We start from the raw sequence: 224666 nt of genomic DNA, 5'->3' as shown, positions 1-224666 counted from the left end.
TTGCCGGCGTCGCCCACCTGATCGCCGCGGAACAGCCCCATGCGGTAGGTGAACGGCGGATCGTCCGGCGAAAAGTTCTGGCTGTCCGGCAGGTGCAGCAGGCTATTGAGGAACGGCAGCAGCGAGAACATGTCGCCGTTACCCAACTGCGTCAGGTTTTGCCCCTGGCGCTCGACGCCGGGCACCTTGGCGGCCACTTCCGCCAGATAGGCCTTGTTGTTGCCGTAGCTGGTGAACCAGAGCATCGCCAGCACTGCCAGGATCACCGCCAGCGCGATGTAACCCGCCCAGTGCAGGGCGCGATTGCGGTATTCCCACCAGCGGTTGCTGCCCGCCAGCCCGGACTCCTGGAAGACCACCGATTCCAGCGTCTCTTTCAGGAAGAAGCTTTGGCCTTTGGCCGCCGGGATCGGCGCTTCCTGGCCCACGCTGTCCCAGGCCGCGTTGGCCTGCGCCCCTGAGTTTGCCGTTGGCAGCTGCAGGTAGCGGTTCAGCTCGCCCATCACCCGGTCGAACGGCAGACCTTCCTGCGTGCCGCTGGTGAAATAGATACCGCGCGGGGTAAAGCGGGTTTCAAAACTGGAGGTGGCGAACACCTGTTCCAGGTATTGGCCCAGCAGCGGGCGCAGCGCGGCGAACTCCTGCGGGAACAGGTAACTTTCGGCGCGCTGGCGCGCGTCGTGTTCCATCAGCAGCGTATCCGGCAGCGCCGCGTCCAGGCGCTGTTGCAGCAGGGCGTATTGTTGTTCGAAAGCGGCGTTCAGATTGAAGTCCGGCTGCCGCGAGCGTTCGTAAGGGAAGGTGAATCCCCAGATCTGGTCGCGCTGCGCTTTGTCGAAGCTGCCGAAATAGGCCATAAAGCCGTTGAGCAGGTCGGTTTTGGTCACCAGCACATAGACCGGGAAGTGAATGCCCAGCTGTTCGTGCAGTTCGATCAGGCGTTTGCGCAGCGCGCTGGCCTGGGCGGCGCGCGCTTCGGCGCTGTCGCTCAACAGATCGGCGACGCTGATGGTGACCATCACGCCGTTGATCGGCTGGCGGGTGCGGTATTTTTTCAGCAGCGCGACGAAGCTTTGCCATTCGCCGGCATCTTCTTCGCGCTGGCTTTCCTGGGTGGTATAGCGGCCGGCGGTGTCGAGCAGCACGGCGTCGTTGGTAAACCACCAGTCGCAGTTGCGGGTGCCGCCCACGCCGCGCAGCGCGGTTTTGCCGAAGCGATCCGCCAGCGGGAAGTGCAGGCCGGAATTGACCAGCGCGGTGGTCTTGCCGGCGCCGGGCGCGCCGATGATCACATACCACGGCAGCTGGTACAGGTATTGGCGGCTAAAGCGGGTCATCCAGCGGTGCTTGCCGCCCTCCTGGCCCGGTGCGAAGCGCGCCTTCTTCAGCAGCTGCGTCGCTTCGTCGAAGCGCTGCGCCAGCTGTTCGTCTTGTTTAATCTCGGGCTTGCCGTCTTCCGCCGGTACTGCTTCGGCGGCGCGCAGGTTGCTTAGCAAACGGCTGTTGAACCAGGCGCTGTAAAGGCGCGGGATCAGGCGGCACAGGAACCAGATCAGGTAGATAACGCCGATGGCGATCTGGCGGTTGAGTTCCGGCTCCAGCGGGCGATAGTCGCCGATGGCCACCAGCGGGCCGATCATCCAGATGATGAACGCCAGCGCGGTGATGCCGACAAAGCCCCACAGCAGGCGGCTGGTGATGATGGAGAATAACGTACTGAGCATTACTTTCCGGTTCCTTGCGGCAAGCCGTTGATTTCCGCCTGGGTATTTTCCGGGGCGACCAACAGCGTAATTTCTACCCGGCGGTTCAACGCGCGGTTCACTTTGTTATCGTTCGGCGCGACGGGGTTGCTTTCGCCGCGGCCCTCGGCCTTGACCCGCTGCGGGTTGGCGAGGTGCTTTTGCAAGCGGGCGCTGACCGCTTCGGCGCGCGCCAGCGACAGCTCCCAGTTGGAGGCAAAACGGGCGCTGCGGATCGGCACGTTGTCGCTGTAGCCGGTGACCAGGATCTTGCCGCTGACGCCGTTCATGGCGGCGGCGATGCGGTCGATGACCGGAATATAGTTGGCGCGCACCGTGGTGGCGGCGGAGTCGAACAGCCCGTCGCCTTTGAGGATCACCACGCTTTGCTGCGCTTCGTCGCGCACCACCACCAGCCCTTCGGCGATCTCTTTGCGCAGGAAGCCTTTCAGGCTCAGCGTCGGCGGCGCGGCCGGCGCCGGGTTACCGATCGCCACCTGCGGCAGATTGGTTTGGTAAATTGCCGCCAGCACCGGGCTGGTGTTGTCGCCCAGCCGCCAGTTGAGGGCGATGAACAGCAGCGAAGCCAGGAAGCCGGTCAACGCCACGCAGGCCCACAGCGGCACCAGCGGGCGCCACAGCTTCTGCTGCACCGGCAGATCCAGCGCATGAGGCGACAGCGGCGGGGCATAGCCGCCGCGCACCGACCGGATCAGCTGCAGCAGGCGCTGCTTCATGGTTTCCAGCTGCGATCGGCCGTTTTCCATCACTCGGTAGCGGCCTTCAAAGCCCAGCAACAGGCAATAATTGATCAGCTCCAGCAGGTTGATGTGCTCGCGCGGGCTTTGCGACAGCTTGGCCAGCAGCTGGAAAAACTTCTCGCCGCCCCAGGTTTCGTTATGGAAAGTCACCAGCAGCCCGCTGCCGGACCACACGCTGTTGCTGCCCCACGGGGTTAGCGCCGCCGCTTCATCCAGCGCGGTGCACAGGCAATAACGCGCGCCGATGATCACTTCGTACGGCAGGTTGGCGCGTTGGCCGCGGATCTCGAAGCGGCGCATTTCGTCGATCAGCTGTTGGCGCAGCTGCGCCGGGTTGGCGTGCGTGGCCGACTGGCGGATCTGCGAAATGGCGTTCAGCAGCGGGTTGGCGGCGTCCACCAGCGGATTGGCCGCCGGCGCCATGCTATTTTCCTGAGTCATAGGTTACCGGTCCGTATGGCTGCGAATCGCCCAAAATTCCATGTCCAGCCCCGGGAATTCGCCGGCCAGGTGCAGGGCGAAGGCGCTGGATTTTTCCATCTGTTTCCACAGGTCGCCGCCTTTTTCCAGCTCGAAGTAGGTGTAGCCGGCGTGATAGGGGATCTGGCGCGGCGCGGCGGGCATGGTGCGCAAACCGATGCCCGGCAGCTGCAGCTGCACCAAATCGCGGATGCGCGTGACCGGTGCGATCTTCATCTGCGCCGGGAAATGGGTCAGCAACACCTCGGCGGCCACGTCGGCGCGCACCGCCAGCACGAAGCCGAAATCGCGCATCATTTTGGCGTCCTGCACGGTGGCGACGTTCAGCCCGTGGGAGCGTTCGACCAGCGTCAGCTGAATGGCGTTGTCTTCCAGCACCACCGACAGCCCCTGACGCAGCAACAGCATCAGCTTGCCGAAGCACAGCGCCAGGTTGTCGTGGTCATACACCGGCAGGCGGCCTTCCGGGGTGCGCTGCGCCGAGAAGCTGGCGAGCTCGGTGGCGAACTGCAGCCAATCGGCGAACAGGCGCTCCGGGTGCAGATGGTCGAGGTGGTAGGCGTGGCTCACCTGGCCAAGATGGCGGTTGATCAGCTGCAGCAGCATGAAATCGACCATTTCGGAACTGCCGCCGCGGCCCGGCTGCAGCAGGCGCTGGCTCATCTGCTGGCTGCGCTGTTGCAGCAGGCCCTGCAGATCGTTGATGAAGGTTTTCAGTACCGGGTTGCCCTGGCAGTTCAGCATCGGCGGGATCTGTGCGGTATCGAGGCGCAGGCTGTTGTCGCCGCGTTTTTCCAGCACGCGGGTCACGCCGAGCGCGGTCCATTCGGCGTTGAGTTCGCTCTCCAGCATCAGCCGTAGGCGCAGGCGGCCGAACTGCAGCGCCGCGCTGCCCACCGAGACGGCGTTGAGATCGTCGACTTCGTTCTCGTAAGCCAGATAGCGCGCCAGCGCCTCCGGACTTTCCTGAAAGATCACGTCTTCACGCCCCGCACGATAGGTCGGCAGGGCCAGCACCACGTTTTCACCGGTCTTGTTTTCGGCGATGGTCAGCGGTGCGGGTGCCTGCCGGGCGCCGGCGAAGCGAAACGGCGTGCCGTCCGGCATGATGCCGCTGGCGGCGTTGAGCGCAATCTTGCCCTGGCGCAGCAGCGTTTGGTCCAGATCCAGGGTGAGGAACCCCCAGAAACAGCCGCTGTGGGCCTGGCCCCAGTTGCGTATATAGCCTTCGAGATAGTTTTCCGCCTGCTGGAAATGGTGAGGGCGCAAAAACATTCCCTCAGTCCAGACAACCTTATGAGCATCTTTCATCATCACACCTATAGTTACTTCGCTTCAGCGCAGCGGTAGGTCAGTCGACCTTTTTTACGGGGCGCAGGCCATTCACGCCCGCGACGATATGCGCTTCCAGCTCATCCGGCGAGAATTGCCATACCTTGTAGAAATTGGTTTCGGTGGGTTCCGGCAGCGGCAGTGAAATGCGCCAGGTCTTGCCGTCCAGATTTTGATACTCGGCGATCACGCCGATGTAGCGCGCATCCAACGCGCTTTGCCCGCCGAGCTTTTTGCCGGTCTGGCCCGGCGTCAGGAAGAACTGATCGCTGTCCAGCAGGCTGTTGCCGAGCACGCTTTTGGCGTCGTTTTGCAGACTGAAGAAGTCGGCATCCATAAATTCCGCATCCGAACGCAGCAGCAGCACGCGGATTTTGATCGGCGCCGGTTGCGCGCCGGCGGCGTTGACCTGGCGATCGGCATCGAACACCAGGCTGTAACGCGACGGCACGTTTTTGGCGGAAGACATGCAGCCGCCGAGCGCCAACGCGCCCAGCAGCAGAAACAGCATCCCGCACCAGCGGGAAGTGATAGGGGTCGTCATCATGGGAATCTCGTCGCCCGCAGGCGTGCTGACTACTGGAGGATCCAGGTAGCTGAACCGGCGTTTTTACACGCCTTGCTGTCGCCGCCGACTTTGACGCAGTCCTGTTTGGCGGCGCGTGCGCGGCGCGGCAGATCTTTGCGCAGCGTCGATTTGTAGCGCGTTTCCGGTACGCCGGCGTTGGCCTGGATATACCCCACCAGATCGCCGCCGCGGATAGCGGAGATCGCCAGCCAGCTGTTTTCCACTTCGCCCAGCGCGTAGAACGCGGCGGCGTTGTCCAGGCTGCCGACGGCGGTGCCGGTATAATTCGGGCTGCTCATGATGCTGGCGGCGTACAGGCTGCGGTACTCCTCACCGATCGGCTTGAACTGCTTCGGCGCGCTCACCGCGGCGCGGTGCTGCAGCGTGACGCCGTTGACTTCACTGCTGACGATAGCGTCGTTATTGAGCGCCGGCGGCGGTGGTGGCGGGGTGGAACAACCGGCAAGCGTCAGGGCGGTCAACAGCGTCAGGGTAATCCGTGTTTTCACAATGTCCTCTTTTCTTGATTGAATGGCTGTGTAATAAGGCGCCGTCATCAGGGCGCAAGCAGCAACACTTTTAATTGGCTCGGCACAATGCGCATGCCGAGCGCGTTGGTGGAATTCTGCAGGCTGAGGCTGGTCAGCCGGGTGGCCGGGGTGCCTTTGAGCAATACGGTAAAGGCGCCGGTCAGGTGGCGGGACGGCCCCATCACCGTCCCGGAGGCGACGCCGGTGGCCACGCCGGGGTTGTCGCCGTTGGTCAGCGGCGTCACCGTTGCCATGTTGTGCGCCGGGGTGCCGACGAACAGAATGTTGAACGCGTTCGGGATGGCGGTCGGCGCCAGGGCGATATCCGGGTAGGGCACGGGCACCGGCGCCGGGCTTGGCGTCAGACAGACGTCGGGAAACGCCAGGTCCACGCCGATCATTTGGCTGTTGGCAAACATAAAAGGCCTCCGCAGGTTATCCGACGTGGATTTGTTCCGAATCCAGCTTGGTGATGTCTTTTGAGGTAATGAGCGTGTTACGGGCATGAATGCGGGCGTAATCTTCCGCCTGATAATCCAGCTGCCCGGCGCGCACGTGCTCGGTTTGGCGCACTTTGCGGAACAGCGAATGGCTGATCTGGCTGACCGAATGCCACAGCGACTCGCAGCGCTTGCCGACCAGGCGACTGATGCTGACGAAGGCCGACAGCTCCTCGCCGCTGTATTTCATCTTGTCGACGTGGCAGTCGCCGCTGTTGGCCTGCAGCGTCATGGCGTCGCCGCTCAGCTTTAGCGCCTGCGCGCTGTGCAGCGACAGCGAACCGCTCGGCGTTTCAATTTGCAGATCGCCTGTGACGCAGAGCCGCGCCGCGCTTTGCGGTTCCGCACGTTCGAGAACGGCGATCGCCCACAGCTGGTGGCCGCAGCCGGCGACCAGCACGTTATCGCCGAGGGCCGGCGTCAGCAGGCAGCTCGCCGCCCGGCGGCAGTGCCAGCCGCGGCCTTCGCACTCCACCACCAGGCTGCCGTCCGGCAACAGGTTGACGACTTGGCCGGCGGCCTGCTGGGGCGGTGTGATGTTGACGGCGCGAGTTGTGTTGGCAACGCTCATGGTGATCCCCTCGTGAAGTGGTCAATGCATTCAGATTCGGCTCTGGCGCTGTGCGCTCCAGGTTTCGGCGGCGTACAGCTCTTCGTCGCGCTCGAGAATCCCGCTGCGATCGCCCCAGCGCGTTTGCTGCTGGTGGGCACGATGCATGCGGGTGCGCATAAAGCGCGCGCGCCGGAAATCGGCGGTGCTGAGATCGGCATAACAGAAATCGGCGTAGGTCAGGTCGCTGTCGCTGAAATCACAGCGTGCCGCGCGGCTGCGTTGGAACACGCATTGATACAGGCGCGCCTGGCTGAAGTTGGCGGCATCCAGCGTCGCTTCGCTGAAGATCGCCTGATCGAACTGCCCGCTGCGGCACTGCGCGTGGGTCAGATTGGCCTCCAGCCACAGCGACTGCTGCGCTTGCACGCCCGTCAGGTTGGCGCGCCGCAGCGAAGCGCCCTTGAAGTTGCTTTGACGCAGCGTCGCCTGGCTGAAATCGACGTCGTTCAGTTGGTTATCGGTAAACTGGCAGGCGACGAGGCGCTGCCCGGCGTAACTTTTGCCGCGATGGTCACATTCGAAAAACGTGACGCGGTCGAAATCTACCCCTTCAAACCCTGTTTCACAGAGGTTTAATCGAAAGAACGTGACAAGGGATAGCCGCGCATGATTCAACGCGGCGCCGTCGAGCGGGCTTTCGTAAAAGGTGGTGCGATCGTGCTGAGTGGCGGAAAAGTTCGCGCCGGCCAATTGGCATGACATCCAGTGGCTTTGATTGAGCGACAGCCGGCTGAAGTCGCTCTGTTCAAGCCGGCAGTTGTTGAACATCGTCAGTTCGATATGGCTCTCGCAGAAGCGGCCGCCCGACATGGCGCACTGATTGAAGGCCGTTTGCTTCAGGTTCGCTCGTGCAAATTGCGCGTGGTCGAGCCGGCAATCGCTGAAGACGCTGTCGCGCAGATCGCAATCGGAGAAGTTCACGCCGCTCAGGTTCAACTCGTTGAACATGCCGCCGGCCAAATCCATACCGGCGAATGACAGGCCGTGCAAATCCTCACCGGCAATCAGCTCGCCGCGTTTCACGCGCTGGCGTATCTGCTCAGGTTTTGAGGTCATACTTCCTTCCCGTTATGGCGAGGCAATGTTTTCACCCTGGCGGTATAGGCACCGTCGAGCCGGGTCGCCCGATCCACCTGCGACTGCGACAAATCGGCTCGGAACAGATTGGTGCCCTGCAGGTCGGCGCCTGACAGCACGCATTTTTGCAGGATCGCCGCGATGAAATTGGCGTCGCGCAGGTTGGCCTGGGACAAATCGCTGCGAATGAACAGGCTGCCGCTGCCGTTGGCCTGACGGAAATCGGCCTCGTTCAGCTGGGTTTCCGACAGGTCACAGTTATCGAGGCGCGCACGGCTGAAATTAGCCCGCTGCAACGGCATTTGGCGCAAATTGCACTGGTTCAGCGTCGCGTCGCTGAAATCCGCCTGCGGCAACAGCGTCTTCGCTGCGAAGGCGCAGGCGGTGAGGCGTGCGGCGCGGAAGCTGAGGCTTTGCGTCTCGGTATCAACCCAGGCGCAGCTCTCCAGCCGCGCCCGATCGAAGTTCACCGCCAGCAGCCGGCATTTGATGAAGCTGACTTTGTCGAGCCGGGCGTGGCTGAATATCAGCTGCTCCAGCTGCAGTTCCATCAACGTAATGTTGGCCAGCGTGGCGCGGTTGAAGTCACACTGCCCGAGCAAGGTTTCGTATCCCAGCAAATCGCGTAATGACGCCATCGTGAAATCGCAGCGTTGAAACAAGGTTTGTTGAATGTTGGTTTCGTGCAGCTGCGCGCCGCCGAAATCCGTCGCTTCGCATTTCGCCAGGGCCAAAGAGGCGTGGCTCAGATCCGCCTGCTGCAAGACGGCGCCGCTGAGATCGGCGCGCGCCAACATCGCCTCGCGAAGGTCACAGCCCACCAACCGGGTTTGGCGCAGATTGGCGTTTTCCAGCAACGTGCCGCGCAAGGTGGCATGGCTGAGGTCCATGCCGGACAGATCGGCGCCGGTGAGGTCCAGGCCGCTGAGATCTTTATCGCGCTGCATCGCAGCGGTGACGCGTTGGCGAATGATGTGCGCCAGATCGCCGCTTAAACGCAACGCCGGGTTTTGCGCCTGTGCCGACATTAAATACATCTGGTGCAGCGCGCGCTCGCTTTCCCCCAGCTGCTTGTCGCTAAACGCATCGGGGCGTTGACGCGCCTGTTGAAACAGCTGGTCGCGCTGCTGTTGGTAGCTTTCCGCGCCGGAAAGGTCGGCGGGGCCTGGGCCATCAATATCAATACCGTTTGCCTGCGCGCCATCAAGGATTTCACGGTAATGCGCTTCAGCGCGCTGTTCCATGCCGTCGACAAACTCGGCCAACTTCTCCAAAGAGGGCATCGGTTCCGCTGGCGGTGCGGGAAACATGTCGTCGATGTCTCGGCCTTCGCGCTGCAAACGTTGGCGGTGTTGTTCGCGTTGCTGATGTTCGTAGGCGGCGATGTTTTCCACCATCGGGCTTTGCAGCGTCGGCGTTTCCGTATCCAGCCAGGGGCCGATACAGCACTCCGGCAGCAAATCTTTTTCACGAAAAGCGTGCAGAGCGCCATGCTCTTTATCAAGCCGCTGATCGAGCACCTGCCGATAATGAGCGACGCTGCGGCTTTTACCCTCAATTTCCAGCGCCGGCATGAGCTGCATGACGTCTGCGGCATCGTCTTCATTGATGGGAAGGCTGCCCTGGTAGATCAACAGCATTTGTTCGCGATGGGGAAAGAACCACACGGTGGTGTGGCGCATCGTGATTTCCCCGAAATGCGCTTCGCCGCCGCGCAGCCGGTTGATGAAGCAGCGTGCGCGCCACGGCGGTAAATGCCCTTGCTGCATCGGCTCCGACGGATGCATGTTCCATATCCGGTAGGCGGCCTGGGGCGGCAGAGTGTCGCGCTGGGGAAACTGCTGATCGCTGTCTGCCATGTTGAACAGGCGCCAGTCGATGTCGTTGGCGAAGCCGGGAAAGTCGTTTTTCAACCAGTCGGCGTCGTAGTTTTTACCGATGCGGGAGAAGCGACGCGGCCAGGTGATATCCAACGCGTCAAAACTTGCCGGTTGCGCGCTATGCCGAGGCGACGTAAGGCGCTCCTGCAGCGGTTCGATATTGGGTAGGCGATGGATACGGCCTTGCGGAAATGTTTCCGGAGTGGCGCCGATGCCGTGTGGATTATCGGCGAACTGGGTGCCGCCGTAAGCCCGGCGCCAGTCCAGACGCATTTCTGCAAAAGGAAGGGGAGTGGAAGGACGAGCGTTGATCCAATGGCGATCGCCGAAAACCACCAGCGTTTTCTCCAGCGAATCCAGCTGGATCTTCACGGCGCAGGCGGTTTTGTCTTGCTGATGGTGGGTGTAGGCGTTGCCGGTGGCGAGAAACTCCGCACAGGCTTTCGGGATAGCCAGGTCGAGCACGCCGCCGCTCAACGTGAGCTCTTCGGCAGCCAGCTGCCACAGCTCCGGTTCGGGGCGCAGGCGCGGGGAAGCCCCCATATCGGCCAAGGCCAAAACGGAAACGCCCAGATGATTTTGCCCTTGCCAAGAGAAGGGGCGATGAAGCGCGCTGAGGCGCAGAGGTTTTACGACTTTCATTGTGTGTGTGTAAAGCTTCCTGTGGATATCAGCCGGCAGCCAGGCTGCTTGCTCAAAAACAATCCGTTTTTCGGTTTAATAGATATCAGGCTATGTCACAACAGATGAAGAAAACGATGCGGCGTTCAGCGCCGAACGTTAATGTGGGGAGCGAGCCCCGCTTCGAAATGGATGATCAAGAGGACAGCGCGCTGTCTTTCCCGTTTATTCCGCGAACCAGCAGCACGGTGGCCACGGACAACGCCGCGGCGATCGTCTTGGCGATAAATTGGCCGGCGCTTTCCAGGTGATAGGGCGCAAAAAAGCCGATGTCGGCGGTGCCCAGAATCAACAGCGCGGCTAGCGCTGCAAAACAGCCCAGCTCTATCGCCAGTGCCAGTCTGCCGGGGGCCGCCGCACCCAGGTAACTCATCAAAAAACCGGGCAAGACCAGGAACCCGATCAGTTCTGCGGGCGCATTCACCGCAGACATCACTTGTTGGTTGTATTTCAGGAGCGCCAGCATCAGCGCGACAAAGATCAGCAGCCGCACAGGTAACGCCTCTGCCCGGCTTGCCGACAAAAAGATTTTGCCGATCGCGGCGAGCAAGACGCAGCCAACCAGGATGCCAAAGAAGGTAAACAGGATTTGTCCCCAAAGGCTGTCCTGCGTCGAAAAGGCAATAAACGCACCCATCGTGACACTTCCTTATGCAAGGTGATTTAGCGAACTGATGGACGATAAGTCGCTTTCAGCACGTAGAAACCGGAACGCGTCGATTGAAAGGTATATTTTCGCTCAAAGCCGGGAAAGCTCTTCGATCACCGCTTTCTTGGGGTTCTTCGGGTCGTACTTTATCGCGGTGAAATGACCCGGCTGATATCGCGGCAGATCCACGACGCTGATCGGGCCTTTCGCCACCGCCGTATGGTTCTTTCCGTCTTGGGCGATGTACTTGATCTCGACTTCACAGACCGGTCGGTTGCCGTCCCAGAGATTGGTCTGGCGAATGCTGACGATTTGCCCGGAGGCGGAAACGCCGTTTTCCATCACGCTGAGAGAAGAACCGATATGTTTGAAATAGCCCCAGATATCGACCGTGATGAATTTGAAAAAACCCACCAGGCTGAGGATAGGGGCCAATAAAATCAAACCGATGACGGTGAAGATATTTTTGGCTTTTGACATGGGCATCCCTACTTATAAAAAGATCGCCAGCGCCTTGCTGCTCAATCGCAAAGAACCGTTGGTTATTAAGGCCCCAAGCTGCGTGAACGTCATGGGATCGTTGCTTAGCTTGAAATTGGTTTTGCTGATCGAAAGCGGGTTATGGGAAACATCGAACATCGTATGCTTGACGCTCAGCCCCGTTAAGGCAAGGTTGGCGCCTATCGCGGTCCACTTATAGCCATGGCAGTTGTCTTTCCAGGTGGGCGCCGAAATAGACACGCCGTCCTCGCTGGTAATGTTGATGGTTTTTGCCGTGATGGTGAGCGAACCGCTAATCGTCGTTTGCTGATCGTTTTTGTAGGTTTCTTTGACATTCCCCGTGATGTCGGTGGTCTGGCCGCCAGCCTCCACCGTCAGCGTTTGGCCGCCTGCGGTGACCGTAGTGGTTTGCCCGCCGGCGGTGATGGTGGTGTGCTGGCCGCCGGCGGTGATGTTGACCGTCTGCCCCTTGTTGATGGTGCTGGTCTGTTGCCCCTCGGTAATGTCGAGGGTCTGATTGCCTTTCACCGTCACATGTTGCGTCTGCGTGATGTCTTGCGTCTGCGCGCCGTCAAGCTTGAAGGACTGATTGCCGGTGATGTCGATCTTATCACCGCCGTCGATAATCGTCAGGTCGCGGCCGCCTTTGATGTTCACCGTCTGGTGAGCGTTCAGGTTGGCGGTTTCGAGCCCATTGACGGTGGTGGTGCGTTTTGCTTTGTACAGGAATGTGGCATCGCCGGTGACGGTGTCGTCCTGCAGGCGGCCGATGGTGGTGGTGCGACTGCCGTCAATATTGACGTTCTTGTCGTTTTCCACCGTCATGTTCATGTTGCGTTCGGCGTGCATGTCGAAAGATTCGTTGCCGGGCGCGTCTTCCAGGAACAGGAAGCTGGCGTTGTCGGTGCCGCCGCCTTTGCTGCGGCTCATAAAGCCCATTTTGGTGGCGTCGCCGGGCAGATCCCACGGTGGCATGCTGTCTTCGTTGTAAACGCGGCCGGTGATGATCGGGCGATCCGGATCGCCGTTGATAAAGTCGACCACCACTTCCTCACCCACGCGCGGGATCTGGATCCCGCCGTATTTCCAGCCGGCCCAGGCGCTGGAGACGCGCACCCAGCACGAGCTGGTTTCATTGCCGTTGCCGTGGCGATCCCAACGGAACTTGAGTTTCACCCGGCCATATTTATCGGTCCAGATGCTTTCGCCTTCCGGGCCAACCACTTCGGCGGTTTGCGGGCCATGGGTTTTCGGCCAGGGCGTGGTGCGCGCGGGGCGCCAGTTGATGCCCGCCGGGACGACCTGAAATTCGGTACGTTGCTCGCCGGCGTCGTTATCATTGCTGGCGTAGCTGTTTTCCTGCATGAAGTAATGCGCGCTGACGACCAGGTAGGCCTGGTTGTCTTCCGTGCGCGGCGCCTGAGTCAGTTGGAAACGGTAGCCGGGGGCAATGCCCTGCGAACTGCCTTCGCCGCTCATCTGTTCATGCTGCGCTTCGAACTCCTGCTGGCGAACCTTGACGTAAAACTGGCCGTGGGCGTGATCGGTATAACGCCCGGGCCAGTCGAACACCTCGGCTTTGTCCTGCGCGAACGAGGCGGGATTCTGCCGGGCCTCCAGCAACCGCGCGCGCGGTTTGCGAAAATCGTAGTCGTCCAGACTATACAGGCTGGGCGTAATGGCGTCCGAGACGCTCCAGCTGTTGATGCTGTCTTTATTTTCCACCAGGCCGCCTTCTGCGAGCTGATAGGGAATGCTGGCGTAGCCGGCGAGTTCCTGATGTGCCGACGGCGCGTCAGCCAGCACCAACGTATGGCCGTCTTGCTGGTGCGTGAAATAGTAATAGATGCCTTCGTGTTCCATCAGGCGGCTGATGAAGTCGAAATCGCTCTCCTGGTACTGCACGCAGTATCCCCAGATGCGGTAGTCGTAGCTCAGGCGATTATCGATTTTCACCTGATACTGCCCCAGCACCTGAGTCAGGATGTCGGGAACGGTCTTTTCCTGGTAGATGCGAAAGTCGCGGTTTTGCGTCAGATACCACAGCGTGGGGCGCAGCACGGCGCGGTAGATATAGTAACGGTTGCCGCCGGCTTCTCGTCCGGAGAGCGTCATGCGCGTGATATTGCCGTTGAGATAACGCGGCGCCAACGGATTGCCCCGCAGCTCCAGCGTGATTTTTTGTCCCAGCAGTGCTTTCAGATCGAGCCGATTGTCGGGGCTGAGCAGCTCGACGTCGAATTCGAACAGCCCGGCCAGTTTTTCCTCACCGGAAAGGCTTCGGAACAACAGCTGATGGGAGGGCAAAGGCGTGTGCGCAATGATAAGGCGATCCATACTATTCCCCGGTTTAGGCATAGCTACCGCACGAGAATTGGCGCGCGATCCCGATGGCGTATCTGTCACGAATTGAGACAGGAACTGACGAAATATTTAACAAAGTTTACACAAAGGCACGATTTGTGCAGTCTACAATAGAGCTCTGCATTTGCAAAATAGCCTTTTGGATCAATGCTCAATTCGTTAACTTGCTCACGATCTTGTTTTTTATTATCTAAAACATATAGATGCTGGCAGATCGTTTTTTATATCAAATTATTGGGAAATTGGTAATACCAAAAAGTAAATGTGTAACACTTAAACCAACGTGTTTATAAAACAACTCTTTTTTTTCGTAAAAAAAGTCACTGACTGTTTTTTATCCTTACCATTTGCCAGTTAAAGATGATCAAATATATAAATTTGTTGAATGTGAATTCGGATGATTCCTATTTGGTGGGCGAAAAAAGGCCCAGCGACGGGGCCTGAGGTGCGGGTTTGAACGGTTGAAAATGCAGCGAGTGCCGGCGTTAAGCCGGGCAGAAATCGAGGGGAATTTGGCCGATCAGTTCGCAGAGCCAGATTAAGGCCGGGTCGCGTTGCGCCTGCCGGCCGGCGATCAGTTCAATGGGAAAAGGGGCGATGGCCAACTCGTCGGGCAGCGGGAGAAAACGTACGCGTTGCGGATCGGAAAAGCGCCGAGCCACGCTGGCGGCCAGGGTGGCGATCAGATCGCTGTCGGCGACCACGGCCGGCAGAGCGACAATATGCGAAAAGGTTACGGCGACGCGCCGCCGGCCGCCGATTTCCGCCAGGCGACGGTCGACCAATCCTCTGGCAGAGCCGTCGTCGGCCGGTGCGTACAGCCCATGCGGCAGGCTGAGATAGCGCGCCAGATCCCAGCGGCCATCCGCCAGCTGTGGGTGCGAACGGCTGGCGATGCACACCAGGTGCTCTTCAAACAACGTGCGCACATAGTGGCTTTCCGTACCTGAAAGATGCCCTCCCAGCGCGATGTCCACCTCGCCACGATCCAGCTGCCGGTAAATATTGTGACGGTCCAGACGCGAAACGCGAATATCGATGCCGGGCGCTGTCTGACGCAACCGACTGATGATGGCGGGCAGCAGCAAGATATCGGCATAGTCGCCGGCCGCCAGCGTAAAGCGCCGTTGCCCGGCGGTGGCCGGATCGAAACGGGCAGGGGGTGCCAACGCCAGGTGGATCTGTTCAAGTACCTGCCGTATCTGCGGCATAAGCTGATGGGCACGCGGCGTGGGCGCCATGCCGCCGCCGCTGCGAACAAACAGCGGATCGTTCAGCAGCGTGCGCAGCCGCGCCAAGGCATTGCTGACGGAGGGCTGGGCGCGGTTGAGACGCCGGCCTGCGGCGGTCACGTTGCGCGTCTGATACAACGCCTCGAACACCACCAGCAGGTTGAGATCGACGTTGGCTAAATTCATTTTATGAATACTCTATATACAGATAATCCATTTCCAGAATCATACTGCGTTCTCTAGGCTGGTAGCACACGAATTTGGCCTTCAGTCAGGAGAAATGATGAACAAAGTCTTGGTTACCGGCATTGAGCCGTTCGATGGTGACGCGGTGAACCCTTCCTGGCAGGTTGCGCAGGCATTGGCCGGTGAGCAGATCGCCGGCGCGGAGATCGCGGTGCTCGAGCTGCCCTGCGTATTGGGCCAGGCCAACCTGCAGTTGATCGCTGCGATCGAGGCATTGCAGCCGCTGGCGGTGATTTGTCTGGGGCTGGCCGGGGGCCGCGCCGAGATATCGCTGGAACGGGTGGCCATCAATCTGATCGATGCCCGCATTCCCGACAATGCCGGTAAGCAGCCGATCGACGTACCGGTAGTCGCCGGTGGGCCGGCGGGCTATTTCAGTACGCTGCCCGTCAAGGCCGCGGTGCAGCAGCTGCGCCGGCAGGGGATCCCGGCGGGGGTGTCCTATACGGCAGGCACTTATAACTGCAACCATATCTTTTACGGTCTGCGGCACTATCTGGAGACGCAGCACGCGAGGGTCAGGGGGGGATTCGTGCATATTCCGTACAGCCACACGCTGGCGGCGGCGCATCCGGGTAAGCCGAGTATGGCGCTGGCGACGATGGTGGAAGCGGTACGCACTATCGTGCAGGTGACGCTGACGGTAGAGGAGGATGCGCGATTCGGCGACGGTGCCGTGCATTAAAAGCAGGGCGTGGTGTACCACGCCCTGTTACCGGTTACTCGTCGGCGACGCGGATCACCAGCTTGCCGAAGTTCTTGCCCTGCAGCAGACCGATAAACGCCTGCGGCGCCTGTTCCAGCCCGTCGACGATGTCCTCGCGGAACTTGATTTTCCCCTGCTCGACCCAACTGCTCATCTGTTGCAGGAACTCATCAAAGCGAGAGCCGTAGTCGTCGAAGATGATAAAGCCTTGCATACGAATGCGTTTACGCAGGATCAGCCCCTCCAGCAGCGGCAAACGGTCCGGCCCGGCGGGTAATCCGGTGGCATTGTAATGGGCGATGATGCCGCAGACCGGAATGCGGGCTTTGGCGTTCAACAGCGGCAACACGGCGTCGAACACCGCTCCGCCGACGTTTTCATAATAGATGTCGATGCCCTGCGGGCAGGCAGCGGCCAATTGCTCGGCAAAGTCGGGCGCGCGGTGATCGATGCAGGCGTCGAAACCCAATTCTTCCACCACATAGCGGCACTTTTCCGCTCCGCCGGCAACGCCGACAACGCGGCAGCCTTTCAGCTTCCCGATTTGGCCGACCACCGAACCGACTGCCCCGCTGGCGGCGGCCACCACCAGCGTTTCACCCGCCTGCGGTTGGCCGATATCGAGCAATCCCATGTAAGCGGTAAACCCCGGCATGCCCAGCACGCCCAGCAGGCGGGAAGGGCGCGGCAGGTGTGGGCCGAGGTTGCGCAGGCCGCTGCCGTCGGACAGGGCATAATCCTGCCAGCCGTCATAGCCCAGCACCCAATCGCCGACGTTGAAGTCGGGATGCTGTGAGACCGCCACGCGCGAGACCGTGCCGCCCACCATCACCTGACCGATCTCAACCGGCGGTGCATAAGAAGGGGCATCGCTCATGCGCCCGCGCATATAAGGATCCAGCGACAGATAGACGGTACGCAACAACAGCTGTCCCGCGCCGGGCTGCGGCACGGGGACAGTGTCGAGACGGAAGTTCGCCGCCGTCGGTTCGCCGTGGGGGCGCGAGGCCAGCAGGAAGCGGCGGTTCTGTTGAGAAGGGGACATAGAAAGCTCCTTTGCATTGCGACAAACAAGGTTCGTTAAGCCTAGTTCAGGGGCGGCAAGGCAACGTTACCGAATGTGCTTAGCCTTAGAGCGGGACGATCAGTACGTCAATATGGCTGATATTGATGAAGCGGGCGGCGGAACAGGAGACTTTGTTCATCATACCGTCGCGATGATTGCCGCACAGCAGCAGGTCGAACGGCCTGCTGCGGCTGGCGTATTCCAGGCTGTCACCCAGTTCGCCGTGCACGATCAGCATATCGGCAATTGGGTAACCGGCGCGTTGACGCAGCTCTTCCATAAACAGCCGGGTTTCCTCCTCCATCAGCGTGCGTAAATCGCCCAGCATCGGCCCTGCGAAATTGTTGTACATTTCCGGGTTGGCGAGGGTGCTTAACAGGGTGATGTTGCCGGCGTGGGGGCGGACGATAGAGACGGCCTTTTCCACCAGGCGGTGGCTGTCAGGCGCGACGGCGACGGTGACCAGAACGTTTTGATACCCCATATCCCACTCCTTGTTGTCTACGCCGTGTTTCAGGCTGCCGCGTCGGTGGCCTTAGAGAACATGCTGCGCTCGGATAAAGGGTAGAACCTGATGGGCGTAATAAATGTGTTTCGCATCACGCGCGGCAATAAAAGCTGTGTTTGCCCGGTTATATAGCAATAAAAGATAAAACCGTTGCCGCACGTAATTTCGCTGAATTAAAGCACCTGCGCCCACAGCGTTTTCGGCACTTTGCCCAGATCGAACAATTTACCGGCAACCAGCTCGGCGCGACGGTGGTCGGCGGCGCGATACATGTTGCTAATTTCTGTATCATTTTCAATGGAGTAGTTCAGTTTGTCGTACACCTTTTCCAGGCTGTCCAAAGAGGAGCATTTACGGAATGTCAGCAAATATTCGAGCGTATCGGTCATGATTAAAATATAGCCTGTTAATAGTTAAAGCCGGGTGAATAACACATCAGCGGCTCACGACGCCGCCGCCGAGGCAGTGATGTACGACCTGACAAAAATCATTTCAAGTAGATAAATTGCACTGGGTAATAATGAGGCGTCGCCTGCGGCGGCGCTTCGATAAATCATAATATGCAAGTGCGCCATCAGCAATCTCATCCTGCTGATAAATGAAGAAATAGGGAAAGTCTCAGGGCGAGGCTGCGCGGATGACGGCAGAAGCGCCGCTGTTCCTGCTGCGCGCCAGTTCGCGCTGTCGCTTTCGCGGCGTTTTTTTCACCCGCCCTAAGAGGTGCAACGGCATTACGCGGTGTTTGTCATTGCCGCCTGCGTTGAGGCTTTGCCTCTCTGACGCTGAAGATTGGGGAGAGTAAAACAAAACTGCGTTTTATTTTATCGCAATGAAAGGATGGAAACGGGGGCGGGTTAATAATCTATTCACCTGCGGAATAATTATAACGGTGACAGAAAAGAAATAAAAAAGCATTAAAGTTTTAGGGTGTGCTGCCGATATGCCGTTTTAGGGGTGATTTAACGTAAAAAGACCATTCTTTCGCCGTGCTGATACGGAAACATATCGTTACGTCTGTTTGCTTGTTCACTACGCCAGCGAATCATTGATAAGGCTTAATCACCTGATGTTGAAAATTAGAACAGCCTCAAGCAGGGGGCTTAAGTCAAATCTGATAGCTAATAACCTTATAGTTTACAGAGGTTATTTTTCGGCTTGGATATTTTTTAGCGGTTTAACTGGTTATTTATGCTGAGTTTGTCGGCTACATGCAGATTTTTGTTCTGTTATTTTGGTTTGGTGATGCTTTTGTTCGAATTGATCTAAAAAAGATAATTTTTTGGCTGATAAACATTGTTTTTAAGACGTTTTTTTACCTGTGTCTGTTTTGTGAGCAAAATAGTGGTCAATAAATGGGCGTATTTGAGGGTATTTGGCTTAAATATTTTTTATTTTTGTGATCTATGTCACATTGTATTTAAAATTGCCTCTCACTTACATTGTGTGTGCTAATGGTTCGGGGGTAGAGTTGCGCTGCTTTAGGAATAATCTTATTAAATTTGTAAAAATAGTTTCATGGTGACTAAACACTATCGAAGCAGAATGCTGTACATCCATACACGTTGGTTTACGCTCGTAGCAAATACTGAACAGTGGTCGAATTTAGCGATTGGCGAAAATTATAGCAGTCGTTTTTGAGAGATTAATTTGCCAACTTTGGGAAACAACCCAGGTCACGGGCGATAAAATTTATCACCCAGCGTATGTTTTTAAACATAGTCTGTCGGGATGGGGAATATGGGTACGTCTGAATTACTTAAGCATATTTATGACATCAATTTGTCATATTTACTTTTAGCACAGCGTTTGATCAACGATGAAAAAGCGTCCGCGATGTTCCGCCTTGGTATCGATGAAACCATGGCCGACGCGTTGGCGCAGCTGACTTTACCGCAAATGGTCAAACTGGCCGAGACCAACCAGCTGGTTTGCCACTTCCGCTTTAACGATCACCAGACCATCGAACGCCTGACCAAAGAGTCGCGCGTCGACGATCTGCAACAAATCCATACCGGCATTTTGCTATCAAGCCATTTACTGCAAGAGCTATCGAGTAAAGACGCTAGCCCGACGAAGAAAAGAGCCTGATGATGGTTGAGAAAAGTATTGTTCAAGAAGCCAAGGACATTCAGCTCGCCATGGAGCTGATTTCACTGGGAGCCCGTTTGCAGATGCTGGAGAGCGAAACCCAGCTCAGCCGCGGGCGCTTGATTAAACTTTATAAGGAGTTGCGCGGTAGCCCGCCGCCAAAAGGGATGTTGCCGTTCTCAACCGACTGGTTTATGACCTGGGAACAGAATATTCACTCGTCGATGTTTTACAACGCCTACCTGTTTCTGATGAAAAGCGGGCAGTGCAGCGGGGTGGAAGCGGTGATTAAAGCCTATCGCCTCTATCTGGAGCAGTGCCCCCAGCAGGCCGGCGATGCGCCGCTGCTGGCGCTGACCCGTGCCTGGACGCTGGTGCGTTTCGTCGATAGCGGCATGCTGCAGCTTTCCGCCTGCAGCTGCTGTGGCGGCGCATTTATCACCCACGCGCACCAGCCGCTGAACGGTTTCATCTGCAGTTTATGCCAACCCCCATCCCGCGCCGTAAAAAGACGTAAACTTTCGCCGCAACTGGCCGATATTATTCCTCAACTGCTGGACGAGCAGGTCAAACGCGCCATTTGAGCCGCCACATTGCCGGCTCTCGGCAATGAATACCGACGTGTGATACGCAGGGGCGGCATGCCGCCCCCAGACACGCAGCCTGGTCTGTCGCGCCAGGGCGCGTTTGCCCCACCTTCCATCCACATTGTTAATTTAAGGAATGCGTGTGCTAGTTATTTTGGGTTATCTCGTGGTATTGGGTGCGGTGTTTGGCGGCTACCTGATCGTGGGCGGTCATCTCGGTGCGTTATATCAACCTGCGGAGTTTCTGATTATCGGCGGGGCGGGGGTCGGCGCTTTCATCGTCGGCAACAACGGCAAGGCGATCAAGGCTACGCTGCGCGCGCTGCCGCGGCTGATGCGTCGTTCCAAATACAACAAAGATCTGTACATGGATCTGATGGCGCTGTTGTTCCGCCTGCTGGCCAAATCGCGTCAGCAAGGCATGCTGTCGCTCGAGTTCGACATCGATAATCCGCAAGAAAGTGAAATTTTCTCTAATTATCCGCGCATCCTTGCCGATAACACCCTGGTGGAGTTCATTACCGACTATTTACGGCTGATGGTGAGCGGCAATATGAATGCGTTCGAGATCGAAGCGCTGATGGACGAAGAGATCGAAACCTACGAGCAGGAAAGTGAAGTGCCCGCCGGCAGCCTGGCGATGGTGGGCGACTCCTTGCCGGCGTTCGGTATCGTCGCGGCGGTGATGGGGGTGGTGCACGCCCTGGCTTCGGCCGATCGGCCGGCTGCGGAACTGGGCGCGCTGATCGCTAACGCCATGGTCGGTACTTTCCTCGGCATTTTGCTGGCCTACGGCTTTATCTCGCCGCTGGCCACGTTGCTGCGCCAGAAGAGCGCCGAAAACGTCAAGATGATGCAGTGCATCAAGGTCACGCTGCTGTCGAGCCTGAACGGTTACGCGCCGCAGATCGCCGTCGAGTTTGGCCGCAAAACGCTGTATACCACCGAACGTCCTTCTTTCGTTGAGCTGGAAGAACACGTGCGCCGCGTGAAAGCGCCGGTGCAGCAGGTGACGGAAGAAGAAGAAGCATGAAACAGAATCATCCGGTCGTTCTGGTCAGAAAGCGCAAGTCGCATCATGCCGCCCATCATGGCGGCTCCTGGAAGATCGCTTATGCCGACTTTATGACGGCGATGATGGCGTTCTTCCTGGTGATGTGGCTGCTGGCGATCGCCAGCCCGCAGGAGCTGACGCAAATCGCCGAATATTTCCGCACGCCGCTCAAGGTCGCCCTGACCAGCGGCGACAAGAGCAGTTCCGAAAGCAGCCCGATCCCGGGCGGCGGCGACGATCCTACCCAGCAGCACGGCCTGGTGAGAAAGCAGGTCGACTCGCCGGACTCGCGCGCCGAAGAGCTGCGCCTGAACAAGCTGCGCGAAAAGCTGGACGAATTGATTGAGTCCGACCCGCGCCTGAAGGCGCTGCGTCCGCATCTGTTGATCAACATGATGGACGAAGGGCTGCGCATCCAGATTATCGATAGTCAGAACCGGCCGATGTTCAAAACCGGCAGCGCGCAGGTCGAGAGCTACATGCGCGATATTCTGCGGGCGATAGCGCCGATCCTTAACGACCTGCCGAACAAGATCAGCCTGTCCGGCCACACCGATGATATCCCTTACGCCACCGGCGAGCGCGGCTACAGCAACTGGGAACTGTCGGCCGATCGCGCCAACGCCTCCCGGCGCGAGCTGATCGCCGGCGGCCTGGCGGAAGGCAAGGTGCTGCGGGTGGTAGGCATGGCGGCCACCATGAGCCTGAAACAGCACGGTGCCGATGACGCGATTAACCGTCGCATCACCGTGCTGGTGCTGAATAAGCAAACGCAAGAAGGCATCGAACACGAAAATGCCGAAAGCAACGCGATGGATATCGCCCAGCCGGATAGCCTGAAGCAGCTGGCGCCGTCGGCGACTGCGCCGGCCAGCCAAACGCCGGAACCCCAGGCGGTAACGCCGATCGATCAAGCGACGCCGCCGGCGGCGGCGGACCCTGTTGCTCAATCGCAGGCATCCCCGGCGATAGCCCCGGCCGGCCAAGCGCCGGAACAACCGGCGGCCGCACCCGCACCGACTAACCGCGACTCACAGCCAGAGGTGACCCCGTGAGCATGGACATTAGCGATTTTTATCAGACCTTCTTTGATGAAGCGGACGAGTTGCTGGCCGACATGGAGCAACACCTGCTGGAGCTGGATCCGCTGGCCCCCGATATCGAGCCGTTAAACGCCATCTTCCGCGCGGCGCACTCGATCAAGGGTGGTGCGGCGACCTTTGGCTTTTCGGTGCTGCAGGAAACGACCCACCTGCTGGAGAACCTGCTGGACGGTGCAAGACGCCAGGAAATGAGCCTGAGCACCGAGATTATCAACCTGTTTCTGGAAACCAAAGACATTATGCAGGAGCAACTGGACGCCTATAAAACCTCGCAACAGCCTGATGCCGAAAGCTTTGAATACATTTGCCAGGCGCTGCGCCAGCTGGCGTTGGAGGCGCAACAGCAGCAGGCGGCGCCTGCGGCTCAACCGGCCGTTCAGCAGCCTGTCGTGAAGCCGGCGGCTGCGCCGGCGGCGATCGAAGGCGGCATGCGCATCAGCCTGAACGGGCTGAAAGCCAGTGAAATCCCCTTGATGTTGGAAGAGCTGGGCAACCTCGGCGAGGTTAAAGACCCTCATCAGACGGAACACAGTCTGGACGTGACGTTGCTCACCTCCGCCAGCGAAGACGACATCAGCGCCGTGCTGTGCTTCGTGCTGGAGCCGGAACAAATCAGCTTCTCGACGCCGACGCAGAGCGAACCGGCCGTTGCAGAAGCGAGCTTACCGGCAGCGGTCGCCGCGCCGGAACCTGCGCCTGCGCCGGTCGCGAACGCCGCGCCGCCTGCCGCCAAACCGGCCGCCGCTCCGGCGGAAGCGCCGAAAGCGCGCGCCAAGGCGAGCGAGTCCACCAGCATTCGCGTGGCGGTGGAAAAGGTGGATCAGCTGATCAACCTGGTGGGCGAGCTGGTGATCACCCAGTCGATGCTGGCGCAGCGCTCCGGCACGCTCGATCCGGTGAACCACGGCGACCTGCTGAACAGCATGAGTCAGCTGGAGCGTAACGCGCGCGATCTGCAGGAGTCGGTGATGTCGATCCGCATGATGCCGATGGAATATGTCTTCAGCCGCTATCCGCGCCTGGTGCGCGATCTGGCCGGCAAGCTGAACAAGCAGGTGGAGCTGACGCTGCAGGGCAGTTCCACCGAACTGGACAAGAGCCTGATCGAACGCATTATCGATCCGTTGACGCACCTGGTGCGCAACAGCCTCGATCACGGTATCGAAGAGCCGGCCACCCGCATCGCCGCCGGCAAGTCGGCGGTCGGCAATCTGGTGCTGTCGGCCGAACACCAGGGCGGCAACATCTGTATTGAGGTTATCGACGACGGCGCGGGCCTGAACCGCGAAAAAATTCTCGCCAAGGCCGCGTCGCAAGGGCTGGCGGTGAGCGACAGCATGAGCGATGAAGAGGTCGGCATGCTGATCTTTGCACCGGGCTTCTCCACCGCCGAGCAGGTGACCGACGTTTCCGGCCGCGGCGTCGGCATGGACGTGGTGAAACGGAATATTCAGGAAATGGGCGGCCACGTTGAGATCCGTTCGCAGGCCGGTAAAGGCACCACCATCCGCATCCTGCTGCCGCTGACGCTGGCGATCCTCGACGGCATGTCGGTTAAGGTGAACGACGAAGTCTTTATCCTGCCGCTGAACGCGGTGATGGAATCGCTGCAGCCGCAGGCGGAAGATCTGCATCCGCTGGCCGGGGGCGAACGCGTGCTGCAGGTGCGCGGCGAATATCTGCCGCTGGTGGAGCTGTATCGGGTATTTGAAGTGGAAGGCGCCAAAACCGATGCCACGCAGGGCATCGTCGTTATCCTGCAAAGCGCCGGTCGCCGCTATGCGTTGCTGGTGGATCAACTGATTGGCCAACATCAGGTGGTGGTGAAGAATCTGGAAAGCAACTACCGCAAAGTGCCGGGCATCTCCGCCGCGACCATTTTGGGCGACGGCAGCGTAGCATTGATCGTCGATGTCTCGGCGTTGCAAACCTTGAACCGTGAAAAGCGTCTGACGGACGCCGCCGCATAATAATGAGTTTATTGATTTAAAAGGTGAATGATATGGCAGGATTGGCAGCCGTCAGCAAATTGGCTGGCGAAACGGTAGGGCAAGAGTTTCTGATTTTTACCCTGGGCAACGAGGAGTACGGCATCGATATCCTCAAGGTGCAGGAAATTCGCGGCTACGATCAGGTGACCCGTATCGCCAACACGCCGGCGTTCATCAAGGGCGTCACTAACCTGCGCGGCGTGATCGTCCCGATCATCGATCTGCGGGTGAAATTCTCGCAGCAAAGCGTGTCTTACGATGAAAACACCGTGGTGATCGTGCTGAACTTTGGCCAGCGCGTGGTGGGCATCGTGGTCGACGGCGTTTCCGACGTGCTGTCGCTGACCGCCGAGCAGATCCGCCCGGCGCCGGAGTTCGCGGTAACGCTGGCGACCGAATATCTCACCGGTCTCGGTTCGCTGGGCGAGCGCATGCTGATCCTGGTGGATATCGAAAAGCTGCTGAGCAGCGAAGAGATGTCGCTGGTCGACAGCGTGGCAAAAAGCGTCTGATTCATGACCCCAGGGGGCAGGGCGCTGCCCCCTTCATCCATCACTCTTCCTGACCTGTCGCGACGCCGCCGACCGAGCCCGGAACCCCCACTAAAAATAGTTACTTTCCCGCATAAAGTTTTGCCGCACGGCGCCGATAACTCTCACATTCAACGTCATCAGAGCCTGTCTGCGCGGGCTTCAACAAGGGAAATCATGTTAAATCGTATGAAGGTGGTCACCAGCCTGTTGCTGGTGTTGGTGCTGTTTGGCGCCTTGCAGTTGATTTCGGGCGGACTCTTTTTCTCCTCGCTGAAAAGCGATAAGGAAAACTTTACCGTCCTGCAAACTATCCGCCAGCAGCAGCTGCAGCTGAGTGAAAGCCGCGTTGACCTGCTGCAGGCGCGCAACTCCCTAAACCGTGCCGGTATTCGCTACATGATGGATACCAATAAGATCGGCAGCGGCGCCACCATTGATGAACTGCTGGGCAAAGCGAAAGAAGAGCTGGCCGAGGCGGAAAGACACTATGCCGCTTACGAAAAAATCCCTCAGGATCCGCGTCAGGATCCCCAGTCGGCAGAGCGCGTTAAGCAACAGTACGACATTCTGTACGGCGCGCTCTCCGAACTGATCCAACTGCTGGGCGAAGGCAAGATTAACGCCTTCTTCGATCAGCCTACGCAGAGCTACCAGGACAACTTTGAGCAGAGCTACAACGTTTATCTGGAGCAAAACGGCAAGCTGTATCAAATCGCGGTCGACGGCAGCAACAGCTCCTACAACTCGGCCATTTGGACGCTGATCGTGGTTCTGGTGGTGGTGCTGGCGGTGATCGTACTGGCCTGGACCGGCATCCATCATATCCTGGTGCGCCCGCTGAACCGCATGATTGACCACATCAAACAGATCGCCGCCGGCGACCTGACTCAGCAGATCGTCGTGACCAGCCGCAACGAAATGGGCGTGCTGGCGGCCAGCCTGAAACACATGCAAAGCGAGCTGATCGAAACCGTCAGCGGCGTGCGTCAGGGCGCGGACGCCATCTACAGCGGCGCGTCGGAAATTGCCGCGGGCAACAACGATCTCTCCTCCCGCACCGAGCAGCAGGCCGCTTCGCTGGAAGAGACCGCCGCCAGCATGGAACAGCTGACCGCGACGGTGAAACAGAACGCCGAAAACGCCCGTCAGGCTTCACAGCTGGCGTTGAGCGCTTCCGAAACCGCGCAGAAAGGCGGCAAGGTCGTGGCCAACGTGGTGCAGACCATGCACGACATCGCCGGCAGCTCGCAGAAAATCGCCGATATCACCGGCGTGATCGACGGCATCGCCTTCCAGACCAACATCCTGGCGCTGAACGCCGCAGTGGAAGCGGCACGCGCCGGCGAGCAGGGCCGCGGCTTCGCGGTGGTGGCCGGTGAAGTGCGCAACCTGGCGCAGCGCAGCGCGCAGGCGGCGAAAGAGATCAAAGGCCTGATCGAAGACTCGGTCAGCCGCGTCGATATGGGTTCCGTGCTGGTGGAAAGCGCCGGTGAAACCATGGGCGACATCGTCAACGCCGTCACCCGCGTGACCGACATCATGGGCGAAATCGCGTCTGCTTCTGACGAACAGAGCCGCGGTATCGATCAGGTTGGCCAGGCGGTAGCGGAAATGGACCGCGTGACCCAGCAGAACGCCTCGTTGGTGGAAGAATCCGCCTCGGCGGCGGCGGCGCTGGAAGAACAGGCCAGCATGCTGACCCAGTCGGTGGCGGTATTCCGGCTGAGGTCGGAAGGCCAGGAAGAGTTTAAAGCGCCTGTCACCAGCAAGGCGACGGTAACACCGGTAATCAATCATAAGAAAATGAACGCCAGCGATCTGCAGGATAACTGGGAAACGTTCTGACCGGTATCGGGCCTCTCTCGCAGAGGCCCTTTTCCCTACGTAGGCCGGTCGCCGGCCGGCTGCAAGGAGGTTCACAGTGTTTAACCGAATCCGTATCTCTACCAGCTTGTTCCTGTTGTTGATGACCTTCTGCGTTCTGCAGTTGGTCAGCAGCGGCCTGTCGTATTCCGCGTTTCGCTCCGATAACCACAACCTCGACATCATCACTCTCGGCAGCCAGCAGCGCGATTCGCTCAGCCTGAGCTGGGTGTCGCTGTTGCAGGCGCGCAATACGCTGAACCGCGCCGGCACCCGCGCGGCGCTGAAGCTGCCGCAGGAGCAGGTAAATGAATTGATGAGCAGCGCCCGCAGCTCGCTGCAGAAGGCCGATCTCTATTTCAATCAGTTCATGGCGGTTGAACGCAGCAGTGAGCAGCAGAGCCAGCAGACGGCAACCACCAAGGCCAGCTACGAGCGGCTGCGCGGCGCGTTGCGCGAACTGATCGGCTTCCTCGAGAAAGGGGATCTGCAGGCGTTTATGGACCAGCCAACGCAGAAAACCCAGGACCTGTTCGAGGCCGATTTCGTGCAGTACCTGCAGTTGGTCAACGGCGACATCAACGAGGCCAGAGACGGCAACCAGTTCTCCTTCACGCTGGCGGGCCTGATGTTGGCGGGGGCGGTCTTGATGCTGATCGTGGTGACCGGCAGCGCCATGTGGTGGCTGCGCACCATGTTGGTGCAGCCGCTGAACCAAATCCGCAGCCACTTTGAACGCATCGCCGCCGGCGATTTGGCGACGCCGATTCAGGTGTATGGCCGCAATGAAATCAGCATGCTGTTCGCCAGCCTGCAACGCACGCAGCAGTCGCTGATCGGTACCGTCGGCGCCGTGCGCGACGGGGCGGAGTCGATTCTGATCGGCCTGCAGGAGATCGCCGAAGGCAATAACGATCTCTCTTCCCGCACCGAGCAGCAGGCCGCTTCGCTGGAAGAGACCGCCGCCAGCATGGAACAGCTGACCGCCACGGTGAAACAGAATGCCGACAATGCGCGGCAGGCCTCCCAACTGGCGCGTGACGCCTCGGCCACTGCGGCCAAAGGCGGCGAACTGGCCGGCGACGTGGTGAACACCATGCACGATATCGCCAACAGTTCGCAGAAAATCGGCGCCATCACCAGCGTGATTGACGGCATCGCTTTCCAGACCAACATTCTGGCACTCAATGCGGCAGTGGAAGCGGCGCGCGCCGGTGAACAGGGGCGCGGTTTCGCCGTGGTCGCCGGCGAAGTGCGCAACCTGGCGAGCCGCAGCGCGCAGGCGGCGAAAGAGATCAAGGTGCTGATCGACGAATCGGTCAGCCGCGTCAAGCACGGCTCGGTGCTGGTGGAAAACTCCGGCGCCACTATGCAGGACATCGTGCGTTCGGTGACCCGCGTGACCGACATCATGGGCGAGATAGCGTCGGCTTCGGATGAACAGAGCCGCGGTATCGAGCAGGTGACGCAGGCGGTGACCCAGATGGACCAGGTCACCCAGCAGAACGCCGCGCTGGTGGAAGAGTCCGCTTCTGCCGCCACCGCGCTAGAAGAGCAGGCCATTACCCTGGCCGACGCGGTCGCGGTATTCCGTCTGGCGGACGATAACTTCGTCGCGCCAGGTAACAGCAACAACGCAGTTTCCCCCGTGGTAAAGGAAGCCCAAGATTGTTAAACCGCATAAGCAGCACGTGTTTCCCCGGTGAGGTGGCATGAAACAGGCGCCGTCAACTTCTAACCGGGATACTGCGTCGATGTTGACGCAAATGGTGCAGCGCCTGCCGCTGTCGGACGTGCATTTTCGCCGCATCAGCCAGTTGATTTATCAACGCGCCGGCATTGTGCTGGCGGAGCATAAGCGCGAGATGGTTTACAACCGCCTGGTGCGCCGTTTGCGGCTATTGGGATTGCACGATTTCGGCGATTACCTGGCGCTGCTGGAAAGCGATCCGAACAGCGCGGAATGGCAGGCGTTTATCAACGCGCTGACCACCAACCTGACGGCATTCTTCCGTGAGGCGCATCACTTCCCGATCCTGGCGGAGCATGCGCGCTCGCGGCCGAACGGCTACAGCGTCTGGAGCACCGCGGCCTCGACCGGCGAAGAGCCGTATTCGATCGCCATCACGCTGAGCGATGCCCTGGGGCAACGTGCCGGCAGCTGCCAGGTTTGGGCCAGCGACATCGATACGCAGGTGCTGGAAAAAGCGGAAACGGGTGTTTACCGCCAGGAGGATCTGCGCACTCTGACGCCGACCCAAATGCAGCGCTATTTTCTGCGTGGCACCGGGCCGCATCAGGGGCTGGTGCGCGTGCGGCCGGAGCTGGCGGCGCGGGTGAACTTTCAGCCGCTGAACCTGCTGGCGCCGGAGTGGGCGCTGCCGGGGCAATTCGACGCCATTTTTTGCCGCAACGTCATGATCTATTTCGATAAGGCGACGCAGGAGCGCATCCTGCGCCGCTTCGTTCCCTTGCTTAAGCCGGGGGGGCTGATGTTTGCCGGCCACTCCGAGAATTTCAGCCAGATCAGCCGGGATTTCTACTTGCGTGGGCAGACCGTGTATGGGCTGACCAAGGAGAGGTAATGAGTAAAATCAGAGTGTTATGCGTAGACGATTCGGCATTGATGCGTCAGCTGATGACGGAAATCGTGAACGGCCATGCCGATATGGAGATGGTGGCGACCGCGCCGGATCCGCTGGTGGCGCGCGATCTGATCAAAAAATTTAACCCTCAGGTGCTGACGCTGGACGTCGAGATGCCGCGCATGGACGGGCTGGATTTCCTCGAGAAGCTGATGCGCCTGCGGCCGATGCCGGTGGTGATGGTCTCTTCGCTGACCGGCAAAGGCTCGGAGATCACGCTGCGCGCGCTGGAGCTGGGCGCGGTGGACTTCGTGACCAAACCGCAGCTCGGCATTCGCGAGGGCATGTTGGCCTACAGCGAGCTGATTGCCGAGAAGATCCGCACCGCCGCCAGAGCGCGCCTGCCGCAGCGTTCCAGCAGCCCGGCGCCGGCGATCCTAAGCCATGCGCCGCTGCTGAGCAGTGAAAAACTGATCGCCATCGGCGCTTCCACCGGCGGCACCGAAGCGATCCGCCAGGTGCTGCAGCCGCTGCCGGCGACCAGCCCGGCGCTGCTGATCACCCAGCATATGCCACCGGGTTTCACCCGTTCGTTCGCCGAGCGGCTGAACAAGCTGTGCCAGATCACGGTGAAAGAAGCGGAGGACGGCGAGCGCGTACTGCCGGGCCACGCCTACATCGCTCCGGGGGATCGCCACCTGGAATTGACGCGCAGCGGCGCCAACTATCAGGTGAAGCTGCATGACGGCCCGGCGGTCAACCGCCATCGTCCGTCGGTCGACGTGCTGTTCCGCTCGGTGGCGCAATACGCCGGCCGCAATGCGGTGGGGGTGATCCTCATCGGCATGGGCAACGACGGGGCGGCGGGGATGCTGGAGATGCACCGCGCCGGGGCCTATACCCTGGCGCAGAACGAGGCGAGCTGTGTGGTGTTCGGCATGCCGCGCGAGGCGATCGCCAGCGGCGGCGTCAGCGAAGTGGTCGAGCTGGACAGGATGAGCCAGCGCATGCTGGCGCAGATCGCCGGCGGCCAGGCATTGCGCATTTGATTTTAGTCCGCAGGGGCCACCCGGCGGCGATATGACCCAGGTTCGCCGCGCGGCGGCCTGCGGTTTTGCATCATTAAACGGTTAACTATTTCAGGAGTAACAATGGCAGATAAGAACCTCAGATTTCTGGTTGTGGACGATTTCTCCACCATGCGCCGCATCGTCAGAAATTTGCTTAAAGAGCTGGGCTTCAACAACGTTGAAGAAGCTGAAGACGGCGCGGATGCGCTGAACAAGCTGCGCGCCGGCGGTTTCGACTTCGTGGTGTCCGACTGGAACATGCCGAACATGGACGGGCTGGAGCTGTTGCAAACCATCCGCGCCGATAGCGCGCTGGCCGCGATGCCGGTACTGATGGTGACGGCGGAAGCCAAGAAAGAAAATATCATCGCGGCGGCGCAGGCCGGTGCCAGCGGTTATGTAGTGAAACCATTTACGGCGGCGACGCTGGAAGAAAAGCTCAACAAGATTTTTGAAAAATTGGGCATGTAAGGAGAGGGCGATGAGAGACATTCCAATGCCTGCCAGCGATGCAGCGACCGCGGGAGAGATCATCTCCCGCATCGGCCAACTGACCCGAATGCTGCGCGACAGCATGCGCGAACTGGGGCTCGATCAGGCGATCGCCCAGGCGGCAGAGGCGATCCCGGATGCGCGCGACCGTCTTGACTATGTCGTAACCATGACGGCGCAGGCGGCGGAACGGGCGTTGAACTGCGTGGAGGCGGCGCAACCGCGCCAGGCGGAGCTGGAATCCGGCGCGAATGCGTTGAAAGGGCGCTGGGACGAGTGGTTCGCCAACCCCATCGAACTGGACGACGCGCGTTCTCTGGTTAACGACACGCGCCAGTACCTGGATCAGGTGCCGGGCCATACGGCCTTTACCAATGCCCAGCTGCTGGAAATCATGATGGCACAGGATTTCCAGGATCTGACCGGCCAGGTGATCAAGCGCATGATGGACGTGGTGCAGGAGATCGAAAAGCAGCTGCTGATGGTGTTGATGGAAAACATGCCGGAGCAGCCGGTGAAGGAAAAGCGGCCGAACGACAGCCTGCTGAACGGTCCGCAGCTCGACCAGAACGGCGTCGGCGTGATCGCCAACCAGGCCCAGGTCGACGATCTGCTCGACAGCCTCGGTTTCTGAGGCTTTTCGGGGCGCGCGACGGCGCGCCCCGAAAGTTGCGCGGTGTCCCGCAAAGATTAATGTATATAGCATTGCTATATACATTGCGGAGGCTATAATTTGTACTCCATTTAAGGAGGTCGCCATGACGTTGGGTTCTGTCTTTACCAATAATCGGACACAGGCCGTGCGCTTGCCTGCAGAGGTGCGTTTTCCTGATACCGTTTCTAAAGTGACCGTCCGCGTAGTGGGCAAAGAGCGCATTCTTGCCCCCCTGGAGAATACCTGGGACAGTTTCTTCTGTGCGGAAAATAAGGTGAGCGATGATTTCCTCAATGAACGTGCCGAACAGCACCAGCGCGAGCGGGAAGATTTTTGATGTTCAGTCATATGCTGGACACCAACATTGTTATCTATGTCATTAAGCGCCGGCCGCTGGAAGTACTGGAGGCGTTCAATCGCTATGCAGGTAAAATGGTCATTTCGTCGATCACCTATGGCGAATTGGTTCACGGGGTGGAGAAAAGCTCACGCCCGGTAGTGAACGCCAGGGTGGTTGAGGATTTTGTCTCCCGATTGGACATTCTCGATTACGGCGCTAAAGCGGCATCGCACTACGGCAACATCCGGGCTGCACTGGAACGCCAGGGAACGCCTATTGACGTAAACGATCTACATATCGCCGGGCATGCGCGCAGCGAAGGATTGATTCTGGTGACCAATAATCGACGCGAATTTGAGCGCGTTGAGGGTTTGCGGCTGGAAAATTGGTTGTAACGTCTCCCTGATGGTCTCATCCCCTAAATAACCCGCCTTTTCCCCCGTTGTTCCGTCAATGACATCGCCAATTTTTTGGCATGCTGACCGCCATTCTTTACCCTCTCGACACAGGAACGGCGTTTCGTGGCTGAAGACAGCGATCTGGAAAAAAGCGAGGCCCCCACGCCCCACAGGCTGGAGAAGGCGCGTGAAGACGGCCAGATCCCGCGTTCCCGCGAACTGACCTCGGTACTGATGCTGCTCTCCGGCCTCGCGATCATCCTGATGTCCGGCAGCAATATGGCGCAACAGCTGGCGGCGATGCTCACGCAGGGTTTGAACTTCGACCATGGCATGGTCAGCAACGATAAACAGATGCTGCGCCAGCTGGGCATGTTGCTGCGCCAGGCCGTGCTGGCACTGTTGCCGATCATGGCGGGGCTGGTGCTGGTGGCGCTCGCCGCGCCGATGTTGCTGGGGGGCATTTTGTTCAGCGGCAAGTCGATCAAGTTCGATTTGAAGCGGCTGAACCCGCTATCCGGGTTGAAGCGCATCTTTTCTACCCAGGTGCTGGCCGAGCTGCTGAAAGGGATCCTGAAAGCGACGCTGGTCGGTTGGGTGACCGGCCTCTATCTGTGGCACAACTGGGCGGCGATGCTGCATCTGATGACCCAGCAACCGCTCGATGCGCTGGGCAACGCGCTGCAGATGATTCTGTTCTGCGGTTTTCTGGTGGTGCTGGGATTGACGCCGATGGTGGCGTTCGACGTGTTTTATCAGCTGTGGAGTCACTTCAAGAAGCTGAAGATGACCAAGCAGGATATTCGCGACGAATTCAAAGACCAGGAAGGGGACCCGCACGTCAAGGGACGCATTCGTCAGCAGCAGCGGGCGATCGCCCGGCGCCGCATGATGGCCGATGTGCCCAAGGCGGACGTGATTGTTACCAACCCGACGCACTACGCCGTCGCGTTGCAGTACAACGACAAAAAAATGAGTGCGCCGAAAGTGCTGGCCAAGGGGGCCGGCGAAATCGCCTTGCGCATTCGCGAGCTCGGTGCGGAGCACCGCATCCCGATGCTGGAAGCGCCGCCGCTGGCGCGTGCGCTGTATCGACACAGCGAGATTGGACAACATATTCCGGCCACCCTGTATGCCGCGGTCGCCGAAGTGCTGGCCTGGGTGTACCAACTGCGCCGCTGGCGGCGCGAGGGCGGCCTGATCCCGAAAAAACCTGAACGTTTACCGGTGCCGGAAGCACTGGATTTTGCAAGAGAGAGTGACTCTGATGGCTAATTTGGCCTCCCTGCTTCGTTTGCCGGGCAATTTTAAAGATACGCAGTGGCAGGTGTTGGCCGGCCCGGTGTTGATCCTGCTGATCCTGTCGATGATGGTGCTGCCGTTGCCGGCGTTTATCCTCGACCTGCTGTTTACCTTCAACATCGCGCTGTCGATCATGGTGCTGCTGGTGGCGATGTTCACCCAGCGCACGCTCGAATTCGCCGCCTTCCCGACCATTCTGCTGTTCTCCACGCTGCTGCGTTTGTCGCTCAACGTCGCGTCCACGCGCATCATCCTGCTGGAAGGGCACACCGGTTCCGCCGCCGCCGGCCGCGTGGTGGAGGCCTTCGGGCACTTCCTGGTGGGGGGCAACTTCGCCATCGGTATCGTGGTGTTCATCATCCTTGTATTGATCAACTTCATGGTCATCACCAAGGGGGCCGGGCGTATCGCCGAAGTGGGCGCGCGTTTCGTCCTGGACGGCATGCCGGGTAAACAGATGGCGATCGACGCCGATCTGAACGCCGGGTTGATCGGCGAGGACGAAGCGAAGAAACGCCGCGCCGAAGTTACCCAGGAGGCCGATTTCTACGGCTCAATGGACGGTGCCAGTAAATTCGTGCGCGGCGACGCCATCGCCGGCCTGATGATCATGGTGCTGAACGTGGTCGGCGGCCTGTTGGTCGGCGTGGTGCAACACGGCATGGAGCTGGGGGCGGCAGCGGAAAGCTATACGCTGCTGACCATCGGCGACGGCCTGGTGGCGCAGATCCCGGCGTTGGTGATCTCTACCGCCGCCGGCGTTATCGTCACTCGCGTCGCGACCGATCAGGACGTCGGCGAGCAGATGGTGGGCCAGCTGTTCAACAATCCTCGCGTGATGCTGCTGAGCGCCGGGGTACTGGGGCTGTTGGGCCTGGTGCCGGGCATGCCGAACCTGGTGTTCCTGCTGTTTACCGCCGCTTTGCTGGGCCTGGCCTGGTGGCTGCGCGGCCGTGAACAACAGGCACCGAAAGCGGTGGAGGCGCCGGTGATGCCGGACAACCCGCAGGCCGCCGAAGCCAGCTGGGCCGACGTGCAGTTGGAGGATCCGCTGGGGATGGAGGTGGGTTACCGGCTGATTCCGATGGTCGATTTTCAACAAAACGGTGAGCTGCTGGGGCGTATCCGCGGTATTCGCAAGAAATTCGCGCAGGACATGGGGTATTTGCCGCCGGTGGTACACATTCGCGACAACCTGGAACTGCCGCCTGCCAGCTACCGCATCCTGATGAAAGGCGTCGAGATCGGCAGCGGTGAAGCGCAGCCGGGCCGCTGGCTGGCGATCAACCCCGGCAATGCCGTGGGCGAGCTGGCGGGAGACAAAACCGTCGATCCGGCCTTTGGGCTCGAGGCGGTGTGGATCGACAGCGCATTGCGCGAGCAGGCGCAGATCCAGGGCTTTACCGTGGTGGAAGCCAGCACCGTAGTGGCGACACACCTCAATCACCTGATCGGCCAGTTCGCCAGCGAGCTGTTTGGCCGCCAGGAAACCCAACAGTTGCTGGATCGCGTGTCGCAGGAGATGCCGAAGCTGACCGAAGACTTCGTGCCGGGCGTGGTATCACTGACCACGCTGCACAAGGTGCTGCAAAACCTGCTGGCCGAGCGTGTTTCTATCCGCGATATGCGCACCATCGTCGAAACGCTGGCGGAGCATGCTCCGGCGCAAAGCGATCCTTATGAGCTGACCACCGTGGTGCGGGTAGCGCTGGGCAGGGCGATCACGCAGCAGTGGTTCCCGGGCAACGGCGAGATTCAGGTCATCGGTTTGGATACCCAACTGGAGCGCCTGTTGTTGCAGGCGTTGCAGGGCGGTGGCGGTCTGGAGCCGGGGCTGGCCGATCGCCTGCTGGATCAGGCGCGCCAGGCGCTGCAGCGGCAAGAGATGCTCAGCGCGCCGCCGGTGCTGCTGGTCAACCATGCGCTGCGGGCCTTGCTGGCGCGCTTCCTGCGCCGCAGTCTGCCGCAGATCGTGGTGTTGTCCAACCTCGAAATCAACGACGATCGCCAGATTCGCATGACGTCGACCATTGGAGCCGCCTGATGAAACGTTGTCTGTTCGTGTTGTGTTTGCTGGCGCCGTTAACCGCCGGCGCGGTGTCCGGTTCCTGGGTGGCCGAAGGGGCGGGCGTGACGTTGGAACAGGGCGGCATGCGCGATGAGTCCGCCGGTTTGCGGCCGCCGAACGCGTTGCCGGATGCCAATGCGCGCATCACCCGCGTCAGCTGGCGCTACCGTTTGCTGGGGCCGGAGCCGTTGGGGCTGCAGGCCCAGCTGTGTACGGTGAACCGCTGCATTCCGCTCGGCGGCGGCAGCGGCAGCAGCAACGGTCTGCAGGGCGAACCGGCCAATGCGGAATTGCGCTTTGTCTATTACGTGCAGTCACAAGGCGGGCTGAACCCGCCGCTGCGCGTGATTGGCAATCAGGTCATCGTCAATTATCAGTAGGCTCAGGCCAGAATTTGCAGGCCGTTGCGTTCCACCAGTGACAGCAGTTTCATTGCGGCGGAGTTCGGTTGCGCTTCGCCGCGCTCCCATTTCTGCACCGCCTTTTTACTGACGTTGAGATACAGCGCAAACACCGGCTGACTGACGTTTTCCCGTTCGCGCAGCGCGCGGATCTCGGCCGGCCCGAACTGTTTCACCGGCCGCAGACACAGCATGTCGAAGGTACGCATGGTCACGTCGTCGACGAAACCAGCGCGGTGCAGGCCCTGAACTTCCTGGTGGATCGATTTCAGCATCTTGCTCATAGTTGTAACCTTATTAATTCCCCGCAGTTGACCAGCTGATACAGTCTGAATGGTGAATAATCCAGATACAGCGCCGCCAAATGCCGCCAGGAAATTAACTCATCCTGATTGATGTTGTCTCTTTCGTTTTTGGCAAAGCCATACATGAAAAAGATCCTGCCTTCATCTGCCGTTGCGATTAATACCCGATACCCGCGCCGTTTTCCACTCCCCATCCGGGCGATGCGTTTTTTGTAAACGCAACCACCGAGATTGGCGTCGTACAACTGATTTTGCATCTCTCGCGCCGCTTTCACTATCGTGGCGTCACTGATGCGTTCGTCGCCGGCAAATGTCTGGAAGGCTTTTGTGAGATAAATGTCGGTCATTCACTCTCCGTGTGAAAATATACCCTTAGTGGGTATATATCAAGATGTTTAACGACCGAGCTAAGATGACGAAATAGGGAGTGATGGGGAACAGGCAAATATCCGTTCTGCGCGGCCTGGCGCATAGCGTTAAGGGAATTCAGAAAGCGGTAAGAAGAAAATGCGAGAGGTTGCGCATAACCGGGGAAACCCGCGCCCGGCGGTGCGTTCACCGGGCGAAATGAGTCAGGTCAGACGCCGATTTTTCTGCCGAGCAGGCTGCCGGCGTGCGACTGGCCGTCCGGGCCATACAGCGATTTGTTGTTCTTACTGAGGATCGCCAGCGCCTGAGCGTTATGGTCGATCTGCTGATTGAGCAGCAGGCCATTGTGCTGATTCTTTTCGCGTAGCGTTTGGCTCAGCAGTTGAACGCGCTGCCAGCGATCGGCCAAGGGCGCATGGTTGGCGTAGGGGGCGCGTTGCCCGCAGGCTTTTTCCTCCCCCAGGCGTTGTTGCTCGAGGTAGGCGACCGTCGCCAGCAGTTGGCTTTTGGCATCGGTTACACGCTGCAACGCCACGCCGGGCAACTGGCCGGAACACAGCAAGTCGTGCTCTTCCTCCAGCACGCCATTGAGCGCCTGCAGCGTTTCCAACAGTTTATCCAGCAGTTGTGCCAGGTTTTCCATAGTGATGACTTATCCTTTACCGCTACTCGCCGCCGCGCCGTCAGTCGCGCCCGGCGTTCCATTGAATGTCGCTCTGCGCGTCTTGCAGCAGCGCGTCGGCGATTTTGCCGGCGTCCATCTTCAGTTCGCCGTTGCGGATCGCCTGCTTGATGGCCTCGACCCGGCCCATATCGATATCCTGGGTGCCCGGCTGCATCAGGCGCGCCTGCGCCTCGCTCAGTTTGACCTGCGTGCCGCTGACGGCCGTTTCGGCCACGGCGGCCTTACGCGGTTGGAGCGGGTTGTCGGCCGGGGTTTCACGCGGTTGCACAGTGGAAACCGGCTGTAACCGCTGGGTGCGATCGATACTCATGGTCCATCTCCGTTTACGCCGTGACCGCTCGGGGGCGACGACGCTGCAATGAAAGTTTTGCGGCCCTGGTGGCCAATAAAATGCTGCTTGATTTGTCTTATCGGCAAGGTTTGCGGAACCTTTACTTTTTTATAACGTAATGCGAATCGCGCCGTCGTCTCCGACTACGCCGCTGACGATCTGCCCGGACGCCATGCGCACGCGCACGCTGTCTTCGGCGGCGGCGTTGTTCATCGCCTTGCCCGCACCGCTGATGTTGAACCCTTCGCCCTGCGCGGTGACCTGTACCGGTTGCCCGGCTTTGATAATCCAGGCGCGGCGCAGCATGGCGAGGGTCAGCGGTTGGCCGGGGCTGATGTTGCGCAGGCTGACGGCGCCTAACGCTTTGCTCGCCTCGGTCAGCGCGCGCGGCGGCAGGGTATCGAGCCGGCCTTCCTTCAGCGTCAGATCCGCTGCGGTCAATCGGCTGCCCGCGCTGATGCCGCGCGCCGAAACCAGATAGCGGCCGAACACCTGCACCTGCGTCTGGATAAAACGCCGCTCCTGGCCACAGCGCGCCGAAATGCTGACGTTGCCGCCGATCCGCGCGTTGGGCGGCAGCGACAGCTGGGGCAGTTCGCAGGCGGGCCATTGGGCCGGCGGCGTGCGCACCCGCACTTTCACCTGTACCGGCTCGCCGGTGAACTTGCCTTTGATGAAGCTATCGATTTGCGTCGCCAGATCGTCGGCGCGCGCGTTCAGACTGCACAGCAGGCCGATAAGCAGCATTTTACCTTTCATCGTCATCTTCTCAAGCTTCATCGGGATACGCGTAAGTGTACCCGCAGCGCGCGCAGGCTAAGCAGATAAATAGCGCCCCATTTTGCGTCTATTCCCGCGATAGGGTGGTGCTGGGGGCGTTTATCCTGTCGACTCCAAATTCTAACCTCGCGGAGGGAGCATGCTCGACAAACTGGACGCGGCTCTGCGCTTTGGCCAAGAGGCGCTGAACTTGCGCGCCCAGCGGCAGGAAATTCTGGCCGCCAACATCGCCAACGCAGACACACCGGGTTATCAGGCGCGGGATATCGATTTCGCCAGCCAATTGAACAAAGTGCTGGAACAAGGGCGCGTCAACGGCAACGGCATGTCGCTGAACCTGACGGCGGCGCGCCACATCCCGGCGCAAACCCTGCAGCCGCCGCAGCTCGATCTGTTGTACCGGGTACCGGACCAGCCGTCGATGGACGGCAACACGGTGGACATGGATCGCGAACGCACCAACTTTGCCGATAACAGCCTGAAATATCAGACCGACCTGACGCTGCTCAACGGGCAGATCAAAGGGATGATGTCCGTGCTGCAACAAGGATAAGGCGCATGTCTTTACTGAATATTTTTGATATCTCCGGCTCGGCGTTATCGGCGCAATCCCAGCGCATGAACGTCAGTGCCAGCAACATGGCCAACGCCGACAGCGTGACCGGCCCGGACGGCGAGCCTTACCGCGCCAAGCAGGTGGTGTTCCAGGTCGCGGCGGCGCCCGGGCAGCCGACCGGCGGCGTGCGCGTTGCCCAGGTGGTGGACGATCCGGCGCCCGAGCGTCTGGTGTACCAGCCGGGCAACCCGCTGGCGGACGCCAAGGGCTACGTGCGCATGCCGAACGTCGACGTAGTGGGGGAAATGGTCAATACCATCTCCGCTTCCCGCAGCTACCAGGCCAACGTCGAGGTGCTCAACACCACCAAGTCGATGATGATGAAAACCCTGACGCTGGGTCAGTAACCGGAGGTTCCCATGGCTATTGCCGCAACCACTAACGAGTCGTTGGACAACACCGTCATCGGTAACAACAGCAAAAATACCAACAGCCAGGATCTGCACAACAGCTTCCTGACGCTGCTGGTGGCGCAGTTGAAAAACCAGGATCCGACCAATCCGATGCAGAACAACGAGCTGACCTCGCAGCTGGCGCAGATCAACACCGTTCAGGGCATCGAAAAACTCAACACCACGCTGGGCTCGATCTCCGGCCAGATCAACAGCAACCAGTCGCTGCAGGCGACGGCGCTGATCGGTCACGGCGTGATGGTGCCGGGCAACAACATTCTGGTCGGCAGCAAGGATGGCAAGGTCAGCACCACGCCGTTTGGCGTGGAACTGGAGCGCGCCGCCGATCAGGTGACCGCCACCATCACCAACGCCAGCGGGCAGGTGGTGCGCACCATCGAAATCGGCGGCCTGACCGCCGGCGTACACGCCTTCACCTGGGACGGTTCGCTGGATGACGGCTCCACCGCGCCAGACGGCGCCTACAAAGTGGCGATTAATGCCAAAGGCAACGGTGAACAGTTGGTGGCGCGTAGCCTGCACTTCGGGCTGGTGAACGGCGTGATCCGCGACGGCAACGGCGCCAAGCTGGATCTCGGCCTGGCGGGCAACGCCACCCTGGAAGACGTGCGACAGATCTTATAACCCTAAGCATCAGGCTCAATCGGACGATAGCCTGACCACTATTCGGAGAATAACATGGCCTTTTCTCAGGCAGTCAGCGGCTTGAACGCGGCAGCAACCAACCTGGACGTGATCGGTAACAACATCGCCAACTCCGCGACCGCGGGCTTCAAATCCGGCAGCGTGTCCTTCGCCGACATGTTCGCCGGTTCGCAGGTTGGGCTGGGCGTTAAAGTGTCCGGCATCACCCAGAACTTTAAGGGCGGCACCACCACCGGCACCAGCCGTGCGCTGGATGTGGCCATCAACGGCAACGGCTTCTTCCGCATGCAGGATAAAGACGGCGGCATCTTCTATACCCGTAACGGCCAGTTCAAGCTGGACGAGAACCGCAACCTGACCAACATGCAGGGCCTGCAGCTGACCGGTTATCCGGCGGCCGGTTCCCCGCCGACCATCCAGCAGGGTGCCAACCCGGTGCCGCTGAGCATTCCTGAAGGCATGATGAACGCCAAGGCGTCTACCTCCGGTGAGATGGTCGCCAACCTAAAGTCCACCCATAAAGTGCCGGAGAACAAGACGTTCGATCCGACCAAACAGGACAGCTACAACTACGTCAACACCATCACCGCCTACGACTCGCTGGGTAATGCGCACAACATCAACGCCTACTTCGTGAAGACGGAAGACAACAAGTGGCAGGTCTATACCCAGGACGGCAGCGCAGCGCCAGTGAACGCCGGCACCATGGAGTTCAGCACCAGCGGCAACCTGGTGAAAACCACCAGCACCAACGGCGCGCCGGGCGAGTTCAGCATGGTGATCCCGATGACCGCCAAAGACGGTGCACCGGCGCAAAACTTCACCCTGAGCTTCGCCGGCAGCATGCAGCAGAACGTGGGCAGCGACTCGGTGAGCAAAGTGGCGCAGGACGGCTATGCCGCCGGTGAATACACCAACTTCCAAATCAACAACGACGGTACCGTCGTGGGCATCTACTCCAACCAGCAGACCCAGGTGCTGGGCCAGATCGTCATGGCCAACTTCTCCAACCCGGAAGGGCTGGCGTCGCAGGGCGATAACGTGTGGCAGGAAACCGGTGCGTCCGGCCAGCCGCGCGTTGGTCTGTCGGGCGGCGGCGGCTTCGGTAAGCTGACCAGCGGCGCGCTGGAGTCTTCCAACGTCGATCTGAGCCAGGAGCTGGTGAACATGATCGTCGCACAACGTAACTACCAGTCCAACGCTCAGACCATCAAGACGCAGGACTCCATCTTGCAGACGCTGGTTAGCCTGCGCTAATAGGGCCGAGTCATGGATCACGCGATTTATACCGCGATGGGCGCGGCGCGCCAAACGCTGGAACAGCAGTCCATCACCGCCAACAACCTGGCCAATGCGTCGACGCCGGGCTTTCGCGCCCAGCTCGCCGCGTTGCGCGCGGTACCGGTCGACGGGCCGAGTATGGCGACGCGCACCTTGGTGACCGCGTCGACGCCGGGCGCCGACATGAGCCAGGGGGCGCTGAACTACACGTCGCGTCCGCTGGACGTGGCGCTGCAGCAGGACGGTTTTCTGGCGGTGAGTGTTATGAAGGAAATCATTTGATATTACCGGGAAGAAAAGGGATTTGGCGGAAATTCGCGGATTTACTGGCTTCGCCTAGCTTAGGCATTTGATACCAGTCAGGGAGAAATTGAGCCGATCGGCAAAACTTTTGATACTATTGGTTGCTTACGTTTAAAAACTAAAGTACTGCGTTCAAAAACAATTCTAACACACTTCTAAAGTCAAAGGCCGGTAAAGCAAATTGGCGCTGATTATTACAGCCACTCAGATACTAACCAGCCTTCTTGCCGGTGCTTGAAAGGTCTGGAGCCTCTACATCTTGACCAGCGTTAAGTGTCTCTTTTTTGATACTGCTTTCCAAGCCGACCAGGAATTTTTCCTTCTCTGAATCATTGCACTGAAGAAGCTTGATATTTTTTTCATCAAGTAAATACAGGACTGTTTCAACCCCCTTCCTTGCTAGTGTCATCGTTAGTTGCTCTCGTTCATCCTGGGTCAGAAACGATAACATTCGTGATAGTTCATCCTGCGTGTCCCCTCCCTTTATCATGACTGGTGATTTTGGTGATAAATTGGTGTTTCCGGTCTTCAACCATTCAAGGCTGACACCTTCGTGTGCAGCAATGTTAGCTAAGAGGTTTTCTCTCGGCATTGGTGGTTCGACGCTAGTTTTGTAGTAGCTGTTAAGAGTGTTAACACTAATTCCCCAGGCTCTAGCAGCCGCACTTCGTGAGGCGTACCGTCTTACCAATTGTGTGAGTCTATCAATTACAGGTTCTTTTCCTTCCGGCTGAAAAGCACCTTGTGGTTCTTTTATCATATAACGTTCCTTGCAATCTATCCTGTTGATAAATAACACCAAAAGCAAACAACCACCAAAATCACCAAAAATACCTTGTTATCGTGTTTTTGGTGATCTAATCTTTATCCATACGGATACCCGCGCAGTTATCCGCGCGGATAACTTTTTAGGATAGAGGAAACATGAGCCGAAATGAAGATCTGAATGCCGACTGGCATCCTGAGACCATCAAAGCTGAGATCCACAAGCGTGGATTGTCCTTCCGGGCGCTCTCCCTACAGGCTGGCTACAGTAAGGATTCGCTGAAGAGCGTGCTGCGCACTCCCTGCAAGCCCTACCAACAGATCGTTGCTGACGCTCTCGGTGTATCTCCGGAAGCTATTTGGCCGAGCCGTTACACAACAACCAGTTACATCAATAAGGCGGTCTGATCATGTTCTTTGTTGCTAAGGAGTTGGTCGGTATTCCAGGCCTGCCTAAAACGGCGAAAGGCATCAGAGAAGCGCTGTGCCGATTCTCTGCCGGTTCAGAGTCACTTGTCCGCAAGCGTACCGGCAGCAAGGCTTTCGAATATCACATCGATTGCCTGCCGGATGTTGCGCAGCAATCGCTGCGGGCACGCCAGATTAAAGAACTGATGAACGATTCCGCAAAAGAACTTCCAGCGGCGAAACCTCAGTCTCCGGCTGCACCCCGTGCCAAAAGCGCTGACGAAAGTAAAATCGCGGTCTATCGTAAGTGTCCGGCGTTGCTGGAGCAGAAACTGAACACTCTGACGGCAGCCCAACGCCAAACCGCTGATGCCCGTATGGCCCTGGTTGTTGAGGTGATGCGTCTCGGGGATTTGCCGGGATTCAGCCGTGCCAAAGCTATCCGGGAGATCGTGCGTCAAGCTCAGGCAAGCGAGTTGCCTGAACGCCTGGCTAATGCGGCGGCCGCCGCAAATGCCAAGAAAGGAACATCACGCTCCCTGAGCGAAATCTCCCTCAAACGCTGGGTGGCAGACTTCAATAAAACGAGTTCAGCCGCTGAGCGCCTGCTGTTGCTTGCTCCCGGTAAGCGTCAAGTCGTTAAACCGGAGGAAATCAAGTGGTTGCCCGAATTCCTTAGCTTCTATCGCCGACCGGATGGGCGCGGCATTCAAGAAGCCTATGATGATTTCGCAAAGGAGTGGGTCGAGCGATATCAGGATGATCTCCTGATGCGCGCTGCCATCCCCTCTTATGATCAGGTGTGCTATGCCATGAATAAGTTACCTGTTGTCGTCAAACAAAAAGGTCGCATCACCGGCAGTGAATTCCGTCAGTATGAGGGGTTTATTCGCCGTGACTGGGAGTCGCTGCCGGTGAATTACGTCTGGATTGGTGACGGTCACGGCATGAAAATGAAGGTTGCCCACCCTGACCACGGCAACCCGTTCTCTCCAGAGGTGACGTTCATTTTGGATGGTAGCTGTCGCTTTATTGTCGGGTGGAGTCTGGCACTGTCGGAAAGTGTCATTGCCGTTGCTGATGCGCTGCGCCACGGCATCAAAAATCACGGGAAGCCTTTCCTGTACTACTCCGATAACGGGGGCGGTGAAACCAACAACACCTTCGATGCTGAGCTGACCGGTATTTTACCCCGCCTGGGAATCGATCACCGCCTGGGTATCCCCGAGAATCCGCAGGGTCGCGGCATCATTGAGCGACTCAACCGCTCATTGGCTATGCGCATCTCCCGCCAGTTTGCCACCTATTACGGCACCGGCGCAGACCGTAGCACCGTTCGCCGCATGACAAAGGCCCTGCAATCGGCAACGAATGCCGCCAATAAGGGTAAAGAACTGAGCGCAAAACAAGAGAAAACCCTGCGTGATTTGCCGTCATGGGAGGCGCTGATTGATGCCATTGAGGCTGGCGTGGAGTGGTACAACAACCGCCCCCACGACTCTTTGCCCCTGCGTGGTGATGGCGAACACTTCACTCCGGCACAGTTCCGTCGCTACAAATTGGAAAAAGAAGCCACGGCGATCGAGTGGCTGTCTGACCTGGAGCTGCGTGAGATGTTTATGCCACAGATTGAGCGACATGTAAGCCGCTGCGAAGTTCGGTTATTTAATAACTTCTATTACTCACCCGAGTTGAACAATGAACACGGTAATCAGGTGCTGGTGAATTATGACCTGCATGATGCCTCTAAGGTTATCGTCCGTCGCCTGGATGGTTCGTTTATTTGCGAAGCCATTTGGGATGGCAACAAACAGCAGGCATTCCCGGTTACTGCCGAATATCACCAACGTCAACAACGTATTAAAGGGATGCGGCAGCGTGGAGAAGAGAAGGTCCGCCTGGCTGAAGCTGAAAACGTGCATACGCTGGCAGCACCGGCAGAACAGGACTGGCTTCCAGGCAATGTCTATAAACCGGTGCGACGAACAACACCTGTGATGCTGGCAGACGTGGAGGATGCTGAGTACAGCGAAGATGAATATCTCAATAACTCGCTAGATATTCTTGAATCAAATAAGCGCAAGAACGCGATTTAACAGCAATTAAATACAGTTCAAATAATGGAGTTAATTATGTCTGAAGTGAATATTACTGATATTCGCGAGGCTGTCCGCAACCTGGTGGATGGTGAGCGCGTAACTTTCGCCCGTATGGCACGTGAAATCGGCCTGTCTACCAGTGTGGTCAGTGGCTTTATGAATAACAAATACGCCGGGGATAATGACCGTGTGGAAAAGGCTATTCAGCGCTGGGTCGAGAAGCAACACACTGTAGCCGAATTGCCGGAGCCTCCGCGCTTTATTGAGACGCCGACCGTCAAGCAGATATGGACAGCCTTCCGCTATGCACACCTGACGGAATGCATCGGCGTGGTCTGCGGTAACCCTGGCGTCGGTAAGTCTGAGTCTGCGCGGGAATACCGCCGCAGCAACGACAACGTTTGGATGATTACCATCACGCCAGCCTGTGCCAGCGTGCTTGAGTGCCTGACCGAGTTAGCCTATGAACTGGGCATGAACGATGCCCCGCGCCGTAAGGGGCCGCTGGCGCGTGCGCTGCGTCGTCGCCTGGAGGGTACACAGGGCCTCATCATCATTGATGAGGCCGACCACCTAGGTGCTGAAACCCTCGAAGAACTGCGACTGATGCAGGAAGCCACACGTGTCGGACTGGTGCTGATGGGAAACCATCGTGTCTATTCCAACATGACCGGCGGCAACCGCACCGTGGAGTTCGCCCGTCTGTTCTCCCGTATCGCCAAACGTGTCGCCATCAACAAAACCAAAAAGGCGGATGTGGCTGCTATTGCTGATGCCTGGCACATCCATGGTGAGAAAGAGCGGGAGTTGCTGCAACAAATTGCTCAGAAGCCGGGAGCACTGCGCATCCTCAGTCATTCCCTGCGCCTTGCTGCTATGACCGCCCACGGGGCCGGTGAGTCCGTGAACGAAAGCTACATCCTGAAAGCCTTCCGCGATCTGGATTTGGATGTTGATGTTTCTACCCTGTTGAGAGGCTAACACCATGATTAACCCGACCAAGTTGGTAAACGCGCTGGGCTGGCTGCAACGCCGCAACGTCGAAATCAAGCATGTGAATATTAGCCGTGCTCAACCTATCGTTGAAGTCGCCGCGCCAGACGCTGACCTGAAGCGCAAAGCGCATAACTACCATGCTGTATCCGCCGCCACTATTCAGGGCTGCATTATTTACTGGAGATAATTATGGAAAAAGTGAAATTTCTGGAGATGAAGATCCGCTTCTATGTGACAAAGGACGGAGCCATCAAACAAGATATTGATTCGAAGTTTATGAAAACTGAAATGGCTAAGGAATTTAGCGAAAAATATATTAAAGCGTTTGTGGAGTTACAAGGTGGCTTGGTTGCGGATGTTTCCAAAGCTGTAATTGGCAATGATATTAAGAGTTTTCACTGAGGTGTTTATGAATAAAGAGATTGAACAAACCGGCTACCGCAAAAACGCCCAGGGTTATCTCGTTCCGGAAGACTTGATTCGCCCGGTCGATAAGTTGCGTGATGATGTCGTACTGGATATTGTCGAAGCCGCCAAGGTATTACGCCAGGCGATGGTAGATTTCAAGACCGCTTCCATGCAAAAAATCGGTGATTTTACCGACCTATCATCGAAGGAGTACGGCGTGGAGTATGGTGGTACCAAGGGCAACGTCACCTTGCCGAGCTTTGACGGGCAGTTCAAAATCCTGCGCGCCGTTGGTGACCACCGCGTTTTCGATGAGCGCATTCAGGCGGCAAAAAAAACTGATTGATGACTGTGTCATCGCGTGGTCAGACGGTGCGAACGACAACCTGAAAGCGCTGGTTGACCATGCTTTCCGCGTCAACAAGCAAGGCCGCATTGATGTGAACGAGGTGTTGGGTCTGCGACAGGTTGAAATCGATGACGCACGCTGGCAGGAGGCGATGGACGCCATCGCCGATTCTATCCGGGTGACCGGCACCAGCCAATATCTGCGGATTTACGAGCGGCAGCCAAATGGCAAGTACGAGCAAGTTAGCCTGGATATTGCCGGAGTCTGAGATGAAAGCAATCAACGCCAGTGAATTTAATGAAAAGTACAAAGTCGGCAGCATGTTTATTTACCAGTCCTGCCCGATTTTACGCGGTGGTCCGATTGTAAAAACGGTAGGGCCAGCCAGGGATTTCAAAGTTTCAGGCACGGTGGTTGAGATAAATCAGGAACCTTATTTCGTTAAAGTCACCGCGCTGACCGCAGCTTAATTTATTCAATTGTGTTTTTGTCGGGCGTAGGTGCGCCGGGGTGCGCTTACGCCTAAATCAAGGGGGATGGGAATGAAACGGACAGCCTGGATTTGTACTTTCGCCGCTTCATTATGCTTTTGGGCCTTGGGCTTAATCTTTATTTTATGGGGTCGGAGTTAATATGAATAAACCGCAATTAATCCGATTGATTCATGTAGCCAAGGGAAAGCTGAGTATCCCTGACGATGCCTATCGTGCGTTGCTGGCGAACACCGCTAACGGGAAAACCAGTTGCAGCCAGATGTCGGTTATGGAGCTGCATGACGTCTATGCCGAGCTGCAAGGTAAAGGGTTCAAACGTAGCTTCAAGAAAACCACAAAGCGTGTGCGTGAGAACGCCAAGGGCGCACCGCGTGTGGAGGAGATCAGCAAGCTTCGAGCCATCTGGGCCACCATGCACCGTCACGGCTTTGTCGAAAGCGGTGAAGAGACCGCATTGAACAACTACGTCAAGCGCATGAGTCGCCAGCTCAATGGCGGTGCCGGTGTAGATGAGGTGGGCTGGCTCGACGGCTATCTGGCGTTTCGTGTGCTGGAATGCCTGAAGCAATGGCATATCCGCATGATGCTGGCAACGCTGGACGCCCGCAAGAAGCCCCGCCCGCAACACCCGCTGACCGGTGAAGAGGCACGGAGCTATGACATTATCTTTGATGCTTACGAGGACTCACTATGAAGCTAGGCCGCTGTCCTGTCTGTCATTCTGATTTGCATCTCGACGCCATCCTGGAAGACGACGCTGGGCGTGAGTTGCTGACGTTGTTAACCAAACTGCCGGGGGGAGCAGCCAAAGCGATGGTGGCGTATATCGGGTTGTTCCGCCCGGAGAAGTCGAACCTGTCCCATTCTCGGGCTGTGAAACTCATCAACGAAGTGCTTGCACAGCATCAGCCGGGTCGAGTGCTGACCCATGCCCTGAGCGAAACCGTTGAGCGTATACGGGCAAAGCGCGTCAAGGGTGACAAAAAGCCGCTGAGTGGCCACAGCTATTTGCGGGAGGTTTACCGCACTTCTGAACAAATGTTCGCGCAGACCAGCAATATCGCTGCACGTGAACGCGACGAAAGCAAGCGTGAGACTGACCAAGATAAGAGCCGCGACGATTATCTGGCCCATATGCACCGTCTGGGTCAAGACGTGTCAAAATTGCCTGGCGGTACAGAGTGGCTAGAACGTAATGGAGGTGGAAACCATGGCTGATAACCTTGAGCTTTTCGACGACGACCAGGATGATAGTCTGCTGAGCCATCTTGACGACGCCGATGAAGGCAGTCGTTTTCCTGCACTATTGGCTGAGCTTAACGCGCTGCTCCGTACTGAATTGGTCCGGTTAGGCTATGACCCACGCCATTCGCTTGAGCTGGTTGTCGCCATCAGTAAACAGATTGGCGGTATGCAGGTGTATTTTCCACGAGGCCAGGCGTTAGAATACCTTGTTCGTGATATGCGAATCTGGCGTGATTTCACTGGAGACAATGTTCATGAGCTTGTAGAAAAATACCATGTAACATACAAAACGGTGTATAAAGCCATCAAGCGGATGCGTAAGCTTGAAGTCGGGAAAAGGCAACTATCTCTGGATATGGAGTAAGAAATGGCAGGTGTTATTTTTGTCAATTTGGTGATAATCGTTTGTGCATTTTGGGTATTTAACGATGCAGCGAATCATAAAGTTGGTGTTTATAAAATTAAAGAAGGACACAGCAAAGGCTACAGTACGGGGTTGTCCCCTATAGTTTGGGGGGTTGGTTCTCTATTCATTTTCATGTTCTTTATTTATCTGGTGCGCCGAAAAGCGTTAATCACATCAGCAATAGATAACCCTGTTGATACTGACAAGAGTACAGGTTTTATTATTCTTTTCCTGATAACCTCGGCTCTGCTGATGTTCTCATTTAGAGACATCTTGTTCATCTAATCTCTGTTGATTTAATGGAAGCCGGTAAATCCGGCTTTTTTTACGCCTGTCGCACTATGGAAGCCTCAGCTTATTTCTTACAGCGAGCTTTCCAGAGGTGCAAATGTGAGTCAGTTCAATCCTACCCCAGCGTTTACCCACGCCGTTGCTTTTGTCCTGGGCAAAGAAGGCGGTTACGTCAATGACCCTGCCGACAAGGGCGGTGATACCAAGTACGGCATTTCCGACAAGCGCGATGGCATCGCCGACGGCATGACCGACGTTGACGGTGACGGCAAGCCCGACACCCGCATCAAAAACTTGACCCTCGAACAGGCCAGCCAGATTTACTTCCGTGATTACTGGTATCCGGCTTACTGCCCTGATTGGCCGGACGGTATCTCGCTGTTGGTCTTTGATGCCGCCGTTCAGCATGGTGTTAAAAAATCCATTTTTCTGTTGCAGGAAGCTGTTGGATTCAGCGGCAAAGCTGTAGATGGGATTATTGGTAAAAACACCCGTTCGGCTGTTCTGACTGCTGATCCCGAATGGCTCATCACCCATTACCTGATGCGCCGCGCCCGCTATTACGCCGACATCATCAAGTCCAATCCGTCACAGGGTAAATACCTCAATGGGTGGTTCAACCGCCTAGACGATGTGGCGAACGCGGCCTGGGAAGTGGTCGGCGGTTCGGCATCGGTTGCCCGGAGCTAACCATGGGTAAAGGCTGGGATGAGTCATTTCGCCAGGGCAAGCGGGACCGCCTCAAAAAAGAGGTGATCCACCGCATGGTCGGTGGCCCCAAACCGGAGCCGGTGAGCTATCGGGGCTGTGACGGGACCCATGCCAGCTTTTACATGAAGGGCTGGGAGTCCGTCGGCCCACGCGATATTGCCTGGCAATGCCAGCGCTACAAGGAACAACACCGTGATAACCATGAACACCGTGAACAACATCGTTAACTCTGCCTGGTTGGTCGGCATCTTGCTGTTGATCTCCCTGATTCTGGCCACCGGATTACCGCAGGCCTCATTGTGGTATTGGCTGCTGGCGCTGCTCGGCGGTGGCTTGGCTTACCTGGGGATTTGGCTCGAGGACAAAAGCAATGCATTTTCCCACCGGGAGATGCTTTCCGTATTACTCAGCACCCTCGGCAACTTCCTGGGGATGGTGGCTTTCTTCATCGCGCCATTCGGCGGTATCCAGTTACTGGCCTTTGCCACCGGCCTGCTGGCTGTACGTCTGGTTTGCTATAAGGGGCTGCTGCCGTGGATCCAATAACCGTGTCAACAGTTGCCGGGGTGCTGATGAAAGCCGGTCCATCCGTGCTGCGTGCCGTTGGCGGTTTGTTCGGCAGTGCCTCAGCCAAGACAGCGGACACCGTCGCCGGGATGGTGGAAGCCGTCAACAGTGCGGTCAACCCGCAGGACCGCCAGCGCGTCCTGGAACAGAAGCTGGCGTCACTCCCGCCGGAGCAGTTCGTGCAGATTGAGAAACTCAAGACTGAGCTGGAGAAGATCCAGGCCGAACGTGAACGTAACCGGTTTGCCGATCAGCAGGCTGCCCACCACGAACAGCAGGAGACCATTCGCAACGGTGACAACGCCGTTGATGATTATGTGCGCCGCACCCGCCCGTTGATGGCGCGTCTGTCACTCTACAGCTCCATCGCCTATGTGCTGTTGCTGGCCATCGGACAGCAGGCGGCGGCGATTGCTACCGCTGCCGGTCATGCGCTGACGATGCCCGCGCCGGATTGGGATATCGCCCTGATGTTGGCGACCCCGGCACTGGGGTATCTCGGTTTCCGCACGCTGGATGGGTTCGCCCGCTTCAGCAAGTCCAGCAAGCACAAACTGCCGGTGGTGAAGTAATGGGTGATGCGTTCGACCGCGCCAGCGAACTGGAAATGGAAGACCGTAAACGAGCGTTAAATACCCATTTAAACCGGGTTAAAGAGGCGCCTGTCGAGTATGGCTATTGCAATGACTGCGGGGACGACATTCCCGCGCGGCGGCTGGCGTCGCTACCTGATGCAGTCTGCTGCGTGACCTGCCAACAAATCAGAGAAGAACGGGAGGCCCAGCGTGGATTGGGAAGTCGTTAAGGGCAACTGGGCCATCATTTGGGCGTTGTTCATGTCTGCCGTCAACGTGATCCAGTTACTGCTCGCAAAAACCTATGTGAAGCGTGAGGAGCTGGAGTTGTTCCGCACACGTCTGCAATCCATGGAGAACACCATCGCCGGGCTACCGAGTCAAAAAGACTTGCACCAGTTGCAGCTTGAAATGAGCAATTTACGGGGGGATCTACGGGAACTCGGCCCGGCGATTCGCCAGGTCAAGCATGTCAGCGATCTGTTGTTGGAAAACGAACTGAAGGATAAATGAGGCCCATGGCTATGCGTGAAATTCTTGATAGCGATCAGCGACTGGTCATCTTGCGTTCCTTGCTGGAGTGCGGTGACAGCGCGAACGAATCCGTGCTGCAAACCTGCCTTGAGGCGTATGGGCACAGTACATCCCGTGATGTGGTACGCACGCATCTGGCCTGGCTGGCGGAGCAGCGACTTGTCAGCCTGCGCGATGTGGCCGGATGTTATGTCGCAACGATCACCGGTCGCGGTGACGATGTAGCCAACGGCCGGGCTGTCGTGCCTGGTGTCAAAAAGCCACGGGCGCGGGGGTAACGATGGCGAAACCAAAAGCATTGCCCGCTGCGGGGCGTAAGGTTATTAGACAGCTTGCTGCCGCGTTAGTTTGTGCCGAGGTTGAGGCAAAGGTGATTGCGCCCTTGTTCGAGGAGAAAACCGGCAAGCCCTATAAGTACGACGCTCCCAACAGTTACCTCAATGTTTTCCTGGATTCCGATCCGGAAATTCGTCGCGCCTGGAAACTGATGCAGAAAGATATTGTGTCAACCCGCCAAGGTTTCGCCGACAGGGTAAGGAGAGAACGTGACAACTGAACAACGTCCGACCCGTGGCCGTCCATCAAAAGTTGACCTGCTGCCGGAGGCCATCCGGGACGCACTGCACCAGATGCTGCGCGACAAACGCCACACTCAGGAAGAAATCCGCGAGGCTATCAACTCGCTGATTGACCAGCATGAGTTGCCGGACGATATGCAGCTCAGTCGCACCGGCCTGAACCGCTACGCCAGCCGCATGGAGGCCGTTGGCTCCAAAATCCGGGCGTCAAGGGAAATGGCGGAGATCTGGGCCGCCAAACTGGGTTCCGCGCCGACGTCTGACGTCGGCAAATTGTTGATGGAGTTTGTGAAAACCCTAGCGTTTGAAACGTCAATGGCATTGGCCGAGACCGAGAAAACCGTTGAACCTAAGGCGCTAGGCCAATTGGCATTGGTCGCGCAGCGTATCGAGGCCGCGCAGATGGTCAGCCACAAGCGTGAAAAAGAGATCCGCCAGGCGTTCGCGGAGGAAGCGGCGGCCACAGCGGAGAAAATCGTGTCTCAGGCGGGGTTGTCTGCGGATAAGGCAGCAGATATCAAACGCCAGATATTGGGGATTGCGTGATGCTAACAGCCAGCTTAAACGCCATTGCGACCGGCATTAACGGCGGGGAGGACTTCGATGAAAACGAAGTCCTCCTTGGTTATCAGCGCCGCTGGATCGCCGACGACTCACCGCTGAAGATTGCGGAGAAATCCCGCCGAACCGGTATCACCTGGGCAGAGGCGGCAGATGCCGCTTTAACGGCGTCGAAAGCCAAAGCCGCCGGTGGCACCAATCACTTTTACGTCGGCTCCAACAAGGAGATGGCCCGCGAGTTTATCGATGCGGCGGCGATGTGGGCCAAAGCCTACGACCTGGCCGCGGCTGACGTTTGCGAAGAAGTCCTGGCCGATGACGATAAGGACATTCTGACGTTTGTCATCTACTTTGCCAGCGGGTTCAAAGTGCAAGCGCTGTCTAGTAACCCCAGCAACCTGCGCGGTATGCAAGGCAACGTGACTATCGACGAAGCGGCGTTCCATGAACGCCTGGCGGAGGTGCTGAAGGCGGCGCTGGCGCTCACCATGTGGGGCGCAAAAGTCCGCCTTATCAGTACCCATAACGGCACGGACAATCTGTTCAACGAGTTGATCCAGGACAGTCGCGCCGGGAAGAAACGCTATTCCGTTCACACCATCACCCTGGATGATGCGTGCCGCGATGGCTTGTACAAGCGCATCTGCCAGGTGAAAAAGCGCGAATGGAGCCAGCCCGCAGAAGACCAATGGAAAGCCGATCTGTTGCGCGATACTGCCACACAGGATGATGCTCTGGAGGAATACTATTGCGTGCCGAAGAACGGCAGCGGCACCTACCTGGCCCGCTCAATCCGAGAGCGTGCCGCTCGCGGTGACGGCCCTGTTCTGCGCTTTACCGGCTCGGCGGAGTTCAACGCCCTGCCGGAAGGGATGCGGGCGCTGGATATGCGGGAATGGCTGGAGAACACCGTGCTGCCGGTACTTAACCAGCTCCCCGAAAAACGTCACGCGCTGGGCGAAGACTTTGCGCGCTCCGGTCACCTGACGGTCTTTGCGCCGATCACTATCAACGATGACACCACGCGAACGGTGCCGTTCTTGGTCGAGCTGGCGAACGTCCCCTACAAGCAGCAGGAGCAGGCGCTGTTCTTCATCTGCGACCGTCTGCCGCATCGTGACGGCATCAAACTTGATGGGCGCGGCAACGGCAACTACCTAGCCGAGCAGGCCGCCGAACGCTACGGTGCCGAAGTGGAAGTCGTGATGCCGTCTGTCGCCCACTACCGCGAGAACATGCCGCGCTTCAAGGCAGCGTTTGAAGACGATGAACTGATCCTGCCGAAGCATGAGGATGTTGTTAACGACCTGGGGCAGATTGTCGTCTTGCGCGGCGTGCCGGGTATCGATGACCGGGAGAATACCGGCAGCGATGGCCACAAGCGGCACGGTGACAGCGCCTATGCGATTTTCCTGGCCTATCTGGCCAGTAAAGAGGATTGCCGCCGTTATGAGCTGCACCGACTCCATCAACCCGAACGGCCGGAGGAGCGCGACGAGCGCCGCCAAATGCGCATCACGCGCGGGCTGAAAAATCAACGAGGGCTGTTGTAATGTTAAACAAGCTGACCGGAGTCATCCGTAACCTGTTTCACCCTGCCACCGGTGACAAGGTAGAGGTAAGTCAAGACCTGCTGAAGGAAGAACAAACCCGCGCCCGCGCCACCGGCACCCGCCGCGCCAATGCCGGTATCAGCGTCGCCAGCACCATCACGCCGCAACGCCTGGCGGGGGTGCTGCGCAACGCGGCCGACGGCAATGCCCTGGACTATTTCATCCTGGCCGAAGAAATGGAGGAGCGAGACCTTCACTACTCCAGCGTGCTGCGTACCCGTAAGCTCACCGTCGCCGGAATTATCCCGACGGTCGAGGCCGCCAGCGATGATGCGCGCGACGTCGAGCTGGCCGATGCTGTCCGCGTAATGATTGAGCGCCCGCAGCTCCCTGAGCTGCTGTTTGACCTGCTTGACGGGTTGGGTAAAGGCATTGCCGTGGCGGAGATCCTTTGGGACACCTCGACCGTGCCATGGATGCCGCGTGATTATTCCTGGGTTGATCCACGTTTCCTCAAGATGGACGCGGATACGCTGCGCCAGGTACATGTGTTGACCGAAGCGGAGCCGTTCAACGGCGAGCCGTTGGCCGCGTACAAATACATCATCCATCAGCCCCGCCTTAAATCCGGCTTGCCGCTGCGTAACGGCCTGGCGCGTCTGGTGGCGGTCATGTATATGCTGAAGTCATTCACGGTGCGCGACTGGTGGGCGTTCGGTGAGAAGTTCGGTTTGCCGATCACCATCGGCAAATATGGTAATAACGCCAGCGCAGAAGATATTCAGACCCTGATTGACGCCATCGCGTCTCTGGCCTCCGATGCCGGGTGCGCTATCCCGTCCACCATGCAGGTGGACATGGTCGAGACCGCCAGCCGCCAGGGCGGCGGCGACTTGTTCAAGGGCATGGCGGAATGGTGTGACGCGCAAACCAGTAAGGCGGTGCTGGGGCAGACGATGACCACCGACAACGGCAGCAGTCAGAGCCAGGCCAACGTCCATGACCGGGTGCGCATGGATATCGCCAGGTGGGATGCTCGCCAACTGGAGAACACCCTCAATGAGTTCCTGGTGCGACCATTCATCATGCTCAACTATGGCCCGCAGGCCAATTACCCGAAAGTCTGCCTGCGTATCAATGAGCCGGAAGACCTTAAGGCCATGGTGGAAGCGCTGGTTCCGCTGATTGACCGGGGGATGAAGATCCAGTCGTCGGCGCTGCGTGACAAGTTTGGCCTGGACGAGCCGGAAGATGGTTCCGATATCCTGCAACCTGCCGGGAGCCAGAGTGGCTATGCCATGTTGCCCGCCCTTAACCGCGAACAGTTAGCGTTGAATCGCGAGTCTACACCGGATGATATTGACCTGTTGGCCAACGAGGGGATCAACGACTGGCAGCGCGTTGGCACGGCGTTCACCAATCCGGTATTAGCGCTGGTCAATGAGGTTGGCAGCTATGAAGAGTTCCTGGCGCGATTGCCGGAGCTGCAAGCCAGCCTGGATGCCAGCGAGTTTATCGAAGGGTTGACGCAACTGTGCTTCAAGGCGCGCGGCCTGGGAGATATGAACGATGGCTGATAACGACATTGTCCCCAAAGAGGCCTTGGCCTGGTTCAAGGCCAAGAAGCTCAAACCCGGCTTTGATTACCGTGATGTGTGGCTTGAGGAGCACAGCGCCGCATTTACCGTGGCGAAGATGACGCAGCTCGATTTGCTCAGCGATGTGAAAGCCCTGGTCACCCAGGCGCTGGCCGAGGGCCAGACCTTCCGCGACTTTCAGAAAGTATTGGAGCCGCTGTTGGTCAAACGCGGATGGTGGGGAGTGCGGGAGATGGACGACCCGTTGACCGGCGAAACCCGCGTCGTGCAGCTCGGCAGCGATAGCCGCCTGCGCACTATCTACAACACCAACATGCGCACCGCCCGCAGTGCCGGGCAGTGGCAGCGCATTGAGCGAACCAAGCGCGCGATGCCGTACCTGATTTATACCCTGGGGCCGTCCAGGGAGCACCGCGTGGATCATCTCCAATGGGCCAACACGTGCCTGCCTGTCGATCACCCGTTCTGGTTGACTCACATCGGCCCGAACGGCTGGGGCTGCAAATGCGGGGTGCGCCAGGTCAGTAAATATGAGTACGACCAGATGGTGCAAAATGGCGTGGTGGAGACTGCGCCGGTATTTGACGGTAACGGCCAACCCACCGGCCAGATTAGTCGCTCCAGGGTGCCATTGAAAACGCAGGCTCCGCCAGTCAAGAACGTCAAATGGTTGAACAAGCGCACCGGCGAGGAGGAGCTGGTGCCGGAGGGTATTGACCCTGGGTGGAACTACAATCCCGGCATTAGTCGCCAGGCCGCACTGGAGCGCCAGCTCCAGACCAAACAGCAGGCTTTTGATGCTGGCCGCTGACTTCGGCGGATAACCTCACTGTAACGCGCGTAGTGACGCTAACGCGCTCTGTGGTACGATGGCGCATAGAAAATTTGTTAAACGCTCCTGTGAGCTTTTAAACGTGTTTTAAACACGGTTCTCTACCGCATTTGGAGGGAAAGCGGTTAATCCACCTTTCCCTCCGTTCCCCCGCACACTGTCCACACGATTTCTTTGTGTGGATGACCCCCATGTCCGTTGAATTGCTGGCGCTTTGTTTCGAGCTGCCGGACACCATTGACAACAAGCTGCCTGAATGGCTGCCGATGCTGCCTGTCGGTTCGTTCACCGGACGCGATGGCCGTTCGTGGATCACCAACGAACCGGAAGCCGTGATTGCCGCGTCGCTGCAATACAACAAGCTGCCGTTCGATATGGAGCACGCCACCGAGCTGAAAGGCCCGCAAGGCGACCCCGCGCCCGCCTACGGCTGGATCACCGACCTGAAAATCGACGGTGATCAGATTTGGGCACGCGTTGAGTGGACCCCTGAGGGGGCAGCACTCATCCAGGGGAAAAAGTACCTCTACTACAGCCCTGCATTCCATTTCACCGCCAGCGGCCTGGTCACGAAATTGTCCAGCGTCGGCCTGACCAACAAACCCAATTTATTTGTACCTGCCCTTAACTCGGAGAACACCATGAAACTGCCTGAACAGATTGCGGCAGCCTTGGGCCTGGGCGCAGATGCCACCGTTGAATCCGGTGTCACTGCTATCCAGGGCCTGAAGCACGCCGAACAGGTCGCATTGAACCGTGCGCAAAATCCCGATCTGACGTCCTGGGTGCCGAAAGAGACCCATCAGTTGGCGCTCAATCGTGCGGAAACGGCGGAGACCGCGTTGAAAGAACGCGCAGAGAAAGACGCGGAAGGCCTGGTGGATGCGGCGATTGCCGCAGGCAAAATCGCACCGGCTAACCGTGATATGTACCTGGCAACCTGCCGCACCGAGGAAGGTCGAACACAGTTCGGCGCGTTCACTGAAGCTGCACCGGTGATTGTGAACACCGAATCGGCGAAAAAGCCAGGCCAGAAGGACAAGCAGGCGCTGACCGAAACCGAGGTGGCCATGTGCCGTTCCATGGGTATCACCGAGGTGGAGTTCCTGGCCGCCAAACCTAACGCCACTGAGGAATAACCGTAATGCCAACACCTAATGCAGAGATTTTGCACGCACTGACAACCTCCCTGAGCGCCGCGTTTACCGCCGGGCTGTCAGGCGTAGAGCCGCAATACCTGCGTATCGCTACAGAAGTGCCGAGCGGGTCCGCTTCAAACACCTACGGCTGGTTGTCAGATTTACCGGGCATCAAGGAATGGATTAGCGACCGCCAGCTCGCCGTGCTGAGCCAGCAGGGTTACACCATCAGCAACAAGACCTGGGAAAGCTCCATCCGTGTGAAGCGCGAAAACATCGAAGATGACCAGATTGGCCAATACAGCGTGATTGCCAAGGCGTTCGGTCGCCAGGTGAGCGAGTTCCCGGACACACTGAGCTTCCCGCTGTTGGTCGCAGGCTTCAACACGCTGTGCTTCGACGGCCAGAACTTCTTCGACACTGACCACCCGATGGCCGGTGGCACCTACAGCAACATCGTGGGTGACGGTACCGAGACGGGTGAGCCGTGGTTCCTGATTGATGAGTCTCAGGTGCTGAAGCCCATCCTGTACCAAAACCGTCGTCCCTTTAAGTTCATCTCCCTGGATGACCTCAACAGCGAGCACACCTTCCTGAAGAATGAGTTTCTTTATGGGGTGGATGGTCGTTGCAACGTTGGTTTCGGTTTCTGGCAAACCGCTGTGGGGTCGCGCGCGCCGCTGAACGTGGCGAATTATGAGAAAGCCGTCGAAGTCCTTCAGGGGATGCAACGTGCCGATGGTTCCCCATTGGGCATCCGGCCGACCACGCTGGTCGTCGGACGCAAAAACCGCGCAGCGGCAAAACGGGTTATCGACGCCATGCTGATCAATGGCGGTGACTCCAACATCTACTACAAGGATGTGGATATCCTCAACAGCCCGTTCATCGTGACGCCTGCTGCGCCACCGTCCGGCGGCTAAGCCGGGTTAACCAGCGTTTACACCCTCTTTATCGGGTGTGCAAGCACCCGATAAAGCCACCAGAAAGAGGATGGAAAAGTGAGTGGGAAGCCAAACAAGAAACAGCAGGAGCAAGCCGGTCAGGCAGCTCCAGCAGAAGTTAAAGCGCCTGAAGCGCCGGTTATTACTCCGACTGTTGCAGGACACTATCAGGCCGTTACCCAGCCCGGTGCGCCATCGCAACCGGATACGCCAGCACCTGAGCTGACCGGCGATGCTAATCCGGCGGACGTTGAGGTGTTGCTGGTAAAAGCCGTGTCAGGAAACGGCTTCTGGCGCGCCGGGCGGTTCTGGCCACATGAAGGTGTCCATGCTTTCGTCAGTGATGATCCGGACGGCGATAATGCTGCCAGTCTGGCGGAAGACGGCGCAACGCCGTTCATTAGCGTTGCGAATGCCGAACGGCTGAAAGCAGAGCCAAACCTCCATGTCACCGTCGTCGAAACGGTCAGCACCGACGACAAGGGGGAATAATGAGATACGTCACCCGTGAAGACCTGCTGACGGCTGACGGCTCTTTTGTCTGGAACGTCGCCATGAACCCGGAGACGGAGCAGCTTGACGAAGCCGCTATCAGCCAGGCGTTGGACGACACCGACGAGGAGATCAACTCCTGGTTGTCACGTCGCTTCAAGTTACCGCTGGAAACAACGGTGCCGCGTCTGCTGCAACGGGTCGCGGTGTCCATCGCCTTTTACTGGCTGGCCGATCGAGATAACCAGGTTACCGAGCTGGTGCAAAAGCGCTATGACGAGGCGGTCAAGACGCTGAAGGATATCGCCAACGGCCAGCGCGACCTGGGCCTGCCGACAACGGATCAACCCACGGAAGGTACCGGCGGTAAGGTCATCATGGTCGGCGAGAACACACGTCTGTTCACCCGTAACACCCTGAAAGGCGTGCTCTGATGGGTATTCAGGTTGAAGTCCAGGGTACGGCGAAGCTTGCCGATATCAAGATGGCCATGGAGCGTCTCGCCGACAGCGGCTTGCGTGCGGAGCTACTCGACAGCATCGGTGCGGTGGCGGAGTCCCAAACCCGCCGCCGCATCACCGATGAGAAAGCCTCCCCCGGTGGCGAGCCGTGGCAGGACTGGAGCGCCCGTTACGCCAAAACCCGCCACGGGAATCAAAGCTTGCTCCAGGGCAATGGCGATCTGCTCGACAGCGTCACTTTTGTCGTCGAACGCAACCGGGTACACGTCGGGACGCCGCTACGCTATGCGGGCGTTCACCAAGAGGGATTCAGCGGTAGCGTATCTGTCGGCGCGCATCAACGTCTTATCCGCCAGGCGTTTGGCCGTGCGCTGAAACACCCAGTGTGGCAAAGCGTTGGCGCACATAGCCGCATGATGAACATTCCCCAGCGTGAATGGCTGGGCCTGTCGAACGCTAACAGCAATGAGCTGTTGCACGTGATTGGCGATTTCTGGAAGGAGGTATTGCCATGAGTACCGAACGCCCGAGCCTGGTGACCCTCGGCAGCACCGTGAGTGCCGCCGAGCGGATTGTTGCCTGGCTGAAGCCAGAGCTGCTGGGTGAAGCCCCTGACCAAGTGAAGATGGTCGAGCGTCATATCGGCCAGTTCAGCAGCCCGGAGGATGTGAAGCGTTATCTGTCGGGTCGTGATGGCTGTATCCGCTTGGCAGCGTTGCGGGTGCGGGACATCCATCATCAATCGGGCGGCATAGTCGGCCTGGTGACCTGGGCGGCGTATGTGATGACCACCGATGCCTGGGCCTATGGCCGTGACCTACGGGCGGAGGTCATGGTGAGCAAAGTGGCACGCCGGTTAACGCATCCCGGTGCGGCCAAAAACCTGGGGGCGGAGAGCAAGGCGACGGACATGACCGCCGACAACATCTACAGCGGCAGTCTCGACAGTCTGGGGGTGACCATCTGGACGGTGACCTGGAACCAGGCATTCAGGCTGGATGAAGAAGTGGATATCACCACACTGCCGGACTTCCTACGCCTGGGCATGACGGTCTCCGCCCATGGCGGCGAAGAAATCAACGGCGTGATCAACGTGCGAGAGCAAAACGACGATGAAAAAGAAACTGATTAAGCCCAGTGCCGAGGCGCTGCAAGTACGTAAACCGGACGGCACCCAACTGTCGCCGGATGGCGAGGAGCTGATGTTAACCGCATTCTGGCGGCGACGTTATGCCGAAGGCGATGTGACGGTTGAGGACATCCCTGTACCAAAAACCGATGCGGCCGAGGTTAATGCCCCGGCCACCAAACCCACCAAAGCGGAGAAGTAACCGATGTCATTAGGCTCTATTCCCAATGATCTGCGCGTGCCGCTGGTTGCGATTGAGATCGACAACTCGCAGGCGCTGGACGGCGCTCCGGCACAACAACATAAAATCCTGGTGATCGGCTACCAGGGTCAAGGCGCGACCGTTCCAGCGCTGACGCAAAACCGCATTACCAGCGACAGCGCCCCCGAGGTGTTGTATGGCCGGGGCTCGATGCTGGCGGAGATGCTTAAGGCTCTGCGCAAGGGCAACACCTACACCGAGACCTGGGCCATGGGCATTGCCGAGCCGGGTGACCAGACCGGCGCGGCGGCGACGTCTGCGCTGACGGTCACCGGCAAGGCGAGCGCAGCCGGGACACTGGCGCTGCTGGTCTGCGGCAAATCTCTCCAGGTCGGCATCAAGGTGGACGACAGCGCCGCCACCGTTGCAGCTGCTGTGTTGGCGGCCGTGAATGCGGATACCACCTTGCCGATCACCGCAGCCGCTAAGGCCGATGCACCGGAGACACTCACCCTGACGGCCAATTGGCGCGGGCAGACCGGAAACGACCTCGACGTGCGCGTCAATTACTACCCGGGCGAGCAGACACCGGCGGGTCTCGTCGTCACCGCTGCGCCATTCACCGGCGGCACCGGCACCCCGGACCTGACGGCGGTGGTCGCCGCCCTGGGCGATGAGTGGTTCAACCATATCGTCTGTCCGTTCAACGACGTGGCGAGCCTCAACACGCTGCGTGACGAACTGCTGGAACGTTGGGGGGCGCTCAAGATGATTGAGGCTGTCGCCTACACCGCCGTGCGCGGTACCCATGCACAAACCGGCACCTGGGGCAGCACGCGCAATGACTTCCTCATCACAGCGATGGGTACCAATATCGCGCCGCAACCGTCGTATCTGTGGGCAGCCGCCTATGCGGGGATTGCTGCGTACCACTTGGCGATTGACCCGGCGCGTCCGCTCCAGACGCTGGCCTTGCCGGGTATTTTGCCGCCGGACAAGTCCGTGCGCTGGGACATGCCGGAGCGCAACCTGCATCTGTTTGATGGCGTGGCGACACACTACGTGGATGCCGGCGGCAACGTCTGCATCGAGCGGGAAATTACCACCTATCGCGTCAACCGCTTCGGCGATGCGGATGTGTCGTACCTGGATATCACGTCACCGGCGACGCTGGGTCATATCCGGTACGTCATCAAGAACCGGTTCACCACGCGCTACCCGCGCCACAAGTTGGCGGACGATGATGTCCTGGCAACGCTGGAGCCAGGGCAGCCGGTGATGACCCCAAAACTCTGCACCCAGGAGTTGCTGGATATCTTCATCACCGAGCTGGAGCCTGCCGGGCTGGTCGAGGACTTCGACGACTACAAAGCCACCTTGCAGGTCACGCGGGATACCGCTGACAAGAACCGGCTGAATTTCATCATCCACCCGAACCTGGTGAACCAACTGCGTGTGTTGGCAGGCCTCATCCAGTTCAAGCTCTAAGGGGGCAACATGATTTTAGGTGAAGCATCGATTCGCGTGAACGGACGCGAACTGCCGACCAAAGGGACGTCCACGCTGAACCCTGGCGGCTATAACCGCACGATGCACAGCGGCGGCGGCAAGAACTGGGGCTACTCCCGCAAGACCACCCACCCGACAGTCCAGGTCACACTGGCGGCCCGGGATGACGTGGACGTGATTGAGATTGGCCAGTGGGAGCAAGTTACCGTCATGTTCGAGGGCGACAACGGCCAGAGCTACATGGTGACGGGGGCCGCGGCGGAGAACCCGGCATCGCTGTCGGAAGATAACGGGCAGATTGAGGTGACGTTCATCGGCACCAAGTGCGTGAAGGTGTAAGCATGGCGCAGATGACAGAGACATTGATCCACGGCCTGGTAACCGGCAAAGGCACCACGGATGAAACCACCCACAAGGAGGTGACGCTGCGTGAACTGGGGTCGAAAGACATCGTTGATGCGCAGCTCGCAGCTGAGCGCGTAGTGATTGGGGAGAACGGCAAGGCGGTAGCCTATTGCTCTGAGGTCTTGATGGGTCTAGAGCTGCTCCGCCGTCAGATTGCCTCCATCGGCAGCATCCCGGGGCCGCTGAGCCTGAAACAGCTTTACCATCTTCACCCCGAAGACCTGAAACTGCTGACGGCAAAGGCTGATGCCCTGGACGACTTGCTGACGGAGGTCGCCGACCGGGGGCGACCTGATGCCGATGGCGACGGCGCTCAGTAACCTTCTCGTCAACCTCTCCGCACGGTTCAGCGTGTCTTACCTGGAACAGTTGCCCTTGCGGCAGCTGTTCCGCATTACAGCTCAGTTGAGGAAGCAGCATGGCAAAGCGCCTTGATACTGAAATCATCATCAATCTGGCGGGCAACTTGACCGCCAAGGCACGCCAATACGGGGCCAACATGTCCGAGTTCGCCCGCCGTAACGAGCGGGCCATGTCCGTGGTGAAGGCCACCAGTGCAGCAGCGGGTCGTGGGCTGGATGCGCTGGGTAACCGCTACACGGGGATAATCGCGGGATTTGCGGGTAGCGCCATGCTGAGAGACTTCGCCACCACCGACCGCCGCATTACTCGCATGGGGCTGGCAGCGGAAAAGACACGCAAAGAAATGGCCGATATGTACAGCGGTATGCAAGATTCGGCGATCACGTTTCGGGTCGATGATTCTGAGGTGGTGAGCGCTATCGAGAAGGTCGGCACTGTTACCGGCGACATTGATTTCGGTTTCAAAAACCGCAACATCATCGCCCCTTCGATTGCTGCATCCGGCGCTGATGGGGAAAGCATCGGCGCTCTGTTTTCACAGTTCACCAAATTTAATCTGGGCAGCGAAAAAGAAACCTTACAGGCAATGGATACGCTTAATCAGCTCGGTAAGGAAGGCGCGTTTGAGCTGAAAGATATTGCCGAACGCGGTGTTAAAGCGTTCTCTATGTATGCCGCCGCAGGCGCAACCGGGGTTCAAGGTATCAAGGGCGTTGGTGTGGCGTTGGAGAGTGCTGTTGATGCCACGGGCGACACAACAACAGCGTCCACAGCGGTTGAAAACCTCATTCGTGACTTACAGATTCCGAAGGTCGTTAAAAAGTTACGAGATAATGGCATCAATGTATACGACAAAGAAGGGAAGATGCGTCACTTACCCACGCTGATGGGGGAAATAGCCCAAAAGTCAGGTAGTAAAGGTGCAGAGAAACAGAATGCTCGATTGCTTGGCGCGGGTTTTAATCAGGACAGTATCCTGCTGTTAAGTAGCGTGACGTCAGGCAAGGGAGCGGAGAATCTCAAGCGCTACAACGGCGTTGTGGCCGATGGGCAAGGGATTATGAAAGATGCCGAGTATGCGTCTAAGGACTTCACTTCCGCGATGTCGGCACTCAATACAACCTGGAAAAAATTTGCCAATAGTAATCTTGCCCACCCCGTTCAGGAACTAGCTGATGCGTTGAACTCTCTTGACCAGGAAACGGTTCAGAACTGGCTGGAGATAGGAAAGAACGTCGCTATCGCTGGTGCAGGCCTGGTCGCCACCCGTAAAGCTTTCCAGATTGGTAAAGGTGCCTATGACTTTCTACGCCCCGGCAAAAAAGGTATCCCAACCGGTATCGCCGACGTGTTTGGTTCAGGCGTGATGCCAGTGTACGTCACCAATATGCAGGGCGGCATGGGGAGTGGTGATAGCGGTTTAGGGCTTCCTGAGTCACCAGGTAAAAATAGGCATGATAAAGGAGGCCTCTTTGGGGTGGCGATCAACACCGCCACTGAAATTGCCTCCCTCATTGACTTTCCGGATACCGATGAAAAGCGTGCCGCCATTCTCAAACGTGCCAAAGAGAACGCCGAACGTTCGACCATGTGGGATGACGTCAAAAACTGGTTTACGTCGGCGCCAGAATTTCATGACCCATCCCCCTGGGCCTCCCTCCAGCCGCAAAATCAGAATCCGGCATATCCGATGGTACCCCAGCAGCTTCAGGGCAGCATTGAGGTGACGGTGAAGGATGACCGGGTACAGGTCACCAAGGTCAATGTGAATGCGCCCGGCGTCACCCTGAGTGCCGCCAGCGGCGTGCGTAATGTGGAGCAAGACTGATGAACGCAAAATGGGAAGACTTGCATGATGCCGCGTTCCGGGGCGTGGCGTTCTACGTCAAGGACATCGAGGGTAACGGTGGCCGTCGCGCCATTCCCCGGGCATACCCGCGCAAGGAAGTCGGCTGGACGGAAGACAACGGCGCGGAACTGACCCAGCAGCAGGTCACCGGCATTCTCCTGGGCAACGACTACCTGACGCAGCTCAAGCAGTTGCTGGCCGCTCTCAATACCCCCGGGCCGGGCGAGCTGGTGCATCCCTGGTATGGCGTGCAACTGGTGCAGGTCGGCAAGGTCACCCACCGTCTGAGCACTGAGGAAGGCGGCATCGCCTATATCAGCTTTGAGGTCTTCGAAGCCGGTCAGCAGTTGTTCCCTTCTGCCCAGGAAGACACCACGGCCACCACGCTCAGCGCCGCCGATCAGGCCAAGGCCGCCCTAGCGAACGGTGACTACTTCGAGGCGCTCGACGGCCTGGGCAGCATGGTCGATACGCTGCTGGATGATATGCAGGGTCTGGTGGCGAATTTACCCACGTTGCCGGATGCGCTCAACGACTGGATGGACCGCCTCAACCGCTTCAAGGACATGGCCGGTATCATCGTTGCGACCCCCGGTGAGTTGATCCGCGATGTCACGAACCTCGTTAGCGACATCAAAGACCTGGTCACCGAAGCCCCTTGGGCGCTGCGCGTCTATGACCAACTCCGCGACAAGTGGGTCGGAGACCGGGCCGCGCGGGCCGCGACCAAGTCCCTGTCGGACAACGTGGCCGTCAATCGGGAAACCGGTTTTGCCAGCAGCGTGACGCCCACCGCCCTGGTCGATATTTCTGCGCCGATGGCCGCCAACATCGACGACTTTACCCTGATGGTGGTCACCGCTGCGTTGATTGCCAAGGCAGAGACCATCGCCACCGCTACCTTTGAGACCAGCCAGGAAGCCCGCCGTGCCGGTGACGACCTGGCGGCACTGCTGGGCACACAGGCCACGGTGGCGGTGGAATCCGGGCAACGTGATCTGTGGCGTGCGCTGCGTGAATTGCGCTTTGCCGTGGTCAACGACGTCCGCCTGCGCAGCGTTCAGTTGCCGGAGCTGCGTCGCGTATCTCCGGTACGCACCACGCCGGTGATGTTGCTGGCCTGGCGAGAACGGGGCGATGCCGAGCAGCGGGATAGCCTGGTGCAGCGTAACCGGCTGCGCCATCCCTCCTTCATTCAACCTGGGCAAATCATCGAGGTGATCGACAATGTCTGATGAGTTAACCCTCAACGTGGACAATAAAATCTGGGGCGGCTGGACGGAGATGAGCATCAACCGCAGCCTGGACAGCATTGCCGGAGAGTTCGACCTGGAGGTGACGGCGCAGTGGTCGCAGGCGGCACCTCGCTCCATCAAGCCGGGGATGGCGTGCAGCGTCAATATCGGCCAGGAGCGCGTGCTGACCGGCTACATCGACGACTTTATCCCGAGTTACGACGACAGGAACGTTTCCCTGCGGGTCATGGGGCGCGACAAGACCGGTGACCTGGTGGACAGTTCCGTGGTGGATAAGTCCGGCCAGTGGAGCGGCCAGAAACTGGAGCAAATCGCCACCGCCATCTGCAAGCCCTACGGTATCCAGGTCATCACTGAGACGGATACCGGCGACGCCTTTGGAGGAGTCACCCTGGAACAGGGCGAAACGGCTTTCGAGCTGCTCGATCGCCTGGCGAAACAGCGCGGGGTGTTGATGACCTCCGACGCCCAGGGACGACTGGTCATTACCCGCGCCTCCACCCGCCGCGCCACGGTCTCGCTGGTGCTCGGGCGAAATATCCTGGCCGCGCGGGGCCGCTTCAGTTGGCGAGAACGAGCGAGTCAGTACATCGTCAAAGGCTCGGTGGCCGCCGGTGGCGCCACCTGGGATGACCAGCCGGTGAAGGTCGTCGGCGGACGGCAAACGGTGGTCATCGACCCGGAGATCAACCGCTATCGCCCGAAAATCCTGGTCAATGAAGATAACCTGACGGTGGGCGGCGCGAGCGCACGTGGGGAGTGGTACAAGGCCAGCGCATTGGGCGAGGCCAACACCACCGAGATTACGGTGACCGGGTGGCGGGAAAACGGCGACACAGGCCCGCTATGGCAAACCAACATTCTGGTGTCAGTCGATGACCCCATTCAGCAGTTGAAGGCGGATTGGTTGGTCAAGACCGTGTCGTTCTCTCACGGCAGCAATGGCCGTATCACCGTGCTCAGCCTGGTGCCGCCGGAGTCGATGGACTTGCCCGCCGAGAAGGCCAAAGGCAAGAAAGGCAAGAAGAAAACCGCCAAGACGGAGGCAACATGGGACTGAACCCGGCAAACGTTGCCCGCTCTATCACCGCCATGGGTCGCCGCGTGCGCCTGATGGTGGACCGCGCCGTGGTGCGTATCGTTACCGACAGCCTGGGGCGGCAAAACCTCCAGGTGCAAACCCTGGCGAACGAGACCAACGACAGCGTCGAACGCTTCCAGAACTACGGTATGTCATCGGTGCCGCTCTCAGGCTCGGAAGCGATTGTGGTGGCCGTAGGGGGGCGACGCTCGGGCATGGTCGCCATCGCCGTCGAGGACAAAACGACCCGGCCGAAAGGGCTGGACCCCGGCGACGTTTGCGTGTATCACCTTGATGGCCACACCATCACCCTGAAGAAAGACGGTATCATCGAAATTAGGGGGAAAGCGGTTAATCTGGTTGCTGAAGAATCCTGTGACATTGTGAGTAAACTCATTAATTTCACCGGACCCGCCAACTTCAGTGAAGATATTCAGGTTCAAGGAAAAAGCTTCCTTGGCCATATCCACAAGGATGGCGACGGTGCTGATACAACGAAACCGTTATGACCATCAGAATAAATTGGCACCTCCCCGCAGGCGGTGACATCGAAGTAACCCACAATGGCCTTTCGTCTGACGAAGGCCTTGTTACTTTAGTGCTGATTTGTCTCTTCACCGACGCCCTGGCCGCAGACAGCGACATCATCCCCGACGGTACCAATGACCGTCGAGGCTGGCCGGGCGATTCTTTCAGTGATTTCTCATGGGGTTCAAAACTGTGGCTGCTCGACCGCGAGAAGCTCACAGAGAGCGTGCGCCTGCGCGTGGAGAACTACGCCAGCCTGGCGATGCAGCCCCTGCTGCAAACCGGCTATGCCCGGACCGCCCAGGTCACCGCCGCCATCGTATCTTCCGAACGTATCGACTTCACTGTCGTCCTGACCCGCCCAGGTAAATCAACACTGACCGTTGACATTAAAAAACGCTGGGAGGCGTTAGAGCATGCCGTTTAATGTACCGACTACGAGACAAATTATTCGCTCTGGCCTTCAAGACTTAGAGATTGAATTAGATCAACAAGTGCCGATTGTTGGTGTGGAACGGGCATTAAATATTGCCTTTAGCGGCGCACTGCGTGATTTATACGATTATCAAACCTGGATTGTGAATCAAATTATCCCGTCTGATAAATCAGATGACGAAACCATAATTGATACTGCTCGTAATGAAGGAATTATTCGTAAACCGGCTCAATTCGCGGTTGGTCCAGTGATATTCACCGGCAATAATCCGTTGCCGCTGGACACCGAAATGCAGACGCAAGACGGTGTCCGTTATCACGTCATTGCGACCGAATCACCTGTTGCCGGAAAGGTGCGGGTGACCATCCAGGCAGATGATGTAGGAACGAGCGGAAATCTCAAGAGCGGCGACGTGGTCACGCTGATTTCCCCTGTTCCTGGCATCAACAGCGACGGAGTGGTTGCTGACGAGGGCGTGTCCGGCGGTGCCGATATCGAGACCATCAGCGAGTTGTTGGTACGCCTGCTGTATCGCAAACGCAACCCACCTGTCGGTGGTGCCTTGCATGATTTTGTTATCTGGGCCACTGAGACGGCGGGTGTGAGTCGCGCCTGGGCATTCGATAGTTGGCACGGCATCGGCACCGTTGGCCTGGCATGGGTATATGACCAGCGAGACGACATTACCCCAACCGAGACAGACAGAGTAGTCATGCAAGCCTATCTGTTTCGCCATCAAGACCCTGCCACCGGCACGTATGTCGGCAAACCCGGCGGCGTCGAAGTGTGGCCCATCCCGCTCACGATCAAGCCGTTAGACATGACAGTCCGTGTTGTTCCCGACACGGCGGCGACACGTCGTGCGGTGATGGCCAGCCTCGAAGCGTTATTCCGCTCGCAATCGCCGGGTGAAACGATGCTGTTGTCGTCAATTCGCACAGCCATTGGCTCAGCCACCGGCGTGTCAGACTATGAGCTGGATCTCACGACCAGCCAACCCAGCGAGAACTACGAGCTGATCACCCTGGGGATTGTTAAATGGCGCATAGCCTAGACGAATGGCACGACGTGCTTCAGCAGCTGATGCCACGTGGTAAGGCCTGGCCTCGCGACCAGACGGCCGCGTTAACCTCCCTTCTAAGAGGGTTCAGTGGGCGTTTAAACGCAGTGGAAAGCCATGCCGACCTGCTGGTTAAAGAGATGCGTCCAGAGACCACGGAACTGTTGCTGGAGGAATGGGAAGACTATCTGGGGTTACCAGACTGTAACGCTATTCCCGATGGGTTTGAGCGCCGCCGCAATGCCGTGGTAGAGAAATATCACCGCAAGGGCGGGTTAGCCCCCTGGCAAATAGAACAAGCCGTTAAAGATGCATTGGGCTTCACCATCGAGGTGACCGAGATATTACCGCACCATGTTATGCGAAATATCATGCACCCGATTTATTCCCATAAATACCGTTTCATTATGCAAGTGACGGTCACCGATATGCCGATGATCCGGTTTAAAAGTGTCAGCAATGTCTTGACGCCATTAATCAGCTACCAGGCGCAAATCCTGGAGTGCTTTCTGCGTCGATATCGCCTGGCCGGTCACGATTATGATTTTTTATACGAGGTGTAATTATGTACCACTTGGATAATGCCTCCAGTGTTCCAGATATGCCGCCGGTTAAGCCCGTGCTTTTTACTGACCGCCGTTTTTTTACTGAAGGTGGTGATGGTATTGCACCGAGTTATCCCGGCGCTGATTGGTTCAATATTATTCAGATGGAAATGCTGAATGTTTTGGCACTGGCCAATATTACCCCGGACAAATCACAGTTCGACCAGTTCGCCAGGGCGATCCGTATCTTTTCATCGGATTACATGCTGCCACCTGGTATTGCGTTTGCCTGGCCAGGTGCCAATGCCCCCAAGGGTTTCGCGTTGATGCTGGGTCAGCGTTTTGACCCTGTGGCCTATCCGCGCCTGGGCCAAGCATACCCGAACAGCATCATCCCCGACATGCGCGGCCAGACTATCAAATTTTTGCCTGCTACAGGCGGGCGGATGCTGTTGTCTTATGAAGCGGACGGCATTAAGTCACATGGTCACGGTATTACTATCAACAGCACCGATCTGGGTACCAAACAGACCAGCGACGACAATGAACACTATCATCAGGGGGGGGTTGCAGCGCCAGGTGCAGTCTGGAGCGACTTTTATACGGGTACGGATAACACCGGCAACTATACAAAAAATAACACCAGTACCACTCCAGCCCACCATCATACCGTCTACATCGGTCCGCATGCGCATACCGCGTCTATTACGGCTACTGGAAATGCAGAAAGTACCGTCAAAAACATCGCATTTAACGCCATTGTGAGGTTAGCATAATGTCATTTTCATTCTCACCATCGCCGCAGGCACTGTGGCTTTATCAATATGATGACGATGGTATCTTTATTGGCTCCGTATTCATGATAATTCCGGCCAATATGGGCTTACCGGCCAATACCACGCACATTCCCTGCGAACCAAGCCTGGGTGAAACCGGCATATTTGCTGGTGAGTCCTGGAGATATATTGAAGATAATCGTGGCACGCAGTATTGGAACGATCGGGGGCAGGGATTTGTTATTTCCAGCCCTCGCGAATCATTGCCTGAATGGGCTATTACTACGGAGCCTCCCGCAATAGAATCCGGTTATGTTCTGTTGCATTCTAAAGGCCGGTGGCAGCTGATAGAAGACAATTCTGGCCGAGCATTTTTTGAAAGCAATGGTACGAAGCATGTTGTACCCGATGCCTATTTTACATTGCCAGAAAACTGCACGTTTGTTGAACCACCAGAAGATAAACCAACGTTCGTAACCCATTGGAATGGCAGTGAATGGTCTTATTTAAAAGACCTGCGAGGACAGCTTGCGTACAACACCTCAACCAAGGAGCCTTTGTCAATTACGGATGTTGGTCCCCTACCAGCAGGTTACACGTTAAATGCACCGGGGCCATTCGAAGTATGGGATGGTAAAGGTTGGGTTAAAGATGAGGTTGCCGAGCAACTTTACGCATCAGATTTAGCAATCCGCAAAAAAAGCAAGCTATTTACTGAGGCAACTGAACAAATAGCAGTGCTTACATTTGCCGTGAGTCAAGGAACTGCCACTGAAGATGAGTTGACAAAGTTAACTCAGTGGGAAGCCTATCGCCTAGAACTAAACCGCATCGAGCCATCCACCGGTAATATTAACTGGCCGGATAAGCCGTAAGGAGGCGTCATGTTTCATTTAGATAATACAAGTGGCGTACCTGACATGCCTGAGCCAAAAGAACCTATGAGTAATACTCCTCGTTGGTTCGGTGAAGGAGTTCAACAAGGTGGGATCAGTTGGCCTGGTGCGGATTGGTTTAATATTGTTCAAGCGGAATTGCTGAATTTGCTGAAAGCGGCCGATATTAAGCCGGATAAATCCTCGTTTGACCAACTAAGCAGAGCTATCCCTGTTTTGGGTGACGCGGGGCTAAGAGCGAATTTACAAGATGCTGAAGGCGCATATATTTCAGGCTACAATGGTTCAACTGTTGGCGGGGAGCTGGATTCATTACAGTTTTCTAAGAATGTCCCAGGCATTTACTACGGAGCATTTTTTGAGAATGGTACCAATGCACTAAACCTAGTCATGTCTCACGACGGTTTGACGTTTGGCGACCCAGTCAGATTAACCACGACTTCAGGCCAATTGTTACGCGCACGTGACCCATCTTTGGTGTTTTACAAAGGTAAATGGTTGATGGCAACCACCTCAAATACCGTTGATACCGTTGACCTGACGATTTATACCAGCTCCGATCTGATAAACTGGACGGCAAATGATATAAAGCTGAATGGAAGCTTTGCAATTTGTAGCAATACTGTTGCATGGGATTCGGGAACTGTCCCCGCCAGTCTCTTATGGGCTGGTGAACTGTTTATTGACCCGCCGTCTGGGGCTTTGAAGTTAACTATCAGTATTCTGTTAGGCGTTGATGACACCACAGGTGGCCGTTACTTTGGTACATACATTTCCGAACTGGCCGATCTCGATACGCTGTCATTTACCGTACCCAAACGGCTACATGTCATTGAGCATGACGGTTCTACAGATAAATTCAGCAGAATTGATGCTGTAGTCGAGTATGATGCCTCCCACGCACGATACATTCAGGTTGCTAAGCGAGAGAATTACGGGATACTTGATGTATTCAGCGCACCATCAATCGATGGTCAATATACGTATCTCAGTTCGATAACTTCGCTTCAGTCGACAGGGGCGGCCAGCGGATACCTGCTCAAATCATCAATAGAGGCACCATCAATTTACCAACTCAAGAATGGCTCCACGTGGGTTATTTCTTTTGATCCGAATGATACATTTGATGGGATAAAATATGTTACGACAACAGATTTCATATCATTCTCAGTACCTCAGCGATTGAGGATGCCTAACTTTCGCCACGGTTCAGTCAAGCGTGGACATGGTCATTTATCCCCCGGCGCATTGAAAGCGCTGACAGATGCAAAAAATGGGATTAGCGGGTACTCCCCGATTAAAGAGCGCCCCGTCAATTTCATCAGGATTACGGCTGACTGTAGCATCATTCCGCAGTCTGACACTGTGTATTGGGCTGATGCATCGTACTCAGTTTCATTGGTCACGCCGTCAGTTGTAGGAAGCCTTGATTACCCTAGGAATTTTTATTTCTGTGTTCGTAGTAACTCTCGATTAGTTCGCTTGCGGGTGACGGGGGCGGTTTCTGGCGGTAACTGGGACATCGGCTGGGGGGTAAGCAATAACCGCATTATCGAGTTCTTTTACGAATCATTGAATAATGTGTACCGGAGTGAAGCTATTGGCAACCCTTCCTACACATCAACCAGACTTAAGGTGGATGCCGGTTCAACCAATATCAACCCATCAAGTATTGTTTGGGCACCGCAACATGGTAGGACATATACGATAGTTGACAGCGATGGAACGATAACAATCAATGCGTTGCCTAACATGCCAGTAGGCACATTTTTCAATGTGGTGATTCAGTCAGGCATGGGGACATTTGCAGGCCTGATTCTTAAGGCTGCGAATGATGTTAACCATATGGGGATGCCTAGTGACTGGATTTACTATGGTGGCGCATCTGGGTTTGATGGTGTTCTAATTAGGATTGAAAAGGGATCCGACCTTTGGTTCGCCTCGACAAGACCCAAGTGAGAGTCGTTTAAACATCAAGTATCGCCGTGTGATTCAGGACGTACTGTTTCACGCGGTGTTTCATACTCACCATTTTCCCCATCCAAACACGATATTTTAGTATCAAATGAATTTATCGTTCCCGCGATGCATAGTTTCAAATGATTTTCGAAATGGTATCAAATGATTTCGCGCGCAATATGAGCCTGCCGGGTGGGGGGGAAGCCTATACCCGCAACGGCAACATTCAGATCTCCTCCACCGGGCAGTTGACGGTGCAGGGGCTGCCGGTGATGGGCGACGGCGGCCCGATCGAGGTGCCGCCGTCGGCGGAGATCACCATCGCGGCCGACGGCACCATTTCGGCGCTGAACGCCGGCGATCCGCCGAACACCATCGCGCAGATCGGCCGCCTGAAGCTGGTGAAAGCCGATGCGCGCGAAGTGATGCGCGGTGACGACGGGCTGTTCCGCCTGACGCCGGAAACCCAACAGCAGCGCGGCAATCAGTTGCAAAACGATCCGCAGGTGCGGGTGATGCCGGGCGTGCTGGAAGGCAGCAACGTCAAGCCGGTGGAAACCATGGTCGACATGATCGCCAACGCCCGCCGCTTTGAAATGCAAATGAAGGTCATCCACAGCGTGGATGAAAACGAACAGCGTGCCAACTCACTGCTCTCAATGAGTTAAGCAGCAAGGAAATAACCGATGATTCCATCCTTATGGATTGCCAAAACCGGTCTGGACGCGCAGCAGACCAACATGGACGTGATCGCCAACAACCTGGCGAACGTCAGCACCAACGGCTTCAAACGCCAGCGGGCGGTATTTGAAGACCTGCTGTATCAGACCATGCGTCAGCCGGGGGCGCAGTCCTCCGAGCAGACCACGCTGCCCTCCGGCCTGCAGATCGGGACCGGCGTGCGTCCGGTGGCGACCGAGCGTCTGCATAGCCAGGGCAACCTGTCGCAGACCAACAACAGTAAAGACGTCGCCATCAAGGGGCAGGGTTTCTTCCAGGTGATGCTGCCGGACGGCACTCAGGCCTATACCCGCGACGGGTCGTTCCAGATCGATCAGAACGGCCAGCTGGTGACTTCCAGCGGTTTCCAGGTGCAGCCGGCGATCACCATTCCGGCTAACGCGCTGTCCATCACCGTCGGCCGCGACGGCATCGTCAGCGTCACCCAGCAGGGCCAAACCGCCGCCCAGCAGGTAGGCCAACTGACGCTGACCACGTTCGTCAACGACAGCGGTCTGGAGAGCGTGGGCGAGAACCTGTATCAGGAAACCGAAAGCTCGGGCGCGCCGAACGAGAGCACCCCGGGGCTGAACGGTGCCGGTTTGCTGTATCAGGGTTACGTGGAAACCTCCAACGTCAACGTGGCGGAAGAGCTGGTCAACATGATTCAGACTCAGCGCGCTTACGAGATCAACAGCAAAGCGGTCTCGACTTCCGATCAGATGCTGCAAAAGCTGACGCAACTGTAATCTGTCATTGACGGGCCGGCTTGCCGCGCCCGTCATTCTCTTTCGTGAAACAAAGGCGATACCCGTGGTAACCACATATTCGATGGCAATCCTGCCGCGGCAGGGACAACGCTGGCTGGCGGGAATGGTGATGCTGACGCTGAGCGGCTGCGCCTACATCCCGCACAAACCGCTGGTGGACGGCGCGACCACGGCGCAGCCCGCGCCGGCCAGCGCGCCGATGCCGAACGGCTCGATCTTCCAGACGGTGCAGCCGATGAACTACGGCTACCAGCCGTTGTTCGAGGACCGCCGTCCGCGCAACGTCGGCGACACCCTGACCATCGTGCTGCAGGAAAACGTCAGCGCCAGCAAAAGCTCCTCCGCCAACGCCAGCCGCAAAGGCGCCAGCAAGTTCGGCGTCGCCACCTCGCCGCGTTACCTCGACGGCCTGTTGGGTAATGCGCGCGCCGATATGGACATTTCCGGCGACAGCACCTTCGGCGGCAAGGGCGGCGCCAACGCCAACAACACCTTCAACGGCACCATTACGGTGACGGTCAACCAGGTGCTGGCCAACGGCAACCTGCACGTGGTAGGGGAAAAACAGATCGCCATCAACCAAGGCACGGAATTCATCCGCTTCTCCGGCGTCGTCAATCCGCGCACCATCAGCGGCAACAACTCGGTGACTTCGACGCAGGTGGCGGACGCACGTATCGAATACGTCGGCAATGGCTATATCAACGAAGCGCAGACCATGGGCTGGCTGCAGCGCTTCTTCTTAAATGTTTCACCGTTTTGAGTACAGGCTATTTTACTTGCCATTTTGAGGTTGGGCAGTGCTCGGAAACGTCACGTACTGCGTGTACGCTCCGTTTCCTGCGCGCTGTCCGCCCTCAAACTGCCTGCGACAATAACGCCTTTTGGCTAAGGCGAATGAGGTTCTAATGACAAAAAAAATCCTGATGGCTTTGCTGATCGGAACGATGAGTCTGCCGGCGGCGGCGGAGCGCATCCGCGATCTGGTGACGGTGCAGGGCGTGCGAGACAACGCCCTGATCGGCTACGGCCTGGTGGTGGGGCTGGACGGCTCCGGCGACCAGACCATGCAGACGCCGTTTACCACCCAAAGCCTGAGCAACATGCTGTCGCAGCTGGGCATCACCGTGCCGCCGGGCACCAACATGCAGCTGAAAAACGTGGCGGCGGTGATGGTGACCGCCAAACTGCCGCCGTTCTCGCGCGCCGGGCAGAACATCGACGTGGTGGTTTCTTCGATGGGCAACGCCAAGAGCCTGCGTGGCGGCACCCTGCTGATGACGCCGCTCAAAGGCGTGGATAACCAGGTTTATGCGCTGGCGCAGGGTAACGTGCTGGTCGGCGGCGCGGGCGCGGCGGCCGGCGGCAGCAGCGTGCAGGTCAACCAGCTGGCGGGCGGGCGCATCAGCAACGGCGCCACCATCGAGCGCGAGCTGCCGACCACCTTCGGCAGCGGCGGCGTTCTCAACCTGCAGCTGAACGACGAAGATTTCACGCTGGCGCAGCAGATCAGCGACGCCATCAACCGCCAACGCGGCGGCGGCACCGCGACGCCGCTCGACGCCCGCACGATCCAGGTGCTGGTGCCGCAGGGCAACAGCTCTCAGGTGCGCTTCCTGGCGGAGATTCAAAACATCACCGTCAACGTCGGGGCGATGGATGCCAAAGTGATCATCAACTCGCGCACGGGGTCGGTGGTGATGAACCGCGATGTGATCCTCGACTCTTGCGCCGTCGCCCAGGGCAACCTGTCGGTGGTGGTCGATCGGCAGAACACCGTCAGCCAACCGACGACGCCGTTCGGTGGCGGCCAGACGGTGGTGACGCCAAACACCCAGATCTCGGTGCAACAGCAGGGCGGATCGCTGCAGAAGGTGAACGCCAGCGCCAACCTGAACAACGTGATCCGCGCGCTGAACGCGCTGGGCGCCACGCCGATCGATCTGATGTCGATCCTGCAGGCGATGCAGAGCGCCGGCTGCCTGCGCGCCAAGCTGGAAATCATCTGATGGCCGGCGATCTGATGGCGATGTCGGGCGCGGCCTATGACGCCCAGGCGCTGAATGGCCTGAAGCGCGATGCGGCGGCCGACCCACAGGGCAACCTCAAGCAGGTGGCCCAGCAGGTGGAAGGCATGTTCGTGCAGATGATGCTGAAAAGCATGCGTTCCGCCTTGCCGCAGGACGGGGTATTGAGCAGCGATCAAACGCGGCTCTATACCTCGATGTACGACCAGCAAATCGCCCAGCAGATGTCGCAAAAAGGGCTGGGGCTGGCCGACATGATGGTCAAGCAGATGAGCAACGCCAACACGGTGCCGAGCGAAACGGCGGGCCTGTCGCCGATGGCGCTGGACAACGAGGTGCTGCAAACGCTGCCGAACCAGGCGCTGGAGCAGATGGTGCGCCGCGCGATGCCGAAAGCCCCGCCGGCCGCCGCGCCGCTGTCGCTCAACAACGGCAACTTCGTCGCTCGCCTGTCGATACCGGCGAAGGTCGCCAGCCAGCAGAGCGGCATTCCGCATCAGCTGATCGTCGCGCAGGCGGCGCTGGAGTCCGGCTGGGGGCAGCGCGAGATCCCGACCTCGGACGGCACGCCGAGCTACAACCTGTTCGGCATCAAGGCCGGCGGCAGCTGGAACGGGCCGGTGACGGAGATCACCACCACCGAGTTCGAACAGGGTGCGGCGAAGAAGGTGAAGGCGAAGTTCCGCGTCTACGGCTCGTACGTCGAGGCGATCGCCGATTACGTCAAGCTGCTGACCAACAACCCGCGCTATGCCGACGTGGCCGCCGCGCGCAGCCCGGAACAGGCGGCGCATGCGCTGCAGCGCGCCGGCTACGCCACCGATCCGCAGTACGCCAGCAAACTGGTCAGCGTGATTCAGCAGATGAAGAGCGCGGGGGAACAGGCGGTCAAAGCTTACACCCACGATCTGAAAGATTTGTTCTAAATCCCCGTCAGGCTTGACGCCGCAGCGGCGTTGACTGCACAAGCTCGCCCCGGTCACTTGGCTTAACCAGGCTCCCGGGGACGCCCTTGCTTGTCGCCTTGCTGCGACGCCAATTATTGAGGGGATAGGCGGTAATGAAGGCTGGCTGGATGCTGACCGCATTGCCGCTTTTTTTCCTCAAGTTCTTCTCATTTTTGCCGATAACCGAGACAGGCTGAGCGAACAGGCTCAGCAGCTCAATTAGAACCCTGTGGGCCACCGGCGCCGCAGCATAAGGAATCCCGATGTCCAATAGCTTAATCAATACCGCGATGAGCGGGCTGAATGCGGCTCAGGTGGCGCTCAGTACCGTCAGCAACAACATCTCCAACTACAACGTGGCGGGCTATAACCGCCAGACCGCGATCCTGGCGCAGAACGGCGGCATGGCCACCATGAGCGGCTTTATCGGCAACGGCGTGACCGTCACCAGCGTCAACCGCGAGTACAACCAGTTCATCACCAACCAGCTGCGCGGCGCGCAAAGCGCCTTCGGGGCGCAAAACGCCTATTACGAGAAGATTTCGCAGATAGACAACCTGCTGGCGAGCAAAACCAACCCGCTGTCGACCAACATGCAGGATTTCTTCACCAACCTGCAGAACCTGGTGAGCAACGCCGGTGACGACGCCGCGCGCCAGACGGTGTTGGGCAAGGCCAACGGCCTGGTGAACCAGTTCAATAACACCGACAAATTCCTGCGCGACATGGACAACGGCGTCAATCAGCAGATCAGCGATACGGCGCAGCAGATCAACAGCTACGGCCAACAGATCGCCAAGCTGAACGACGAGATCACCCGTTTGCGCGGCAGCGCCGGCGGCGAGCCGAATGCGTTGCTGGATCAGCGCGATCAGCTGGTTACCGAGTTGAATCAGCTGGTGGGCGTGCAGGTCACGCAACAGGACGGCGACGCCTATACCGTCTCCTTCGCCAACGGTTTGACCCTGGTGCAGGGCAGCAACACTTACCAGGTGGAGGCGATGCCTTCCAGCAGCGATCCTTCCCGCCTGACCATTGGTTATAACCGCGGCAATGGCGCCAGCGAAGTGCCGGAAGGCCAGATCACCAGCGGCACGCTGAGCGGTGTGCTGAAATTCCGCAGCGAGACGCTGGACGGCGTGCGCAATCAGCTGGGCCAGTTGGCGCTGGCGATGGCGGACAGCTTTAACCAGCAGCATCGCGCCGGTTTCGACCTGAACGGCGATGCAGGCGGCGACTTCTTCAGCTTTAGCGGTGGCCGGGTGGTGGATAACACCCGCAACACCGGCGACGCGTCGCTGTCGGTCGCCTACACCGACACCGGCAAGGTGAAGGCCAACGATTATCGCGTCGAGTTCGACGGCAGCAACTGGCAGGTCAGCCGCCTGCCGGACAACGTGAAAGTCAACGCCACGCCGGGCACCAGCGCGGACGGCAAACCGACGCTGAACTTCGATGGGCTGGAAGTGAGCATCGACGGCAATGCGCAGGCTAAAGACAGCTTCACCGTGAAGCCGGTCAGCGACGTGGCGGGCAACCTGAAAGTGGCCATCACCGATTCGTCCAAGATCGCCGCCGCCGGTAAAGACGACAGCGGCCGCGGCGATAACGAAAACGCCAAGAAGCTGCTGGATCTGCAGACCAAAAACCTGGTGGACGGCAAGGCGACCCTGAGCGGCGCTTACGCCGGCATCGTCAGCGGCGTCGGTAACCAGACCGCTGCCGCCAAGGCGATCGCCACTTCGCAGGCCAAGATCGTCACGCAGCTGGGCGAGCAACAGCAGTCGATGTCCGGCGTTAACCTTGACGAAGAGTACGGCGAGCTGCTGCGTTTCCAGCAGTACTACATGGCCAACGCGCAGGTGATTCAGACCGCCAGCTCGCTGTTCGATGCGCTGCTGAAAATTCGTTGATTTCATTGTTAACCGGCGCCGATAACGGCGCCGGTCGCTCAGAGTAAGGAACCCACAGCATGCGCATGAGTACCGGCATGATGTACCAACAAAACATGAACGGCATCACGGGCAACCAGTCGCTGTTCATGAAGGCCGCCGAGCAGCTTTCCTCCGGCAAGCGAGTGATCAACCCGTCCGACGATCCGTTGGCGGCGTCGCGCGCGGTGATGTTGTCGCAGTCGCAGGCGGAAAACAGCCAATACACGCTGGCGCGTACTTTCGCTCGCCAAAGCGTCTCGATGGAAGAAACGGTATTGGCCGGCGCGACGTCCACCATCGCGGACATGAAAGCGCTGATCGTCAACGCCGGCGGCACGGAAAGCGATAACGACCGCCAGTCGTTGGCCACCCAACTGCAGGGGCTGAAAGATCAGCTACTGAACCAGGCCAACAGCACCGACGGCAACGGCCGCTATATGTTCGGCGGATACGTGAACGACAAGGCGCCGTTTGTCGACAACGGCGGCACCGTCAGCTATCAGGGCGGCGACAAGACGGTTCAGCAGAAGGTGGACGCCAACCGCACCATGACCATCGGCCATACCGGCAACGCGGTGTTCATGTCGTTGACCAGCAACCCGAAGCCTGAGCCTGACGGCAGCGCGCCGGTCAGCAACGTGTTCGAGAGTATCGATATCGCGCTGAACGCGCTGAAAACACCGCTGCAGGGCGCCGATGAGGCCACCAAGCAGCAGGTGAACGATGCGCTGGCGAAAGCCAACCGCGGCCTGGACAACTCCTACAACAACGTGCTGAGCGTGCGCGCCGAGCTGGGCAGCCAGCTGCAGGAAATGGATCAGTTGGACAGCATCGGTAAAGAGCGCGACATGACCAACCAGGTCCAGATGAGCGCGTTGACGGACGCCGATCTGGCTGAGTCTATCTCGTCTTACTTTATGCAGCAGGCGGCGCTGCAGGCGTCGTATAAAACCTTCAGCGATATGCAGGGTATGTCGCTGTTCCAGATGAATCGTTAAGAGCAAGACCCCGTTGCCTGACCGCGACGGGTTTCCCTTTAGTGCGCTTAGAAAACGCCTTCTCCGCCCCGCGGGGAGGGAGGCTTCTTGAAACCGGGCGCACTCGTTTGGCGCGTCGCTCGTTCTCCCACTACTGACTGAGTGACGCGCCTTTTTTTGTCTGCGTGTTCCCCATTCACCTTAAGCCTTAGCGGAAAGGCACGCCGCGATCGTTGCCGGACCCTTTAGTGCATTGACTGCCTATGTTGACGAAGGCTGAGGCCGCCGCAGTGCCAATCGCACTGCCGTTACGGCTGGCCAGGGCGCCGGCCATGGCAATGGCACCGGTAACCACCGAGCCGGTACAAGGATCCTGAAATAGCCCATAGCCTTTAGCCGCTCAATTAGGCTGGAAGCCGTTCGCCTGCGCGCCGTAGGAGCTTCGGCCATAGTCGCGATCTCGGTCGCCGCCGTTATTGCCGTCGCCGGCACCGCCCATCCGTTGCATTTCTTCTCTGGCCAGTTCTCTCAACATAGGTCGATCGCCTGTTAACGCGACTTGGCGTTATTTTTAGGGTTGTTGTTTTCGATTTGAGGCTTGCGGCTCTCATTGAACAGCCACCGTATTGGCGTATAGAGGCACTCGGCCAACTTCAATGAGCCAAATAAAGTAAACGGGATGATGACGAAACTATCGACGCCAGGCGGAAGAACAAATAACCCCCAGGAAAAGCCCAGCGTATTTAAAATAGTGCTCATGATCAAAAGGGCGATGCCGCTGATGAATAAATCACTCAGCTGGAATTTTATCTTCATATTTACACCGGTTATATTTGGGCGAGACTTGCAGTGTGCTGTCTGCAAGGTTTCTTCCAATATAACGCTGGGGGAATAAGGTGGGAAATCGATTTTTCTTGTCAGTGAATAAATAAGAGATGTGAGTAAAGCAAATTATTAATGCATTATCTTTAAATTTAGCGTGTCAGCGAGGGCGACGTGCTGCATTATTTCATTCCTGACAATGAAATGCACAGGATGTCGACATGACTTGCCGACGGGTGATCAATGCCGGTTACGGCAGGAGCCGGGTTGCCGTCCCGGTGCTGCGTCGAATGGCGCAGCAGAGGCCGGATACGGGCGCAACCCGGAATGTTTTGCTAAAAACCGTACGGGATTATTTCTTTTTCTTCACCACTTTCCATTTTTCACCAGCGGCCGTTTCGCTGATGGCAACTTTAAATTTGTTGCTCTTCCAGTGGGCCATGCCGAATAACCGGCGTGCTTTGCGGTTGCTTTTCGCTTTAATCATGATCTCGCTCCTGTGGTTAGCAAAGGTCGATGCTGCGCCCTGCAGCCGGCGGGCGCCGGACGCATTTATTCAGGGTGTAAGTTATCTGCCGCGCATTTAACAATGCGTGGCTGTGTTATTCTTATTTTTTACTCGAGATAAACGTACGTTATCGCTGCAAAAAATAAGGGGTGCAAGGCGATATTTTTTGTTGCCGGGTCTATTCTAGGTCAGGGTGTTATTTATTCAAGCCACCGGAGACATTTGAACCTTAATCCGGATAAAAGACGTTTCTCAGGCTTTTGTCCCAAGAAAGCGTTTTTATTGCCATTTTGTCTCAGGCGAAAACGGGGGAGGAAGGGGGTGAGCAGGGGCTTAGAAGGTCATGCCGCCGATCACCGCCGCCAGCCGATCGAAGATTTCACCGAACAGATGCTCGCAGAACGGGGCCAACATCGGCATCATCATGCCCAGCGTCATGATGCCGAAGGTCATGGTGACCGGGAAGCCGATCACGAAGACCGACAGCTGCGGCGTCATGCGGTTGAGCAAGCCGAGCGCCATGTTCAGCGTCAACAGCAGGCAGATCAGCGGCAGCGCCAGCATCATGCCGTTGATGAAGATCAGCGAGCCGACTTGGGTCAGCACCAGGAAGCCGTTGCCGTTCAGCGGCTGCGTCTGGATAGGCAGGGTGTGGAAGCTGTCCGCCAGCAGCGAAATTAGCCACAGATGGCCGTCGAAGCTGAGGAACAGCAGCATCGCCAGCAGGTTGAGCAGGCGCGCCAGCACCGGCATGTTCGGGCCGCCGCTGGGATCGAAGAAGGTGGCGAACGACAGGCCCATCTGCATGCCGATCACTTCCCCCGCCAGGCGCACCGCCGCGAAGGCGAACTGCATGGTCAATCCCAGCGCCACGCCGATCAGAATCTGTTGAATCGCCAGCCACAGGCCGGCGGCGGAGAAGATCGGGATATTGCTGGCGGGCAGCGTCGGCGCGATCAGGATGACGATCAGCCCGCCAAGGCCGATTTTGACCTTTTTGCTGATTTGCTTTTCGCTGAATATCGGCGCGGTGCTTATCAGTGCCAGAATGCGCAGCAGCGGCCAAAAATAGTGGCTGAGCCAGACGGTGAGCTGGGCGCTGTCGAAGGTGAGCACGGTTAGCCGATCAGGGTGGGCAGGTTGCTGAACAGGGTGCGCATGTAGTCCAGCAGCAGGTTCAACATCCAGGGGCCGGCGATGATGATGGTGGCCACCACCGCCAGAATTTTGGGGATGAAAGACAGCGTCATTTCGTTGATCTGGGTGGCGGCCTGCAGCAGGCTGACCACCAGGCCGCTGATCAGCGCCGCCAGCAGCAGCGGCGCGGCCAGCGCCAGCGCCACTTTCATCGCCTCGGTGCCGAGCGCCATAACCGATTCAGGTGTCATCTCGCGTTCTCCGATCGGGGGTTACGAATAGAAACTCTGCGCCAGCGAGCCGAGCAGCAGCTGCCAGCCATCGACCAGCACGAACAGCATCAGCTTGAACGGCAGCGAGATGGTGGCCGGCGGTACCATCATCATCCCCAGCGCCATCAGCACGCTGGCGACCACCAGGTCGATAATCAGGAACGGAATGAACACCGTAAAGCCGATCTGGAAGGCGGTTTTCAGTTCGCTGGTGACGTAGGCGGGCAGCAGGATGCGTATCGGCACCGCCTCCGGGCCGGCCAGCGGCGGCTGATTGGCCAGCCTGGCGTACAGCGCGAGATCGGTTTCGCGCGTTTGGCGCAGCATGAATTCGCGCAGCGGCTGTGCGCCTTTATCCAGCGCGACCTCCAGCCCGATCTTGTCCTGGCTGAACGGCAGGTAGGCGTCCTGATAGACCTTGTCGAACACCGGCGACATGATGAAGAAGGTCAGGAACAATGCCAGCCCCAGCATCACCTGATTCGGCGGCGCCGACGGGGTGCCCAGCGCGTTGCGCAGCAGCCCGAGCACGATGATGATGCGGGTAAAGCTGGTCATCATCAGCAGCATGGCGGGCAGGAAGGTCAGCGAGGTCAACAGCACCAGCGTCTGCACCGGCAGCGACCAGCTTTGGCCGCCGTTGGCCAGCGGCTGACTGATCAGCCCCGGCAGTTGCGCCAAAGCCGCCGGGCTGATGAACAGCAGGGCGGCAGGGAACCAAACCGCCGGACGGCGGACGAGGGTATGAAGAGTCGAGGTCATGCCGATTTTTCCGGGCGTTTCAGAACTTTTTGCATCAGTTGGCGGAAGTCCGCCGGCGTCGCCGCATCGGCCGCACCCTCGTCTTTCGGCGGGGCGGGCAGGGTGTGCAGCGGGGTGATCTGCTGGGCGGTGACGCCCAATACCAGCAAGGTATCGTCGACTTCCACCACCACCACGCGCTCGCGCTGCCCGACCTGGCAACTGGCGCGCAGGTTGAGCAGCTTGTTGTTGCGCGCCTGCGGGGCGAAGCCCAGCCGGCGGAACAGCCAACCGGCCAGCAGGATCAGCAGCAGAATGCCGCCGAGCGCGCTGCTGACCTGCATCAACACCGAACCGGCCGGCAAGGCCGGCGCGGCGGGTGGTTGAGTACTTTGGACGGTAACGGGCGCCGCGACGGTCATCAGCGGCTCAGTCGACGCATGCGTTCGGACGGGGTGATGATGTCGGTGATGCGCACGCCGAACTTGTCGGCCACCACCACCACTTCACCTTGTGCGATCAGGTAACCGTTGATCAGGATGTCCAGCGGCTCGCCGGCCAGGCCGTCCAGCGCCACCACCGAGCCTTGCGACAGGCGCAGCAGCTCTTTGATGGTCATCTTGGTGCGCCCCAGTTCCACGGTCAGCTTGACCGGAATATCCAGGATCAGGTCGATATCCTGCAGGCTGCCGAGCGCATCCTGAGCTTCCAGCGACTTGAACACCCCTTCGGTGCTTGCGCCGGATTTCTCTGTCGACTGTTGCTCGTTAAACGCATCAGCCCACAGATCGTCTACGGATTCCTTTCCTTCGCCAGACGGTTGCTTAGGATCACTCATTGGGCTGTTCCTCACTCAGAGCATTCAAAATAGGGTTAATCAAATGTTCAACACGCAGGGCATATTGCCCGTTCAACGTGCCGTATTGGCTGGTCAGAACCGGTACGCCGTCCACATGGGCGATCAGGCGTTCCGGCTTGTCTATCGGTAATACATCGCCCGGCTGCAGCTTCAGGACTTTCGACAGCCGCATCGGGATATCGACGAAGTTGGCGATCAGCTCCAGTTCGGAGTGTTGCACCTGCTTCACCAGGGTTTCGCGCCAGTGGCTGTCTTCCTGCCGCGAATTTTCCAGCGGCGGGTTGGTCAACAGCTCGCGCAGCGGTTCGATCATCGCGAACGGAATGCAGATGTTGAACTCGCCGGTCAGCGCGCCGATCTCCACCTGGAACGGCGTGGTGACCACGATGTCGTTCGGCGAGGTGGTGATGTTGGTGAACTTCACCTGCATTTCGGCGCGCACGTACTCTACGTCGATCTTGTAGATGGCGCTCCAGGCGTCGCCGTAGGCGTCCAGCGCCAGGCGCAGCATGCGCTTGATCACCCGCTGTTCGGTCGGGGTGAACTCGCGGCCTTCGACCTTGGTCGGGAAGCGGCCGTCGCCGCCGAACAGGTTATCGACGGCGATGAACACCAGGCTCGGCGCGAACACGAACAGGGCGGTGCCGCGCAGCGGGTTCAGATGCACCAGGTTCAGGTTGGTCGGCACCGGCAGGTTGCGGGCGAACTCGTGATACGGCTGGATTTTGATCGGGCCGACGGTAATGTCCGGGCTGCGGCGCAGCAGGTTGAACAACCCCATGCGGAACTGCCGGGCAAAACGTTCGTTGATGATTTCCAGCGCGTGCAGACGCTCGCGCACCACGCGGCGCTGGGTGTTCGGATCGTAAGGCTTGACCTCGCTCTCTTTGCCGACTATCGCTTCGGGTTCATCACCCGCGCTGTCGCCGTTGAGCAAGGCGTCGATCTCTGCCTGTGAAAGAATGCTATCGCCCATAGTGATTACCGCAGTATGAAGGCGGTGAACAGCACGTCGCTGACCACCTGCTTCGGTTGTCCCTTAACCAGCGGCGGGCTGAGCACGTCCTTAATCTGCGCCACCAACTGTTGCTTCCCTTGTTCATTGGCCAGCTGGCTCGCTTCCTGACGGGAGAGCAGCATCAGCAGACGGCTGCGCACTTCCGGCAGAAAATCGTTCAGCTGGCGGCGGGTACTTTCGTCCGGCAGACGCAGCGTGAGGCCGATGTACAGCACGCGATCCGGGATGTTGTCCGGCGTCACCAGGTTGACGGTAAAGGTGTCGAGCGGCATGAACACCGGCGCGGCCGGCGGTTGCTGTTTGGCGGCGGCCGGTTCGGCACCGTTTTTATGCTGTTGCAGCAGCCACCAGCTGTAGCCCGCGGCGCCACAGGCGACGACGCTGATCAAGACCAGCAGGATGACCAGAAGGGGGCGTTTCGGTGCTGCCGGAAGGGAGTTCTGAGACATAGCCAAATCTAATTCCTGTTGTTATACCCGTCGTCTTTCAAGCCGCAGCGTTGTTGGCTGCACGCACTTACCCCAGTCACTTACTTGAGTAAGCTCCTGGGGACTCATGCGCTGGCCGCCTAGCTGCAACTTGAAATCCATAGGGCATATATACTTGATATTTCAAGCTGCAACCGAGTATCTCGCGGATATCGGGTACATAGCGCGTATAAAAGCCGCACGCACGACATAATTTACCCAAAATAATTGGGGCTGCATCGCGGCGGCAAATTTGTAAGTCCCCAGGAGCATAGGTAACTATGTGACTGGGGCGCGCAAATGCAGCCAACAAAGATGCAGCTTCAAGTATGACGGGTAAAGGTATTATCGCGTCTATTGCGGCGTGCAATAGCCTGAATAGACGCGCAAATGGGTGCCAGCTTGGGCGTTTGCGGCGGCTTAGGCGAAAATATCGACGCCGTTGACCGCGCTGGCCATACGCTGCAGCGCCGCCGGTGCGCTGACGCCCTCGGCGGCTGCACCGTCACCGCCATGATGTTCAGCATAGCTGGAACGCCCCTGGCCGTTGGAAGCCTGCTGTTGCGCCTGCTGCTGCCATTGCGGGGTGGACTCGCCGCCCACGCTGCTCTGCCCCAGGTTGATACCGCTCTCCGCCAGCGCGTGCCGCAGCTGCGGCATCGCCGCTTCCACCGCCGCACGCACCTGGCCGTGAGCGGAGGCGATGTGCAGCTGCGCCTGCTGATCGTCTAGTTTCAGCGTGATCTGCAGGGCGCCCAGTTCCTGCGGGTGCAGGCGCAGCTCGGCGCTTTGCTGGCCGTTGCGGTGGAACATCAGCACCTGTTGGTTCAACGCCTGCTGCCACTCCGGGCTGCCCAGCTGCGCGTTGAGCTGCGGCGCAGGCGGTGCGGTCACCAGTGCGCTGGCAGGAGCGGCCGTTTGCGTTGGGCTGGCGGCGGCCAGGGCGACGGCGTGGTTGAGCGTCGGTGGCTGCTGCGCATCGCTCGCCGGCAGCGGTTGTGCGGTGCTTGCACGTTCGCCGTTGGTCGGTTGCGGGAGCGCCGCCTTGGCATTATCGCCGTCGGTAGCCGACGTTTTCGCCCCTGTCAGCGACGGAGCGGGGGATGCCGATGAACGCGCGGCGGTTTTATCACCGGCCGCCGCGATGTTCAGCAGGCCATTGCCGGGCTGCAGCGCAGTCGCTTCGTCAGCGCTATCCACCGGCAGCGAGCGTTGGCCTTCGGCCGGTTGCGCCTGGGCGACGATCGCGGCCGGCAGCATGGCGTACAGCGCCTGCAGCGTTGCGGCATCCAGCTCTTTGGCGGCGGCGATCGGCGGCTGCGCCGGTTTGTCGCCGGCGGCGGGCGCTTCGCCCTCGGCGCCCTCAGCTGAAAGCGCGTCGGCTGAGACGGTCTGGCCCGGCAGCAGGCCGCCGCGCTCGCCGAAGGTGGCCAGCAGTTGATTGAGCTGGTTGCGGCTCAGGGCCGGGGCGCGTTCTTCGTCCGCGCTCAGCGCGACCGGCGGCTGTTTGCCGTCGGCGGCGGGCGCGAAACGAGCGCCGAGCAGCTGGGCGAAAGCGGACGACAGCTGGCTCTCATCCAGCGCCGACGTCAGTTCGGCCAGGCCGCCGGCGTCGCCGGGTAAGGCCAGGCCGGGCAGGGCGTTCAGATTCATGGGTTGATATTCCTTTGTGCACTGCGTTGAGCGAACTCATCCATCAGTTTTTGATCCCGTTTGTTCTCCTGCTGCTGCTCCGCCGTCAGAGCGCGGGTATGCAGGGTCTCGAAAGCGTTCAGCCGCTGTTGTTTGTCTTGCCATTGCTTCACCGCATGATCCACTTTCTGCCCCCACTGCAGCAGCTGCTGGCGGTGTTGGTCGATGGCCTGTTCCAGCGTGCCGATAAACTGCTGGTAGTTTTGCCAGCGTGAGCTGTCCATGCCGTCGCAGAGCGTATGATTCAGCTTCTGGCGGTATTCGTCCTGATAGTTGAGCAGCATCGACAGCTGCTGCTCTGCCGCCTGCTGCGCCTGTCGTACCTGACCCAGCTGTTGTGCGGCCTGTTCCACCGCATCCTGCGCCAGATCTCGCAGGGTAATCAGGGGAGATTGTGATTTCATCGCTGTGCGCCTCTGGTGACGTTAAACAATCAACTGCTGCAGCTGTTGACAGGCTTCATCATAGCCGCTGCGTTCAAAGATGCCCTGTTGCAGGTAAGCTTCCATCTGCGGATACAGCGTCATCGCCTTGTCCAGCAACGGATCGCTGCCCGCCGCGTAGGCGCCGACGCTGATCAGATCGCGGTTGCGCTGATAGCTGGCCAGCATCTGTTTGAAGGTGCGCACCCGGCGGTAATGCTCTTCGTCGATCAGCGACGTCATGGCGCGGCTGATTGACGCTTCGATGTCGATCGCCGGGTAGTGACCGGCTTCCGCCAGGCGCCGGGACAGCACCACGTGGCCATCGAGAATTGCGCGCGCCGAGTCGGCGATCGGGTCTTGCTGATCGTCCCCTTCGGTCAACACGGTGTAGAAGGCGGTGATGGAACCGCCGCCGCTGATGCCGTTGCCCGCGCGTTCCACCAGCGCAGGCAGCTTGGCGAAGACCGAAGGCGGATAGCCTTTGGTCGCCGGCGGCTCGCCGATGGCCAGGGCGATCTCACGCTGCGCCATGGCGTAGCGGGTGAGGGAATCCATGATCAGCAACACATGCTGCCCGCGATCGCGGAAATCTTCGGCGATGCGGGTGGCGTAGGCCGCCCCCTGCATGCGCAGCAGCGGCGACACGTCCGCCGGCGCGGCGATCACCACCGAGCGCGCCCGGCCTTCGGCGCCGAGAATGTTCTCGATAAAGTCTTTGACCTCGCGGCCACGCTCGCCGATCAGGCCAACGACGATCACATCCGCCTGGGTATAACGGGCCATCATGCCGAGCAGCACGCTCTTGCCGACGCCGGAGCCGGCGAACAGGCCCATACGCTGGCCGCGGCCGACGGTCAGCAGTCCGTTGATGGTGCGCACCCCCACGTCCAGCACCTGCTCGATCGGCGTGCGCTGCAAGGGGTTGAACGGCGCGGTGATCAGCGGCGCGCGGTAACCGGTTTCCGGTGAAGGCAGGCCGTCGAGCGGTTTGGCGCTGCCGTCCAGCACCCGCCCCAACAGCGCCGGGCCGAGCGGCAGCTGTTTGCCGGCGCTTTGGCCTTCCGGCGCGATGCGGGCGTAAACCCGCGCGCCCGGCACGATGCCTTCCACTTCTTCCAGCGGCATCAGGAATAGCCGCTGGCCGTTGAAGCCGACCACTTCGCTTTCCACTTCCTGCACCTCACCGGCGTCGTGCCGTTCGATGAGGCAGGTCGCGCCGAGCGGCAGCTGCAGGCCGGTGGCCTCCAGCACCAGCCCGGTAGCGCGGGTCAGGCGACCGTAGCGGCGCACCGTCGGCGCGCGCGCGATGCGTTTTTCCAGCGTATCCAGAGAGCTCAGCCAGCGGCCGAGACGCGCGGTCATCAGACTTCTCCCGGTGCCGCCAGGCGGCACAGTTCATGCCAGCGCGTCGCCAGGCTGGCGTCGAGATCGCCTTCCTCGGCGCTGACCTTGCAGCCGCCCGGGTGCAGCTCGCCGTCCGCCAGCAGGCGCCAGCCGTGCAGGCTGAGGGTGACCCCCAGCTGCTGCTCGACGCGCGGGTAGTCGTCCGGGTGCACCCGCAGCTGCGGCTTGCCGTTGAACATCGGTTCCTGTTGGATCAGCTGTTGGATCTGCGCCAGCAGGGCAGTGCCGTCGCACACCGGCGGCTGGCCCAGCACCTGTTTGGCGGCGGTCAGTGCCAGCTGCATCAGCCGCGAAGCGATCACGCTGTCGAGCGCGTCCAGCGTGTGCTGGAATTCGGTGACCAGCTGCTGCCAGTGGGCGGTCAGCGGCTGCTGCTGCTGTTGCGCTTCCAGCAGCCCTTGCTGGCGGCCTTCCTCCAGTCCGGACTGAAAACCGGCCTCATAGCCTTTTTGCTGGCCGTCGGCATAGCCCAACTGCTGGCCCTGTTGCTCCGCCTGCAGGCGCAGCGTCGCCAACTGCTGCTGCAATTCGGCCTGTGCGTCCGGCGACGGATCGTCAAGCTCGAGATCCGGCAACTGCGGCAGTTCGACAGCCGGTTTCTGTTCGCCCAGGTCGTTGAGCGACCAGGGCTGCCAGGGCAGGGTGTTAATGCGATCAGACATAGGTGTCCTCGCCGCCGCCGATGATCATTTCGCCGCTTTCCGCCAGGCGTCTTACCACCAGCAGGATGGCTTTCTGCTCGTTCTCCACCTGCGACATGCGCACCGGCCCACGGTTGGCCAGATCGTCGCGCAGGATGTCGGCAGCGCGTTGCGACATGTTCTTGAGGAACTTCTCGCGCAGCGGCTGCTCGGCGCCTTTCAACGCAATCAGCAGCGACTCGCCTTCCACTTCCTGCAGCAGGCGTTGGATACTGCGATCGTCGACCTCCACCAGGTTTTCGAACAGGAACATCTCGTCGATGATCTTCTGCGCCAGCTCGCCGTCGTATTCGCGCATCGCGTCGATGACCGCTTCTTCCTGCTGGGTTTTCATCAGGTTGATGATCTCGGCGGCGGTGCGCACCCCGCCCATTTTGCTGCGCTTGAGGTTCTGGCCGTCGAGCAGATTGTTCAGCACTTCGGTCAACTCCGCCAACGCCGCCGGCTGTACGCCGCCGAAGGTGGCGATACGCAGCATCACGTCGTTGCGCAGGCGTTCGTCGAACAGGGCCAGGATATCTGCCGCCTGGCCGCGTTTGAGGTGCACCAGAATGGTGGCGATGATCTGCGGGTGTTCGTCGCGGATCAGATCGGCAGCGCTCTGCGGCTCCATAAAGTTGAGCGTTTCCATGCCGGTGGTGGTCTCGCGCGATTCGAGAATGTCTTCCAGCAGGCTGGCGGCGCGCTCTTCGCCCAGCGCTTTGACCAGCACCGAACGCAGGTAGTCGCTGGCGTTGACGCTCAGCGCCGCGTATTGCTCGGCGTCGTCTTCAAACTCGGTCAGTATTTCGCCGAGCTGTTTGTGCGAAACCTGGCTCATGCCGGCCATGGTGCCGCTCAGCAGCTGTACTTCGCGCGAGGAGAGGTGTTTGAACACCTCCGCCGCGCGATCTTCACCCAGCGTCATCAGCAGGATGGCGCTTTTGTCGGTTCCGGTCAGGCTCATATCTCGTTACTCATCCATTGGCGGATTACCAGAGCGACCACGCGTGGGTCTTTGTCAGCCAGATCGCGGATCCGCTGGCTCTGGACTTCTGCGCTGACGCGCTGCTGCGATTTACGACGCTGCGCCAGCTCCTCGTTGCTCGGTTTGCTGCTGTCGACCGGTTTGGCGGCAGGGGCGTTGGCGGCGGCGGCGGCGGCCTGTTGCGCCGCCTGGCGCTGTTGCAGCTGCGGCCGCACCAGTTTGCGCCACAGCAGCCAGGCCACCAGCAGCACCAGCAGATAGCGGCCCGCGTCGAGCAGACGATCGATAAACGACTGGCTTTGCCAGAACGGCAGTTCGCCACCGGTCACCTGACTGTCGGTAAACGGCGTGTTGACCACGTTCAGGGTATCGCCACGGCTGCTGGAGTAACCCATCGCTTCACGCACCAGCGCTTCGATCTGCGCCAGCTGCTCTTTGCTCATCGGCTGCGGTTTGCCGTCTTTATCGGTGCCCAGATAGTTGACGACCACGGCGACCGACAAACGCTGCACGGTGCCGGCTTTTTGCTGGGTATGGCGAATGGTGCGGTCGAGCTCGTAGTTGGTGGTCGCGTCGCGACGGGTATTTTGCGGTACGCCGCTGGCCGCCGCGCTGCGGGTGGTCGCGGCGTTTTGCGCGGTGGCGTTGGCGTTGGCATTGTTGCCTGGCGCGATGGCCGGCTTGGCGGTTTCAATCGGCGCCGTGGCCGGCGCGCTCGGCTGATTGGACAGTGCGCCCGGCACGCCGCCTACCTGTGGCCCGCCGATCTGCTCGCTCAGACTGGTTTGCTGAGAGCGGATAGCGGCTTTGTCAGGCTGTTGGTTAGGTTGGTACTGTTCATCGGTTTGTTCGCGAGTGGCGAAGTCGATCTGCGCCGTGACCTGCGCACGCACGTTGGCGCTGCCGACCACCGGGGCGAGGATCGCTTCGATGCGGCGCTGGAAGCCGTTTTCCACTTCGTTGGCGTATTTCAGCTGCGAGGCGTTGAGATCGCGCCCGGTGCCGTCGGACTGCGTCAGCAGACGGCCAGCCTGATCGACCACGGTCACGTTGCCCGGCGGCAGGCCGGCGACGCTGCTCGACACCATATAAACGATGGCGTTGATCTGGCCATCGTCCAGCGCACGGCCGGGTTGCAGGGTCAGCGTTACCGACGCGGAAGGGGATTTTTGTTCGCGCACGAACAGCGAAGGTTTAGGCAGCGCCAGGTGAACGCGGGCGTTTTGCACCGGCCCCAGCGATTCGATAGTGCGCGACAGCTCGCCCTCGAGGGCACGCTGATAGTTGATCTGCTCGCTGAACTGGCTGATGCCGAATTTTTCCTGATCCAGCAGTTCGAAGCCGACGGCGCCGCCTTTCGGCAGCCCTTGCTGCGCCAGGCGCAGGCGGGTTTCATGCACCTTTTCCGCCGGGATCAGCAGCGCTGCGCCATTTTCGGCAAAGCGGTAAGGGATATTCATCTGCGTCAGCTGGGTGACGATGGCGCCACCGTCGCGGTCGTTCAGATTGCTGTACAGCACGCGGTAGTCGGGACTTTTCACCCACAACAGCAGCGCGACGACGATCGCGATCGCGGCGGAAGCGGCGACCAGCAACGGAATTTTCGGGTTGGCGCGCAGACGATTCCAGATGGCCTGCAGGCCGTTGTCGCGGCTTTCGCCGGCGGTTATCGAAGCACTCATTTTAGGTCTCGTCCTTCAATGGCGCTCACGATCCCGTACGGGCCGCTGAGCAGCTCCCTGCCAGGCTGATGAACGGTATGGTTAGCGTTGTGTGACAAAACAGACTCCCTGATACACATATCTTCTAAATAGCGGCGCTCCCATTTCTGGGCAGGCCATTATTCGCCTTGTCAGACGATTCTGATTGCCCGATAAGCCGGGTTTTTTGCAGTTAATTAGCCGCTTTAGGTCTGAAAACGCTGTGCTAGGGTGTGCATCATTGGAGAAGTGCAGGGTGAAACTTCACCCGGCGAGACGAGATGATTGAGGACCAGATGGCGATTCAGGGCATTGAAGGGGTACTGCAGCAGATGCAGACCATGGCGGTTCAGGCCGGCAAAATGGGGCAGAATGCGGCGCCGCAGGGCGTCAGCTTCGCCAGCGAACTGACCGCGGCGCTCGGTAAGATCAGTGAGACCCAGCAAACGGCGCGCAAGCAGGCGCAGGATTTCGAACTGGGCGTGCCGGGCATCAGCCTGAACGATGTGATGGTCGATCTGCAGAAATCGTCGGTCTCTTTGCAACTGGGCGTGCAGGTGCGCAACAAGCTGGTGGCGGCCTACCAAGATATCATGAATATGCCGGTGTGATGAAAACTTTATGCATAGGATAAAATGTTCGACAGCATATCCTATGCATATACTTTACGTGACTGGTTTTATTTATTATTCGCTTTTTTTAGAACGCAAACCCCTATGGCTGGCATGTAATTCGTCGTGTTTTATGGGGGAAGGGGAACATGACACTCCTGACGATTTATGTGATCTTTTTTTTCCATAATTGTAACGGGCATTGTCAAATAGCGACTGTTTTCCCAACATAGAAAATCGTTAGTTTACTTCCTTTTATAATTGCGTTAGAAAATAAACATAACCGCCAAATATATACCTGAAGATAGCGTAAGAATTGTTAGTCAAGATTACTCACAATTTTTAGCACTAACTCGATAAAAACTCTCCCCATTTACTCTATTTTAAATAGGAAAATATGCTATTTTGCATCTTGGCGTGTTTTACCTTGGAGTAACTTATGGATCGCAGAAGCGTAGTCAAAGGTCTGGTCTCCTTTTTTTTCGGTGGCGCGATCACCTCGCCGGCTTGGGCAAAAGACAACGGGCCTCTCTGGCCTAACACAGCTTCACTCAGTGCTATCCCTCCTCGGTTGCTCACGCTCGTAAGCTCATTCAAAGGCAGTGCGAACGGCCAAATGTATATAGGCAGGGCTGATACCAACCCTCTTGTGTCGGCAAACCAGATTCCTGTGTATCTGGAACGGGCAGATGGCTCCCGTATGCTTGTTTCACAGCCTATATTACTCGATGAAAGTAGTGCTCCTCGTATCAACAGTGAAGCGGGGAGGCTTGTCACGCAAGAAAGTTATGCTTTGGCTGTGCATGATCGTGAGGGGGGGCAGCAGTTTTATATTCCCGATGTCCGTCAATATGAGCCTTATATTACTAACTTATATATTGATGAGAAATTGTCAGAGCTGTCTGACTCCACTGGAGCCGATCTTATTGGGTATAAAAATGCCACCGTAGGTGAAGAGTTGGGCTCATTAGAATTTATAAAAAGCACTGCTGATATTTACTACGCTACATTTTTTGAGACAAACACAAATGCGGTTAATTTAGTTACGTCTCACGATGGTCTTAACTGGAGTGACCCCGCTCAATTGAGTGATGGTAAAAAATCAATTGCAGGGCGTGACCCATCGATTTGTTTTTTCAAAAATAATTGGTTTGTAGCTATAACGGGAAATTCAGTTGAAAATTATGACATGCTCGTATATACCAGTAAAGACTTAATAAATTGGAAGCGTGTTAATGTCAAACTTAATGGAAATGAAGCTATTTGTAGCCGAAAAAAAACCTGGGATAAAGGAACGAGAGGTGCAGATAAATTATGGGCTCCAGAACTCATTGTTGAGAATGATGAGCTTTATGTTATTATTAGTATTTACTTAGGCTATGATCAATCATCTTCACCAACGGCTAAGTCGAATTACTTTGGCACATATATTGCCAAATGCATAGATATCAATGAGATGCGGTTTTCTGAACCGTCACGCATCGATTATCATGAATCTGATGGAAGTCTTAATAAATACAGCCGTATCGATGCCGATATTGTCAAGGATACCGAAAACAATAAATATTTACTTGCGGCAAAAAGAGAAAACTATGGTGTGATTGATGTTTTTCACAGTACATCATTTTTAGGGCCATATGAATATGTCAGTACGGTAAGTATGTCAACCGGTGGTGCGGATATTGACTATCTTATGCGCTCTGGCATAGAGGCTCCTTGTTTGTTTCAGCTAAAAACAGGTGAGTGGGCAATGATATTTGATCCGAATGATACTTTCGATGGGATAACTTATATAACGTCGCGGGATGGTTTTTTTTCCTTCAGTAAGCCACAAAAATTGCGTTTACCAAAATTTAGACATGGCACTATAAAGTCAGGGAGGTATGAGGGCTTGACGGCGAAAGGTGTTCAGGACCTTTATAGATGCAAAACGGCAACTTCAGCGGCAATAAGCTCCCAAGTTATTCCGAACAATTTCATTCGAATTAAAGAAAACTGCTCAATTATCCCTCAGTCAGATACTGTCTACTGGGCTAATGCATCATACAAGGTGACGTTGATTGCACCAAATCGTGGTGATTGCCCACGTAGCTTTTACTTTTGTGTGCGCAGCTCGGACCGTTCTGTGGTGCTAAGCCTCAACGGTGCTATCGTTGGTGGCTCGTATGATCTCGGTTGGGGGATCTCAAATGAGCGCATTATTGAGTTTTTTTATGACGGTCTAGATAATAAGTACCGCTGCGAGATGCTCGAGGTTAAGTCTTATAATGGGAGCCATTTATCTGCGTCTGCAGGAGGGAATGCTATTAACGCAAAGAGTACCGGCTGGATTCCTCAACATGGAATGACTTACACTGTTTCTACGTCTGACGGAACATGTGTTATACATGCGTTGCCCAATATGCCGGTAGGAACATATTTTAATGTTGTGATTCAAAGTGCAGAAGATACATTTATAGGTTTGATTATCAAAGCAGGGAATGGGAAAAACAATCTGGGTTTAACAGCTGATTTCTCTTATCGTGGTGGACCTGAGCAATACGATGGTAGAATCATTCGTATAGAAAAAGGCTCTGAGCTTTGGTTTGTTACAAAGTAACAGTTCGTGTCGACTCGTAATGCGTAGTGGTTGTTAATGTCAATTAATATGCATTGTCATATGATGAACATATTAGTCTAAAATTAACTTATCTGTATGTAAACTGAAGTGTGGGGCCAGTGAGCTCCGTGAAACCGAACATAATTATGCTGCATTATTAGCCTGCATAGTTAAAGGTACCACACTGGCTGGCATATCATTAAACCAAAGCGGCAATAATCTGCAAAAATGAGTGCCCGCTCAGATAGCGGGCTGAGGAACAAGATTTTTCGTACTTCATTAATCAATATACCAATTCCGCGATGCGCTCGTGGGCGCTCGCCAGCCCCTGCGCGAGGCCATGCGGTTTCATATCCAGCCCTTCGGCATAGATAAACTGCACGTCGCCGATCCCCATCAGCCCCAGCACCGACCGCAGGTAGGGCGTCACGGCGTCGGTCGGCTGGCCGGCGTGTACGCCGCCGCGTGAACTGAATACCAGCGCATTGACGCCCTCGACTAACCCGACCGGATAGGTGGCGGTATAGTTGAACGTTACCCGGGCGCGGGCCACCAGATCGAACCAGTTTTTCAGCTGGGTCGGTACGTTGAGGTTGTACATTGGCGCCCCGATCAGCAGCAGATCGCTCCCTTTCAGTTCGGCAATCAGCCGATCGGACAGCGCCACCGCCGCTTGGGCGCGTGGGCTGGTGTTTTCCGCGCCGCGCAGCGCACTGAACAGCTCGCCGTCCAATACCGGCAGATCCAACGCCGTCAGGTCGTGCTCGACGATCTTATCTTCGTGTCCTTTGGCCCGACGTTCCGCCAGATAGCGGTCAATCAGGTTATTGGTCTGCGAGTCATTTCCCATAATGCTGGATTTGAGCACCAGTATTTTTTTCATGTGGTTGTCCTCTGACGGTCATCTGTGGTTTTCACCGGTAATTCCGGAATGACTGCAGGTTATCATTGCTTGTTGTTCACCAGTGGTGATAGGTTTTCACTTAATTGATTCCAATTTGGAAACTATAAAATGAAAAGCGATCTCAGCGCGCTGCCGGCTTTTGTCGCCGTGGCGGAAGGCGGCAGTTTTGCCGCCGCCGCAGAAAAACTGCATCTGACGCGCTCCGCGGTCAGCAAAATCGTGTCGCGGCTGGAGGCGCGGCTCGGCGTGATGTTGTTTATGCGCACTACGCGCAGCCTGAGCCTGACGGATGAAGGGGCACTGTACTACGAGCACTGCCGGCAGGCGTTGGCGAACATACAGGCGGCGGAAAATCAGCTGGACAGCGGCAAGATGCAGGTCAGCGGCCGGCTCAGGGTCTCGGTGCCGGTGTTGTTCGGCCACCTGTGCATCGCCCCCTTGCTGACGGCGCTGGCGAATGAGCATCCGTTGCTGACGCTGGAAATCTCGTTCAGCGACCGCAGGATCGATCTGGTCGACGAAGGGGTCGATCTGGCGGTACGCATCGGCGAGCTGGCGGACAGCGGCAGTCTGGTTGCCCGGCGCCTGGGGGAACACGGCATGCTCCTGTGTGCTTCGCCCGACTACCTGCGGCGCAGCGGTGAGCCGATCACGATGGACGCGTTAAGCCGCCATCAGGCGGTGGGGTATCTGCACGCGGGCGCGGTGTTGCCCTGGCAACTTCGCGGCGAAAACGGCGAGCTGCAGCCGTTCAGGCCACCGGCCAAGATGATGATGGATGACATGCAGGGGATCGTCGATGCCGTTTCCGTCGGTGCCGGTATTGCCTGGCTGCCGGAGTGGCTGGTACGCGATCGGCTGGCGGCGGGGACGTTGGTGGAGATCATGCGCGGTGATTCCAGCCTCAGTTTTCCGGTGAATGTGGTATGGCCCTATATGCCTTACCAGCCGCTCAAGGTGAGACTGGCGGTGGACAAACTGGTGGCGGAGCTGCCGGGGAAATTGGCGCTTGCGGCGCCGTCGGTATCACAACGCTAAGAGCCGGAGCCGCAACCGACAGGAAATGGGCGCTAATGTACCGAATAGAGGGACGAAAACGGTGCTGTCAGGCTTATTGAATGCCCAGATGACCGTTTATTATGGCCTGATTAGTAGGGTTATTATTCGAGGTAGGTCAATGAGCACGAAAAGCGAATCCAGATGGCGTCTGATCAGTATTTTAATGCTGACGGTACTCGTCGTATTAATTGGCATTCTGATTAAACTGGACTGAAGTCTGACCAGGCGATAAAAGCCTGGCCATTTTATTGTGCGGCAAGTAAGCGCATCATGTCTTCTTCATACAGCAATGCTAAAAGCCACAGCCCCAACAACATTATTGCCAGAGAAAATAATCGCTTTTCATTACGCATCGTTTAATTTGCTCTTCGGCGGTTCGACGTTGCGTAGCCTATCTCAGCGTTGTGACAACTGTTAGGGACCTGTGCCAAATAAAGCCATTTTGTTGCGCGTTTATTTATGTTTCTCCGGCGGCTATTGCTTCGGCCCCCAGGGGGCCAGGTTCCATAATCCTTTGGTGGCCGCGAATGGCGGTCGGCGCAAAGCCGAAGCGCTTGCGAAAACGTTCGGCGAAACGCGACGCGCTTTCATAGCCGACATGTTGTGCGATGGCGGATATCGGCCAGTCGGTGGATTGCAGCAGGGCCAGCGCACTGCTCATGCGCACGTCGATCATCAGGTTGCGCAACGCGGTATTTTCCATCGACAGTTTGCGGCGCAGCATCACTTCACTCATCGACAGGCTCTCCGCGACTTTGGCCGCGGTCCAAATGCTGTGCGGATCGGTTGCCAGGCAGCGGCGCACGCGCTGCGTCAGGTCTTTGGCTTCGTTGTGGATGAAGCGAATGCCGAACTGGGCCAGCCACAGTAGAATTTCCAGCATTTTGTGCCGCACGATGATGGTGGGAAAACGCTGCCGGAGCGCCAGCGCCAGGCTGGTGGTCTCAAAGCTGTGCTTCAGGGCGCAGGGTAGATTGCGCAGCGCCAGGACGGCATCGAACGGCATCGGCGCCGGCGTTTCCTCGGCCGGAGGCTGAAAAGTGAGCAGCAGAGGGTCGCAGGTCAGCAACTGACAGCTGAACACGCCCTCTTCGGAGGGGCCGTTAATAATATCCACCGTTTGCCCCCCGTCGATAATCAACAGCTCGCCGGGATGAGCCACCACTTCGTGTTGTTGCCAGCGTACGCGCTTATGGCCTTGTTGTATCAGATACAGATGTGGTTGCTCAAAATAAACTGAAGGGAATAATAATTCAGTATGCTGAACGATGTGCGCTGAGGCACCAATTCCTGGACAGAGATTAATTGTACGTTCCATCGATATTCATTTCGCAGCCATTATCTGGGAATATCTTTACGCTTTGATCCGCGTTGGAGCAACATTTTTCCATGGGCTGTGAAACACAGCGGCGTGTTTTATCTATCAAAAATCAATTTCCTGCTGAACAGAAAACGTCCGTGTCGGGATGATGCTTATCCATTAAAGTGAGAGCCAGGCTCGAAGTGCGCATTTTACCAATTACCCATAAACTGAATAATTCAAATGCCATAGATTAATATCCTAACGTAACCCGAGAGTAATAGCGCATGGTGCTATTTAATCCATTTTCGTCAGTATTGTCGATCTTATCGGACCTGTGGTTCCCCCAGCAACAGCGCGCGGTCATGAAACTGGCCGTAGGTATTGTTGACCACGTTCTGGCGCGTGGACTGCTCGATCAGCGTTTTCAGCTCATCCATGCGCTGCTGTAACAGACGCTTGAGCTCGGTTTCGTTGTCGAGGATCTGTTGCAGCTTATTGCGCAGCATCTCCTGCAAGGCCATAGACGGGCCGGCTTGCCCGGTAAAGGCGGCGGTTTTTTCCACCGCCGTCACGTAGGCGAATTCGAGTTCGACGAGCTCTTCCCAGCGCCCGGTTTGCGCCAGCGCGATCATCTGGCTGCTCAGGCTGTAAATTTGTTGATAAGCGGCTAACAGCTGCTGTTGACGTTCCATTACACGGCGTCCTGCGAAGGTTGGTAGTTGGGGCCGATCTGGCGCCAGGCGTCGGCGATGTTCTCCAGCAGTTTGACCACTTCGGCGATCGCCGCCTCGTCGTTATGCAGGTTGGCCTGCATTAACCGACGCTTCATGTAGTCGTACAACGCCGCCAGGTTTTCGGCGATCTCGCCGCCCTGCTGAGGGTCCAGGCCGCCTTTCAGGCCGTTGTCGATGATGTTGATGGCTTTGGACAGCGCCAGGCCTTTGCCGGCGATATCGCCCTGGTTCATCAGGATGCGTGCGCGAAGCAGGGCGCTGAGCGCCCCGTCGAACAACATCACGATTAACTGGTGCGGGCTGGCGCTCATGGCGCCGCTTTCCAGACTGACCTGTGCATAGGCCTGAGTGCCGCTACGGTTATACATGCTGTTTTCTTTGCCTTGTTAAAGGGTTATTTGAACTGTTGAGCCAAATAGTTACTGGTGCCGTTCATTTTCGACATCATGGTATCCAGCTGAACGAACTGTTGTTTATAACGATCGATGGTGTTTTGAATGCTGGCCGTGACCGTGGTGATCTGGCTGTTCAGGCGATCGAGGTTAGTGTTGATGCTTTTGGTCGAGTTCTCGATGATGCCGCCGGATTTGATGTAGCTCTGGATCTCGTTGTGGATCTCGGTGGCCATGCCGGTGTCTTTGCCGTTACCGACGAAGAAGTTGCTGACCTGATCCGGCTTTTCATCCATCGCTTTCTTCAGCTTGGCGCTGTCGATTTCCAGCTTGCCGGTTTTGGTGTTGGTAGAGATGCCGAGGTTGCCCAGACCTTTTAATTCCGGATTGTCTTGGGCGGCGCTCAGCGCGCTTTTGATCGACGACTGAATGCCGCGCAGGGTGTTGTCGCCCAGCAGCGGGCCGTTGGTTGGGTTTGGCGCTTCGCCGGTTTTCACCGGGGTGAACTTGGACAACGCGTTGAAGGTGTCCAGCAGCGAGTTATAGCTGTCGACCCACTCTTTGATCTTGTCGGTGGTGCCGGCGGTGTTGGTGCTGATCACCAGGTGTTGCGGTTCATCGGTTTTGGTTTTGGTTTTCAGATCGATGGTGACGCCCTGCAGGGCATCGCTGATCGAGTTGGTGCTGCGTTTGATGGCCGTGCCGTTCACCATCAGCTCCGCGTCCTGCGGCGCGACCGTCTGCTTCATGGCGGTGGTGGTGCCGCGGGTGGCGTTGTAGTTCAGGATATCGCCCAGTTTGTCGTCGTTGTCGACCTGGAGGGAAATCTTGTTGTTTTCACCAGTGGTGGAGGAACTGATCGCCAGCTGATAGTCGTTGTCGCCGACGCGCATGATGCTGGCGGTGACGCCGGCCTTGGCGCCGTTGATGGCGTCGCGCAGCTCAACCAGCGAGGTTTGATCGTCGCTCAGCGGGATTTTGGTGGCTTTCGGCGGGTTGCCGGCGGTGATGGTCAGGGAGCGGTCGGTGGCGCCTTCGGTGCCTAACTTAGCGCCCTGGTCGCTGACTTTCGCCTGAGTGGTCAGGGTTTGCGCCTGCGCCAGGTTCTTCACTTCCACCACATAGTTGCCCGGCACCGCCTTGGCGTTGGTGGTGATCTTGAAGGCGTCGTGTTCGGTGGCGGTGGTGGCCTTGAAGAAGTCCTCTTTCGCCATCTCTTTGCTGAGGTTGTCGAACTTTTCCAACGCGCCCTTCAGCGTGCCGTAACCGGTCAACTGGGCTTTATAGCTGGATTGTTTGGTGGTGTAAGGGGTCAGGCGCTGTTGTTCCGCTTTGGTCAGCTTATCCAGCAAGCCGTTGAGGTCGAGTCCTGAGCCGAGACCTAATGAACTGATCGTTGCCATGAGTAATTCTCCTTGATTATGACTTTATTCGCTTTACGCGTTATCGGCCCAGTGATGAAAAAGTTTACCGAAAAAAACAAAAAACCGATGGCGCAATAGAAGAGGGAAAAACCGCGTTATTTCCGCCATTGCCGCCGGCGCAAAAAATTTTAAAAAATTGCTAAAGGTTGTTAGGGGAGGGCCGATACCTGAGGGGACGGTGGTTGACGCCGTGGGCAAACAAGCCCGAACCTTTTAACTGTGTTGCGAAGAACGCAACTGACTCGTAAGGAAAGCAAACAATGGCACAAGTAATCAACACTAACAGCCTGTCGCTGATGGCGCAGAACAACCTGAACAAATCTCAGTCTTCTTTGGGTACTGCGATTGAGCGTCTGTCTTCCGGTCTGCGTATCAACAGCGCGAAAGACGATGCTGCGGGTCAGGCTATCTCCAACCGTTTCACCGCGAACATCAAAGGCCTGACTCAGGCTTCTCGCAACGCCAACGACGGTATCTCCCTGGCGCAGACCACTGAAGGTGCACTGAACGAAGTTAACGACAACCTGCAGAACATTCGTCGTCTGACCGTACAGGCGCAGAACGGTTCCAACTCTTCCAGCGACCTGAAATCCATCCAGGACGAAATCACTCAGCGCATGTCGGAAATCAACCGTATCTCCGAGCAGACCGATTTCAACGGCGTGAAAGTGCTGAGCAGCGATCAGAAACTGACCATCCAGGTTGGCGCTAACGACGGTGAAACCATCGATATCGACCTGCAGAAAATCGACTCCACTAAACTGGGTCTGGATGGCTTCGACGTGACCAAAAAAGGTCCTAAACTGGGTGCAGAAGTTACCGGTACCGTAAAAGTTGGTGATAAAGATCTGACTGTTGACCCAATGGGTACAGGTAAAAAACTGTTCTCTGGTAAAGATGCTACTGGCAAAGATACATTCTACGTAGAAACTACCGATAAAGGTGTTAAAACTTACAAAGAAGCTACCATTGCTGAAGACGGTACAACTGCAGGTAAAGCAAAAATCACCGAAGGCACTACTGACGTTAAGATGGCAGATCCGCTGGCTACCTTGGACAAAGCGCTGTCTCAGGTTGACTCCCTGCGTTCTTCCCTGGGTGCGGTACAGAACCGTTTCGATTCTGTTATCAAGAACCTGAACAGCACCGTGAACAACCTGTCCGCTTCTCAGTCCCGTATCCAGGATGCTGATTACGCGACCGAAGTGTCCAACATGAGCCGTGCCAACATCCTGCAACAGGCTGGCACCTCTGTTCTGGCACAGGCTAACCAGTCTACTCAGAACGTGCTGTCCCTGCTGCGTTAATCGTCTCTCCCGATTAACTGTCGCAAAGAAACCCCGCTTCGGCGGGGTTTTTTTATGCTCGCGCACCGCGCGGTTATTACATGGCGCAAATAAAGCCCGTTTTGTGCGACTGTTCAGCCGATTGGCATTTCGCCCCCTACGCATAATAGCGCTGACTCTCTTATCCGCAGGTTTAAGACATAGTGAGCGATCTGTATACCGCCGAAGGCGTGATGGACAAAAATTCTCTCTGGCTGCGCTACGTCCCGTTAGTGCGCCACGAGGCGTTGCGCCTGCAGGTCAGGTTGCCCGCCAGCGTGGAGCTTGACGACTTGCTGCAGGCCGGGGGAATCGGGTTATTGAACGCCGTTGAGCGTTATGACGCCCTACAGGGAACCGCCTTTACCACCTATGCGGTGCAGCGCATTCGCGGCGCGATGCTCGACGAACTGCGCAGCCGCGACTGGGTGCCGCGCAGCGTGCGGCGCCATGCGCGCGAGGTCGCGCAGGTGATGCGGCAACTGGAACAGCGTTATGGCCGTCCGGCGAGCGAGACGGAAGTGGCGCAGACGCTGAATATCTCGCTGGATGAGTACCGTCAAATTCTGTTGGACACCAATAACAGCCAGCTTTTCTCCTACGACGAATGGCGCGAGGAGCATGGCGAGAACGCGGAACCGATGCTGGAAGGGCATGAAGAGGCCAACCCGCTGCATCACCTGTTGGAAGGCAGCCTGCGCCAGCGGGTGATCGACGCCATCGAGGCGTTGCCGGAGCGCGAAAAAATGGTGCTGACGCTGTATTACCAGGAAGAGTTGAATCTCAAAGAGATCGGCGCCGTGCTGGACGTCGGGGAATCCCGCGTCAGCCAATTGCACAGTCAGGCGATCAAACGGCTGCGCGCGCGGCTGGCGAACGATACCTGACGGCGGCCCACCGCCCCTCAACTCGATGACTCATGCGACAATCGGACTGCCCTTTATGCCAGGAATACTGTTGAAGAAACGGCCGCTTAGCCGTTACCTGAAAGACTACAAGCACAGCCAGACCCATTGCTCCCAGTGCGGCAAACTGTTGGACCGCATGGCGCTGGTGTTTCGCGGCAAGATTATCAATAAAGAAGCCATCGCGCGCATGGATCAGCCGATCGACGATGCGGTCTGGCAAAACGTGCAGCACGAGCTGACCGCGCTGTGCCGCTTCTGCAGCGAGATCTCCTGCAACAGCCACCCCAGCTATTTCGACATCATGGCGTTCAAACAGTATCTGTTCGAGCAGACCGAGATGAGCCACAGCACCATCCGTGAGTATGTGGTGCGGCTGCGCCGGCTGGACGAAATGCTGGTGGCGCGCAACTACCCGGCGGACAAGTTCGCCAGCAGCGCCAGCCATCAGCGCATCATCGACGATCTGCCTACCGCGGCGCACAACAACTACCGCATTGCGCTGCGCAAATACGATCAGTATCTCGCCTGGCAGCGCAGTTACTGAGACTTTTCCCCGGCCGTTGGGCCGGGGCCTGCTGTTTCCCCCGTGATAAAGGATGATTATTCAGTTCACATCTGATAAATCTATCGCTTATCTGATGTCGATATTCGATTCCCTGGGGGGAAGTAGTGAACCTGCAACAACAACTGGCGCAATTCCCGCGTCTGGATCTGGTTGGCACCGCCACACCGCTGGAAAAGCTGTCCCGCCTCTCCGATTACCTCGGCCGCGAAATCTACCTTAAACGTGACGATGTCACTCCTATGGCCATGGGCGGCAACAAGCTGAGAAAGCTTGAGTTTTTGGCCGCCGACGCGCTGCGTCAAGGTGCCGATACGCTGGTCACCGCCGGCGCCATTCAATCCAACCACGTGCGCCAGACGGCGGCGGTGGCGGCGAAACTGGGCCTGCACTGCGTCGCGCTGCTGGAAAACCCTATCGATACCCGCGCGGAAAACTACCTGACCAACGGCAACCGCCTGTTGCTCGGCCTGTTCAACGCCGAGGTGGTGATGTGCGAAGCGCTGCACGATCCGCAGCAGCAGCTGGCGGAACTGGCGACGCGCCTTGAGGCGCAGGGCTTTCGCCCTTACGTGGTGCCGGTGGGCGGCTCCAATGCTCTGGGCGCGCTGGGATACGTGCAGTGCGCATTGGAAATCGCCGAGCAGAGCCAACGCAGCAACGTGGCGTTCAGTTCGGTGGTGGTGGCGTCCGGCAGCGCCGGCACCCACGCCGGGCTGGCGGTGGGGCTGCAGCAGCTGCTGCCGGAAACCGAACTGATCGGCGTGACCGTCTCGCGCACGGTGATCGATCAGCTGCCGAAGGTGGAGCAGATCCAGAAAGCTCTGGCCTGTTCGCTGAATATCGACGAACTGGCGCCGATCGCGCTGTGGGACGATTACTTCGCGCCGCAGTACGGCATGCCGAACGAAGAGGGCATGGCGGCGGTGCAGCTGCTGGCGCAGCAAGAGGGCGTATTGCTGGATCCGGTATACACCGGCAAAGCGATGGCCGGTTTGATCGACGGCATTGCCCAGCGGCGCTTCCGCGATGAAGGCCCTATTCTGTTCGTTCACACCGGCGGCGCGCCGGCGCTGTTCGCCTACCATCCGCAGGTGTAAACACCGCTTGTTATTCCATTTTGAACTATATTTATAAAGTTATATTCCTTTATGCGGGCAGTCGCACTGTTAAAGTGCTGATATCAAAAAAGATAAATAACACACAGGGGTGTTTATGATGTTTGCAAAAGTTCGTCGTCAATGGCTGTTGGGCGTGGTGGGCGTCGCGTTGGCCGCCGGTTTGGCGACCCAAACCTACGCTGCCGACAATCTGCTGCAGCAGGTGAAGCAGCGCGGCACGCTGATCGTCGGCCTGGAAGGCACCTATCCGCCGTTCAGCTTCCAGGGGGAAGACGGCAAGCTGACCGGTTTCGAAGTGGATTTCGCCAACGCGCTGGCGGAACACCTGGGCGTGAAAGCCAAGCTGAACCCGACCAAGTGGGACGGCATGCTGGCTTCGCTGGATTCGAAGCGCATCGACGTGGTCATCAACCAGGTGACGCTCTCCGATGAGCGCAAGAAGAAATATGACTTCTCCACCCCTTACACCGTTTCCGGTATTCAGGCGCTGGTGAAAAAAGGCAACGAAGGCACCATCACCAAGCCGGAAGACCTGAAGGGCAAGAAGGTCGGCGTTGGCCTGGGCACCAACTATGAGCAATGGCTGCGCGCGAACGTGCAGGGCGTAGATGTTCGCACCTACGACGACGACCCGACCAAGTATCAGGATCTGCGCGTTGGCCGCATTAACGCCATTCTGGTGGATCGCCTGGCGGCGCTGGATCTGGTGAAGAAAACCGGCGATACGCTGGCGGTAGCCGGCCCGGCGTTCTCTCGTCAGGAGTCCGGCGTGGCGCTGCGCAAGAACAACCCAGAGCTGCTGGCCGCGATTGACCAGGCGATCGCCGAGATGCAAAAAGACGGCACGCTGGCGAAGATCTCCGAGAAATGGTTTGGCGCGGACGTAACTAAATAATGCACGAAAGTATTCAACTGGCGCTGGATTCAGCGCCATTTTTATTGAAGGGCGCAATACTGACGCTTCAGCTCAGCCTGGGCGGCATGGCGTTGGGGTTGCTGCTCGGTTTTCTGCTGGCGCTGATGCGCCTTTCGCCGCTGTGGCCGCTGTCGTGGCTGTCGCGCATTTACGTGTCGCTGTTCCGCGGCACGCCGTTGATCGCCCAGCTGTTTATGATCTACTACGGTCTGCCGCAGTTCGGCATCGAGTTCGATCCTTTCCCGGCGGCGCTGATTGGCCTGTCGCTCAATACCGCCGCCTACACCTCGGAAACGCTGCGTGCGGCGATTTCGTCGATCGACAAAGGGCAGTGGGAAGCCGCCGCCAGCATCGGCATGACCCGTTGGCAAACCCTGCGCCGAGTGATCCTGCCGCAGGCGGCGCGCACCGCCTTGCCGCCGCTGGGCAACAGCTTCATCGGCCTGGTGAAAGACACCTCGCTGGCCGCCACCATTCAGGTGCCGGAACTGTTCCGTCAGGCGCAGCTGATCACCTCGCGCACGCTGGAAGTGTTCACCATGTACCTGGCGGCATCGCTGATTTACTGGGTGATGGCGACCCTGCTTTCCGCGCTGCAAAACCGTCTGGAAGCCCACGTTAATCGCCAGGATCAGGAGTAGTGCATGAGTGCCATTGAAGTTAAGCAATTGACCAAGCAGTTTAAGGGTCAGACGGTGCTGCATGGGATCGATCTGGCGGTGGACGCCGGCGAAGTGGTGGCGATCATCGGGCCGAGCGGCTCGGGGAAAACCACCTTATTGCGCTGCATTAACCTGCTGGAGGAGCCGGATTCCGGCACCATTCGCGTCGGTGATATCCTGATCGACGGCAGCAAGCCGCTGAGCAAACAGAAAAATCAGGTGCGAGCGCTGCGCCAGCAGGTCGGTTTCGTGTTCCAGAACTTCAACCTGTTCCCGCACCGTTCGGTGTTGGAAAACATCATCGAAGGGCCGGTTATCGTCAAGGGCGAGGCGAAAGCCAGCGCGGAACAGCGGGCTCGCGCGTTGCTGGCCAAGGTGGGATTGAGCGGCAAGGAGCAGGCGTATCCGCGGAGGCTGTCCGGCGGCCAACAGCAGCGAGTGGCTATTGCGCGCGCGCTGGCGATGCAGCCGGAGGTGATCTTGTTTGATGAGCCGACGTCGGCGCTCGATCCCGAGCTGGTGGGGGAAGTGCTCAATACCATGCGCTCATTGGCGGAAGAGAAACGCACCATGGTGATCGTCACCCATGAGATGAGCTTTGCCCGCGACGTGGCGGACCGAGTTATCTTTATGGACCACGGCCGCATCGTTGAACAGGGCCCGGCCAAAGCGCTGTTCGCCAACCCGCAGCACCAGCGCACTCAGCAATTCCTCGACAAATTCTTGAATCAATAAGACGGCGGGGGGGAGCTTCCCCCCGTTCGCATTCACTCCGTTTTCAACAACTCGTTTCGCGCGGCGGCGGCGAGAAACCCGCTGCGGCTACCGTATCCCGGGTGTTGCCGAACCCGAGAGTCAATGTGACGAGTAGCGTTCTGCCACGGTTTGCAAGCAGACTAATTCGTTCTGAGTTCACCCTGTTGTTATCGCCCATGAGGCGCCGCTTCCTCGTGCCAGGATAGCAAGACGCTAACGGCTGACCGGGCTGCGGGCAATAAAAAACCCTGCACAAGTGCAGGGTTTACGTAGCAGTGAGCCAATCAGGCGGCCATGCATGGCCGCCTTGACGATGCGTTAACCGATGGTCATCAGGCTGGCGTTACCGCCGGCGGCGGCGGTGTTGACGCTCAGCGAACGCTCGATCAGCAGGCGTTCCAACAGGATGTTGGTTTCACCGTGGGCGAAGCCCTGCACCGAGACAATGGCGCCGCCGCGCTGCGCGATCTGCTCGCACAGGGTGCGCAGCTGGTCGGCATCGCCGTGGTAGATGGCGGCGTCGAACTCGACCTTGTCCTGCTGCCAGTCTTTGCTGAAGGCGATGCGCGCCTGCACATCGTTCGGCAAGCGGCGGAACAGATTGCGCTGCAGTTCCGCTTCCGGCCACAGCGCGCTGCTGCCGACCGCCAGCACGGCGGCCAACTGGATCAGCGCGTCGGCTTCGTTATCCGCCAGGCACAGCACGCGTTCACGCGGCAGCAGGGCATAGGTATTGCGCTCGCCGGTCGGGCCCGGCAGCGGGCGTACGGTGCCGCCCTGGCCCAGTTCCGCATAGCGCTGCGCCAATGCCGCCAGTTCGCCGTGTTGGCTGGTGACCGCCCATTTCTCCAGCGATTGCAGCGCGCCCAACAGCTGCGGCCGCGCCGTGGCTTCCATCGGGCGCTCATCGTCCTGACGGTGCAGCGTACGCTGCAGCGCGTCGTCCGGACGGTTGGCCAGCAGACGGTACAGGTACAGCGGGCCGCCGGCTTTCGGGCCGGTGCCCGACAGGCCTTCGCCGCCGAACGGCTGTACGCCGACCACCGCACCAACCATGTTACGGTTGACATACAGGTTGCCGACCTTGGCGCGTTCGGTCACCCGGGCGATGGTTTCATCGATACGGGTGTGAATGCCCAGCGTCAGGCCATAACCGGCGGCGTTGATCTGATCGACCAGCGCGTCCAGATTGTTGCGCTGGAAGCGCACCACGTGCAGCACCGGGCCAAAGATCTCTTTTTGCAGCTCGTCGAAGCTGTCGAGCTCGATCAGCGTCGGCTTGATGAAGGTGCCGCGCGCCCACTCTTTCTCATCCTGCGCGCTGCCTTTGGCTGCCTGGTACACCTTGCGGCCTTTGGCGCGCATCGCCTGGATGTGGCGTTCGATGCCGGTTTTGGCTTCGGCGTCGATCACCGGGCCCACGTCGGTAGACAGGCGCTCCGGGTTGCCCATGCGGCATTCGGCCATCGCGCCGCGCAGCATTTGCAGCGTGTGCTCGGCCACGTCTTCCTGAATGCACAGGATACGCAGCGCGGAGCAGCGCTGGCCGGCGCTGTCGAAGGCGGAGGCCACCACGTCGGTCACCACCTGTTCGGTCAGGGCGGAGGAGTCGACGATCATGGCGTTCAGGCCGCCGGTTTCGGCGATCAGCGGCGTCGGACGGCCTTGCGGATCCAGACGGCCGGCGATGCTGCGCTGCAGAATGCCGGCGACGTCGGTGGAGCCGGTGAACATCACGCCGCGGACGCGGGCGTCGTTAACCAGCGTTGAGCCGACGGTTTCACCCTGGCCCGGCAGCAGCTGCAGCACGCCTTGTGGAATGCCGGCTTCCAGCAGGATGCGCACTGCCTGCGCGGCTACCAATGGCGTTTGCTCGGCCGGTTTGGCCAGCACGCTGTTGCCCGCCGCCAGCGCCGCGGCGATTTGGCCGGTGAAGATCGCCAGCGGGAAGTTCCACGGGCTGATGCAGACCACTGGGCCCAGCGGACGGTGGCTGTCGTTGGCGAAATCGTCGCGCACCTGGCCGGCGTAGTAGTGCAGGAAGTCCACCGCTTCGCGCACTTCGGCGATAGCGTTGTTGAAGGTTTTACCCGCTTCACGCACCAGAATGCCCAGCAGGCTTTGCAGCTGACTCTCCATCAACTCGGCGGCGCGTTCGAGGATCGCGGCGCGCTCCGTCGGCGGCGTAGCGAACCAGATTGGGCCGGCGGCCGCGGCGGCGTCGAGCGCACGGCTGACTTCGCCTTCGGTGGCTTCACGTACGTAGCCGACCACATCGCCCGGCTCGGCCGGGTTGATCACCGGTTGCTCCACGCCCTGATCCAATTCGGCATCGATGATCGGTTCCGCGCGCCACGGATGGCTGGCGCTGGTGAGCAGGGCGCTGGAGAGCGAGGCCAGACGCTGTTCGTTGGACAGATCCAGACCGCTGGAGTTAGTGCGTTTCTCGCCGTACAGCTCGCGCGGCAGCGGAATGCGCGGATGCGGCAGGCCGATCTGGCCTTCGCTGGCCGCCAGCGTTTCCACGGCGCTGACCGGATCGGCCACCAGCTCGTCGAGCGGCAGGGTGGCATCGGCGATGCGGTTGACGAACGAGGTGTTGGCGCCGTTTTCCAGCAGGCGGCGCACCAGATAAGCCAGCAGCGTTTCATGGGTACCGACCGGCGCATAGATGCGGCAAGGGCGGTTCAGTTTGCCGTCGGCCACTTTACCCACCACCTGCTCGTACAGCGGCTCACCCATACCGTGCAGGCACTGGAACTCATACTGGCCAGGGTAGTAGTTGTTGCCGGCCAGATGGTAGATGGCGCTCAGGGTATGGGCGTTGTGGGTCGCGAACTGCGGATAGATCAGGTTCGGCACAGACAGCAGCTTGCGGGCGCAGGCCAGGTAGGAAACGTCGGTATAGACCTTGCGGGTGTAGACCGGGTAGCCTTCCAGGCCGTCCATCTGGGCGCGTTTGATTTCGCTGTCCCAGTAGGCGCCCTTCACCAGACGGATCATCAGGCGACGGCGGCTGCGTTGCGCCATGTCGATCACCGCGTCGATGGCGAACGGGCAGCGTTTCTGGTAGGCCTGAATCACGAAGCCGATGCCGTTCCAGCCGGCCAGCTGCGGTTCGAAGCACAGCTTCTCCAGCAGATCGAGCGAGATCTCCAGGCGGTCGGCCTCTTCGGCGTCGATGTTGATGCCGATATCGTACTGGCGTGCCTGCAGGGTCAGCGACAGTAGGCGCGGGTAGAGTTCTTCCATGACGCGTTCGTACTGCGCGCGGCTGTAGCGCGGGTGCAGGGCGGACAGCTTGATGGAGATGCCGGGGCCTTCATAGATGCCACGGCCGTTGGAGGCTTTGCCGATGGCGTGGATCGCCTGCTGGTAGGAAACCAGGTAGGCCTGGGCGTCGGCTTCGGTCAGGGCGGCTTCGCCCAGCATGTCGTAGGAGTAGCGGAAGCCTTTTTCTTCGAGCTTACGCGCGTTGGCCAGCGCTTCGGCGATGGTTTCGCCGGTCACGAACTGTTCGCCCATCAGGCGCATCGCCATGTCCACGCCTTTGCGGATCAGCGGTTCGCCGCTCTTGCTGATAATGCGGTTCAGCGAACGGGACAGATTGGCTTCGTTATGCGTGGACACCAGCTTGCCGGTGAACAGTAGGCCCCAGGTGGCGGCGTTGACGAACAGCGACGGGCTGCGCCCCAGGTGCGAGTGCCAGTTGCCGTTGCTGATCTTGTCGCGGATCAGGGCATCGCGGGTTGGTTTATCCGGAATACGCAGCAGCGCTTCCGCCAGGCACATCAGCGCCACGCCTTCCTGAGAGGAGAGGGAGAACTCTTGCAGCAGGCCTTGCACCATGCCGGCGCGGCCGTTTGCACTTTTTTGGTTACGCAACTTCTCGGCGATGCCATAGGCCATTTTGTGAGTAGCCTGAGCAAGATCGGCGGGTAATCGCGCCTGTTCGAGCAACATCGGCACCGCTTCGGTCTCCGGGCGACGATAGGCGGCCGTGATGGCGGCGCGGGTGACCGACTGCGGCAGAATTTGTTCGGCGAAATCGAGGAATGGCTGGTGTGACTCTTCCTGCGCTTGCGGCATAATGTCGTCCGCTTCAGCCTGGCCCGCAGCGGCCAGCGCTGGAATTTCAGGAATATCGGTACCGCTCTCGAGACGCTCGAGGTAATTAAAGATGGCCTGCTTGATGAGCCAGTGCGGCGTGCGATCGATGCGCTGCGCGGCGCTCTTGATCCGGTCGCGTGTTGCCTCGTCGAGTTTCACGCCCATTGTGGTAGTGCCCATGCCAATCCAACTCCTGTGTTTAGAACCTATCCCATCAGGCTAGACAAACAGCAGGCCGGAAAGCCTGTTGGGATAGGTTCGTGAGATGTGTGGTGTCAAGAATGCAGACAATATCCTGCATGTTGCAACTTTGTGCAACCTTGTTAAATCAGGCTGATGAGCGAAGTGTGAGTTTCATCGATTTTTTAACATGGGCAGTTGGCACGAATGTTGCGTTATTGAGCGAATGCGGTGGGGTTTATCATGCCGCAGACGCTTTACCTTGCGGTATATAAGGGTAATAGCCAGGTGCAACTCATTTTGCTTGTCGTGAGTGCAACCTTTGAGCCCGGTAAATGTGACGCAGGGTAAACTTTGTGTAACTTTGTTGTTAAATATCTTGTTGGTTGATGAAAGGCTCATCTAGGATAACCGACGGTCAACAATTACGGGCAGAAACTATTTTACCTGCACTTGCTCGCAGGCTGCGCCACGTTCCGGCGCGGCGGCCAGTGAAATGCATTGCGCGTGGGTTTACCGGCGCCGGCTTGGTCGGAGCGAAACGCGAATAATAATGAAAGTGGAGAATTAAATGACAATGAGCACACCTATGCTGGTGACCTTCCTGGTGTACATTTTCGGGATGGTGCTGATCGGCCTGCTTGCCTACCGGGCAACCAACAACTTTGACGACTATATTCTCGGCGGCCGCAGTTTGGGCAGCGTGGTGACCGCGCTGTCCGCCGGCGCTTCCGACATGAGCGGCTGGTTGCTGATGGGCCTGCCGGGCGCCATCTTCCTCTCCGGCATCTCCGAAAGCTGGATCGCTATCGGCCTGACCATCGGCGCTTATCTGAACTGGAAGCTGGTGGCAGGAAGGCTGCGCGTACATACCGAAGCCAACAACAACGCCCTGACGCTGCCGGATTATTTCACCAGCCGCTTTGAAGACAACAGCAAGCTGCTGCGCGTGATCTCGGCCATCGTCATCCTGGTGTTCTTCACCATTTACTGCGCCTCCGGCATCGTAGCCGGCGCGCGCCTGTTCGAAAGCACCTTCGGCATGAGCTACGAAACCGCCCTGTGGGCCGGCGCCGCGGCGACCATCCTCTACACCTTTATCGGCGGTTTCCTGGCGGTAAGCTGGACCGATACCGTGCAGGCCAGCCTGATGATTTTCGCGCTGATCCTGACGCCGGTGATCGTCATCTTCGCCGTCGGCGGCATCGATACTTCGATGCTGGTGATCCAGGCGCAGAACCCGGCTAACCTCGACATGCTGAAAGGGCTGAACTTCGTCGCCATCCTGTCGCTGCTGGGGTGGGGCCTGGGCTACTTCGGCCAGCCGCACATCCTGGCGCGTTTCATGGCGGCGGATTCTCACCGCACCATCCGCAGCGCGCGTCGCATCAGCATGACCTGGATGATCCTGTGCCTGGCCGGCACCATCGCCGTCGGTTTCTTCGGTATTGCTTACTTCGCCAACAACCCGGGTCAAGCCGGTAACGTGTCGCAGAACGGGGAGCGTGTGTTCATCGAACTGGCGATGCTGCTGTTCAACCCATGGGTAGCGGGCGTGCTGCTGTCGGCGATTCTGGCGGCGGTCATGAGTACCCTGAGCTGCCAGCTGCTGGTGTGCTCCAGCGCGATCACCGAAGACCTGTACAAGGCGTTCCTGCGTAAAGGCGCCAGCCAGCGCGAGCTGGTGTGGGTCGGCCGCGTGATGGTGCTGGTGGTGGCGTTGATCGCCATCGCGCTGGCGGCCAACCCGGAGAACCGCGTGCTGGGCCTGGTGAGCTACGCCTGGGCCGGTTTCGGCGCCGCCTTCGGTCCGGTGGTGCTGATTTCGGTGATGTGGTCGCGCATGACCCGCAACGGCGCGTTGGCCGGCATGCTGGTCGGTGCGGTGACGGTGATCGTCTGGAAACAGTACGAATGGCTGGGGCTGTATGAAATCATCCCGGGCTTCATCCTGGGCTGCCTCGCCATCGTGGTGGTGAGCCTGATGGGCCGCCAGCCTTCCGCCACCATGACCGAGCGTTTCGATCAGGCGGAAGCCGAGTACAAAACGGTGTAACGTCGTTCGATGTCAGTCGGTAAGGGGCGCGCAGAGCGCCCCTTTTTTTGCCTGCCGATCGCCGTCATCCGGCTGTAACACCTAGCGACATTTGATTAGAAAAAATCACCGTCATGCCTCTTGTATTTATTCTTGGCAGAATGATAATCACTCTCGTTGGTTTTTACGTTTCTTTACATAGTCGCCGCGGCTCATTTTGCAACCACCGTCTCTGCCGCCGCGGTCTTTTCAGGGGTGATTATTTATGTTCGTTCCCTTTCTTATCATGTTCCGTGAGGGGCTGGAGGCCGCGCTGATCGTCAGCCTGATCGCCAGCTACCTGAAGCGCACGCAGCGCAGCCAATGGCTGGGCGCGGTGTGGATCGGCGTGATTGTTGCTGCGGCGCTGTGTCTGGCGCTCGGTATCTTCATCAATGAAACCACCGGCGAGTTCCCGCAGAAACAGCAGGAGCTGTTCGAGGGCATCGTGGCGGTGGTGGCGGTAGTGATCCTCTCCTATATGGTGTTCTGGATGCGTAAGGTGTCCAAGTCGGTCAAGGTGCATCTGGAAGGGGCGATCGATCAGGCGCTCAACGCCGGTAAAGGGCAGGGTTGGGCGCTGGTGGCGATGGTGTTCTTCGCCGTGGCGCGCGAAGGGCTGGAGTCCGTGTTCTTCCTGCTGGCGGCGTTCCAGCAAGACGTGGGCGCCGCGGCGCCGATCGGCGCGGTGCTCGGCCTGGTGGCCGCCATCGTGCTGGGCATGATGATTTATTGGGGTGGGGTGAAGCTGCACCTGGCCAAGTTTTTCAAATGGACCAGCCTGTTCATTCTGTTCGTCGCCGCCGGCCTGGCCGCCGGGGCGATCCGCGCCTTCCACGAAGCCGGCCTGTGGAACCACTTCCAGGACATCGCCTTCGATTTCAGCAGCACCCTGTCGACCCATTCGCTGTTCGGCACCCTGCTGGAAGGTATTCTCGGTTATCAGGAAGCGCCGACGGTCAGCGAAGTGGCCGTCTATTTCCTGTATCTGATCCCGGCGCTGATTTTCTTTTTCCTGCCGCAGCGCGCGGAGCCGGCAGCGGCCCCGGCGCAACGTAAAATCAATCATTAATGTTTAATAGGGAATCTCGTATGTCTACTCCGTTATTTCGCCGCAAGGCGTTGCACGCAGCATTACTGGCTATCCCGGCGTTTGCGCTGAGCATCGCCGCGTTGGCGGCGGACGTGCCGCAGGTCAAGGTCACGGTTAACGACAAGCAGTGCGAACCGATGCAGCTGACGGTGCCGGCCGGCAAGACGCAGTTTGTGGTGCATAACACCAGCCAGAAAAATGTCGAATGGGAAATCCTGAAAGGGGTGATGGTGGTGGAAGAGCGCGAAAACATCGCGCCGGGCTTCACCCAGAAAATGACCGCCACGCTGGAAGCGGGCGAATACGACATGACCTGCGGGCTGCTGAGCAACCCGAAAGGCAAACTGACCGTCACCGCGGCAACCAACGGCGCTACCGACGGCAAACCGAACGCACTGGATCTGGTTGGCCCGATCGCCGAATACAAAGTCTACGTCATCAAAGAAGTCGACGGCCTGGTGAAACAGACCAAGCTGTTCACCGACGCGGTGAAGGCCGGCAACGTGGAGCAAGCGCGCAAGCTGTACGCGCCGACCCGCCAGCACTATGAGCGCATCGAGCCGATCGCCGAGCTGTTCTCCGATCTGGACGGCAGCATCGACGCCCGTGAAGACGACTACGAGAAGAAATCAGCGGATCCGAACTTCACCGGCTTCCACCGTCTGGAGAAGGCGCTGTTTGCCGACAACTCGACCAAAGACATGGGCAAATATGCCGATCGTTTGTATCAGGACACCGTTGAACTGCAAAAACGCGTGGGTGAACTGACCTTCCCGCCGAGCAAGGTGGTGGGCGGCGCAGCCGGGTTGATCGAAGAAGTGGCGGCCAGCAAGATCAGCGGTGAAGAAGACCGTTACAGCCGCACCGACTTGTGGGACTTCCAGGCCAACGTCGACGGTGCGCAGAAGATCGTCAACCTGCTGCGCCCGCTGTTGCTCAAGGCCAACAAGCCGCTGCTGGACAAGATCGACGCCAACTTCAAAACCGTCGACACCATTTTGGCGAAGTACCAAACCAAAGAGGGGTATGAGTCCTATGAGAAGCTGACCGATGCCGACCGCAATGCGTTGAAAGGGCCGATCACCACGCTGGCGGAAGACCTTTCCCAACTGCGCGGCGTATTGGGTCTGGACTGAGGCATACGGTTATGAGCAACAAGGTAGGCCCGAATAACGGGCCTCATCCGCACTCTCAGGAGGCGGCATCCCCTTCACGCCGCCGTTTGCTGCAGGGGCTGGGACTGAGCGCGCTGGCGCTGGGCGGCAGCCGCCTGGTGCAGGCGGCGGACAAAGCTGCGGAACCGGTAGCGGCGCCGCAGGATGAGCGCTGGCAGAAACAGCCGTTTTATGGCCGCCATCAGGCCGGGGTGCTGACCCCGCAACAGGCGGCGATGATGCTGGTGGCGTTCGACGTGCTGGCGACCAGCAAAGCGGACCTGGAGCGTCTGTTCCGGCTGCTGACCGACCGCATCGCGTTCCTGACCCACGGCGGCAAGGCGCCGGAGGTGGACGCCAAATTGCCGCCGCTCGATTCGGGGATCATGGGGCCGGAGATTTACCCGGATAACCTGACCATCACCGTCTCGGTCGGCGCATCGCTGTTCGACGAACGCTTTGGCCTGCAGGCGCAAAAGCCGCTGCGGTTGCAGAAAATGACCCGCTTCCCCAACGATGCGTTGGACGCCGGGCTTTGCCACGGCGATCTGCTGCTGCAGATCTGCGCCAACACCAATGAAACGGTGATTCACGCACTGCGCGACATCATCAAGCATTCGCCGGATTTGCTCAGCGTGCGCTGGAAGCGGGAAGGATTTATCTCCGCGCATGCGGCGCGCAGCAAAGGCAAAGAGACGCAGATCAACCTACTGGGCTTCAAAGACGGCACTGCTAACCCGAAAACCGACGACAAACCGCTGATGGATAAGGTGGTGTGGGTCGGCGACAACGTCGGCGAGCCGGCGTGGACGGCGGGCGGCAGCTACCAGGCAGCGCGCATTATTCGCTTCCGCGTGGAGTTTTGGGATCGCACGCCGCTGCAGGAGCAGGAAACCATTTTCGGTCGCGAAAAGCACAGCGGCGCGCCGCTTGGCATGAAGCATGAACATGACGAACCGAACTACGCGAACGATCCCGACGGCAAGGTGATCCCGATGGATGCGCACATCCGGTTGGCTAACCCCCGCACGCCGGAAAGCCAAAGCAACCTGATGCTGCGGCGTGGCTACAGCTATTCCCTTGGCGTTTCCAATGCCGGGCAGCTGGAAATGGGGCTGCTGTTTGTCTGCTATCAGGCCGATCTGGAGAAAGGATTCCTGACGGTGCAAAAAAGACTCAACGGCGAAGCGCTGGAAGAATACATCAAGCCGATCGGCGGCGGATATTTCTTCGTATTACCGGGCGTGAAAGAGGGCGGCGACTATTTGGCCAGCGGCCTGCTCAAGGCCTGAGTGCGCAATGACGAGGCGGGATCTCCCGCCTCGTTTTACGTTGGCTTGCCTATTACCCGGGACATTAAGCGACGGAGTTCAATTCAATCCTTCACCTGCGGATTAAAAAATCTGAACGGCCCGCCGACTTTGGGTTGTGCAAAATTTAATCGGTAAAGCAAAGTGTTATTCGCGGTTTTTAATTGTAATTCATTGATATTTTTGCAATTAAATTTTTTATGGAATGACGTGCCGAGCGTGATATAGTGTTTTTGCGCTAACTAAAAACAAAACATATAAAATTTTTTTACATTTTAGTAACGCGGCAGGATTGAATGTCATTATACTGTAATCATCTGGCGGTAGTTTTCACACGGTGCACAGCTTGAAGCTGTAAATATCACTGCGGGGATCGCTAATGGTAAAGTCCTTGGTTGGGCTGGAAAGAAAAAATAACACATCTCCCCTGATTTCTCGTTGTAACGAGGGTTCTCTCTCCGACTCTCTTTTACCGGCAACCCCGCACTCTTATCGCTATCGAATCTCATCACTTTTTACTCCACGTTTATTGATGCAGTCCGCGTTGTCCCGTGAAGACACGGCGCTTAAGCGTTGCCGTCGATTCACCTTGTCCCTTGGCTCTTATTGGCTCGGAGGAGGCCAAAACCTAATACGTGTGTGAAACATAATCGCGCGGCCCGGCCGTTGCGGTAGGTGAAACAAACTGTAAGGTGCCACTATGGGTAGACAGAAAGCAGTGATCAAAGCACGTCGTGAAGCGAAACGCGTTATTCGTCGTGACGCTCGTAGTCATCGCCAGCTGGAAGAAGAGTCTGTGACCTCGCTGGTGCAAATGGGGGGAGTCGAGTCTATCGGCATGGCGCGAGACAAGCGCGATAGCTCACCCATCGAGGCTAGAACTGAAGCTCAGGGTCATTACTTATCAGCCATAGAGAATAAGCAGCTGATCTTCGCCACCGGCGAAGCCGGCTGCGGCAAAACATTCATCAGCGCCGCCAAGGCGGCGGAGGCGCTGATCCATAAAGAGGTGGATCGGATTATCGTTACCCGTCCTGTTTTGCAGGCGGATGAAGACCTTGGCTTCTTGCCGGGTGATATCTCCGAGAAATTCGCGCCTTATTTCCGCCCGGTGTATGACATTCTGGTGCGCCGTTTAGGCTCTTCCTTTATGCAGTACTGCCTGCGCCCGGAAATCGGCAAGGTAGAGATTGCGCCGTTCGCTTATATGCGCGGACGCACCTTCGAAAATGCGGTCGTTATCCTGGATGAAGCCCAGAACGTGACCGCCAGCCAGATGAAAATGTTTCTGACCCGCCTGGGTGAAAACGTGACGGTTATCGTTAACGGCGACGTGACCCAGTGCGACTTGCCGCGCGGTGTGAAATCCGGCCTCAGCGACGCGCTGGAGCGCTTCGAAGAGGACGAGATGATCGGCGTTATCCGCTTTGAGAAACAGGACTGCGTGCGCTCCGCTTTGTGCCAGCGCACGCTCAACGCTTACAGTTAACCTATTCGCTAATGGAAAGGCCGCCTCGGCGGCCTTCTTTATCTGCGCAATTTCCCTTCTCGTTTAACCTTTGTGTAAATTATTGTGGCTTTTTGTATAGATTTTCGTTGAGTTAGCGTTAATGATTAGTAGGTTCCAGATTGGCGTGCAACTTGCGTACGCCGCCAAAAGGACACTATCTGGGGTGTGCGCCGTGCGGCGCATTGCGTGTGGGTTCTTGATGCGATTCAAACATGAAATATATCATTCTGATTTTGCTTATTTTATGCGTCGTCTATGTGCATTACCGCGGGCGGGTACGCTACAACGTGTGGCGACAGCTGTCTGACCATTCCACCTTTACCGCACCGCTGAACGTCTTCATGTATCTGTTTTCCCGCGTGCCGACCACGCCGTACCTGAAGCCGGAGCAGTTCCCTGAGCTGGCGGTACTGCGGGAGAATTGGGAAACCATCCGCGACGAAGGACAGAAGCTGATGAAGATCCAGCAGATCAAAGCGTCCGATCAGTTCAACGACGCCGGGTTCAACTCGTTCTTCAAGACCGGCTGGAAACGCTTTTATCTGAAATGGTATGAAGACAGCCATCCTTCCGCCATGACCCTGTGCCCGCAGACCACGGAACTGCTGCGCAGCCTGCCCTCGGTCAAGGCGGCGATGTTCGCCGAACTGCCGGACGGCAGCCGTTTGCCGCGCCACCGCGATCCTTACGCCGGTTCGCTGCGTTATCACCTGGGGCTGATTACCCCAAACGATGACCGCTGCTTCATTGAGGTGGACGGCGAGCGCTACAGCTGGCGCGACGGTGAAGGCGTGATGTTCGATGAAACCTACCTGCACTACGCGGAAAATCAGAGCGGGCAGAATCGTCTGATCCTGTTTTGCGACATCGAACGGCCGATGCGTTACCGCTGGACGCAGGCGGTTAACCATTGGCTGGGGCGCAATCTGATGAGCGCCGCCACCGCGCCAAACGAAGAGGGCGATCGCACCGGCGGCGTTAACAAGATGTTCAAATACATCTATGCGATACGCCGGGTGGGGAAACGCCTGAAGGCCTGGAACCGCACCGGTTATTACATCATCAAGTGGATTTTGTTCGGGGGGATCGCCGCGGCGATATTCTTCTCGGTATAACGAAGACAGGGGCGCACGGTGTGCGCCCCTTTTTGATCAGGCGAAGATAGTCATCATATAGGCGGCGAACAGCGCCAGGTGGGCGGTGCCGTTCAGCACGTTGGTGCGGCCGGTCGAGAACGACAGCTGGCACAGCAGCAACACTGTCAGCATCACCACGATATGCGGCGTTTGCAGCCCGAAGATCAGCGTCTGCCCGGTCAGGGTGGCGATGATGGTGACCGCCGGTACCGTCAGGGAGATGGTCGCCAGCACCGAACCGAAGAACAGGTTCATGGCGCGTTGCACCTGATTGTTCAACACGGCGCGCAGCGCGCCCAGTCCTTCAGGCGACAGGATCAACAGCGCCACCAGGAAACCGGTGAACTGCGCCGGCGCATTCACCTTGGTCAGCAGGCCTTCCAGCGGATTGGCGTTGAACTTGGTGACGGCGATAACCGCGATCAGGTGCACGACGAGCCAGGCGGCATGCCAGGCGCTGCTGTGCGAAGAGGGCTTGCCGTGGTGCGGGTCACCATCGTCGTCTTCATGCTCGTACACGAACAGGCTCTGGTGGGTTTTGGTCTGGATCACCAGGAACACGCCATACATGGCGGCGGAGATCAGCGCCACCAGCAGCGCCTGCCCGGTGCTGAAGTTACCGCCCGGCAGCGCGCTCGGGAACACCAGCACGATCACCGCCAGCGGGAAAATTGCCATCAGATACTGTTTAATACCGCCCAGGTTGACGTACTGGGTGGCGAACTTGCGCCCGCCGAGCAGCAGCGCGAAACCGACCAGGCCGGCGGAAACGATCATGATGATGGAATACAGCGTGTCGCGCATCAGCGCCGGCGCGGCGTCGCCGGTGGCCATCAGCGCCGAGATCAGGCTGACCTCGAGGATCACCACCGACAGGCTGAGGATCAGCGAGCCGTAGGGTTCCCCCAAACGGTGGGCGAGCACGTCGGCGTGGCGCACCACGCTGAAGGCGCTGCTGAGGATCCCCACCAGCGCGAGAATATTGATGCCGACGATCAGCGGAAAGTGAGTGGTGCTGCTCCACAGATTCAACACCACCAGCGCGGCGATGGGGAAGATCAGCGAGTATTCGGTGTGGCGAGATTTGGTGGATCGGCCAGGATCGTGTTGCGACTTCATGAGGGTGGCACTCCTTCTCAAACAGCGTAGCCCGTCAGCGCCGGTCGCCGTGATGCGGCAACTCTGCGTTTACAGTAGGTATTTTATATTAGGATACACCCACGGCGCCGGTGTGATGTTGTTTTTATCTGAGAAAGCAATTGCTTGCTTTATGTGATCAGGGTAACAAAAAAACCGCACGGGGTGCGGTTTTATTTACTTACTTTTACGCAATAACGCCAATTTTTAACGTTAGATATGAGAAAAGTCGTGTTTACTTATTTAGTATGCGGTTAATCAAGGAAAATACAGCCGTTAGTCATCAATATTATCCATGATTTCATGCCGTTTATTGTGGTAACCATCTTCATTTAGCCCCTCACGCCAGTAAGGTACGGCATAAAGACGATTACGATCGCATTGACGTTCACGACGCAGGTAACGGCGCAGCTCTACCACCAGGCGATCTTCACCGGCGAGCCAGAAGTGCGTTTCGCCCTGCGGCAGGGACTGCGCGCGGAAACGGGCGATCAGGTCGTTGGTGTTCTCCGTGCCGCCAACGATCCAATTCACCTCAATGCCGGTCGGTTTTCTCAGATCAATCACGTCGGCGGTGCTGTCGACGCGGACGAAAGCGCGCCCGGCGCTGTGCGGCGGCAGATTCTCCAGCAGCGCGGCCAGCGCAGGCAGTGAGGAAGGATCGCCCGCCAGGCAGTAGAAATCGGCCGCCGGCAACATCGGTTTGGGGCCGCCTGGGTTGCTGATGCCGATTTTATCGCCGGCTTTCGCCTGGCGCGCAAAGTCGACCGCCGGGCCCTGGTGATCGTGGATCGCGAACTCGATGTCCACCTCCGCCTGTTCCGGGCGCACGGCGCGAATGGAATAGGTACGCACGATCGGGCGTACGGCGTCCGCCGCCCAGCGCGGACCGTTTTCGGTCAGCGTCGGCAGGTCCGGCTGGGTTTGGCCGGCGAGCGGCAAAAAGACCTTGATGTGCGCAGCGGCGGCGTTGGCCGGGTAGTAGCGCAGATCGGGTGCGGTAAAGGTGATGCGGCGCAGGTGCGGCGTAATATCCTGTACGGCGCTGACGGCGATCAGGTAGGGGGCGCGTGAGCGAGGGGCTTCGGTAGTCACGGGGATCTCCTTATAGTTCGTTTGGCGGTGAGTATATCATGCCGTTTGATAATGAGAATTGTTTGCTTATTGAGGCGCAACGGCGTGTGAGTTAGGCTTAAGCTTCACGGAATACGCACGGGAGGACGTGATGCCCTATCAAGACACGAACGACTTGCCGGACAATGTGAAGCCTGTGCTGCCGGCCCATGCTCAGGCGATCTATAAAGAAGCGTTCAACAGCGCCTGGCAACAATACCGGGATCCTGAAGACCGACGCGGTGACGACAGCCGGGAGGAGACGGCGCACAAGGTGGCCTGGGCGGCGGTCAAGCAAAGCTATCGCAAGGGCGACGATGAGCATTGGCACAAAAAGTAACGCTTTATGGCCTGATAAAATCGCGCAGACGTTATGCTGACCCGGCAATTAATATTATTGCTGCTCAGTACAAATACTTTTCCACGTTAACACCGCTTTGCAACTTGATTGCGCGGCGGGAAAAGAATATGGTCATTATTAATCGGCGCGGTTATTGAATTAATAAAATTCCGCACCTAAAAATAAAATTGCAAAGGTTCAGTAGTGGCGAGGGAGGACGAGAAATCGTATTCCCGGGAGGTTGTAACAGTGTTAACGCGAGATTTTCTGCAAAAAGCGGATTGCAAAACCGCATTCGGCGCTATTGAGGAGTCGCTGTTGCTGACGCCTGAACAGCGCGCAGCCTCGTTGGATTGCACGTTATCGCGCCGGCCGGATCACAGCCCGGTTTGGGTATTCGGTTACGGTTCGCTGATGTGGAACCCGGTTTTTGAATCGGAAGAAGTGCGGCCTGCCATGCTGCAGGGTTGGCACCGGGCGTTCTGCATGCGCTTGACCGCCGGGCGCGGCACGCTGCATCAGCCGGGGCGCATGCTGGCGCTGAAAGAGGGCGGCCAGACCACCGGATTGGCCTTCCGTCTGCCGGAAAGCAAGCTGCGCGAAGAGCTGGAGCTGCTGTGGAAGCGCGAAATGATCACCGATTGCTACGTGCCGACCTGGTGTGAGCTGCAGCTGGAGGGCGGTGAGGTTGTCACTGCGCTGGTGTTCGTGATGAACGCGCAGCACCCGCTGTTTGAAGCAGACACCAGCCACCAGGTGATCGCGCCATTGATCGCCAGCGCCAGCGGCCCGCTGGGCACCAACGCGCAATACCTGTTTGCGCTGGATAACGAGCTGAAGCACCACGGCATGCAGGATGATTGCATCGGCGATCTGGTGCGCTATGTACGGCAATGGTTGCAGCAGAACCGGCCCGGCGCTTTCGGGGCGGAGGCCACGGCCTGAGGCGTTGGCAGGGTGGCAAACAGTGAAGGGCTCAGCACGCTGAGCCCTTTTTCATATATCTAATACCTCTATTTAATAACTTTATTCTGCATGATTATCTAAGGCCCCTGCTTTGTATGGTTATTTATCTCGTTATTTTTAAAGCCATTCATCATTTTCCCCCGTCTTCATCCCCCAAGAGTAACGATAAATAATTCACTTAGTATTAAATTGCATAACTAAAGGCTATTTCTTATTTGTTCAGCCCCGCAGGACTCCGTATCAATATGGCAAACGCTACCGCAAGAAACAGGGAGACGGGGATGAACTTTCAACAATTAAAAATTATTCGCGAATCGGCGCGCTGCAACTACAACCTGACCGAGGTCGCCAATACCTTATTTACTTCGCAGTCCGGCGTCAGCCGGCATATTCGCGAGCTGGAAGAAGAGCTGGGCATTGAAATATTCATTCGCCGCGGCAAGCGGCTGCTGGGCATGACCGAACCCGGCAAAGAGCTGCTGGTGGTGGCGGAACGCATTCTCAACGACGCCAATAACATCCGTCGCCTGGCGGACGTCTTCAGCAGCAACGATTCGGGACAGCTGCATATCGCGACGACGCATACCCAGGCGCGCTACAGCCTGCCGGGGGTAATCAAAGAGTTTCGCGCGCTTTACCCGCGGGTGCGGGTGGTGCTCAATCAGGGCAGCCCGGAGGAGATCGTTTCGATGCTGGCCGCCGGCGAAGCCGATATCGGCATCGCCAGCGAACGGCTGATGAGCGACGAATCGCTGGCGGCGTTCCCCTACTATCGCTGGCATCACACCATTCTGGTGCCGGAAGGGCACGAGTTGACGCGTCAGCCGCAGGTGACGCTGGAGATGCTCAGCACCTTGCCGCTGATCACTTACCGTCAGGGCATTACCGGGCGCGCGAAGCTGGATGCGGCGTTCAAAGCGGCGGGCCTGACGCCGGACATCGCGCTCAGTGCGCAGGATTCCGACGTGATTAAAACTTACGTCGAGCTGGGGTTGGGCGTGGGTGTGCTGGCGGACATGTCGTATGAAAAAGAGCGCGATCGCGGGTTGGTGAGCCTCAACGCCGAGCACCTGTTTGAACCCAATACGGTATGGCTGGGCCTGAAACGCAGCCAGCTGCAGCGCAACTATGCCTGGCGTTTTATCCAGCTGTGCAACCCGACGCTGTCGCTGACCGAAATCAAGGACAAGGTCTTCTCGTCACAGCTGGATGCGGTGATTGACTACCAGATTTAGTCGGACAGCTGTGCCCCGGCGGATTGCCACGGGGAAGGGGGATTAGTCGTCGGTACGTTCGATCAGGTGACGTTTACTTTTTCTGAACGGGCCGATGGCTTCCCATTCCGGGAGTTCTTCAGGCGGACGCGGGTTGGCCATCTCCCAGCGATGGTGTTGGCGCAAAATCTCGATGGCGATGCGTTTTTGCCGGCGCCGGTCTTGTACCGTCAGACGAGTCATAAACAGATCCGACTCAAGCAGGACGCTGTTCATGTCCGCCAGTGTTTGCTCTATCGCTCTCTCATGCCGGTGTGAGGCGCCATTTTCTGATAGATGGTTTTCCATTTTCCCGTCCCTTGGGTGACCGAGCTCACGTTAATCACCCAATGAAACAGACTCAAACCTCGACGTTCATCGCTGCGAATCGCGCCGCAAAGACAGTTATCCATTGCGGCCAGGTGCCACGAGAGTGCGACCGGCCGCGCAATCCTCGCCCTAATAATCAAAATCCCACCTATATACATAAAAAGAATATCTATAGTGATTTAAGTACCTTCAGCTGCCGATCGTGCTCGCATACACTCGCGAAATTATTATAAATTCCATCCGCTTGGAGAGTTTCAGATGAAAGTGCTCGTTCCTTCTTTGCTGTTTTTAGCCGTGGTGGCCAGCGTTAACGCGCAGGCGGCGACGCCGGCCAACACGCTGGTGATCGCGCAGTCTATCGATGACGTGGTCAGCTTTGACCCGGCCCAGGGATTTGAGTTAACCACGGTGCAGTCGTTCAACAGCCTGTATCAACGTCTGATCCAGTCCGATCCGCACAACCCTATCGATCTCAAGCCGACATTGGCCAGCAGTTGGCAGGCCGGCGCCGACAATCGCAGCCTGACTTTCAGCCTGCGCCCGGATGCCAAATTCGCCAGCGGCAATCCGCTGCGGCCGGAAGACGTGATCTTCTCGCTTTCGAGGGTGGTGAAACTCAATCTGGAGCCGTCGTTTATCCTGACGCAGCTGGGCTGGAACGCGAAGAACGTGGAGCAACACCTGAGCAAGGTGGATGACCACCAGGTAAAAATCAGCTGGAGTGAAAACGTCAGCCCGGCCTTCGTGCTCAGCCTGCTGTCGGCGCCGGTATCGTCGATCGTCGACGCCAAAGAGGCGCTGGCGCACCAGCAGGGCGACGATCTGGGGCACCAATGGTTGAACAGCCACTCCGCCGGCAGCGGCCCTTACAAAATCCGCACCTATGTGCCGCACGAAGTGGTGGTGCTGGACGCCAACCCAGGCTCGCCGGAAGGGGCGCCGACGCTGAAAACCATCCTGATCAAAAACGTGCCCGATCCGGCCGCGCGCCGCTTGCTGATCGAGCAGGGCGATGCCGATATCGCGCGCAACCTGGGGGCAGACCAGATGGCGGCCTTAAAGGGTAAGCCGGGCGTCAAACCCCTGGCCATTCCTTACGCTTCGCTTTATTTCCTGCAGTTCAACGCCAAGGCGTCACCGGCGCTCGGCAATCCGGCGTTCTGGGAAGCGGCGCGCTGGCTGTTCGATTACAAAGGCATCGCCGACGATCTGCTGAAAGGGCAGTTCCAGAGCCATCAGGCATTCCTGCCGGACGGTTATCTGGGGGCGCTCAAGGATCAGCCGTACAGCTTCAATCCGCAAAAAGCCAAAGAGATACTGGCCAAAGCGGGGCTCAGCAACGTCAGTTTCCGTCTGGACGTCAACAACCAGCCGCCGTACCTGGATATCGCCCAGGCGCTGCAGGCCAGCTTTGCCCAGGGCGGCGTGAAGGTGGAACTGGTGCCGGGCATCAGTTCGCAGGTCTCTACCAAGGTGAAAGCGCTTAACTACGATGCGACGCTGACTTCCTGGGGGCCGGATTATTTCGACCCTAACACCAATGCCGCAGCCTTCGCCTACAACCCGGAAGACGGCAGCAAGACGCTGGCCTGGCGCGCCAACTGGCAGATCCCGGCGCTGAGCAAGCTGACGCTGGCCGCCACCGCGGAAAACGACACCGCCAAACGGGTAGCCGACTACCAGCAACTGCAAAAACAGGTGCAGCAAAGCTCGCCGTTCGTCATCAGCCTGCAGGCGCGAAGCCTGATTGCGGTGCGTGACAACCTCAAGGGCTATGTGCAGGGCATCAACCCTGACATGGTGTTCTACAGCAAGGTCAGCAAGTAATGGCCGCTGAACTGTGCGCCAGCGCCGGGGCGGCCCGGCGGTATTGGCGCTGGGGCGGGCGGCTGCTCGGCGGCGTGTTGTCGCTGGCGCTGACGTTGCTTGGCCTGCTGCTGTTCACCTTCATGCTGTCGCATCTGGCGCCGATCGATCCGGCGCTGCAGGTGGCGGGCGATCACGCCAGTGAAGCCACCTATGCGCAGGTGCGGCACGAGCTGGGATTGGATCTGCCGTTGCCGGTGCAGTTTTGGCGTTATCTGGTGCACCTGGCGCACGGCGATTTGGGCATCTCGCGCATCACCGCCCAGCCGGTGTTGAGCGATCTGCTGCGTACCTTCCCGGCGACGGTGGAGCTGGCCACCTGCGCCATTATCCTCGGCGCCCTCGGCGGCATTACGCTGGCGTTTCTGGCGGTGCTCAAACCAGGCAGTTGGCTGGATAACGCGGCGCGTCTGCTGTCGCTGATCGGTTATTCGGTGCCGATTTTCTGGCTGAGCCTGCTCGGGCTGCTGCTGTTCTATGCCACGCTGCACTGGTCGGCGGGGCCGGGGCGGCTTGACGACATCTACTTGTACAGCATGGAGCCGCGCAGTGGTTTTGTGTTGATCGACAGCTGGCTGTCCGGCGATCGCGACATGTTCTATAACGCCATCGGCCACCTGTGGCTGCCGGTCGTGGCGTTGGCGCTGCTGTCGATGGCGGGCATTACCCGATTGCTGCGGGCGGCGATGCTGGAAGAGTGCAACAAGGAATACGTGACGCTGGCGCGTTCCAAGGGGGCCGGGCGCCTGCGCATTCTGCTGCGCCATGTGTTTCCCAACGTGCTGGGCACGCTGATCACCGTACTGTCTCTCTCCTATGCCAGCCTGCTGGAGGGGGCGGTATTGACCGAAACGGTGTTCGCCTGGCCCGGCGTCGGGCGTTATCTGACCTCGGCGCTGTTTGCCGCCGACACGCCGGCGATCCTCGGCGCCACGTTGCTGATCGGCACCTGTTTCGTGCTGTTGAATGCGCTGGCCGACGCCTTGACCTATTTAGTGGATCCGCGAACCCGATGAGCCAATATCTCTCTGAACACGAACCGCAAAGCGAGCCGGCCGTCGGTTACCGCCGCGGTCGGCGCCTGACCACGCTGACGCTGGGCGCGGCACTGGTGGCGATTTTGATCGTCACCGCGCTGCTGGCACCGTGGCTGGCGCCTTTCGATCCCAATCTGCAGCATATCGAGCTGCGGTTATTGCCGCCTTCCGCCGCACATTGGCTGGGCACCGACGGCTTCGGCCGCGATTTGCTCTCCCGCGTGATTTACGGCGCGCGGCCGACGCTGATTCTGGTGTCGCTGATTCTGGTGTTGACCATTCCCATCGGCCTGTTGGTCGGCATTGGCGCCGGTTATCTCGGCGGCTGGGTAGAGCGCATTTTGATGCGCCTGACCGACATTTTCCTGTCGCTGCCGAGCCTGGTGATCGCGCTGGCGTTTGTGGCGGTCATGGGGCCGGGGCTGATGAACGGCGCGCTGGCGCTGGCATTGACCAGCTGGCCGGCCTTTGCCCGCCAGGCGCGGGCCGAAACCCTGGCGCTGCGCCGCAGCGACTACCTGGCGGCGGCGCGCATGCAGGGCATCAACGGGCTGCGGCTGATGGTCGGCCACATTTTGCCTTTATGCCTGCCGAGCGCGGTGGTGCGCGCGGCGCTGAGTCTGGGGGGCATCATCCTGTCCGCTGCCGGTCTGGGGTTCCTCGGCATGGGCGTTGCGCCGCCGACCGCCGAATGGGGCTCGATGGTGGCCGAAGGCAGTAAAGTGATTTTCGATCAATGGTGGGTCGCCGCCGCGCCGGGCGGGGCGATCCTGTTCGCCAGCCTGGCGTTTAACCTGCTGGGCGATGGCCTGCGCGACAAAATGGATCCTCGTCATGGGCACTGATAACACCTTATTGACCGTCGAACGCCTGGCGATCGGCGTGCCGGAGCCACAGCCGGTGGCGCTGGTGAAGAATATTTCGTTCAGCATGGGGCGGGAGCGGCTGGCGCTGGTCGGTGAGTCCGGTTCCGGCAAGTCGTTGACCGCGCGTGCGCTGATGGGGCTATTGCCGCCGCCGTTACAGCTGCAGGCGCATCGCCTGACGTTGGGCGATGAAGACTTAACGCGCCTGAGCGAGCGCCAGTGGAGCCGGCTGCGCGGCGACCGGGTGGCGATGGTGATGCAAGACCCCAAGCATGCGCTGAATCCCAATCAACCGATCGGCCGTCAGGTGGAGGAGCCGCTGGTGCTGCATGCAAAGCTGAGTCGCGCCGAGCGGCGTGAAAAAGTGCTGGAGATGCTGGCGGCGGTGGGCTTGCCCGATCCGGCGGCGCTGTGCCGCCGCTATCCGCATCAGCTCTCCGGCGGCATGGGGCAGCGGGTGATGCTGGCCATTGCGCTGATCAACGATCCGCAGCTGTTGATTGCCGACGAACCGACTTCGGCGCTGGATCACCAGATGCGCGATCAGGTGCTGCAGCTGATAGACAATCTGGTGGCGCAACGCAATATGGGGCTGATCCTGATCAGCCACGATTTGCAGCAGGTGGCGCACCACTGCGAGCGGGTACTGGTGATGTACAAAGGTGAGCTGTTGGATCAGCTGCCGGCGGCAGAGCTGGCGCAGGCAACGCACCCTTATACCCGCACGCTGTGGGCGTGTCGGCCGAGCCGCGAGACGCGCGGCAAACCGCTGCCGGTGCTGGATCGCGCGCTGTTGGAGACGTTGAAATGAGCGTGATTGCACTGGAGAATCTGAGCGTCAGTCACCGCCAGGGCTACGAACTGCGCACCGTGGTGCATGAGGTTAACCTGCGCATCGAACCGGGCGAGTGCTTCGGGCTGGTGGGGCCTTCCGGCTGCGGCAAGTCCTCTTTGCTGTGGGTGCTGGCCGGGCTGAACGGCAGCTGGCAGGGCGGCTTTGAGTTGCTGGGGCGGCGGCTGCAGCCTGGGCAGGCGTTTACCGGCGAACTGCGGCGCGAGGTGCAAATGGTGTTTCAAGATCCCTATGCTTCGCTACACCCCAAACACCGGCTTTTGCGTACGCTGTCGGAGCCACTCAAACTGCTGAAGGAGAGCGACATCGAACGTAAAGTCAGCGCGGGCTTTCGCCAGGTGGGGTTGGATCCGCGCCTGTTGGATCGCTACCCGCATCAGCTGTCGGGCGGCCAGCGGCAGCGCGTGGCGATTGTGCGCGCATTGTTGCTGCGGCCGAAGCTGCTGTTGCTGGATGAACCGACTTCGGCGTTGGACATGTCGGTGCAGGCGGAGATCCTCAACCTGCTCAACGAGCTGAAACAGGCGGGCGATCTGACTATGGTGCTGGTCAGCCACGATGCGGACGTGATTGACCACATGTGCGATCGTTCGGTGGCGATGGCGCACGGCCGCATCATCGTTTGAACCTATGCCCGCCAACGCGGCGGGCATATCCATCTGGGTAATAAATAAAGCAATTTATCGTCGTTCTTCCGTTAATTCTTACCCCCTACACTCGACAAACAGCGCAACCGCGTGATTGTGGAGAGTGTATTGATGAAACGGTTAATCCCAACTTTATTGTACGGCGCGCTGGCGGCCGCTTTCGGTGCGCAGGCCGCCACCCCGCAGGATACCTTGGTGGTGGTCAGTTCGCTGGAGGGCATTATCAGCCTCGATCCGGCGGAGAGTTTTGAAACCGTCAGCTCGGCCAATCTGGTCAACCTTTATCAGCGCCTGGTGGCACCGGATCGCGCCGCGCCGCAAAAGCTGGCGCCGGACGCCGCAGGCAGTTGGCAAGCGGGCGCCGATGGCCGCAGCCTGACCTTTACCCTGAAACCGCAGCAACGCTTTGCTTCCGGCAATCCGCTGCGGCCCGAAGACGTCATTTTCTCGCTGGTCCGCGCGGTGAAGCTGAACAAGGCGCCGTCGTTTATTCTCGGCGAGTTTGGCTGGACGCCGGATAACGTTGAGCAGCAGCTGAAGAAGGTGGGAGACAACCAGGTGCAGCTCCGTTGGCCCGCCAACATCGGCAGCGAGCTGGCGCTGAGGCTGCTGACGGCGAATGTGGCCTCGATCGTGGATGAGAAGCTGCTGAACGAGCACGCGCAGCAGGGGGACTACGGCAATGCCTGGCTGCGCAGCCATTCCGCCGGCGGCGGTCCGTATCGGGTAAGCAACTATGTGCCGCACGAGGCGCTGCTGTTCGGCCGCAACGACTATGCGCCGTCGCCGGCCAGACTGAAAACGGTGTTGTTCAAGAACGTCAGCGACGCCGGCACCCGCCGTTTGTTGCTGCTGAAAGGGGATGCCGACGTGGCCTACGATCTGGGGGCCGATCAGTTCGACTCGCTGCGCAATGCGCCGGGCGTACGCATCGAGCAGGCCGATGCGCCCCGGGTCTATTACCTCGGTTTCAACACCGGCAGCAAAGACAACCCGGCGCTGGGCAATCCGGCACTGTGGCAGGCGGCGCGCTGGCTGGTGGATTATCAGAGCATCGCCGAGCAGCTGTTGAAAGGGCAATATCGGGTGCATCAGGCCTTCTTGCCGCAGGGATTGGACGGGGCGCTCGACGATCGGCCATTTAAGCTCGACGTGAACAAAGCCAGACAGATCCTGCGCGAGGCCGGCATCGCCGAAGGGACGCGCATCAGTCTGATCGTTATCAACCAGCCGCCGTATACCGACATCGCGCAGGCGTTGCAGGCCAGCTTTGCGCAGGCCGGGCTGCGGCTGGATATCCAGCCGGTGGTGGAGAGCGATCTGTGGGGCAAGATGCGCGGCCGTGATTTTCAGGCAATCTTTACTTACTGGGGCGCCGACTACCTGGATCCGAACACCAACGCCAGCGCCTTTGCCTACAACGTGCCCGGTGGGCCGAAAACCCTGGCCTGGCGCACCCAGTGGGGCATTCCCGCCATCAGCGCGGAAACGCGTGCCGCGGCCGCGGAGGGCAACAGCGCCGCGCGCAGCGCACGTTACGTCACGTTGCAACGTGAACTGCAGGTCAGTTCACCCTATGTGGTGGCTCTGCAGGGGCAAACGCTGGTGGCATTGCGGGACAACGTTGAAGATGCCCGGGTGGATATCGCCAACAGCATGCTGTATCTGGACCGGGTGAGTAAGTAGCGACCGCGCCGCGCGCCTGGCCGGGCTTTCTGGCGCGCCAAAGGCCGACAGCCTGTGAAATCGCGTGCTGTTGCAACCGCGAAACGCGAGATGTTGTATCAAGGTGAAATAAAATGAAATTTCATAACGTGCTCATGTGGCGGTGATAGATTGGCGCTGAAAGGCGGCGGTGTTTACGCCTTTCAGCGCGGTCGTTCGCAATGATGCGGACACATCACGTCAGGAGATATTATGGACAATTACGGAAACGCTGCAGTGGAGCGCGCAGCAACCTTGCTCGCCACCGGTGAGGTTGTGACGCCGGAACAGTTTTATCAGGACAGCGACGGAAGCAACTGGGGGCCGGCGATCAACAAAGCGGCGGCGGCGGCGCTGCAAGCCGGCGGCACGTTGTCCCTGGGCAAACGGGTGTATACGGTCGCCGGGCACGTACTCATTCAGACGACAACGGACATCTACGGCGGCATCGGTTTGCGGGTGGTCGGATTGGGGCGGGCGACCAAAATCGTCAAGACCGCAGACAGCAGCTATACCAATGAACAAGGCGAAACCAAGAAAGCGGTGATCGTGGTGAAAGGCTTCGCCAATCTGACCCTGCACGGCTTGACGTTGCGGGATGATACCGGCGCAGACGATACCCACGGCGTCTGGTTCAGCGATCTCAATATGACGAAGTTTGATATCCGTGACATCTACACCAAGGTGGGCGGTTATTCGCTGTTTGTGTCGGGCGACATGTTCATTAACTGGCTGGTGAACGTGCAGATGGAAGCTAACGCCAATCGCCCGGGGGATGGGGTGCTGTGGATGAACAAATCCGGCACCACCAATTTTATCGACGGGCTCTACGCCGCTCGCGCCAAAGGCACCGCGTTCAGAATTTCAGGATTTTACTCTACGGTCGGCTCGTTGGCTGCGGATGACTGCATCGGCGATATCTACAATTTCAAAGATTTTAACGGCACGATAAATTCATTGGGCTGTGAGAACCGCAATACGCAGCGCGCCGCCAGTGTCAGCGTGCTGTCCACCAACTTTGCCCAGGGCACGATAGGCAATATCAATATCCAGGACGCGCAGAACGTGGAGAGCGGGGGCGTGCTGTGCCGGTTCATCAACGAATCCCGTTGGGATATCGGTCAGTTGAATCTTTACAGCGGTTCGAAAACGCCTTTCCCGGTGGCGATCGCCGCCTGCAACAACAATACCGAGGTAACCTTCAGTAACGTCTATAACGGCGGCGTCCCGGTGGCCGGCAAAAGCACCGTCGACGTCACGTCGTTTTTAAGCGGGGTCGAAGCGATGTACAGTCTGGGGGAGCGGGCTATTGCCCCTTCCTCCACCAGCAATCATTTGCCGCGCAATATCTCGAAACAGCCATCGTGGACTTTGTTAGGCACCCTGACCGCGCCGGATCGGCAACCCACAACGCACATTACGCTTCAGCAGGGCGTAAGCACCAAGGTGCTGGCGTGCGATTTATATATCACGTTCGACCTGTCTTCGCAGGCGACCGCCTTTGTCGTCAATAGAGGCAGCTATAGCGCGAAAAGCGCCTTTATGTTGCGGCGCACCGGGCCGTTGAGCTGCGAAATATATTATCGCGTCGAGAAGGATTTCGGCTTTGGCAGTTATCAGGTGCAGACTACGCGCGGCAGTTACTGGCGGCCGGACGGCGCTTCGTTGAGCGCGCCCCCCTCCGATGCGTTGGAAATCCGTAGCGACGAGATGTTATCCACGACCAGGCTCACGGCGGTCCAGCCACTGGCCAATCCGACAACGGCCAGCACGGCAGAAGTGGCCGGATTACTCAATCGGCTGATCGAGGCGCTGAAGACCTAACGGAACAACGTCAGCGCGCTTTGGTCGGCGCCCATCAAGAGCTGCAGCCAGCCGGCCGCCGCCAAGGCGATACCGAAAGGTTGCGGCGTTCGCCAGCCGCGGCGCGGGTGCCGGCCGCGCCTTACCGCCAGGCCTAACCCGAACGCCGCCGCCAGGCAGACCAACAGCGGCAACGTCGTCCAACCGAGCCAGGCGCCCAGCGCCGCCAACAGTTTGAAATCGCCCTGGCCGATGCCGTTACGCCGTCGCACCTGCCGATAAAGCGCGTTGAGGAGCCACAGCGCCCCGTAACCGGCTGCCGCGCCGATAACCGCATCATCCAGCGGTGCCCAGCGGGCGTCAAGGTTGCACAGCAGCCCGCCCCACAGCAGCGGCTGGGTTAGCCGGTCCGGCAGCCATCGGTGGCGCCCGTCGAGCCAGGCCAGGGCGATCAGCAGCGCCGCAGCCGGTGGCAACCACAGCCGGTGCGCTGCCGACAGGTCGAAAGGCAGCGTCGCCAACGCCAACCCCAGAGCCGTCAACAGCAGGCTGCGGCGGCGCAATTTCGGTAGGTTGGCGCGTACGGCTACCGTTCGCTCCAGCCGGGTGATGAGTGAGAAGGCGAGCAGGCCGGCCGACAGCAGGGCGGTGAAAAACAGCACGTGCCACAGTGAGGAAAGAAACATCAGGGTTCCGTCAGTCGTGAAAAAGATGTTTAAAATAACGGCAAAATGCGTATTTCACCGGGGTGAAATGCGGCGGCCTGCGGGATATGCGCGGTTGCGTGCAGCGCGGCTTTACGTATTGCATGGCGAAACAAGCCGCTACGTGTCGGCTCGCAGCGTTACTGCACGTTTTATCGGCAAAATTGGCGCTAAAATGGTATGAATTCACTGGGTGAACGGCGTGTCCGAGTTAATGGCGCTATGTGACGTCGTCACGTGGTGCGATTGGGGTTTATCCTATTGTTTCTGCTCGTCAAGCCGCTAGGCTTAAGGGATAGGTGCACCCGCCAGGCCGGGGGCATGAGTTTTTTCAGATCTGCCGCGGGAACAGCGGCGGCAAAGCAGTGAGTTGGTGTATTCCAGGAAGGAGATAAGCCAACGGTGTCATGAAAGACGTGATTCAGGCAATACTCATCAAGACCAAAAAACGACTCTGGCGCTGCCGCCAGAAGGCGTGGCTGGCCGGGCCGCTGGTGTGGCTGGCCGGCGCGTTGCCCGTGTACGCCGAGTCGCCACCGGCGCCGGATACCGTAAGTCCTTCCGAGCAGCAAGCCGCGGATCCGGCCAAAAACTTGCCGGAGCTGGGCGGTGCGCCCGACGACGCCGCGCGCGAAAAGCAGTGGGCCGAGATGGCCAAACAGCTCGGCGAAAAAGATCTGAACAACGTTTCACGTCAGCAGATGCGCAGCCGCGCCGAGGATTATTTGTTGGGGCAGGCGACGGGCGCTTTGCAGCAGCAGGCGCAGGAACTGCTGTCGCCGCTGGGCACTGCCCGGTTATCGCTGAAGATGACCGGCGAGGGCGACTTTACCGGCAGCAACGGACAGTTATTCAGCCCGTTGTACGATATCGACGGATTGCTGACCTACAGCCAGATCGGCTGGCTGCAGCAAAGCGCCGGGGCGCTGGGTAATTTTGCGCTGGGGCAGCGCTGGATCGTCGGCGACTGGCTGCTGGGCTACAACACGGCGCTCGACAGCGATTTCGCCCGGCAGCGCAATCGCGGCAGCGTCGGTGCGGAAGCCTGGGGAGACTACCTGCGTTTCTCCACCAACTATTACTACCCGCTGTCGGCGCTGTCACAGCAGCCCGGCGACGGGGTGTTCTTCAGTCGCCCGGCACGCGGTTACGACATCACGACGCAAGGCTACTTGCCGTTTTACCGCCAGATCGGCGGTTCGCTTAGCTATGAGCAGTACTTGGGCGACAATGTCGATCTGTTCGGCAGCGGCAAAAAGCAAAATGATCCGCGCGCGATGCAACTGGGGCTCAATTACACCCCGGTACCACTGGTGACGATGAAGGCGTTGCACAAGATTGGCGCGGGCGGGCAGAGCCAGGATCAGGTTGAACTGGCGTTGAGCTATCGGCTCGGCGTACCGCTGGTGAAGCAGATTTCGCCGGAGTATGTGGCGCAGGCCAAGTCGCTGCGTGGCAGCCGCTACGATCCAATCGAACGCAAGAACGTGCCAGTGCTGGAGTTCCGCCAGCGTAAGACGCTGCAGGTGTTCCTGGCCACGCCGCCATGGAGCCTGCAGGCGGGAGAAACTGTGCCGCTGGTGCTGGAAATCAAGGCGTTGAACGGGATTTCTCACGTCAGTTGGCAGGGGGATACGCAGGCGTTGAGCCTGACGCCGCCGCACAATGCCAACGATCCGCAGGGCTGGACGGCGATTGTGCCGCCGTGGGATGACGCGCCGGGTGCCGCCAACAGCTATCGGCTGTCGGTCACGCTGGAAGACGATAAACAGCAGCGCGTGACGTCCAACTGGATAGAGCTGAAAGTGGCGCCGCCGCTGACCGCGACCACCGGGGAAGACGCGGACCTGCCGCCGATCAAAACCCTGACGCCGCCGCCCATTCCGGCGCAAACCGGGCCGCTGTACGGCGGCGATTAACCGTTTTTACCCTGCAACACCCACACGGCCGCCTCGACGCGGGATTTTAGCTTCATCTTTTTCAGCAGGTGTTTGACGTGCACCTTGACGGTGCTTTCGGTGATGGTCAGGCGGCGGGCGATCAGCTTGTTCGGCAGCCCCTGAGCGATCAGCTTCAGGATATCCCGTTCGCGCGGCGTCAATTGCTGAATATCGCGATCGGCACTGGGGCGGTTTTCGCGCAGGCTGGCGGCGAGGATTGGCGTCAGCGTCTCGCTCAGCACCATCTGCCCGGCTGCCGCCTGATGCAGCGCTTTCAGCAGGTCCTCCGGCTCCATATCTTTCAACAGATAGCCGTCGGCGCCGCGTTTGAGCGCGCTGACGACGTCGTCTTCATGGTTGGACACGCTGAACACCACGACGCGCCCTGACAGGTCGGTCTGGCGCAGGCGATCCAGCGTTTCCAGCCCGTTGATGCCGGGCATGTTCAGATCGAGCAGGATCAGATCCGGATCGTGCTGTTCCGCCAGCGCGACCCCTTGCTCACCGTTGCTGGCTTCGGCGATGACCTGCAGGCGAGCGTCCATGCCAATCAGCTGTTTTACGCCGTTGCGCAGCATCGGGTGGTCGTCGATCAGTAAGATTGTGGCGGCGGTTTCTGTCGTCATGGTGTCTCCGTTAGTCGATGGCGTGGTTATCCGGCGTGAAGCTGACCCGCACCTCGGTGCCGCCGCCGCTGCGCGGTAAAATGTCGCAGCGGCCGTGCAGGCTCTTGGCGCGATCGCGCATGATGATCAAGCCGTAATGGTCGGGGCGGGACGTCTCGGCCGGCAGGCCGCGTCCGTTATCGCATACGCTCAGGGTCACTTCGCCCCGTTTGTTGATGACCTGAATGCTCACCTGGCTGGCGGCGGCATGCTTAAGGATGTTGCTGAGCGCCTCGCGGGCGATCTGCAGCAGGTGAATGGCCTGGTAGGCGGGCACCGTGCGCGGCCCCAGTTGGTAATCGAGATGGATGGTCAGGCCCAGTTTGGGATTGAACTCCGCTACCGTCGATTGCAACGCCGCCAGCAGGCCCGGTTCGGTCAACTGCAAGCGGAAGGTGGTCAGCAGCTCACGCAGCTGGCGATAGGCGCCGTTCAGCTCTTCGCGCATCTGTTGCACCAGCGCCTGGCTGGCGGACGAGAGTGTTTCGCCTTGCATCTGCAGGCAGGCGATCTGCATCTTCAGGCAGGAGAGCGATTGGGCGATGGAGTCGTGCAGTTCGCGGGCGATCGCCGCCCGTTCTTCCATCAACATCAGCTGCTGCTGGTGGTCGACCTGACGTTCGATGGCCAGCACGCTGGTCAACTGCTCTACCAGGGTGTTGATCAGCTGGCGATGCTCATCGTTCAGCGGCTGTTGCGGCGCATGCTGCGCCACGATTACGCCGTAGTCGCCGAGCTTGTCGCTCAGGCTCCAGCTCAGCGACGGATTGTCGGGATGCTGGCGGTCGCTGTCGTTCAGGCAGGCACTGCATACCGGGTTATGGCAATGCTCCGGCCGCAGCGGCTGGTTGCCGCTCAGCTGCAACAACGGTTCCCGGCTGTCGTTTTCATACAGCCGTACCTGTATGGCGCGCAGCGGCGTCAGGGTTTGCAGTTGGTTGAGCAGCGGCGTCAGGCGGCTGCACAGCGGCTCGCTGGCGTGCAGCAGGCGGCTGGCGCGATAGAGGAAGCTCAGCACCTGATTTTTCTGCTGCAGGTCGGCGGTCTTCTCGGCCACGCGCTGCTCCAGCCCGCTATAGGTGGCCGACAGCTCGTCGGACATGGTGTTCAACGCACCGCCGAGCGACGCCATTTCATCCTGATGGCCACGCTGCGCAAAGCGGCGGCTGAAATCGCCGCGGCCTACCGCCAATGCCATCTCCACCAGCTGTCGCCACGGATGCAGCAAGCGGCGGCGCAGGTAGCAGGTGGTGCCGATCAGCAACAGCAGGGTCAGCGCGATGAAGCCGGCCTGCACCAGCGTCACCATCAGCAGGCGACGCTCGGTTTGCCTGTCGATATCCGAGACCAGCTTATCCAGCAGCTGTACGAAGTGCGCCACCTGCGGTGCGGCGTCGGCCGGGTGCTGCGCGCTGCGCAGGCGAGGTTGCAGGGTCTGTTGCCAATAGTCGCGCAGGGCGTTGAAAGGTTGCGTCAGCCCTTCCTGTTCCACCGAACGCTGCAGGTCGGGGCTGTTTTCGTCGCGCTCCAGCTCCCGGATCAGCGTTTCGTGCCGTTCATCCAGCGGCACCTGCGCCAGCAGCCGGTAACTTTGCATACGCAGCGAACCGGCCTTGTTGATGGCGTGCGCGTTGCCCTGAATGCTCTGCGACATCCAGGCGGAAATCCCCATGCCGGCCACGCCCAGAATGCCCGACAGCAACATCAGCAGGGCGACCTGATTTACGATCGAAAGCGGAGCCAACAGGCGTTTCATAAGCGCGGATTCCTGGCATTTGGCGCCGCTGAAGCTCAGGGGCGAAGGCGGCGGCGGGAGTAAACAAGTAACGATTCAGCCGTATTTTTGATTATCCCTGAGCATAACCCCATACCTCGAATGAAGTACCCATTAGTTTCCGATGGCGGGGCGGAACGATGAAGGTGATGCGGGTTTTATTTTCAATACATTGATTTTTATTAATTTAATTTTTAATTGGGGCGTACCCCTAAGGGGATGAAGGCGCTATTTGCGGCGCCAACTACTTGCACTCGGGTTGATATACATCAACTTTGCCGCCGGGGCCGCCCCCTAGGGTGTGCGGAATGATCCCCCGTGTCTGAGGTTTTTATGTCGCAACTTGCAACGCCTTCATCAAAGAAAACCGGTGCGCTGATCCAGGACTGGCGTCCTGAAGACAGCGCCTTTTGGCAGCAGCGTGGCCATCGTATTGCCACTCGCAACCTGTGGATTTCCATTCCCTGTCTGCTATTGGCCTTCTGCGTCTGGATGCTGTTCAGCGCCGTTGCGGTCAATCTGAACAAGGTCGGCTTCAACTTCACCACCGACCAGCTGTTCCTTTTGACGGCGCTGCCGTCGGTCTCGGGCGCTATTTTACGCGTACCGTATTCATTCGTGATCCCGCTGTTTGGCGGCCGCCGCTGGACCGCTATCAGCACCTGCTTCCTGCTGGTGCCGTGCCTGTGGCTCGGGTTCGCGGTGCAGGACAGCAGCACGCCGTACAGCGTGTTCGTCATCATTTCCCTGCTGTGCGGTTTCGCCGGCGCCAACTTTGCCTCCAGCATGGCCAACATCAGCTTCTTCTTCCCGAAAGCGCGTCAGGGCGGCGCACTGGGCCTCAACGGCGGGTTGGGGAATCTGGGCGTCAGCGTCATGCAGCTGGTCGCACCGCTGGCGATCTCTTTCAGCCTGTTTGGCCTGTTTGGCGGCACGGCGCAAAATCAGGCAGAGGGTGGCCAGCTGTGGCTGGAAAATGCCGCTTGGATCTGGGTGCCATTCCTGCTGGTTGCCACGCTGGCGGCCTGGTTCGGCATGAACGATCTGGCGGCGGCCAAGGCATCGTTGCGTCAGCAACTGCCGGTGCTCAAGCGTGGGCATCTGTGGATGCTGAGCCTGCTGTACCTCGCAACCTTCGGATCCTTCATCGGTTTCTCCGCCGGTTTCGCCATGCTGTCGAAAACGCAGTTCCCGGACGTGGTTATCCTGCATTATGCGTTCTTCGGGCCATTCCTCGGGGCGCTGGCGCGGCCGGTTGGCGGTGCGCTGTCTGACCGTTTCGGCGGCGTACGGGTGACGTTGATCAACTTTGTGGTGATGGCCGTTTTCGCTGCACTGTTGTTCCTGACGTTGCCGAATGCGGGTGAGGGCGGTTCGTTCATCGCCTTCTACGGTATCTTTATGGTGCTGTTCCTCACCGCGGGTCTCGGCAGCGGCTCGACTTTCCAAATGATTGCCGTCATTTTCCGTAAAATCACTGTCGATCGCGTTAAAGCGGCCGGTGGCAGCGATGAGAGCGCACAGCGTGAAGCGGTGACAGATTCCGCCGCTGCATTGGGCTTTATCTCGGCGATTGGCGCCGCCGGCGGCTTCTTCATTCCTCAGGCGTTTGGCACCTCGTTGGCGCTGACCGGTTCGCCGGCCGGGGCGATGAAGGTGTTCCTGGTGTTTTATATCCTGTGCGTGGTGATCACCTGGGCGGTGTATGGCCGTAAGAAAAAGGCCTGAGTATCAAATGGCTTTCTCTATCCCTTCCCGGCAGGGGAGGGATATTTCGCTCATCCCGAGTCTTCTTTCCTCCCCTCCTCAGTGAAATTTTCTGTCTTTAGGTAAAATTCTCATCTCCGCTTGCCATTTTTTTCTTTTTTTATAGCACTATCTCTCAATGTCAGAATGCTTTCGCGCAAAGGGATTATATTATTTGCACGGTTTTTTCGTTTTGTTGGGAGTATTCTTACATTAAAATATTAATGTCTTTCCCGCAGGTTAAATGAAATTTCCGAGAGGGTAAGGCATAATTAGTGCGATTGCTATAAAATCAGCAATAGGGTTTTGTCTTAGATGCTGTGCCTGCCGAGCGGAATGAATGCCGGGGTTAAATCAGATAACTCTCATTCTGTTTTTTCCGGCTTTTTGTAGTCTATCTGGCAATCAGATTAGGTGGAAAAACAGGATGAATTCACGGCACGGAATGAAATTTCACAATTTTATTCGATTAACAATCAAACAACGCTGTTAGTTTTTTCTTTTTAAATCAATGAGGTGCTCGTTTGAATTTTACGGTAACCATGAAAGAAATCCATGTTGCCAACAGGGAAAAAGAGTCATTTGGATAAACATAACATCCTCAATAAGGCCTAATGTAAAAAATGAAATCAGAAAATTTTTATAAAAGCCAATATCCAATGGATGCAACCTGTTGAGTTTACATTTAACTTCTTGAACATTTTTTGATATTTCTATACAAAGTGTGCAGGACAGGCACGCTAAGGAAATTAAAAGTGAATCTTGATAAAAGAATAAAGATTAGGAATCTCGATGTTCTGACTCCTGCCGGGGAGAAATTCCGTCTGCGTTGGAAAGAGTATCAAATTCTTTCGCTGCTTGTCGCCAGATCACCAGAACTGGTTACCCGAACGGAAATTATAGAAAATATCTGGAAAGGAACTTATTGTTCAGATTCGACGATAAATCAAACAATTAAATCTATTCGTCAGAAAATTAGCGATGCGGAACACACGCTTATCAGAACTATTCCTCGCTTGGGTTACAAGGTGGAAAATCAAGCCGTTTTTCACTTTATATCCGAAGATGAAGAGTACGCTGGCGATGATATATTAAATGGCGACAATGATATTGGTGCTGATATTCAAGCGGAACTTTCTGAAAATGAAAGTGAACCGCCTGAAATCAACGAAGAGAAAATAGATAAGCCGCGTAAATCGACGCTTGTCGCTGCGCCCGTCGCAACGATGGAGTCATCCAAGACACCGACGCAGGAAAAGAAGTCGGCGGCGATACGCCGTTTTTTCAGCATGCCTGCCAGCCGCGTAGTGAAATACCTGACGGTATTCGCTTCTTTACTGGTTATTTCACATTTTTCATATGTCCTGGGCAACCAAACCCGCCCGCCGGTGATCAATGATATTCAGAACAACACGCGCGTTGTGTTGACGCTGACGCTGAACAACCCTCATACCAACAGCCCGCAAACCTTGTTCTGCCTGTACCAGGGAGAGAGCATGGAGCAGGCGACCATTGAATGTGTCGACCCTAAGCAAGGCCAGCTTAAATTGCCGGTAAAATATGAGACCTCTTCTACACCTGGCAAGGGTCGGATTAATCTCATATTGCCTAATAAAACCTTGCAATATCAAGTCGCTTACGATGTTAAAAATTAGCGCTGAATGAGGTTTTATCTTTAGCGATAATTTCACATTTGATGAAATCTTTTATTTCATTATTTGTTATTTGAAAGCCAGGTTCGATTTGTCCAGTCTGGAACTCATTACCTAACGCATATTAGCGTCCTGTTTCCGCCATGGTGACAGGAATAATGAGAACCTGCTGAGTGACAAATTATGGATAAGCGTAAAGTAGCTATTATCGGGGGTTCCGGTTTTATCGGAACACGCCTGGCGAAACGTCTCAGTATGCGCGACGACCTGTCGTTGGTCATCGTTGATAAGCAACCCAGTGCACATTTTCCTGCTCTCTATCAGTATGGCGATGTGACGCAACCCCAGACTTTGCAAGAACCGCTGGCGGGCTGTGATGCCATCATTAATCTGGCGGCGGAGCACCAGGACAATGTCGATCCCATTTCGCTCTATTATCAGGTCAACGTTGAAGGCGCACGCCATGTCTGCATGACCGCCTCCGCATTGAATATTCGCCAAATCATTTTCACCTCTTCGGTTGCCGTTTACGGGTTCGTTGAACAGGAAACCGACGAAGGGGGACGTTTTGAACCCTTCAACCATTACGGCAAGTCCAAGCTCGAAGCGGAATATGTTTATGAGGCCTGGCGTAAGGCGGACAGCACCAACAAATTGACCATCATCCGCCCGACGGTGGTATTCGGCGAAGGCAACCGCGGCAACGTGTATAACCTATTCCGCCAGATCGCCAGCGGCCGATTTGTAATGATTGGCAGCGGCAATAATATGAAATCGATGGCCTACGTTGAAAATATTGCCGCTCGACTGGAACATGCACTGGATCAACAGTCAACGTATCAGGTCAGCAACTACGTCGATAAACCGGACTTCACGATGAATCAATTGGTCGACGTTATCTCCTCTTCGCTGGGTCGAGAAAATAAGACGATTCGCATTCCCTACGCCGTAGGAATATGCGGCGCAACCGCATTGGATGTCGTGAGTAAAATAAGTCGAAAAAAATTCCCAATCAGTCGCGTCAGGGTGCAGAAATTCTGCGCCAGAACGCAATTTAAAAGTAGTGTGCAGAATAATTTCGTGGCGCCGGTTGAACTTGATTCGGCAATCGAAAGAACCATTAAACATGAGTTTTCTGATAGATAACTTAACCGCACGCTGACGTTATTTACCTATTTCCGCTGACAAGCGGATAAATCTGCATTTTTCAGGATTAACTCATGCTGACTTATATCCTGACAGGATCAATTTTGTTTTTGTTAATAGCGCATTGGGAGCTGTAACTCAAGGGCGGTAGCGTGCTTATTCGCTGGAGGAACGATGTTATATCAACTGAGCGTGATATTTGTGCTGGCGGTGACGTGGGTGCTTATTGCCCGTCGGGCCGCCTTGGCGGTGGGGCTGGTGGATAAGCCCAATGCGCGCAAGCAACATCTGGGGCATATTCCGCTGGTCGGTGGTATCGCCGTGTACCTGACGCTGATGCTGATGACGCTGTGGCAACCCGCCTGGTTGCCCGACAGCACGATCTACCTGCTGTGCGTCACGGCGCTGGTGGTGTTGGGCGTGCTGGATGACCGCTTTGATCTGCCCGTGGCGCCGCGCGTCATGGTGCAGGGAGGGATCGCGCTGGCGATGATGCTGGCGGCAGGGATGCAACTTTCCTCGCTGGGCTATGTCTGGGGGCATCAGGAAGTGATGCTTGGTTATGGCGCGTTGCTGCTCACGCCGCTGGCGGTCTGGGGGGCGATCAACGCCTACAACATGGTCGATGGTATCGATGGGCAACTGGGCGCCTTGTCCTGCGTGACTTTCGTCGCGTTGGCCATCGTGTTCGGACTGGGCGGCCGGGAGGACCTGGCGCTGTGGTGCCTGGGCCTGATCGTCGCGCTGGCGGCGTACCTCTTGTTTAACCTGAGCCTGTTCGGCGCGCGCAACAAGATCTTTATGGGTGACGCCGGCAGCATGGTGATTGGTTTCAGCGTGCTGTGGCTGGTATTGCTGGCGACTCAGGGGCCGCAGGCGGTGATGCGCCCGGTCACCGCGCTGTGGTTGATCGCCATTCCTCTGATGGACATGGTGACCGTGATGGTGCGCCGCCTGTTGCGCCGCCAAAGCCCATTCAAAGCGGGACGCGACCATTTACACCATATTCTGATGCGTCGCGGGCTTAATGCGCGCCAGGCGCTGGCGATGAGCACCATGCTGGCGGTGACGCTGGCCTGCATCGGCATTTGCAGCGAAGTATTGAAGCTGCAGGAAAGCCTGATGCTGGTGGCGTTTCTGCTCTGTTTCTGCGGTTATTTCGCCATGCTGCGTGAACCGCGCCAGGCAACGGTACTCCGCGACAACCCCAGCGTTGGCCGATAATCCTCTCACGGGCTGCGGCAGCAGCCCGTTTATCACGGTACCTCCATGAATCTTCATTTGGCCCTTTTGATGCCGTTGGTCTGTACCTCCGCGCTGTTGAGCGGTTGTACGGTGGTCCCCGGCTCGCATTTACCGACCAGTGGAAAAGCCATCGTCGTGCAGCAGGACGACGATTTCGATTTGAATAACCAGGTACAGGTCTATCGCATGTCGCCGATGCTGCTGCAGAAAATGCGGCGCGTAGAACCGGTCGCCCGGCCGAACCCGGCGCTGGATCAGCGGTTGCAGAGTTATCAATACCGCATCGGCGTCGGCGACGTGTTGAACGTCACGGTTTGGGATCACCCCGAGTTGACCACGCCGGCCGGGCAGTACCGCAGCGCCAGCGACACCGGCAACTGGGTGCATGCGGATGGCACGATCTTTTATCCCTATATCGGGCGCGTGGCGGTGGTGGGCAAAACCGTCACCGAAGTGCGCAGCCTGATTGCCGGCCGTCTGGCGCAGTATGTGGAAAGCCCGCAGGTGGACGTCAGCATCGCCGCGTTCCGCTCGCAGAAGGCTTACGTGACCGGCGAAGTGAAAACCTCCGGCCAACAGGCGATCACCAACGTGCCGTTGACCATCCTGGACGCGATCAACGCCGCCGGCGGCCTGACGGACAACGCCGACTGGCGCAACGTAGTGCTGACCCATCAGGGCAAGGAGCGGGCTATCTCGCTGCAGGCGCTGATGCAGCGCGGCGACATCAGCCAGAACGCGCTGCTGCAGCCGGGCGACATCCTCTACATCCCGCGCAATGACGAACTGAAAGTGTTCGTGATGGGCGAGGTGGGTAAGCAAGCGACGCTGAAGATGGATCGCAGCGGCATGACCCTGACCGAAGCCCTCGGATCTTCCGAAGGGATCAGCCAGACGGTGGCGGATGCGACCGGGGTGTTCGTGATCCGGCCGAGCGGCGGTAAAACGCCGCAGCGGCTGGCGACGCTGTATCAGTTCGATCTCTCAGACGCCAGCGCGCTGGCGATGGGCGCTGAATTTCAGCTGCAACCTTACGACGTCGTGTACGTCACTGCGGCGCCGGTCGCGCGCTGGAACCGTTTGATCAGCCAGCTGGTGCCGACCATCAGCAGCTTTAACGATCTCAGCGAGGCGACCTTGCGCGTGCGCAATTGGTAACTCCGCAGGGTGAATAAGGAACAGAAGATGAAAAACAATGCGCTGTCCGTGATGGTGGCCGAACAAGATGAAAAGCTGGAGTGGGAGCGCCTGATCGGGCCGCTGTGGGATAACCGTTGGCGGATCGCCGCCGTGACCGGTTTGGCCGGCGTGCTGGGTGTCGCCTACGCCCTGCTGGCCACCCCGGTATACCAGGCCACGGCGGTGGTGCAGGTGGAGAAGCAGCTGTCCGGCGATTCGCTGCTGCGTGAAACGCTGGACAGCTCGATGGGGCAAAGTTCGGCGACGGAGGATGAGGTGACGCTGGTCAAGTCACGCTACGTGCTGGGCAAAACGGTGGACGCCCTCGGCCTGACGGTGCGCGTCAGCCCGGACTATTTCCCGGTGTTCGGCAAAGGCTTTGCCCGGCTGAGCGGCGAAAAGCCGCCGGTCCTGGACATTGCCACGCTGACGACGCCGGAGGACATGCTGGACGAAACGCTGACGCTGACGGTGCGCGACGGACAGCATTACGAATTGAGCCATGACGGCGACAAGCTGTTCAGCGGCGTGGTCGGGCAGCCGGTGGCGCAGGGCGGTTGGAACATGACCGTCTCGGTGCTGGACGCGGCGCCGGGCGCCAGCTTTACCGTGGTCAAAGTCGCGCGTCAAAAAGCGGTGGACGATCTGCGTAAATACCTGGACGTGGCGTCGGGTGGCAAGGACAGCGGCATCATGACCTTTACGCTGCCGAGCGAAGATCCGCAGAATGCCGAGGCGATGCTGAAGAACATCACCGACAACTATCTGCAGCAGAACGTGGATCGCAAAACGGAAGAGACGCAGCGTATGCTGGCGTTCCTGCAAGAGCAGCTGCCGCAAACGCAAACCTCATTGAACAACGCCGAAACCCAGCTCAATCAATTCCGCCAGCAAAACGACTCGGTGGATCTGTCGCTGGAAGCCAAATCGGTGTTGGACACGCAGGTGCAGCTCGAGGCCCAGCTCAACGAGCTGACCTTCAAGGAAGCGGAGATCTCCAAGCTCTATACCCGCGCGCACCCGGCTTACCGGGCGCTGCTGGAAAAGCGCGCCACGCTGGAGGCGGAAAAGGCGCGGCTGGGTAAACAGGTGCAGACGCTGCCGAAAATGCAGCAGGAGATCCTGCGCCTCACCCGCGACGTGCAGGTGGATCAGCAGGTTTACATGCAGCTGATGAACAAGCAGCAGGAGCTGAGCATCAGCAAGGCCGGCACGGTGGGCAACGTTCGCATCATCGACGAGGCGGAAACCGCTATCCGGCCGATTAAGCCGCAAAAGGCGTTGATCGTGCTGTTGGCGCTGCTGCTGGGCGCGGCGGGCGCCGCCTCGGTCGTGCTGTTGCGCGCGGCTTTCCATCGCGGCATCAATGACATCGATACCCTGGAGAGACGGGGCATCAACGTCTACGCCACCGTGCCGCTGTCGCCGTGGCAGGTGAAGCGCAACCGCGAACAGCGTCATTTGCTGCCCAAATCCGGCGGCCGGCGCTTGCCGATCCTGGCGGTGGCCGAACCGACGGATCTGTCGGTGGAAGCGATCCGCAGCCTGCGCACCAGCCTGCATTTCGCCATGATGGAGGCCAAGAACAACATTCTGATGGTCTCCGGTGCCAGCCCGGAAAGCGGCAAGAGCTTTACCAGTACCAACCTGGCGGTGGTGGTGGCGCAGGCCGGGCAGCGGGTGCTGTTGATCGACGCCGATATGCGCAAAGGCTTTCTGCACCGCTGGCTGGCGGATGACGGGCATCAGGGCCTGTCCGACCTGCTGGTGGGCAACGTGATGGCGGAACAGGCGGTGCGGAAAACCGCCATCGCCAATCTGGACTTCGTGCCGCGCGGCCAGGTACCGCCGAACCCGTCCGAACTGCTGATGCACCGCCGTTTCGCCGATTTTCTGCGCTGGGCCGGGCAAAACTACGATCTGGTGCTGATCGATACGCCGCCGATTCTGGCGGTGACGGATGCGGCGATCGTCGGCAATCACGCCGGCACCTCGCTGCTGGTGGTGCGTTTTGAGGTCAACACCGTCAAGCAGATTGAAACCAGCATGCGCCGTTTCGAACAGAATGGGGTGGGGATCAAGGGCGTGATCCTCAACGGCATGGTGAAAAAGGCGGCAACCGACATGAGCTACTACAACTTCGCCTATCCAAGCCATCGGGAAGATCGCCCACAGGCAGGGGAATAAGCGGGTGAAGGCCATTATCACCAATGCCCTGTGGCTGATGCTCGAACGCGTTTCGCTCAGCCTGTCCGGCATCTTCGTCTCCATTTACGTTGCGCGCTATCTGGGGCCCGCGCAGTTTGGCGCGCTCAACTATCTGTTGGCGACGATTGCCATCGTGGTGCCACTGGTGCAGTTGGGCGCCGACAGCATCATTTTCAACCGCGTCGCCCGCCGACAGCCGAGCGGCATTCGCCTGATGCTGGCGTCAATACGCCTGCGCCGTTGGCTGTTCCTGGCGGTGACGCTGCCGATACTGACATGGAGCTATTTCAGCCAATCGCCCGCCAGCCAACTGATGACGTTGTTGCTGCTTGTCAGCGCCTATTTCTCGATTCAGGACGTGTACAAGATTTATTACGATGCCCGCCTGCAGTCGAAACGCAATACGCTGATCAACAACCTGGCGCTGCTGCTGTCGATCGGGCTGCGGCTGGCACTGGTGAGCGCCGCGCTGCCGCTGGTGTGGTTCGCGGTGCCCTACATTCTCAGCAGCGCCGTACCTTACCTGGCGCGCCTCTGGTTATTCCGTGGGGAAGCTGCGGCCTCGCCACGGGTTACGCCGCGCCAGGCCGGGCGCTATGGCCGTTATTTGCTCAAGGTGGGCCTGCCGCTGGCCATCTCCAGCCTGTCGATAGTGATCTATACCCGCATCGATCAAATCATGCTGGGCAATCTGGTCGGCGAGCAGGCGGTAGGCTGGTTCAGTGCTGCCACCACCCTCAGCCAAGGCTGGGTGTTCGTGCCGATGGCGCTGATCACCTCATTGATGCCGGGCATTGCCAGCTGTCGCGATCCGTTGGAGCAGGAATACCGTATCCGGGTGCTTTATCTGGTGGTCTTGGGCCTGTCGTTGCCGGTGTTGCTGGGCCTATGGTGGTTCGCTCACCCGGCCATTGCGCTGCTGTACGGTGCCGCTTTCCAACCGGCCGCCAGCATCCTGGCTATTTGTACGCTGACCTCGCTGTTCTCGGTCATGGGGACGGTTTCGTACCGCAGCATCGTGCTGTTCGCCGGCTATCGCTTTATCGCCATCAAGATGCCGTTGGTGGCCGTGGCGAACGTGGTGATGAATCTGCTGCTGATCCCGCGCTACGGCCTGATCGGTGCGGCGGTGTCTACGCTGCTGGCGGAGTTCATTTCGTTCTTCGTGCTGAACAGTTTATTCCGTGGCGGAAAAATTACCCGACTGCAGCTGACCTGTTTTTACTGCTTGCCGCGTCTTGTCAGCAAATTAAGGAGAGAACATGTTAAACATCCTGGTTAAAAACATTTCCAAGCGCCTGCCCGATGCCTGGCACCATCAGGTTAAATACGCGCTCTATTTCAAGAAGCTGCCGCACCTGTCAAAACCGACCGGCTTCAGCGAAAAGATCATGCGTCGCAAAATTTATCCGCGCAGCATCTACACCACCTTGTCGGACAAGTTCAAGGTACGTGAATTTATCGCCGGTCTGTGGGGCGAGGAGTATCTGGTGGAACTGTATGCGCATGGCACTGAGCTCAGCTACGACATGTTCAGGCAATTGCCCAACGCCTTCGTGCTGAAGGCCAACCACGGCAGCGGTTATAACCGGTTGGTGTTCGACAAGCGGCAGGTTAGCTACGCGGAGTTGTACGATCTCAGCAACGCGTGGATGCGCAGCAACTTTTACGAGCAGAGTCGCGAAAAGCATTATCTGGATATCGAACCCTGCATCATGGTGGAGCGCCTGTTGCTGGATGGCGAGCAGGTGCCGAACGATATCAAGTTTCATTGTTTCAACGACAATCATGAAATTCGCATGTTCATCCAGGTGGATTATCAGCGTTTCGGCACTCATCGGCGCGATATTTTCGATATCGACTGGAACCGCACCGAAATCCGTATCAGCTTGCCGAATGCTGACGAACCGATGCCGCGCCCTACGCGGCTGGACGAAATGACGCGTTTGGCTCGCCAGGCAGCGCAGCAGTTCTCTTATGTCCGCGTGGATTTCTACCAGGTCGGCGAGAAGGTGTATTTCGGTGAGTTGACGTTTACGCCTGGCGCGGGGTTAAGCAAGCTGATGCCGAAAAACATTGAGCAGGAATGGGGCAGTTATTTTACTGAGTAAACACTTATGCAAAGAGTCGCCTCCAATTTTCAAATGCATGCCAACCCCGGTTATAATCAGTCGCGGGATTTAGTCAATCAATCCATCGTATTGACCTTTCTGCTGATGTTTTTCGTGAAAACTTTCCTGACCTCGGGATCGTTCAATAGCGAGCTGATTAATAAAACCGTGATGGGGCTTAATGGCCTGATGTTGCTCTATGTCGGTTATGCATTTTTTATCGCTACGCTGGCGGAAAAAGCGGTTGCGGGTTTTTTGGCTCTGTTGTTTCTGGTTAATATTGCCACCGGGCATGGGGATTATCTGTTTGGCGCGGTGTTCAGCACGGCGGTGATCATTTTATTTCGCCGCATAGACATGGGACGTGGCGCTGAAATGTTTGCTGTCGCCTTTGTGGTGGCAGGGTTGCTGATGGTCATTCCCTATAGCTTTTACACCAATGGGTTTGTTTATCTTGATGAACGTTACGGCAACAGATTAACGCTAGGTTTCGATAACCCGAATACCCTGGCGTATTATTCTTTTGCCTTGTTCGCCACACTGCTGTGCCTGATCGACCATGTGAAATTAACGCGTGGAATGAAAAATATTGCGTCGTTGGCGGTATCGGCGTTAATTCTCCCGGTGCTGATGTATTCCTATTCTCGCACCTGTTTTATGCTGGCGTTGTTGATGTTATTGCTGTTTTGGCTGGCGCCGCTGCTGCGTGTTGCCCCCAATAGAAAAGTCTGCATCGTGCTGACGTTGGTTATTGTCGGCTTTCAATTCGCCAGCGTTATGCTCTGGGGCAGCAATCCGGCATTGGACGTCCTCTTGAACCAGGCGTTGACCGGGCGAGTCTGGTTCTCCTGGCAGATGTTTCAGTCGGTGGGGTTACCCAATCCGCTGTTCGGCATGAATATAGAACCTTATAAACCCGTCGATTTCTTCTTCATTGCCATGTTTTATTCGGCCGGTGGCATCGCCTCTGTCGTCATACTTTTCTGTTATTTTCACCTGTTGGGTAACATGCGCAAGCTGAGTCGATTCATGCGCTGGGTGGTGGTGGTTTTCCTGTTAACAACGTTGACGGAAACCTATTTTTTGGTCCCGGTATTTAACGTGTCGTTATTGTTGCTTTGCCGTGGAAAAGAAATGATAAATTCTAAATTAGAGGGTTAAGAAATGGATTTCTCGATCGTGATCCCTATTTACAATAGTGCACGCTATCTGCCTAAAACTCTGAAGCGGGTTTTCAACGCTTGCCAGGGGTTCGACTATCAGGTGATTTTGGTTGATGATTGCTCTGACGAGGATGATATCAAATATATTCGCCAGATAGCAGCAACCAATAGCAACGTGATGCTGCACGAGAAAAAAAAGAAGAGCAATGCGGCGGTATCGCGTAACTTAGGCATCAAGTTGGCGCAATCGGAGATCGTGTTTTTTCTCGATTCCGATGATTACTTCACAACCAACTATATTATCCGCCGCATGAATAAACATGAAGATCGCCATATTGATATTATCTTCGGTAACTATGCGGAGGTGAGCGGCGATTCGGTACGTGACTTCAACTTCCACTACAAATCCGGCTCTTCCGGCGAAGATTTTCTTTTTCTGGAAATGGGCGATATTCGTTCATCCACCATCAGCATACGTAAAAAAAGCGATCGCCGCTTTTTATTTCCCGAGTTCCTCAATAAGCATCAGGATTGGGGTTTTTTGGTCAATGCCACCAATTTGGGCGCGCATGTGGCGCACGACGCCGGCGGAGGGGTGTTTCTCGACGTAGGGCGCTACGGGCGCATGACGGCGAAGCTTAATCTGGAGGCCAGCGATCGCTTTATCAATACCTTCCTCAGTCCCAGCGATCGGCATATCAGCGGGTTCGCCTGCAAACACCTGCTGGCCTCGCTGTATTCGGAGAACGCCCAGGCGTTCAATTATTACTCGTCGCGCATCGTGCGGCGCAGCCTGAGCGGCAAGTTCAAGATGATCAAATGGTATGGCGATTGTCTGGCGCGGTTGGGGTTGTTCTCGGTTGGCGGCCGGCTGCTGCGCAATGTGCGCCAGGGATTCAGGAGATGATATGCAACCACGCAAGGTAATCATCGTTATCGAAAATATAGCGGGCAAGGGTGGAACTGAACGGGTCGCCAGCGGTTTGGCCAATGCGCTGGTGCGTCTGCCGGGCTACGAGGTGGCGCTGTTTTCGCTGTTTGGCGAGCGGAGCTTCTTTCCGCTGGCGAACGACGTCCGGCTGCGCTGCGGCGACGGCGATTCGCTGTTCTGGCCATGGCGGCTGGCGATGGCCCTGCGGCGTGAACGCGCGGACGTGATCATTACCGTTTCCATGGGGAAACTGTCGGTGGTGATGACGCCTTTTCTGCGTTTGTTCTGTGCCCGCAGCCGGCTGCTGTTGAGTGAACACGTCAGCTTTCACCAGTATCCGCGCGTATTTAAGTGGTTGAAGTTGCTGGTTTACCGGCTGGGTGACCGCGTGATTTTCCTGACGCGGCAAGATAGCGATGCCATCGCTCGCTGGGTGGGGGCCGGGAAATGTCGGGTGATCGAGAACGTTTCACCGTTCGGCACGCAGGCGCCGACGCCGACGCTGCAGAAAAAGGTGGCGCTGGCGGTGGGGCGATTGAGCAATCAGAAAGGCTTCGATCGTCTGATCGCGTTGTGGCGAGGAGTGGCGGCGCAGGCGCCGGATTGGCGGCTGCTGATTATTGGCGACGGTCCGGAGCGCGACGCATTGCGGCGGCAGATTGAAGACGCCGGGTTGGAGCGGCAGGTGAGCCTGCTGCCGGCCACCGCCGACGTGGCGGCCTATTATCGCCAAGCCAGCCTGTATCTAATGACTTCTCGCTATGAAGGGTTGCCGATGGTGCTGATCGAAGCCATGAGTTTCGGCCTGCCGCTGGTGGCCTACGACTGCAAGACCGGCCCGGCCGAGTTGATAGACGATGGCGTCAACGGCTATCTGGTGCCCGATGACGACGCCGCCGCCTTCAGCGAAGGGGTGATCAAACTGATGCTCGATCCGGGTTTGCGTGAGCACTTTTCTCTCGCCGCGTTAGAGAAGTCCCGTCGTTTTTCTCCCGAACGTATTTATCCCGAGTGGCAACAGCTCACCGAGTGAGGACAGAATGGAAAAGATATCCGTGATAATGCCGGCCTACAATGCGGCGAACTCTATTAAAGAGTCGATTCTAGGCGTGCTGAATCAGCGATTTACCGATTATCACCTGTATGTGATCGATGATGCGTCCACCGACGACACTGCCGAGGTGGTGCGGCCGTTTATCCACGATCGCCTCACCTACATACGCAATGAGCATAACCAGGGCGTGGCGGAAACGCGCAACATCGGCATTGAGGCGGCGAAAGGCGACTATATCGCCTTCTGCGACAGTGATGACGTATGGCTCCCCAACAAGCTGTCGCGCCAGGCGAGCATTTTGCAAACCCGCCGCTACGACGTGGTGTGTTCCCATTATTACACCTTCGAAGACGACCTGAAGTTGATCAAAAACACCCGTGGTGCGGATGAACTTATTGGCTATCAGGACATGTTGAAAAGCAACTGGATCGGCAATCTCACCGGGATTTACAACCAGAAGCGCATCGGTAAGGTGTATCAGCAAAAAGTGGGTCATGAGGACTATTTGATGTGGCTGGCTGTGCTGCAGAAGGCGCGTAACGGGCTGGCCTACTGCATTCCCGAACCGCTGGCCTGTTACCGATTGTCTACCCACTCGCTGTCGGGCAACAAAATCCGCGCCGCGGACTGGCAATGGCGGATTTACCGTCAGCATTTGGGGCTGTCTTACCAGAAATCCTGCTATCTGTTCGCCACTTACCTGTTCAACGCCGTGGTGAAAAGGAAATGACCATGAAGGGGATGTATCAGATGGCGGCTCTGGGCTGCTGCGCCTGGTGGAGCGCCTCGGCTCTGGCGCAGAGCTGCCAACCCAATCTGTTGGCCAACCCCGGCTTTGAGGAGGGGCTCAGCGGCTGGCGTGCGCAGGGCGCACAGGCCGACGGCGATGCGCACAGCGGCCGTTGCAGTCTGCGTTATGACAATGCAGATGCCGCGCAGTACCGCACCTTCAGTCAGATGCTGCGGGTTGCGCCCGGGCAGACGATCGATTTCGGCGTCTGGCTCAAGACCCATGGCGTACGCGGGCAAAGCCGCGACGGCGGCGCCGGGGTTTATCTGCAGAGCTTCGATGCGCAGGGGCGCTTTCTGGAAGGCAGCTATCCGGCAGGGGTGACCGGCGACAGCGGCTGGCGGCAGGTGAGCGCTAGCTATACCGTGCCGCCGCAGGCGGCGCGAGTCACTTTTGGCGTCTATCTGCGCAAGGGGAGCACCGGTACCGCCTGGTTTGACGACGCCTATGCGTGTGCTCGAGCGTCTACGCCGGCGCTGTATCAGCTCGGCGCGTCGGCGCAGGGGAAGGTCGACACGCTGTTGGTCACTCCGCAGCCGCAGCGTTTGCAGGTCAACAGCGAATTGCTCAATGCCGAGGGGCAGGTTGTTCACAGTAGCCGCGACCGTTATCAGGTTGAAGGGCAGCGCCGTATCGAATACCCACTGCCGACCGGCCTGGCCCAGGGGGAATACCGCCTGCGCCAGCGGGTCACCGGGCAGCAATCCCAGCCGGCACAGGACAGCGAGCTGTCTTTTCGCGTAGGGCAGCCTGCGGCCAAAGTGGCGATCGACAGCGAAGGCTTTACCCTGCGCGATGGTCAACGGCTTTTCCCGTTGGGTATTTACGCCAACGTGGCTACCGATGAGCATTTGGCGCGCATCGCATCGGCGGGATTCAACACGGTGCTGAATTATGATTATGGGGAGAAGAAAGATCCTTATGCCTTTTTCCGCAACGCACGCCAGCGCGGGCTGTTGGTTATTTACTCCGTCAAAGATCAGTACCGCGGCAGCCGCTTCGCGCCGCCCGCGCGCGGTGGCGACTACGCGGCGCTGACGGCCTGGTACGTGCAGCGCTTGCGCTCTCAGCCCAACCTGCTCGCCTGGTACATCAACGATGAGCTGGGGCCGGAATATCTCGATAAGATCGAGGAAAAAAACCTGCAAATAAAGCAGCTTGACGGCGATCATCCCACCTTCCAGGTGTTGAACAAAACCGGGGAGTTGGACGCACACTTCAACAGCAGCGACATTTTGGCGACCGACCCTTACCCGGTGGGGAACGATAGCGATCTGACGCGCACCACGCGTTATACCGCACTCACGGTGCAGGCCGCCCGCCAATCGCGCGGGGCCTGGGTGGTGATGCAAATCATGGATCACGCCGCTTATGACGCCCGCCGTAAGCCACATCCGCCGTCAGAGGCGGAAATCCGCAATCAGGCCTGGCAGGCGCTGATCGGCGGTGCCAAGGGGCTGTTGTTTTATTCCTATACCGATCTGTTTTACAAGCGTAAAACCGGCCGCTTCGACCAACGGGAGTTTGACGCCACCTGGCGCGGTGTGGCTGCCGTATCGCAGCAAATCGCCGCTTTCACCCCTTATCTGCTGACGGGAAAATCGACGCCGCTGGCGGGAAGCGATCCGCAAATGCCGGCGCGGATGTTTATTCTGGGCGATCGCGCCTTGCTGCTGGTAGCCAATCCTTACTATCGAGAGGGAAGCACCCGATTGCGCCTTCCGGCGGGCTGGCGGCAGCAGGATGGGGGGGCGGAGATCGCGCTGGCGTTGCCCGCCGTGGGCACCGCGACGCTGTGGCTCCAGCGCTGAATGCGTCGAGTGAACGTCACGCGGGAGGGTTCTCCCGCGTCCTACCCCCAAATACCCCGCCTTGCCTCCCTTCCGCCAGTCTTTGTCATGACAGCCTCTTTTATTCATTTAAATTCAATCTATTAACATCACATCCCGCACCTATACTTTGGTGGTATTTCTCACCCGATACGCGCGTCGCCTCCCGCTTTCTCTTGATCGCAATCAATTTGCCGTCGGTTGGCCGTCAGTAGGCTGGCGGCAGATTGAGCATGTCTTCTTATAACGACAAGAGCCTTCAGGAGCATTCCGGATGAGCAAATTTTTAGACCGTTTCCGCTATTTCAAGCAGTTGGCGGAGCCTTTTTCTGGCGATCACGGCCAGACCTTGAACACCAACCGCGACTGGGAAGACGGCTATCGCAGCCGTTGGCAGCACGACAAAGTGGTGCGTTCCACCCACGGCGTGAACTGTACCGGTTCCTGCAGTTGGAAGATCTACGTGAAGAATGGCCTGGTGACCTGGGAAACTCAGCAAACCGACTACCCGCGCACCCGGCCCGATCTGCCCAACCATGAGCCGCGCGGCTGCCCGCGCGGCGCCAGCTACTCCTGGTACCTGTACAGCGCCAACCGGCTGAAATACCCGCTGATGCGCAAGCGTCTGCTCAAGCTGTGGCGCGAGGCGAAAGCGCAGCACAGCGATCCGGTCGCGGCCTGGGGCTCTATCGTCGGCGATGCGGAAAAAGCCAAAAGCTACAAGGTGGCGCGCGGCCGCGGCGGCTTCGTCCGCTCCAGCTGGCAGGAGGTCAATGAACTGATCGCCGCCGCCAACGTCTATACCGCCAAAACCTTCGGCCCGGACCGTATCATCGGCTTCTCGCCGATCCCGGCGATGTCGATGGTGTCCTACGCCGCCGGCGCCCGCTACCTGTCGCTGATCGGCGGTGCCTGCCTGAGCTTCTACGACTGGTATTGCGATCTACCGCCGGCCTCGCCGATGACCTGGGGCGAGCAGACCGACGTGCCGGAATCCGCCGACTGGTACAACTCCTCCTACATTATCGCCTGGGGCTCCAACGTGCCGCAGACGCGCACCCCGGACGCCCACTTCTTTACCGAAGTGCGTTACAAGGGCACCAAAACCGTGGCGGTGACGCCGGACTATGCCGAAGTCGCCAAGCTGTGCGACCACTGGTTGAATCCGAAACAGGGCACCGACAGCGCGATGGCGCTGGCGATGGGCCACGTGATGCTGAAAGAGTTCCATCTCGATCGCGAAGTCGGCTACTTCCGCGACTATGTGCGCCGCTATACCGATATGCCGATGCTGGTGCTGCTGGAAGCGCGTGAAGGCGGCCATTACGCCGCCGGCCGCCTGCTGCGCGCCGCCGATCTGGTGGACGGGCTGGGCCAGGAAAACAACCCCGAGTGGAAAACCGTCGCTATCGACAGCCGCAGCGGCGATCTGGTGGCGCCGCAGGGCTCCATCGGCTTCCGCTGGGGCGAGAAGGGCAAGTGGAACCTGGAACAGCGCGAGGGCAAGTCACAACAGGAAGTCGAGCTGCAGCTCAGCCTGTTGGGCATGCATGACGACGTTGCCGAGGTGGGCTTCCCGTACTTCGGCGGCGCCGACAGCGAGCATTTCAACAGCGTGGCGCTGGACGAGATCCTGCTGCACAAGCTGCCGGTGAAACGCCTGCAGCTGGCGGACGGCAGCGAAGCGCTGGTGACCAGCGTGTACGACCTGCAGCTTGCCAACTACGGCCTCGAGCGCGGGCTGGGCGACGCCAACTGCGCCGCCGACTATGACGAGGTCAAGGCCTACAGCCCGGCCTGGGCCGAGCAGATCACCGGCGTGTCGCGTCACAACATCATTCGCATTGCCCGCGAGTTCGCGGAAAACGCCGAGAAGACCCACGGCCGTTCGATGATCATCGTCGGCGCCGGCGTCAACCACTGGTACCACATGGACATGACCTACCGCGGCCTGATCAATATGCTGATCTTCTGCGGTTGCGTCGGCCAGAGCGGCGGCGGCTGGGCGCACTACGTCGGCCAGGAAAAACTGCGGCCGCAAACCGGCTGGCTGCCGCTGGCGTTCGGCCTCGACTGGCAGCGCCCGCCGCGCCACATGAACAGCACCTCGTTCTTCTACAACCATTCCAGCCAATGGCGCTATGAAACCGTCGGCACCGACGAGCTGCTGTCGCCGCTGGCGGACAAGTCGCGCTTCGGTGGCAGCCTGATCGACTTCAACGTGCGCGCCGAGCGCATGGGCTGGCTGCCTTCGGCGCCGCAGCTGGGCACCAACCCGCTGCGCCTGGCGGAGCAGGCCCGCGCGGCCGGTCAGTCGCCGGTCGCGTTCACCGTCGACAGCCTGAAGAACGGCACGCTGGGCTTCGCCGCCGAGCAGCCGGACAATCCGCAGAACTTCCCGCGCAACCTGTTCGTCTGGCGCTCCAACCTGCTGGGCTCCTCCGGCAAAGGCCATGAGTACATGCTCAAATACCTGTTGGGCACCGAAAACGGCATCCAGGGGAAAGATCTCGGCCAGCAGGGCGGCGTGAAGCCGCAGGAAGTGGAATGGCGCGAGCAGGGCGGCGAAGGCAAGCTGGATCTGGTGGTGACGCTCGATTTCCGCATGTCGAGCACCTGCCTGTACTCTGACGTGGTGCTGCCGACCGCCACCTGGTACGAAAAAGACGACATGAACACCTCCGACATGCACCCGTTCATTCATCCGCTGTCGGCGGCGGTCGATCCGGCCTGGGATTCGAAAAGCGACTGGGAGATTTACAAGGGCATCGCCAAGGCCTTCTCCGAGGTGTGCGTCGGCCATCTGGGCCAGGAAACCGACGTGGTGACCCTGCCTATCCAGCATGATTCCGCCGCCGAGCTGGCGCAGCCTTACGGCGTGCAGGACTGGAAGAAAGGCGAATGCGATCTGATCCCGGGCAAAACTGCGCCGCACATCATCGCGGTGGAACGCGATTACCCGGCCACCTACGAGCGCTTCACCTCACTGGGGCCGCTGCTGGACAAACTGGGCAACGGCGGCAAGGGCATCAGCTGGAACACCCAAACCGAGGTCGATTTCCTCAAGCAGCTTAACTACGTCAAGGCCGACGGCCCGGCGGCGGGGCGGCCGAAGATTGAGAGCGCAATAGACGCGGCGGAAGTGATCCTGTCGCTGGCGCCGGAAACCAACGGCCAGGTGGCGGTAAAAGCCTGGGAGGCCCTGAGCAATGTCACCGGCCGCGATCACCGGCATCTGGCGCTGAACAAGGAAGACGAGAAAATTCGCTTCCGCGACATTCAGGCACAGCCGCGCAAAATCATCTCCAGCCCGACCTGGTCCGGTCTGGAAGACGAACACGTTTCCTACAACGCCTGTTACACCAACGTGCACGAGCTGATCCCGTGGCGCACTATCAGCGGTCGTCAACAGCTGTATCAGGACCACGAGTGGATGCGCGCCTTCGGTGAAAGCCTGCTGGTATACCGGCCGCCGATCGACACCCGCGCCGCGCAGCCGCTGCTCAACAGCAAGCCGAACGGCAACAAGGAGAAGGCGCTGAACTTCCTGACGCCGCACCAGAAGTGGGGCATTCACTCCACCTACAGCGACAACCTGTTGATGCTGACGCTGTCGCGCGGCGGCCCGATCGTCTGGCTGAGCGAAGACGACGCCAAAGATCTGGGCATCGCGGACAACGACTGGATCGAGGCCTTCAACGCCAACGGCGCGCTGACGGCGCGCGCGGTGGTCAGCCAGCGTATCCCGGCCGGCATGACCATGATGTACCACGCGCAGGAGCGCATCGTGAACCTGCCGGGCTCGGAGATCACCAGCCAGCGTGGCGGCATCCACAACTCGGTGACCCGCGCCTGTCCGAAGCCGACCCACATGATCGGCGGCTATGCGCAGCTGGCCTACGGCTTCAACTACTACGGCACCGTCGGCTCCAACCGCGACGAGTTCGTGGTGGTGCGCAAGATGAACCGCATTGATTGGTTGGACGACGAAGGCAACGACTACGCGCAGGGCAGTCAGCAGGAGAACAGTAAATGAAAATTCGTTCGCAAGTCGGCATGGTGCTGAATCTGGACAAGTGCATCGGTTGCCACACCTGTTCGGTCACCTGCAAAAACGTCTGGACCAGCCGTGAAGGTATGGAATACGCCTGGTTCAATAACGTGGAAAGCAAGCCCGGCGTCGGGTATCCGCACGCCTGGGAAGATCAGGAAAAATGGAAGGGCGGCTGGATACGTAAAATCAACGGCAAGCTGGCGCCGCGCATGGGCAACCGCGTCGGCGTGCTGGCGAAAATCTTCGCCAACCCGGACGTGCCGGCGCTGGATGACTACTACGAGCCGTTCGATTACGACTACCAGCATCTGCATACCGCCAAACAGGGCAAGCACCAGCCGGTGGCCCGCCCGCGCTCGCTGATCACCGGCCGGCGCATGAACAAGATCGAAAGCGGCCCGAACTGGGAGGAGATCCTCGGCGGGGAATTCGAAAAACGCTCGCAGGACAAGAATTTCGACAACCTGCAGAAGGCGATGTACGGCCAGTTCGAAAACACCTTCATGATGTACCTGCCGCGCCTGTGCGAACACTGCCTCAACCCGGCCTGCGTCGCCACCTGCCCGAGCGGGGCGATCTACAAGCGCGGCGAAGACGGCATTGTGCTGATCGACCAGGACAAGTGCCGCGGCTGGCGCATGTGCCTGACCGGCTGTCCGTACAAGAAAATCTACTTCAACTGGAAGAGCGGCAAGTCCGAGAAGTGCATCTTCTGCTACCCGCGCATCGAAGCCGGGCAGCCGACGGTGTGTTCGGAGACCTGCGTCGGCCGCATTCGCTACCTCGGCGTGCTGCTGTACGATGCCGATCGCATCGAGCAGGCGGCGGCGGTGGAGAACGACAAGGATCTGTACCAGAGCCAGCTCGATATCTTCCTCGATCCGCATGATCCGAAGGTGATTGCTCAGGCGCTGGCGGACGGCGTGCCGCAGGGCGTCATTGAAGCTGCCCAGCAGTCGCCGGTGTACAAAATGGCGATGGACTGGAAGCTGGCGCTGCCGCTGCACCCGGAATACCGCACGCTGCCGATGGTGTGGTACGTGCCGCCGTTGTCGCCGATTCAGTCCGCCGCCGACGCCGGCGAGCTGGCGCACAGCGGCGTGCTGCCGGACGTCGAGAGCCTGCGCATTCCGGTGCAGTATCTGGCGAACCTGCTGACCGCCGGCGATACCGAACCGGTGCTGCTGGCGCTGAAGCGCATGCTGGCGATGCGCCACTACAAGCGGGCGGAAACCGTCGACGGCGTGGTGGACACCAGCGCGTTGGAACAGGTTGGCCTGAGCGAAGCGCAGGCGCAGGAGATGTACCGCTACCTGGCGATCGCCAACTATGAAGATCGCTTCGTGGTGCCGTCGAGCCACCGCGAGCTGGCGCGTGAAGCCTTCCCGGAAAGCAAAGGCTGCGGTTTCAGCTTCGGCGACGGCTGCCACGGCAGCGACGGCAAGTTCAACCTGTTCAACAGCCGCCGTATCGACGCCATCGACGTGACCGCGAAAACCGCACGGCCGGAGGACGCCTCATGATCAGCCTGAAAGTGATCGCCCGCCTGCTGGATTACCCGGAGCAGGTCCTGTTTGACCATCAGCAGGCGCTCATCGAAGCGCTGGAGCCGGCCAGCGAGCTGGATCTGCACCACAGCGCGCAGCTGATTCTGTTTATCCGCCGCCTGTGCGCCCGCCCGCTACTGGACGTGCAGGCCGACTATTGCGAGCTGTTCGATCGCGGCCGCGCCACCTCACTGCTGCTGTTTGAGCACGTGCACGGCGAGTCGCGCGATCGCGGCCAGGCGATGGTTGACCTGATGGCGCAGTACCGCGCCGCCGGGCTGGAGATCGACAGCCGCGAACTGCCGGATTTCCTGCCGCTGTATCTGGAGTATCTGGCCAGCCGCAGCGCGGCGCAGGCGCGGGAAGGGCTGCAGGACATCGCGCCGATCCTGGCGCTGCTGGGCGCGCGCCTGCAACAGCGCGAAAGCCCGTATGCGGTGCTGTTCGATCTGCTGCTGGCGTTGTCCGGCAGCGAGGTGCAGGCACAGGCGCTGGAGCCCCAGGTGGCGCAAGAGGCGCGCGACGATACGCCGCAGGCGTTGGATGCGGTGTGGGAAGAGGAGCAGGTCAAGTTTCTCGGCGAACAGGGCTGCGCCTCCGCCCAGCAGACGGCGCACCAGCGGCGCTTCGCCGGCGCGGTGGCACCACAGTATCTGGACCTGACGGATGCGTTAACCGGAACCAAAGGACGCTAATCATGCAATTTTTGAATCAGTTCTTCTTCGATATCTACCCTTATCTGGCCGGCGCGGTATTCCTGATCGGCAGCTGGTTGCGTTACGACTACGGGCAGTACAGCTGGCGCGCCGGCTCCAGCCAGATGCTGGATAAAAAGGGCATGCGGCTGGCGTCCAACCTGTTTCACATCGGCATTATCGGCATCTTCGCGGGCCACTTCCTCGGCATGCTGACGCCGCACTGGATGTATGAGGCCTTCCTGCCGATCGACGTGAAGCAGAAGCTGGCGATGATCGCCGGCGGCGCCTGCGGCCTGATGACGCTGATCGGCGGCGCGCTGTTGCTGAAGCGCCGGTTGACCAATCCGCGGGTGCGCGCCACCAGCAGCTTCGCCGACATCATGATCCTGACGTTGCTGGTGGTGCAGGTGTGCCTCGGCCTGCTGACCATTCCGTTCTCCGCCCAGCATATGGACGGCAGCGAAATGATGAAGCTGGTGGCCTGGGCGCAGGCGGTGGTGACCTTCCACGCCGGCGCCTCTGCGCACCTGGAAGGCGTGGCGCTGATCTTCAAGCTACACATGGTGCTGGGCATGACGCTGTTCGTGCTGTTCCCGTTCTGCCGCCTGGTGCATATCTGGAGTGCGCCGGTAGAGTATCTGACCCGTCGTTACCAGCTGGTGCGCAACCGCCGCTGAGCCTGACCCCGCCGCCGCCGATTGCCAGCGGCGGCGCTATTCCGATAATTCCCCTGCCGTCTGCCCATTCTCGCCGCCTTGCCGTAAACTGAATATCTCAGTAATGTTACGCTTATGCTTCCGCCGACGGACGTCGGCCCGCGCCAGCTGATAACAAGAGATACCGCCTTGATGAAAGGCCTTTTGGGACATAAAAACCGGGGATGATCCGCATGGCCTTTGCGCCGTGCGGGAGAATCGCTTTATGGATAGTCAGGTTAATCAACAACAATAATGACCACACAATGTCGCTCACCCGAGCTGTTGCCTCTGAAAATCATCGCCACCGGTGCTGCGTTGCCGCCCAACCGCGTGGCCTCCTCTACGCTCGATGCCCGCCTGGGGAAACCGGCCGGCTACGTTGAAAAACGCTCGGGCATCGTTTACCGCTATCATGCCGCCGACGACGCCAGCCAGGCCGAGCTCGCCGCCGCCGCGCTGCAAGACGCGCTGGCCCGCAGCGCCATTCCGGCAGCCTCCATTGACCTTTTGATCTCCGCCTCGGCGATAGCGGTGCAGGCGCTGCCGTGCACCGCCGCGCATATTCTCAAGGTCGCCGGACTGGCACCGGGTACGCCGGGCTTCGACATCAACAGCAGCTGTGTCAGCTTTATCTCTGCGCTGCAGGTGGCGGCGGGGCTGTTGAACGCCGGGACGTATCGGCGTATCGCCATCGTCTCGGCGGATCTCGCTTCGCGCGGCATCGACTGGCAGCACGAAGAGTCGTCGCTGATCTTTGGCGACGGCGCCGCCTGCGCCATCGTGGAGCGCGGTGACGGCACAGGCGGTATCCTCGCCAGCCTGGTGGAAACCTATCCCGCCGGCAGCGAACTGTGCGAGATCCGCGCCGGCGGCACGCGCCGTAACCCGCGCGCCGGCATGTGCGAGCAAGACTTCCTGTTTCATATGCAGGGCAAGCCGCTGTTCCGTCAGGCGTCGGCGCTGATTGAGGGCTACCTCGACCGGCTGCTGAGCGCCAGCGGCTTGACCCTGGGGCAGATCGCCACCGTGGTGCCGCACCAGGCCAGCCATTTGTCGCTCGAACATATGCGCAAACGGCTGCACGTCTCCAGCGAGGCGCTGGTGGACATCTACCGCCATCACGGCAACCAGGTGGCGGCCTCTATCCCGACTGCGCTGCATGCCGCCGTGACCACCGGGCGCTTCAACCCCGGGCAGCCGGTGATGCTGATCGGCACCGCCGCCGGGCTGGCGCTGGCCGGCATGGTGTTGCTGCCATGAGGGTGCTGGTGAGCGGGGCGACCAGCGGGCTGGGGCGCAACGCGGCGGAGTGGTTGCTGGAGGGCGGGCATCAGGTGCGCGCCACCGGCCGCGATGAGCTGGCCGGCGAAGCGTTGCGTCAACTGGGCGCCGAATTTTACTCGCTCGATCTGGCGCAGGCCACGCCGCAGCAGTGCCGGGAGCTGGTGACCGACTGCGAGTGGGTGTGGCACTGTGCGGCCAAGTCTTCGCCCTGGGGCAGCAAAGCGGAATTTCACCGCATCAACGCCGCAGCGACGGACAAGCTGGCGGAGGCGGCCGGGCGCTGCGGCGTGCGGCGCTTCGTGCATATCTCCACGCCGGCAATCTACTTCGATTTTCAGCCGCATTACGATCTTGATGAGGGTTATCGCGCCCGGCGCTTCGCCAACCACTATGCCGCCAGCAAGCATGCCGCCGAGCAGCGGCTGTTGGCGCAGGCGAAGATCTACCCGCAAACCACCTATATTATTCTGCGGCCGCGCGGCCTGTTTGGCCCGCACGATCGGGTGATCGTGCCGCGGCTGTTGCAACAGCTCGAACGCGATCGCGGCGTGCTGCGCTTGCCCGGCGGCGGGCAGGCGTTGCTGGATCTGACCTTTGCTCCGAACGTGGTGCACGCCATGGAGCTGGCCAGCCGGCAACGCGGATTGCCGTCCGGCGCCGTGTACAACATCACCAACCACCAACCGCAGCGGCTGGCGGAGATGCTGGATGCGCTGCTGCGCCAGGAGCTGGGGCTGCGTTACCGGCTGCAGGCCGTGCCGTATCCACTGTTGCAGGCGCTGGCCGGCGGCATGGAGCTGTGGGCAAGCCTGAGCGGCAAGGAACCGCTGCTGACGCGCTACAGCGTGGCGGCGGTGCATTTTGACATGACCCTGAGCCAGACCCGCGCGATCGAAGAGCTGGGCTATCGGCCGCGTTACTCAATGGAGGAGGGGATCCGCCTGACCGGCGAGTGGCTGCGGCAGCAAGGAGGCATACAGCATGGCTAAGGTCACCGTATTTGAAGTGGGCTATTGCACGCATATCGGCTGCATGGCGCTGCGCGGCGCCGGGTTCCGGGTGTGTAAATTCCCGGCACGCGCCTATCTGCTGGAGGTGGGGCAGCGCCGCTGGCTGTGGGATACCGGCTACGCGCATTATTTTCAGCAGCACACGCAGTCGGGGGTATTCAGCCTTTACCGCCGCATGACGCCGGTCTATTTCGATCCCGCCGAGTCGTTGGCGCATCAGCTGCGCGAAGCCGGCTACGCCGAAGGCGACATCCAGGCGCTGATCGTCTCGCACTTTCACGCGGATCACATCGCCGGGCTGCAGGATTTCAGCCACCTCGATTTTATTTGCTCCGGCGAAGGCTGGCAGCAAACCCGCGGGCTGCGCGGTTTCGCGGCGCTCAAGCGCGCCTTTATTCCCGGCCTGATCCCGGCGGATTTCGAGAGTCGTCTGCAGTTTATGGAGGCTTTTCCCTCGGTGGCGTTGCCCGCGCTGCTGGCGCCGTTCGATCGCGGTTACGCGCTGCCGGGCAGCGAAGGGCAGATTGTCCTGGTGCCGCTGCCGGGGCATGCGGCCGGCCATATCGGCGCCTTTATCCTCACCGACGCCGGCTGGACGCTGTTGGCCAGCGACGCCGCCTGGTCGCCGCAGAGCTACCAGACGCTGCGCGGGCCTTCGCGCCTGGCCAATCTGGTGATGGACGACGCGGTGGCGTACACCCGCACGCTGGAACGGCTTAACCAACTGTGGGCGGGCGGCCAGGTCAACATTTTGCTGTGCCACGAGGGGGACCTGTGATCCCCTTCATGACCCTGTGGCACTATTTCCGCGCCCGGCGCCTGCGCTTTGGCGATCGTGCGGCGCTGGAGGCGCATCAGGCCCGGCAGCTCGCGGGCTTTGCCCGCCGGGTGCTGAGCAAGAGCCCCTATTTTCAGCGCTTCAACCGCCGGCCGTTCGCCGAATGGCCGCAGATGGACAAGGCGCTGATGATGGCGCAGTTTGACTGGATGAATACCGCCGGGCTGAGCCGGGAGGCGGTGCTGGCCTGCGCGCAGCGCAGCGAGGCGGATCGCGATTTCACGCCGAAGATCGGGCGCTACAGCGTCGGGTTGTCGTCCGGCACCTCCGGGCAGCGCGGCGTGTTTGTCGTCAGCCCGCGCGAACAGCAGGTGTGGGCCGGTGGCATGCTGGCGAAGATGCTGCCGGACGGGCTGTTGGCCGGCGAGCGCGTCGCCCTGTTTCTGCGGGCGGACAATAATCTCTATCACAGCGTAAACAACCGTTGGCTGAGCCTGGCGTTTTACGATCTGCTGGCGCCGTTCAGCGAGCATCTGCCCGCACTGGAACGGCAGGCGCCCAGCATCATCGTGGCCCCGGCGCAGGTGCTGCGCGCCCTGGCGCTGGCGGTGCTGGCCGGGCAGGTGAAGCTGCCGGTCAAAAAAGCGATCTCGGTCGCCGAGGTGTTGGAAGAGCAGGATCGCCGTCTGCTGATGCAGGTGTTCCCGGCGGTCGGCGAAGTGTATCAGGCCACCGAGGGGTTCCTTGCCGCCAGCTGCGCGCACGGCACGCTGCATCTGAACGAAGAGTTTTTGCATATCGAACCGCAGTGGATCGACGAGCAGCGTTTTACGCCGCTGATCACTGATTTCACCCGCAGCACGCAGCCGATCGTGCGTTATCGGCTGGACGATGTGCTGGTGCTGCGCAAGGAACCCTGCCCGTGCGGGCAGCCGACGCGGGCGATTGCGCGTATCGAAGGGCGGCGCGACGATCAGCTGATGTTACCCGATGCGCAGCGGCAACCGCAGGCGGTGTTCGCCGATGCCTGCAGCCGGACGATCGCCAATGCGTTGCCGCTGACCAGCGATTACCGCCTTATCCAGCGCGGCGAGCATCGGCTGGAGCTGATCGCCGATTGCAGCCCGGCGGCGTTGGCGCACTGCCAGGCGCAGCTGATCGCGCTGTTCGCTCGCCAGGGCATCGCCACCGATCGGCTCGAATGGCGGTTGACGGCGCAGGCGGTTTTGCCGCAGTTCGATCGCAAGCGGCGGCGTATCGTGCGCCAGGCGGAGGAAGCATGAAGAATACGCTGTTCAGGCTAGGGCACATGTTGCTCGGCTGGGGGACGGTCGGGGTCGTGTATAGCCTGACCGATCGCCTGCAGGGGGCGGGAACTTTGCTGCCGCTGTCGGCGCTTGACCGGGCGATCCCGTTTAACCCGGCGGCCATTTGGCTCTATCTTTCGTTCTTCCTCATCGTCCCCGCGGGCTATTTGCTGGCGCCGCTGCAGCGAATCAAATGGCTGACGCTGGCGATGCAGCTGACGGCGCTCGGCGCCGGGGCAGTTTACCTGCTGTGGCCGACCACCATGGCCTACCCGCAGAACGAGGGCGTAGGGATCAGCGCGCAGCTGCTGGCGGCGTTAACGCAGGTGGATTCGCCGCAAAACTGCCTGCCGTCGTTGCACATGGCGCTGACGGTGCTGGCGGTGTGGGCGCTGAGCGACGGCGAGCGCAAAGTGCGGACGGCGCTGTGGATGCTGTGGGGCGTGGCGATCGCGTTCTCCATCCTGCAGCTGCGCCGCCATTTGTTTGTCGATCTGGCCGGTGGTGCGCTGCTGGCGCTGTTCGCCGGCTGGCTGGCCCTGCGCATAAAGGCCCTGCGCCGGCGCGTGGTTAAAGGAGAAGTGGGATGAGCGATCTGGCGTTGCCGATAGTGTTCATGCTGTTCATCGTGGTGGCCGAGGCGGTGGCGCTGCAGTGGGGGCGACGTGAGCCGGTCAACTGGCACGATCTGGTGTTCAATCTGAACTCCGGCCATATCATGCTGTGGCTGTTCCGCGGGCTGGAGATCACCTGCTACGGCTACGTGGCCGCGCATTTCAGCCTGGGGCTGCTGGATGCCTGGCCGCCGCTGCTGATGTGGCTGTTCGCCCTGCTGGCGTGGGACTTCGGTTTCTACTGGCTGCATCGCCTGCACCACCGCTTCCGCGTGCTGTGGGCCGTGCATGTGGTGCACCACCAGGGGGAGCACTTCAACCTGTCGCTGGGGGTGCGCAACTCCTGGTATTCGTCGTTGACGTCGATCCCGTTCTTTTTGCTGCTGGCGCTGGCGGGCGTGCCGCTGTCGGTATTCGTCACGGTGTCGATTTTTCACTACAGCATTCAGCTGTTTAACCACAATGCGCTGACGCCGAAGCTGGGCGTGCTGGAAAAAATCCTGGTCACGCCGGCACACCACCGGGTGCATCACGTCAAGGACATGGCGTATTCCAATAAGAACTTCGGCGGCAGCTTTATCTTTTGGGACAAGCTGTTCGGCACGTTCTGCCCGGCGCTACCGACCACGCCGTTCAGCTACGGCGTCAGCGGCGATCGGCCGTCCGCGAACCCATTTTGGGCGAGCAATCTGCCGTTCCTGCGCTATTTCCGTCTGGCCTGGCGCCCGGCGCCGGGCCGGCCGCGCGACCGCCGTTCGGCGCTCAGCGTCTTCAGCGGCGCCATGCTGTTGTTCTCGCTGGTGGTCGGTTACGTCTACCAATACGGTTATGGTTACGGCGACATCAGCTGGCCGCAAATGGCGCTGCTGGTGCTGCTGGCGTTGGGCTCGGTGGCGCTGGGCGGTATGACGGAAGGGCGGCCGTGGGCGAGTGCCGTCTGGCTGCTGATCGCGCTGGGCATGCCGCTGCTGTTTATCGGTTATCTTGGCTGGCCGCAGCGCTATTGGCATATCGCCATGGCCGCCGTGGCGCTGCATGCCCTGTGCGTGGCGCTGGGCTGGGGGCGAGTGGCCGCACCGGCCGCCGTGGAGGAACCGCATGGCTGAATCATTACCGCCGCTGCGTTTCCCCACCGATGGCGAGCAGGCGTTTCACCGCGATCTCAAGCGCGCGGCACACGCCTGCCTGGCGGGCGATCATCGCTATGCCGATACCGCGCGGCTGGCCAAGGCCGCGCTGTTGCTGGCGCTGTGCGTCGGGTTTTATGCCCTGAGCCTGATGCAGCATCAGCCCTGGGCGTTTTTCCTCTGCTATTTCCTGTTCGTGGCCATGGGCATGCTGCTCAACGTCAACGTCAATCACGATGCTTCGCATAACGCCTTCTTGCGCGCGCCCTGGGCCAATCGCCTGGTGGGGCGGTTGGTGACGCTGCCGCTGGGCGTCGATCCGGACTATTGGCGCACGCGGCACGTGGATTACCACCACGTTTACGCCAACGTCGAACACTACGATCTGGACACCGAAGAGAACGGCTTTTTCCGCCAGACGCCGTTCCAGCGCTGGCGGCCGCATATGCGCTATCAGCATCTGTACTGGCCGCTGATCGCCGCGCTCTCGCTACCCTACATCGCGTGGATTTTCGATTGGTCCGATCGGCTCGATAAAACGCCGCTGCGGGAAAAACGCGTGCTGGCGGGGCGCGGCGGTTGGGCGCTGTTCGTGCTGTGCAAATTGCTCCATGTGGCGCTGGTGCTGGTGGTGCCGCTGATCCTGTGCCACCTGCACGGCATCGGTTGGGGCTGGGTGCTGTTGGCTTACGCGCTCAGCCAGATGTTTGCCTCGCTGCTGGTGGTGTTCCTGCTGCTGGGCACCCACTGGGCGCAGGCCGAGTTTTACCCGGCGCCGGCGGGCGACAGCATGCCGCACGGTTGGTACCGGCACAATTTCGCCACCGCCTGCGATTGGCAGCCTGAGCCGCGCTGGCTGGAGCACCTGACCGGCGGGCTGAACTATCACCTGACCCACCACCTGTTTCCCGGCTGGAATCACCGCCACTATCCGGCGCTGGCCGCCGCGGTGGCGGAAGTGGCGCAGCGGCACGGCATGGTGTATCGCTGCATCGGCTATCGCGAACTGCTGGCGCAGCAACAGCGCTTCTTGCGCCTTATGGGGCAGCCATGAAACCGCTGCGCCCGTTAGCCTATCAGCGCGACGACAGTGGGCTACATCGCGCGCTGATGCAGGCCGCCCAGCATTATCTGGCGGCCAACGGCGATCACCGCTTCGCCGACGGCGGCATGCTGGTGAAGGTGGCGCTGTTGTTGACGCTGTGCGGCCTGTGTTACGGGTTGAGCCTGCAGCAGCAAAACGGCTGGGCGTTTTTCGCCTGTTATTTCGGCTTTATCTTTATCGGCATGTTCCTGACGGTGAACGTGGTGCACGACGCCTCGCATAACGCGTTTTTCCGTCGGCCCTGGGCCAACCGCTGGCTGAACGCCCTGGTGAGCGTCCCACTGGGGCTGGATCCCGACTGCTGGCGCGTGCGCCACGTGCTGTTTCACCATGCCCATAACAATATCGAACATTACGACCCCGACATCGACGCCAACGGCGTGCTGCGGCAAACGCCGTTCCAGCGCTGGCGGCCCTTTATGCGCGCCCAGCGTTACTATTGGCCGCTGGTGGCGGCGCTGACGTTCCCGTACTACATCTGGCTGTTCGACTGGCTGGACCGGGCGGGCCGCACCCGCGTGGCGGCGCGCATGGCGCAGCAGGGCGTGCGCGGCTGGTGCGGATTTCTGGCGGGCAAGGCGGCGCACCTGCTGCTGGCGCTGGCGATCCCGTGCTGGCTGCTGCCGCCGGCCATCGGCATCGGGCAAATTCTGCTGGTCTATTTGCTGAGCCAGATGCTTTCTTCATTGCTGTTCGTGATGTTGATCATCGGCACCCACTGGGCCAAAGCCAATTTTTATCAGGCGCCGGCGCAGGGTGCGATGCCGCACGGCTGGTATCACCATGTATTCGCCACTACCTTCGACTGGCTGACCCGGCCGCGCTGGCTGGGATACTGGCTCGGCGGGGCGAACCTGCATTTGACGCATCATCTGTTCCCGCACTGGAGCCACCGCCATTACCCGGCGCTGAGCCGCATCATCGGCGAGGTGGCGCCGCGTTTCGGCATCGACTACCGCCTGCTGGAGCTGGAGGAGCTGTTGCGCCTGCAGCAGCGCTTCCTCAGCGCGATGGGGCGCAAACCGCATTAGCGTTGCATGTGGATCGTGCGAGGCGTTACGCAGTTCACTAATTGAACGATATTTGCCCTTCCAGTAGACTTTCCCCCTGTGAATCAACGGCCACAGGAGGTGGACTATGCGCAGCTTGCCGATTCGGTTATCGAACAAAATTGATGATGATCTGAACGATATTGCCCGGCGTCACGGGATGGAAAAAACCGAGGTAATCAAAATGGCGTTTGCACTGATTACCCTTGCCGATAAGTACTGGATGAAACAGGATGGTACTTCTCTTGGCATTGTACGGGAGAAGGGTGAACAGCTTGAAGCGGTGGGGCGGGTCGTGGAGATCTTCCCATGAACATCGAAAGCCGTAATTTGCACGATGAGGCCAGCCAGGTTTATCTGGAGCAGGTCTTGGTCTTCGACGAAATGGAGCGGCTGCGCCTGGCGCGCCAGGTGCTGTGCGGGATATTCGCGGTTAGCGTGGGCGTATTCGCCGCCCACGCGTATTGGGAGAAAAACGAAGCACTGAGGCAAGCGTTCGAACTGGTGAAGATCGGCGCCTTGCCGCTGGTCACGCTGGTGGTATCCTTCTACTTTCCCAACAGCGTGGCCCGATAAGGCGCCGCGTCAATGCGACTTCATGCCCGCCGCGGTCATCAGCAGGCGGAACAGCGAGGCGACCACGAACAGCCCCAGCACGCTGGCGCTCCAGATGATCACCAGCCAACCGATGCGTTTCCACCAGGGCGCCGGCGCGGCGGTTGCCGTTTTATCTTGCATAGCGTCCTCCCTTCTCAGTGATAGCCGTGTTCATGGCTGATCTTGCCGCGGAACACGTAGTAGCTCCAGAAGGTGTAGACCAGAATGATCGGGATGATGAACAGCGCGCCCACCAGCATAAAGCCGAGGCTCTGCGGCGGGGCGGCGGCGTCCCACAGGCTGATGGCCGGCGGGATCAGGTGCGGCCAGATGCTGATGCCAAGCCCGCTCAGGCCGAGAAACACCAGCAGCAGCGTCAGTATGAACGGCGAGTAGTGCGCGCCGCGTTTCACCCCGCGTTGAATCCCCCAGGCGCTGAGCAGCACCAGCACCGGCACCGGCAGCAGCCAGAACAGGTTCGGCAGCGTAAACCAGCGGGCGGCGATTTCCGGATGCGCGATCGGCGTCCAAATACTGACCGCGGCCAGCACCAGCAACAGGATCGCCAGCAGCGGTGTCGCCAGGTGATACATGCGCGCCTGCAGGTCACCGGCGGTTTTCATCACCAGCCAGGTACAGCCGAGCAGGGCGTAGGTCACCACCAGCCCCAGCCCGCAGAACAGCGCAAACGGCGTCAGCCAGTCCAGCGCGCCGCCGGCGTAGGTGCGGCCTTCGACCGGGAAGCCGTTGATCACGGCGCCTACCACCACACCCTGGCTGAAGGTGGCGAAGACAGAGCCCCAGATGAACGCCTTATCCCAGATGTGGCGTTTCTCCGGCTTCGCCTTGAAGCGAAACTCGAAGGCCACGCCGCGGAAAATCAGCCCGATCAGCATCAGCGTCAGCGGGATGGCCAGCGCGTCGAGGATCACCGAGTAGGCCAGCGGGAAGGCGCCGAACAGCGCCGCACCGCCCAGTACCAGCCAGGTTTCATTGCCGTCCCACACCGGGGCGACGGTGTTCATCATCAGATCGCGGTCGCCGCTCTCTTTCACCCACGGAAACAGGATGCCGATGCCCAAGTCAAAACCGTCCATCACCACGTACATCATGGTGCTGAACACGATGATCACAAACCAAATCAGCGGAAGATCGATACCCATGTTCAGCTCCTGTCGTCCAGAGTGTCGTTGACCGCGGACAGCGGACGTGCCGGGCGGCCCTCGGTATTGTCTTCTTGGTGTTCATGCGGCTGCGGCCCTTTGCGGATCAGGCGCATCATGTAGGAATACCCCACGCCGAACACCGAGCAGTAGACAATAATGAACGCCAGCAGGCTGATGCTCATGTGCAGGTCGCCGTGCGCGGAGACCGCGTCCTTGGTGCGCAGCAGGCCGTACACCACCCATGGCTGGCGGCCGATCTCGGTGGTGAACCAGCCCGCCAGCAGCGCCAGCAATCCGGAAGGCCCCATCCACAGGATGAAGTACAGGAACGGACGCGACTGATACAGCCCGCCGCGCCAGCGCAGCCACAGGCTCCACACCCCGGCGAGTATCATCAGCATGCCCAGTCCGACCATGATGCGGAACGACCAGAACACCACGGTGGAGTTGGGGCGATCTTCCGGCGGGAAGGATTTGAGCGCCGGTACCTGTTCGGTCAGGCTGTGGGTCAGGATCAGGCTGCCGAGGTACGGCACCTCCAGCTTGAAGCGGGTCTCTTCGCGCTGCATGTCCGGCCAACCGACCAGGATCAGCGGCGTGGCTTCGCCCGGCGGGTTTTCCCAGTGGCCTTCAATGGCGGCGATCTTCGCCGGCTGGTGTTTCAGCGTATTCAGTCCGTGCGCATCGCCGATCAGCGCCTGCACCGGCGCGACGATCAGCGCCATCCACATCGCCATCGACAGCATCTTGCGCATCGCCGGGGTGTCGCGGCCGCGCAGCAGGTGCCAGGCGGCGGAGGCGCCGACGAAGAACGCCGAGGAGAGGAAGGCTGCGGTGGACATGTGCAGCAGGCGGTACGGGAAGGACGGGTTGAAGATCACCTTCAGCCAGTCGACCGGCACCACCTGGCCGTTGATGATTTCATGCCCCTGCGGCGTCTGCATCCAGCTGTTGGAAGCCAGGATCCAGAAGGTGGAGATCAGCGTGCCGAGCGCCACCATGCAGGTGGCGAAGAAGTGCAGCCCCGGGCCGACGCGGTTCCAGCCGAACAGCATCACGCCGAGGAAACCGGCTTCGAGGAAGAAGGCGGTCAGCACTTCATAGGTCAGCAGCGGCCCGGTAATGCTACCGGCGAACTCGGAGAAGAAGCTCCAGTTGGTGCCGAACTGATAGGCCATCACCAGCCCGGACACCACGCCCATGCCGAAGTTAACGGCGAAAATCTTTGACCAGAAATGGTAAAGCTCGCGATAGGCTTCATTGTGCGTTTTCAACCATAACCCTTCCAGCACCGCCAGATAGCTGGCTAAACCGATGGTGATGGCGGGAAAGATGATATGGAAAGACACGGTGAAGGCGAACTGTATTCTGGCGAGTTCCAGTGCATCAAGACCCAGCATGGCGCCTCCTAGGGTTGAACATAAATTAGCCTCTTGAGTATAGCTGTCATTTTTATGTGAAATACTTGGCGTTAAGTTAAGCACGGAGTACAGTGACTATAATAGTGACAGTTATTTTACTTTTTCATATAACAGTTAATGGTTATGACCCGATACGAGCAGCTTGCGCAGCAGATTAGAGAACAGATCCAAAACCGGGTGTGGCGGGCGGGTGACAAGCTGCCTTCGCTGCGCGAGAGCGGCAAACGCGCCGGATTAAGCCTGATGACGGTGGTGCAGTCTTACCAACTGCTGGAGAGCCAGGGATGGATCGTCGCCCGGCCGCAGTCGGGCTACTACGTGGCGGCGCGCCCGCAGCCGCTGCCCCAGCCTTCGCGCGGCGAGAAACTGTTGCTGAGCGAGCAGGTGGACATCAACGCCTTTATTTTCGACGTGCTGCAGGCTTGCAAGGATCCGGATATCGTGCCTTTCGGTTCGGCCTTTCCCGACGCCACGCTGTTCGCCCAGCCGAAGCTGGCGCGGGCGCTGAGCAGCGTAGCGCGCAAGTTCACGCCGCACAGTTCGCTGGCCAACCTGCCGCCGGGCAACGACGCGTTGCGGCGGCACATCGCCCAACGCTATGCGCTGAGCGGCATGCAGGTCGCGCCGGACGAAATCGTCATCACCGCCGGGGCGATGGAGTCGCTCAGCCTCAGCCTGCAGGCGGTGACCCAACCGGGCGACTATGTGGCGATCGAATCGCCGGCGTTTTACGGCGCGCTGCAGGCGCTGGAACGGCTGCGGTTAAAGGCGGTGGCGATCGCCACGCATCCGCAGGACGGTATCGATCTGGACGCGCTGCAGCAGGCGGTGGAACAGTATCCGATCAAAGCCTGCTGGCTGATGACCCACTTCCAGAACCCGCAGGGCGCCACCCTGCCGGAGGCCAACAAACAGCGTCTGGTGACGCTGCTGCGCGACCGGCAGATTTCGCTGATTGAAGATGACGTTTACGGTGAGCTGTACTTCAGCGCGGAACGGCCGCTGCCGGCCAAAGCGCTCGACAGCGGCGGCCAGATCCTGCATTGCTCGTCGTTTTCCAAATGCCTGGCGCCGGGCTTTCGCGTCGGCTGGGTGGCGGCGGGGCGTTATGCGCAGCAGGTCCAGCGTTTGCAGCTGATGAGCACCGTTTCCACCAGCGTGCCGACCCAAATGGCGCTGGCGGATTATCTGCTGCACGGCGGCTACGATACCCATCTGCGGCGGCTGCGGCGCCTGCTGGCACAGCGCCAAAGCGCGATGCGTCAGGCGATCGCCCACCATTTCCCGCCGACGGTGAAGGTCAGCCAGCCCGACGGCGGGTACTTCCTGTGGCTGGAGCTGGATCCGGCGCTGTCGTCGATGGAACTGTACCGGCGGGCCCTTTCCCGGGGGATCAGCATCGCGCCGGGGCGCATGTTCACGACCGGTGACCATTTCAACCACTGCTTCCGTCTCAACGCCTCTTTTGAATGGAACGATCGGTTTGAAGAGGCGATCAAAACCTTAGCCAAACTTATCCGGGGGCTGGCGGCGGCAGGCTGAACCGCATTTTGCACGGCGCTTCGCCCCAGAAAAATTCATAATGCTTTTTTCGGCAATGGAATGCCGGTTTCGTTGTTAGACAGCCCTCCAGCCGCCCATTACTCTGCGATAAATTTTGTCACATTTTTATCAACGGGAAGACGAGGGGCTGTGGGTGAGTGGAATAAAAAATAGGCTAAACAAACTGTTGCGCTATCGGCTGACGCCGCTGGCGTTGGTCTGCGCGCTGGGGCTGAGCGCCGGCGCGCAGGCGGAAACGCTGGCCGAAGGCACCACGCCGGCCAGCGACACCGCTCGGGTACCGGCCGCCGCCAAGCTGCGTAAAGACACCGTGGTGGCGGGCATCTCGGAGCCGCAGGGGATTTTCAACCCGTATCTGTTCACCAACGGCTGGGACGAGAACGTGACCGACGTGATTTTCAGCCGCCTGATCGGCCTGGACAGCCAGGGCAAACCGGAAGGGCGATTGGCGGAGTCCTGGCAGGTCAGCCCCGATAATCTGACCTACACCATCAAGCTGCGGCCGAATCTGCTCTACAGCGACGGCTCGCCGCTGAAGGCCGACGATATCGCCTTTACCCTGACGCTGCTGCACGATCCGGCCTATGACGGCGACACCGATATCACGCCGGCGCACATCCAGGGTGGCGCCGAGTATAAAAACGGCACCGCCGCCGACATCAGCGGCCTGAAGGTGATCGACGATCGCACCATTCAGATCGTCACCACCCAACCGGGCGCGACTACGCTGCAACTGATCGGCGGCCCGGTGCTGTCGCGGGCTTACTACGGCAAAGACTATCAGCGCGGCAAGCTCGACGGCGTGCGCGCCTTCAACGGCAAGCCGCTCGGCAACGGCCCCTATATTTACGACAAGTACGTGCCGGGGCAGGAGATCCGCTTCCACGCCAACCCGAACTTCTATCTCGGCACGCCGCCGATGGCGCGCTTTATCTACCGCGTCACCAATCCGGCCACCAACTTCCAGCTGTTCCAGACCGGTGAGACCGACTACGACGCCTTTACCGCCAAGCCGGACGATATCGAACAGCTCAAGCTGCTCGGCTTCGCCAATATCAACCTTTACAGCTCGAGCGATTACAGCCGCGTTGATTTCAACCTCAAGCGCCCGGCGCTGCAGGACAAGCGGGTGCGTCAGGCGCTGATCTACGGCCTGGATCGGCAAAAACTGATCGCCGTGGTGTACCAGGGTTACGGCAAGGTCGCCAACCAGCCGATCTCGCCGATCTCCTGGGCTTACGACGCCAACGGCATCAATCCCTACGCTTACGATCTCGATAAGGCCGGGAAACTATTGGACGAGGCCGGTTGGCGAGTGGGCGCGGACGGCATTCGGCAAAAAGACGGTAAAAAGCTGGAGCTGACGCTGCTGGTGACCAAAAAGCTGATCAACGATGCGCTGGTGCCGATCGCCAAGGACAACTACCGCCGGCTCGGCGTGGTGCTGAAACCGCAGGTATTGGATTTCAACGCGCTGCTGGCGCAGCGCAAGGCGGGCAACTATGACCTGGCGTCCCTCAGCACCAGTACGCTGAACGATCCGCACGACGGCGTGCGCGATTTCATCAGCCGCGAGAGCGAGACCGGTTATCACAACCCGCAGGTGGATGCGCTGATCGCCAGGGCCAACGCCACGCTGGATATTGCGCAGCGCAAGCCGCTGTACCATCAGCTGTATCAGGCGTTGGCGGACGATCCGCCGGTGATCCTGCTCGGCAACCGCGAGATTTTGAGCGCCAGCAGCGCGCGCGTCACCGGCTTTAAACCGGATATCTACAACGGCTTGGTCGGCAGCCTGCCGAACGTCAAACCGGCGCCGTAACGCCCTGACGCCGCCGCGCCATTCCGGGCGGTGGCGATGGAATTCGCGATGAGAAATTTTATCCTGCGCCGTTTGTTGCAGACGATCCCGATGCTGCTGTTGGCTTCCTTGCTGATTTTTTGCATCTTCGCCCTGGCGCCCGGCGACTTTATCGACGGCAACATCAACCTGACCGCGCAACGCGCCGCCGAGCTGCGGGCGCTGTACGGGTTGGATCAGCCGTTGTTCAGCCGTTACCTGCACTGGCTCGGCCGGCTGCTGCAGGGCGATCTCGGTTTTTCGCTGCAGTATCAGATCCCGGTCAGCACGCTGCTGAACCAATACATCTGGAACTCGTTCCTGCTGGCGGCGGTGGCGATGGTGCTGTATTGGGGCATCGCGCTGGCGGTGGGGGTGATCTCGGCGATGAAACCCTATTCGCTGTTCGATCATCTGATCACCGTGGCGGTGTTCGCCGCCATGTCGTTTCCGACGTTCTTCCTGTGTCTGCTGCTGATCAAATGGTTCGCCGTCGATCTGCACTGGCTACCGGCGGGCGGCATGCTGCGCACCGGCAGCGAAGCGAGCGGGCCGGCCTGGGCACTGGAGGTGGCGGCGCACCTGCTGCTGCCGGTGCTGGCGCTGGTGATGCTGCAGGCCGGCAGCCTGACGCGCTATTTCCGCGCCAGCATGCTGGACGTGATCCGCATGGACTATATCCGCACCGCGCGCGCCAAGGGGCTCAGGGAGAAAACGGTGATCCTCAAACACGCGCTGCGCAATGCGCTGCTGCCGATCGTCACCCTGCTGGGGTTCGAGCTGCCGGGATTGTTCTCCGGCGCGCTGATCACCGAAAAAATCTTCAACTGGCCGGGCGCCGGGCATATCCATATCGATTCGCTGGCGGCGCGTGATTACCCGGTACTGATGGGATTCACGCTGTTTCTGGCGGCCCTGACCATTCTCGGCAATCTGCTGGCGGACATTCTGTACGCCTATGCCGATCCGCGCATTCGCTTGAGGTAACGCTATGTTGGCTACGCTGTTTTTCGGCCGCCGCCGCTGGCGTCAGGCGCAGCTGCCGGCGCTGGCGCAACTGTCGCCGCCGCCCGCCGCGCAGGCCTGGCGACGGTTGCGCCGCCACCGGCCGGCGATGATCTCGCTGGCGTTGCTGGTGCTGTTGGCGTTGTTGTGCCTGATTGGGCCGTCGTTGTCGCCGTGGCGCGACGACGCCGGCGACGTGCTGAATATCAATCAGGCGCCGAGCGGCGCGCACTGGTTGGGTACCGACTTTCTCGGCCGCGATATCTGCACCCGGTTGCTGCTGGCGGGGCGGATATCGCTGACCATCGGCCTGGTGTCGATGCTGCTGTCGGTGACGCTGGGCTATGTGCTGGGGGCGCTTGCCGGTTATCTGGGCGGCGTGGCGGACAGGCTGATCATGCGCTTCGCCGATCTGCTGATGACCATCCCCGGCCTGCCGCTGCTGATCATTATGGGGGCGATGCTGACCGAGCTCGACGTCTCGGCGGACTACCGCATCTACATGGTGATGATCATGCTGAGCCTGCTGGGCTGGCCGTCGCTGGCGCGGCTGGTGCGCGGCCAGATCCTGTCGCTGCGCGAGCGGGATTTCATGCTGGCCACCGAGGTGCTGGGGCTCTCCACCCGGCGGCGTCTGTTCGGCCATCTGCTGCCCAACACCGTACCGATTTTGGTGGTGGTGGCCACCATGGCGGTGGCTAACGCCATTCTCAGCGAATCGGCGTTGAGCTACCTCGGGCTGGGCGTGGTGCCGCCGACGCCATCGTGGGGCAACATGATGGATGCCGCCAACAGCCTGATCGACTTTCAGCGCCGCCCCTGGCTGTGGATGCCGCCGGGGCTGGCGATCTTCGTCACCGTGGTGGCGATCAATATCTTGGGCGACGGTCTGCGGGACGCGCTCGATCCGAAAATGAACGGGGTAACACGATGAGTCAACCGCTGGTGGCGTTCGATCGACTGTCGGTGTCGTTTCAGGGAGAGCAAGGGCCGGTGCGGGCGGTGCAGCAGGTCAGCCTTGAGCTGCAGGCCGGGCAAACGCTGGGGATCGTCGGCGAGTCGGGCTGCGGCAAAAGCGTGACCGCCATGGCGCTGATGGGGCTGTTGCCGCAGCCGCTGGCGCAGGTAGACGGCGGTGAAATTCGCTTTGAAGGGCAGAACCTGCTGTCGCTGCGGGCATCAAAGATGGCCGATCTGCGCGGCAACCGGCTGGCGATGATCTTTCAGGAGCCGATGAGCGCACTCAATCCGGTGTTGACCCTCGGCGAACAGCTGGTGGAGCCGCTGATTCGCCACCTGGCCCTGTCGCCGAAAGCGGCCTGGGGTCAGGCGGTGCAACGGCTGGCGGAAGTGGGATTGGCGCGCGCGGAGGCGCTGATGCGCTGCTACCCGCATCAACTGTCCGGTGGCATGCTGCAGCGCGTGATGATAGCCATGGCGATCGGATGCCGCCCGGCGCTGCTGATCGCCGATGAGCCGACCACGGCGCTCGACGTCACGGTACAGGCGCAGATCCTGGCGTTGCTGCGCGAGCAGAGCCGACGACACAACATGGCGATGATCTTGATCACCCACGATCTCGGGGTGATCGCCCAGATGGCGGACCGGCTGGCGGTGATGTACGCCGGGCGCGTCGTCGAGCAGGGCACGACCCGGGAAGTGTTGGCCGAGCCGCGGCATCCTTATACTCAGGGGCTGATCGCCTCGCGGCCGGTGCCGGGCCAGCGGCTCCACCGTCTGTATTCCATTCCCGGCCAGGTGCCGGATCTGGCGCGCTTGCCAGAACACTGTGCGTTTGCCGAGCGCTGTGCGCAGGCCTCCGCTCGCTGCCGCGATGGCATCCCGCCGCTGTACGGCACGCCGCAGCGCCAGTCCGCCTGTTTCCTCAACGCTGGAGGGCGCCCGCATGTCGACTGAACCTCTGGTGGAAGTGAAAGGATTAAAGAAATACTTCCCGCTGCGCGACGGGCTGTTCGGGCGAACCAGCGGCCAGCTGAAGGCGGTGGACGACGTCAGCTTCAGCATTCGCAAGGGCCGCATTTTCGGGCTGGTGGGCGAGTCCGGCAGCGGCAAAACCACCGTTGGCCGCACGCTGCTTGGCCTGCACGACAAAACCGCCGGCGAGGTGATGTTCAAAGGGCAGGCGTTGGATAGCCTGAGCAAAGAGGCGTTGCGCGCCCTGCGGCCGAAAATGCAGCTGGTGTTTCAGGATCCGTACAGCTCGCTGAATCCGCGCCTGCGCGTGGGCGACGCCATCGGCGAAGCGCTGTTGCAGCACGGCCTGGCGAGCAAGGCGGAACTGCGCGAGCGGGTGCTCGATACCCTGTCGATCTGCGGACTGTCTCCACAGCATTACGGGCGGTTTCCGCATGAGTTTTCCGGTGGCCAGCGCCAGCGCATCGGCATCGCGCGCGCGCTGATCCTGCAGCCGGAGTTTATCGTCGCCGACGAACCGATATCGGCGCTCGACGTGTCGATTCAGGCGCAGATCATCAATCTGTTTTCCGATTTGCAAGAACGGCAGGGGGTGACGCTGCTGTTTATTTCGCACGATCTCGGCATGGTGGAGCATCTGTGTCAGGACGTGGCGGTGATGTACCTGGGGCAGATTGTCGAGAGCGCCGACCGCGATGCGTTATTTCGCCGGCCGCTGCATCCCTACACGCAGGCCTTGCTGGCGGCGGTGCCGACGCTGGATGTACATCGCTTTCCGCCGCGGGCAGCAAGCGGCGAGCCGCCCAATCCCGCCAACCCGCCGCACGGCTGCCGTTTCCATCCGCGCTGCCCGCAGGCCACGGCGCAGTGCCGTGAACAGGCGCCGCGCCTGCGCAGCGTGGCGCCCGGTCATCAGGTGGCTTGTCATTATGTTTATTAGCGTTAGTGTTGCTACATACATTTATATTTCACTAACAATATATTGTTAATTATTCTTCAATCGCTAAAGTGCATATTCTTTATTCTTAGTTATGCGCCAGCATAACCATGCTGGCGTACGAGTGAAAATTATGGTTTTGGCGCTGGTAGCATCAAACTCTCAACAAACTCAAGAGCCAATGAGTCTCTTTCTTTAAAATAGTCTGGAGCCCTTTTGGCTAACCATTCTTCGTGGAAGTGTCGACGAAAGTCATCCATGAATTCTATAGGGTAAAGACATGCATCAACTACTCTCCCATCTAGATATTCGTGTTTATAACGAGGGAAGTTCTTAGGTTCAACACTTCTATTTTTTCTTAGCCATGCGCAAAACATTCTACCCTCTGAAATATCTGGAATTAAATTATCAGGTAAAGTGTATCCAGCTTCTTCTAATGGGGCAATCAAGCTTAGTGTTATCTCATTAAGCATTGAAAAATGAGTGTAAGGTATTTTTGCCCTATTTTTTGTATATCTTGCCAAATGTGCGGGCAATGCACCAGTTGCTTTATACCCCGTTCTTTTGTAAATGAACTCCTTCAGCGATTGAGTTGCAAGATTCCGGTAGTTATCTCTTGCGATGTCAGATTGACTCTTGCTATCAAAGGCGAAATATTCTAATACAGCCATACATATATCAGCAGGGATTGCATGATATACAGTGCCTTTTACCCTTATTTCTTTATGTAAGCTTTGGGATGGGTCACCACCATTCCTAATGATTATTTGACTTATTGCTTGGCCACGAGGATTATGTCTCATGTTTTGCCAATCACTAACTAAAGTGATTATATTACTTCTGGCAGAGCCACAAATAAAAGCTAGGCTGCTTGCTGTTAAATATGGAGTCCCGTCACTCATTACCCCAACTTCAAATCCATCATCACCAATCTGATGCTTAATGGGAACTAATGGCAATGCGATTTGATTTTGCATAAAAATCTCCTTTTTATAACGTCAACATATACTCACTGAAAGACACAGGAATCTAGCTAATATATTCAATTCATATAAATAAAGTTAAAATAATTAGCAATGCAACCTTTTGTGATTATTAGCTTGGCTAAAATTTCATATTCTTATACTAACACTTTTATTGTTTTATTTTTAATAGGTGCTGAAATAATACGTTGCTGTTAAAAAATAGTTTTCATCTAAGTAAGGAGAGTTAGGCGGTACTGAGTTTAGGCCTAACTCATGGTGGCAATGTGCTCTCAGGACAGGTAGTGCTTCAACGCGCGCCCGGCCTGATGGATCGCCGAATGCACCGCCGGGACGTGGGCGAGCGGATTCAACAGGCCGTAGTCGTGGATCAGCCCGTTATAGCGGGTGGAGGTGACCTCGACGCCGGCGGTATCGAGCAGACGCGCGTAGGCTTCGCCTTCATCGCGCAGCACGTCCAGCTCGGCGGTTTGCACCAGCGCCGGCGGCAAACCCCGCAGCTGTTCCGGCGTGGCGTTGAGCGGCGAGGCGTAGATGTCTTTGCGCTGCGCCTTATCGGGCGCGTAGCTGTCCCAAAACCACTTCATCATGTTGCGAGTCAAGAAATGGCCTTCGGCGAACTGATGATAGGAGTCGGTATCAAACTGGGCGCGGGTGACGGGCCACAGCAGGATCTGGCAACGCAGCGCCGGTATGCCTTTCTCTTTGGCCATCAGGCTGACCACCGCCGCCATATTGCCGCCGGCGCTGTTGCCGACCACCGCCAGCCGCGAACCGTCGACGTTGATCTTCTCGCCGTACTCGGCCACCCATTCGGTGGCGGCGTAAGCCAGGTTGATGGCCTCAGGGTAGCGCACCTCCGGTGAACGGGGATAGTTGACGAACACCGCCGCCGCGCCTGAGCTGTGCACCAGATCGCGCACCAGTCGTTCATGGGTGGGGAAATCGCCCAGCACCCAGCCACCGCCGTGAAAGAACATGAATACCGGCAGCGCCTCTTTGACCCTGGCCGGCCGCACCAGCTGCAGCAGAATATCCTGACCTTCTACGTGAATGGTTTTCTCGCTGATCTCGACCTCGCGCAGCGGCACCTCGACGCTGCGTTGCGCGTCCTCCAAGACCCTGCGCGCCTCTTTGGGCTTCATCTGTTCCATGGGTTTACCGCCGCCGGTATTCAGCGCGTCGAGAAACGCGTGGATGTCGTGCTGGGCGTGCGGCTGGCTGAGATCGACGGTTTTCTTGGGCATGGTGACTCCTTGTGCGCAGAAGAGAAGGGGCGGTTAGGATCACAGTGTAGTCGCTGGCGCACAAAGCAGGAGCCGCGGTCAGCGCGGCCCTGTTTCGGGAGCATGGTGGGTGGGATCTCTGCGTCGCTGCCGCGTTGCACGATTTTGGCGCACCGCTGCACCCGATGGGGGCAAAAAGTGTGACAGCGAGCAAAGAGGGGGGAAATTATTTTTGCGAGCCCGATCAGAAATCCTGAAGTTTTTCGTAATTGAATAGGATTTCGCGCGCAAGGATGATTTTAGGCCTTATTTTTTAATTTATGCATTACCAATGCATAGAAAATGAATAAATATTCATTATAAGCCGTTGTTTTAACGTAAAAAATAGCAAAATCCGGCAAAAATCCCGTTTTGGCACGATAGCTGCTCTACACTCTTTATCAAACGACATGTATTTTAACTGATCGTTAACATTTACTCCCCGCTCAGGGACCGGATATACGCCATAAATAGTGAAAAACCGATTTTATGTAACAGATTTGTTTCTAAATCAGCGGTAAGGGACAGCATTTTCTCCGCCCGGAAAGTCGGTTTTGAACAACGGTTTTTTTGCATTGTGGCGGCCTAGCCGGGCTTGAGCGGTCCTTACAGTCAAAATTCAGCCTTTGCTGAGATTATGAGGTCACTATGGAACAGCCAATCGCAGTTACCCGCCAGTCTTTCGATGACTGGATGGTCCCGGTTTATGCCCCTGCCGATTTTATTCTGGTGCGGGGAGAAGGATCGCAGGTGTGGGATCAGCAGGGTAAGTCTTACATCGATTTCGCCGGCGGCATCGCGGTTAACGCGTTGGGGCATGCGCACCCGGCGGTCAAGGCGGCGCTGGTGGAGCAGGCGGGCAAACTGTGGCATCTGGGCAATGGCTATACCAACGAACCGGTGCTGCGCCTGGCCAAAAAGCTGATCGACGCCACCTTCGCCGACAAGGTGTTCTTCTGTAACTCGGGCGCCGAAGCCAACGAAGCTGCGCTGAAACTGGCGCGCAAGCATGCGCACGATCAGCACGGCGCCGGTAAAGATCAGATTGTGGCGTTCAACAACGCGTTCCACGGCCGCACGCTGTTTACGGTGTCCGCCGGTGGCCAGCCAAAATACTCGCAGGACTTTGCGCCGCTGCCAGGCGGCATCACCCATACGCCGTATAACGATCTGGCCGCAGCGGCCGAGCTTATCAACGATCGCACCTGTGCGGTGATCGTCGAGCCTATCCAGGGCGAAGGCGGCGTGCTGCCGGCGGAAGGCAGTTTCCTGCAGGGGCTGCGTGAACTGTGCGATCGCCATAATGCGCTGCTGATCTTCGACGAAGTGCAGACCGGCGTCGGCCGCACCGGCCATCTGTATGCCTACATGCAGTACGGCGTGGTGCCTGATGTACTGACCACGGCCAAAGCGCTGGGCGGCGGCTTCCCGATCGGCGCCATGCTGACCACCGATGCGCTGGCGAAAACGCTGGGCGTCGGCACCCACGGCACGACCTACGGCGGCAACCCGCTGGCGACGGCGGTGGCGGGAGCGGTGTTCTCCATCATCAACACCCCGGAAGTGCTGGAAGGCGTCAAACAGCGTCACCAGTGGTTTATCGACGGGTTGAACGACATCAACCGCCAGTATCCGATTTTCGCCGAGATTCGCGGTGGCGGTTTGCTGATCGGCTGCCAATTGATGAAAGACTATGCCGGCAAAGCGAAGCAGATCACCCAGCTGGCCAATGAAGAAGGCGTTATCGCGCTGATCGCCGGCCCGGACGTGGTGCGTTTCACGCCGTCGCTGATCATCCCTGAGCAGGATGTGAAAGAGGGGCTGGCGCGATTCGCGCGCGCCGTGGCGCGCATTTGCAGCTAATCAGCGGGCTGCGCCTTCACCGGCGCAGCCTGATTCAGAAGAGGTTCGCATTATGATGATTATTCGCCCTATAGAGCGTCGCGATCTGGCGGATTTACTGACGCTTGCCGGTAAATCCGGTATCGGTCTCACTTCACTGCCGCAAAATGAAGATACCCTGTCGGCACGCATTGAGCGGGCGTTAAAAACCTGGCAAGGCGAACTTCCGCAAAGTGACCAGTGTTATTTGTTCGTGTTGGAGGACAGCGAGCGCCGGCAGGCGGTGGGTGTCTGCGCGATCGAAGTGGCCGTCGGCCTGGCGGAACCCTGGTACAGCTTCCGCGTCGGCACGCAGGTGCACGCTTCCAAACAGCTGAACGTCTATAAATCGGTGCCGACGCTGTTCCTCAGCAACGACCATACCGGCCATTCGGAGCTGTGCACGCTGTTCCTTGATCCGGATTATCGTCACGGCGAGAACGGCAAGCTGCTGTCGAAGGTGCGTTTCCTGTTTATTGCCGCGTTCCGCGAGCGTTTCTCACGGCGCCTGATCGCCGAGATGCGCGGTTTCTCCGATGAAAACGGCCGTTCGCCGTTCTGGGAGAGCGTCGGCCACCATTTCTTCTCCATCGAGTTCGCCAAGGCGGACTACCTGAGCGGCACCGGGCAAAAGGCGTTTATCGCCGAGCTGATGCCGAAACATCCGCTGTATGTCGATTTCCTGGCCGAAGACGCGCAGAAAGTGATCGGCGAGGTGCACCCGCAAACTTTGCCGGCGCGCCGGTTGCTGGAGGCGGAAGGCCTGAGCTATCAGGGCTACGTCGATATCTTCGACGGCGGCCCGACGCTGGAAGCCGAGATCGATCACATCCGCGCGGTGAAGCAGAGCCGCCTGGTGAAAGTGGTGCTGGATGACACGCCGATGCGCGCCGATGCGCCGGTGCATCTGGTGGCCAACGACAACTATCAGAACTACCGCGCACTGTTGGTCAATGCCGATCTGTATGACGACCGCCTGCATATCAACGCCGCCACCGCTGCGGCGCTGGGCGTCGAGCAGGGCAGCCCGGTGCGGGTGCTCCCCCTTATTGCACAGGAGAAAGCATGATGTCCCATCCTGCACTGTTGATTAACGGCGTCTGGCGGCAGGGCCGCGGCGCGGAGTTCGGCAAGGCCGATCCGGTCGGCAACCAGCCGCTGTGGCGTGCCAACGCCGCCGACGCCGATGACGTCGCCGCCGCCTGCGAAGCCGCGCGCGCCGCATTCCCCGGCTGGGCACGTACGCCGTTCGAGCAGCGCGAGCAGCTGGTGAAACGCTTCGCCGCTTTGCTGGAAGAACATAAACAGTCGCTGGCGGAAACCATCAGCCGCGAGACCGGCAAACCGCGCTGGGAAACGCTGACCGAAATTCAGGCGATGATCGGCAAAGTGGGCATTTCGCTGCAGGCCTATCAGACGCGCACCGGCTTTAGCCAGGCGGCGATGGCCGACGGCGCTTCGGTGCTGCGCCATCGTCCGCACGGCGTGCTGGCGGTGTTCGGGCCTTACAACTTCCCCGGCCATCTGCCGAACGGCCATATCGTGCCGGCGCTGTTGGCCGGTAACTGCGTGGTATTCAAACCGAGCGAGCTGACGCCCCTGACCGCCGAGGAGACCCTCAAGCTGTGGCTGCAGGCCGGTCTGCCGGACGGGGTTATCAACCTGGTGCAAGGCGGCCGTGAAACCGGCGAAGCGCTGGCGGCCAGTGCGGATATCGACGGCCTGCTGTTCACCGGCAGCGCCGGCACCGGTTATCACCTGCATCGCCAACTGGCGGGGCAGCCGGAGAAGATCCTGGCGCTGGAGATGGGCGGCAACAACGCGCTGATCGTCGACGGTTTCGACGATCGCGATGCGGCGGTCAACCTGGCTATCCAATCGGCGTTTATCTCCGCCGGTCAACGCTGCACCTGTTCACGCCGTATTCTGGTGAAGCAGGGGGCCGAAGGCGACGCCTTTATCGCGCGTCTGGTCCAGGTGGCGGGCGAACTGCGGGTCGGCCGCTGGGATGCCGAACCGCAGCCGTTCATGGGCGGGGTGGTGTCGGCAACCGCGGCGGAAAACATGCTGAAAGCGCAGCAGCACTTGCTGGCGCTGGGCGGCAAATCGCTGCTGACCATGCGCCTGTTGGAGCCGGGCAGCTCGCTGCTCAGCCCGGGCATCGTCGATCTGACCGGCGTGGCCGGCGTACCGGACGAAGAGTATTTCGGGCCGTTGACCACCATCGTGCGTTACCGCGATTTCGACGAGGCGCTGCAGCTGGCCAACCGGACGCGCTACGGCCTGTCGGTAGGGCTGGTATCGCCGCAGCGCGAGCTGTTCGAGCGATTGCTGCTGGAAGCGCGCGCCGGCATCGTCAACTGGAACAAGCCGCTGACCGGAGCGTCCAGCGCGGCGCCGTTCGGTGGCGTGGGCGCCTCCGGCAACCATCGCCCAAGCGCCTTCTATGCGGCGGACTATTGCGCCTGGCCGATGGCGTCGCTGGAAAGCGAAAGCCTGTCGCTGCCGGCGACGCTCTCGCCGGGCTTGTCGTTCCGTTAATCGTCTACGGCGGCGCGCCGGCGTCGCCGTACGCTATCCCCAGGGGATAAACATGTCAGGATATGAAGTCAATTTCGACGGTTTGGTGGGGCCGACGCACCACTATGCCGGGCTGTCGTTCGGCAACGAGGCGTCGACGCAGCATCAAAACAGCGTATCGAACCCGAAGCTGGCGGCGAAACAAGGCTTGCTGAAAATGAAGGCGCTGGCCGATCTCGGTTTCCAGCAAGGGGTATTGCCGCCGCAGGAACGCCCGCATTTGCCGATGCTGCGTCGCCTGGGCTTCAGCGGCAGCGATGAGGCGGTGCTGGCGCAGGCGATGCGTCAGTCGCCGCGCCTGCTGTCGGCGCTCAGTTCGGCGTCGTGCATGTGGACCGCCAATGCGGCCACCGTGTCGCCCTCGGCGGACAGCGCCGACGGCAAGGTGCATTTCACCGCCGCCAACCTGAATAACAAATTCCACCGCGCCATCGAAGCGGAAACCACCACCGCCGTATTGCGGGCGATGTTCAGCGACGATCGGCATTTCGCCCACCATGAGGCGCTGCCGCAGGTGGCGTTGTTCGGTGACGAAGGGGCGGCCAACCACAACCGTTTGGGCGGCGACTACGCCAAACGCAGCGTGCAGGTGTTCGTCTACGGTCGGCAGGAGTTCGGCGGCGAAACGGCGCCGGCGCGTTATCCTGCGCGCCAGACGCGCGAAGCCGGCGAGGCGATCGCTCGCCTGCACCAGCTGGACGAGCAGCATACGGTCTTCGTGCAGCAAAACCCGGCGGTGATCGATCAGGGCGTATTCCATAACGACGTGATTGCGGTCAGTAACCAGAACGTGCTGTTCCACCACCAGCAGGCGTTTTACCGCCAGCAGCAGGCGCTGGATGAAGTGCGCCGCAAGATGGCGACGCTGGACAGCGAGCTGGTGGCGATCGAAGTGCCGACGGAGCGCGTCTCGGTGGCGGACGCGGTGGCGACCTACCTGTTCAACAGCCAAATTCTTACCAAGCCGAACGGCAAGATGATGATCGTCGTGCCGGAGGAGTCGCGTCAGCACGCCGGCGTGTGGCGTTATCTCAACGACATGGTCGGCAGCGGCGGCCCGATCGATGAAATTCGCGTGTTCGACCTGCGTGAAAGCATGCGCAACGGCGGCGGCCCAGCCTGCCTGCGGCTGCGGGTGGCGCTTAACGAGCAGGAGCTGCGGGCGGTTAACCCACGCGTAATGATGAACGAGCGGCTGTTCGCGACGCTGAACGAATGGGTCGACCGCCATTATCGCGATCGCCTGACGCAGGATGATCTGGCCGATCCGCTGCTGCTGCGCGAAGGGCGCGAGGCGCTGGATTCGCTGACGTCGATCCTCGGTCTCGGCTCCATCTATCCATTCCAACGCTAAGGGAGGCGTCATGATCGATCTACTGCCCCTGACGCTGGAAGGGAACGAACCCGTCGAATGGCAAGGTGAAACCCCGCAGCTGCGCTGGCGCTGGCAGGGGGAAGGGGTGCTGGAGCTCACGCCGCGGCAGCCCTACCGCCAGGCAATGGTGATGTCGGCGGGGGTGCACGGCAACGAAACCGCGCCGATCGAACTGCTCAATCAGCTGGTCGGCGACCTGCTGACCGGCCGGTTGCCGCTGAGGGTGCGGCTGTTGGTGGTGCTGGGTAACCCGGCGGCGATGCGGGCCGGCAAGCGTTATCTGCACAGCGATATGAACCGCATGTTCGGCGGCCGCTACCGCAACTTCGCCGCCAGCGGCGAAACCGTGCGTGCGCAGCAGCTGGAGCGTGCGCTCGCCGCCTTTTTCGATGGCGAACAGGCGGCGCGTTTCCATTACGATTTGCACACCGCCATCCGTGAATCGCGTTTGCCGCGCTTTGGCATTCTGCCTTTCCAGAAACGCCCGTACAGCGAGCCGATGTTGAAGCTGCTGGATGCGGCCGATCTGGATGCGCTGGTGGTACACAGCGCGCCGGGCGGCACTTTCAGCCACTATTCCAGCGAACATCTCAATGCGGCGAGCTGTACGCTCGAGCTGGGCAAGGCGCGGCCGTTCGGCAGCAACGATCTGCAGCAGTTCGCCGCCATCGATCTCGCTCTGCGGGCGGCGGTCAGTGAAGGGCCCCTGCCGGCGCGTGCGGCCGATGAGATTCGGGTATTCCGTGTGATGCACTCGTTGATCAAACACAGCGAGGATTTCAAGCTGCATCTGGATGATGACACCGCCAACTTCACCGAGTTGAAACCGGGGATGTTGCTGTGCGAGCAGCCGCAGGAGGAGTATCGCGTTGGCCAAGAGGGCGCGTGGATACTGTTTCCTAACCCCACTGTGGCGCTGGGCCTGCGCGCCGGCATGTTGTTGAGCGAAGTTTCCCGTTCTACGTTGTATTAATTTATCCTCGGCGGCGCCGTCAGCGCGCTGCCGTTTATTCCTTTCATTATTTTAATCTGCTATTTCCCGCTATTTAAATGGCCATAAATCGAATTTTATTCGTTCTATAGGGATTTCTTTACGTGAATGAATAAAGGCCGTATTCAGCCGTTATCGGAAAGCCTTAATTGCCTGGTGACTTTGTTAAGATAAAAATGTGAAATAAGTAACGTTTTTAATAACCATGCTAATATTGTTGTTACTTTTGAATCGCGCAGAAAGCACGCAAAACGAAACCAAAATGCACCAAATTGGTGCGTTGCACCGTTTTGGTTATAAGTTATGTGGTAAAAATTTCTTATATTCAATGGGTTATGTGTTCTCTTTTTTGAAATATATGGTTACAAATAAACATGCTTTCTCCTCGTTGTTTCATGAACTTTTTGATTTTAAGTTTTGATTCATGATGCTAATGTCACATCACCCCAGCATGAGGGGAGCTCATAAAATACCAAAAGATAAAATCACAGCCCAAATCATAAATTGGGCGTGACGGGCAGGGTTCTAATTATAATATCTAGGAAAATAAATGATGAAACGCAGTGTATTAGCCTTAGCTGTCGCCCTCGGGGCGATCACCTCCTTCGCCAACGCGGCTGAAATCTACAATAAAGATGGCAATAAACTCGACCTGTACGGCCGCGTTTCGGCCAAACACGTTTTCAGTAAAGATAAAAGTGAAGACGGAGATAAAACGTACGTTCGTCTGGGCTTTAAAGGCGAAACCCAGATCAACGATCAGTTGACCGGCTACGGCCAGTGGGAATACAACGTTCAGGCCAACCACGACGAAGCGCAGGGTACCACCGGCACCAAAACCCGTCTGGGCTTCGCCGGCCTGAAGTTCGCCAACTATGGTTCGTTCGACTACGGCCGTAACTACGGCGTGGTGTACGACGCCGAAGCTTACACCGACATGCTGCCGGAATTCGGCGGCGACTCCTACAGCTACACCGACAACTACATGACCGCGCGCTCCAACGGCCTGGCGACCTACCGCAACCGTGACTTCTTCGGTTTGGTGGAAGGCCTGAACCTGGCGTTGCAGTACCAGGGTAAAAACAACGAAGACAAGCGCAGCGTAACCAAGCAAAACGGCGACGGCTACGGCATGTCTCTGGACTATCAGGACATCGGCGGCAGCGGCATCGGCGTCGCGGCGGCGTTCTCCGATTCCAGCCGCACCAGCGATCAGAAGGCGCTGCAGTACGGTAAAGGCGACAAGGCCACCGCCTGGACCACCGCAATCAAATATGACGCCAACCAGGTCTATCTGGCGGCCATGTATGCCGATACCCGCAACATGACGCCGATCAGCGTCAACGGCACGTCGGGCTTCGCCAACAAAACGCAAAACTTCGAAGTTGTGGCCCAGTACCAGTTCGAAAATGGTCTGCGTCCGTCTCTGGCCTACGTGCAGTCGAAAGGCAAGGATATTGAAGGGATTGGCGATGTCGATCTGGTGAAATACGTGGAAGTGGGCGCGACTTACTACTTCAACAAAAACATGTACACCTACGTCGACTACAAGATCAACCAGTTGAACGACGACAACAAACTGAAGCTGAACACCGACGACATCGTTGCCGTCAACCTGACCTACCGCTTCTAAGTTTCCATCATTACCTTCATCCTGTGTCGGGATCGGTAATCAGGCAGGGCGCAAGCCCTGCCTTAGCTTGATGACAAAGGAGGAAAAAGCGTGGTTTTCCTCCTTTGTGGTTATCAGCCGAAAATCAATGAATTGATTTTCCTTATTTTTAAATGTGGTCTTCGGTAAACCTGCCAATGTCATCAGGTTTGTCATTAACCTCAGGGAGGGCGCAAGCCCTGCCTTCGTTTGTATCGCGCGCTCAGCCTTTTGGCGCCAACCCCACCAGCTCGATGGCCGAACGCAGCGCGGCAAACCGCTGCTGATCCTGCTCTCGCTCTATCTCTGTCACCAGCTGCGAAAGAATATTGCCGCCGGAGACCTTTTTATGGTTTTTGATTAACTGCAACACCGCATCGCCTAGCGCCAGGCTGACGTTGCGCAGCAGAATTTCATAATGCTCGTTGGAATGAGCTGATGCTGACATGACCTTTCTCTGTCTTTCCTCTTCGGGAGCCGCAATTTAGCAAAACAGCGGCCTAAAGCCTCGGAGGCAGACGAAGTTTCCGATGAAATCAGAAATTCCTCAGCATTGGCCGGGGAAGGCGTTAAAAATCCGAATATTCGCTGGCCGGTAACCAAAAGCCGTCGATAAACTCTTCCATGGGATAACAACCGGCGTGGCGCAGGTTCTGTTCCTTCATCGCGATCAGGCATTGCGGTTCGTCGCGCAATATATCGACCACCATTTCACTGCAGCCGCCATCCAGATAACAGACAAACATCACCAATGCGTACATCGTTGCATGCCTCCTTCGTCGAACCGCCCTGTAGGCAACAGTGTAGGTAAAAAAGCGCGATTTTTCAGCATCATTGCGTGATAAATCGCCATCGAGACGCCGCTGACGGCACTTTCGGAATTCTCTAACCGTTTCTGACGCCGGGAGCGGATGGCATATCCTTTTGACGATGCTAAGCTTAACAAGCCTTACTTCAATGCATCAGTGCAACCATCAAAAGGAGTGAATATGGGCTTGTTTAACTTCGTCAAAGAAGCGGGCGAAAAACTGTGGGACACAGTCACCGGCAATGCCTCCGCCGAAGATCAAAGCGCCAAACTCAAGGAGCATCTCGATAAGAGCGGCCTGCCAGGCACCGACAAAGTCGATGTGCAGGTGGTCGATGGTAAAGCCGTAGTGACCGGCGATGCCGTCAGCCAGGAGCTGAAAGAGAAGATCCTGGTGGCGATTGGCAACGTGGCCGGCATCAGCGGCGTGGAAGACAAGGTGGCGGTGGCGCAATCCGACGCCGAGAGCCGTTTCTACACCGTGAAGAAGGGCGATACGCTGAGCGCGATCTCCAAAGAGATGTACGGCAACGCCAATCTGTACAACAAGATTTTCGAAGCCAATAAGCCGATGCTGTCGAGCCCGGACAAGATCTATCCGGGGCAGGTGTTGCGTATCCCGCAATAATCTGTCGCTCTGCCAGAGCCCGGTTGCGTACCGGGCTTTTTTTTGTCCTCTGTAATCGCCGTCTCTTATTCCCCTGCGATCTCAATGTCGGTTACATCTACCCTGTGTACCCGCTCGCTCGCCGGCAGGCGCGGTGTTGACCCTGATGGGGAAAGTTGATAGCGTCATGCCCCGGTTGAGGCCGGAATGCCCAAGGCGGCAGCGTTAACGCCTTATACTGAGGGGGCCTTTTGCCCCGCCAAACAGCAATCCAGCAGTTGAACGAGTGAAAACCGATTTAGTGAAACAACAGCGTAACGCCTCAACGGATAAAAACTATCGAGAAACCTTGGGTGATGCGCAATTTGCTATCGTCGTGTTGGCGGTGGCGTCCTGCTCACTGATTATCTTTACGCTGGCGGTCACGCTGTGGGTGACCTGACGCGATTAACTAGGGGAGATAAAATGGAGCCTAATCTCCATGATGAAACCAAACTGCTGGCGATTATCGGCCTGTTGGTTTCCGTGCTGCTGGTGGTATCAATTCTCTTTGGCGTGACCTATTTCTCCGATCTTAGGCACGCGCACGACGATGTTGACATCAAAAGCTGCTATATCAAAGCGTCCTAATCCGCGCGAATGCGCCTGAGCGCCGCCGATCTGTGAGGTGAGCTGTCCTGTGTTAAGCTGGGACGGTTATCCCTTGGCGAATCGGCGCCATTCAGGAGGTCTTTGCGATGAGTCAGTCCCGTCCTACGCTCTCTTCACCCTCACGCGAGTGCCCCGTCGTTGACGGCGTGCGCCAGATCCAGCGTATTGCCGTACGTAACGCCGAAGTGGGGGGCATTCCGATCAACCGCGCGCTGCCAACCCGGGAAAGGCGCACCGTCGGTGCCTGGTGCTTTCTCGATCACGCCGGGCCGACGGTATTCAGCGGTAACTCGTCCGGCATGGATGTGGGGCCGCATCCGCACATCGGTCTGCAAACGTTCACCTGGATGATCGAAGGCGAAGTGCTGCACCGCGACAGCCTCGGCAGCGAGCAGGTGATCCGTCCGGGCCAGGTCAATCTGATGACCGCCGGGCACGGGATCGCGCATACTGAACAGTCGGTGGGCGAACCGCGGCGATTGCATGCCGCACAATTATGGATTGCGTTACCGGCCGAACATGCCGACATGGCACCGCGTTTCGATCATTATCCCGACTTGCCGCAGTGGCAGAATAGCGGCGTGAATCACCGTTTGCTGGTCGGGGAATTTGGCGCTTATCGTTCGCCGGTATTTACCCTTTCGCCATTAATCGCCATTGATATGGAATGGCAGGAAGCGGCGACGGTGCAATTGCCGCTGCGCGATGACTATGAAATCGGCTTCTTGCCCCTAATGGGGGCATTCGAACTTAATGGTGAAACCTTTTCACCTGACGAGTTTGCCTATTTGGGCATGAAGAATAACTCTATCGAGTTAAATGCACGGAAGGGCAGTCGGGGATTATTAATTGGCGGCGCGCCGTTAAATGAAGAGATCCTTATCTGGTGGAATTTCGTTGGCCATACCAAGGCTGAAATTACTCGGGCCCAGCATGATTGGGAACAAGGGGCGCCGCGTTTTCCGCCGGTGAGCGGTTATTCCGGCGAGCGCATGACCGCACCACGCCTGCCCTGGGGCGATGTTTGATAGCGTTAGGATATAATCGCCGCGCTTATTCGGCTTATTTCGCTCTAATAAGGCGAAATTACTGTGATCGCGGCTCCAGCTTTACCGCAGAATAAGGTTTATCGGCAGAACAGTGATCTGGCGCATATAATGACAATGAGAAGAAGTTTAGGATAACCCTCAGGAAGTCAGGTTGTCTCCCGTTAGTCAGATGTCAGTGAGGTCATTATGAGCCAGGTACTTTATCGTGCAAGACTGTCCCATGTCGTGATTGCTACGGCGCTGTTTTGGGTCTCTGTCGCGGCATTGTTGGTCGCCGTATTAAACTAACCTCAAAAAATGACTCCTGCATAAACCCGCTTCGGCGGGTTTTTTTATCGCCATTGTCTGGCGATAGAAGCTACGCGATTATACTTAATGGCATCTTCAATAAGCGATAGGGACAATCATGAAGCTGTTTGCCGATATTTTGCTGTTGCTCATCGCGGTGCTCCATCTTTATATCCTGGTGCTGGAAATGTTCCTGTGGCGTGCGCCGCTCGGCAGACGCGCTTTCGGTACAACGGCGGAGTTTGCCGCGGCCACGCGGGTATTGGCCGCCAATCAGGGGCTGTACAACGGTTTTCTGGCGCTGGGGCTGGCATGGGGCTACTGGCGTGAGGACATGGCGCTGCAGCTGTTCTTTCTCGGGTGCGTGTTGGCGGCCGGGGTGTTCGGCGGGCTGACCGCCAGCCGCAAGATCTTGTGGGTGCAGGCGTTGCCGGCCTTGATCGCGATGCTGGCGGTATGGGGGGGGCGTTAACCCGCCGGTTCACGGCGGGCGTCAGGCGGATTTTTGGTGAATGACGTGCAACGGCGGGTCGATGTGCAGATCGACGCTCAAATCCTGGCGGAAATCATAAGGCGTGATATTAAAACGCTTTCTGAACATGTAGGTGAAGTGGGACTGTGAGCCGAAGCCAAAGTCCAGGGCGATATCGAAGATCGACGCTTCACTGCTGCGCAGTTGGTAAACCGCGCCGGCCAGGCGGCGTTCGCGAATGTATTTGCCCAGCGAAATCCCTGTCGCTTCTTTGAACAGCTTCTGCATGTGCCACAGCGAGTAGCCGGAGTACTCGGCCAGCTCTTCGAGATGGATCACTCGTCCAAGGTGAGTTTCGACCCATTTGCTGAGGGCGCAGACCAATGAGAGATGGTGTTCTTGTATCATCAGTGCGTCAGTGTGAGATCTACATAGCGGTGAAGTATACACAACTTGCCGCCGCGGACAAAAACGCCGCCGGTGACGGGGGGCAATTATTCGGAAAAACCGTTCAACCACGGCTTGTCAGTAGAAAGGAAAAACGGCTAATCTGAGACTGTCGCCGCCGCGGTGGGTGACGCGGAAAAGGCCACAGCAAGTAACCGCCAAAACAGAGTCAGCCGTAACAACTCAACGTTGATGGGGTGATCGCATGTTAATGACAGTGATTATTACTCTGGTTGTAATCGTGGGCGTCGGCGCTTTTATGGCGATGCCGGTGATGAGCATGAAAAATGCGGAAGGTGTGGGAGGTGAAGAACCGTGAGAGCAAGAGACATAGCACGCCGCTGAGCGGGGCGATCGAGAATCGGGAAAGCCTGGGTCAGAAACCCGGGCTTTTTGTTGCGTAGCCGCTCAAACGTTTTTCCGCTCGACGGTTTCCTCTCCCCAATAAAGCTGATCGGCGGTGGTTTTGGCAAAGGCCTTCTCCAACGCTTCGTCGCTGCCTTCTTCCCAGATCTTCTGTGCCAACCCTTCGTCGTTCCCTGCCAGTTCAAAAATAGCTTCGGCGATTTCCACCGAAGTTTCACGCACTGTCGCCCAGGATTTCACATTGTGATTCGCCATAATTTTCTCCTGTTGGTTGTGGCTTACGGGTGGTTTTTGCCACCGTCATGCTGCAAGTATAGGCTAATCCGCCGTGGACTTTTGCCCGGCGGTGCGCAGAAGGGGGAAAAAGGCGGGGAGAGCGGGCAATGCCGCAGGCGGCGTGCTATTCTGTGCGGCGTTTGAATCAAGAGGAAAATTATTATGTCTGACATGCTGAGCAACGAGCAGGAACTGGCTTCCGATCTGGTCGCTTGCCAACTGGTCATCAAACAGATTCTGGACGTTATCGACGTGATTGCGCCTACCGAAGTGCGCGACAAGATGGCGGGTCAGCTTAAAAGCATCGATTTCTCCACGCATCCTGCAGGCGCCGATCCGGTGACTCGCCGCGCGATTGACAAGGCGATTGCGCTGATCGAGATGAAGTTCACCCGCAGCTGAGGCGGGGCCGCCGCAGGGCGGCGGCGTCGGGCGGTGGCGGTTAGTCCACCACCGTTTCGATTTTCTTGAACAGCGGGCAGTCGGCTACGCCGATGAAACCGTTGTCGCCATTGACGTACTGGGCGATCGCCACGTTGCGCGCCGTCAGGTATTTGCACTGCAATCCCAACCCGCCAACGTTCTTGTTGCTGCCTATCAGCACGCCGTAACCCGAGATCAAAAAGCCGCCGTAAATGACCGCCAACACCAGTACCCACTTAATCAATCTGCTCATTGTGCTTCCTCATTGTCCCTGAGGGGCCATCTAGCCACGACAACGGCATGACGGCAAGGGTAACAGTCTGAAAACCGGGCGATAGCCAGAAATCTAAACGACAAGTTAAACTTCGTTTAACTTCGCTGTGATAACATGCGCGATAGATTACCCAGATAACAATGAGGCTGCTAAATTTGTTGCGAAAAAAAATCCTCGTGATAATGACGGCCGTCGCAGCCTGCCTGTTTTTCTACCTGTTGGCGCTGGACAGTTATTGCGACGATGGCGGAAACTTTGCGCTGGGCATCTGCTCGGTAACGCGCTTCGTGCCCTGGTAAGCAATTTTTGGCAGGGATGTTCGCACGGCCGCCGCGAGTGTTAAGATGGCGGCCTGAATGTCGCAGTAAATAGGGTTGTCCATGTACGATTTAGGTTTTGGCCAGAATGGCCTGTTGTCGCTGGCCCTCGCCGCCGTGGCGTTGCTGGTTGGGCTGTGGATTTGGTTTCTGGTGAACCGCGCCAGCGTGCGCGCCAACGAGCAGATTCGTCTGCTGCAGGAGATTGCCGAGCAACAACGCCAACAAACGGCGCTGTTGAAACGCCTGGCACACCGTGCACGCGCTGATGGCGGCGATGCTGCTGACGACGACGATCTCAGCCCCGCGCTGGATTTCAAAGGTTTTATCCCCGAACGTTGAGCATGATGCTCCGGCCGGCGGCAGCGCCGCCGGGGCGCCTCAGTAAAACACCATGCCCTGATACGGTTTTTCCCGGCATGCCGCCAGGCGGCTGGCCAGATCGCCGGCATGGATCTCCAACTGGTGCCCGTCAGGATCGAGAAAATAGAGCGATTCGCCTTCGCTGCGATTGCTCTTCCACTCTTTGACGCCGTTCTGGCGCAGCCGCTCGCTGACCTGCTCAATGTGTTCCGGCGCTACGCTGAAGGCGTAATGGGTGTAATCGCGCGCGCTTTGTTGCGCCCGGGCCTCATCCCGCGACAGACACAGCCACAACGCCCCCAACGAGAGATAAGCGCCGCCTTGCCAGCGGGCGTGCGGGGTAAACCCCAACAGATGACGATAAAATTCGAAGCTGCGATCGAGATCGCTGACGGCGAGCGTCAGGTGATTGAGGCCGGTCAACATGCATGCATTTCCTGGGCGCTGAACAGAGGGAAAAGTGTACGCAGGCGCTAAGGAAAGATAAAGGGGGTAAAGCATTAGTAGAGATAATGTGAAAACCGGCGGCGCTGTCATAAAACTGTCGTACAGACATCGTAATGTAGCGCGAACCTTACGAAAGATGGATAAAGCCGATGATTAAATGGTACGAAGAAAGCGATGCCGAAGTGAACCGCAGCATCGCGCTGCTGACCGGGGAGAACCCGGACAAGTGGTATCCCTACGGTGGTGTGAAAGGTAAAGATTACTGCAAGAATCCCTCCGATGCCTGGCCGATCATTTGCGCCAACAAAATCAGTCTGAACCCCGATAACCAAAGCGACAGCCCGCAATGGCAGGCGCGCATGAGCACCCAGGGCGGTGAATGGCAGGCGGACAGCGTCAGCCCGCTGCGCGCGGCGATGATCTGCTTCCTGATGAGCCGGCAGGCTAACTGATTCGAACAATACCGGTGATTGGTAAGAGTTTCTCCTTTTTCTAATAACAGAGCTGTCGTTGGCGGAGGCTGTTTATGAAGCGCATTATCAAAGGTGATAAAAACTTGTCTCATCTGGTGATTGCCCATGCGGCGATCGATCGTCATGCCGAAAGCTTCGGCCAGCGCCGTCAGGGCTGGCCCTCGACCTACCTGATAAGATATCAAAACGATCGCGTGGCGGTGGAAGTGGTCACGCGTAGCCAATCTTATGTCGCCACGCTGATGATCGGCGCGCGCAACCTGACCAAACTGTGCGGAATGCCCGGCTAAACGCCGCCCTTATCCGCTTTCTCACGGTAAAAAAATCGCGCTCCGGCCCGTCGTCTCGGGGCGCTTCTCCTTGATGCTCACGGGGTTAAGTGTTAAAAAGCCGCCCGCAGATACATTTATTGATTGGTGAAATCTTGGCCGATAACGGCAAGGGTGTACGCCATATGAGGATAAGATGGGCGGTCAGCATCAGGATACTCCGCTAAAACGCGGTTTAAAAAACAGACACATACAGCTTATTGCCCTCGGGGGCGCCATCGGTACCGGTTTATTTCTCGGCATTGCGCAAACCATTAAAATGGCCGGCCCCGCCGTGCTGTTGGGCTACGCCATCGGCGGTTTTATCGCGTTTTTAATCATGCGCCAGCTGGGCGAAATGGTGGTTGAGGAGCCGGTCGCCGGATCTTTCAGCCACTTTGCCTATAAATATTGGGGTGATTTCGCCGGCTTCCTTTCCGGCTGGAACTACTGGGCAATGTTCATTCTGGTCGGCATGGCGGAATTGACCGCCGTCGGCATCTACATTCAGTACTGGTGGCCGGAAATCCCCACCTGGGCCTCCGCCGCGCTGTTTTTCGTGCTAATCAACCTGATTAACCTGGTGAACGTGCGTCTGTACGGCGAAACCGAGTTCTGGTTCGCCATCATCAAAGTGGTGGCGATTGTCGGCATGATCGTGTTCGGCGCCTGGCTGTTGGTCAGCGGCAACGGCGGCCCGCAGGCCAGCATCACCAACCTGTGGCAGCAGGGCGGCTTTATGCCGCATGGCTTCTCCGGGCTGGTGATGGCGATGGCGGTCATCATGTTCTCGTTCGGCGGGCTGGAAATGGTCGGCATCACCGCGGCGGAAGCCGCCGATCCGCGCCGCAGCATTCCTAAAGCCACCAATCAGGTGGTGTACCGCATTCTGATCTTCTATATCGGCTCGCTGACCGTGCTGCTGTCGCTCTATCCGTGGGGGCAAGTGGTGGAGGGCGGTAGCCCGTTCGTACTGATCTTCCATGCGCTGAACAGCAATCTGGTGGCGACCGTGCTCAACGTGGTGGTGTTGACCGCCGCGCTGTCGGTCTACAACAGCGGCGTTTACGCCAACAGCCGCATGCTGTTCGGGCTGGCCAGCCAGGGCAATGCGCCGCAGGCGCTGACGCGCGTGAATAAACGCGGCGTGCCGGTATTGTCCATCGCGCTGTCGGCGTTGATTACCTCGATTGGCGTGCTGATCAACTACCTGATGCCCGGCAAGGCGTTTGAGCTGCTGATGGCGCTGGTGGTGTCAACGTTGGTGATCAACTGGGTGATGATTTGCCTGGCGCACCTGAAATTCCGCGCCGCCAAGAACCGCCAGGGCGTCATCCCCAGCTTTAAGGCGCTGTGGTATCCGTTCGGCAACTACCTGTGCCTGGCGTTCCTCGGCCTGATTCTGGTGATTATGTATTTCAGCGAAGGGATCCGCATTTCGGTGTTGCTGATGCCGGTGTGGATTGCGGTGCTGTGGTGCGGGTTTATGCTGACGCGCCGTAAAGGCGCCAAGCGCTAATCGGTATGCGGCGGAGGCGTAGTCTGCGCCTCCGCTTCTTTTGTGCGTCAGCCGCGCGGCATAAAGGCGCGCCCCTCACCGTGACCCCGTCCCAGCAGTTTCCGGCACAGCAGCAGCAGGGTGCTGATCACGTCGATGGCGACCACGCTGAGCATCAGCAGGGTCAGCATGAAAAACCCGAGCAGCGAACCGCCCAGCAGAACCAGTGGCGCCGGTACGCGCAGACGGCGCAGCTTCATGGCGAAATACATTTTCCAGTATTGCTTCTGCGCCAGCAGCGCGCTGCGAATACGGCGCCCCAGGCTTGAGCCTGATTTGCGGGATGTAGAACGACTCATAACTTCTCCTTTTCTGTATGCCCTACAAGTCAATCACAAAGATCTTAAGAGAGTCTTAACGGGCTCTTGGCGGCCCTGGCTGTCTCAGCGGAGTGAGACAACAGCATACGGCAAAAGGTCCCGCAATGCAGCGCACGGCTGACGAAGTGGGAGTCTCGTCGGGTTTGTTACACTGGAAGTCACGCCCGTGCAGGGGGCGCAGCGGACAGGAGAAGGGGCTGGATGAAGAGAATCAATCGTTATTACGACGCGGCCAAGGCGCATCACACGCCGGAGGGATTTCGCAACCCGGAACCCTCGCAGCGCCAGGAGGGTGACCTGCAGCGTTGGCAGGATGAGCGCAAGCGGCAGGGGCTGCCCAGGCCGCCGCAGCAGGGCTACGCGCAATTTACCGAACGCTGGTGGCAACCCGCCGATCTCAGCGGCAGCGATGACAGCATCTGGTGGCTGGGGCATGCATCCATGCTGTTGCGGCTGGGTGGCCGCTATATCCTGATCGACCCGGTGTTGTCCGAACGCGCCTCGCCGCTGAGCTTCTACGGGCCGAAGCGCAGAACGCCGGCGCCGCTGACGGTGGAGCAATTGCCGGCGGTGGATGCGGTGCTGATCTCCCATAATCATTATGACCATCTCGACAGGCGCACGGTGCGGCAGCTGGCGCGGCGCTTCCCACAGGCCGAGTTTATCGTGCCGCTCGGCTTGAAGCATTGGTTCCGCCGTTATCGGCTGAAGGTGCATGAACTGGACTGGTGGCAGAGCCTGTCGTTAGGTGAGCTGACGGTCTACGCCACGCCGGCGCGGCACTGGAGCATGCGCACGTTGTGGGATCGCAATTGCTCGCTGTGGTGCGGTTGGGTGATCCATCATCCGGCGCTGCGGTTCTATTTTTCCGGCGACAGCGGCTATTCGGCACGGTTGGCGGAAATTGGTCAACGGCTGGGCCCGTTCGACGTGGCGGCGCTGCCCATTGGCGCCTATGCGCCGCGCTGGTTCATGCAGGAGCAGCATATGGACCCGCAGCAGTCGGTGGCGCTGTATCGCGAGCTGAATCAGCCGCGAGCCATTCCCATCCATTGGGGGGTATTCGAACTGGCGGATGAATCGCTGGACGAACCGCCGCAGCAACTGAACCTGGCGCTGAGCGAGGCGGGGCTGGAACAGCATCAATTCCATCCGCTGAAGATTGGCGAGCGCATCGCGTTGCAGGACTCGCAGCAAGCGTTGTCTATCCACCCGGTGGTACAGAGGAAAGAATAAGATCAACGGTTTGAAAGCGTGGCAGTAATTAGCAAAATTGATAAGTGCGGGGTGGGATCCAAATAACCACCCGATTTTCCGGATTTAATTCAATGCCGCACTTTCGCTATTCATAAGGTTATTCCGGTTATTCAGATTTAAGGTTTCGGATTATTTAGGATGAAGCCACCGACCAGCGGGGGAGGCGTCAGGACGTTGCATGCTTATGCAGCCGTTGGTCGGCGTGTCAGCGCGGCCGCCGGCTCTCGTCACGCTCTGGTGCATGCCGTGCGGTGACAGGGCTGAAGGCCGATGGTGAATGCGCTTTCCGACGGTAAAGGGGCGGAGGAGCATTGAATAAATTGGCCCCCGTTCATCGATATTCAAATGTTGCATATGACATTCCATAAAGATTCAAATTTTTTAACGCTATAAGCGACAAAAAAGCGAAAACGCCGAGAAGGAGATGCGTCAAAACGATGAAAGTTTTGTTAAAACGCTATCAGAATGCGGGGTCTGGCGCAGCGAGTTTGGCAAGCAGAAAATAGCCGATGCTTCAACATCTTTTGGCCTATTTAAGCAAATGTGGCTCTCGACCGTTTCAAATATGTGCGACATGTCGTTCAGTGATTAAAAATGGCTTGCCATCGCATACAGAGTATGTGATAACGCATCTGGGTAAAACGAGGTACAGTTCTGTATATGTGTGGCATTTTCAGTAAAGAAGTTCTGAGTAAAGACGTTAGCGTTGAATACCGCTTCTCTGCCGATCCTTATCTTAGTGCCTCAAGCAGTAACGACTCTAGTTTGTCTATGTAACGCCCTCGGGCGGTTTAAACAATCCAAAGGAAATACTCAAGATGGCAAAGATCAAAGGTCAAGTTAAGTGGTTCAACGAGTCTAAAGGTTTCGGTTTCATCACCCCGGCTGACGGCAGCAAAGACGTGTTCGTACACTTCTCTGCAATCCAGGGTAACGGCTTCAAAACCCTGGCTGAAGGCCAGAACGTTGAGTTCGAAATCCAAGATGGCCAGAAAGGCCCATCTGCAGTAAACGTTACTGCTATCTAATCAGCGTCAGCTGTACAAAAAGCCCGCCTTCGAGCGGGCTTTTTCGTTTCCGTCATCCGGCGGCGATGATGATGCCGGCGTACTGGTTGCGGCCTTTGATCCCCGGATGCGTCGGATCCTGCGCGCGCCGGTGGCTGTTGCGGCGATAGCTGGTGTATTTGAAGCGCTGTGGCCGCTGTGGGTCGACGTCCGGCGTGCAGATGGTGCAACTGCCGGCGCGGTCAACGGCGGCGAAGCCGAGCGCCGCCAGCTTGTATTCGGCAATCGCGGCCAAATCCAGATGCCGGTAATGTGGGCTGATCAGCGTGGCGGGCAGCGGCAGGCGCTGTTTAAAATTTTCCACCAGCGCTTCATCGACTTCGTAGCAGCACGGGCCGGCGGCAGGGCCGATAGAGGCCACCCAATCGGCGGTGTCGCCATCCTGGCGAATGCGCGCTGCCATCTGTTCCAGAATGCCGTCCAGTAAACCGCGCCAGCCGGCATGAACCGCGGCGATGGCGCCCCCGTCACGGCGGCTGAACAGCACTGGCAGACAGTCCGCCGTCAGTACGCTGAGCAGAATGCCGGGCTGGCGGGTATAGAAACCATCGGCCTCGCCGCACGCCTGCGCAGGTTGCAGCACGTCGACGATACGGGTGCCGTGCACCTGCTTCTTTTCCGGTAGCGTGGCGCTGTAGGGCAGCAGATGCCCGGGCAGCAGCGCGAGTTTGCTGCCAAAGCCGTGCTGAATGTGGGGCACCGCATTGAGCAGCGCGGAACGATCGCTCATAAGTTATTTTCACCTGCGTGAGAAAACAGACTCTCAGTGTAGCCAGCTTTTTCCCCGCTTGACCAGGCGTTGTTGGCGGCGAAAGCGAGCGGGGATGCGCCTTGCATCGAGACGACGCCTTCTTTAGACTAGCCGCGCCCTGTCTTTCTGGAAGCCCATTCATGTCTTATCAATGCCCTCTGTGTCATCAACCGCTGCATTTTTCATCGCAACACTGGCGTTGCGCCGGCAATCATCAGTTCGATCAAGCCAAAGAAGGCTACGTCAATCTGCTGCCGGTGCAGCACAAACGATCGAAGCAGCCGGGAGACAGCGCGGAAATGATGCGGGCACGGCGCGCGTTTCTCGACGGCGGTTATTATCAACCGCTGCAGCAGCAGGTGGCCGAGTGGCTGGATTTGGCGCTGGCGGCCGATGCTGGCGCGTTGTTGGACATAGGCTGTGGGGAAGGGTATTACACCGCTGCCGTGGCCGCACGGCTGGCACAGGCGCGCAATATGGCGGTCTATGGGCTGGACGTCGCCAAGGTAGCGATCCGCTACGCCGCCAAACGTTATCCTGCGGTCTCGTTCTGCGTCGCCTCCAGCCACCGCCTGCCGTTCGCCGACGCGGCGCTGGATGCGGTCTTGCGCATTTATGCGCCCTGCAAGGCAGAGGAGCTGGCGCGGGTGGTGAAGCCGGGTGGCGTGGTAGTGACGGTCTCGCCGGGCCCGCGTCATCTGTACCAGCTGAAAGAGCAGGTCTACCAACAGGTGCAGCTGCATGCCGAGCAGGACGAACAGTTCGACGGTTTCGAGTGTGAGCGTAAAGAGGCGTTGGCCTATACGATGACCCTGCCGGGCGCACAGGCCGCCAACCTGCTGCAGATGACACCGTTCGCCTGGCGTGCTACGCCGGAGGTGCAGCAGCGGCTGGCGGCTGGCGGCGAGTTCGTGTGCGAAACGGATTTCGCGTTGGCGCTGTACCGACGCCGCGCTTAACAGGCGCACCGGGCCCAGAAACAAAAAAACCTGCCGCGGCAGGTTTTTTGCAGAGCGAGCGCCTCAGGCCAGGTAGCCGAGGTGCTCCAGCAGAATGTTGACGCCGATACCGATCAGCACCACGCCGCCGAGGATCTCGGCGCGTTTGCCCAGCAGCGGGCCGATAAAGCGGCCAATCATCATGCCCAGCGTCGCCATGATCATGGTGGCGCAGCCGATGGCCATGGCGGTATGCACGATATTCACCTGCAGGAAGGCCAGGCCGACGCCGATAGCCATCGCGTCGAGGCTGGTGGCGATAGCGGTGGCCACCAAGATCCAGAAGCCGTGGCGTTTGACCTTCTCTTCCTCATCGGGCCTGTTGCGCACCCCTTCGACGATCATGCGCATGCCGAGAATGAACAGCAGGGAGAAGGCGACCCAGTGGTCCCATTCCATGATGTATTGGCTGGCGAACAGACCGATGGCCCAACCGATGAGCGGGGTGATCGCTTCGACCACGCCGAAGATCAGGCCGGTACGGATCGCTTCGCGGAAACGGGGTTGATGCAGGCTGGCACCTTTGCCGATCGAAGCGGCGAAAGCATCCATGGACATGCCAAAAGCGAGAATGAGTGTAGCTGAAAGGTTCATGTGAAATAGCCTCGGCCGGGTGGCTCCATATACACGTAACCCACCCCCAACCAAACGACGGAGTTACGTGTCTATGGTCTCGCCAACCTACCTGGCTGCCCGCACCACGTTTCATACGGCGAAACGAGTATGTTGATACGGGCGTTTCTGGCGTTTTATTCTCCAGAAACCGGCTACTCCCCAATGACGGCACAACCATACCATATTATTTCCGCCATCGACAACTTTATTCTAGAGTCATGCTCGCTCTTAATTGAGACTCGTTTTCATTAATCTAAGTTCATGCGGGAATATAATGTAGACGTGGGTAACAATGTTGCAGAAATAATAGTCAGAGTGAAAATGGCGCTGCCGATTAATTATCCACAAGCAGCGCAAGGTTTGAGCGGCAATAAAACGATTTTTTATTTATTTATTGATTATCAACGAAAAAATGATAAATCCGCTCCAGGTCATCCAGGTGGTTCACCTGAACCAACAGTCTGCGCTGTTCCAGGTCGACGGCCAGAATGCCGTCCTCCGATAAATTCATGGCTTTAATGCGGTTATATTCGACAAACACGTTCGCGAAGAAAAAACCCTGTGCTTTAAACACCATCTTGGGGGTGCGAATATAAGAGATATAGATCGCGAGCAGCGCCAAAGAAATAAGCAAATAGGTGGTTAATACCGCACCGTTGGTGGTGACGTTGCGGTAAATCAGAATGGCGATCAGGCCGACGAAAATCAGGCTGTCGAGGCGGTTACGGCGTTTGAGCGCCACTTTAAGCCGCGTTTTACCTTTCAGCAGGTCCATGCCGAATTCGTCATACAGCGAGTACAGCAACAGCAGGGCGATAAACAGCATCAGTACGGCGTCGGTCAGTGACATCTCTTGCTCCACACATAAAAAAGCCGGGGGTTGCCCCCCGGCCGATTCGAACGATTACAGGCCCAGCAGGCCAATCCAATAGCCAAAGATACCGATGACGAAGAAGCCGATGATGATCCACAGCGCATTGACTTTTTTGCGCAGCAGCCACATACAGGCGAAAGTCAGCAGCAGCGGCACCAGGCCCGGCATCAGCTGGTCGAGGATGGTCTGCACCGTGGTGACGTTGGTATGCCCGGTCTGGTCGGTGATCTTGGACACCACCAGCGGGATATTCACGTGCGTCCACTTGTTGACCAAGGCGCCCATAACAAACAGGCCGAGAATGGACGCTCCTTCCGTCAGTTTTTGCAGGAAGCCGCCGCCCATGTCGTTGACGATGTCCACCCCTTTACGGTAACCGTAGGCCACGCCGTAATAGCGGGTCAGCAGGCGCACCAGGTTGAACAGCACGAAGAACAGGATCGGCCCGAGCAGGCTGCCACTCATGGCGATGCCGGCGCCGAGCGCGGCGAACACCGGCCGCACGGTGCCCCAGAAAATCGGGTCACCGACGCCCGCCAATGGCCCCATCAGACCGACCTTGATGCCGTTGATCGCACCGTCGTCGATCGGCGCGCCGTTGGCGCGTTGCTCTTCCATCGCCATGGTCACGCCGAGCACCGGCGCCGCCACGTAAGGGTGGGTGTTGAAGAACTCGAGGTGGCGCTTGATCGCCTGTTTGCGATCGTCATTGTTTTCCGGATACAGGCGACGGATCACCGGTACCATCGAGAAGCAAAAACCCAGCGCCTGCATGCGCTCGAAGTTCCACGACCCCTGGAACAGGTTGGAGCGCAGGAATACGCCGCGAATATCGGCCGGCGTGAGTTTCTTTTGAGCAGTTGTATCAACCATTTCTCTCACCTATTCCTAGTCGAGTTCGTTATCAAGATCGTTCGCATTAGCCGGGCCGGCCTGGACAACCTGAGACTTGTTGTATTTCGGGCTGAGCTGGATATACAGCACGGCCATCACCACGCCGATGACGCCGAGCGCAACCAGGTTGAAGTTGGTGAAGGCGGCGGTCACGAAACCAAGGTAGAAGAACGGCATCAGGTAGCCGGCGCGCATCATGTTAATCACCATCGCGTAACCGACCACCACGATCATGCCGCCGGCGATGTTCAGGCCGCTGGTGACCACTTCCGGGATCGAGTTGAGCAGGGCGTGTACCCCGGCGGTGCCAACCGAGATGGCGACGATGACCGCCGGAATGGCGATACGCATCGCCTGCAGCAGCAGAGCGCCGATGTGGATCCAGGTGATGGCCCGCAGGCTGCCGCGCTCCGCCGCGCTGTCCGCCGCGTGCTGGAAGGCCACGGTGAGGGTACGTACGATGATGGTCAACACCTGGCCGGCCGCCGCCAGCGGAATGGCCAGGGCGATACCGGCACCGACGCTTTGCCCACCGGCGATGACCAGAATGGTCGAGATGATGGAGGCCAGGGCGGCATCCGGCGCGACTGCCGCACCGATGTTCATCCAGCCCAGGGCGATCATTTCCAGCGTACCGCCGATGATGATGCCGGTTTTCATATCGCCGAGAATGAAGCCGATCAGAGTACAGGCGACCAGCGGACGGTGAAATTGGAACTCGTCGAGGACGGAACCCATCCCGGCGATACAGGCAACGATAAATATCAGCACAATCTGAAGAGTGGTGATCTCCATTGCACTTCTCCTATGACCAAAAAGCTCTGAGTAAATAATCAGCGGCTGGCGCCACTAATTGAGTTTGTTAATCAGGTCCATCATTTTTAGCCGGCTGTCGGACGAGACCTTACGCACTTCCAGCTCGATACCGCGATCGTTCAGTTTCTTAAACGCTTCGATATCTTTTTCATCGACGGAAACGGCGTTGTTCACCTGGGTTTTCCCCTGACGGAACGCCATGCCGCCGATATTGACGGATTGAATATCCACGCCGCCTTCCACCAGGCGCAAGACGTCGGTCGGGTTGGTAAACAGCAGCATTACGCGGTCGTTGGCGTACTTCGGGTTGTTCCAGACGCGGATCGCCTTCGCCACGTCCACCACGTGAGCGGTGACCCCCGGCGGGGCGACCTGGGTCAGCAGGGTTTTGCGCACATGGTCGGCGGCGACTTCATCGCTGACGACGATAATGCGGCTGACGTTGGTTTCTTTGGTCCAGCGAGTGGCGACCTGGCCGTGAATCAAACGGTCATCGATGCGCGCCAGGCCGATTTTCATGTGGTCGTTCGGCCCCAGCGGCGCCTGAGGGGCAGCGGCTTTGGCGACGGGTGCTGCGGGTTTTGCGGGTTCTTCCTGCGGTTTTTTCAGCGCTTTCACGCCTTCACGGCCGGTTTCCAACGCCAGCGCCACCAGTTCATCGAAGGCGGGGTTGTCGTCCCGCGCCATGAAGGTTTCCACCAGCATCGGAATGTTGACCCCGGTGACGACCTCATAGTTTTCTTTGTCGACCGCAATGCGGCTGGCGGCGTTGAACGGGCTGCCGCCCCAGGTATCCACCAGGAACAGCACGCCGCCGCTGGTATCCAACCCACTGATTTTTTCGTTGTACTTGACGATTAACGTTTCGGCATTCTCACCGGGAACGAAGTCTATAAAGGCGACGTTGTCCTGCTCGCCCAATAGCATCTCCGCCGTTTTCAGCAGTTGTTCCGCTGCAGCCCCGTGTGTGCCGATGATAATAGCTATTGCCACTCGCTACCTCCTCGTTGAACTCCAGGCGCGGTTTGTGTCGTTTCTCCGCGCCGTCTTGGCAGTCACTTCCGCGGTTCAGATACATTATGGTAGAAAAAAAGAAACGCACGCCTAACATTTCTCACGCAGTTTCAAATGCCTGTGCGTGATGCTTCACGAACGCGACATTTATTTTAGTGAGTGAAAAAATATTTTTTGTGACGTTGCTCCGTTATTGAATGCTCGGAGAAATCTTAGCTGTCGCAGATGATACGGCGTGGCGCCATGCTAAACCGCCGTTGAAAAAGCCGCTTTGTCCCCCAGAAAAATCCTGATACAGTAATTTCCTCTTTCATCACTAAGGAGTGAAGGGCCTCAGCCCTCCCTATGGACTGTCACCGAAGTTACTGTTTTACCAGGTTTCACCCGCCACCTGCTGGCGTTGCATATGCTGTTCGGCCCTTCGGCCATCTCCCGGTAACCCCATCCCGTCACTTTGCTATTGTCGACTGCGCCCATGCAGCGGCGGCATCGTCACGTCTGAGCTGCGTGCGCTCATTCCCACTTTTCTCTGGAGTCTGATATGGAATTTTTAATGGACCCCTCTATTTGGGCGGGGTTGCTTACGCTGGTGGTGCTGGAAATCGTGCTGGGCATCGACAACCTGGTGTTCATCGCCATTTTGGCCGACAAGCTGCCGCCGAAGCAGCGCGATAAGGCGCGCATCATTGGCCTGTCGCTGGCGTTGCTGATGCGTTTGGGCCTGCTGTCGGTGATCTCCTGGATGGTAACCCTGACCACGCCGCTGTTCAGCGTCGGCGATTTCAGCTTCTCCGGCCGCGATTTGATCCTGCTGTTCGGCGGGGTGTTCCTGCTGTTCAAGGCTACCATGGAGCTGCACGAACGGCTGGAGGGGCAGACGCACCAGGACGGCGCCAACCGCGGTTACGCCAAGTTCTGGGCGGTGGTGGTGCAGATCGTGATTCTTGACGCGGTGTTTTCGCTCGATGCGGTGATTACCGCCGTGGGTATGGTGAACGATCTGCCGGTGATGATGGCGGCGGTGGTGATCGCGATGGCGGTGATGCTGTTGGCGTCGAAGCCGTTGACCAACTTCGTCAACGCGCACCCGACCATCGTGGTGCTGTGCCTGAGCTTCCTGTTGATGATTGGCCTTAGCCTGATCGCCGAAGGCTTCGGTTTGCACATTCCTAAAGGCTACCTGTATGCCGCTATCGGCTTCTCGATCCTGATTGAATTGTTCAACCAGATCGCGCGTCGCAACTTCATCAAGCATCAAGCGCGTCGCCCGATGCGCGAGCGCACCGCGGAAGCGATCATGCGCCTGATGGGGCAGCAGCGTACACCGCAGACGGACGATGCGGTCGCCTTGCCGAGGGATGAAACCTTTGCGGCGGAAGAGCGCTATATGATCAGCGGCGTGTTGACGCTGGCCTCGCGTTCATTGCGCAGCGTGATGACGCCGCGCACCGACATTTCCTGGGTCGACTGCGAGCGCTCCCGCGAGGAGGTACGCGCACAGCTGCTGGATACGCCGCACAGCCTGTTCCCGGTGTGTCGTGATTCGGTGGATGAGATCGTCGGCGTGGTACGCGCCAAGGATCTGCTGGTGGCGTTGGAGCAAGGTGAAGACATCGCCGAGTTCGCCGCCCGCACGCCGCCGATCGTGGTGCCGGAAACCATGGACGTCATCAAGCTGCTGGCGGTGCTGCGTCGCGCCAAAGGGCGTTTGGTGGTGGTCACCAATGAGTTCGGCGTCGTGCAGGGGCTGGTGACGCCGCTGGACGTGCTGGAAGCGATTGCCGGTGAATTCCCGGACGAGGACGAAACGCCGGACATCGTGGCGGAAGGCGACGGCTGGCTGGTGAAGGGCGGAACCGATCTGCACTCGCTGGAACAGGCGCTGGCCTGCGATGACCTGGTTAGCCCCACCGCCGATTACGCCACCCTGGCGGGGCTGCTGTTGGCCCACTACGGGCAGATGCCGGTGGTGGGAGATACCATCGAGCTGAACCACCTGCGTTTCGATATCGTTGAGGTATCCGAATACCGTATCGAACTGGTGCGCGTTACCCGCGTCGCCCTGGACGAGACGGCGCACGCGTAACCCTCCCGCCGGGGGCTCAGGCCTCCGGCGGATCCTCTTCCGCTTTCCTGACGCGCGATTCGTACTGCTGCAGCCACAGCGGGAAAACATGAATCGGCATCGGCTTGGCGAAATAATACCCCTGCAGGGCATTGACCTCGCGTGAGCGCAGATAGTCGGCCTGTTCCTCCGTTTCCACCCCCTCTGCCACCAGTTTCAGCTTCAGGCGCTGCGCCAGCGTAATGATGGTGTCGGTCACCGTAGCGTTGACCGCGTCGGTGCCGATGGCGGCGGTAAACCCGCGATCGATCTTCAAGACGTCCGGGCTGAGGTTCTTCAGGTAGCTCAGCGAGCTGTGGCCGGTGCCGAAATCGTCGATGGCCAGCATGATCCCCATGTCTTTCAGCGTGCGGATCTGGTCATACTGGATCGCCGACAGCGCGGTGCGTTCGGTCAGCTCCAGCATCAATGAGGGCATCGGGTGCGCCGGCAGCCAAATCTGGCGGATATCGTCGATGATGTTGAGCGTTTTAAAATGCTCGGCGGCGACGTTGATGCTGATGTAGAAAGACGGTCGTGGCGGGAACAGCTGCAGATTTTCCGTCACGGTGTTCATCAGATAGCGAGTGAGCGGAATGATGAGCTCATGCTGCTCGGCCAACGGAATAAACACGTCAGGCGAGATCCATCCTTGTCGCTTCTTTTTCCAACGCAGCAGCATCTCGACGCCGGCGCAGCGCCCGGTGTCGCTGTGGATGATAGGCTGACAGTAGACGCGGAACTCCCGATGAGTGATGGCATGGCCGATGTGGTAAGACAGGCTCATGCGGTTGGCGGTGAGCAGATAGACCACATAGGCTGCCAGCAGGCTGATCAACAGCGCCAGCGGGATATGGCGCGGCAATGCGGACAGCGCCAGCATGCCGATCTGTGGACCGAACAGTGAAATCGAGAACGGGTACAGCGCGGAGCCGGCGGTGTAGCGCAGATCGTTGGTCAGGGTGTCGCGGCTCAGGATTTCGCGGCGGCCATATTCCAGGCTGCTGTCGTCCACGTTCAGGACCACTCGCTGAACGTAAGGCTCTTGCGGTTCGAGTAAAAAGTTGGACAGCAGCTCGATATTGAATACGTGCAGCACGCCGCTGGTTTTATCGCGGGGGGATGGCGTCCACATCACCAGCGTGGGCAGGCCTTTGCTGACCGCCAGAGAGGGGCGCAGCGCCAGCCTGGCGTTGCTGTCGACGAAGGTGGGCATCACCGCGGCCAGCTGATAATGACGGGCGCCAAACAGGCTGGAGCAGTAAATAACACCGTTTTTCACCAGCAACATGGCGCGTAGCGCCTGATTTTGCGCGGCGCGAAAGCGCAGGGTCGATGAAACGTTTTCGCAGGGTTGGTCCAGCATGTCCATACTGCGTTCCGCCTGCATCTGCGCCGGCGTCAGCAATTGGTTGATCTTGCCGACGGTGCGGGTAGCCAACGTCTGCTGGCTCTGCTCGATGCTTTTGACCTCTTGATAGTAACGGGTATACAGCGATACCAACAGAATAGCCACGCCCACCGCTCCGGCCAGCAGCCAACGGTAGTAACGATATCGGGACGCGGCGAGGTGGGTCATCAACATCCGGTAAATCCTTGTTCGGTAATCCAGCTCCGAGTCACAGTCAGGCCATAGATCCTTAAGTTGCGCTCGGCTAATTCTAGCCTGAGGTTATACAAGATTGATGGTAACTCAGTAAATTATTTCAGTATGGTAAAACAGAAGGCCAATTTGCAGGCTAACCGCCCGATCGATGAGAAAAATGCAGGATATTTTCTGGTGACATTGTCACTAAAAGCGGCCAATGAATTGATTACTCATAAAAAACCCCGCCGGGCGGCGGGGTTGTCTGTCAGTCGCATTGCACCTTGATCGCCAGGCCGCCGCGTGACGTTTCGCGGTACTTGGCGTTCATGTCTTTGCCGGTTTCGTACATGGTCTCGATCACCTTATCCAGCGAAACGCGCGGCTCGCTGGTGCGGCGCAGTGCCATGCGGGCGGCGTTGATCGCCTTGACCGAAGCGATGGCGTTGCGCTCGATGCACGGTACCTGTACCTGGCCGGCAACCGGGTCGCAGGTCAGACCCAGGTTGTGTTCCATGCCGATCTCCGCCGCCACGCACACCTGTTCAGGGCTGCCGCCGAGCAGCTCGGCCAGACCGGCCGCCGCCATGGAGCAGGCCACGCCGACTTCACCCTGGCAGCCAACTTCGGCGCCGGAAATGGAAGCGTTCATCTTGTACAGCGCGCCGATGGCGCCTGCCGCCATAAAGTAGCGGATATAGATATCCGGGCTGACGGATTCGATGAAGTGATCGTAGTAAGCCAGCACCGCAGGCACGATGCCGCAGGCGCCGTTGGTCGGCGCGGTGACCACGCGGCCGCCGGCGGCGTTTTCTTCGTTCACCGCCAGCGCGAACATGTTGACCCAGTCGATCACGTTCATCGGATCGTTGGACAGTTTGTCCGACGCCACCAGCATGCGGCGCAGCGCGGAGGCACGGCGCGGCACGCGCAGCGGCCCCGGCAGCACGCCTTCGGTATTCAGACCGCGATCGATACAGGCGCGCATGGTTTGCCAGACGTTACCGAAGTAGGTGTCGATATCTTGCTTGCTGTGCAGCGCCAGCTCGTTCTGCATCACCATGCCGGAGAGCGACAGGCCGGTCTCGCGGCAGTGGTCGAGCATTTCGCGCGCGGAGTTGAACGGATAAGGCATTTGCAGCTCTTGCTCGGCGGCCTTGCCGAAGTTCTCTTCATCGACGATGAAGCCGCCGCCGATGGAGTAGTAGGTCTTGCTGTACACTTCTTTATCGCCGGCGAAGGCGTGGACCTGCATGCCGTTTTCGTGCAGCGGCAGGTTGTCGCTGCGGAAGACCATGCCGCCGTCGCGCGGGAAATCGACTTCATGCAGGCCGTTGGCCAGCATCAGGCGTTGACGTTGTTCTACATCGCGAATAAAACCCGGAATGCTATCGATATCGACGGTGTCCGGCATATTGCCGGCCAGGCCGAGAATGATGGCGATATCGGTATGGTGACCTTTACCGGTCAATGAGAGTGAGCCGTAAACGTCTACGGCAACACGCGTGATAGAAGGCATCAGGCCTTTATTTACCAGATCGTCGACAAACTGTTTGCCGGCTTTCATCGGTCCAACCGTATGAGAGCTGGACGGGCCGATGCCGATCTTAAACATGTCGAAAACGCTAATCACGCTAAAACTCCTTAAAGAGACGTATTGTTATGGCTGCGGCGGTTAAAAACCGCGCAGGGAACAGCGATATTGTAAAAGGGCCGTGCGGGTTCGGCTGCCTTTTTCGCATGAAATTAAATAATCCGTGGTGTCGCTTTTTTGCTGATTACCCGGGGCGAACCCTTAAGCGGGGTATCCGCTTTCGCCCAAGCTCCATTAACGGTAATCGCGCCCGCTTTCCGTGCTGAACGCCGCCGGCTTAATCCCTGTTTTTACAGTGGTTTATCTCGGACGGTGGTATTTTACAGGTATTTCGTAAGGTTTAAGAGAGGGTTTACAGTTTTTTTAAAACTATTCAACCGGAACGGTAGTTGAAAAAGCGATCAAATGAAGTGATTTCGATCGCTTTACCTGCAGCGGACGTCGACGGCCATGCCAGATTGCGAGTCAGATCACGCAATGCGGGTCAAATACTGACCTGCTGCGCCAGGCGGCGAATAATGGCGGCGGTCAGCCCCCAGATAAACTGGCTGTGATACCAGGAGAGGTAAATGCGGTGCGTGTGGCCGGCGCGATGGATATCCAGCGGGTAGTAACGCGACAGGGTCAGCGCTTCCCGCAGGGGCATCTCGAACACGTCCGCCACTTCGCCCTCGTTGGCGTGGAACTGCACGTCCGGCGGGATGAGGCCGACGATGGGCGTGACCTGAAATCCGGTGCTGCTGTCGAGCGGCGCCATTTGGCCGAGTACGGTCACCGCGTTCGGCGGTATCGCCACTTCTTCCTGCGCTTCTCGCAACGCTGTGACGATCGCCGACCCGTCTTCGGCATCGGTTTTCCCGCCGGGGAAGGCTACCTGACCGGCATGTTTGCGCAGCGAATCAGCACGGCGGGTCAACAGCAGGGTCGGCTCGGCGCGGCAAACGATCGGGATCAGCACCGCCGCCGGGCGCACGTTGTGCGAGATCTGCGCCGCCTGCGGCAGCTGCAGTTGAAAACGGCTGATAAAGGCGTGCAGTGAGGTCGGCGAATTCGATGGGATCACGACAGGGCGCACTCCCCAAGCTGCGGCAGAATACGGCCAACCTTGTCGAAGGTTTCCTGGTATTCCGCCTGTTCCTGGCTGTCTGCCACGATGCCGCCGCCGGCGGAGCAGTGGATGCGGCCGTTTTCCGTGACGAGCGTGCGGATGGTGATGTTGGTGTCCATGGTGCCGCAGGCGCTCAGGTAACCGATGCTGCCGCAATAGGCGTTGCGACGCTGCGGCTCCAGCTCTTCGATGATTTCCATCGCTCGCACCTTGGGCGCGCCGGTGATCGAACCGCCGGGGAAGCAGGCGCGCAGCAGCTCGGTGGCCGAGGCCTGCTCCGGCAGGGTGGCGGTAATGGTGCTCACCAGGTGATGTACCGCCGGGAACGGCTCCACGACGAACAGTTCCGGCACCCTTACGCTGCCGGGCTGGGCGACGCGGCCGATATCGTTGCGCAACAGATCGACGATCATCAGATTTTCAGCGCGATCCTTGGGCGAATCGGCCAAACGGCGAGCCTGTGCGGCGTCTTGTTCTGCGTCCGCCAGCCGCGGCAGCGTGCCCTTGATCGGGCGGGTTTGGATACGCTGTTGCTCCAGCCATAGGAAGCGCTCGGGAGAGACGCTCAGCACGCTGTTGTGCGGCAGCCGCAGGAAGGCCGAGAACGGCGCGCGGTTGCAGGCGCTCAGTCGGCAAAACGCCTGCCATTCATCCCCCTGGTAGTCGGCGGAGAACCGCTGTGCCAGATTAATTTGGTAACAGTCGCCGCTGCGCAGGTAGTGCTGAATACGTTGGAACTTCTCGCCGTATTGCCGTCGGCTCATATTGGCACGCCAGCCGCTCAGCAGCGCGAAAGGGCGCTCCGCCGGTGCGGTTTGGCGAGTGAGCCAGCGCCAGCGCTGCTCCACATCGCCATAGCTGAGCAGCGTCAGGGTTTGCAATTGGTGGTCGGCGATCGCTGCCCAGTCATAAATGCCCACCGCCATGTCCGGCAACGCAAGGTCGGCTTCGGCCAACTGCGGCAAGGTTTCCACCCGGCGCCCAAGATCGTAGCCGAACAGCCCCAGGGCACCGCCCTGAAACGGCAGATCCGGGTTAAAGGCCGGCTGCCAACCTTGCGCCGCCAGCTGCTGCTGCAGCAGGGAAAACGGATCTTCCTTCGACTGAGTAGTTACGCCGTCACTTTCAATTACCGTGTCGGGGCCACGCGTGGTGAGCGTAACGCGCGGCTGTGCGACCAGAATATCGAAGCGGTTATGCGAGTGATCGGCAAAGCCCGAATGCAGCAACATCGCCCAGGGCTGTGCTGAAAGCGGGGCGAAAAGCGTCATCAGGGCACTGCGGCTATAGGGCAAAGACTTTATGTTTGGGGCGGTTACGCTCATGAACGTCAAAAAACCTGGCTGTGAAGACGGCAATGTCTGGCCGTTAGTGTGCCATAGACGGCTACGGCATGCATGTTTTGCCATGCGAGGCATGCAGCACAGTTCACATAAACGGCAGTTCAATAAACCTGAAATAAGGCATTTTTTGCGCCATTCATTATACCTCGGTATGTTAAAAATTTAACGTCAAATAAACGGGAAGCCTCATTTATCGAGAGAACAAGGCCCGAGAAATACAAAAACGCTTCGTTAATTTCATCAATTTATTGTTACCCATGGTTATTAACTGGGTGATGCGGAAAAGTTTTGCCTGTGTTTTGTCACGCTGGTCATTCTGAGAAATTGATGTTGGTTCGACGCCGCTTTTCTTGCTGAAAGCATGAAAAGACAAAACAAGATAAATCTTATTTGGCTCGCTGCTGAAATCTGAGTGCTTCAGTCATATTCCTCCGAACTGATGCTGAATAGACTGATATTTTTTCAAAAAAATAAAATTATTATTTTGTTACATTATCATTGAAGAGCTGCCTATGTCATTAATGCTGAGCGTCATCGTCCCGATGCACAATGTGGGAGAATTATTAGAACCTTTCCTGGCTTCGTTGCTGGCCCAACGCGAACAACGCCTGGAGGTGATCATCGTCAACGATGGTTCTACCGACGGTTCAGGAGAGACCGCGCACCGTTACGCGGCGGCGCATCCGCATATTCGTGTCATCGATCAGGCCAACGCCGGCGTTTCCAACGCGCGTAATGCCGGCCTCGCCATTGCCCAGGGTAAATACGTAGCGTTTCCTGATGCCGACGATCTGTTGGCACCGGACATGTATTCCACGCTGTTGGAGCAGGCGGAGAAATATCAATTAGACGTGATGCAATGCAATGGCGAGCGCTATTTCGCCAGCGCAGACGAATTGCAGCCGATTTTTCCCCAAGAGCGTTTACAGACCACTGATGTTGTCACCGGCGTACAGTGGTTCGAACGTGCACTGAAATCGCGAAAATTTATTCACGTTGTGTGGTTGGCGATATATCGTCTCGATTTTATCCGCCAGCATCAGCTCTATTTTGAACCAGGGTTACATCATCAGGATATTCCCTGGACGACCGAGGTCATGTTTAATGCCCAACGGGTCAAATATTTAAGCACGCCGCTGTATCGTCAACGGGTACACGACAAGTCGATCAGCAACCGCCGCCGCACCGGCAAAGCGAACGTGGATTATCAACGGCACTATATGAAAATCGTCGAAATGCTGGAGCGGCTCAATCTGCGCTATGCAGGCACTATTGCCATTCGTCCGGCTTTCCATTGGCAAATCACCCGTGAAGCGTTGGGCATTTGCCACAGCATTCGCCGTGAGCCGGATCCGGTCGCCCAGAATCAGATTACCGAAGAGTTTTATCAGCGTGGCATCGACAGAGCGATGTTCGCCAACGCGCGCGGCGTGAAGCAGGGGTGGCATGTCATGCTGTGGCGGCATCGCCTGAAGCAGTGGCGCAGCGATAACGGCTGTTCGCAAGTGGCCTGAGGCACAAGACGTTGGGATCCGTCGCGTTAGCGCGTATACTCCTTCTCCCTTTTGCCGGAGAGAACGACACATGCATGCAGGTATGCCATTACTGAGTCACGCGGAGCAGCAGGAAGCGGCGGATCGCATCCATCAACTGATGGAGCAGGGCATGAGCAGCGGTGAAGCCATTGCTCGCGTTGCGCAGGAAATTCGTGAGAAGCATCAGGGCGCTCAGGTTGCGGTACTGTTCGATGACGATGATGAAGACGAGCAGCATGATGCCGCACCGGGGGCGTCGCGGGATGACGATGCTGAAGAAGACGAAGACTATTGATGTTATCGGGGCCGCGTAAGCGGCCCCGTCAGTTTCAGCCGTTGACCGCCACGGCGGCAGCGGCTTGTTTCGCCAGCTCCACCGCCTGTTCCGTCGTGCTCGCCGTCGCCAGCGCTACGCCAAGACGACGTTGCCCGGCGATCTCCGGTTTGCCGAACAGGCGCAGCTGGTTGTGCCCGCGTAGCGCATTTTCCAATCCGCTGAAACGCACATCGCTGCTGGTGAGCTGAGGCAGGATCACTGCCGAAGCGGAAGGGCCGAACTGGCGAATGGCGCCGATCGGCAACCCGAGAAAAGCGCGAACGTGCAGGGCGAACTCAGACAGATCCTGTGAAATCAACGTGACCATGCCGGTATCGTGCGGGCGCGGTGACACCTCGCTGAAGATCACTTCGTCGCCACAGACGAACAGCTCCACGCCGAACAGCCCGAAACCGCCCAGGGCTTTCACCACTTTCTCCGCGATAGCCTGGGCCCGACTCAGCGCCGTCGCCGACATCAGTTGCGGCTGCCAGGATTCGCGATAGTCCCCATCCTCCTGACGATGGCCGATCGGCTCGCAGAAATGCACGCCGTCCACGGCGCTGATGGTCAGCAGCGTAATTTCAAAATCGAATCTTACCAGCCCTTCGACGATCACCCGGCCGCCGCCGGCGCGGCCGCCCTGTTGGGCGTAATCCCAGGCGCTTTGCAGTTGCTCAGGCGTGCGGATCAGGCTTTGCCCCTTGCCGGAAGAGCTCATCACCGGTTTGACGATGCACGGATAGCCGATGTGTTCGACCGCCTGCCGGAAAGTCGCCTCGCTGTCGGCAAAGCGATAGCTGGAGGTGGGCAGGCCAAGCTCTTCCGCCACCAGGCGGCGGATGCCTTCACGGTTCATCGTCAGGCGGGTGGCTTCGGCGCAGGGCACTACGCGGTGGCCCTGGCGTTCAAGTTCGACCAGCATGGCGGTGGCGATCGCTTCGATTTCGGGAACGATATAGTCCGGCCGCTCTTGTTCGATAACGGCTTTCAGTGCGTCACCGTCCAGCATATTGATGACGTGGCTGCGGTGCGCCACATGCATGGCGGGGGCGTCGGGATAGCGATCGACGGCGATCACTTCCAGACCGAGGCGCTGGCATTCAATGGCGACTTCTTTACCCAGCTCCCCGGAGCCGAGCAACATAACGCGGGTGGCGGAAGGGCGCAGGGCGGTTCCAATCGTTAACATAGTTTCGTACCTGGATCGGTGAAAGTAAGCGGATTGATGATCGGCGGGCAGTATATACGAAAACGATTGCGTGCGCAGCCGCCGCGCCAAGTTTGTTGCTAACTGACTGTTTTTATAACAAGCAGAAATATTTGCCCTGCATGGGCGATTGTGCGTTAATAAGCGACGGCGAAAGAAGGCCTACATATAGCAAGGTTTTCGCGTCTCGTGCCGTCAAGGCAGGTTTATCAAGTAAAGGAAACACAAATGAGCAAGATCACTGGTCACGTTAAATGGTTCAACGAAAGCAAAGGTTTCGGCTTCATCACGCCTGCCGACGGCTCTAAAGACGTTTTCGTTCATTTTTCCGCTATCGTCAGCGATGGTTTCAAGACCCTGGCTGAAGGCCAGCAGGTTGAGTTCTCCATCCAGGACAGCCAACGTGGCCCAGCCGCAGCCAACGTCGTTGCTATTTAACGACTGAGCCGCCAAGAAACCCGCCGCCGGCGGGTTTTTTTATGCCCGCTGCCCGTAACGCCGCCCATCTCTGTTATCATTTACCGCTGATTCGGCGCCAACCTGCGGGCGCGCCGCCATTCCATTCGTCATATAAGAGTTATCGCCGTGAGCACAGTTTCTTTTTCTTCCCTGCCTCTGCCAGCCGAACAGTTGGCCAACCTCAACGAACTGGGGTACGCCAAAATGACGCCGGTACAGGCCGCCGCGTTGCCCGCCATCCTGCAAGGGCGAGACGTGCGCGCCAAGGCGAAAACCGGTAGCGGTAAAACGGCGGCGTTCGGCATTGGTTTGCTGAATAACATCGTCGTTGCTCAGGTTGCCACGCAGGCGCTGGTGCTCTGTCCCACCCGCGAGCTGGCCGATCAGGTGAGCAAAGAACTGCGCCGCTTGGCGCGCTTCACGCAGAACGTCAAAATCCTGACGCTGTGCGGCGGCCAACCGATGGGGCCACAGCTCGATTCGCTGGTGCACGCGCCGCATATCGTGGTGGGAACGCCTGGCCGCATCCAGGAACACCTGCGCAAGAAAACGCTGCTGCTGGACGAACTGAAGGTGCTGGTGCTGGATGAGGCCGACCGTATGCTGGACATGGGCTTCGCCGACGACATCGACGATGTGATCAGTTACACGCCGCCGCAGCGTCAGACGCTGCTGTTTTCCGCTACCTACCCGGCGGGTATCGAACGCATCAGCGAGCGCGTTCAGCGTCAGCCGCTGAGCGTCGAAGTGGACGATGACGAAGCGCAGACCGCCATCGAACAACGTTTCTATGAGACCACGCGCGATCAGCGCCCGGCGCTGCTGGTGTCGGCCATTCGTTATCATCAACCCGCGTCCTGCGTGGTGTTCTGCAATACCAAACGCGATTGCCAAACGGTGCTTGAGGCCCTGGAGGCCCGCGGCATCAGCGCACTGGCGCTGCATGGCGATCTGGAGCAGCGCGACCGCGACCAGGTGTTGGTGCGTTTCGCCAACCGCAGTTGCCGGGTGTTGGTAGCGACCGACGTCGCCGCTCGTGGGCTGGACATCAAAGAGCTGGAGCTGGTGGTTAACTACGAACTGGCGTTCGATCCTGAAGTGCATGTGCACCGTATCGGTCGTACCGGCCGCGCCGGCATGAGCGGGCTGGCGATCAGCCTGTGCACGCCGCAGGAAATGGCGCGGGCGCACGCGATTGAAGACTACCTGCAGATGACCATTGCCTGGGCGCCGGTGTCCGAGCTGAGCGGGGCCGCCAACGGTTCGCTGGAGGCGGAGATGGTGACGCTGTGCATCGACGGCGGCCGTAAGGCGAAGATCCGCCCAGGCGATATCCTTGGCGCGCTGACCGGCGATGCCGGGCTGACGGCGGCGGAAGTGGGCAAGATCGACATGTTCCCGGTGCATGCCTACGTCGCGATCCGTAAAGCCAGCGCGCGCAAGGCGCTGCAGCAGCTGCAGCAGGGCAAAATCAAAGGCAAGAGCTGCAAGGTACGGCTGCTGAAATAAGCCGACGGCGGGCGGCGGTTTGCCTTCCCGCC

Annotated in this window: 230 protein-coding genes, 4 pseudogenes and 1 riboswitch (1 of these 235 cut by a window edge); of the genes and pseudogenes, 159 read left to right on the top strand and 75 right to left on the bottom strand. The window is 58.7% G+C overall.

The window, feature by feature from the left end; genetic code table 11:
- From tssM to HMPREF3138_RS21190, 13 genes are all read right to left on the bottom strand, one after another.
- A protein-coding gene (tssM, locus tag HMPREF3138_RS21250) for a type VI secretion system membrane subunit TssM (RefSeq protein ID WP_038876782.1) crosses the window boundary here: on the bottom strand, positions 1–1724 show its 5' end (the start). Its footprint begins 1912 nt before the window's first position; 1724 of the gene's 3636 nt are visible here — the first part of the coding sequence; the start codon lies at positions 1722–1724; its stop codon lies beyond the left edge, outside the window.
- Positions 1724–2926 carry a DotU family type VI secretion system protein gene (locus HMPREF3138_RS21245; RefSeq protein ID WP_080213377.1) on the bottom strand — a complete coding sequence of 401 codons (1203 nt, stop codon included), beginning with the start codon at positions 2924–2926 and terminating at the stop codon, positions 1724–1726. The genes tssM and HMPREF3138_RS21245 overlap by 1 nt, the downstream gene beginning before the upstream one ends.
- 21 nt (positions 2927–2947) lie before the next feature.
- Positions 2948–4294 carry a type VI secretion system baseplate subunit TssK gene (gene tssK, locus HMPREF3138_RS21240; RefSeq protein WP_038877330.1) on the bottom strand — a complete coding sequence of 449 codons (1347 nt, stop codon included), beginning with the start codon at positions 4292–4294 and terminating at the stop codon, positions 2948–2950.
- Positions 4295–4334: 40 nt separating this feature from the next.
- Entirely contained in the window at positions 4335–4862 is a 528-nt protein-coding gene (gene tssJ / locus HMPREF3138_RS21235) for a type VI secretion system lipoprotein TssJ (protein ID WP_047730446.1), read from the bottom strand.
- 29 nt (positions 4863–4891) lie between these two features.
- Positions 4892–5392, bottom strand: a complete 501-nt coding sequence (tagV, locus tag HMPREF3138_RS21230) for a type VI secretion system accessory protein TagV (RefSeq protein WP_038876786.1) — start codon at positions 5390–5392, stop codon at positions 4892–4894.
- A 47-nt stretch (positions 5393–5439) separates the two neighbouring features.
- Positions 5440–5832, bottom strand: coding sequence for a DUF4150 domain-containing protein (locus tag HMPREF3138_RS21225; RefSeq protein ID WP_004934933.1), 393 nt, complete (start codon positions 5830–5832; stop codon positions 5440–5442).
- 16 nt (positions 5833–5848) lie between these two features.
- On the bottom strand, positions 5849–6484 hold the full coding sequence (locus HMPREF3138_RS21220; protein WP_038876788.1) for a DUF3540 domain-containing protein: 636 nt from the start codon (positions 6482–6484) through the stop codon (positions 5849–5851).
- Between the two features lie 30 nt (positions 6485–6514).
- Positions 6515–7582 carry a pentapeptide repeat-containing protein gene (locus HMPREF3138_RS21215; protein WP_038876791.1) on the bottom strand — a complete coding sequence of 356 codons (1068 nt, stop codon included), beginning with the start codon at positions 7580–7582 and terminating at the stop codon, positions 6515–6517.
- Complete coding sequence (locus HMPREF3138_RS21210; protein WP_038876793.1) at positions 7579–10125, bottom strand: DUF2169 family type VI secretion system accessory protein; 2547 nt, start codon at positions 10123–10125, stop codon at positions 7579–7581. Before HMPREF3138_RS21210 ends, HMPREF3138_RS21215 begins: the two co-directional genes overlap by 4 nt.
- 175 nt (positions 10126–10300) lie before the next feature.
- Positions 10301–10801 (bottom strand): hypothetical protein, encoded by a 501-nt coding sequence (locus tag HMPREF3138_RS21205; protein ID WP_038876795.1) that lies wholly within the window; start codon positions 10799–10801, stop codon positions 10301–10303.
- 102 nt (positions 10802–10903) lie between these two features.
- Positions 10904–11293 (bottom strand): DUF3592 domain-containing protein, encoded by a 390-nt coding sequence (locus HMPREF3138_RS21200; RefSeq protein WP_038876796.1) that lies wholly within the window; start codon positions 11291–11293, stop codon positions 10904–10906.
- Positions 11294–11305: 12 nt separating this feature from the next.
- Positions 11306–13651 carry a type VI secretion system Vgr family protein gene (locus HMPREF3138_RS21195; RefSeq protein ID WP_038876797.1) on the bottom strand — a complete coding sequence of 782 codons (2346 nt, stop codon included), beginning with the start codon at positions 13649–13651 and terminating at the stop codon, positions 11306–11308.
- A gap of 512 nt (positions 13652–14163) precedes the next feature.
- A complete protein-coding gene (locus tag HMPREF3138_RS21190; protein WP_038876798.1) occupies positions 14164–15096 on the bottom strand; it encodes a LysR family transcriptional regulator in 933 nt (310 codons plus the stop codon).
- 97 nt (positions 15097–15193) lie between these two features.
- On the opposite strand from HMPREF3138_RS21190, the gene pcp reads away from it, so the two are divergent.
- Positions 15194–15841, top strand: a complete 648-nt coding sequence (pcp, locus tag HMPREF3138_RS21185) for a pyroglutamyl-peptidase I (RefSeq protein WP_038876799.1) — start codon at positions 15194–15196, stop codon at positions 15839–15841.
- A 34-nt stretch (positions 15842–15875) separates the two neighbouring features.
- Here pcp and HMPREF3138_RS21180 read toward each other — a convergent pair whose 3' ends face one another.
- From HMPREF3138_RS21180 to ydgT, 3 genes are all read right to left on the bottom strand, one after another.
- A complete protein-coding gene (locus HMPREF3138_RS21180; protein WP_038876800.1) occupies positions 15876–16907 on the bottom strand; it encodes an NADP-dependent oxidoreductase in 1032 nt (343 codons plus the stop codon).
- An 85-nt stretch (positions 16908–16992) separates the two neighbouring features.
- Positions 16993–17412 carry a universal stress protein UspC gene (gene uspC, locus HMPREF3138_RS21175; protein WP_038876801.1) on the bottom strand — a complete coding sequence of 140 codons (420 nt, stop codon included), beginning with the start codon at positions 17410–17412 and terminating at the stop codon, positions 16993–16995.
- 197 nt (positions 17413–17609) lie between these two features.
- Entirely contained in the window at positions 17610–17825 is a 216-nt protein-coding gene (gene ydgT, locus HMPREF3138_RS21170) for a transcription modulator YdgT (protein ID WP_038876804.1), read from the bottom strand.
- Positions 17826–19173: 1348 nt separating this feature from the next.
- Between ydgT and flhD the strand changes: the two genes are divergently transcribed.
- The 17 genes from flhD (at position 19174) to HMPREF3138_RS21085 (ending at position 35945) form a co-directional block, all read left to right on the top strand.
- Positions 19174–19524, top strand: a complete 351-nt coding sequence (gene flhD, locus HMPREF3138_RS21165) for a flagellar transcriptional regulator FlhD (RefSeq protein WP_033643537.1) — start codon at positions 19174–19176, stop codon at positions 19522–19524.
- A complete protein-coding gene (gene flhC, locus HMPREF3138_RS21160; protein ID WP_019452971.1) occupies positions 19524–20108 on the top strand; it encodes a flagellar transcriptional regulator FlhC in 585 nt (194 codons plus the stop codon). Before flhD ends, flhC begins: the two co-directional genes overlap by 1 nt.
- Before the next feature lie 145 nt (positions 20109–20253).
- On the top strand, positions 20254–21144 hold the full coding sequence (gene motA / locus HMPREF3138_RS21155; RefSeq protein WP_038876807.1) for a flagellar motor stator protein MotA: 891 nt from the start codon (positions 20254–20256) through the stop codon (positions 21142–21144).
- The gene (motB, locus tag HMPREF3138_RS21150) at positions 21141–22220 is read left to right on the top strand and encodes a flagellar motor protein MotB (RefSeq protein ID WP_038876809.1); all 1080 of its coding nucleotides are present in this window, start codon (positions 21141–21143) and stop codon (positions 22218–22220) included. The genes motA and motB overlap by 4 nt, the downstream gene beginning before the upstream one ends.
- A complete protein-coding gene (gene cheA / locus HMPREF3138_RS21145) occupies positions 22217–24238 on the top strand; it encodes a chemotaxis protein CheA (RefSeq protein ID WP_038876811.1) in 2022 nt (673 codons plus the stop codon). Before motB ends, cheA begins: the two co-directional genes overlap by 4 nt.
- Before the next feature lie 32 nt (positions 24239–24270).
- Positions 24271–24771 carry a chemotaxis protein CheW gene (cheW, locus tag HMPREF3138_RS21140; protein ID WP_025303271.1) on the top strand — a complete coding sequence of 167 codons (501 nt, stop codon included), beginning with the start codon at positions 24271–24273 and terminating at the stop codon, positions 24769–24771.
- A gap of 195 nt (positions 24772–24966) precedes the next feature.
- Entirely contained in the window at positions 24967–26637 is a 1671-nt protein-coding gene (locus tag HMPREF3138_RS21135) for a methyl-accepting chemotaxis protein (RefSeq protein WP_038876813.1), read from the top strand.
- A 76-nt stretch (positions 26638–26713) separates the two neighbouring features.
- Positions 26714–28330, top strand: a complete 1617-nt coding sequence (locus HMPREF3138_RS21130) for a methyl-accepting chemotaxis protein (RefSeq protein WP_038882060.1) — start codon at positions 26714–26716, stop codon at positions 28328–28330.
- Between the two features lie 37 nt (positions 28331–28367).
- Positions 28368–29240, top strand: coding sequence for a protein-glutamate O-methyltransferase CheR (gene cheR, locus HMPREF3138_RS21125; protein ID WP_038876818.1), 873 nt, complete (start codon positions 28368–28370; stop codon positions 29238–29240).
- Entirely contained in the window at positions 29240–30289 is a 1050-nt protein-coding gene (locus tag HMPREF3138_RS21120) for a protein-glutamate methylesterase/protein-glutamine glutaminase (RefSeq protein ID WP_070559318.1), read from the top strand. The genes cheR and HMPREF3138_RS21120 overlap by 1 nt, the downstream gene beginning before the upstream one ends.
- 102 nt (positions 30290–30391) lie before the next feature.
- Complete coding sequence (cheY, locus tag HMPREF3138_RS21115) at positions 30392–30781, top strand: chemotaxis response regulator CheY (RefSeq protein WP_004934862.1); 390 nt, start codon at positions 30392–30394, stop codon at positions 30779–30781.
- A 10-nt stretch (positions 30782–30791) separates the two neighbouring features.
- Positions 30792–31436, top strand: a complete 645-nt coding sequence (cheZ, locus tag HMPREF3138_RS21110) for a protein phosphatase CheZ (protein ID WP_004934858.1) — start codon at positions 30792–30794, stop codon at positions 31434–31436.
- 124 nt (positions 31437–31560) lie between these two features.
- A complete protein-coding gene (gene vapB, locus HMPREF3138_RS21105; RefSeq protein ID WP_070559316.1) occupies positions 31561–31794 on the top strand; it encodes a type II toxin-antitoxin system VapB family antitoxin in 234 nt (77 codons plus the stop codon).
- Complete coding sequence (locus HMPREF3138_RS21100; protein WP_038876824.1) at positions 31794–32192, top strand: type II toxin-antitoxin system tRNA(fMet)-specific endonuclease VapC; 399 nt, start codon at positions 31794–31796, stop codon at positions 32190–32192. Before vapB ends, HMPREF3138_RS21100 begins: the two co-directional genes overlap by 1 nt.
- A 126-nt stretch (positions 32193–32318) precedes the next feature.
- The gene (flhB, locus tag HMPREF3138_RS21095; protein WP_019452962.1) at positions 32319–33470 is read left to right on the top strand and encodes a flagellar biosynthesis protein FlhB; all 1152 of its coding nucleotides are present in this window, start codon (positions 32319–32321) and stop codon (positions 33468–33470) included.
- Positions 33463–35541 (top strand): flagellar biosynthesis protein FlhA, encoded by a 2079-nt coding sequence (gene flhA, locus HMPREF3138_RS21090; RefSeq protein WP_038876828.1) that lies wholly within the window; start codon positions 33463–33465, stop codon positions 35539–35541. Before flhB ends, flhA begins: the two co-directional genes overlap by 8 nt.
- Entirely contained in the window at positions 35541–35945 is a 405-nt protein-coding gene (locus HMPREF3138_RS21085; RefSeq protein ID WP_038876830.1) for a flagellar protein FlhE, read from the top strand. The genes flhA and HMPREF3138_RS21085 overlap by 1 nt, the downstream gene beginning before the upstream one ends.
- Before the next feature lie 2 nt (positions 35946–35947).
- On the opposite strand, the gene HMPREF3138_RS21080 is transcribed toward HMPREF3138_RS21085, so the two are convergent.
- The 5 genes from HMPREF3138_RS21080 to flgA form a co-directional block, all read right to left on the bottom strand.
- Complete coding sequence (locus HMPREF3138_RS21080) at positions 35948–36250, bottom strand: helix-turn-helix domain-containing protein (protein ID WP_038876832.1); 303 nt, start codon at positions 36248–36250, stop codon at positions 35948–35950.
- Entirely contained in the window at positions 36247–36618 is a 372-nt protein-coding gene (locus tag HMPREF3138_RS21075; RefSeq protein WP_033647787.1) for a type II toxin-antitoxin system RelE/ParE family toxin, read from the bottom strand. Before HMPREF3138_RS21075 ends, HMPREF3138_RS21080 begins: the two co-directional genes overlap by 4 nt.
- Positions 36619–36848: 230 nt before the next feature.
- Entirely contained in the window at positions 36849–37283 is a 435-nt protein-coding gene (locus HMPREF3138_RS21070; protein WP_038876835.1) for a flagella synthesis protein FlgN, read from the bottom strand.
- Positions 37284–37323: 40 nt separating this feature from the next.
- Entirely contained in the window at positions 37324–37635 is a 312-nt protein-coding gene (flgM, locus tag HMPREF3138_RS21065) for a flagellar biosynthesis anti-sigma factor FlgM (protein WP_038876837.1), read from the bottom strand.
- A 129-nt stretch (positions 37636–37764) separates the two neighbouring features.
- Positions 37765–38415, bottom strand: coding sequence for a flagellar basal body P-ring formation chaperone FlgA (gene flgA, locus HMPREF3138_RS21060; protein ID WP_038876839.1), 651 nt, complete (start codon positions 38413–38415; stop codon positions 37765–37767).
- Positions 38416–38575: 160 nt separating this feature from the next.
- Here flgA and flgB point away from each other — a divergent pair, with 160 nt between their 5' ends.
- The 5 genes and pseudogenes from flgB to HMPREF3138_RS21035 all read left to right on the top strand — a co-directional run.
- On the top strand, positions 38576–38989 hold the full coding sequence (gene flgB, locus HMPREF3138_RS21055; RefSeq protein ID WP_033634995.1) for a flagellar basal body rod protein FlgB: 414 nt from the start codon (positions 38576–38578) through the stop codon (positions 38987–38989).
- A 5-nt stretch (positions 38990–38994) separates the two neighbouring features.
- Complete coding sequence (gene flgC, locus HMPREF3138_RS21050) at positions 38995–39399, top strand: flagellar basal body rod protein FlgC (RefSeq protein ID WP_004934826.1); 405 nt, start codon at positions 38995–38997, stop codon at positions 39397–39399.
- A 12-nt stretch (positions 39400–39411) separates the two neighbouring features.
- Entirely contained in the window at positions 39412–40089 is a 678-nt protein-coding gene (gene flgD / locus HMPREF3138_RS21045; protein WP_016927297.1) for a flagellar hook assembly protein FlgD, read from the top strand.
- A 54-nt stretch (positions 40090–40143) separates the two neighbouring features.
- Positions 40144–41367 (top strand): flagellar hook protein FlgE, encoded by a 1224-nt coding sequence (flgE, locus tag HMPREF3138_RS21040; protein WP_015378255.1) that lies wholly within the window; start codon positions 40144–40146, stop codon positions 41365–41367.
- Positions 41368–41379: 12 nt separating this feature from the next.
- A pseudogene (locus tag HMPREF3138_RS21035) lies at positions 41380–41649 on the top strand (flagellar hook-basal body complex protein); the annotation flags it as partial.
- 256 nt (positions 41650–41905) lie between these two features.
- Here HMPREF3138_RS21035 and HMPREF3138_RS21030 read toward each other — a convergent pair.
- Positions 41906–42454 (bottom strand): hypothetical protein, encoded by a 549-nt coding sequence (locus HMPREF3138_RS21030; RefSeq protein ID WP_070559314.1) that lies wholly within the window; start codon positions 42452–42454, stop codon positions 41906–41908.
- Between the two features lie 164 nt (positions 42455–42618).
- Between HMPREF3138_RS21030 and HMPREF3138_RS21025 the strand changes: the two genes are divergently transcribed.
- The 48 genes and pseudogenes from HMPREF3138_RS21025 to flgJ all read left to right on the top strand — a co-directional run bounded on the left by HMPREF3138_RS21025 (position 42619) and on the right by flgJ (position 78137).
- Positions 42619–42867 (top strand): helix-turn-helix domain-containing protein, encoded by a 249-nt coding sequence (locus HMPREF3138_RS21025; RefSeq protein WP_070559312.1) that lies wholly within the window; start codon positions 42619–42621, stop codon positions 42865–42867.
- A 2-nt stretch (positions 42868–42869) separates the two neighbouring features.
- Positions 42870–44963: a Mu transposase C-terminal domain-containing protein gene (locus tag HMPREF3138_RS21020; protein ID WP_070559310.1), complete on the top strand. Its 2094-nt coding sequence runs from the start codon at positions 42870–42872 to the stop codon at positions 44961–44963.
- A gap of 36 nt (positions 44964–44999) precedes the next feature.
- On the top strand, positions 45000–45947 hold the full coding sequence (locus HMPREF3138_RS21015) for an AAA family ATPase (RefSeq protein WP_060430653.1): 948 nt from the start codon (positions 45000–45002) through the stop codon (positions 45945–45947).
- A 4-nt stretch (positions 45948–45951) separates the two neighbouring features.
- Entirely contained in the window at positions 45952–46149 is a 198-nt protein-coding gene (locus HMPREF3138_RS21010) for a hypothetical protein (protein ID WP_060430655.1), read from the top strand.
- 2 nt (positions 46150–46151) lie between these two features.
- Positions 46152–46364 (top strand): hypothetical protein, encoded by a 213-nt coding sequence (locus tag HMPREF3138_RS21005; RefSeq protein WP_070559308.1) that lies wholly within the window; start codon positions 46152–46154, stop codon positions 46362–46364.
- A 7-nt stretch (positions 46365–46371) separates the two neighbouring features.
- Positions 46372–46987: pseudogene (locus HMPREF3138_RS21000) on the top strand (DUF3164 family protein).
- A 10-nt stretch (positions 46988–46997) separates the two neighbouring features.
- Positions 46998–47189 carry a hypothetical protein gene (locus tag HMPREF3138_RS20995; RefSeq protein ID WP_070559325.1) on the top strand — a complete coding sequence of 64 codons (192 nt, stop codon included), beginning with the start codon at positions 46998–47000 and terminating at the stop codon, positions 47187–47189.
- A 163-nt stretch (positions 47190–47352) separates the two neighbouring features.
- Entirely contained in the window at positions 47353–47907 is a 555-nt protein-coding gene (locus tag HMPREF3138_RS20990) for a gp16 family protein (protein WP_070559306.1), read from the top strand.
- Positions 47904–48431 carry a hypothetical protein gene (locus HMPREF3138_RS20985; protein ID WP_070559304.1) on the top strand — a complete coding sequence of 176 codons (528 nt, stop codon included), beginning with the start codon at positions 47904–47906 and terminating at the stop codon, positions 48429–48431. The genes HMPREF3138_RS20990 and HMPREF3138_RS20985 overlap by 4 nt, the downstream gene beginning before the upstream one ends.
- Positions 48424–48822: a Mor transcription activator family protein gene (locus HMPREF3138_RS20980; RefSeq protein ID WP_060446337.1), complete on the top strand. Its 399-nt coding sequence runs from the start codon at positions 48424–48426 to the stop codon at positions 48820–48822. The genes HMPREF3138_RS20985 and HMPREF3138_RS20980 overlap by 8 nt, the downstream gene beginning before the upstream one ends.
- A gap of 3 nt (positions 48823–48825) precedes the next feature.
- Positions 48826–49149 carry a hypothetical protein gene (locus tag HMPREF3138_RS20975; RefSeq protein WP_060446312.1) on the top strand — a complete coding sequence of 108 codons (324 nt, stop codon included), beginning with the start codon at positions 48826–48828 and terminating at the stop codon, positions 49147–49149.
- Between the two features lie 105 nt (positions 49150–49254).
- Positions 49255–49845 (top strand): glycoside hydrolase family 108 protein, encoded by a 591-nt coding sequence (locus tag HMPREF3138_RS20970; RefSeq protein WP_070559302.1) that lies wholly within the window; start codon positions 49255–49257, stop codon positions 49843–49845.
- 2 nt (positions 49846–49847) lie between these two features.
- A complete protein-coding gene (locus HMPREF3138_RS20965) occupies positions 49848–50093 on the top strand; it encodes a hypothetical protein (RefSeq protein WP_070559300.1) in 246 nt (81 codons plus the stop codon).
- Positions 50059–50412 carry a hypothetical protein gene (locus HMPREF3138_RS20960; RefSeq protein ID WP_139145171.1) on the top strand — a complete coding sequence of 118 codons (354 nt, stop codon included), beginning with the start codon at positions 50059–50061 and terminating at the stop codon, positions 50410–50412. The genes HMPREF3138_RS20965 and HMPREF3138_RS20960 overlap by 35 nt, the downstream gene beginning before the upstream one ends.
- Positions 50400–51005: a hypothetical protein gene (locus tag HMPREF3138_RS20955; protein WP_070559297.1), complete on the top strand. Its 606-nt coding sequence runs from the start codon at positions 50400–50402 to the stop codon at positions 51003–51005. The genes HMPREF3138_RS20960 and HMPREF3138_RS20955 overlap by 13 nt, the downstream gene beginning before the upstream one ends.
- Entirely contained in the window at positions 51005–51238 is a 234-nt protein-coding gene (locus tag HMPREF3138_RS25850; RefSeq protein WP_083301499.1) for a TraR/DksA family transcriptional regulator, read from the top strand. Before HMPREF3138_RS20955 ends, HMPREF3138_RS25850 begins: the two co-directional genes overlap by 1 nt.
- Positions 51219–51521 carry a DUF2730 domain-containing protein gene (locus HMPREF3138_RS20950; RefSeq protein ID WP_060430672.1) on the top strand — a complete coding sequence of 101 codons (303 nt, stop codon included), beginning with the start codon at positions 51219–51221 and terminating at the stop codon, positions 51519–51521. The genes HMPREF3138_RS25850 and HMPREF3138_RS20950 overlap by 20 nt, the downstream gene beginning before the upstream one ends.
- An 11-nt stretch (positions 51522–51532) precedes the next feature.
- Positions 51533–51820 (top strand): VpaChn25_0724 family phage protein, encoded by a 288-nt coding sequence (locus tag HMPREF3138_RS20945; RefSeq protein ID WP_060430912.1) that lies wholly within the window; start codon positions 51533–51535, stop codon positions 51818–51820.
- 2 nt (positions 51821–51822) lie between these two features.
- Complete coding sequence (locus tag HMPREF3138_RS20940; protein ID WP_070559295.1) at positions 51823–52098, top strand: hypothetical protein; 276 nt, start codon at positions 51823–51825, stop codon at positions 52096–52098.
- Positions 52088–52666 (top strand): DUF3486 family protein, encoded by a 579-nt coding sequence (locus HMPREF3138_RS20935; protein ID WP_070559293.1) that lies wholly within the window; start codon positions 52088–52090, stop codon positions 52664–52666. Before HMPREF3138_RS20940 ends, HMPREF3138_RS20935 begins: the two co-directional genes overlap by 11 nt.
- The gene (locus tag HMPREF3138_RS20930; RefSeq protein WP_070559291.1) at positions 52666–54234 is read left to right on the top strand and encodes a hypothetical protein; all 1569 of its coding nucleotides are present in this window, start codon (positions 52666–52668) and stop codon (positions 54232–54234) included. The genes HMPREF3138_RS20935 and HMPREF3138_RS20930 overlap by 1 nt, the downstream gene beginning before the upstream one ends.
- Positions 54234–55811 (top strand): DUF935 domain-containing protein, encoded by a 1578-nt coding sequence (locus HMPREF3138_RS20925; protein ID WP_070559289.1) that lies wholly within the window; start codon positions 54234–54236, stop codon positions 55809–55811. The genes HMPREF3138_RS20930 and HMPREF3138_RS20925 overlap by 1 nt, the downstream gene beginning before the upstream one ends.
- A complete protein-coding gene (locus tag HMPREF3138_RS20920; RefSeq protein ID WP_070559288.1) occupies positions 55804–56643 on the top strand; it encodes a phage head morphogenesis protein in 840 nt (279 codons plus the stop codon). Before HMPREF3138_RS20925 ends, HMPREF3138_RS20920 begins: the two co-directional genes overlap by 8 nt.
- Positions 56644–56855: 212 nt before the next feature.
- On the top strand, positions 56856–57803 hold the full coding sequence (locus tag HMPREF3138_RS20915; protein WP_070559287.1) for a phage protease: 948 nt from the start codon (positions 56856–56858) through the stop codon (positions 57801–57803).
- 5 nt (positions 57804–57808) lie between these two features.
- Complete coding sequence (locus tag HMPREF3138_RS20910) at positions 57809–58726, top strand: Mu-like prophage major head subunit gpT family protein (RefSeq protein ID WP_070559285.1); 918 nt, start codon at positions 57809–57811, stop codon at positions 58724–58726.
- A 78-nt stretch (positions 58727–58804) separates the two neighbouring features.
- Positions 58805–59239 (top strand): hypothetical protein, encoded by a 435-nt coding sequence (locus HMPREF3138_RS26865; RefSeq protein WP_070559284.1) that lies wholly within the window; start codon positions 58805–58807, stop codon positions 59237–59239.
- Positions 59239–59673 (top strand): gp436 family protein, encoded by a 435-nt coding sequence (locus HMPREF3138_RS20900; RefSeq protein ID WP_070559283.1) that lies wholly within the window; start codon positions 59239–59241, stop codon positions 59671–59673. The genes HMPREF3138_RS26865 and HMPREF3138_RS20900 overlap by 1 nt, the downstream gene beginning before the upstream one ends.
- Positions 59673–60215 carry a phage virion morphogenesis protein gene (locus HMPREF3138_RS20895; RefSeq protein ID WP_070559282.1) on the top strand — a complete coding sequence of 181 codons (543 nt, stop codon included), beginning with the start codon at positions 59673–59675 and terminating at the stop codon, positions 60213–60215. Before HMPREF3138_RS20900 ends, HMPREF3138_RS20895 begins: the two co-directional genes overlap by 1 nt.
- Positions 60212–60832, top strand: a complete 621-nt coding sequence (locus HMPREF3138_RS20890; protein WP_070559281.1) for a hypothetical protein — start codon at positions 60212–60214, stop codon at positions 60830–60832. Before HMPREF3138_RS20895 ends, HMPREF3138_RS20890 begins: the two co-directional genes overlap by 4 nt.
- Positions 60813–61031, top strand: a complete 219-nt coding sequence (locus HMPREF3138_RS20885; RefSeq protein ID WP_070559279.1) for a DUF2635 domain-containing protein — start codon at positions 60813–60815, stop codon at positions 61029–61031. Before HMPREF3138_RS20890 ends, HMPREF3138_RS20885 begins: the two co-directional genes overlap by 20 nt.
- Before the next feature lie 3 nt (positions 61032–61034).
- A complete protein-coding gene (locus HMPREF3138_RS20880) occupies positions 61035–62519 on the top strand; it encodes a phage tail sheath subtilisin-like domain-containing protein (protein ID WP_070559278.1) in 1485 nt (494 codons plus the stop codon).
- 9 nt (positions 62520–62528) lie between these two features.
- Positions 62529–62879, top strand: a complete 351-nt coding sequence (locus HMPREF3138_RS20875) for a phage tail tube protein (RefSeq protein WP_060430698.1) — start codon at positions 62529–62531, stop codon at positions 62877–62879.
- A 2-nt stretch (positions 62880–62881) separates the two neighbouring features.
- Positions 62882–63265 carry a phage tail assembly protein gene (locus tag HMPREF3138_RS20870; RefSeq protein WP_070559276.1) on the top strand — a complete coding sequence of 128 codons (384 nt, stop codon included), beginning with the start codon at positions 62882–62884 and terminating at the stop codon, positions 63263–63265.
- Between the two features lie 98 nt (positions 63266–63363).
- Positions 63364–65136, top strand: coding sequence for a phage tail tape measure protein (locus tag HMPREF3138_RS20865; RefSeq protein WP_070559274.1), 1773 nt, complete (start codon positions 63364–63366; stop codon positions 65134–65136).
- The gene (locus HMPREF3138_RS20860) at positions 65136–66392 is read left to right on the top strand and encodes a DNA circularization protein (RefSeq protein WP_070559272.1); all 1257 of its coding nucleotides are present in this window, start codon (positions 65136–65138) and stop codon (positions 66390–66392) included. Before HMPREF3138_RS20865 ends, HMPREF3138_RS20860 begins: the two co-directional genes overlap by 1 nt.
- The gene (locus tag HMPREF3138_RS20855; RefSeq protein WP_070559270.1) at positions 66385–67473 is read left to right on the top strand and encodes a phage baseplate assembly protein; all 1089 of its coding nucleotides are present in this window, start codon (positions 66385–66387) and stop codon (positions 67471–67473) included. The genes HMPREF3138_RS20860 and HMPREF3138_RS20855 overlap by 8 nt, the downstream gene beginning before the upstream one ends.
- The gene (locus HMPREF3138_RS20850; RefSeq protein WP_070559268.1) at positions 67464–68003 is read left to right on the top strand and encodes a phage baseplate assembly protein V; all 540 of its coding nucleotides are present in this window, start codon (positions 67464–67466) and stop codon (positions 68001–68003) included. The genes HMPREF3138_RS20855 and HMPREF3138_RS20850 overlap by 10 nt, the downstream gene beginning before the upstream one ends.
- Positions 68000–68449, top strand: a complete 450-nt coding sequence (locus HMPREF3138_RS20845) for a phage GP46 family protein (RefSeq protein WP_070559267.1) — start codon at positions 68000–68002, stop codon at positions 68447–68449. The genes HMPREF3138_RS20850 and HMPREF3138_RS20845 overlap by 4 nt, the downstream gene beginning before the upstream one ends.
- Positions 68439–69512 carry a baseplate J/gp47 family protein gene (locus HMPREF3138_RS20840; protein ID WP_070559266.1) on the top strand — a complete coding sequence of 358 codons (1074 nt, stop codon included), beginning with the start codon at positions 68439–68441 and terminating at the stop codon, positions 69510–69512. The genes HMPREF3138_RS20845 and HMPREF3138_RS20840 overlap by 11 nt, the downstream gene beginning before the upstream one ends.
- On the top strand, positions 69497–70081 hold the full coding sequence (locus HMPREF3138_RS20835; protein WP_070559265.1) for a YmfQ family protein: 585 nt from the start codon (positions 69497–69499) through the stop codon (positions 70079–70081). Before HMPREF3138_RS20840 ends, HMPREF3138_RS20835 begins: the two co-directional genes overlap by 16 nt.
- Positions 70082–70083: 2 nt before the next feature.
- Complete coding sequence (locus tag HMPREF3138_RS20830; RefSeq protein WP_070559264.1) at positions 70084–70839, top strand: phage tail protein; 756 nt, start codon at positions 70084–70086, stop codon at positions 70837–70839.
- Positions 70839–71714, top strand: coding sequence for a tail fiber assembly protein (locus HMPREF3138_RS25845; RefSeq protein ID WP_083301498.1), 876 nt, complete (start codon positions 70839–70841; stop codon positions 71712–71714). The genes HMPREF3138_RS20830 and HMPREF3138_RS25845 overlap by 1 nt, the downstream gene beginning before the upstream one ends.
- Before the next feature lie 9 nt (positions 71715–71723).
- On the top strand, positions 71724–73694 hold the full coding sequence (locus tag HMPREF3138_RS26485) for a glycoside hydrolase family protein (RefSeq protein ID WP_070559263.1): 1971 nt from the start codon (positions 71724–71726) through the stop codon (positions 73692–73694).
- Between the two features lie 179 nt (positions 73695–73873).
- Positions 73874–74362 (top strand): annotated as a pseudogene (locus HMPREF3138_RS20820) (flagellar basal body rod protein FlgF); the annotation flags it as partial.
- A gap of 18 nt (positions 74363–74380) precedes the next feature.
- On the top strand, positions 74381–75163 hold the full coding sequence (gene flgG, locus HMPREF3138_RS20815) for a flagellar basal-body rod protein FlgG (protein ID WP_004934819.1): 783 nt from the start codon (positions 74381–74383) through the stop codon (positions 75161–75163).
- A gap of 82 nt (positions 75164–75245) precedes the next feature.
- The gene (gene flgH / locus HMPREF3138_RS20810) at positions 75246–75947 is read left to right on the top strand and encodes a flagellar basal body L-ring protein FlgH (RefSeq protein ID WP_038876845.1); all 702 of its coding nucleotides are present in this window, start codon (positions 75246–75248) and stop codon (positions 75945–75947) included.
- 145 nt (positions 75948–76092) lie between these two features.
- A complete protein-coding gene (locus HMPREF3138_RS20805; RefSeq protein ID WP_038876847.1) occupies positions 76093–77193 on the top strand; it encodes a flagellar basal body P-ring protein FlgI in 1101 nt (366 codons plus the stop codon).
- Entirely contained in the window at positions 77193–78137 is a 945-nt protein-coding gene (flgJ, locus tag HMPREF3138_RS20800; RefSeq protein ID WP_038876850.1) for a flagellar assembly peptidoglycan hydrolase FlgJ, read from the top strand. Before HMPREF3138_RS20805 ends, flgJ begins: the two co-directional genes overlap by 1 nt.
- 7 nt (positions 78138–78144) lie before the next feature.
- Here the strand turns inward: flgJ and HMPREF3138_RS20795 are convergent, their stop codons facing one another.
- The gene (locus HMPREF3138_RS20795) at positions 78145–78429 is read right to left on the bottom strand and encodes a hypothetical protein (RefSeq protein WP_038876852.1); all 285 of its coding nucleotides are present in this window, start codon (positions 78427–78429) and stop codon (positions 78145–78147) included.
- Between HMPREF3138_RS20795 and flgK the strand changes: the two genes are divergently transcribed.
- On the top strand, positions 78422–80071 hold the full coding sequence (flgK, locus tag HMPREF3138_RS20790; protein ID WP_038876854.1) for a flagellar hook-associated protein FlgK: 1650 nt from the start codon (positions 78422–78424) through the stop codon (positions 80069–80071). The genes HMPREF3138_RS20795 and flgK overlap by 8 nt on opposite strands.
- 59 nt (positions 80072–80130) lie before the next feature.
- The gene (gene flgL / locus HMPREF3138_RS20785) at positions 80131–81090 is read left to right on the top strand and encodes a flagellar hook-associated protein FlgL (protein WP_038876856.1); all 960 of its coding nucleotides are present in this window, start codon (positions 80131–80133) and stop codon (positions 81088–81090) included.
- 379 nt (positions 81091–81469) lie between these two features.
- Here flgL and HMPREF3138_RS27410 read toward each other — a convergent pair whose 3' ends face one another.
- From HMPREF3138_RS27410 to fliF, 16 genes are all read right to left on the bottom strand, one after another.
- Positions 81470–81604, bottom strand: a complete 135-nt coding sequence (locus HMPREF3138_RS27410) for a hypothetical protein (protein WP_256388283.1) — start codon at positions 81602–81604, stop codon at positions 81470–81472.
- A gap of 14 nt (positions 81605–81618) precedes the next feature.
- Entirely contained in the window at positions 81619–81885 is a 267-nt protein-coding gene (locus HMPREF3138_RS20775; protein WP_038876860.1) for a hypothetical protein, read from the bottom strand.
- 358 nt (positions 81886–82243) lie between these two features.
- Complete coding sequence (sra, locus tag HMPREF3138_RS26860; RefSeq protein ID WP_004934807.1) at positions 82244–82378, bottom strand: stationary-phase-induced ribosome-associated protein; 135 nt, start codon at positions 82376–82378, stop codon at positions 82244–82246.
- Between the two features lie 354 nt (positions 82379–82732).
- Complete coding sequence (fliR, locus tag HMPREF3138_RS20770) at positions 82733–83515, bottom strand: flagellar biosynthetic protein FliR (RefSeq protein ID WP_033632754.1); 783 nt, start codon at positions 83513–83515, stop codon at positions 82733–82735.
- A 2-nt stretch (positions 83516–83517) separates the two neighbouring features.
- Positions 83518–83787, bottom strand: coding sequence for a flagellar biosynthesis protein FliQ (gene fliQ / locus HMPREF3138_RS20765; protein ID WP_004934803.1), 270 nt, complete (start codon positions 83785–83787; stop codon positions 83518–83520).
- A gap of 21 nt (positions 83788–83808) precedes the next feature.
- Positions 83809–84570 carry a flagellar type III secretion system pore protein FliP gene (gene fliP / locus HMPREF3138_RS20760; RefSeq protein ID WP_038876864.1) on the bottom strand — a complete coding sequence of 254 codons (762 nt, stop codon included), beginning with the start codon at positions 84568–84570 and terminating at the stop codon, positions 83809–83811.
- Positions 84567–84971 (bottom strand): flagellar biosynthetic protein FliO, encoded by a 405-nt coding sequence (gene fliO / locus HMPREF3138_RS20755; RefSeq protein ID WP_038876866.1) that lies wholly within the window; start codon positions 84969–84971, stop codon positions 84567–84569. The genes fliP and fliO overlap by 4 nt, the downstream gene beginning before the upstream one ends.
- The gene (fliN, locus tag HMPREF3138_RS20750) at positions 84971–85387 is read right to left on the bottom strand and encodes a flagellar motor switch protein FliN (RefSeq protein ID WP_038876868.1); all 417 of its coding nucleotides are present in this window, start codon (positions 85385–85387) and stop codon (positions 84971–84973) included. Before fliN ends, fliO begins: the two co-directional genes overlap by 1 nt.
- Positions 85380–86384 carry a flagellar motor switch protein FliM gene (gene fliM, locus HMPREF3138_RS20745; RefSeq protein ID WP_025303254.1) on the bottom strand — a complete coding sequence of 335 codons (1005 nt, stop codon included), beginning with the start codon at positions 86382–86384 and terminating at the stop codon, positions 85380–85382. The genes fliN and fliM overlap by 8 nt, the downstream gene beginning before the upstream one ends.
- A 5-nt stretch (positions 86385–86389) precedes the next feature.
- Positions 86390–86875 carry a flagellar basal body-associated protein FliL gene (fliL, locus tag HMPREF3138_RS20740; RefSeq protein WP_070559261.1) on the bottom strand — a complete coding sequence of 162 codons (486 nt, stop codon included), beginning with the start codon at positions 86873–86875 and terminating at the stop codon, positions 86390–86392.
- A 438-nt stretch (positions 86876–87313) separates the two neighbouring features.
- Positions 87314–88546 (bottom strand): flagellar hook-length control protein FliK, encoded by a 1233-nt coding sequence (locus HMPREF3138_RS20735; RefSeq protein WP_038876877.1) that lies wholly within the window; start codon positions 88544–88546, stop codon positions 87314–87316.
- Positions 88543–88989, bottom strand: coding sequence for a flagellar export protein FliJ (gene fliJ, locus HMPREF3138_RS20730; RefSeq protein WP_033647768.1), 447 nt, complete (start codon positions 88987–88989; stop codon positions 88543–88545). The genes HMPREF3138_RS20735 and fliJ overlap by 4 nt, the downstream gene beginning before the upstream one ends.
- A 21-nt stretch (positions 88990–89010) precedes the next feature.
- On the bottom strand, positions 89011–90372 hold the full coding sequence (fliI, locus tag HMPREF3138_RS20725) for a flagellar protein export ATPase FliI (RefSeq protein ID WP_004934781.1): 1362 nt from the start codon (positions 90370–90372) through the stop codon (positions 89011–89013).
- Positions 90372–91076 (bottom strand): flagellar assembly protein FliH, encoded by a 705-nt coding sequence (fliH, locus tag HMPREF3138_RS20720; protein ID WP_038876881.1) that lies wholly within the window; start codon positions 91074–91076, stop codon positions 90372–90374. The genes fliI and fliH overlap by 1 nt, the downstream gene beginning before the upstream one ends.
- Positions 91069–92061 (bottom strand): flagellar motor switch protein FliG, encoded by a 993-nt coding sequence (gene fliG / locus HMPREF3138_RS20715; RefSeq protein WP_033634975.1) that lies wholly within the window; start codon positions 92059–92061, stop codon positions 91069–91071. The genes fliH and fliG overlap by 8 nt, the downstream gene beginning before the upstream one ends.
- Positions 92058–93764 (bottom strand): flagellar basal-body MS-ring/collar protein FliF, encoded by a 1707-nt coding sequence (gene fliF, locus HMPREF3138_RS20710; RefSeq protein WP_038876884.1) that lies wholly within the window; start codon positions 93762–93764, stop codon positions 92058–92060. The genes fliG and fliF overlap by 4 nt, the downstream gene beginning before the upstream one ends.
- Before the next feature lie 314 nt (positions 93765–94078).
- Between fliF and fliE the strand changes: the two genes are divergently transcribed.
- Together fliE and HMPREF3138_RS25835 are read left to right on the top strand one after the other, a co-directional pair.
- Positions 94079–94393, top strand: coding sequence for a flagellar hook-basal body complex protein FliE (fliE, locus tag HMPREF3138_RS20705; protein ID WP_025159836.1), 315 nt, complete (start codon positions 94079–94081; stop codon positions 94391–94393).
- A gap of 439 nt (positions 94394–94832) precedes the next feature.
- A complete protein-coding gene (locus HMPREF3138_RS25835) occupies positions 94833–96992 on the top strand; it encodes a phage tailspike protein (protein ID WP_071605361.1) in 2160 nt (719 codons plus the stop codon).
- A 283-nt stretch (positions 96993–97275) separates the two neighbouring features.
- Here HMPREF3138_RS25835 and HMPREF3138_RS20695 read toward each other — a convergent pair whose 3' ends face one another.
- Complete coding sequence (locus tag HMPREF3138_RS20695; RefSeq protein ID WP_038876886.1) at positions 97276–97875, bottom strand: FMN-dependent NADH-azoreductase; 600 nt, start codon at positions 97873–97875, stop codon at positions 97276–97278.
- A 129-nt stretch (positions 97876–98004) separates the two neighbouring features.
- On the opposite strand from HMPREF3138_RS20695, the gene HMPREF3138_RS20690 reads away from it, so the two are divergent.
- Complete coding sequence (locus tag HMPREF3138_RS20690) at positions 98005–98934, top strand: LysR family transcriptional regulator (RefSeq protein WP_038876889.1); 930 nt, start codon at positions 98005–98007, stop codon at positions 98932–98934.
- Positions 98935–99412: 478 nt separating this feature from the next.
- Here HMPREF3138_RS20690 and HMPREF3138_RS20685 read toward each other — a convergent pair whose 3' ends face one another.
- From HMPREF3138_RS20685 to fliD, 4 genes are all read right to left on the bottom strand, one after another.
- On the bottom strand, positions 99413–100273 hold the full coding sequence (locus HMPREF3138_RS20685; RefSeq protein WP_038882061.1) for a helix-turn-helix transcriptional regulator: 861 nt from the start codon (positions 100271–100273) through the stop codon (positions 99413–99415).
- Between the two features lie 308 nt (positions 100274–100581).
- On the bottom strand, positions 100582–100950 hold the full coding sequence (gene fliT, locus HMPREF3138_RS20680) for a flagella biosynthesis regulatory protein FliT (protein WP_038876898.1): 369 nt from the start codon (positions 100948–100950) through the stop codon (positions 100582–100584).
- Positions 100950–101360, bottom strand: coding sequence for a flagellar export chaperone FliS (gene fliS / locus HMPREF3138_RS20675; protein WP_038876901.1), 411 nt, complete (start codon positions 101358–101360; stop codon positions 100950–100952). The genes fliT and fliS overlap by 1 nt, the downstream gene beginning before the upstream one ends.
- Before the next feature lie 26 nt (positions 101361–101386).
- Positions 101387–102787, bottom strand: a complete 1401-nt coding sequence (gene fliD / locus HMPREF3138_RS20670; RefSeq protein ID WP_038876904.1) for a flagellar filament capping protein FliD — start codon at positions 102785–102787, stop codon at positions 101387–101389.
- Between the two features lie 281 nt (positions 102788–103068).
- Here fliD and HMPREF3138_RS20665 point away from each other — a divergent pair, with 281 nt between their 5' ends.
- The 7 genes from HMPREF3138_RS20665 (at position 103069) to tcyN (ending at position 109037) form a co-directional block, all read left to right on the top strand.
- The gene (locus tag HMPREF3138_RS20665) at positions 103069–104115 is read left to right on the top strand and encodes a flagellin FliC (RefSeq protein WP_038876907.1); all 1047 of its coding nucleotides are present in this window, start codon (positions 103069–103071) and stop codon (positions 104113–104115) included.
- Positions 104116–104297: 182 nt separating this feature from the next.
- Positions 104298–105020, top strand: coding sequence for an RNA polymerase sigma factor FliA (locus HMPREF3138_RS20660; RefSeq protein WP_004934752.1), 723 nt, complete (start codon positions 104298–104300; stop codon positions 105018–105020).
- A gap of 55 nt (positions 105021–105075) precedes the next feature.
- Entirely contained in the window at positions 105076–105585 is a 510-nt protein-coding gene (gene fliZ / locus HMPREF3138_RS20655; protein WP_025303240.1) for a flagella biosynthesis regulatory protein FliZ, read from the top strand.
- Positions 105586–105710: 125 nt separating this feature from the next.
- The gene (locus HMPREF3138_RS20650; RefSeq protein ID WP_025303239.1) at positions 105711–106703 is read left to right on the top strand and encodes a D-cysteine desulfhydrase; all 993 of its coding nucleotides are present in this window, start codon (positions 105711–105713) and stop codon (positions 106701–106703) included.
- Between the two features lie 115 nt (positions 106704–106818).
- Positions 106819–107619 carry a cystine ABC transporter substrate-binding protein gene (tcyJ, locus tag HMPREF3138_RS20645; RefSeq protein WP_038876910.1) on the top strand — a complete coding sequence of 267 codons (801 nt, stop codon included), beginning with the start codon at positions 106819–106821 and terminating at the stop codon, positions 107617–107619.
- Positions 107619–108281, top strand: a complete 663-nt coding sequence (tcyL, locus tag HMPREF3138_RS20640) for a cystine ABC transporter permease (protein WP_025303237.1) — start codon at positions 107619–107621, stop codon at positions 108279–108281. Before tcyJ ends, tcyL begins: the two co-directional genes overlap by 1 nt.
- 3 nt (positions 108282–108284) lie before the next feature.
- On the top strand, positions 108285–109037 hold the full coding sequence (gene tcyN, locus HMPREF3138_RS20635) for an L-cystine ABC transporter ATP-binding protein TcyN (RefSeq protein ID WP_038876913.1): 753 nt from the start codon (positions 108285–108287) through the stop codon (positions 109035–109037).
- Between the two features lie 32 nt (positions 109038–109069).
- Here tcyN and HMPREF3138_RS27255 read toward each other — a convergent pair.
- A pseudogene (locus HMPREF3138_RS27255) lies at positions 109070–109162 on the bottom strand (type II toxin-antitoxin system HicB family antitoxin); the annotation flags it as partial.
- A gap of 214 nt (positions 109163–109376) precedes the next feature.
- A complete protein-coding gene (putA, locus tag HMPREF3138_RS20630) occupies positions 109377–113348 on the bottom strand; it encodes a trifunctional transcriptional regulator/proline dehydrogenase/L-glutamate gamma-semialdehyde dehydrogenase (protein ID WP_038876915.1) in 3972 nt (1323 codons plus the stop codon).
- A gap of 571 nt (positions 113349–113919) precedes the next feature.
- On the opposite strand from putA, the gene putP reads away from it, so the two are divergent.
- From putP to lpxO, 6 genes are all read left to right on the top strand, one after another.
- A complete protein-coding gene (gene putP / locus HMPREF3138_RS20625) occupies positions 113920–115404 on the top strand; it encodes a sodium/proline symporter PutP (RefSeq protein ID WP_038876917.1) in 1485 nt (494 codons plus the stop codon).
- A gap of 244 nt (positions 115405–115648) precedes the next feature.
- Entirely contained in the window at positions 115649–116494 is an 846-nt protein-coding gene (gene efeU / locus HMPREF3138_RS20620) for an iron uptake transporter permease EfeU (protein WP_038876920.1), read from the top strand.
- Positions 116495–116514: 20 nt separating this feature from the next.
- Positions 116515–117651 carry an iron uptake system protein EfeO gene (gene efeO, locus HMPREF3138_RS20615; RefSeq protein ID WP_038876922.1) on the top strand — a complete coding sequence of 379 codons (1137 nt, stop codon included), beginning with the start codon at positions 116515–116517 and terminating at the stop codon, positions 117649–117651.
- Positions 117652–117662: 11 nt separating this feature from the next.
- A complete protein-coding gene (gene efeB, locus HMPREF3138_RS20610; RefSeq protein ID WP_038876925.1) occupies positions 117663–118961 on the top strand; it encodes an iron uptake transporter deferrochelatase/peroxidase subunit in 1299 nt (432 codons plus the stop codon).
- 718 nt (positions 118962–119679) lie between these two features.
- Positions 119680–120468 (top strand): phosphate starvation-inducible protein PhoH, encoded by a 789-nt coding sequence (gene phoH / locus HMPREF3138_RS20605; RefSeq protein ID WP_015378226.1) that lies wholly within the window; start codon positions 119680–119682, stop codon positions 120466–120468.
- 233 nt (positions 120469–120701) lie between these two features.
- Complete coding sequence (gene lpxO / locus HMPREF3138_RS20600) at positions 120702–121604, top strand: lipid A hydroxylase LpxO (RefSeq protein ID WP_038876928.1); 903 nt, start codon at positions 120702–120704, stop codon at positions 121602–121604.
- A gap of 36 nt (positions 121605–121640) precedes the next feature.
- On the opposite strand, the gene chaA is transcribed toward lpxO, so the two are convergent.
- Together chaA and HMPREF3138_RS20590 are read right to left on the bottom strand one after the other, a co-directional pair.
- Positions 121641–122744: a sodium-potassium/proton antiporter ChaA gene (gene chaA / locus HMPREF3138_RS20595; RefSeq protein WP_038876929.1), complete on the bottom strand. Its 1104-nt coding sequence runs from the start codon at positions 122742–122744 to the stop codon at positions 121641–121643.
- Positions 122745–123038: 294 nt separating this feature from the next.
- The gene (locus tag HMPREF3138_RS20590) at positions 123039–123857 is read right to left on the bottom strand and encodes a siderophore-interacting protein (protein WP_038876933.1); all 819 of its coding nucleotides are present in this window, start codon (positions 123855–123857) and stop codon (positions 123039–123041) included.
- A 130-nt stretch (positions 123858–123987) separates the two neighbouring features.
- Between HMPREF3138_RS20590 and chaB the strand changes: the two genes are divergently transcribed.
- From chaB to cbl, 3 genes are all read left to right on the top strand, one after another.
- Positions 123988–124215, top strand: coding sequence for a putative cation transport regulator ChaB (gene chaB / locus HMPREF3138_RS20585; RefSeq protein ID WP_038876936.1), 228 nt, complete (start codon positions 123988–123990; stop codon positions 124213–124215).
- Positions 124216–124464: 249 nt separating this feature from the next.
- On the top strand, positions 124465–125160 hold the full coding sequence (locus tag HMPREF3138_RS20580) for a gamma-glutamylcyclotransferase (protein WP_038876938.1): 696 nt from the start codon (positions 124465–124467) through the stop codon (positions 125158–125160).
- A gap of 302 nt (positions 125161–125462) precedes the next feature.
- A complete protein-coding gene (gene cbl / locus HMPREF3138_RS20575) occupies positions 125463–126416 on the top strand; it encodes an HTH-type transcriptional regulator Cbl (RefSeq protein WP_033634950.1) in 954 nt (317 codons plus the stop codon).
- A 42-nt stretch (positions 126417–126458) separates the two neighbouring features.
- Here the strand turns inward: cbl and HMPREF3138_RS27250 are convergent, their stop codons facing one another.
- Positions 126459–126743, bottom strand: coding sequence for a hypothetical protein (locus HMPREF3138_RS27250; protein WP_223294928.1), 285 nt, complete (start codon positions 126741–126743; stop codon positions 126459–126461).
- Between the two features lie 279 nt (positions 126744–127022).
- On the opposite strand from HMPREF3138_RS27250, the gene HMPREF3138_RS20565 reads away from it, so the two are divergent.
- From HMPREF3138_RS20565 to HMPREF3138_RS20535, 7 genes are all read left to right on the top strand, one after another.
- Complete coding sequence (locus HMPREF3138_RS20565) at positions 127023–128591, top strand: ABC transporter substrate-binding protein (protein ID WP_038876942.1); 1569 nt, start codon at positions 127023–127025, stop codon at positions 128589–128591.
- Positions 128591–129646, top strand: coding sequence for an ABC transporter permease (locus tag HMPREF3138_RS20560; RefSeq protein ID WP_038876945.1), 1056 nt, complete (start codon positions 128591–128593; stop codon positions 129644–129646). Before HMPREF3138_RS20565 ends, HMPREF3138_RS20560 begins: the two co-directional genes overlap by 1 nt.
- Entirely contained in the window at positions 129643–130512 is an 870-nt protein-coding gene (locus tag HMPREF3138_RS20555) for an ABC transporter permease (RefSeq protein ID WP_033647740.1), read from the top strand. Before HMPREF3138_RS20560 ends, HMPREF3138_RS20555 begins: the two co-directional genes overlap by 4 nt.
- Positions 130502–131344 (top strand): ABC transporter ATP-binding protein, encoded by an 843-nt coding sequence (locus tag HMPREF3138_RS20550; RefSeq protein ID WP_038876948.1) that lies wholly within the window; start codon positions 130502–130504, stop codon positions 131342–131344. Before HMPREF3138_RS20555 ends, HMPREF3138_RS20550 begins: the two co-directional genes overlap by 11 nt.
- Positions 131341–132012 carry an ABC transporter ATP-binding protein gene (locus HMPREF3138_RS20545; RefSeq protein ID WP_038876950.1) on the top strand — a complete coding sequence of 224 codons (672 nt, stop codon included), beginning with the start codon at positions 131341–131343 and terminating at the stop codon, positions 132010–132012. The genes HMPREF3138_RS20550 and HMPREF3138_RS20545 overlap by 4 nt, the downstream gene beginning before the upstream one ends.
- Before the next feature lie 132 nt (positions 132013–132144).
- Positions 132145–133719 (top strand): ABC transporter substrate-binding protein, encoded by a 1575-nt coding sequence (locus HMPREF3138_RS20540; RefSeq protein WP_038876953.1) that lies wholly within the window; start codon positions 132145–132147, stop codon positions 133717–133719.
- A 231-nt stretch (positions 133720–133950) separates the two neighbouring features.
- Entirely contained in the window at positions 133951–135561 is a 1611-nt protein-coding gene (locus tag HMPREF3138_RS20535) for a hypothetical protein (RefSeq protein ID WP_038876955.1), read from the top strand.
- Here HMPREF3138_RS20535 and HMPREF3138_RS20530 read toward each other — a convergent pair.
- Positions 135558–136226 carry a prepilin peptidase gene (locus tag HMPREF3138_RS20530; RefSeq protein WP_038876957.1) on the bottom strand — a complete coding sequence of 223 codons (669 nt, stop codon included), beginning with the start codon at positions 136224–136226 and terminating at the stop codon, positions 135558–135560. The two genes, HMPREF3138_RS20535 and HMPREF3138_RS20530, sit on opposite strands and share 4 nt — an antisense overlap.
- A gap of 425 nt (positions 136227–136651) precedes the next feature.
- Between HMPREF3138_RS20530 and HMPREF3138_RS20525 the strand changes: the two genes are divergently transcribed.
- On the top strand, positions 136652–138163 hold the full coding sequence (locus HMPREF3138_RS20525; RefSeq protein WP_038876959.1) for a YchO/YchP family invasin: 1512 nt from the start codon (positions 136652–136654) through the stop codon (positions 138161–138163).
- Here HMPREF3138_RS20525 and narL read toward each other — a convergent pair.
- Positions 138160–138810 carry a two-component system response regulator NarL gene (gene narL / locus HMPREF3138_RS20520; RefSeq protein ID WP_004934684.1) on the bottom strand — a complete coding sequence of 217 codons (651 nt, stop codon included), beginning with the start codon at positions 138808–138810 and terminating at the stop codon, positions 138160–138162. The two genes, HMPREF3138_RS20525 and narL, sit on opposite strands and share 4 nt — an antisense overlap.
- Before the next feature lie 10 nt (positions 138811–138820).
- Positions 138821–140605 (bottom strand): nitrate/nitrite two-component system sensor histidine kinase NarX, encoded by a 1785-nt coding sequence (gene narX / locus HMPREF3138_RS20515; RefSeq protein WP_038883689.1) that lies wholly within the window; start codon positions 140603–140605, stop codon positions 138821–138823.
- Between the two features lie 351 nt (positions 140606–140956).
- Between narX and HMPREF3138_RS20510 the strand changes: the two genes are divergently transcribed.
- The 27 genes from HMPREF3138_RS20510 (at position 140957) to HMPREF3138_RS20380 (ending at position 173524) form a co-directional block, all read left to right on the top strand.
- Positions 140957–142351, top strand: coding sequence for a NarK family nitrate/nitrite MFS transporter (locus tag HMPREF3138_RS20510; RefSeq protein ID WP_038876963.1), 1395 nt, complete (start codon positions 140957–140959; stop codon positions 142349–142351).
- A gap of 773 nt (positions 142352–143124) precedes the next feature.
- Complete coding sequence (locus HMPREF3138_RS20505) at positions 143125–144024, top strand: transcriptional regulator (protein WP_049193372.1); 900 nt, start codon at positions 143125–143127, stop codon at positions 144022–144024.
- A 180-nt stretch (positions 144025–144204) separates the two neighbouring features.
- Positions 144205–145167: an NAD-dependent epimerase/dehydratase family protein gene (locus HMPREF3138_RS20500; RefSeq protein WP_038876968.1), complete on the top strand. Its 963-nt coding sequence runs from the start codon at positions 144205–144207 to the stop codon at positions 145165–145167.
- A gap of 174 nt (positions 145168–145341) precedes the next feature.
- A complete protein-coding gene (gene wecA, locus HMPREF3138_RS20495; protein ID WP_038876970.1) occupies positions 145342–146391 on the top strand; it encodes a UDP-N-acetylglucosamine--undecaprenyl-phosphate N-acetylglucosaminephosphotransferase in 1050 nt (349 codons plus the stop codon).
- A gap of 45 nt (positions 146392–146436) precedes the next feature.
- Positions 146437–147570, top strand: coding sequence for a polysaccharide export protein (locus tag HMPREF3138_RS20490; RefSeq protein WP_038876972.1), 1134 nt, complete (start codon positions 146437–146439; stop codon positions 147568–147570).
- 27 nt (positions 147571–147597) lie between these two features.
- Entirely contained in the window at positions 147598–149778 is a 2181-nt protein-coding gene (locus tag HMPREF3138_RS20485) for a polysaccharide biosynthesis tyrosine autokinase (RefSeq protein WP_038876974.1), read from the top strand.
- A 4-nt stretch (positions 149779–149782) separates the two neighbouring features.
- Complete coding sequence (locus HMPREF3138_RS20480) at positions 149783–151081, top strand: flippase (protein ID WP_038876976.1); 1299 nt, start codon at positions 149783–149785, stop codon at positions 151079–151081.
- Positions 151062–151910, top strand: coding sequence for an ATP-grasp fold amidoligase family protein (locus HMPREF3138_RS20475; RefSeq protein ID WP_038877335.1), 849 nt, complete (start codon positions 151062–151064; stop codon positions 151908–151910). Before HMPREF3138_RS20480 ends, HMPREF3138_RS20475 begins: the two co-directional genes overlap by 20 nt.
- 6 nt (positions 151911–151916) lie before the next feature.
- Positions 151917–153071 carry a hypothetical protein gene (locus tag HMPREF3138_RS20470; RefSeq protein WP_038876978.1) on the top strand — a complete coding sequence of 385 codons (1155 nt, stop codon included), beginning with the start codon at positions 151917–151919 and terminating at the stop codon, positions 153069–153071.
- Between the two features lie 3 nt (positions 153072–153074).
- Positions 153075–153980, top strand: coding sequence for a glycosyltransferase family 2 protein (locus HMPREF3138_RS20465; protein ID WP_038876980.1), 906 nt, complete (start codon positions 153075–153077; stop codon positions 153978–153980).
- A gap of 1 nt (position 153981) precedes the next feature.
- Positions 153982–155037 (top strand): glycosyltransferase family 4 protein, encoded by a 1056-nt coding sequence (locus HMPREF3138_RS20460; protein ID WP_038876982.1) that lies wholly within the window; start codon positions 153982–153984, stop codon positions 155035–155037.
- 7 nt (positions 155038–155044) lie between these two features.
- Positions 155045–155788 carry a glycosyltransferase family 2 protein gene (locus HMPREF3138_RS20455; protein ID WP_038876984.1) on the top strand — a complete coding sequence of 248 codons (744 nt, stop codon included), beginning with the start codon at positions 155045–155047 and terminating at the stop codon, positions 155786–155788.
- A gap of 11 nt (positions 155789–155799) precedes the next feature.
- Positions 155800–157659, top strand: coding sequence for a carbohydrate binding domain-containing protein (locus HMPREF3138_RS20450; protein WP_038877337.1), 1860 nt, complete (start codon positions 155800–155802; stop codon positions 157657–157659).
- Positions 157660–157951: 292 nt separating this feature from the next.
- Positions 157952–161713 carry a nitrate reductase subunit alpha gene (locus HMPREF3138_RS20445; RefSeq protein ID WP_038876985.1) on the top strand — a complete coding sequence of 1254 codons (3762 nt, stop codon included), beginning with the start codon at positions 157952–157954 and terminating at the stop codon, positions 161711–161713.
- Complete coding sequence (narH, locus tag HMPREF3138_RS20440; protein WP_038876987.1) at positions 161710–163254, top strand: nitrate reductase subunit beta; 1545 nt, start codon at positions 161710–161712, stop codon at positions 163252–163254. The genes HMPREF3138_RS20445 and narH overlap by 4 nt, the downstream gene beginning before the upstream one ends.
- On the top strand, positions 163251–163973 hold the full coding sequence (narJ, locus tag HMPREF3138_RS20435) for a nitrate reductase molybdenum cofactor assembly chaperone (RefSeq protein WP_038876990.1): 723 nt from the start codon (positions 163251–163253) through the stop codon (positions 163971–163973). The genes narH and narJ overlap by 4 nt, the downstream gene beginning before the upstream one ends.
- Positions 163974–163975: 2 nt before the next feature.
- The gene (gene narI, locus HMPREF3138_RS20430; protein ID WP_019452883.1) at positions 163976–164653 is read left to right on the top strand and encodes a respiratory nitrate reductase subunit gamma; all 678 of its coding nucleotides are present in this window, start codon (positions 163976–163978) and stop codon (positions 164651–164653) included.
- Between the two features lie 273 nt (positions 164654–164926).
- Positions 164927–165934 (top strand): 3-oxoacyl-[acyl-carrier-protein] synthase III C-terminal domain-containing protein, encoded by a 1008-nt coding sequence (locus tag HMPREF3138_RS20425; RefSeq protein ID WP_038876992.1) that lies wholly within the window; start codon positions 164927–164929, stop codon positions 165932–165934.
- Positions 165931–166947, top strand: coding sequence for an NAD-dependent epimerase/dehydratase family protein (locus HMPREF3138_RS20420; protein ID WP_038876994.1), 1017 nt, complete (start codon positions 165931–165933; stop codon positions 166945–166947). Before HMPREF3138_RS20425 ends, HMPREF3138_RS20420 begins: the two co-directional genes overlap by 4 nt.
- A complete protein-coding gene (locus tag HMPREF3138_RS20415) occupies positions 166940–167746 on the top strand; it encodes an MBL fold metallo-hydrolase (protein WP_038876996.1) in 807 nt (268 codons plus the stop codon). The genes HMPREF3138_RS20420 and HMPREF3138_RS20415 overlap by 8 nt, the downstream gene beginning before the upstream one ends.
- Complete coding sequence (locus HMPREF3138_RS20410) at positions 167743–169029, top strand: F390 synthetase-related protein (protein WP_038876998.1); 1287 nt, start codon at positions 167743–167745, stop codon at positions 169027–169029. Before HMPREF3138_RS20415 ends, HMPREF3138_RS20410 begins: the two co-directional genes overlap by 4 nt.
- Complete coding sequence (locus HMPREF3138_RS20405; protein WP_038877000.1) at positions 169026–169643, top strand: phosphatase PAP2 family protein; 618 nt, start codon at positions 169026–169028, stop codon at positions 169641–169643. Before HMPREF3138_RS20410 ends, HMPREF3138_RS20405 begins: the two co-directional genes overlap by 4 nt.
- Entirely contained in the window at positions 169640–170773 is a 1134-nt protein-coding gene (locus HMPREF3138_RS20400; protein ID WP_038877003.1) for a sterol desaturase family protein, read from the top strand. The genes HMPREF3138_RS20405 and HMPREF3138_RS20400 overlap by 4 nt, the downstream gene beginning before the upstream one ends.
- Complete coding sequence (locus HMPREF3138_RS20395; RefSeq protein WP_038877006.1) at positions 170766–171848, top strand: fatty acid desaturase family protein; 1083 nt, start codon at positions 170766–170768, stop codon at positions 171846–171848. The genes HMPREF3138_RS20400 and HMPREF3138_RS20395 overlap by 8 nt, the downstream gene beginning before the upstream one ends.
- Positions 171845–172930 carry an acyl-CoA desaturase gene (locus tag HMPREF3138_RS20390; protein WP_038877008.1) on the top strand — a complete coding sequence of 362 codons (1086 nt, stop codon included), beginning with the start codon at positions 171845–171847 and terminating at the stop codon, positions 172928–172930. The genes HMPREF3138_RS20395 and HMPREF3138_RS20390 overlap by 4 nt, the downstream gene beginning before the upstream one ends.
- Positions 172931–173036: 106 nt before the next feature.
- On the top strand, positions 173037–173261 hold the full coding sequence (locus HMPREF3138_RS20385; RefSeq protein WP_025303190.1) for a hypothetical protein: 225 nt from the start codon (positions 173037–173039) through the stop codon (positions 173259–173261).
- Positions 173258–173524 carry a hypothetical protein gene (locus HMPREF3138_RS20380; protein WP_038877012.1) on the top strand — a complete coding sequence of 89 codons (267 nt, stop codon included), beginning with the start codon at positions 173258–173260 and terminating at the stop codon, positions 173522–173524. The genes HMPREF3138_RS20385 and HMPREF3138_RS20380 overlap by 4 nt, the downstream gene beginning before the upstream one ends.
- 9 nt (positions 173525–173533) lie before the next feature.
- On the opposite strand, the gene HMPREF3138_RS25825 is transcribed toward HMPREF3138_RS20380, so the two are convergent.
- The 3 genes from HMPREF3138_RS25825 to HMPREF3138_RS20370 are packed head-to-tail and all read right to left on the bottom strand — an operon-like array spanning position 173534 to position 176111.
- Positions 173534–173686: a DUF2474 domain-containing protein gene (locus HMPREF3138_RS25825; protein WP_071605360.1), complete on the bottom strand. Its 153-nt coding sequence runs from the start codon at positions 173684–173686 to the stop codon at positions 173534–173536.
- A 14-nt stretch (positions 173687–173700) separates the two neighbouring features.
- Positions 173701–174708 (bottom strand): cytochrome d ubiquinol oxidase subunit II, encoded by a 1008-nt coding sequence (gene cydB / locus HMPREF3138_RS20375; RefSeq protein WP_038877014.1) that lies wholly within the window; start codon positions 174706–174708, stop codon positions 173701–173703.
- Between the two features lie 2 nt (positions 174709–174710).
- Entirely contained in the window at positions 174711–176111 is a 1401-nt protein-coding gene (locus HMPREF3138_RS20370; RefSeq protein WP_004934615.1) for a cytochrome ubiquinol oxidase subunit I, read from the bottom strand.
- A 144-nt stretch (positions 176112–176255) separates the two neighbouring features.
- Between HMPREF3138_RS20370 and HMPREF3138_RS20365 the strand changes: the two genes are divergently transcribed.
- From HMPREF3138_RS20365 to HMPREF3138_RS20340, 6 genes are all read left to right on the top strand, one after another.
- Positions 176256–177674 carry an aminotransferase-like domain-containing protein gene (locus tag HMPREF3138_RS20365; protein WP_038877016.1) on the top strand — a complete coding sequence of 473 codons (1419 nt, stop codon included), beginning with the start codon at positions 176256–176258 and terminating at the stop codon, positions 177672–177674.
- 187 nt (positions 177675–177861) lie between these two features.
- Positions 177862–179517 carry an ABC transporter substrate-binding protein gene (locus tag HMPREF3138_RS20360; protein ID WP_049193370.1) on the top strand — a complete coding sequence of 552 codons (1656 nt, stop codon included), beginning with the start codon at positions 177862–177864 and terminating at the stop codon, positions 179515–179517.
- A 48-nt stretch (positions 179518–179565) separates the two neighbouring features.
- Entirely contained in the window at positions 179566–180522 is a 957-nt protein-coding gene (locus HMPREF3138_RS20355) for an ABC transporter permease (RefSeq protein WP_038877343.1), read from the top strand.
- A 4-nt stretch (positions 180523–180526) separates the two neighbouring features.
- Positions 180527–181474 carry an oligopeptide ABC transporter permease gene (gene opp4C / locus HMPREF3138_RS20350; RefSeq protein ID WP_038877018.1) on the top strand — a complete coding sequence of 316 codons (948 nt, stop codon included), beginning with the start codon at positions 180527–180529 and terminating at the stop codon, positions 181472–181474.
- Complete coding sequence (locus HMPREF3138_RS20345; protein WP_038877020.1) at positions 181471–182457, top strand: ABC transporter ATP-binding protein; 987 nt, start codon at positions 181471–181473, stop codon at positions 182455–182457. Before opp4C ends, HMPREF3138_RS20345 begins: the two co-directional genes overlap by 4 nt.
- Positions 182447–183415 carry an ABC transporter ATP-binding protein gene (locus HMPREF3138_RS20340; protein WP_038877022.1) on the top strand — a complete coding sequence of 323 codons (969 nt, stop codon included), beginning with the start codon at positions 182447–182449 and terminating at the stop codon, positions 183413–183415. The genes HMPREF3138_RS20345 and HMPREF3138_RS20340 overlap by 11 nt, the downstream gene beginning before the upstream one ends.
- 128 nt (positions 183416–183543) lie before the next feature.
- Here the strand turns inward: HMPREF3138_RS20340 and HMPREF3138_RS26475 are convergent, their stop codons facing one another.
- On the bottom strand, positions 183544–184389 hold the full coding sequence (locus tag HMPREF3138_RS26475; protein ID WP_139145168.1) for a BstA C-terminal domain-containing protein: 846 nt from the start codon (positions 184387–184389) through the stop codon (positions 183544–183546).
- A gap of 278 nt (positions 184390–184667) precedes the next feature.
- Complete coding sequence (locus tag HMPREF3138_RS20335; RefSeq protein WP_038877025.1) at positions 184668–185642, bottom strand: alpha/beta hydrolase; 975 nt, start codon at positions 185640–185642, stop codon at positions 184668–184670.
- Between the two features lie 666 nt (positions 185643–186308).
- Here HMPREF3138_RS20335 and HMPREF3138_RS20330 point away from each other — a divergent pair.
- The 6 genes from HMPREF3138_RS20330 (at position 186309) to ompC (ending at position 194120) form a co-directional block, all read left to right on the top strand.
- Positions 186309–187523 carry an aspartate aminotransferase family protein gene (locus HMPREF3138_RS20330; RefSeq protein WP_038877027.1) on the top strand — a complete coding sequence of 405 codons (1215 nt, stop codon included), beginning with the start codon at positions 186309–186311 and terminating at the stop codon, positions 187521–187523.
- 52 nt (positions 187524–187575) lie between these two features.
- Positions 187576–188610 carry an arginine N-succinyltransferase gene (gene astA / locus HMPREF3138_RS20325; RefSeq protein WP_038877029.1) on the top strand — a complete coding sequence of 345 codons (1035 nt, stop codon included), beginning with the start codon at positions 187576–187578 and terminating at the stop codon, positions 188608–188610.
- Complete coding sequence (gene astD / locus HMPREF3138_RS20320) at positions 188610–190082, top strand: succinylglutamate-semialdehyde dehydrogenase (RefSeq protein ID WP_038877345.1); 1473 nt, start codon at positions 188610–188612, stop codon at positions 190080–190082. Before astA ends, astD begins: the two co-directional genes overlap by 1 nt.
- 52 nt (positions 190083–190134) lie before the next feature.
- Positions 190135–191475, top strand: coding sequence for an N-succinylarginine dihydrolase (gene astB / locus HMPREF3138_RS20315; RefSeq protein ID WP_038877031.1), 1341 nt, complete (start codon positions 190135–190137; stop codon positions 191473–191475).
- A gap of 10 nt (positions 191476–191485) precedes the next feature.
- Positions 191486–192469, top strand: coding sequence for a succinylglutamate desuccinylase (astE, locus tag HMPREF3138_RS20310; protein ID WP_038877034.1), 984 nt, complete (start codon positions 191486–191488; stop codon positions 192467–192469).
- A 568-nt stretch (positions 192470–193037) separates the two neighbouring features.
- Positions 193038–194120 (top strand): porin OmpC, encoded by a 1083-nt coding sequence (ompC, locus tag HMPREF3138_RS20305; protein ID WP_038877036.1) that lies wholly within the window; start codon positions 193038–193040, stop codon positions 194118–194120.
- A 241-nt stretch (positions 194121–194361) separates the two neighbouring features.
- Here ompC and HMPREF3138_RS20300 read toward each other — a convergent pair whose 3' ends face one another.
- The gene (locus tag HMPREF3138_RS20300; protein WP_038877038.1) at positions 194362–194586 is read right to left on the bottom strand and encodes a biofilm development regulator YmgB/AriR family protein; all 225 of its coding nucleotides are present in this window, start codon (positions 194584–194586) and stop codon (positions 194362–194364) included.
- A gap of 121 nt (positions 194587–194707) precedes the next feature.
- Complete coding sequence (locus HMPREF3138_RS20295) at positions 194708–194899, bottom strand: YdfD/YebW family protein (protein WP_038877040.1); 192 nt, start codon at positions 194897–194899, stop codon at positions 194708–194710.
- Positions 194900–195127: 228 nt separating this feature from the next.
- On the opposite strand from HMPREF3138_RS20295, the gene lysM reads away from it, so the two are divergent.
- The 5 genes from lysM to HMPREF3138_RS20280 all read left to right on the top strand — a co-directional run bounded on the left by lysM (position 195128) and on the right by HMPREF3138_RS20280 (position 198013).
- Complete coding sequence (lysM, locus tag HMPREF3138_RS20290; protein ID WP_016927389.1) at positions 195128–195574, top strand: peptidoglycan-binding protein LysM; 447 nt, start codon at positions 195128–195130, stop codon at positions 195572–195574.
- A gap of 265 nt (positions 195575–195839) precedes the next feature.
- On the top strand, positions 195840–195995 hold the full coding sequence (locus tag HMPREF3138_RS26770; protein WP_016927390.1) for a hypothetical protein: 156 nt from the start codon (positions 195840–195842) through the stop codon (positions 195993–195995).
- A gap of 23 nt (positions 195996–196018) precedes the next feature.
- Positions 196019–196183, top strand: a complete 165-nt coding sequence (locus HMPREF3138_RS26765) for a hypothetical protein (RefSeq protein WP_164491940.1) — start codon at positions 196019–196021, stop codon at positions 196181–196183.
- A gap of 107 nt (positions 196184–196290) precedes the next feature.
- Positions 196291–197232 (top strand): pirin family protein, encoded by a 942-nt coding sequence (locus HMPREF3138_RS20285; RefSeq protein WP_038877042.1) that lies wholly within the window; start codon positions 196291–196293, stop codon positions 197230–197232.
- 433 nt (positions 197233–197665) lie between these two features.
- Complete coding sequence (locus HMPREF3138_RS20280; RefSeq protein WP_223294934.1) at positions 197666–198013, top strand: DUF1304 domain-containing protein; 348 nt, start codon at positions 197666–197668, stop codon at positions 198011–198013.
- Between the two features lie 21 nt (positions 198014–198034).
- Here the strand turns inward: HMPREF3138_RS20280 and HMPREF3138_RS20275 are convergent, their stop codons facing one another.
- Both HMPREF3138_RS20275 and HMPREF3138_RS20270 read right to left on the bottom strand, forming a co-directional pair.
- Positions 198035–198421 (bottom strand): helix-turn-helix domain-containing protein, encoded by a 387-nt coding sequence (locus HMPREF3138_RS20275; protein ID WP_004927697.1) that lies wholly within the window; start codon positions 198419–198421, stop codon positions 198035–198037.
- A 447-nt stretch (positions 198422–198868) separates the two neighbouring features.
- On the bottom strand, positions 198869–199081 hold the full coding sequence (locus tag HMPREF3138_RS20270) for a YccJ family protein (protein ID WP_070559259.1): 213 nt from the start codon (positions 199079–199081) through the stop codon (positions 198869–198871).
- A 183-nt stretch (positions 199082–199264) separates the two neighbouring features.
- On the opposite strand from HMPREF3138_RS20270, the gene HMPREF3138_RS20265 reads away from it, so the two are divergent.
- A complete protein-coding gene (locus HMPREF3138_RS20265) occupies positions 199265–199504 on the top strand; it encodes a DUF2766 family protein (protein WP_025303170.1) in 240 nt (79 codons plus the stop codon).
- 40 nt (positions 199505–199544) lie between these two features.
- On the opposite strand, the gene HMPREF3138_RS20260 is transcribed toward HMPREF3138_RS20265, so the two are convergent.
- Entirely contained in the window at positions 199545–199778 is a 234-nt protein-coding gene (locus HMPREF3138_RS20260; protein WP_038877047.1) for a YobH family protein, read from the bottom strand.
- A gap of 161 nt (positions 199779–199939) precedes the next feature.
- On the opposite strand from HMPREF3138_RS20260, the gene HMPREF3138_RS20255 reads away from it, so the two are divergent.
- A complete protein-coding gene (locus tag HMPREF3138_RS20255; RefSeq protein WP_004927688.1) occupies positions 199940–200098 on the top strand; it encodes a PhoP/PhoQ regulatory lipoprotein MgrB in 159 nt (52 codons plus the stop codon).
- A gap of 81 nt (positions 200099–200179) precedes the next feature.
- Entirely contained in the window at positions 200180–200458 is a 279-nt protein-coding gene (locus tag HMPREF3138_RS20250) for a YebO family protein (protein WP_038877051.1), read from the top strand.
- 39 nt (positions 200459–200497) lie between these two features.
- Here HMPREF3138_RS20250 and fos read toward each other — a convergent pair whose 3' ends face one another.
- Complete coding sequence (gene fos / locus HMPREF3138_RS20245) at positions 200498–200905, bottom strand: fosfomycin resistance glutathione transferase (RefSeq protein WP_038877053.1); 408 nt, start codon at positions 200903–200905, stop codon at positions 200498–200500.
- A 170-nt stretch (positions 200906–201075) separates the two neighbouring features.
- On the opposite strand from fos, the gene HMPREF3138_RS20240 reads away from it, so the two are divergent.
- The 3 genes from HMPREF3138_RS20240 (at position 201076) to HMPREF3138_RS20230 (ending at position 203226) form a co-directional block, all read left to right on the top strand.
- Entirely contained in the window at positions 201076–201378 is a 303-nt protein-coding gene (locus HMPREF3138_RS20240; protein ID WP_038877055.1) for a phage protein NinX family protein, read from the top strand.
- A gap of 74 nt (positions 201379–201452) precedes the next feature.
- Positions 201453–201689 carry a DUF4060 family protein gene (locus HMPREF3138_RS20235; RefSeq protein ID WP_038877057.1) on the top strand — a complete coding sequence of 79 codons (237 nt, stop codon included), beginning with the start codon at positions 201453–201455 and terminating at the stop codon, positions 201687–201689.
- Between the two features lie 175 nt (positions 201690–201864).
- Positions 201865–203226, top strand: coding sequence for an amino acid permease (locus HMPREF3138_RS20230; protein ID WP_038877059.1), 1362 nt, complete (start codon positions 201865–201867; stop codon positions 203224–203226).
- Between the two features lie 47 nt (positions 203227–203273).
- Here HMPREF3138_RS20230 and HMPREF3138_RS20225 read toward each other — a convergent pair whose 3' ends face one another.
- The gene (locus HMPREF3138_RS20225) at positions 203274–203564 is read right to left on the bottom strand and encodes a hypothetical protein (RefSeq protein WP_033640076.1); all 291 of its coding nucleotides are present in this window, start codon (positions 203562–203564) and stop codon (positions 203274–203276) included.
- Between the two features lie 222 nt (positions 203565–203786).
- Between HMPREF3138_RS20225 and HMPREF3138_RS20220 the strand changes: the two genes are divergently transcribed.
- The 3 genes from HMPREF3138_RS20220 (at position 203787) to cspE (ending at position 205870) form a co-directional block, all read left to right on the top strand.
- Positions 203787–204821 (top strand): MBL fold metallo-hydrolase, encoded by a 1035-nt coding sequence (locus tag HMPREF3138_RS20220; protein WP_038877061.1) that lies wholly within the window; start codon positions 203787–203789, stop codon positions 204819–204821.
- A gap of 681 nt (positions 204822–205502) precedes the next feature.
- Positions 205503–205619 carry a DUF2627 domain-containing protein gene (locus HMPREF3138_RS25820; protein ID WP_002211058.1) on the top strand — a complete coding sequence of 39 codons (117 nt, stop codon included), beginning with the start codon at positions 205503–205505 and terminating at the stop codon, positions 205617–205619.
- Between the two features lie 41 nt (positions 205620–205660).
- Positions 205661–205870 (top strand): transcription antiterminator/RNA stability regulator CspE, encoded by a 210-nt coding sequence (cspE, locus tag HMPREF3138_RS20215; protein WP_002221949.1) that lies wholly within the window; start codon positions 205661–205663, stop codon positions 205868–205870.
- Between the two features lie 52 nt (positions 205871–205922).
- Here the strand turns inward: cspE and pgeF are convergent, their stop codons facing one another.
- Positions 205923–206639: a peptidoglycan editing factor PgeF gene (gene pgeF / locus HMPREF3138_RS20210; RefSeq protein WP_038877065.1), complete on the bottom strand. Its 717-nt coding sequence runs from the start codon at positions 206637–206639 to the stop codon at positions 205923–205925.
- A gap of 161 nt (positions 206640–206800) precedes the next feature.
- Here pgeF and rlmA point away from each other — a divergent pair, with 161 nt between their 5' ends.
- Positions 206801–207619, top strand: a complete 819-nt coding sequence (rlmA, locus tag HMPREF3138_RS20205; protein ID WP_038877067.1) for a 23S rRNA (guanine(745)-N(1))-methyltransferase — start codon at positions 206801–206803, stop codon at positions 207617–207619.
- 63 nt (positions 207620–207682) lie between these two features.
- Here rlmA and mntP read toward each other — a convergent pair whose 3' ends face one another.
- The 5 genes from mntP to manX form a co-directional block, all read right to left on the bottom strand.
- Positions 207683–208252, bottom strand: coding sequence for a manganese efflux pump MntP (mntP, locus tag HMPREF3138_RS20200; RefSeq protein WP_004927615.1), 570 nt, complete (start codon positions 208250–208252; stop codon positions 207683–207685).
- A gap of 7 nt (positions 208253–208259) precedes the next feature.
- Positions 208260–208446: riboswitch (yybP-ykoY riboswitch) on the bottom strand.
- Between the two features lie 218 nt (positions 208447–208664).
- Positions 208665–209123 carry a DUF986 family protein gene (locus tag HMPREF3138_RS20195; RefSeq protein ID WP_038877069.1) on the bottom strand — a complete coding sequence of 153 codons (459 nt, stop codon included), beginning with the start codon at positions 209121–209123 and terminating at the stop codon, positions 208665–208667.
- 54 nt (positions 209124–209177) lie between these two features.
- Positions 209178–210020, bottom strand: coding sequence for a PTS mannose transporter subunit IID (locus HMPREF3138_RS20190; protein WP_033634889.1), 843 nt, complete (start codon positions 210018–210020; stop codon positions 209178–209180).
- A 15-nt stretch (positions 210021–210035) separates the two neighbouring features.
- A complete protein-coding gene (locus HMPREF3138_RS20185) occupies positions 210036–210836 on the bottom strand; it encodes a PTS mannose/fructose/sorbose transporter subunit IIC (protein WP_033634888.1) in 801 nt (266 codons plus the stop codon).
- Between the two features lie 54 nt (positions 210837–210890).
- Positions 210891–211850, bottom strand: a complete 960-nt coding sequence (gene manX, locus HMPREF3138_RS20180; RefSeq protein WP_033654424.1) for a PTS mannose transporter subunit IIAB — start codon at positions 211848–211850, stop codon at positions 210891–210893.
- A 562-nt stretch (positions 211851–212412) separates the two neighbouring features.
- Here manX and HMPREF3138_RS20175 point away from each other — a divergent pair.
- A complete protein-coding gene (locus HMPREF3138_RS20175; RefSeq protein WP_038877073.1) occupies positions 212413–213957 on the top strand; it encodes a TerC family protein in 1545 nt (514 codons plus the stop codon).
- A gap of 16 nt (positions 213958–213973) precedes the next feature.
- Here HMPREF3138_RS20175 and HMPREF3138_RS20170 read toward each other — a convergent pair whose 3' ends face one another.
- The 4 genes from HMPREF3138_RS20170 to pabB all read right to left on the bottom strand — a co-directional run bounded on the left by HMPREF3138_RS20170 (position 213974) and on the right by pabB (position 219587).
- Positions 213974–215560 (bottom strand): EAL domain-containing protein, encoded by a 1587-nt coding sequence (locus HMPREF3138_RS20170; protein WP_038877075.1) that lies wholly within the window; start codon positions 215558–215560, stop codon positions 213974–213976.
- Between the two features lie 268 nt (positions 215561–215828).
- Positions 215829–217193 (bottom strand): L-serine ammonia-lyase, encoded by a 1365-nt coding sequence (sdaA, locus tag HMPREF3138_RS20165; RefSeq protein WP_038882658.1) that lies wholly within the window; start codon positions 217191–217193, stop codon positions 215829–215831.
- A gap of 445 nt (positions 217194–217638) precedes the next feature.
- Positions 217639–218217, bottom strand: coding sequence for a CoA pyrophosphatase (locus tag HMPREF3138_RS20160; RefSeq protein ID WP_038877080.1), 579 nt, complete (start codon positions 218215–218217; stop codon positions 217639–217641).
- On the bottom strand, positions 218214–219587 hold the full coding sequence (gene pabB, locus HMPREF3138_RS20155) for an aminodeoxychorismate synthase component 1 (protein ID WP_038877346.1): 1374 nt from the start codon (positions 219585–219587) through the stop codon (positions 218214–218216). The genes HMPREF3138_RS20160 and pabB overlap by 4 nt, the downstream gene beginning before the upstream one ends.
- 530 nt (positions 219588–220117) lie before the next feature.
- Here pabB and HMPREF3138_RS20150 point away from each other — a divergent pair.
- Both HMPREF3138_RS20150 and HMPREF3138_RS20145 read left to right on the top strand, forming a co-directional pair.
- Positions 220118–221119, top strand: a complete 1002-nt coding sequence (locus HMPREF3138_RS20150; RefSeq protein ID WP_038877083.1) for a glycosyltransferase — start codon at positions 220118–220120, stop codon at positions 221117–221119.
- A 70-nt stretch (positions 221120–221189) separates the two neighbouring features.
- Positions 221190–221435 (top strand): YoaH family protein, encoded by a 246-nt coding sequence (locus tag HMPREF3138_RS20145; protein ID WP_038877085.1) that lies wholly within the window; start codon positions 221190–221192, stop codon positions 221433–221435.
- Between the two features lie 34 nt (positions 221436–221469).
- Here HMPREF3138_RS20145 and purT read toward each other — a convergent pair whose 3' ends face one another.
- Positions 221470–222648, bottom strand: a complete 1179-nt coding sequence (gene purT / locus HMPREF3138_RS20140) for a formate-dependent phosphoribosylglycinamide formyltransferase (protein WP_038877086.1) — start codon at positions 222646–222648, stop codon at positions 221470–221472.
- Positions 222649–222894: 246 nt separating this feature from the next.
- On the opposite strand from purT, the gene cspC reads away from it, so the two are divergent.
- Both cspC and dbpA read left to right on the top strand, forming a co-directional pair.
- Positions 222895–223104, top strand: coding sequence for a transcription antiterminator/RNA stability regulator CspE (gene cspC / locus HMPREF3138_RS20135; protein ID WP_004927572.1), 210 nt, complete (start codon positions 222895–222897; stop codon positions 223102–223104).
- Positions 223105–223251: 147 nt separating this feature from the next.
- Positions 223252–224634, top strand: a complete 1383-nt coding sequence (gene dbpA, locus HMPREF3138_RS20130; protein WP_038877089.1) for an ATP-dependent RNA helicase DbpA — start codon at positions 223252–223254, stop codon at positions 224632–224634.
- The last annotated feature ends 32 nt before the right edge of the window (positions 224635–224666 follow it).

It is taken from the genome of Serratia sp. HMSC15F11, assembly GCF_001808215.1.
Taxonomy (GTDB): Bacteria; Pseudomonadota; Gammaproteobacteria; order Enterobacterales; family Enterobacteriaceae; genus Serratia; species Serratia nevei.
This window is presented reverse-complemented; position numbering and strand designations above follow the sequence as displayed.

Excerpts from the sequence above, each read along its gene's own strand:
- HMPREF3138_RS21010 (WP_060430655.1), top strand. The coding sequence starts at position 45,952 with ATGATTAACCCGACCAAGTTGGTAAACGCGCTGGGCTGGCTGCAACGC.
- HMPREF3138_RS20900 (WP_070559283.1), top strand. The coding sequence starts at position 59,239 with ATGAGATACGTCACCCGTGAAGACCTGCTGACGGCTGACGGCTCTTTT.
- HMPREF3138_RS21120 (WP_070559318.1), top strand. The coding sequence starts at position 29,240 with ATGAGTAAAATCAGAGTGTTATGCGTAGACGATTCGGCATTGATGCGT.
- flgD (WP_016927297.1), top strand. The coding sequence starts at position 39,412 with ATGGCTATTGCCGCAACCACTAACGAGTCGTTGGACAACACCGTCATC.
- HMPREF3138_RS26475 (WP_139145168.1), bottom strand. The coding sequence starts at position 184,389 with ATGCAAAATCAAATCGCATTGCCATTAGTTCCCATTAAGCATCAGATT.
- HMPREF3138_RS20195 (WP_038877069.1), bottom strand. The coding sequence starts at position 209,123 with ATGTCACTGACCGACGCCGTACTGATGCTGTTTATCGCCCTGCTGTTG.
- HMPREF3138_RS20510 (WP_038876963.1), top strand. The coding sequence starts at position 140,957 with ATGTCGCAACTTGCAACGCCTTCATCAAAGAAAACCGGTGCGCTGATC.
- sra (WP_004934807.1), bottom strand. The coding sequence starts at position 82,378 with ATGATTAAAGCGAAAAGCAACCGCAAAGCACGCCGGTTATTCGGCATG.
- fliD (WP_038876904.1), bottom strand. The coding sequence starts at position 102,787 with ATGGCAACGATCAGTTCATTAGGTCTCGGCTCAGGACTCGACCTCAAC.
- astB (WP_038877031.1), top strand. The coding sequence starts at position 190,135 with ATGTCAGGATATGAAGTCAATTTCGACGGTTTGGTGGGGCCGACGCAC.
- tssK (WP_038877330.1), bottom strand. The coding sequence starts at position 4,294 with ATGAAAGATGCTCATAAGGTTGTCTGGACTGAGGGAATGTTTTTGCGC.
- HMPREF3138_RS20170 (WP_038877075.1), bottom strand. The coding sequence starts at position 215,560 with ATGTTGATGACCCACCTCGCCGCGTCCCGATATCGTTACTACCGTTGG.
- HMPREF3138_RS21135 (WP_038876813.1), top strand. The coding sequence starts at position 24,967 with ATGTTAAATCGTATGAAGGTGGTCACCAGCCTGTTGCTGGTGTTGGTG.
- HMPREF3138_RS20405 (WP_038877000.1), top strand. The coding sequence starts at position 169,026 with ATGAAGAATACGCTGTTCAGGCTAGGGCACATGTTGCTCGGCTGGGGG.
- narJ (WP_038876990.1), top strand. The coding sequence starts at position 163,251 with ATGATCAGCCTGAAAGTGATCGCCCGCCTGCTGGATTACCCGGAGCAG.
- HMPREF3138_RS20335 (WP_038877025.1), bottom strand. The coding sequence starts at position 185,642 with ATGCCCAAGAAAACCGTCGATCTCAGCCAGCCGCACGCCCAGCACGAC.
- HMPREF3138_RS20550 (WP_038876948.1), top strand. The coding sequence starts at position 130,502 with ATGGGCACTGATAACACCTTATTGACCGTCGAACGCCTGGCGATCGGC.
- HMPREF3138_RS20525 (WP_038876959.1), top strand. The coding sequence starts at position 136,652 with ATGAAAGACGTGATTCAGGCAATACTCATCAAGACCAAAAAACGACTC.
- ydgT (WP_038876804.1), bottom strand. The coding sequence starts at position 17,825 with ATGACCGATACGCTCGAATATTTGCTGACATTCCGTAAATGCTCCTCT.
- HMPREF3138_RS20355 (WP_038877343.1), top strand. The coding sequence starts at position 179,566 with ATGAGAAATTTTATCCTGCGCCGTTTGTTGCAGACGATCCCGATGCTG.
- mntP (WP_004927615.1), bottom strand. The coding sequence starts at position 208,252 with ATGAACCTTTCAGCTACACTCATTCTCGCTTTTGGCATGTCCATGGAT.
- HMPREF3138_RS20875 (WP_060430698.1), top strand. The coding sequence starts at position 62,529 with ATGATTTTAGGTGAAGCATCGATTCGCGTGAACGGACGCGAACTGCCG.
- tssJ (WP_047730446.1), bottom strand. The coding sequence starts at position 4,862 with ATGATGACGACCCCTATCACTTCCCGCTGGTGCGGGATGCTGTTTCTG.
- HMPREF3138_RS20545 (WP_038876950.1), top strand. The coding sequence starts at position 131,341 with ATGAGCGTGATTGCACTGGAGAATCTGAGCGTCAGTCACCGCCAGGGC.
- HMPREF3138_RS21070 (WP_038876835.1), bottom strand. The coding sequence starts at position 37,283 with ATGGAAAACCTGGCACAACTGCTGGATAAACTGTTGGAAACGCTGCAG.
- HMPREF3138_RS20285 (WP_038877042.1), top strand. The coding sequence starts at position 196,291 with ATGAGTCAGTCCCGTCCTACGCTCTCTTCACCCTCACGCGAGTGCCCC.
- fliQ (WP_004934803.1), bottom strand. The coding sequence starts at position 83,787 with ATGACACCTGAATCGGTTATGGCGCTCGGCACCGAGGCGATGAAAGTG.
- HMPREF3138_RS20830 (WP_070559264.1), top strand. The coding sequence starts at position 70,084 with ATGTACCACTTGGATAATGCCTCCAGTGTTCCAGATATGCCGCCGGTT.
- HMPREF3138_RS20835 (WP_070559265.1), top strand. The coding sequence starts at position 69,497 with ATGGCGCATAGCCTAGACGAATGGCACGACGTGCTTCAGCAGCTGATG.
- HMPREF3138_RS20220 (WP_038877061.1), top strand. The coding sequence starts at position 203,787 with ATGAAGAGAATCAATCGTTATTACGACGCGGCCAAGGCGCATCACACG.
- HMPREF3138_RS21180 (WP_038876800.1), bottom strand. The coding sequence starts at position 16,907 with ATGTCCCCTTCTCAACAGAACCGCCGCTTCCTGCTGGCCTCGCGCCCC.
- HMPREF3138_RS20865 (WP_070559274.1), top strand. The coding sequence starts at position 63,364 with ATGGCAAAGCGCCTTGATACTGAAATCATCATCAATCTGGCGGGCAAC.
- HMPREF3138_RS20885 (WP_070559279.1), top strand. The coding sequence starts at position 60,813 with ATGAAAAAGAAACTGATTAAGCCCAGTGCCGAGGCGCTGCAAGTACGT.
- cheZ (WP_004934858.1), top strand. The coding sequence starts at position 30,792 with ATGAGAGACATTCCAATGCCTGCCAGCGATGCAGCGACCGCGGGAGAG.
- HMPREF3138_RS20685 (WP_038882061.1), bottom strand. The coding sequence starts at position 100,273 with ATGGAACGTACAATTAATCTCTGTCCAGGAATTGGTGCCTCAGCGCAC.
- HMPREF3138_RS20890 (WP_070559281.1), top strand. The coding sequence starts at position 60,212 with ATGAGTACCGAACGCCCGAGCCTGGTGACCCTCGGCAGCACCGTGAGT.
- astD (WP_038877345.1), top strand. The coding sequence starts at position 188,610 with ATGTCCCATCCTGCACTGTTGATTAACGGCGTCTGGCGGCAGGGCCGC.
- fliL (WP_070559261.1), bottom strand. The coding sequence starts at position 86,875 with ATGTCTCAGAACTCCCTTCCGGCAGCACCGAAACGCCCCCTTCTGGTC.
- HMPREF3138_RS20340 (WP_038877022.1), top strand. The coding sequence starts at position 182,447 with ATGTCGACTGAACCTCTGGTGGAAGTGAAAGGATTAAAGAAATACTTC.
- pabB (WP_038877346.1), bottom strand. The coding sequence starts at position 219,587 with ATGAGCGTAACCGCCCCAAACATAAAGTCTTTGCCCTATAGCCGCAGT.
- HMPREF3138_RS20880 (WP_070559278.1), top strand. The coding sequence starts at position 61,035 with ATGTCATTAGGCTCTATTCCCAATGATCTGCGCGTGCCGCTGGTTGCG.
- flgM (WP_038876837.1), bottom strand. The coding sequence starts at position 37,635 with ATGAGTATCGATCGCACCCAGCGGTTACAGCCGGTTTCCACTGTGCAA.
- flgH (WP_038876845.1), top strand. The coding sequence starts at position 75,246 with ATGGCAATCCTGCCGCGGCAGGGACAACGCTGGCTGGCGGGAATGGTG.
- HMPREF3138_RS20775 (WP_038876860.1), bottom strand. The coding sequence starts at position 81,885 with ATGAAGATAAAATTCCAGCTGAGTGATTTATTCATCAGCGGCATCGCC.
- wecA (WP_038876970.1), top strand. The coding sequence starts at position 145,342 with ATGTTATATCAACTGAGCGTGATATTTGTGCTGGCGGTGACGTGGGTG.
- HMPREF3138_RS20225 (WP_033640076.1), bottom strand. The coding sequence starts at position 203,564 with ATGAGTCGTTCTACATCCCGCAAATCAGGCTCAAGCCTGGGGCGCCGT.
- HMPREF3138_RS20840 (WP_070559266.1), top strand. The coding sequence starts at position 68,439 with ATGCCGTTTAATGTACCGACTACGAGACAAATTATTCGCTCTGGCCTT.
- cspC (WP_004927572.1), top strand. The coding sequence starts at position 222,895 with ATGAGCAAGATCACTGGTCACGTTAAATGGTTCAACGAAAGCAAAGGT.
- HMPREF3138_RS20260 (WP_038877047.1), bottom strand. The coding sequence starts at position 199,778 with ATGAGCAGATTGATTAAGTGGGTACTGGTGTTGGCGGTCATTTACGGC.
- tcyJ (WP_038876910.1), top strand. The coding sequence starts at position 106,819 with ATGATGTTTGCAAAAGTTCGTCGTCAATGGCTGTTGGGCGTGGTGGGC.
- lysM (WP_016927389.1), top strand. The coding sequence starts at position 195,128 with ATGGGCTTGTTTAACTTCGTCAAAGAAGCGGGCGAAAAACTGTGGGAC.
- HMPREF3138_RS20455 (WP_038876984.1), top strand. The coding sequence starts at position 155,045 with ATGGAAAAGATATCCGTGATAATGCCGGCCTACAATGCGGCGAACTCT.
- HMPREF3138_RS20910 (WP_070559285.1), top strand. The coding sequence starts at position 57,809 with ATGCCAACACCTAATGCAGAGATTTTGCACGCACTGACAACCTCCCTG.
- HMPREF3138_RS20895 (WP_070559282.1), top strand. The coding sequence starts at position 59,673 with ATGGGTATTCAGGTTGAAGTCCAGGGTACGGCGAAGCTTGCCGATATC.
- HMPREF3138_RS20150 (WP_038877083.1), top strand. The coding sequence starts at position 220,118 with ATGTCATTAATGCTGAGCGTCATCGTCCCGATGCACAATGTGGGAGAA.
- HMPREF3138_RS26765 (WP_164491940.1), top strand. The coding sequence starts at position 196,019 with ATGGAGCCTAATCTCCATGATGAAACCAAACTGCTGGCGATTATCGGC.
- HMPREF3138_RS20240 (WP_038877055.1), top strand. The coding sequence starts at position 201,076 with ATGATTAAATGGTACGAAGAAAGCGATGCCGAAGTGAACCGCAGCATC.
- HMPREF3138_RS20425 (WP_038876992.1), top strand. The coding sequence starts at position 164,927 with ATGACCACACAATGTCGCTCACCCGAGCTGTTGCCTCTGAAAATCATC.
- vapB (WP_070559316.1), top strand. The coding sequence starts at position 31,561 with ATGACGTTGGGTTCTGTCTTTACCAATAATCGGACACAGGCCGTGCGC.
- HMPREF3138_RS20690 (WP_038876889.1), top strand. The coding sequence starts at position 98,005 with ATGAAAAGCGATCTCAGCGCGCTGCCGGCTTTTGTCGCCGTGGCGGAA.
- HMPREF3138_RS20390 (WP_038877008.1), top strand. The coding sequence starts at position 171,845 with ATGAAACCGCTGCGCCCGTTAGCCTATCAGCGCGACGACAGTGGGCTA.
- HMPREF3138_RS21080 (WP_038876832.1), bottom strand. The coding sequence starts at position 36,250 with ATGAGCAAGATGCTGAAATCGATCCACCAGGAAGTTCAGGGCCTGCAC.
- flgG (WP_004934819.1), top strand. The coding sequence starts at position 74,381 with ATGATTCCATCCTTATGGATTGCCAAAACCGGTCTGGACGCGCAGCAG.
- fliM (WP_025303254.1), bottom strand. The coding sequence starts at position 86,384 with ATGGGCGATAGCATTCTTTCACAGGCAGAGATCGACGCCTTGCTCAAC.
- astE (WP_038877034.1), top strand. The coding sequence starts at position 191,486 with ATGATCGATCTACTGCCCCTGACGCTGGAAGGGAACGAACCCGTCGAA.
- putP (WP_038876917.1), top strand. The coding sequence starts at position 113,920 with ATGACAATGAGCACACCTATGCTGGTGACCTTCCTGGTGTACATTTTC.
- HMPREF3138_RS21075 (WP_033647787.1), bottom strand. The coding sequence starts at position 36,618 with ATGACCGACATTTATCTCACAAAAGCCTTCCAGACATTTGCCGGCGAC.
- pcp (WP_038876799.1), top strand. The coding sequence starts at position 15,194 with ATGAACAAAGTCTTGGTTACCGGCATTGAGCCGTTCGATGGTGACGCG.
- HMPREF3138_RS27410 (WP_256388283.1), bottom strand. The coding sequence starts at position 81,604 with ATGTTGAGAGAACTGGCCAGAGAAGAAATGCAACGGATGGGCGGTGCC.
- flgC (WP_004934826.1), top strand. The coding sequence starts at position 38,995 with ATGTCTTTACTGAATATTTTTGATATCTCCGGCTCGGCGTTATCGGCG.
- efeO (WP_038876922.1), top strand. The coding sequence starts at position 116,515 with ATGTCTACTCCGTTATTTCGCCGCAAGGCGTTGCACGCAGCATTACTG.
- HMPREF3138_RS20735 (WP_038876877.1), bottom strand. The coding sequence starts at position 88,546 with ATGAATCTGAACGCCCTGCCCGGCCTGGCCTTACCCGGCGACGCCGGC.
- pgeF (WP_038877065.1), bottom strand. The coding sequence starts at position 206,639 with ATGAGCGATCGTTCCGCGCTGCTCAATGCGGTGCCCCACATTCAGCAC.
- HMPREF3138_RS20235 (WP_038877057.1), top strand. The coding sequence starts at position 201,453 with ATGAAGCGCATTATCAAAGGTGATAAAAACTTGTCTCATCTGGTGATT.
- HMPREF3138_RS20805 (WP_038876847.1), top strand. The coding sequence starts at position 76,093 with ATGACAAAAAAAATCCTGATGGCTTTGCTGATCGGAACGATGAGTCTG.
- HMPREF3138_RS21215 (WP_038876791.1), bottom strand. The coding sequence starts at position 7,582 with ATGACCTCAAAACCTGAGCAGATACGCCAGCGCGTGAAACGCGGCGAG.
- HMPREF3138_RS20450 (WP_038877337.1), top strand. The coding sequence starts at position 155,800 with ATGTATCAGATGGCGGCTCTGGGCTGCTGCGCCTGGTGGAGCGCCTCG.
- HMPREF3138_RS27250 (WP_223294928.1), bottom strand. The coding sequence starts at position 126,743 with ATGGAAAACCATCTATCAGAAAATGGCGCCTCACACCGGCATGAGAGA.
- fliT (WP_038876898.1), bottom strand. The coding sequence starts at position 100,950 with ATGGAACGTCAACAGCAGCTGTTAGCCGCTTATCAACAAATTTACAGC.
- HMPREF3138_RS20345 (WP_038877020.1), top strand. The coding sequence starts at position 181,471 with ATGAGTCAACCGCTGGTGGCGTTCGATCGACTGTCGGTGTCGTTTCAG.
- HMPREF3138_RS20370 (WP_004934615.1), bottom strand. The coding sequence starts at position 176,111 with ATGCTGGGTCTTGATGCACTGGAACTCGCCAGAATACAGTTCGCCTTC.
- putA (WP_038876915.1), bottom strand. The coding sequence starts at position 113,348 with ATGGGCACTACCACAATGGGCGTGAAACTCGACGAGGCAACACGCGAC.
- HMPREF3138_RS21015 (WP_060430653.1), top strand. The coding sequence starts at position 45,000 with ATGTCTGAAGTGAATATTACTGATATTCGCGAGGCTGTCCGCAACCTG.
- HMPREF3138_RS20385 (WP_025303190.1), top strand. The coding sequence starts at position 173,037 with ATGCGCAGCTTGCCGATTCGGTTATCGAACAAAATTGATGATGATCTG.
- flgB (WP_033634995.1), top strand. The coding sequence starts at position 38,576 with ATGCTCGACAAACTGGACGCGGCTCTGCGCTTTGGCCAAGAGGCGCTG.
- cydB (WP_038877014.1), bottom strand. The coding sequence starts at position 174,708 with ATGGGTATCGATCTTCCGCTGATTTGGTTTGTGATCATCGTGTTCAGC.
- HMPREF3138_RS20930 (WP_070559291.1), top strand. The coding sequence starts at position 52,666 with ATGCTAACAGCCAGCTTAAACGCCATTGCGACCGGCATTAACGGCGGG.
- HMPREF3138_RS20465 (WP_038876980.1), top strand. The coding sequence starts at position 153,075 with ATGGATTTCTCGATCGTGATCCCTATTTACAATAGTGCACGCTATCTG.
- flgK (WP_038876854.1), top strand. The coding sequence starts at position 78,422 with ATGTCCAATAGCTTAATCAATACCGCGATGAGCGGGCTGAATGCGGCT.
- HMPREF3138_RS20920 (WP_070559288.1), top strand. The coding sequence starts at position 55,804 with ATGGCTGATAACGACATTGTCCCCAAAGAGGCCTTGGCCTGGTTCAAG.
- tcyN (WP_038876913.1), top strand. The coding sequence starts at position 108,285 with ATGAGTGCCATTGAAGTTAAGCAATTGACCAAGCAGTTTAAGGGTCAG.
- uspC (WP_038876801.1), bottom strand. The coding sequence starts at position 17,412 with ATGGGGTATCAAAACGTTCTGGTCACCGTCGCCGTCGCGCCTGACAGC.
- HMPREF3138_RS20175 (WP_038877073.1), top strand. The coding sequence starts at position 212,413 with ATGGAATTTTTAATGGACCCCTCTATTTGGGCGGGGTTGCTTACGCTG.
- flhD (WP_033643537.1), top strand. The coding sequence starts at position 19,174 with ATGGGTACGTCTGAATTACTTAAGCATATTTATGACATCAATTTGTCA.
- phoH (WP_015378226.1), top strand. The coding sequence starts at position 119,680 with ATGGGTAGACAGAAAGCAGTGATCAAAGCACGTCGTGAAGCGAAACGC.
- HMPREF3138_RS20400 (WP_038877003.1), top strand. The coding sequence starts at position 169,640 with ATGAGCGATCTGGCGTTGCCGATAGTGTTCATGCTGTTCATCGTGGTG.
- HMPREF3138_RS20945 (WP_060430912.1), top strand. The coding sequence starts at position 51,533 with ATGCGTGAAATTCTTGATAGCGATCAGCGACTGGTCATCTTGCGTTCC.
- HMPREF3138_RS20925 (WP_070559289.1), top strand. The coding sequence starts at position 54,234 with ATGTTAAACAAGCTGACCGGAGTCATCCGTAACCTGTTTCACCCTGCC.
- HMPREF3138_RS20145 (WP_038877085.1), top strand. The coding sequence starts at position 221,190 with ATGCATGCAGGTATGCCATTACTGAGTCACGCGGAGCAGCAGGAAGCG.
- HMPREF3138_RS20985 (WP_070559304.1), top strand. The coding sequence starts at position 47,904 with ATGAAGCTAGGCCGCTGTCCTGTCTGTCATTCTGATTTGCATCTCGAC.
- HMPREF3138_RS20535 (WP_038876955.1), top strand. The coding sequence starts at position 133,951 with ATGGACAATTACGGAAACGCTGCAGTGGAGCGCGCAGCAACCTTGCTC.
- HMPREF3138_RS20490 (WP_038876972.1), top strand. The coding sequence starts at position 146,437 with ATGAATCTTCATTTGGCCCTTTTGATGCCGTTGGTCTGTACCTCCGCG.
- HMPREF3138_RS20380 (WP_038877012.1), top strand. The coding sequence starts at position 173,258 with ATGAACATCGAAAGCCGTAATTTGCACGATGAGGCCAGCCAGGTTTAT.
- HMPREF3138_RS20530 (WP_038876957.1), bottom strand. The coding sequence starts at position 136,226 with ATGTTTCTTTCCTCACTGTGGCACGTGCTGTTTTTCACCGCCCTGCTG.
- efeU (WP_038876920.1), top strand. The coding sequence starts at position 115,649 with ATGTTCGTTCCCTTTCTTATCATGTTCCGTGAGGGGCTGGAGGCCGCG.
- HMPREF3138_RS20565 (WP_038876942.1), top strand. The coding sequence starts at position 127,023 with ATGAAAGTGCTCGTTCCTTCTTTGCTGTTTTTAGCCGTGGTGGCCAGC.
- HMPREF3138_RS20855 (WP_070559270.1), top strand. The coding sequence starts at position 66,385 with ATGTCTGATGAGTTAACCCTCAACGTGGACAATAAAATCTGGGGCGGC.
- HMPREF3138_RS20415 (WP_038876996.1), top strand. The coding sequence starts at position 166,940 with ATGGCTAAGGTCACCGTATTTGAAGTGGGCTATTGCACGCATATCGGC.
- flgE (WP_015378255.1), top strand. The coding sequence starts at position 40,144 with ATGGCCTTTTCTCAGGCAGTCAGCGGCTTGAACGCGGCAGCAACCAAC.
- HMPREF3138_RS21200 (WP_038876796.1), bottom strand. The coding sequence starts at position 11,293 with ATGTCAAAAGCCAAAAATATCTTCACCGTCATCGGTTTGATTTTATTG.
- HMPREF3138_RS20255 (WP_004927688.1), top strand. The coding sequence starts at position 199,940 with ATGAGGCTGCTAAATTTGTTGCGAAAAAAAATCCTCGTGATAATGACG.
- HMPREF3138_RS21030 (WP_070559314.1), bottom strand. The coding sequence starts at position 42,454 with ATGATAAAAGAACCACAAGGTGCTTTTCAGCCGGAAGGAAAAGAACCT.
- HMPREF3138_RS20420 (WP_038876994.1), top strand. The coding sequence starts at position 165,931 with ATGAGGGTGCTGGTGAGCGGGGCGACCAGCGGGCTGGGGCGCAACGCG.
- HMPREF3138_RS26485 (WP_070559263.1), top strand. The coding sequence starts at position 71,724 with ATGTTTCATTTAGATAATACAAGTGGCGTACCTGACATGCCTGAGCCA.
- HMPREF3138_RS21205 (WP_038876795.1), bottom strand. The coding sequence starts at position 10,801 with ATGGGTGCGTTTATTGCCTTTTCGACGCAGGACAGCCTTTGGGGACAA.
- HMPREF3138_RS20965 (WP_070559300.1), top strand. The coding sequence starts at position 49,848 with ATGGGTAAAGGCTGGGATGAGTCATTTCGCCAGGGCAAGCGGGACCGC.
- cheY (WP_004934862.1), top strand. The coding sequence starts at position 30,392 with ATGGCAGATAAGAACCTCAGATTTCTGGTTGTGGACGATTTCTCCACC.
- HMPREF3138_RS20330 (WP_038877027.1), top strand. The coding sequence starts at position 186,309 with ATGGAACAGCCAATCGCAGTTACCCGCCAGTCTTTCGATGACTGGATG.
- HMPREF3138_RS21085 (WP_038876830.1), top strand. The coding sequence starts at position 35,541 with ATGAAACGTTGTCTGTTCGTGTTGTGTTTGCTGGCGCCGTTAACCGCC.
- HMPREF3138_RS21195 (WP_038876797.1), bottom strand. The coding sequence starts at position 13,651 with ATGGATCGCCTTATCATTGCGCACACGCCTTTGCCCTCCCATCAGCTG.
- HMPREF3138_RS20540 (WP_038876953.1), top strand. The coding sequence starts at position 132,145 with ATGAAACGGTTAATCCCAACTTTATTGTACGGCGCGCTGGCGGCCGCT.
- HMPREF3138_RS20270 (WP_070559259.1), bottom strand. The coding sequence starts at position 199,081 with ATGGCGAATCACAATGTGAAATCCTGGGCGACAGTGCGTGAAACTTCG.
- fliH (WP_038876881.1), bottom strand. The coding sequence starts at position 91,076 with ATGTCTGATCGCATTAACACCCTGCCCTGGCAGCCCTGGTCGCTCAAC.
- chaB (WP_038876936.1), top strand. The coding sequence starts at position 123,988 with ATGCCCTATCAAGACACGAACGACTTGCCGGACAATGTGAAGCCTGTG.
- fliF (WP_038876884.1), bottom strand. The coding sequence starts at position 93,764 with ATGAGTGCTTCGATAACCGCCGGCGAAAGCCGCGACAACGGCCTGCAG.
- flgA (WP_038876839.1), bottom strand. The coding sequence starts at position 38,415 with ATGAAAGGTAAAATGCTGCTTATCGGCCTGCTGTGCAGTCTGAACGCG.
- fliS (WP_038876901.1), bottom strand. The coding sequence starts at position 101,360 with ATGTATAACCGTAGCGGCACTCAGGCCTATGCACAGGTCAGTCTGGAA.
- HMPREF3138_RS20940 (WP_070559295.1), top strand. The coding sequence starts at position 51,823 with ATGGCGAAACCAAAAGCATTGCCCGCTGCGGGGCGTAAGGTTATTAGA.
- tcyL (WP_025303237.1), top strand. The coding sequence starts at position 107,619 with ATGCACGAAAGTATTCAACTGGCGCTGGATTCAGCGCCATTTTTATTG.
- cspE (WP_002221949.1), top strand. The coding sequence starts at position 205,661 with ATGGCAAAGATCAAAGGTCAAGTTAAGTGGTTCAACGAGTCTAAAGGT.
- efeB (WP_038876925.1), top strand. The coding sequence starts at position 117,663 with ATGAGCAACAAGGTAGGCCCGAATAACGGGCCTCATCCGCACTCTCAG.
- HMPREF3138_RS20860 (WP_070559272.1), top strand. The coding sequence starts at position 65,136 with ATGAACGCAAAATGGGAAGACTTGCATGATGCCGCGTTCCGGGGCGTG.
- HMPREF3138_RS20980 (WP_060446337.1), top strand. The coding sequence starts at position 48,424 with ATGGCTGATAACCTTGAGCTTTTCGACGACGACCAGGATGATAGTCTG.
- fliG (WP_033634975.1), bottom strand. The coding sequence starts at position 92,061 with ATGAGCCTGACCGGAACCGACAAAAGCGCCATCCTGCTGATGACGCTG.
- HMPREF3138_RS20500 (WP_038876968.1), top strand. The coding sequence starts at position 144,205 with ATGGATAAGCGTAAAGTAGCTATTATCGGGGGTTCCGGTTTTATCGGA.
- fliO (WP_038876866.1), bottom strand. The coding sequence starts at position 84,971 with ATGACCGTCGCGGCGCCCGTTACCGTCCAAAGTACTCAACCACCCGCC.
- cheR (WP_038876818.1), top strand. The coding sequence starts at position 28,368 with ATGAAACAGGCGCCGTCAACTTCTAACCGGGATACTGCGTCGATGTTG.
- HMPREF3138_RS21225 (WP_004934933.1), bottom strand. The coding sequence starts at position 5,832 with ATGTTTGCCAACAGCCAAATGATCGGCGTGGACCTGGCGTTTCCCGAC.
- narI (WP_019452883.1), top strand. The coding sequence starts at position 163,976 with ATGCAATTTTTGAATCAGTTCTTCTTCGATATCTACCCTTATCTGGCC.
- HMPREF3138_RS21190 (WP_038876798.1), bottom strand. The coding sequence starts at position 15,096 with ATGAATTTAGCCAACGTCGATCTCAACCTGCTGGTGGTGTTCGAGGCG.
- HMPREF3138_RS21005 (WP_070559308.1), top strand. The coding sequence starts at position 46,152 with ATGGAAAAAGTGAAATTTCTGGAGATGAAGATCCGCTTCTATGTGACA.
- HMPREF3138_RS20250 (WP_038877051.1), top strand. The coding sequence starts at position 200,180 with ATGTACGATTTAGGTTTTGGCCAGAATGGCCTGTTGTCGCTGGCCCTC.
- HMPREF3138_RS20845 (WP_070559267.1), top strand. The coding sequence starts at position 68,000 with ATGACCATCAGAATAAATTGGCACCTCCCCGCAGGCGGTGACATCGAA.
- HMPREF3138_RS20475 (WP_038877335.1), top strand. The coding sequence starts at position 151,062 with ATGTTAAACATCCTGGTTAAAAACATTTCCAAGCGCCTGCCCGATGCC.
- flhC (WP_019452971.1), top strand. The coding sequence starts at position 19,524 with ATGATGGTTGAGAAAAGTATTGTTCAAGAAGCCAAGGACATTCAGCTC.
- HMPREF3138_RS20915 (WP_070559287.1), top strand. The coding sequence starts at position 56,856 with ATGTCCGTTGAATTGCTGGCGCTTTGTTTCGAGCTGCCGGACACCATT.
- HMPREF3138_RS21210 (WP_038876793.1), bottom strand. The coding sequence starts at position 10,125 with ATGAAAGTCGTAAAACCTCTGCGCCTCAGCGCGCTTCATCGCCCCTTC.
- HMPREF3138_RS20445 (WP_038876985.1), top strand. The coding sequence starts at position 157,952 with ATGAGCAAATTTTTAGACCGTTTCCGCTATTTCAAGCAGTTGGCGGAG.
- fliN (WP_038876868.1), bottom strand. The coding sequence starts at position 85,387 with ATGAGTGATCCTAAGCAACCGTCTGGCGAAGGAAAGGAATCCGTAGAC.
- HMPREF3138_RS20485 (WP_038876974.1), top strand. The coding sequence starts at position 147,598 with ATGAAAAACAATGCGCTGTCCGTGATGGTGGCCGAACAAGATGAAAAG.
- HMPREF3138_RS25835 (WP_071605361.1), top strand. The coding sequence starts at position 94,833 with ATGGATCGCAGAAGCGTAGTCAAAGGTCTGGTCTCCTTTTTTTTCGGT.
- fliZ (WP_025303240.1), top strand. The coding sequence starts at position 105,076 with ATGCCAGGAATACTGTTGAAGAAACGGCCGCTTAGCCGTTACCTGAAA.
- HMPREF3138_RS21245 (WP_080213377.1), bottom strand. The coding sequence starts at position 2,926 with ATGGCGCCGGCGGCCAATCCGCTGGTGGACGCCGCCAACCCGCTGCTG.
- HMPREF3138_RS20275 (WP_004927697.1), bottom strand. The coding sequence starts at position 198,421 with ATGATACAAGAACACCATCTCTCATTGGTCTGCGCCCTCAGCAAATGG.
- lpxO (WP_038876928.1), top strand. The coding sequence starts at position 120,702 with ATGAAATATATCATTCTGATTTTGCTTATTTTATGCGTCGTCTATGTG.
- astA (WP_038877029.1), top strand. The coding sequence starts at position 187,576 with ATGATGATTATTCGCCCTATAGAGCGTCGCGATCTGGCGGATTTACTG.
- flhA (WP_038876828.1), top strand. The coding sequence starts at position 33,463 with ATGGCTAATTTGGCCTCCCTGCTTCGTTTGCCGGGCAATTTTAAAGAT.
- HMPREF3138_RS21100 (WP_038876824.1), top strand. The coding sequence starts at position 31,794 with ATGTTCAGTCATATGCTGGACACCAACATTGTTATCTATGTCATTAAG.
- HMPREF3138_RS20395 (WP_038877006.1), top strand. The coding sequence starts at position 170,766 with ATGGCTGAATCATTACCGCCGCTGCGTTTCCCCACCGATGGCGAGCAG.
- narL (WP_004934684.1), bottom strand. The coding sequence starts at position 138,810 with ATGACGACAGAAACCGCCGCCACAATCTTACTGATCGACGACCACCCG.
- HMPREF3138_RS20555 (WP_033647740.1), top strand. The coding sequence starts at position 129,643 with ATGAGCCAATATCTCTCTGAACACGAACCGCAAAGCGAGCCGGCCGTC.
- HMPREF3138_RS25850 (WP_083301499.1), top strand. The coding sequence starts at position 51,005 with ATGGGTGATGCGTTCGACCGCGCCAGCGAACTGGAAATGGAAGACCGT.
- HMPREF3138_RS20870 (WP_070559276.1), top strand. The coding sequence starts at position 62,882 with ATGGCGCAGATGACAGAGACATTGATCCACGGCCTGGTAACCGGCAAA.
- HMPREF3138_RS20365 (WP_038877016.1), top strand. The coding sequence starts at position 176,256 with ATGACCCGATACGAGCAGCTTGCGCAGCAGATTAGAGAACAGATCCAA.
- HMPREF3138_RS20470 (WP_038876978.1), top strand. The coding sequence starts at position 151,917 with ATGCAAAGAGTCGCCTCCAATTTTCAAATGCATGCCAACCCCGGTTAT.
- HMPREF3138_RS25820 (WP_002211058.1), top strand. The coding sequence starts at position 205,503 with ATGTGTGGCATTTTCAGTAAAGAAGTTCTGAGTAAAGACGTTAGCGTT.
- HMPREF3138_RS20230 (WP_038877059.1), top strand. The coding sequence starts at position 201,865 with ATGGGCGGTCAGCATCAGGATACTCCGCTAAAACGCGGTTTAAAAAAC.
- HMPREF3138_RS21020 (WP_070559310.1), top strand. The coding sequence starts at position 42,870 with ATGTTCTTTGTTGCTAAGGAGTTGGTCGGTATTCCAGGCCTGCCTAAA.
- chaA (WP_038876929.1), bottom strand. The coding sequence starts at position 122,744 with ATGAAGTCGCAACACGATCCTGGCCGATCCACCAAATCTCGCCACACC.
- HMPREF3138_RS20460 (WP_038876982.1), top strand. The coding sequence starts at position 153,982 with ATGCAACCACGCAAGGTAATCATCGTTATCGAAAATATAGCGGGCAAG.
- cheW (WP_025303271.1), top strand. The coding sequence starts at position 24,271 with ATGGCAGGATTGGCAGCCGTCAGCAAATTGGCTGGCGAAACGGTAGGG.
- fliJ (WP_033647768.1), bottom strand. The coding sequence starts at position 88,989 with ATGAAATCACAATCTCCCCTGATTACCCTGCGAGATCTGGCGCAGGAT.
- HMPREF3138_RS25845 (WP_083301498.1), top strand. The coding sequence starts at position 70,839 with ATGTCATTTTCATTCTCACCATCGCCGCAGGCACTGTGGCTTTATCAA.
- narX (WP_038883689.1), bottom strand. The coding sequence starts at position 140,605 with ATGAAACGCCTGTTGGCTCCGCTTTCGATCGTAAATCAGGTCGCCCTG.
- HMPREF3138_RS20295 (WP_038877040.1), bottom strand. The coding sequence starts at position 194,899 with ATGTACGCATTGGTGATGTTTGTCTGTTATCTGGATGGCGGCTGCAGT.
- motB (WP_038876809.1), top strand. The coding sequence starts at position 21,141 with ATGAAACAGAATCATCCGGTCGTTCTGGTCAGAAAGCGCAAGTCGCAT.
- fliI (WP_004934781.1), bottom strand. The coding sequence starts at position 90,372 with ATGACCGCGCGTCTCGGCCGCTGGCTGAGCTCTCTGGATACGCTGGAA.
- HMPREF3138_RS20265 (WP_025303170.1), top strand. The coding sequence starts at position 199,265 with ATGTCTGACATGCTGAGCAACGAGCAGGAACTGGCTTCCGATCTGGTC.
- HMPREF3138_RS20695 (WP_038876886.1), bottom strand. The coding sequence starts at position 97,875 with ATGAAAAAAATACTGGTGCTCAAATCCAGCATTATGGGAAATGACTCG.
- HMPREF3138_RS20975 (WP_060446312.1), top strand. The coding sequence starts at position 48,826 with ATGGCAGGTGTTATTTTTGTCAATTTGGTGATAATCGTTTGTGCATTT.
- rlmA (WP_038877067.1), top strand. The coding sequence starts at position 206,801 with ATGTCTTATCAATGCCCTCTGTGTCATCAACCGCTGCATTTTTCATCG.
- HMPREF3138_RS20850 (WP_070559268.1), top strand. The coding sequence starts at position 67,464 with ATGGGACTGAACCCGGCAAACGTTGCCCGCTCTATCACCGCCATGGGT.
- flgL (WP_038876856.1), top strand. The coding sequence starts at position 80,131 with ATGCGCATGAGTACCGGCATGATGTACCAACAAAACATGAACGGCATC.
- flgJ (WP_038876850.1), top strand. The coding sequence starts at position 77,193 with ATGGCCGGCGATCTGATGGCGATGTCGGGCGCGGCCTATGACGCCCAG.
- HMPREF3138_RS21220 (WP_038876788.1), bottom strand. The coding sequence starts at position 6,484 with ATGAGCGTTGCCAACACAACTCGCGCCGTCAACATCACACCGCCCCAG.
- fliE (WP_025159836.1), top strand. The coding sequence starts at position 94,079 with ATGGCGATTCAGGGCATTGAAGGGGTACTGCAGCAGATGCAGACCATG.
- HMPREF3138_RS20300 (WP_038877038.1), bottom strand. The coding sequence starts at position 194,586 with ATGTCAGCATCAGCTCATTCCAACGAGCATTATGAAATTCTGCTGCGC.
- HMPREF3138_RS20190 (WP_033634889.1), bottom strand. The coding sequence starts at position 210,020 with ATGGTTGATACAACTGCTCAAAAGAAACTCACGCCGGCCGATATTCGC.
- HMPREF3138_RS20990 (WP_070559306.1), top strand. The coding sequence starts at position 47,353 with ATGAATAAACCGCAATTAATCCGATTGATTCATGTAGCCAAGGGAAAG.
- fos (WP_038877053.1), bottom strand. The coding sequence starts at position 200,905 with ATGTTGACCGGCCTCAATCACCTGACGCTCGCCGTCAGCGATCTCGAT.
- fliP (WP_038876864.1), bottom strand. The coding sequence starts at position 84,570 with ATGACCTCGACTCTTCATACCCTCGTCCGCCGTCCGGCGGTTTGGTTC.
- purT (WP_038877086.1), bottom strand. The coding sequence starts at position 222,648 with ATGTTAACGATTGGAACCGCCCTGCGCCCTTCCGCCACCCGCGTTATG.
- narH (WP_038876987.1), top strand. The coding sequence starts at position 161,710 with ATGAAAATTCGTTCGCAAGTCGGCATGGTGCTGAATCTGGACAAGTGC.
- cbl (WP_033634950.1), top strand. The coding sequence starts at position 125,463 with ATGAACTTTCAACAATTAAAAATTATTCGCGAATCGGCGCGCTGCAAC.
- HMPREF3138_RS20185 (WP_033634888.1), bottom strand. The coding sequence starts at position 210,836 with ATGGAGATCACCACTCTTCAGATTGTGCTGATATTTATCGTTGCCTGT.
- opp4C (WP_038877018.1), top strand. The coding sequence starts at position 180,527 with ATGTTGGCTACGCTGTTTTTCGGCCGCCGCCGCTGGCGTCAGGCGCAG.
- HMPREF3138_RS21025 (WP_070559312.1), top strand. The coding sequence starts at position 42,619 with ATGAGCCGAAATGAAGATCTGAATGCCGACTGGCATCCTGAGACCATC.
- ompC (WP_038877036.1), top strand. The coding sequence starts at position 193,038 with ATGATGAAACGCAGTGTATTAGCCTTAGCTGTCGCCCTCGGGGCGATC.
- HMPREF3138_RS20665 (WP_038876907.1), top strand. The coding sequence starts at position 103,069 with ATGGCACAAGTAATCAACACTAACAGCCTGTCGCTGATGGCGCAGAAC.
- HMPREF3138_RS20560 (WP_038876945.1), top strand. The coding sequence starts at position 128,591 with ATGGCCGCTGAACTGTGCGCCAGCGCCGGGGCGGCCCGGCGGTATTGG.
- HMPREF3138_RS25825 (WP_071605360.1), bottom strand. The coding sequence starts at position 173,686 with ATGCAAGATAAAACGGCAACCGCCGCGCCGGCGCCCTGGTGGAAACGC.